This is a genomic window from Mycobacterium sp. TY815 (genome assembly GCF_030755135.1).
GTDB lineage: Bacteria > Actinomycetota > Actinomycetes > Mycobacteriales > Mycobacteriaceae > Mycobacterium.
On the sequence record NZ_JAUFRX010000002.1, the window covers coordinates 1 to 230,686 of the forward strand.

Annotated in this window: 161 protein-coding genes, 6 tRNA genes and 2 pseudogenes; 64 read left to right on the forward strand and 105 right to left on the reverse strand. The window is 66.8% G+C overall.

What is annotated here, in order from left to right:
• The 3 genes and pseudogenes from QXK92_RS19870 to QXK92_RS19880 form a co-directional block, all read right to left on the reverse strand.
• Window positions 1-899, reverse strand: a pseudogene (locus tag QXK92_RS19870) (site-specific integrase); the annotation flags it as partial.
• A gap of 82 nt (window positions 900-981) precedes the next feature.
• Window positions 982-2,079: a tyrosine-type recombinase/integrase gene (locus QXK92_RS19875; RefSeq protein WP_231752584.1), complete on the reverse strand. Its 1,098-nt coding sequence runs from the start codon at window positions 2,077-2,079 to the stop codon at window positions 982-984.
• Between the two features lie 11 nt (window positions 2,080-2,090).
• On the reverse strand, window positions 2,091-2,792 hold the full coding sequence (locus tag QXK92_RS19880; protein ID WP_231752585.1) for a hypothetical protein: 702 nt from the start codon (window positions 2,790-2,792) through the stop codon (window positions 2,091-2,093).
• Between the two features lie 270 nt (window positions 2,793-3,062).
• Here QXK92_RS19880 and QXK92_RS19885 point away from each other — a divergent pair, with 270 nt between their 5' ends.
• Complete coding sequence (locus QXK92_RS19885) at window positions 3,063-4,160, forward strand: XRE family transcriptional regulator (protein ID WP_016895225.1); 1,098 nt, start codon at window positions 3,063-3,065, stop codon at window positions 4,158-4,160.
• Between the two features lie 15 nt (window positions 4,161-4,175).
• A complete protein-coding gene (locus QXK92_RS19890; RefSeq protein WP_016895224.1) occupies window positions 4,176-4,505 on the forward strand; it encodes a hypothetical protein in 330 nt (109 codons plus the stop codon).
• A gap of 72 nt (window positions 4,506-4,577) precedes the next feature.
• Here the strand turns inward: QXK92_RS19890 and QXK92_RS19895 are convergent, their stop codons facing one another.
• Both QXK92_RS19895 and QXK92_RS19900 read right to left on the reverse strand, forming a co-directional pair.
• A complete protein-coding gene (locus QXK92_RS19895) occupies window positions 4,578-6,536 on the reverse strand; it encodes a cation-translocating P-type ATPase (RefSeq protein ID WP_016895223.1) in 1,959 nt (652 codons plus the stop codon).
• Complete coding sequence (locus QXK92_RS19900; RefSeq protein WP_082658790.1) at window positions 6,533-6,913, reverse strand: metalloregulator ArsR/SmtB family transcription factor; 381 nt, start codon at window positions 6,911-6,913, stop codon at window positions 6,533-6,535. Before QXK92_RS19900 ends, QXK92_RS19895 begins: the two co-directional genes overlap by 4 nt.
• Before the next feature lie 82 nt (window positions 6,914-6,995).
• On the opposite strand from QXK92_RS19900, the gene QXK92_RS19905 reads away from it, so the two are divergent.
• Window positions 6,996-7,592: a bifunctional 2-polyprenyl-6-hydroxyphenol methylase/3-demethylubiquinol 3-O-methyltransferase UbiG gene (locus QXK92_RS19905; protein WP_016895220.1), complete on the forward strand. Its 597-nt coding sequence runs from the start codon at window positions 6,996-6,998 to the stop codon at window positions 7,590-7,592.
• A gap of 34 nt (window positions 7,593-7,626) precedes the next feature.
• The gene (locus tag QXK92_RS19910; protein ID WP_016895219.1) at window positions 7,627-8,241 is read left to right on the forward strand and encodes an isoprenylcysteine carboxylmethyltransferase family protein; all 615 of its coding nucleotides are present in this window, start codon (window positions 7,627-7,629) and stop codon (window positions 8,239-8,241) included.
• A gap of 28 nt (window positions 8,242-8,269) precedes the next feature.
• On the opposite strand, the gene QXK92_RS19915 is transcribed toward QXK92_RS19910, so the two are convergent.
• Both QXK92_RS19915 and QXK92_RS19920 read right to left on the reverse strand, forming a co-directional pair.
• A tRNA-Ala gene (locus QXK92_RS19915) sits at window positions 8,270-8,340 on the reverse strand.
• A gap of 130 nt (window positions 8,341-8,470) precedes the next feature.
• Window positions 8,471-19,519 carry an SDR family NAD(P)-dependent oxidoreductase gene (locus tag QXK92_RS19920; protein WP_306244565.1) on the reverse strand — a complete coding sequence of 3,683 codons (11,049 nt, stop codon included), beginning with the start codon at window positions 19,517-19,519 and terminating at the stop codon, window positions 8,471-8,473.
• 305 nt (window positions 19,520-19,824) lie between these two features.
• On the opposite strand from QXK92_RS19920, the gene QXK92_RS19925 reads away from it, so the two are divergent.
• The 9 genes from QXK92_RS19925 (at window position 19,825) to QXK92_RS19965 (ending at window position 43,757) form a co-directional block, all read left to right on the forward strand.
• Complete coding sequence (locus tag QXK92_RS19925; protein WP_306244566.1) at window positions 19,825-21,246, forward strand: condensation domain-containing protein; 1,422 nt, start codon at window positions 19,825-19,827, stop codon at window positions 21,244-21,246.
• Window positions 21,247-21,408: 162 nt separating this feature from the next.
• The gene (locus tag QXK92_RS19930; RefSeq protein WP_306244568.1) at window positions 21,409-24,408 is read left to right on the forward strand and encodes an RND family transporter; all 3,000 of its coding nucleotides are present in this window, start codon (window positions 21,409-21,411) and stop codon (window positions 24,406-24,408) included.
• Window positions 24,409-24,491: 83 nt separating this feature from the next.
• A complete protein-coding gene (gene pe / locus QXK92_RS19935) occupies window positions 24,492-25,592 on the forward strand; it encodes an acyltransferase PE (RefSeq protein WP_306244570.1) in 1,101 nt (366 codons plus the stop codon).
• A 46-nt stretch (window positions 25,593-25,638) separates the two neighbouring features.
• Window positions 25,639-26,697 (forward strand): dihydrodipicolinate reductase, encoded by a 1,059-nt coding sequence (locus QXK92_RS19940; protein WP_306244573.1) that lies wholly within the window; start codon window positions 25,639-25,641, stop codon window positions 26,695-26,697.
• A 165-nt stretch (window positions 26,698-26,862) separates the two neighbouring features.
• Window positions 26,863-27,318 (forward strand): MmpS family transport accessory protein, encoded by a 456-nt coding sequence (locus tag QXK92_RS19945; RefSeq protein WP_306244575.1) that lies wholly within the window; start codon window positions 26,863-26,865, stop codon window positions 27,316-27,318.
• Complete coding sequence (locus QXK92_RS19950) at window positions 27,315-30,221, forward strand: RND family transporter (RefSeq protein WP_306244577.1); 2,907 nt, start codon at window positions 27,315-27,317, stop codon at window positions 30,219-30,221. The genes QXK92_RS19945 and QXK92_RS19950 overlap by 4 nt, the downstream gene beginning before the upstream one ends.
• Before the next feature lie 290 nt (window positions 30,222-30,511).
• Window positions 30,512-35,875, forward strand: coding sequence for a PPE family protein (locus tag QXK92_RS19955; RefSeq protein WP_306244579.1), 5,364 nt, complete (start codon window positions 30,512-30,514; stop codon window positions 35,873-35,875).
• Between the two features lie 75 nt (window positions 35,876-35,950).
• Window positions 35,951-42,124, forward strand: coding sequence for a PE domain-containing protein (locus QXK92_RS19960; RefSeq protein ID WP_306244581.1), 6,174 nt, complete (start codon window positions 35,951-35,953; stop codon window positions 42,122-42,124).
• 112 nt (window positions 42,125-42,236) lie between these two features.
• Window positions 42,237-43,757 carry a PecA family PE domain-processing aspartic protease gene (locus QXK92_RS19965; protein ID WP_306246341.1) on the forward strand — a complete coding sequence of 507 codons (1,521 nt, stop codon included), beginning with the start codon at window positions 42,237-42,239 and terminating at the stop codon, window positions 43,755-43,757.
• Between the two features lie 10 nt (window positions 43,758-43,767).
• Here QXK92_RS19965 and QXK92_RS19970 read toward each other — a convergent pair whose 3' ends face one another.
• The 5 genes from QXK92_RS19970 to nadD are packed head-to-tail and all read right to left on the reverse strand — an operon-like array spanning window position 43,768 to window position 47,044.
• Window positions 43,768-44,598, reverse strand: a complete 831-nt coding sequence (locus QXK92_RS19970) for a DegV family protein (protein ID WP_306244582.1) — start codon at window positions 44,596-44,598, stop codon at window positions 43,768-43,770.
• Between the two features lie 2 nt (window positions 44,599-44,600).
• Entirely contained in the window at window positions 44,601-45,344 is a 744-nt protein-coding gene (gene octT / locus QXK92_RS19975) for a diglucosylglycerate octanoyltransferase (protein WP_306244583.1), read from the reverse strand.
• A complete protein-coding gene (gene gpgP, locus QXK92_RS19980) occupies window positions 45,331-46,002 on the reverse strand; it encodes a glucosyl-3-phosphoglycerate phosphatase (protein WP_306244584.1) in 672 nt (223 codons plus the stop codon). Before gpgP ends, octT begins: the two co-directional genes overlap by 14 nt.
• Window positions 45,999-46,382, reverse strand: a complete 384-nt coding sequence (gene rsfS / locus QXK92_RS19985) for a ribosome silencing factor (RefSeq protein ID WP_306244585.1) — start codon at window positions 46,380-46,382, stop codon at window positions 45,999-46,001. Before rsfS ends, gpgP begins: the two co-directional genes overlap by 4 nt.
• Window positions 46,379-47,044: a nicotinate-nucleotide adenylyltransferase gene (nadD, locus tag QXK92_RS19990; protein ID WP_306244587.1), complete on the reverse strand. Its 666-nt coding sequence runs from the start codon at window positions 47,042-47,044 to the stop codon at window positions 46,379-46,381. Before nadD ends, rsfS begins: the two co-directional genes overlap by 4 nt.
• A 204-nt stretch (window positions 47,045-47,248) precedes the next feature.
• Between nadD and QXK92_RS19995 the strand changes: the two genes are divergently transcribed.
• On the forward strand, window positions 47,249-48,241 hold the full coding sequence (locus QXK92_RS19995) for a bifunctional 2-polyprenyl-6-hydroxyphenol methylase/3-demethylubiquinol 3-O-methyltransferase UbiG (RefSeq protein ID WP_306246343.1): 993 nt from the start codon (window positions 47,249-47,251) through the stop codon (window positions 48,239-48,241).
• 75 nt (window positions 48,242-48,316) lie between these two features.
• Here the strand turns inward: QXK92_RS19995 and QXK92_RS20000 are convergent, their stop codons facing one another.
• From QXK92_RS20000 to QXK92_RS20025, 6 genes are all read right to left on the reverse strand, one after another.
• Window positions 48,317-49,759 carry a VWA domain-containing protein gene (locus QXK92_RS20000; RefSeq protein WP_306244590.1) on the reverse strand — a complete coding sequence of 481 codons (1,443 nt, stop codon included), beginning with the start codon at window positions 49,757-49,759 and terminating at the stop codon, window positions 48,317-48,319.
• Window positions 49,759-50,634, reverse strand: coding sequence for a MoxR family ATPase (locus QXK92_RS20005; protein ID WP_306244591.1), 876 nt, complete (start codon window positions 50,632-50,634; stop codon window positions 49,759-49,761). Before QXK92_RS20005 ends, QXK92_RS20000 begins: the two co-directional genes overlap by 1 nt.
• A 30-nt stretch (window positions 50,635-50,664) precedes the next feature.
• Window positions 50,665-51,912 carry a glutamate-5-semialdehyde dehydrogenase gene (locus QXK92_RS20010; protein WP_306244592.1) on the reverse strand — a complete coding sequence of 416 codons (1,248 nt, stop codon included), beginning with the start codon at window positions 51,910-51,912 and terminating at the stop codon, window positions 50,665-50,667.
• Entirely contained in the window at window positions 51,912-53,360 is a 1,449-nt protein-coding gene (locus tag QXK92_RS20015) for a mechanosensitive ion channel domain-containing protein (protein ID WP_306244594.1), read from the reverse strand. The genes QXK92_RS20010 and QXK92_RS20015 overlap by 1 nt, the downstream gene beginning before the upstream one ends.
• Entirely contained in the window at window positions 53,360-55,540 is a 2,181-nt protein-coding gene (locus QXK92_RS20020; RefSeq protein WP_306244595.1) for an adenylate/guanylate cyclase domain-containing protein, read from the reverse strand. The genes QXK92_RS20015 and QXK92_RS20020 overlap by 1 nt, the downstream gene beginning before the upstream one ends.
• Window positions 55,541-55,674: 134 nt before the next feature.
• Window positions 55,675-56,424, reverse strand: coding sequence for a hypothetical protein (locus tag QXK92_RS20025; RefSeq protein ID WP_306244596.1), 750 nt, complete (start codon window positions 56,422-56,424; stop codon window positions 55,675-55,677).
• 70 nt (window positions 56,425-56,494) lie between these two features.
• Here QXK92_RS20025 and QXK92_RS20030 point away from each other — a divergent pair, with 70 nt between their 5' ends.
• Window positions 56,495-57,370: a ribokinase gene (locus QXK92_RS20030; RefSeq protein ID WP_306244598.1), complete on the forward strand. Its 876-nt coding sequence runs from the start codon at window positions 56,495-56,497 to the stop codon at window positions 57,368-57,370.
• A gap of 55 nt (window positions 57,371-57,425) precedes the next feature.
• On the opposite strand, the gene QXK92_RS20035 is transcribed toward QXK92_RS20030, so the two are convergent.
• Window positions 57,426-58,625, reverse strand: a complete 1,200-nt coding sequence (locus QXK92_RS20035) for a Fic family protein (RefSeq protein WP_306244600.1) — start codon at window positions 58,623-58,625, stop codon at window positions 57,426-57,428.
• Between the two features lie 82 nt (window positions 58,626-58,707).
• Window positions 58,708-60,750: an NAD(+) synthase gene (locus tag QXK92_RS20040; protein WP_306244601.1), complete on the reverse strand. Its 2,043-nt coding sequence runs from the start codon at window positions 60,748-60,750 to the stop codon at window positions 58,708-58,710.
• 47 nt (window positions 60,751-60,797) lie between these two features.
• On the opposite strand from QXK92_RS20040, the gene QXK92_RS20045 reads away from it, so the two are divergent.
• A complete protein-coding gene (locus QXK92_RS20045; RefSeq protein ID WP_306244602.1) occupies window positions 60,798-61,667 on the forward strand; it encodes an NAD-dependent protein deacetylase in 870 nt (289 codons plus the stop codon).
• On the opposite strand, the gene QXK92_RS20050 is transcribed toward QXK92_RS20045, so the two are convergent.
• Window positions 61,651-61,815, reverse strand: a complete 165-nt coding sequence (locus QXK92_RS20050) for a hypothetical protein (protein WP_306244604.1) — start codon at window positions 61,813-61,815, stop codon at window positions 61,651-61,653. The genes QXK92_RS20045 and QXK92_RS20050 overlap by 17 nt on opposite strands.
• Window positions 61,816-61,993: 178 nt before the next feature.
• A complete protein-coding gene (locus tag QXK92_RS20055; protein WP_306244605.1) occupies window positions 61,994-63,253 on the reverse strand; it encodes a cytochrome P450 in 1,260 nt (419 codons plus the stop codon).
• 95 nt (window positions 63,254-63,348) lie between these two features.
• On the opposite strand from QXK92_RS20055, the gene QXK92_RS20060 reads away from it, so the two are divergent.
• Entirely contained in the window at window positions 63,349-63,987 is a 639-nt protein-coding gene (locus QXK92_RS20060; protein WP_306244607.1) for a TetR/AcrR family transcriptional regulator, read from the forward strand.
• On the opposite strand, the gene proB is transcribed toward QXK92_RS20060, so the two are convergent.
• The 14 genes from proB to QXK92_RS20130 form a co-directional block, all read right to left on the reverse strand.
• Window positions 63,984-65,090 (reverse strand): glutamate 5-kinase, encoded by a 1,107-nt coding sequence (gene proB, locus QXK92_RS20065; protein WP_306244608.1) that lies wholly within the window; start codon window positions 65,088-65,090, stop codon window positions 63,984-63,986. The genes QXK92_RS20060 and proB overlap by 4 nt on opposite strands.
• Window positions 65,090-66,529, reverse strand: coding sequence for a GTPase ObgE (gene obgE, locus QXK92_RS20070; RefSeq protein WP_306244609.1), 1,440 nt, complete (start codon window positions 66,527-66,529; stop codon window positions 65,090-65,092). The genes proB and obgE overlap by 1 nt, the downstream gene beginning before the upstream one ends.
• A 52-nt stretch (window positions 66,530-66,581) precedes the next feature.
• The gene (rpmA, locus tag QXK92_RS20075; RefSeq protein WP_306244611.1) at window positions 66,582-66,848 is read right to left on the reverse strand and encodes a 50S ribosomal protein L27; all 267 of its coding nucleotides are present in this window, start codon (window positions 66,846-66,848) and stop codon (window positions 66,582-66,584) included.
• Window positions 66,849-66,860: 12 nt separating this feature from the next.
• Window positions 66,861-67,172, reverse strand: coding sequence for a 50S ribosomal protein L21 (rplU, locus tag QXK92_RS20080; RefSeq protein ID WP_055577886.1), 312 nt, complete (start codon window positions 67,170-67,172; stop codon window positions 66,861-66,863).
• 203 nt (window positions 67,173-67,375) lie between these two features.
• On the reverse strand, window positions 67,376-70,291 hold the full coding sequence (locus QXK92_RS20085; protein ID WP_306244613.1) for an Rne/Rng family ribonuclease: 2,916 nt from the start codon (window positions 70,289-70,291) through the stop codon (window positions 67,376-67,378).
• A 295-nt stretch (window positions 70,292-70,586) separates the two neighbouring features.
• Window positions 70,587-70,997 (reverse strand): nucleoside-diphosphate kinase, encoded by a 411-nt coding sequence (ndk, locus tag QXK92_RS20090; RefSeq protein ID WP_055577884.1) that lies wholly within the window; start codon window positions 70,995-70,997, stop codon window positions 70,587-70,589.
• Between the two features lie 47 nt (window positions 70,998-71,044).
• The gene (locus QXK92_RS20095) at window positions 71,045-71,425 is read right to left on the reverse strand and encodes a DUF4233 domain-containing protein (RefSeq protein ID WP_306244614.1); all 381 of its coding nucleotides are present in this window, start codon (window positions 71,423-71,425) and stop codon (window positions 71,045-71,047) included.
• Window positions 71,422-72,861: a folylpolyglutamate synthase/dihydrofolate synthase family protein gene (locus QXK92_RS20100; protein WP_306244615.1), complete on the reverse strand. Its 1,440-nt coding sequence runs from the start codon at window positions 72,859-72,861 to the stop codon at window positions 71,422-71,424. The genes QXK92_RS20095 and QXK92_RS20100 overlap by 4 nt, the downstream gene beginning before the upstream one ends.
• Window positions 72,861-75,506: a valine--tRNA ligase gene (locus tag QXK92_RS20105; protein WP_306244616.1), complete on the reverse strand. Its 2,646-nt coding sequence runs from the start codon at window positions 75,504-75,506 to the stop codon at window positions 72,861-72,863. Before QXK92_RS20105 ends, QXK92_RS20100 begins: the two co-directional genes overlap by 1 nt.
• 64 nt (window positions 75,507-75,570) lie before the next feature.
• Window positions 75,571-76,212, reverse strand: coding sequence for a LysM peptidoglycan-binding domain-containing protein (locus tag QXK92_RS20110; protein WP_306244617.1), 642 nt, complete (start codon window positions 76,210-76,212; stop codon window positions 75,571-75,573).
• An 89-nt stretch (window positions 76,213-76,301) separates the two neighbouring features.
• Complete coding sequence (locus tag QXK92_RS20115) at window positions 76,302-76,889, reverse strand: DUF937 domain-containing protein (RefSeq protein ID WP_306244618.1); 588 nt, start codon at window positions 76,887-76,889, stop codon at window positions 76,302-76,304.
• Between the two features lie 103 nt (window positions 76,890-76,992).
• On the reverse strand, window positions 76,993-78,249 hold the full coding sequence (locus tag QXK92_RS20120) for a trans-acting enoyl reductase family protein (protein WP_306244619.1): 1,257 nt from the start codon (window positions 78,247-78,249) through the stop codon (window positions 76,993-76,995).
• An 80-nt stretch (window positions 78,250-78,329) separates the two neighbouring features.
• A complete protein-coding gene (locus QXK92_RS20125; protein WP_371934235.1) occupies window positions 78,330-78,986 on the reverse strand; it encodes a heme oxygenase (biliverdin-producing) in 657 nt (218 codons plus the stop codon).
• A 64-nt stretch (window positions 78,987-79,050) separates the two neighbouring features.
• On the reverse strand, window positions 79,051-79,617 hold the full coding sequence (locus tag QXK92_RS20130; protein ID WP_306244620.1) for a TetR/AcrR family transcriptional regulator: 567 nt from the start codon (window positions 79,615-79,617) through the stop codon (window positions 79,051-79,053).
• A gap of 188 nt (window positions 79,618-79,805) precedes the next feature.
• On the opposite strand from QXK92_RS20130, the gene QXK92_RS20135 reads away from it, so the two are divergent.
• Window positions 79,806-81,218, forward strand: a complete 1,413-nt coding sequence (locus QXK92_RS20135) for a cytochrome P450 (protein ID WP_306244622.1) — start codon at window positions 79,806-79,808, stop codon at window positions 81,216-81,218.
• Between the two features lie 13 nt (window positions 81,219-81,231).
• Here the strand turns inward: QXK92_RS20135 and QXK92_RS20140 are convergent, their stop codons facing one another.
• From QXK92_RS20140 to QXK92_RS20215, 16 genes and pseudogenes are all read right to left on the reverse strand, one after another.
• A complete protein-coding gene (locus QXK92_RS20140; protein WP_306244624.1) occupies window positions 81,232-84,270 on the reverse strand; it encodes a thiamine pyrophosphate-binding protein in 3,039 nt (1,012 codons plus the stop codon).
• Window positions 84,263-85,288, reverse strand: a complete 1,026-nt coding sequence (locus QXK92_RS20145) for a histidinol-phosphate transaminase (RefSeq protein WP_306244625.1) — start codon at window positions 85,286-85,288, stop codon at window positions 84,263-84,265. Before QXK92_RS20145 ends, QXK92_RS20140 begins: the two co-directional genes overlap by 8 nt.
• Window positions 85,285-86,382, reverse strand: coding sequence for a UbiA family prenyltransferase (locus QXK92_RS20150; protein WP_306244627.1), 1,098 nt, complete (start codon window positions 86,380-86,382; stop codon window positions 85,285-85,287). Before QXK92_RS20150 ends, QXK92_RS20145 begins: the two co-directional genes overlap by 4 nt.
• 2 nt (window positions 86,383-86,384) lie before the next feature.
• Window positions 86,385-88,889, reverse strand: a complete 2,505-nt coding sequence (locus QXK92_RS20155) for an FtsX-like permease family protein (protein ID WP_306244628.1) — start codon at window positions 88,887-88,889, stop codon at window positions 86,385-86,387.
• Complete coding sequence (locus tag QXK92_RS20160; RefSeq protein ID WP_306244630.1) at window positions 88,886-89,590, reverse strand: ABC transporter ATP-binding protein; 705 nt, start codon at window positions 89,588-89,590, stop codon at window positions 88,886-88,888. Before QXK92_RS20160 ends, QXK92_RS20155 begins: the two co-directional genes overlap by 4 nt.
• Window positions 89,591-89,840: 250 nt before the next feature.
• The gene (locus tag QXK92_RS20165) at window positions 89,841-91,292 is read right to left on the reverse strand and encodes a PPE family protein (RefSeq protein WP_306244632.1); all 1,452 of its coding nucleotides are present in this window, start codon (window positions 91,290-91,292) and stop codon (window positions 89,841-89,843) included.
• 300 nt (window positions 91,293-91,592) lie between these two features.
• Window positions 91,593-92,132, reverse strand: coding sequence for a transglycosylase family protein (locus tag QXK92_RS20170; RefSeq protein WP_306244633.1), 540 nt, complete (start codon window positions 92,130-92,132; stop codon window positions 91,593-91,595).
• Between the two features lie 739 nt (window positions 92,133-92,871).
• Window positions 92,872-93,465 (reverse strand): molybdenum cofactor guanylyltransferase, encoded by a 594-nt coding sequence (mobA, locus tag QXK92_RS20175; protein WP_371934570.1) that lies wholly within the window; start codon window positions 93,463-93,465, stop codon window positions 92,872-92,874.
• A gap of 8 nt (window positions 93,466-93,473) precedes the next feature.
• Window positions 93,474-94,562 carry a 2-oxoacid:ferredoxin oxidoreductase subunit beta gene (locus QXK92_RS20180; RefSeq protein WP_371934571.1) on the reverse strand — a complete coding sequence of 363 codons (1,089 nt, stop codon included), beginning with the start codon at window positions 94,560-94,562 and terminating at the stop codon, window positions 93,474-93,476.
• Between the two features lie 37 nt (window positions 94,563-94,599).
• Window positions 94,600-96,546, reverse strand: coding sequence for a 2-oxoacid:acceptor oxidoreductase subunit alpha (locus tag QXK92_RS20185; RefSeq protein ID WP_306244636.1), 1,947 nt, complete (start codon window positions 96,544-96,546; stop codon window positions 94,600-94,602).
• A 229-nt stretch (window positions 96,547-96,775) separates the two neighbouring features.
• Window positions 96,776-98,029: an MFS transporter gene (locus QXK92_RS20190; protein ID WP_306244638.1), complete on the reverse strand. Its 1,254-nt coding sequence runs from the start codon at window positions 98,027-98,029 to the stop codon at window positions 96,776-96,778.
• A 57-nt stretch (window positions 98,030-98,086) separates the two neighbouring features.
• The gene (gene clpX, locus QXK92_RS20195; RefSeq protein ID WP_306244639.1) at window positions 98,087-99,367 is read right to left on the reverse strand and encodes an ATP-dependent Clp protease ATP-binding subunit ClpX; all 1,281 of its coding nucleotides are present in this window, start codon (window positions 99,365-99,367) and stop codon (window positions 98,087-98,089) included.
• Between the two features lie 397 nt (window positions 99,368-99,764).
• On the reverse strand, window positions 99,765-100,400 hold the full coding sequence (clpP2, locus tag QXK92_RS20200; RefSeq protein ID WP_306246350.1) for an ATP-dependent CLP protease proteolytic subunit ClpP2: 636 nt from the start codon (window positions 100,398-100,400) through the stop codon (window positions 99,765-99,767).
• A 5-nt stretch (window positions 100,401-100,405) separates the two neighbouring features.
• A complete protein-coding gene (locus QXK92_RS20205) occupies window positions 100,406-100,996 on the reverse strand; it encodes an ATP-dependent Clp protease proteolytic subunit (protein WP_065137444.1) in 591 nt (196 codons plus the stop codon).
• 404 nt (window positions 100,997-101,400) lie between these two features.
• Window positions 101,401-102,720 (reverse strand): annotated as a pseudogene (gene tig / locus QXK92_RS20210) (trigger factor); the annotation flags it as partial.
• Window positions 102,721-102,772: 52 nt separating this feature from the next.
• Window positions 102,773-102,849 (reverse strand) — tRNA-Pro (locus QXK92_RS20215).
• 142 nt (window positions 102,850-102,991) lie between these two features.
• Here QXK92_RS20215 and QXK92_RS20220 point away from each other — a divergent pair.
• Window positions 102,992-103,062: transfer RNA gene (locus tag QXK92_RS20220), tRNA-Gly, on the forward strand.
• A gap of 34 nt (window positions 103,063-103,096) precedes the next feature.
• Window positions 103,097-104,290 (forward strand): serine hydrolase domain-containing protein, encoded by a 1,194-nt coding sequence (locus tag QXK92_RS20225; protein ID WP_306244641.1) that lies wholly within the window; start codon window positions 103,097-103,099, stop codon window positions 104,288-104,290.
• A 51-nt stretch (window positions 104,291-104,341) separates the two neighbouring features.
• Here the strand turns inward: QXK92_RS20225 and QXK92_RS20230 are convergent, their stop codons facing one another.
• From QXK92_RS20230 to QXK92_RS20245, 4 genes are all read right to left on the reverse strand, one after another.
• Window positions 104,342-104,674: a hypothetical protein gene (locus QXK92_RS20230; protein WP_306244642.1), complete on the reverse strand. Its 333-nt coding sequence runs from the start codon at window positions 104,672-104,674 to the stop codon at window positions 104,342-104,344.
• A 159-nt stretch (window positions 104,675-104,833) separates the two neighbouring features.
• The gene (locus QXK92_RS20235) at window positions 104,834-105,637 is read right to left on the reverse strand and encodes an Fpg/Nei family DNA glycosylase (protein ID WP_306244643.1); all 804 of its coding nucleotides are present in this window, start codon (window positions 105,635-105,637) and stop codon (window positions 104,834-104,836) included.
• Window positions 105,638-105,643: 6 nt separating this feature from the next.
• Window positions 105,644-106,123 carry a ribose-5-phosphate isomerase gene (locus QXK92_RS20240; RefSeq protein ID WP_306244644.1) on the reverse strand — a complete coding sequence of 160 codons (480 nt, stop codon included), beginning with the start codon at window positions 106,121-106,123 and terminating at the stop codon, window positions 105,644-105,646.
• Window positions 106,124-106,287: 164 nt separating this feature from the next.
• Window positions 106,288-106,911 (reverse strand): Rv2466c family mycothiol-dependent reductase, encoded by a 624-nt coding sequence (locus tag QXK92_RS20245; RefSeq protein WP_306244646.1) that lies wholly within the window; start codon window positions 106,909-106,911, stop codon window positions 106,288-106,290.
• A gap of 109 nt (window positions 106,912-107,020) precedes the next feature.
• Between QXK92_RS20245 and pepN the strand changes: the two genes are divergently transcribed.
• Window positions 107,021-109,603 (forward strand): aminopeptidase N, encoded by a 2,583-nt coding sequence (gene pepN, locus QXK92_RS20250; protein WP_306244648.1) that lies wholly within the window; start codon window positions 107,021-107,023, stop codon window positions 109,601-109,603.
• Here the strand turns inward: pepN and QXK92_RS20255 are convergent.
• The 4 genes from QXK92_RS20255 to QXK92_RS20270 all read right to left on the reverse strand — a co-directional run bounded on the left by QXK92_RS20255 (window position 109,594) and on the right by QXK92_RS20270 (window position 111,902).
• Window positions 109,594-110,352, reverse strand: a complete 759-nt coding sequence (locus QXK92_RS20255; RefSeq protein ID WP_306244650.1) for a hypothetical protein — start codon at window positions 110,350-110,352, stop codon at window positions 109,594-109,596. The genes pepN and QXK92_RS20255 overlap by 10 nt on opposite strands.
• Before the next feature lie 167 nt (window positions 110,353-110,519).
• Window positions 110,520-110,987: a DUF5130 domain-containing protein gene (locus QXK92_RS20260; protein ID WP_306244651.1), complete on the reverse strand. Its 468-nt coding sequence runs from the start codon at window positions 110,985-110,987 to the stop codon at window positions 110,520-110,522.
• Window positions 110,974-111,192, reverse strand: coding sequence for a hypothetical protein (locus QXK92_RS20265; protein ID WP_306246354.1), 219 nt, complete (start codon window positions 111,190-111,192; stop codon window positions 110,974-110,976). The genes QXK92_RS20260 and QXK92_RS20265 overlap by 14 nt, the downstream gene beginning before the upstream one ends.
• A 62-nt stretch (window positions 111,193-111,254) precedes the next feature.
• Window positions 111,255-111,902: an HNH endonuclease gene (locus QXK92_RS20270; protein ID WP_306244652.1), complete on the reverse strand. Its 648-nt coding sequence runs from the start codon at window positions 111,900-111,902 to the stop codon at window positions 111,255-111,257.
• Window positions 111,903-112,033: 131 nt separating this feature from the next.
• Between QXK92_RS20270 and QXK92_RS20275 the strand changes: the two genes are divergently transcribed.
• Window positions 112,034-112,429, forward strand: a complete 396-nt coding sequence (locus QXK92_RS20275) for a globin (RefSeq protein ID WP_306244654.1) — start codon at window positions 112,034-112,036, stop codon at window positions 112,427-112,429.
• Window positions 112,429-113,991: an alpha-amylase family glycosyl hydrolase gene (locus QXK92_RS20280; RefSeq protein WP_306244656.1), complete on the forward strand. Its 1,563-nt coding sequence runs from the start codon at window positions 112,429-112,431 to the stop codon at window positions 113,989-113,991. Before QXK92_RS20275 ends, QXK92_RS20280 begins: the two co-directional genes overlap by 1 nt.
• A 28-nt stretch (window positions 113,992-114,019) precedes the next feature.
• Here QXK92_RS20280 and QXK92_RS20285 read toward each other — a convergent pair whose 3' ends face one another.
• Window positions 114,020-115,780: a PE-PPE domain-containing protein gene (locus QXK92_RS20285; protein ID WP_306244657.1), complete on the reverse strand. Its 1,761-nt coding sequence runs from the start codon at window positions 115,778-115,780 to the stop codon at window positions 114,020-114,022.
• A gap of 438 nt (window positions 115,781-116,218) precedes the next feature.
• Here QXK92_RS20285 and QXK92_RS20290 point away from each other — a divergent pair, with 438 nt between their 5' ends.
• The gene (locus QXK92_RS20290) at window positions 116,219-117,235 is read left to right on the forward strand and encodes a pyridine nucleotide-disulfide oxidoreductase (protein ID WP_306246356.1); all 1,017 of its coding nucleotides are present in this window, start codon (window positions 116,219-116,221) and stop codon (window positions 117,233-117,235) included.
• A 22-nt stretch (window positions 117,236-117,257) separates the two neighbouring features.
• On the opposite strand, the gene QXK92_RS20295 is transcribed toward QXK92_RS20290, so the two are convergent.
• The 9 genes from QXK92_RS20295 to QXK92_RS20335 all read right to left on the reverse strand — a co-directional run bounded on the left by QXK92_RS20295 (window position 117,258) and on the right by QXK92_RS20335 (window position 132,728).
• Window positions 117,258-117,920 (reverse strand): hypothetical protein, encoded by a 663-nt coding sequence (locus QXK92_RS20295; RefSeq protein ID WP_306244658.1) that lies wholly within the window; start codon window positions 117,918-117,920, stop codon window positions 117,258-117,260.
• The gene (locus QXK92_RS20300; RefSeq protein WP_306244659.1) at window positions 117,908-118,321 is read right to left on the reverse strand and encodes a thioesterase family protein; all 414 of its coding nucleotides are present in this window, start codon (window positions 118,319-118,321) and stop codon (window positions 117,908-117,910) included. Before QXK92_RS20300 ends, QXK92_RS20295 begins: the two co-directional genes overlap by 13 nt.
• Window positions 118,318-123,138, reverse strand: coding sequence for an NAD-glutamate dehydrogenase (locus QXK92_RS20305; protein WP_306244660.1), 4,821 nt, complete (start codon window positions 123,136-123,138; stop codon window positions 118,318-118,320). The genes QXK92_RS20300 and QXK92_RS20305 overlap by 4 nt, the downstream gene beginning before the upstream one ends.
• 128 nt (window positions 123,139-123,266) lie before the next feature.
• The gene (gene ettA, locus QXK92_RS20310) at window positions 123,267-124,943 is read right to left on the reverse strand and encodes an energy-dependent translational throttle protein EttA (protein WP_306244661.1); all 1,677 of its coding nucleotides are present in this window, start codon (window positions 124,941-124,943) and stop codon (window positions 123,267-123,269) included.
• A gap of 64 nt (window positions 124,944-125,007) precedes the next feature.
• Window positions 125,008-125,484 carry a single-stranded DNA-binding protein gene (locus tag QXK92_RS20315; RefSeq protein WP_306244662.1) on the reverse strand — a complete coding sequence of 159 codons (477 nt, stop codon included), beginning with the start codon at window positions 125,482-125,484 and terminating at the stop codon, window positions 125,008-125,010.
• Window positions 125,485-125,612: 128 nt separating this feature from the next.
• A complete protein-coding gene (locus tag QXK92_RS20320; protein WP_306244663.1) occupies window positions 125,613-127,970 on the reverse strand; it encodes a glycerol-3-phosphate 1-O-acyltransferase in 2,358 nt (785 codons plus the stop codon).
• An 8-nt stretch (window positions 127,971-127,978) separates the two neighbouring features.
• A complete protein-coding gene (locus QXK92_RS20325) occupies window positions 127,979-129,736 on the reverse strand; it encodes an HAD-IB family hydrolase (RefSeq protein WP_371934592.1) in 1,758 nt (585 codons plus the stop codon).
• Window positions 129,737-129,807: 71 nt separating this feature from the next.
• Window positions 129,808-131,271, reverse strand: coding sequence for a wax ester/triacylglycerol synthase family O-acyltransferase (locus QXK92_RS20330; protein WP_306244665.1), 1,464 nt, complete (start codon window positions 131,269-131,271; stop codon window positions 129,808-129,810).
• A 197-nt stretch (window positions 131,272-131,468) separates the two neighbouring features.
• On the reverse strand, window positions 131,469-132,728 hold the full coding sequence (locus tag QXK92_RS20335; RefSeq protein ID WP_306244666.1) for an alpha/beta hydrolase: 1,260 nt from the start codon (window positions 132,726-132,728) through the stop codon (window positions 131,469-131,471).
• A gap of 187 nt (window positions 132,729-132,915) precedes the next feature.
• On the opposite strand from QXK92_RS20335, the gene QXK92_RS20340 reads away from it, so the two are divergent.
• Window positions 132,916-132,989, forward strand: a tRNA-Arg gene (locus QXK92_RS20340).
• A gap of 204 nt (window positions 132,990-133,193) precedes the next feature.
• Here the strand turns inward: QXK92_RS20340 and QXK92_RS20345 are convergent.
• The 9 genes from QXK92_RS20345 to QXK92_RS20385 form a co-directional block, all read right to left on the reverse strand.
• Window positions 133,194-135,017 (reverse strand): bifunctional diguanylate cyclase/phosphodiesterase, encoded by a 1,824-nt coding sequence (locus QXK92_RS20345; protein WP_306244667.1) that lies wholly within the window; start codon window positions 135,015-135,017, stop codon window positions 133,194-133,196.
• Window positions 135,018-135,036: 19 nt separating this feature from the next.
• Window positions 135,037-137,157 carry an Rv1355c family protein gene (locus tag QXK92_RS20350; protein ID WP_306244668.1) on the reverse strand — a complete coding sequence of 707 codons (2,121 nt, stop codon included), beginning with the start codon at window positions 137,155-137,157 and terminating at the stop codon, window positions 135,037-135,039.
• Window positions 137,154-137,909, reverse strand: coding sequence for a hypothetical protein (locus QXK92_RS20355; protein ID WP_306244669.1), 756 nt, complete (start codon window positions 137,907-137,909; stop codon window positions 137,154-137,156). Before QXK92_RS20355 ends, QXK92_RS20350 begins: the two co-directional genes overlap by 4 nt.
• A gap of 444 nt (window positions 137,910-138,353) precedes the next feature.
• On the reverse strand, window positions 138,354-139,523 hold the full coding sequence (locus QXK92_RS20360) for a serine hydrolase (protein WP_306244670.1): 1,170 nt from the start codon (window positions 139,521-139,523) through the stop codon (window positions 138,354-138,356).
• Window positions 139,520-141,001, reverse strand: coding sequence for a biotin carboxylase (locus tag QXK92_RS20365; RefSeq protein ID WP_306244671.1), 1,482 nt, complete (start codon window positions 140,999-141,001; stop codon window positions 139,520-139,522). Before QXK92_RS20365 ends, QXK92_RS20360 begins: the two co-directional genes overlap by 4 nt.
• Window positions 141,002-141,115: 114 nt before the next feature.
• Entirely contained in the window at window positions 141,116-142,138 is a 1,023-nt protein-coding gene (locus QXK92_RS20370; protein ID WP_306244672.1) for a Gfo/Idh/MocA family oxidoreductase, read from the reverse strand.
• A complete protein-coding gene (locus QXK92_RS20375; RefSeq protein WP_306244673.1) occupies window positions 142,135-143,208 on the reverse strand; it encodes a saccharopine dehydrogenase NADP-binding domain-containing protein in 1,074 nt (357 codons plus the stop codon). The genes QXK92_RS20370 and QXK92_RS20375 overlap by 4 nt, the downstream gene beginning before the upstream one ends.
• Complete coding sequence (locus QXK92_RS20380; RefSeq protein ID WP_306244674.1) at window positions 143,205-148,694, reverse strand: non-ribosomal peptide synthetase; 5,490 nt, start codon at window positions 148,692-148,694, stop codon at window positions 143,205-143,207. The genes QXK92_RS20375 and QXK92_RS20380 overlap by 4 nt, the downstream gene beginning before the upstream one ends.
• The gene (locus tag QXK92_RS20385; RefSeq protein WP_306244675.1) at window positions 148,691-157,834 is read right to left on the reverse strand and encodes a non-ribosomal peptide synthetase; all 9,144 of its coding nucleotides are present in this window, start codon (window positions 157,832-157,834) and stop codon (window positions 148,691-148,693) included. Before QXK92_RS20385 ends, QXK92_RS20380 begins: the two co-directional genes overlap by 4 nt.
• 390 nt (window positions 157,835-158,224) lie before the next feature.
• On the opposite strand from QXK92_RS20385, the gene gjpA (QXK92_RS20390) reads away from it, so the two are divergent.
• From gjpA (QXK92_RS20390) to QXK92_RS20400, 3 genes are all read left to right on the forward strand, one after another.
• Window positions 158,225-159,580 (forward strand): outer membrane porin GjpA, encoded by a 1,356-nt coding sequence (gjpA, locus tag QXK92_RS20390; RefSeq protein WP_306244677.1) that lies wholly within the window; start codon window positions 158,225-158,227, stop codon window positions 159,578-159,580.
• A gap of 183 nt (window positions 159,581-159,763) precedes the next feature.
• Entirely contained in the window at window positions 159,764-160,588 is an 825-nt protein-coding gene (locus QXK92_RS20395; RefSeq protein WP_306244679.1) for a class I SAM-dependent methyltransferase, read from the forward strand.
• Between the two features lie 37 nt (window positions 160,589-160,625).
• Window positions 160,626-161,309 (forward strand): GAP family protein, encoded by a 684-nt coding sequence (locus tag QXK92_RS20400; protein ID WP_306244680.1) that lies wholly within the window; start codon window positions 160,626-160,628, stop codon window positions 161,307-161,309.
• Between the two features lie 16 nt (window positions 161,310-161,325).
• On the opposite strand, the gene QXK92_RS20405 is transcribed toward QXK92_RS20400, so the two are convergent.
• Together QXK92_RS20405 and QXK92_RS20410 are read right to left on the reverse strand one after the other, a co-directional pair.
• Window positions 161,326-163,098: an ABC transporter ATP-binding protein gene (locus QXK92_RS20405; protein ID WP_306244681.1), complete on the reverse strand. Its 1,773-nt coding sequence runs from the start codon at window positions 163,096-163,098 to the stop codon at window positions 161,326-161,328.
• The gene (locus QXK92_RS20410; RefSeq protein WP_306244682.1) at window positions 163,095-165,113 is read right to left on the reverse strand and encodes an ABC transporter ATP-binding protein; all 2,019 of its coding nucleotides are present in this window, start codon (window positions 165,111-165,113) and stop codon (window positions 163,095-163,097) included. Before QXK92_RS20410 ends, QXK92_RS20405 begins: the two co-directional genes overlap by 4 nt.
• A gap of 140 nt (window positions 165,114-165,253) precedes the next feature.
• Between QXK92_RS20410 and QXK92_RS20415 the strand changes: the two genes are divergently transcribed.
• Together QXK92_RS20415 and QXK92_RS20420 are read left to right on the forward strand one after the other, a co-directional pair.
• The gene (locus tag QXK92_RS20415) at window positions 165,254-166,723 is read left to right on the forward strand and encodes a PPE family protein (protein WP_306244683.1); all 1,470 of its coding nucleotides are present in this window, start codon (window positions 165,254-165,256) and stop codon (window positions 166,721-166,723) included.
• Between the two features lie 123 nt (window positions 166,724-166,846).
• Window positions 166,847-168,343: a PE-PPE domain-containing protein gene (locus QXK92_RS20420; RefSeq protein WP_306244684.1), complete on the forward strand. Its 1,497-nt coding sequence runs from the start codon at window positions 166,847-166,849 to the stop codon at window positions 168,341-168,343.
• Between the two features lie 74 nt (window positions 168,344-168,417).
• On the opposite strand, the gene QXK92_RS20425 is transcribed toward QXK92_RS20420, so the two are convergent.
• Complete coding sequence (locus QXK92_RS20425) at window positions 168,418-168,717, reverse strand: hypothetical protein (RefSeq protein ID WP_306244686.1); 300 nt, start codon at window positions 168,715-168,717, stop codon at window positions 168,418-168,420.
• Between the two features lie 247 nt (window positions 168,718-168,964).
• Here QXK92_RS20425 and QXK92_RS20430 point away from each other — a divergent pair, with 247 nt between their 5' ends.
• A complete protein-coding gene (locus QXK92_RS20430; RefSeq protein WP_371934572.1) occupies window positions 168,965-170,278 on the forward strand; it encodes a YibE/F family protein in 1,314 nt (437 codons plus the stop codon).
• Window positions 170,279-170,359: 81 nt separating this feature from the next.
• Here QXK92_RS20430 and QXK92_RS20435 read toward each other — a convergent pair whose 3' ends face one another.
• On the reverse strand, window positions 170,360-170,770 hold the full coding sequence (locus tag QXK92_RS20435; RefSeq protein WP_306244690.1) for a Fur family transcriptional regulator: 411 nt from the start codon (window positions 170,768-170,770) through the stop codon (window positions 170,360-170,362).
• 196 nt (window positions 170,771-170,966) lie between these two features.
• Here QXK92_RS20435 and QXK92_RS20440 point away from each other — a divergent pair, with 196 nt between their 5' ends.
• From QXK92_RS20440 to gjpA (QXK92_RS20455), 4 genes are all read left to right on the forward strand, one after another.
• Entirely contained in the window at window positions 170,967-171,725 is a 759-nt protein-coding gene (locus tag QXK92_RS20440) for a trans-aconitate 2-methyltransferase (protein ID WP_306244692.1), read from the forward strand.
• 124 nt (window positions 171,726-171,849) lie between these two features.
• Window positions 171,850-172,611 carry an ABC transporter ATP-binding protein gene (locus QXK92_RS20445; protein ID WP_306244694.1) on the forward strand — a complete coding sequence of 254 codons (762 nt, stop codon included), beginning with the start codon at window positions 171,850-171,852 and terminating at the stop codon, window positions 172,609-172,611.
• Window positions 172,608-174,947 (forward strand): FtsX-like permease family protein, encoded by a 2,340-nt coding sequence (locus QXK92_RS20450; RefSeq protein WP_306244696.1) that lies wholly within the window; start codon window positions 172,608-172,610, stop codon window positions 174,945-174,947. Before QXK92_RS20445 ends, QXK92_RS20450 begins: the two co-directional genes overlap by 4 nt.
• Before the next feature lie 232 nt (window positions 174,948-175,179).
• Window positions 175,180-176,448, forward strand: a complete 1,269-nt coding sequence (gjpA, locus tag QXK92_RS20455) for an outer membrane porin GjpA (RefSeq protein ID WP_306244698.1) — start codon at window positions 175,180-175,182, stop codon at window positions 176,446-176,448.
• Between the two features lie 100 nt (window positions 176,449-176,548).
• Here gjpA (QXK92_RS20455) and QXK92_RS20460 read toward each other — a convergent pair whose 3' ends face one another.
• Complete coding sequence (locus tag QXK92_RS20460; RefSeq protein ID WP_306244700.1) at window positions 176,549-178,060, reverse strand: NAD(P)/FAD-dependent oxidoreductase; 1,512 nt, start codon at window positions 178,058-178,060, stop codon at window positions 176,549-176,551.
• 131 nt (window positions 178,061-178,191) lie between these two features.
• Between QXK92_RS20460 and QXK92_RS20465 the strand changes: the two genes are divergently transcribed.
• Both QXK92_RS20465 and QXK92_RS20470 read left to right on the forward strand, forming a co-directional pair.
• Window positions 178,192-179,394, forward strand: coding sequence for a CdaR family transcriptional regulator (locus QXK92_RS20465; RefSeq protein ID WP_306244701.1), 1,203 nt, complete (start codon window positions 178,192-178,194; stop codon window positions 179,392-179,394).
• 496 nt (window positions 179,395-179,890) lie between these two features.
• Window positions 179,891-180,937 (forward strand): hypothetical protein, encoded by a 1,047-nt coding sequence (locus QXK92_RS20470; RefSeq protein WP_306244703.1) that lies wholly within the window; start codon window positions 179,891-179,893, stop codon window positions 180,935-180,937.
• A gap of 110 nt (window positions 180,938-181,047) precedes the next feature.
• On the opposite strand, the gene QXK92_RS20475 is transcribed toward QXK92_RS20470, so the two are convergent.
• The 9 genes from QXK92_RS20475 to QXK92_RS20515 all read right to left on the reverse strand — a co-directional run bounded on the left by QXK92_RS20475 (window position 181,048) and on the right by QXK92_RS20515 (window position 192,430).
• Window positions 181,048-182,922 (reverse strand): PE family protein, encoded by a 1,875-nt coding sequence (locus tag QXK92_RS20475; protein ID WP_306244705.1) that lies wholly within the window; start codon window positions 182,920-182,922, stop codon window positions 181,048-181,050.
• A gap of 145 nt (window positions 182,923-183,067) precedes the next feature.
• Window positions 183,068-183,895, reverse strand: coding sequence for a CoA ester lyase (locus QXK92_RS20480; RefSeq protein ID WP_306244707.1), 828 nt, complete (start codon window positions 183,893-183,895; stop codon window positions 183,068-183,070).
• On the reverse strand, window positions 183,895-184,467 hold the full coding sequence (locus QXK92_RS20485) for a MaoC family dehydratase (protein ID WP_306246358.1): 573 nt from the start codon (window positions 184,465-184,467) through the stop codon (window positions 183,895-183,897). Before QXK92_RS20485 ends, QXK92_RS20480 begins: the two co-directional genes overlap by 1 nt.
• Window positions 184,468-184,469: 2 nt before the next feature.
• Window positions 184,470-185,636, reverse strand: coding sequence for an acyl-CoA dehydrogenase family protein (locus tag QXK92_RS20490; protein WP_306244709.1), 1,167 nt, complete (start codon window positions 185,634-185,636; stop codon window positions 184,470-184,472).
• 6 nt (window positions 185,637-185,642) lie between these two features.
• The gene (locus QXK92_RS20495) at window positions 185,643-187,631 is read right to left on the reverse strand and encodes an acetyl/propionyl/methylcrotonyl-CoA carboxylase subunit alpha (RefSeq protein WP_306244711.1); all 1,989 of its coding nucleotides are present in this window, start codon (window positions 187,629-187,631) and stop codon (window positions 185,643-185,645) included.
• A 1-nt stretch (window position 187,632) separates the two neighbouring features.
• Complete coding sequence (locus QXK92_RS20500; RefSeq protein ID WP_306244712.1) at window positions 187,633-189,210, reverse strand: carboxyl transferase domain-containing protein; 1,578 nt, start codon at window positions 189,208-189,210, stop codon at window positions 187,633-187,635.
• A complete protein-coding gene (locus tag QXK92_RS20505; protein WP_306244714.1) occupies window positions 189,207-189,854 on the reverse strand; it encodes a CoA transferase subunit B in 648 nt (215 codons plus the stop codon). The genes QXK92_RS20500 and QXK92_RS20505 overlap by 4 nt, the downstream gene beginning before the upstream one ends.
• Window positions 189,855-189,945: 91 nt before the next feature.
• Window positions 189,946-190,689, reverse strand: a complete 744-nt coding sequence (locus tag QXK92_RS20510; RefSeq protein WP_306244716.1) for a CoA transferase subunit A — start codon at window positions 190,687-190,689, stop codon at window positions 189,946-189,948.
• A 103-nt stretch (window positions 190,690-190,792) separates the two neighbouring features.
• A complete protein-coding gene (locus QXK92_RS20515; RefSeq protein WP_306244717.1) occupies window positions 190,793-192,430 on the reverse strand; it encodes an AMP-binding protein in 1,638 nt (545 codons plus the stop codon).
• Window positions 192,431-192,496: 66 nt separating this feature from the next.
• Here QXK92_RS20515 and QXK92_RS20520 point away from each other — a divergent pair, with 66 nt between their 5' ends.
• Together QXK92_RS20520 and QXK92_RS20525 are read left to right on the forward strand one after the other, a co-directional pair.
• Window positions 192,497-193,138 carry a TetR/AcrR family transcriptional regulator gene (locus QXK92_RS20520; RefSeq protein ID WP_306244718.1) on the forward strand — a complete coding sequence of 214 codons (642 nt, stop codon included), beginning with the start codon at window positions 192,497-192,499 and terminating at the stop codon, window positions 193,136-193,138.
• 61 nt (window positions 193,139-193,199) lie between these two features.
• Window positions 193,200-193,982: an MmpS family transport accessory protein gene (locus QXK92_RS20525; RefSeq protein ID WP_306244720.1), complete on the forward strand. Its 783-nt coding sequence runs from the start codon at window positions 193,200-193,202 to the stop codon at window positions 193,980-193,982.
• Here the strand turns inward: QXK92_RS20525 and QXK92_RS20530 are convergent.
• The gene (locus QXK92_RS20530; protein WP_306244722.1) at window positions 193,979-195,352 is read right to left on the reverse strand and encodes an MFS transporter; all 1,374 of its coding nucleotides are present in this window, start codon (window positions 195,350-195,352) and stop codon (window positions 193,979-193,981) included. The two genes, QXK92_RS20525 and QXK92_RS20530, sit on opposite strands and share 4 nt — an antisense overlap.
• Window positions 195,353-195,417: 65 nt before the next feature.
• Between QXK92_RS20530 and cmrA the strand changes: the two genes are divergently transcribed.
• Entirely contained in the window at window positions 195,418-196,224 is an 807-nt protein-coding gene (gene cmrA, locus QXK92_RS20535; RefSeq protein WP_306244724.1) for a mycolate reductase, read from the forward strand.
• A 6-nt stretch (window positions 196,225-196,230) separates the two neighbouring features.
• Here the strand turns inward: cmrA and QXK92_RS20540 are convergent, their stop codons facing one another.
• Window positions 196,231-197,772: a helicase HerA-like domain-containing protein gene (locus QXK92_RS20540; RefSeq protein ID WP_306244726.1), complete on the reverse strand. Its 1,542-nt coding sequence runs from the start codon at window positions 197,770-197,772 to the stop codon at window positions 196,231-196,233.
• Between the two features lie 109 nt (window positions 197,773-197,881).
• Here QXK92_RS20540 and orn point away from each other — a divergent pair, with 109 nt between their 5' ends.
• Entirely contained in the window at window positions 197,882-198,529 is a 648-nt protein-coding gene (orn, locus tag QXK92_RS20545; RefSeq protein ID WP_306244728.1) for an oligoribonuclease, read from the forward strand.
• Between the two features lie 50 nt (window positions 198,530-198,579).
• Window positions 198,580-198,655 (forward strand) — tRNA-His (locus QXK92_RS20550).
• Window positions 198,656-198,791: 136 nt separating this feature from the next.
• Here the strand turns inward: QXK92_RS20550 and QXK92_RS20555 are convergent.
• Window positions 198,792-199,394, reverse strand: coding sequence for a TetR/AcrR family transcriptional regulator (locus QXK92_RS20555; RefSeq protein ID WP_306244730.1), 603 nt, complete (start codon window positions 199,392-199,394; stop codon window positions 198,792-198,794).
• Window positions 199,395-199,708: 314 nt separating this feature from the next.
• On the opposite strand from QXK92_RS20555, the gene QXK92_RS20560 reads away from it, so the two are divergent.
• From QXK92_RS20560 to QXK92_RS20605, 10 genes are all read left to right on the forward strand, one after another.
• Entirely contained in the window at window positions 199,709-200,566 is an 858-nt protein-coding gene (locus QXK92_RS20560) for an ABC transporter permease (RefSeq protein WP_306244732.1), read from the forward strand.
• A gap of 1 nt (window position 200,567) precedes the next feature.
• Window positions 200,568-201,431 carry an ABC transporter permease gene (locus QXK92_RS20565; protein ID WP_306244733.1) on the forward strand — a complete coding sequence of 288 codons (864 nt, stop codon included), beginning with the start codon at window positions 200,568-200,570 and terminating at the stop codon, window positions 201,429-201,431.
• Between the two features lie 77 nt (window positions 201,432-201,508).
• Complete coding sequence (locus tag QXK92_RS20570; RefSeq protein ID WP_306246360.1) at window positions 201,509-202,996, forward strand: MlaD family protein; 1,488 nt, start codon at window positions 201,509-201,511, stop codon at window positions 202,994-202,996.
• Window positions 202,993-204,057, forward strand: a complete 1,065-nt coding sequence (locus tag QXK92_RS20575; RefSeq protein ID WP_306244735.1) for an MCE family protein — start codon at window positions 202,993-202,995, stop codon at window positions 204,055-204,057. Before QXK92_RS20570 ends, QXK92_RS20575 begins: the two co-directional genes overlap by 4 nt.
• Window positions 204,050-205,090, forward strand: a complete 1,041-nt coding sequence (locus QXK92_RS20580) for an MlaD family protein (RefSeq protein ID WP_306244737.1) — start codon at window positions 204,050-204,052, stop codon at window positions 205,088-205,090. Before QXK92_RS20575 ends, QXK92_RS20580 begins: the two co-directional genes overlap by 8 nt.
• Complete coding sequence (locus tag QXK92_RS20585) at window positions 205,087-206,193, forward strand: MCE family protein (RefSeq protein ID WP_306244738.1); 1,107 nt, start codon at window positions 205,087-205,089, stop codon at window positions 206,191-206,193. The genes QXK92_RS20580 and QXK92_RS20585 overlap by 4 nt, the downstream gene beginning before the upstream one ends.
• On the forward strand, window positions 206,190-207,395 hold the full coding sequence (locus QXK92_RS20590; protein WP_306244740.1) for an MlaD family protein: 1,206 nt from the start codon (window positions 206,190-206,192) through the stop codon (window positions 207,393-207,395). Before QXK92_RS20585 ends, QXK92_RS20590 begins: the two co-directional genes overlap by 4 nt.
• On the forward strand, window positions 207,392-208,642 hold the full coding sequence (locus QXK92_RS20595; RefSeq protein ID WP_306244741.1) for an MlaD family protein: 1,251 nt from the start codon (window positions 207,392-207,394) through the stop codon (window positions 208,640-208,642). Before QXK92_RS20590 ends, QXK92_RS20595 begins: the two co-directional genes overlap by 4 nt.
• Window positions 208,643-208,661: 19 nt before the next feature.
• Entirely contained in the window at window positions 208,662-209,375 is a 714-nt protein-coding gene (locus tag QXK92_RS20600) for a DUF3329 domain-containing protein (RefSeq protein WP_371934573.1), read from the forward strand.
• 17 nt (window positions 209,376-209,392) lie between these two features.
• Window positions 209,393-210,160 carry a mannan-binding family protein gene (locus QXK92_RS20605; protein WP_306244745.1) on the forward strand — a complete coding sequence of 256 codons (768 nt, stop codon included), beginning with the start codon at window positions 209,393-209,395 and terminating at the stop codon, window positions 210,158-210,160.
• A gap of 50 nt (window positions 210,161-210,210) precedes the next feature.
• Here the strand turns inward: QXK92_RS20605 and QXK92_RS20610 are convergent, their stop codons facing one another.
• Window positions 210,211-211,419: an Ig-like domain-containing protein gene (locus QXK92_RS20610; RefSeq protein WP_306244746.1), complete on the reverse strand. Its 1,209-nt coding sequence runs from the start codon at window positions 211,417-211,419 to the stop codon at window positions 210,211-210,213.
• Between the two features lie 209 nt (window positions 211,420-211,628).
• On the opposite strand from QXK92_RS20610, the gene QXK92_RS20615 reads away from it, so the two are divergent.
• Window positions 211,629-211,704, forward strand: a tRNA-Lys gene (locus QXK92_RS20615).
• A 1-nt stretch (window position 211,705) separates the two neighbouring features.
• A complete protein-coding gene (locus tag QXK92_RS20620) occupies window positions 211,706-213,091 on the forward strand; it encodes a lipopolysaccharide assembly protein LapB (protein WP_306244749.1) in 1,386 nt (461 codons plus the stop codon).
• Here QXK92_RS20620 and QXK92_RS20625 read toward each other — a convergent pair.
• Complete coding sequence (locus tag QXK92_RS20625) at window positions 213,077-213,913, reverse strand: oxygenase MpaB family protein (RefSeq protein ID WP_306246362.1); 837 nt, start codon at window positions 213,911-213,913, stop codon at window positions 213,077-213,079. The genes QXK92_RS20620 and QXK92_RS20625 overlap by 15 nt on opposite strands.
• Window positions 213,914-213,969: 56 nt before the next feature.
• Entirely contained in the window at window positions 213,970-214,575 is a 606-nt protein-coding gene (locus QXK92_RS20630; RefSeq protein ID WP_306244751.1) for a TetR/AcrR family transcriptional regulator, read from the reverse strand.
• 246 nt (window positions 214,576-214,821) lie between these two features.
• On the opposite strand from QXK92_RS20630, the gene QXK92_RS20635 reads away from it, so the two are divergent.
• From QXK92_RS20635 to QXK92_RS20660, 6 genes are read left to right on the forward strand one after another with little or no spacing between them, the layout of a single operon-like run.
• On the forward strand, window positions 214,822-215,496 hold the full coding sequence (locus QXK92_RS20635) for an HAD-IA family hydrolase (protein WP_306244753.1): 675 nt from the start codon (window positions 214,822-214,824) through the stop codon (window positions 215,494-215,496).
• A gap of 42 nt (window positions 215,497-215,538) precedes the next feature.
• Window positions 215,539-216,765, forward strand: coding sequence for a sedoheptulose 7-phosphate cyclase (locus tag QXK92_RS20640; protein ID WP_306244755.1), 1,227 nt, complete (start codon window positions 215,539-215,541; stop codon window positions 216,763-216,765).
• Window positions 216,762-218,111, forward strand: a complete 1,350-nt coding sequence (locus QXK92_RS20645) for an ATP-grasp domain-containing protein (RefSeq protein ID WP_306244756.1) — start codon at window positions 216,762-216,764, stop codon at window positions 218,109-218,111. Before QXK92_RS20640 ends, QXK92_RS20645 begins: the two co-directional genes overlap by 4 nt.
• A complete protein-coding gene (locus tag QXK92_RS20650) occupies window positions 218,112-219,170 on the forward strand; it encodes a D-alanine--D-alanine ligase (RefSeq protein ID WP_306244759.1) in 1,059 nt (352 codons plus the stop codon).
• Window positions 219,149-219,949, forward strand: coding sequence for a TauD/TfdA family dioxygenase (locus QXK92_RS20655; RefSeq protein ID WP_306244761.1), 801 nt, complete (start codon window positions 219,149-219,151; stop codon window positions 219,947-219,949). The genes QXK92_RS20650 and QXK92_RS20655 overlap by 22 nt, the downstream gene beginning before the upstream one ends.
• Before the next feature lie 6 nt (window positions 219,950-219,955).
• A complete protein-coding gene (locus QXK92_RS20660; protein ID WP_306244763.1) occupies window positions 219,956-221,197 on the forward strand; it encodes an FAD-dependent oxidoreductase in 1,242 nt (413 codons plus the stop codon).
• On the opposite strand, the gene QXK92_RS20665 is transcribed toward QXK92_RS20660, so the two are convergent.
• Complete coding sequence (locus tag QXK92_RS20665) at window positions 221,178-221,750, reverse strand: TetR family transcriptional regulator (RefSeq protein ID WP_306244765.1); 573 nt, start codon at window positions 221,748-221,750, stop codon at window positions 221,178-221,180. The genes QXK92_RS20660 and QXK92_RS20665 overlap by 20 nt on opposite strands.
• A gap of 62 nt (window positions 221,751-221,812) precedes the next feature.
• Between QXK92_RS20665 and QXK92_RS20670 the strand changes: the two genes are divergently transcribed.
• Complete coding sequence (locus tag QXK92_RS20670) at window positions 221,813-222,661, forward strand: lysophospholipid acyltransferase family protein (protein WP_306244768.1); 849 nt, start codon at window positions 221,813-221,815, stop codon at window positions 222,659-222,661.
• 1 nt (window position 222,662) lies between these two features.
• On the opposite strand, the gene QXK92_RS20675 is transcribed toward QXK92_RS20670, so the two are convergent.
• From QXK92_RS20675 to QXK92_RS20685, 3 genes are read right to left on the reverse strand one after another with little or no spacing between them, the layout of a single operon-like run.
• On the reverse strand, window positions 222,663-223,463 hold the full coding sequence (locus QXK92_RS20675; protein ID WP_306244770.1) for an ABC transporter permease: 801 nt from the start codon (window positions 223,461-223,463) through the stop codon (window positions 222,663-222,665).
• On the reverse strand, window positions 223,460-224,620 hold the full coding sequence (locus tag QXK92_RS20680) for an ABC transporter substrate-binding protein (protein ID WP_306244772.1): 1,161 nt from the start codon (window positions 224,618-224,620) through the stop codon (window positions 223,460-223,462). Before QXK92_RS20680 ends, QXK92_RS20675 begins: the two co-directional genes overlap by 4 nt.
• A complete protein-coding gene (locus QXK92_RS20685; RefSeq protein ID WP_371934574.1) occupies window positions 224,617-225,351 on the reverse strand; it encodes an ABC transporter ATP-binding protein in 735 nt (244 codons plus the stop codon). Before QXK92_RS20685 ends, QXK92_RS20680 begins: the two co-directional genes overlap by 4 nt.
• Window positions 225,352-225,784: 433 nt before the next feature.
• Here QXK92_RS20685 and QXK92_RS20690 point away from each other — a divergent pair, with 433 nt between their 5' ends.
• Together QXK92_RS20690 and QXK92_RS20695 are read left to right on the forward strand one after the other, a co-directional pair.
• Complete coding sequence (locus tag QXK92_RS20690) at window positions 225,785-227,554, forward strand: DUF3556 domain-containing protein (RefSeq protein ID WP_306244774.1); 1,770 nt, start codon at window positions 225,785-225,787, stop codon at window positions 227,552-227,554.
• The gene (locus QXK92_RS20695) at window positions 227,551-228,339 is read left to right on the forward strand and encodes an SDR family oxidoreductase (RefSeq protein WP_306244776.1); all 789 of its coding nucleotides are present in this window, start codon (window positions 227,551-227,553) and stop codon (window positions 228,337-228,339) included. Before QXK92_RS20690 ends, QXK92_RS20695 begins: the two co-directional genes overlap by 4 nt.
• 85 nt (window positions 228,340-228,424) lie before the next feature.
• Here the strand turns inward: QXK92_RS20695 and QXK92_RS20700 are convergent, their stop codons facing one another.
• Complete coding sequence (locus tag QXK92_RS20700) at window positions 228,425-228,652, reverse strand: DUF3618 domain-containing protein (RefSeq protein ID WP_065044463.1); 228 nt, start codon at window positions 228,650-228,652, stop codon at window positions 228,425-228,427.
• Window positions 228,653-228,732: 80 nt separating this feature from the next.
• Between QXK92_RS20700 and bcp the strand changes: the two genes are divergently transcribed.
• On the forward strand, window positions 228,733-229,206 hold the full coding sequence (bcp, locus tag QXK92_RS20705) for a thioredoxin-dependent thiol peroxidase (protein WP_306244778.1): 474 nt from the start codon (window positions 228,733-228,735) through the stop codon (window positions 229,204-229,206).
• Between the two features lie 78 nt (window positions 229,207-229,284).
• On the opposite strand, the gene QXK92_RS20710 is transcribed toward bcp, so the two are convergent.
• The gene (locus QXK92_RS20710; RefSeq protein WP_306244780.1) at window positions 229,285-230,646 is read right to left on the reverse strand and encodes a dipeptidase; all 1,362 of its coding nucleotides are present in this window, start codon (window positions 230,644-230,646) and stop codon (window positions 229,285-229,287) included.
• Between the last annotated feature and the right edge of the window lie 40 nt (window positions 230,647-230,686).

Here is a 230,686-nt window from a genome sequence, read left to right on the forward strand (position 1 = left end):
GTGTCGTGCAGCGACTCCAGCAGGTAGGCGGCGGTATTGGCCAACCGCGCGTCCGCTTGGGTGTCCGGTCGCCGGGTCCACGCCAGGTAGTCAAGGAAGACCGGCCTGGTCACCGCGGACGGTTCCGGTGATTCGTCGTCGCGGGTGAGGAACCGGGCGAGCTGGCGGGTGGCGCGCACCCACTGGGTCAGCGTGCCCCAGGCCAGGGTGGCGGTGGTGAGCTGCCGGCGTGCGAGTTCTTTGACCGCGTCACGCAGCCACGGCACGGTCACCGTCGACCAGTCCACGGCGGTGTGTGTCGATCCGGATTGGGTGGCGTCGAGAACGAATTCGAATCCGTCTCGCCAGTGCCAGTGGTCGTCGGCCCACGGGTCCGGGTTGGTGGCGCCGTCGAGGAGTCGGAAGAAGCGCCGAATGTAGGGTGCGCACAGGGAGTCGAACGAGCTCGCGTGCGGCCAATGCTGCCGGCACAGCAGAAGCCACTCGCCGGCGGGTCGCTCGGTGAGGGAGTCGGTGATCCGGCCGTCGGCGGTGTCGATGAGCACCATCAAGAAGCGGCGGAGGCTGGTGTTGGGGGTCCAGTCGCCGCGGCGCACCTTGGTGGCGACGACGAACCGGATCTCATCGGCCGCGATCTGCGGTAGCCGCCGGAAGTCGACGATCTGGGCCGAGAGGTGGCCGCGCGGGGCGCCGACGGGTTGGGCTTCGAAGGTTGCCCATGCGGTGAAGTCGGCGGGCTGGCCGGCGCGGAACCATTGGAAGTAGTGCGCGTAGCACAATCCGCGCCGCTCGGCGCCTGCGGAGTGGGGGCCGCCCAGCCAGTACCGCTCGCTGTTGCATGCGTCGACGGCGCAGGGGTCCGCCGCCTGGCGGCGGCGGTCTCCGGCCGGTTCGACCACCTGCCACGTCGGCTGACACCACGGCCCGTCGGGTACCCGTAGCGGCGAACGGCGGCCTCTGCGCGTGGAGTCAGGGTGGGAATCAATGTTTCTCATGGCCTGCCTCGCGCTGCGGTGGCGCCCACACCAGCTGCTCGGTGCGGCGCAATCGGTCTGCCAGATCGTCGCTGGCGAGGTGGATGTAGACGTCGGCGCTGGCGGCGTGCGACTGGCCAAGCCGGGCAGCGATCTCAGCCGACGTCCATCCGGCCTTGGCCAGCGCAGTTGCGTGGGTATGGCGCAGCATGTGTGGGTGCAGCCCGTCAAGGCCCGCTACGGAGCCGATGTGCTCGATGATCTGGTAGGCGTTCGAGTACGACAGCGGCCCGCCGACCGGGGGCCGGGACAGGTTGACGAACACGTAATCGCTGTCCAGGTCGGAGATCTCACTGAGGAGGTAAGCGGCGTACAGGTCGAAGAACCGGCGGGGCGCGGCCACCGCGAATTGCGCTCGCTGCTTTGACAGCGCCCCGTTGGCGTTGTCCTCCCGGCGGCACACCTGCACTCGCTTGCGCATCGGGTCCAGGTCGGCGTGCCGTAGGCCTAACGCCTGCCCGACCCGCAGGCCCAGGTCATAGAGCGCGGAGAGCAGCAGCCGGTCGCGGTGGGTCGACGCCGCCGCCAGCAACGTCGCGAAGTCGGCCTCGAAGTCGATCAGCTGCACGGTCTCTGCCGGCTGCTTGCCCGGCCGGGTCAACCGGGAGACCGCGCTGGGGTGGCGTTGCTCGATGTGGGCCAGGAAGCTGTGTGCCCGGCGCGGGAGCCGCGACGGGTTGCGGGTCAACACCAGATCCTGCGGTCCGCGGCCTTCGACGCGGTGGAACTCGTAGAACTCGCGCACGGCCGCGCTCACCGCTTTGACCGTTCCCGGCGCCCGGCTACCGGACCGGGTCGGCAGCGGGGGCAAACCGGCCGACAGCGCCCCCACGAAATCACACAGTGCGTCGAATACTACGGCGTCCCAGTCGATTCCGCGTGCGCCCAGCCACCGGTAGAACAAGCTCAGGTGGCGCGCATACGAGCGGACGGTGTTCTGCGACCGGCCGATCGCACGCAGCCAGTGCAGGAACTGCTCGACCTCCCCGACCGGTAGGCCTGAAGCGTCTACGACCGTCCACGACGCCCGTCCGTGGATGGTCACCGGTGCCGCCTTCACTCGGCATCCCGGGTTTCCTCGGGGCGCCGGGGCCGCACCTGGATGTCGGGCCGCAGGTCTTCCTGCGGTTGGCGGGCCGGCATCGGCGCGGCTGCGGCGGTGTCGGCAGGAAGTGCCCCGGGCAGCCACTTCATGTCGCGCTTGCGCCACGTCGCGTATTGGGCCTGCACCTTGGCCATCGGAACCTCGAAGCGGTCCCAGTCGACGCCCGGCGCGCTGACCCAGATCCGGCGGATATGGGTGTCGGTGACGATGTCGTAGTCCCAGGTCAGCTCGCAATGGGTGGGATCGCCGATCAGGCCCAGGGTCGCCGAATCCTGGGTGAAGAACGCGGTCCGCCGCGGGGTGGTCGGTTCCATCTCGTTGTGGTGGATCATCATGTGCGTCTTGCCGCGGCTGTTGATCTCGGGCCAGCGGTAGGGCTTGACGACCGTGTGTCCGGGTGGATGCATGCCGCGGGTGCTCAGCCACACATCGGTGCCCGCCGCGACGGCGGCCGCAACATATGTGCCGCGCCCGAGCCCTTGCATCACGGTTCGCAGATGTGCGGAGTGCCGGGCCGACAAGGCGTTCCAGTCATCGACGGCGGCCAGCAGCATCGCCCCCACCCCGACCGCCACCTGGTTGAGCAGCCGTCGGGCCTCCTTGCGGGAGACCGGACGGTCGGGTGTGTTGGGTTGATCCATCGGAGCTGTCACGACCCCGCCTTTCAGCCGAAAACCTTGCATAGAATCGTGCGGACCGGGGTAAAGTTTGAGGCCGGAAGACACGCCGATCGCATACGGAGCAGCCGGTCTGCAGGCGTCACGGGCTGGAGTTGCGCTATCGTCACACCAGCCACACACGCCCCACGTCCGTTAGTGGGCGTGAACTGGGAAAACGCAGATCAAACGGTGTTTCTGCGCGAATTCGCGGCGGCGGCGGGCTAGTGTCGAAAGACAGCACCGAGACGGTTGGGGAGGCGATCTGTGACGGCACCGGACCCGTACGACGACGCGGCGAACAGCGTGATGGTGCAGTTGACCCGGTTGTCGCGTGGGTGGTCGAAAAAGCGCCTGGCCGACGAGGCCGGGGTGTCGGCCTCGCACGTCAGCAGGGTCGAGGCGGGGCTGCTGCCCCTGGCAGGGAAGGCCTTGCTCGACTACGCGCAGGCCATGGAATGCCGCCCGGAAGCGCTGTGCGTGCCCTTCACCCGGTCCCCGGCCCAGGGCAGCCACTTCCGGGCCAACCTGAGTGCGGCCGAGTGGAAGCGTGACCGCGTGTGGGCGCGCGCGAATCTTGTCGCGATGCGGATCGGCCGCCTGGTGTCCCGCGCCGACATCAACCCCAAGCTTGCGCTTCCCGATCTCGACCCGGCCGACTACGCCTCCGAGCTCGGAGAGATCACCGTCGCCCAGGTTCTGCGCCGCCTGTGGCGCGTCGCCGGCCCGATCCGCTCGATGACCGAATTGCTCGAAGCCGCAGGGGTGTTCGTTGTGGTCGATGGTTTCCTCGACGACGAGATCGACGCGGTGACCCTGCGAGCAAGCGAGTATCACCCGCACCTGGTGTACGTCAACGCGGCCCGGCCGCCCGACCGCATGCGGATGACGCTGGCCCACGAACTCGGCCACCTGGTCATGGATGCGATGACGCTGGTCAGCCCCGCCGAGGCCGAGCGGCGGGCCAACAGTTTCGCCGCCGAGTTCCTCGCCCCCATCGCCGACATCGGCTTTGACTTGGACCGCGTGTCAGTGCGGGCCGTGCATGAACTCGATGAGCTGCGCCTCACCTGGGGTGTGAGCGCGTCGTCGCTGGTCGTGCGGGCCCGCGAGCGAGGTGTGCTCTCCGACTACCAGTACCGCTCGATGTTCCGGCTGCTCAACGAGACCGGCCGCATGTATGGCCCCCGCCCCGGCGTGGCCGAGGAGATGCCCCGTCTCGTCGGCGACGTACTCGGCCAACTCGCGGCCGGCGGCTACACCGCCAGTGAACTCGACGACATTACGCTGCTCACCGGCGCGCAACGCGGCGCGCTCTTCGGCGTAAGCGACAGGCCCGGCGCCCGGCACCTCACGATGGTCTAAACACCGGGCGCGATCGTGGGCTGGAATCGCACCCCGGTCCGCGACGAGCAGTGGAAAGCGCCGGTCCACTGGACCAAGCAGGGGCAAGCCCTTGAGCAGGACCACGCCGCAGGCGGCCGCCGATGCCGTGTGGTGAACGACAGTGGTGGTGCGCTCGGACGGGTCGTCCTGCGGCGCAGATACCTGCGTATCTACGCCGAACTGCGGTGGCAGACCAACAACAAAGAATGCAGCACGTACCTCTGCCAGGTATCAGGCAAGAGCCGAAGCGCAAACCTGGCGGCCGCCTGGCGGCGAGCGCACAGTCTCGGCCTGACCGCTGCCGGCCGTGACGCAAAGGCGTGATAAGTCATCGGCAAACACCACACCTTGCTGACCTCCTCGCCTGGCTGGTTACGCGATGGATGATGCCGGTGGTCAACGCGATATCGCGGAGGCGGCTACTTCGGCCACCGGATCATGGTCCCGGCCTGGCTGTGCCAGTGGTTTGGTGCGCCCGGCCCGGACACCGTTGGCGATGACGACGATTTCGGCGAGTTCGTGCACCGCGACGACCGCGGCCAGGCCGAGCACACCGGTGAGGGCGAGCGGGATGAGCACTGCGATCAATCCCAGTGAGAGGCCGACGTTTTGGAGCATGATGCGCCGGGCTCGCCGCGCGTGGGCCAGGGCCTGGGTGAGGTGGCGCAGGTCTTCACCCATGAGGGCGACGTCGGCGGTTTCGATGGCCACGTCGGTGCCCATCGCACCCATCGCGATCCCCAAATCGGCGGTGGCCAGAGCGGGGGCGTCATTGACGCCATCACCGACCATGGCCGTCGAGGAGCGTTGGCGCAGTTGACCGATCAGCGCCGCCTTGTCTTCGGGCCGCAGATCGGCATGCACCGTATCGATCCCCACCTGGCGGGCCAGGGCTTGGGCGGTCGCTTGGTTGTCGCCGGTGAGCATGGCGACCTGATAGCCGCCGCGGCGCAGGTGTTCGACGACCTGGGCGGCTTCGGGCCGCAGTTCGTCGCGCACCGCGACCGCCCCAATGACCTGACCGTTGTCTTCGACCAGCACGGCGGTGGCGCCGGCGGCCTGCATGGCCGCGACGTGTTCGGACAAGGGTCCGGGGTCGAGCCAGCCGGGGCGCCCGAGCCGTAGCCGGTGGCCGTCACGGTGGCCGAGCAGTCCGGCCCCGGTCACCGCCTCCACATCCTCAGCTGGTTGGACCGGCCCCTCGGTGGCGGCGAGAATCGCTGCAGCCAGCGGGTGTTCGCTGCGGGCCTCCAACGCCGCCGCCACATCTAACACGTGGTCGCGGCTGTTGCCGTTGGTGGTGGCGACGTCGATGACGGTGGGCTGGTTGGCGGTCAGGGTGCCGGTCTTGTCTAGCGCGACGGTGCGCACCGCGCCGAGGGCTTCCAGCGCGGCGCCGCCTTTGACGAGGACGCCGAGCTTGGAGGCGGCGCCGATCGCGGCGACGACGGTGACCGGCACCGAGATGGCCAGCGCGCACGGGGAGGCGGCCACCAGCACGACCAGGGCACGTTCAATCCACACCAGCGGATCACCCAACACGGAACCGATGGCGGCGATCAGCGCGGCCGCGACCATGATCGCCGGAACAAGCGGTTTGGCGATGCGGTCGGCCAGGCGCTGGCTGGCGCCCTTGCGGGACTGCTCAGCCTCCACGATCGCCACGATGCGGGCCAACGAGTTATCAGCAGCGCTGGAGGTGACCTCGACTTCGAGCACCCCGGTGCCGTTGATCGATCCGGCGAACACATCACTGCCGGGTCCGGCCTCCACCGGAACGGATTCGCCGGTGATGGCCGAGACATCCAGTGCGGTGCGCCCCGAGGTGATGGTGCCGTCGGTCGCGACCCGTTCGCCGGGCTTGACCAGCATCCGGTCACCGACCCGCAACTCCGCTGGCGGGATGGTGATTTCGGCGCCGTCGCGCAGGACGGTGGCCTCGTCGGGCACCAGCGCCAACAACGCGCGCAGTCCCCGGCGGGTCCGGGCCAGTGAGTATTCTTCGAGGCCCTCGCTGATGGAGAACAGGAACGCCAGCATGGCGGCTTCGCCGACCTCGCCGAGGATCACCGCGCCGATGGCAGCGATCGTCATCAGCGTGCCGACCCCGATCTTGCCTTGCGCTAACCGGCGCAGCGTCGAGGGTACGAACGTGTAGGCCCCGATCGCCAACGCCAGCGCATACAGGCCGATTTCGACCACATGGGGGCCGCCGGACCAGCCGACCGCATAGCCGGCCAGCAGCACCACCCCCGCGGCTGCGGCCGCGCGTAGTTCGGTGATCTCCCAGAGCCGTTCGGGTTCCTGCTCGCCTTCGTTGCGGTCGTCGCTGCCGCAGCCGCACGCCTCGCTCATCGCGCTACCTTCCGTTCAGTCGGGTGGCCGTAGTTGGGGCACAAGGCGACGGCGTTGCCGGTCGCCTCCAACACCGCCTCGGCCTCGCGAAACATGTCCAGCAGTTCCGGCCGGGCCAGCCGATACACCGAGGCGCGGCCCTGGGGCCGGAAATCCACCAGCCCACAGTCGCGCAGGCACGCCAGATGCGACGACACCGTCGATTGCGCCAATCCCAACTCACCGGTCAGATCCACCACCCGAGCCTCACCACCAGCTAGGCGGCGGGCGATCGCCAACCGGGTGGGATCGGACAGACTGTGAAACAACGCCACCGCCCCCGCCAACTCGTCGCGCGATGCACTCGGCGGCGCAGCACCCATACTTTTCATCGACATATCGCGATGATAGCCTACAACATAGATTGATCGGAATTAGTCGATGACAGCGCTTGCGATTGATGAAGGCTGAGGTGGCGCGGTGAAGCTCAACACCATCGAACGGGCAGCGATGAACAACCCGATTCGGGCTGCCCATCAACACCATCGGGAAGCCGCATGGTTTCGCCGCCTCGCCGGTGGCGACCTCACCGGCCAGGACGTACTCGAGACCGGCTGCGGACGAGGTGTCGGCTCCGAAGTCATCCTCGACCGGCTCCAGGCCCGCCACGTCACCGCATTCGACCTCGACGACACCATGGTCGAGCTCGCCCGCAAACGCCTCCATCACAGGCCCGTATCCCTGTCAGTCGGCGATGTCTGCGACATCCATCAGCCGACCGCCAGCCACGACACCGTCGTTGACTTCGGCATCATCCACCACGTCCCGCACTGGCAGCTGGCCGTCGCCGAGATCGCCCGAGTGTTGCGCCCCGGTGGGCTGCTGTTGTTCGAGGAAGTTCCACGCCGCATGCTCGACACCTGGGCGTTCCGCACATTCACCGTGCACCCACGCGAAAACCGCTTCGAGTCAGACGAATTCGCCGCTGAACTGGCCCGCCACGGCCTGCACGGCACCGCCCGCATCGAACACCACCTTCGCGGGCTCCTCTTCATCGGGGCCGCCCGAAAGATCTGACCTGCCACCCCCGCGACCACGAAAGCCGACCACGATGTCCGCGATGTACGCCATCATCGCCTTGCTCCTCGTCGCGGCTTTCTGGCTGCTCGACGGCTACGTGCGAGCCCGTATTCAACGCCATCGCACCGGCGACAGCGGCATCCGCATCCCTCGCACACCCAAACAGTGGTGGGCCCGAGGAACCCTGGCCTCCGGCATGCTGCTGCCCGGCATCGCCGCCCCCATCGCCGAACTGCTGGGCCTGCAGCCAGTGCCACTGTTGGACCACGGGCCCAGCCGCGTCGCCGGCATCATGCTCGCCGCACTGGGCGTGTTCGCCGCGTTCGGCGCCCAACGCGCAATGGGATCTTCGTGGCGCACCACTGTCGACCCCACCGAACGCCCGCCACTGGTCACCACCGGCATTTTCGCGATCGTGCGCAACCCCATCTACACGTCGATCAACGTCATGGTTATCGGACTAACCTTTGCGGTTCCCAACGGTATTGCACTCGCCGGCGTCGTGATGATCATCATCGGTAGTCAACTGCAGGTCCGCCTGATCGAAGAGCCCTACCTCACCGCCACCCACGGCCAGGCCTACCGCGACTACTGTGAGGCTGTCGACCGGTTCCTGCCCGGCATCGGGCGGATCAGACGGGCGTAGTGTCACCGCCGGCCGTACCGACCAAAGGTGGAGCCACGGGGAATCGAACCCCGATTTGAGCCTTGCAAAGGCCCCGTTCTACCGTTGAACTATGGCCCCGTCATGGATATGACCGTGGCGGTATCACCGCTGGTCACACCCACTTTCATCTACCTCTCCTAGAGATAAGAATCGAACTGGTGGTGCGGGTGCGTCCCACCAAGGTCGTGGCGGGTTTCGACATCAGCAACTAACCGTCGGCGGGCTCGGCAGCCTCCGCCTGCTCGGAGGCCGGCTCCGGGGCATCGGCGGCTTCCGCCTGCTCGGAGGCCGGCTCCGGGGCATCGGCGGCTTCCACCTGTGCGGGGGCCGGCGCCGGGTCTGACCCGGCCATGATCTCCGGTAGCTGCTCGGCCAGGTACTCGGCGAGCGACCTGATCGTCGGGTAGTCGAAGACCGCGGTAGCGCTGATCGTCAGCTTGCCTCCGAACTGCCCGAGCAACCGGTTGCGGAGCTCGACCGCCATCAGCGAGTCGGTGCCCAGGTCCAGGAACAGGCTGGTGGCCGCGGGTGGCTGGGCCAGCCGAAGGAAGCTCTGCACCTCCTGCTGCAGGTACTCGGTCAGGAAGTCGGCCCGCTGCGATTCCGGTATCTCCTGCAACTGGCGCAGCAGCTCGCTGTCGCCCTGGGTGGCCGCGACTGCACTGGGCAGCACGTAGTCGAGTATCGGCGGACGGGACCCGCCGAGCACCTTTGCCGTGCGCTGCCAGTTGGCCTTGATCACGGTCGCCTGCCCGGTCCCCTCGGCGAAGAGCTCGCCGAGGGCACTCAGCGCGGCCGTGGGGTCCAGCGGAATCAGGCCCTGCGCGCCGAGATTGACGCGCGCGGCGTGCGATGCGGCCATGCCGCCCTTCGCCCACGGCCCCCAGTTGACGCTGGTCGCGGTCAGGCCCTGCGCATTGCGGTCGGCGGCAAGGCCGTCCAGCAGCGCGTTGGACGCCGCATAGTTGGCCTGCCCCGGAGAACCGAGAACGCTGGAGATCGACGAGTACATGATGAAGAAGTCCAGGTCGTCGTTCATGGTCAACCGGTGCAGGTGCCACGCGGCAAAAGCCTTGGGCGCCAACGTAGTCCGGATTCGCTCATGACTCTGCTGAGGCAGCAGGGCGTCATCGAGCAGACCCGCCAGATGTGCCACGCCGGCCAGCGGCGGCAATTCGGCGCGGATCCGCTCCAGCAGTTCCGCGACCTGTGACTCGTCACCGACGTCGGCACCGAAGATGTGGATCCGGCACCGGTAGCGCTCGGTGATGGCGTCGATCGCCTGCTGCGCCTCCGTGTCGGGCAGATGCCGGCTGGTCAGCACGATGTCGCCGGCTCCCAGCTGAGCGAGATAGGAGGCGGTGTGCAGACCCAGCGCACCCAGACCGCCGGTGACCAGGTAGGTCCGATCACCGCGTGGGGCAAGCGGACTGGGCATCTGCAGCACGATCTTGCCGATGTGCCGCGCCTGCTGCATGCGACGGAACGCCGTCTTGGCTTCGGTCAGCGGATAGATCTCGGCGTGCAGCGGTTCCCACTCCCCGCTGCCCAGCCCGTCGGACACCTCGCACAGCAGCCGGTGGATGTGCTCCGGGTCCGCCATGATGGTCCCGTCCAGCGCCACGATCTCGTAGTCGATGTCAGGTCGCACCGCCGCCATCTGCTCGGGTGTCCAGATGTCGCGCTTGGCGATCTCGGCGAACCGGCCGTTCTGGGCCGTTGCCCGCACGGTCGCCTCGAGGAACCCCTCATTGGTCAGGCTGTTGAGCACGACGTCAACGCCGGCGCCGTCCGTGTCGGCCAGAATCTGGTCCGCGAATTCCGTTGTCCGCGAGTCGTACACGTGCTCGACACCAAGCTCGCGCAGCATCGCGCGCTTATAGGTGCTGGCGGTGGCGAACACCGTCGCACCGCACTGGCGCGCCATCTGCACCGCGGCCAGGCCGACGCCGCCGCTGGCGGCGTGCACCAGCACCCGGTCCCCGGGGCGCAGCTTGGCCCAGTCGAAGGCCAGGCGGGCTGTCAGCGCCGCCGCCGGTATGCTCGCCGCGGCGATCGCACCCAGGCCCTTGGGCACCGGGGCCACCAGCTGCGCCGGCACGTTGACCCGGCTGGCGAACGCGCCCTGCATGAAGCCGAAGACGCGCTGGCCGACCTCGACTCCGGTGACGCCCTCACCCAATTCGGTGACGATGCCGGAGAAGTCGCCGCCGATCGGCCCCGGATCGCCGGGATAGAGACCCAGCACGTTGAGCACGTCCCGGAAGTTCAGACCGGCCGCCTCCACCCGGACCTGCACCTGGCCGGCAGCCGGAGTGGTGACCTCCACCTCGGCCAGGCGGAGGTTGTCGATGGCACCGCGTTCGGTCGGCGCCAGGACGTAGTCGGTCCCGCGTGGCACCGAGAGATGCCCGCCGCGCGCCCACGGCAGCAACCGCGATACCAGGAATTTCCCTTGCCGCAGAGCGAGTTCGGGTTCGCTGGCGGGTGCGGCCAGCAGTCTGGCGAGCCACCGTACGGCGTCCTCGGACCCGTCGTGGTCAACCAGCCGGCAGCGCAACTGCGGCTGCTCGGCGATGACGGTGCGCCCCAGCCCCCACAACGCCGCCTGCACCGGGTCGACCGGCTCGCCGGGTTCGGTTGCCACCGCCCGCTCGGTGACGACCCACAGTCCGCCAGGCAGTTTCAGGTCCTGCTGGCCCAGCGCCGTGCGCACCAGAGTCAGCAGCCGGTCGAGTTCACCTTCCAGCCGTCCGGCGAACTCCGCACTGGACTCCTCGGCACGCGGTCGCCGGCCACTGCGCCAGACGATGCCGGAGACCGGCGCACCACGCTCCTGGGCCTGCGCGAACAGCTGCAGCCAGTGCTCCGCGTCGACAGTGCCGTCGGCGCGCACGCTGTCCGGTATGACGGCCGCAAGCTCGTCGAATCCGGCGATCAACCAGGTGTCGGCATTCTCGGCCGCTCCGCCCTCGGCATCCGACGCCGGCGGCGGCACCTCGTTCCAGCCGAGGGTGTAGAGCAGACGGGTGGCGTCGCCGCCGAGCCCGCGCAGCAACGCCTCGCGCGGTGCACGCTTCACGGTGAATTCGCGAATGCCGCCCAGCAGGCGCCCATCCCGGTCCACGAAATCGAGGTCGAAGACCTGCGTCTCGCTGTCCAGACCGCCTGCCTGCCAGCGTGCGCGGCAGTAGAACCGCCGTGGCATCCGCTCGCTCAGCATCACCCGGCCGTACCGCAGCGGCAGGAACAGGTCCGCGACGCCGTGCTCGGCGGCCAGCAGCGCCGGGAACGCGGGGAAGGCGACCCCGGTGCACAGGTCCAGCAGCACCGGGTGAATCGGCTCGCTGCCGAGTTGCTCGGCCAGTTCCTCGCCGATGGCGACATCGCCGATGGCCTCGCCGTCGCCGACCCACAGCGCCTTGAGAGATGTGGACCACGTTGGGCCCCAAGCCAACTCCATGTCGGCGAAGGTGTCGAACAATTGCTGGGTCTGGGTGCGGCTCAACCGCTCGGTCGCCGCCTCGATGGAATCCGCCGCCTCGGTTGCCGGCTCGTCCTCGACACCGCTCAGGACGGTGCCGTCGGCGTTCAGCGCCCACTCCGACTCGCGGACGCCATAGGGGCGACTGTGTACCCGGAACGTCCAGCCGCCGCCGTCCTCGAGCGGGTGCAGGGTCAGCTGAACCTCACGAGAGCTCTTGTCGGGCAGGATGATCGGCTCATAGAAGAAGACGTCCCGCACGTGCGCCGGAGTGCCGACGGCGGCCAGGGCCATCGCCGCGTAGGTCGCGCCGGGCACCACCACCGTGCCGTAGATGACGTGATCGGACAGCCAGGGTTGCGTCTTGACCGAGAGCCGACTGGTGTAGACGGCGTCGCCGGACGCGAGATCCTTTGCACTGCCCAGAATTCCCGACACCACCGCGCCGTCGCCAGGGGTGACGCCGGAACTCTTGGGCCAGAAGTGGCGGCGCTGGAAGGGATAGGTGGGCAACTCGAGCCGGTGCCCCGGCCGCCGGTAACGGGCGGCGAAGTCCGGCCGATGCCCGGCGACGTACGCAGACGCCAGGGCTTCGGAGATCTGCCGGCGGGCATCGGCGCCCTTGCGCAGCGAGACGATGGCGCGCGGCGGCGCCGCATGTTCCGGCCAGACCTGCACCGCGGCCGCGGTGAGAACCGGTTGCGGGCCGATCTCCATCAGCACCGTGCATCCCAGTGCCGCCACCGTGCGCACGCTGTCGGCGAACTGTACGGGCTGACGCGAGTGGCGGCGCCAATACTGGCCGTTGAGCGGGGTTTCCGCGGTGAGGACCGTGCCGGTGCGGTTGCAGACCAGCGGCAGCGTCGGCACAGTGAACTCCAGCCCCGCCGCGTACGCCTCGAACTCGTCGAGCACCGGGTCCAGCAACGCCGAATGGAAGGCGTGGCTGGTGTCCAGCCAGGTGCACCGAATGCCTTCTTCGTTGAACGTGGCGACGAGCTGTTCGAGATCCGCACCGGGACCTGACAACACGGTGTTGGGGCCGTTGTACGCGGCGACCGACACCTGCGCGGACCCGCTGGCGACCTCCTCCACGTGGCGCGCGTCGGCGAAGATCGCCACCATCCGCCCGCCCTCGGGCAGGCTGCCGAACAGCCGGCCCCGTTCGGCCATCAGCCGCGCCCCGTCCTCGAGGCTGAACACTCCGGCCACACACGCCGCCGCATACTGGCCCACGCTGTGCCCGAGGACCACGTCGGGCTCGATGCCCCAGGACTGCCACAGCCGAGCCAGGCCCATCTCGATCGCGAACAGGGCCGGCTGGGCAAAGGAGGTGTGCCGCAACGTTTCCGCAATTTGGCGATCGCTGGCGAACAACACCTCCAGCAAGGGGCGCGGCAGCATGCCGTCGATCGCGTCCGCGCAGCGTTGCACAGTTTCGGCGAACAACGGCTCGGTGTCGAAAAGCTCGCGGGCCATGCCCGGGTACTGGCTGCCCTGGCCGGTGAACAACCACGCGGTGGTCGGCGGGTCGCCGCACACGCCACGCAATACGCCGGGGCGCAGCCTATTTGCGGCAAGGTCTTCCAACAGGTCGCGCGTCCCCGGTACCGGCGCTGTACCGGAATCCAGCACCAGCGCACCCCGGTGTTCGAAATGCGAACGGCCGACACCGGCGGTGTAGCAGACGTCGCTGATGTCGACGTCCGGGTGAGCGTCCAGCCAGGAGGCGTATCGCTGCGCCATTGAGACCAGAGCCTGCTCGGAGCGCGCGGACAACGGCAGCACATGCACCGGGCCGTCCGCGACCTCGGCGGACGCGTCCGCCGGCGCCGGCGGGGCCTCCTCGATGAGGACGTGCGCGTTGGTGCCCGTGAACCCGAAGGAGCTGACACCGGCGCGGCGCGGCCGGCCGTTGCCGTGCCACGGGGTCGGCTGATCGACGACGCGGACCGGGAGCGAACTCCACGGGATATGCGGCGAGGGGTTCTCGAAATGCAGGTTGCGAGGCAGCACTTCGTGCTGCAGGGACAGCACGATCTTGATCAGACCCGCGACCCCGGCGGCCGACTCCAGGTGGCCGATGTTGGTTTTCACCGAACCCATCAGCAGCGGGTGGTTCGGGTCGCGCCCCGCGCCGTAGGCCGCCGCGGCGGCCTGCACTTCGATCGGGTCACCGAGCGACGTGCCGGTGCCGTGCGCCTCGAGGTAATCGACGTCGGTGCCGGCCACCTGGGCCCGCGCCAGAGTCGCGGCGATAAGCCGTTGCTGCGCACCACCGTTGGGCACCGTCAGGCCACTGGACGCGCCGTCCTGGTTGACCGCGCTGCCCCGGATCACCGCCTGGACCCGATCGCCGTCACGCACCGCGTCGCTGAGCCGCTTGAGCACCAGGATGCCGCAGCCTTCACTGCGCACGTAGCCGTCGGCGGCGGCGTCGAACGTCTTGCACCGGCCGTCCGGGGACAGCATCCGGGCGCGGGAGGCCGCGATGAGGGACGCCGGGCTCAGCAACACGTTGACCCCGCCGGCCAGCACCAGATCGCAGTCCCCGGAGCGCAGCGCCCCGCAGGCCTCGTGCACAGCCACCAGCGACGAGCTGCAGGCGGTATCCACCGCCACGGCCGGCCCCTCCAGCCCGAGCGCGAAGGCAACCCGGCCGGCGATGGCGTTGAGCGCGTTGCCGGTGATGAAGTGGGCTTCGATGCTGTCGACGGACTCGGCCGTCAACAGGTGTGAATACTCGTTGGCCGCCACCCCGACGAAGATGCCGCTTCGGCTGCCGCGCAACGACGCCGGCGAATAGCCGGCACGTTCCAGGCCCTCCCAGGCGATTTCGAGCATCAACCGCTGCTGCGGGTCCATCCACACGGCTTCGCGCGGCGAGATGCCGAAGAATTCGGGATCGAATCCGTCGATCCCCTCGAGGTAGCCCCCGCAGCGGCTGTAGATCTTGCCCGGCGTCTCTGGATCCGGGTCGTAGTACTCGTCGACGTCGAAGCGGTCATCCGGAATCTCGCGGATCGCATCGACCCCGTTGGCCAGCAGCTCCCAGTACGCCTCCGGATCGTTGGCGCCCGGGAAGCGGCAGGCCACCGCGACGATCGCGATCGGCTCGTCCACGGCGCTGGCGGTCGCCGAAGTCGCCACGGGTGTAACGGTTTTCGCCGTCGCCGGAGCATTCAGCCGCAGCACGTCGGTAAGCAGATAATCCGCCACGTCGACCAGACGTGGGTAGTCCATCGCCAGCGTCGCCGGCAGCGATTTGCCCACGCCGTGCTCGACCCGGCGCCGCAATTCGACGGCCATCAGGGAATCCATGCCGAGGTCGAAGAACCCGGCCTCGTCCCGAATCTCCGCGGCATCGACCCGCGTGACCTCCGCGACGACGTCGCGCAGGTAGTCCACGACCAGCTTCTTGCGCTGTTGCACCGGGGCCACCGTGAGCTGCTCGACCAGCCGCGTGGTCCCGGAGGCCGTCACCTCCGGCTCGGTCTCGGGCAACTCCCGCGCGAGCTCGGCCAGGAATGGCCGCTTGCCGGTCTGCTGGTAGATCGGCAGGAAGCGCGCCCAGTCGATACGGGCGACCACTCCCTGGGCCGAGTGCGTGACGATGAGCTCGGCCATGCCGGCCAGTGCGTCGCCCGGCGCCAGGGTGACCACGCCGCGCTTCTTCAGCTGGGCGCGGGCCTCCTCGTCGGCCATGCCTGCCGACCAGGGACCGAAGTTGGCGCTGAGATAGTTCTGCGCGTGGTTCCGCCAGGCCAAGCCGTCGAGGAACGCGTTGGCCGCACTGTAGGCCGTCTGGCCGAAGCTGCCCCACACCGAGGCGATCGAGGAGGTGCTGAGGAAGAAGTCCAGCCGCATGTCCGCGGTAGCTTCACTTAAATTCCATGCGCCCCAGACTTTTCCGGCGAACACACGATCAACCTCGGCGTCGTCCAGGCTACGCAGCGGGGTGGTCCCGATCTCGCCCGCGGCGTGCACGATACCGGCCAGCGGCGGCATCTCGGCGCACACCATGGCGATCAGACGATCGACGTCGTGCGGGTTGGCGACGTCGGCCGCCACGATCCGGAATTCGCAACCGGTCTGCTGTTGCAGCGCGTCGATGCGCTGCCGGGTGTCGTCCTTCGGCGCCCGCCGGCCGGTCAGGACCAGGTGCCGGGCGCCGTGTGCGGCCAGATAGCCGGCGATTTCCAGGCCGACTGCGCCCAGCCCACCCGTCACCACGTAGGTCGCATCGGCGCGAAGCGCCAGCGGTGTTGCGGGCGGTGCGCCGGCACGCCGCGCCAGGCGCGGGACGTACACCGCTTGATCGCGCAGCGCCACCTGGTCTTCGGTCCCGCCCGCGGCGGCGTCGACCAGCCGCGACCATTCGTCGGCGCTGCCCGAAGACAGATCCGCCAGCCCGCCCCACACCTGCGGGTGTTCCAGCGATGCGGCCCGGCCGAAACCCCACAGGCTGGTCTGCACCGGCGACACCGCGTCGGTATCGGTAACCCGTTGCGCGCCGGAGGTCACCAGCCAGATCGGGTGGCGGACTTCGGCGGCCGCCGCGGTGCGGAAGAGACGCCGCGCTCCGCCCAGTACCCGGTGCTGCATCCGCAGCAACGACCGCATCGAAGGCGCGGTGTCCGTTTCGATGGCCGAGAGCACCAGGATGCGCAGCGCAGCCCCGTCGGCGGCCGCCTCGCGCAGCAGCTCTTCCAGTCGTTGTTCGTCGGCGTCGGACCCCGGTAACCCGAGAACGCGGTGCTGATGCCCGCGCGCGGCCAGCACGTCCACCAGCGGCCGCACCGCCTCCGCATCGTCGGCGATGAGCAGCCAGGACGCATCCGCGCCGGCCGCCGGCACAACCCGCTTCTCCCAACGGATCTCGTACCGGTCCCCGGCGATGGACTGAGTCTCACGCTGCTGATTGTGTTGCGCCGCAAGCCTTGTCAGCACATCCACGGTCTGCTGGTTGCCACCCGCCCCGTCCAGTAACGCGGCGAGTTCGTCGATCCGGCCGTCCTCGAGAAGCCGGACGGCTTCGGTGCGCAGGCCCGCCGACCGGTCGGTCTTGACGGTCGGCTGAGCTCGGTTGTCCCGGAACCAGTACTGGCGGTGCTGGAACGGGTACGTGGGCAAATCCAGCTTGCGCCGCGGTCCCTGCTGCAGCGCGCCGAATCGGGGCAGGTGTCCGGCGACGTAAGCGTCGGCGACGGCTTCGGTGAGCTGACGGCGCTCGTCGCCGTTGCGGCGCATCGACGCGATCGCGCGCGGCGCGGTCGACGGGTCCGGCCACGCCCGCAACGCTGCCGCGGTCAACACCGGTTGCGGACCGACTTCCAGCAGCAGCTTGCAGCCGAGGTCGGCCAGGGTGGCGACACTCTTGGCGAACTCCACCGGCTGGCGGGCATGCCGGCGCCAGTACAGGCCGTCCAGTTTCACCTGCCGGCCCAGCGCCGCCCCCGTCCGGTTGCAGACCAGAATCCGTTGCGGCGAACGGAATTCGAACCGGTTGGCATAAGCCTCGAATTCGTCGAGGGCCGGGTCCAACAGTGCCGAGTGGAACGCGTGGCTGGTGTCCAGCCATTCGCAGCGCACGCCGTCGGCCTGCAGCCGGGCCACCGCCCGGCCCAGCTCCTCACCCGGCCCGGACAGCACGGTGTTGGCGCCGTTGTAGGCGGCCACCGACAGACGTGGGAACTCTTCGGTGAGGCTTTCCACCCGCTCGCTGTCGGCGAACACCGCCGCCATCCGCCCGCCGGACGGCAGCGCTCCGAACAAGCGGCCCCGCTCGGCCAGCAACAACGCCCCGTCCTCGAGGCTGACCATGCCGGCCACGCAGGCCGCCGAGTACTGACCGACGCTGTGCCCCAGCACTACGTCGGGTTCAAAACCCCAGGACTGCCAGAGCCTGGCCAGGCCCATCTCCACGGCGAACAACGCAGGCTGGGCGTATGCGGTCTGGCGCAACATGTCCTGGCCGTCCGGGCTGTCCGTCTCGAAAATGACGTCCAGCAGCGGCCTTTCGAGCACATCGGCCACCACGGTCGCGCACCGCGTCAGCGTGTCGGCGAAAATCGGCTCGCTGTCGAACAATTCGCGGGCCATGCCGGGGAACTGGCTGCCCTGCCCGGGGAACAGCCACGCGGTCTTCGGCGGGTCGGCGCACTCACCGCGCACCAGTCCCGGCGCCGGGCGGTCGTCGGCAAGCGCAGCGAGCAACTCCCGGGCCGATTCCGTCGAATTGGCCACCAGCGCGGCGCGGTACTCGAAATGGGCTCGCTGCACGCCGGCCGAGAAGCTCACGTCGGCCAGTGCGGCCTCGGGGTGCTCGCTCAGCCAGCCGCGATACTGCTCGGCGAGCTGGATCAACGCTGTGGGGGTTCGCGCCGACAGCGGCAGCACGCTGAACCCTTGCGGCGCCGAATCGGGTGCGGCCTCGGCCTGAACCGGGCCCGCGGGTGCTTCCTCGAGGATGACGTGCGCGTTGGTGCCGGAGAAACCGAACGAACTGACACCGGCCAGACGCCGGCGGCCGTTGCGTTCCCAGGGGGTGGCCTCCTTGACGACCCGCACCGCCAGCCGGTCCCAGGGAATGTGGGGCGACGGGTCCCGGAAGTTCAGGTGGGGCGGCAACAGCTCGTGTTCCAGCGACAGGACGACCTTCATGATGCCGGCGATCCCGGCGGCGGCCTCCAGATGCCCGATATTGGTCTTGGCCGACCCGATCAGCAGGGGTGCCGCGCCCTCGCGTCCGGCCCCGAGCACGGCCCCGGCGGCCTGGACTTCGATCGGGTCGCCCAGCGACGTCCCGGTCCCGTGCGCCTCCAGATACCCGACGTCGGCCGGCGCGACGCCGGCCCGCTGCAGCGCCTCAGCGATGACCCGTTGCTGCGCAACACCGTTGGGCACGGTCAGACCGCCGGAGGCACCGTCCTGGTTGACCGCGCTGCCGCGGATGACGGCGCGGATCCGGTCGCCGTCGCGGATCGCGTCGGCAAGCCGCTTGACGACGATGACACCGCATCCCTCACCGCGCACGTAGCCGTCCGCGGCGGCATCGAAGGTCTTGCACCGGCCGTCCGGCGCCAGCATGTGCGCATGCGAGAAGGTGATCATGGTCGCCGGGCTCAGCAGCACGTTGGCACCACCGGCCAGCGCGAGATCGCACTCACCCAGCCGCAGCGCCTGGCATGCCTGATGGATCGCCACCAGCGACGAGCTGCACGCCGTATCCACCGTGACCGCCGGTCCCTGCAAACCCAGCCGGTAACTGATGCGGCCCGCCGCCGCGGCCGCCGCCGTCCCGATCGCCATGTAGGCCTCGATCTCGGGATAGTCCAGTTCGTCGGAGGCCATGCCCAGGTAATCGTGGGTGGAGAGACCGATGAAGACCCCGGTGTTGGTATTCGCCAGGGCCGTGGGCGCGGTTCCCGAGTGCTCCACCGCACGCCACGCCGTCTCCAGCAGCAGCCGGTGCTGCGGGTCCATCAATCTGACCTCGCGTGCCGACAGCCCGAAGAAGGGAGCGTCGAAGCCGGTGACATCGTCGATGAAGCCCGCGCGCCGGGTCACCACCTTCCCGGGCGCATCGGGGTCCGGGTCGTAGAACTCGTCGGCGTCCCACCGCTCCGGTGGCACCTCCGAGACGGCGTCACGCCCCTCGCGCAACAGGTCCCAGAACTCGGCTGCATCGCCGGCGCCCGGGAAGCGGGCCGCGTAGCCGACTATCGCAAACCCGGCTGGCGGCGCCGTCACCTCTGCATCGGCGGTTGCCATGCACTGTCCTCTCTAGCTTGGCCGGTGGAGACTGGTTTCCCTCTGTGCCACGGCCCGGTCGAGCAGCAGACGGATCTCCCCCACCGCGATTATTACAAGCAGGAATGCGCCTCGCGCCGACATCGGGAAATTACCAGGTGGCGCGGCCGTCGTGCGCTCGGGTACCAGCCTTTACCATAGCCGGTGGCCGAATGCGAGTCGCCGCTCGCATTCCGACGTGGCCGGTACCGTGATTGCCGAAGCGGTTATCGTGTTATCGGCGCCGACCGCTGCCAGCGAAAGGTGGCGCGACCCGGGAGGAAGATTTGCAAATCGGGAAAATCACCATCGGCTCACTCGAGGATTGGACGGTACGCCCTGGCACCTTAATTTCCTGGCACCCGACCCAGGCCGCGAGGGAAAAGGCACGTTTGGCACCGGTCAGTTCGGTGCCGGTGAGTTACATGCAGGGCCAGCATCTGCAGAATTACCGCCAGAGAAAAGATGCCGGTCTCGACTTTTCGCGACTGCTCATCGCCACTTGTGAGGCACCCGGACATTGCGATATTGCGATTATGAACCAGGCGCTCAATACATATCTGCGCCGGCATGACACGTACCGCAGCTGGTTCGAGTTCGACGATAACGGCGACATCGTCAGGCATACGATGACGGATTCGGCTCACATCGAATTCATACCCGTCGATCACGGCGAGTTGACCGTCGAACAGATACACGACCACGTGGTGGCGACACCGGACCCGCTGCAGTGGGGCTGCTTCTCGTTCGGAATCATCCAGAGCGACGATCACTTCACGTTCTACGCCAGCATCGACCATGTGCACGGCGATGCGACGCTGATCGGCATCACGATGCTGGAATCCAACGCCGTGTACGCATCCATGGTGGGCGGCAACGAGGGCCTGGCGCTGCCCGACACCGGCAGCTACGACGATTACTGCGTCCGGGAGCGCGAGCGCACCTCGGAGTTGGGCCTGGATTCGCCACAGGTCCGTAAATGGATCGATTTCGCCGAGAACAACAATGGCAGCCTTCCCGAATTCCCCCTTCCGCTGGGAAACCCGCTGGAGCTGACCAACAGCGACATGGTCACCGAGAACCTGATGGACGCCGAACAGACCGCCCGATTCGAATCCGCCTGCACGGCGGCCGGGGCGCGCTTCGTCGGCGGCCTTTTCGCCTGCATGGCACTGGTGGACCACGAGTTCACCGGGGCATCCACTTATTACGCGCTGACTCCCCGGGACTCCCGCAAGAGCGACGAGAATTTCATGACCCAGGGCTGGTTTACCGGCCTGGTACCTATCATCATTCCCATCGCCGCGGCGTCGTTCGCAGAAGCCGCGTGGTCGGCACAGGAATCGTTCGATTCGAGCCTGGACATGGCAAAGGTGCCGTATTACCGGGTGCTGGAAATTGCCCCGTGGCTGGAATGGCCGCGGCCAAATTTTCCGGTAACCAATTTTCTGCACGGGGGCGCGGCTCCACTGAATGCCGTGATCGCCGCTGCGGAAATGAGTGCCGCGAAGAGCATCGGGATCTATTCAGACCGGCGATATTCCTATCAATTGACCATTTACATATTCCGGTATGAGCAGGGCACCGCCATGGCGGTCATGTTCCCCGACAATCCCATCGCGCAGAAATCAGTCGCCCGATATGTCGAGGCGATGAAATCCGTCTGCACGCGGGTCGCCGATAGTGGGCATTGGGGACGCGTCACGTAGTCTGGGAGGACTTGGGAGATCTTCGGAGGCTGCGGATTTCTATGGTCGCCGTTCGGCGAAAATGCCCAAAGTCGCGGCGGGGGCGACACACAATATGAACGGCCGGATGGCAACGGCGGTAGCCTGCGGGCGCGGAACGCGAGAACCTGAGGTGGGGACAATTTGCGACGATTAGCCGATTTTGCGGTGCGCTGGCCCTGGGCCGTAATCGGGCTGTGGGTGGCGCTGGCGGTCGCACTGCCTCTCACGTTGCCGTCGCTGAGCGACATGGCCGAAAAGCACCCGCTCGCCATCCTGCCCAGCGATGCGCCCTCCGCCGTCACCGCACGGAAGATGACCGAGGCGTTCCACGAGTCGGGCAACGAGGACCTGCTGCTGGTGGTCCTCACCAACGAGAAGGGCCTCGGGCCCGCCGACGAAGTCACCTACCGCAAGCTGGTGGCCGCGCTGCGGGCGGACACCCGCAACGTCGTCATGTTGCAGGACTTTGTCAGCACGCCCCCGCTGCGTTCGGTGCTGACCAGCAAGGACCGCAAGGCCTGGGTGCTGCCGGTCGGCCTCGCCGGCGAACTGGGCACTCCCCGCTCCTACGCGGCCTTCACGCAGGTCACCGGTGTGGTCAAACAGAACCTCGCCGGCACGTCACTGACCGCGAACCTGACCGGTCCGGCCGCCACGGTCGCCGACCTGACGGTGGCGGGTGAGAAGGATCGACTGCCGATCGAGGTCGCGATCGCTGTTCTGGTGCTCGTCGTGTTGCTGTTGGTCTACCGAAACCCGGTGACCATGCTGCTGCCGCTGATTGCCATCGGCATCTCGATGGTGATCGCTCAGGCCGTGGTCGGCGGAGTCTCGCAGGCGAGCGGGCTGGGGGTGTCCAACCAGTCGATCGTCTTCCTGAGCGCCATGATCGCCGGGGCGGGAACCGATTATGCGGTGTTTCTCATCAGCCGCTATCACGACTATCTGCGGCGCGGCGCGGATTTCGACGACGCCGTGCGGGGGGCGCTGCTTTCCATCGGAAAGGTGATCGCCGCCTCCGCGGCCACGGTGGGGCTCACCTTCCTGGGCATCAGCTTCGCCCGGATGGGCGTGTTCTCCACGGTCGGGGTGTCCTCGGCGATCGGCGTCGGCGTCGCGTTCCTGGCAGCGGTCACGCTGCTGCCGGCGATCCTGGTCGTGGCGGGACCACGGGGCTGGGTCAAGCCCAGGCGCGAGCTGACCGCGGGGTTCTGGCGACGCTCCGGGATACGCATCGTGCGCCGGCCGAAGACCCACCTGGTCGCCAGCGTGCTGGTGTTGATCATCCTGGCCGGCTGCGCGGGCCTGGTGCGGTACAACTACGACGACCGCAAGGCCGTGCAGGCGTCGGCTCCCAGCTCGCTCGGCTACGCCGCGCTGGACCGGCACTTCTCGGTGAACCAGACCATTCCCGAATACATCCTGGTCCAGTCCCCGCACGACCTGCGCACCCCGCGGGCGCTGGCCGACCTGGAGCAGATGGCGGACCGGGTCAGCCAGCTGCCGAACATCGCCGCCGTCAGCGGCATCACCCGGCCCACCGGAGCGGTGCCGGAAGAGTTTCGGGCCACCTATCAGGCGGGCGCCATCGGCGCGCGGCTGGGCGAGGGCTCGGCGATGATCAGCGACCGCAACGATGACCTGAACCGGCTGGCCAAAGGCGCCGACACGCTGGCTGACAACCTCGGCGACGTCCGCGGCCAGGTCAGCCAGATGGTTTCGGGCATGCAGGGACTGCTCGACTCGTTCTCGTCGATGAAGAACCAGTACGGTGGCGACACTCTGGTCAGGGAGGTCTCCACCGCCGCCAAGCTGGTCAACAGCATCAATGCGCTCGGCAACTCGATGGGCCTGAACTTCACCGCCGTGCGAGACATGTTCGCCTGGGTGGCCCCGGTGCTGGTGGCGCTGCAGGGCAACCCGGTCTGCGACCTGAACACCTCGTGCAGCGCCACCCGTGCGCAATTCGAACGGCTGGTCGCCGCACGCGACGACGGCAGCCTCGACCAGATCAACGATCTGGCGCGCCAGATGGAAACCTTCCAGGACCGGCAGACCCTGAACGCGACGGTCGACCGCCTGCGCAACGCACTGACCAGCTTCAACAAAGCGGTGCATGCCATGGGCCTGGACCAGCCCGGTGGCCTGCAAGCCGGCCTGAACAATCTCCAGCGCGGTGCCGACCGGGCCGCGGGCGGAAGCCGGCAGGTGGCCGACGGGGTGGAACAGCTCGTCGGCCAGGTCAAAGAACTGGGCGCCGGTCTCGGTGAGGCGGCGGCATTCCTGCTGACTTTGAAAAACGAAGCCGCAGAACCGTCGATGGCCGGTTTCAACATTCCGGCACAGCTACTGCGTATGGACGAGTTCAAGAAGGCGGCCCGGCTTTTCATTTCGCCGGACGGACATTCGGTGCGCTATCTGGTGCAAACAAAACTCAACCCATTCAGCGCGGAAGCGATGGATCAGGTCAACGCCATCACCGACGCGGCGCGCAGCGCGCAACCGAACACCGCCCTGTCGGATGCCTCGATCTCGATGACGGGATATCCCGTCACGCTGCGCGACACCCGCGACTATTACCGGCACGACATTCGATTCATCATCGCCGTCACTCTGATCGTCGTATTGCTGACGTTGATGGCGCTGCTGCGTGCGGTTGTCGCGCCGCTGTATTTGGTTGGATCCGTGGTCGTTTCGTTCTTGTCCGCGGTGGGGATCGGTGTCCTGGTCTTTCAATTCCTGCTCGGCCAGCAATTGCACTGGTCGGTGCCACCATTGGCTTTCGTGGTGTTGGTCGCGGTGGGCGCCGACTACAACATGCTTTTCATCTCGCGAATGCGCGACGAGTCGCCAGGCAGCGTGCGGTACGGCGTGATCCGTGCCCTGGGCTCGACCGGCGGCGTGATCACCGCGGCCGGCCTGATCTTCGCGGCCTCGGTGGGCGGTCTGCTGTTCTCGAGCATCGGCACGGTGGTCCAGGGCGGTTTCGTGATCGGTGTCGGCATCCTGCTGGACACCTTCCTGGTCCGTACCATCACGGTGCCGGCCGTGGCCACCCTGATCGGACGGGCGAGCTGGTGGCCTTCACGACTGGGTAAACGGCTGAACACGCGGCGGCCGCTGTCCGGACGCGCCGGGTGACGACCGAATTAGCGGGACCGCGTGCGGGTGTGCGAGACTCGCGGAACCGAGCCGATCAGGCCCCGATCAGGCCAGGAGTGGGGATGAAAAAGCTACTCGCGGGGGTTACCGCGCTGGGAATCGTCGCGGCCACAGGGTGTTTCGGCGGCCCGGCGGCCACCGCAGACGAGACGCCGGCCGATCCCCCACCAGGTGGTGGGACGGCGTATGCACTCGGTGGCGCGCACGTATTGGGCATCCCGTACGACGAGTACATCCGGCGCGAAGGTGCCGAGTGGTTTCCTGGGCTGCGGCGCCAGATCGTCGACTACCCCGCCGGCCAGGTACAGGGGCACGTGCTGGGACGACTTTTTCCGGGTATCGGTCAGCTCGATGAGATGTTCCCGGGCCTTGGTGCGGACGGACCGAGTGTCGGCGAATCGGTCGTCACCGGGGCGGACAACCTGGACGCGGCGATCCGCCAGGGCGGCCCGGGAACGGCCATCGGCCTGTCCGAGGGTGCGCTCGTACTCAACGCCCTGCAGGCCCGGCTCGCCACCGATCCGACCGCTCCGCCCCCCGATCAACTGACGTTCGCCACTTTCGGCGACCCGGTGGCGCGACATGCCTTCGGCCAGAGTTTTCTGACCGCCATGTTCCCCGTGGGCAGTGTGGTTCCCGCGCTCGACTATCCGGTACCGCCGCCCGTCGAGAGCCAGTACGACACCAAGATGTTCATCTCCGCCTATGACTCGATCGCCGACTTCCCCGACCGGCCGGACAACTGGATGTCGCTGGCCAACACGCTCGTGGGGCTCATGACCGGCCACACCGCGGTGGCGTTCACGAACCCGAGCATGGTGCCGCCGCAGAACATCCGGACGACGGTCAACTCCCGGGGCGCGACGACGACCACCTATCTGATCCCGGAACGGCATCTGCCGCTGGTGTTGCCGTTCCAGTACGCGGGCGTGCCCGAGCAGACGCTCAACGAGCTCGACGCGGTGCTGCTGCCGATGGTCAATGCCGGGTACACGCGCAACGACGATCCACTGACCGCTCCGGTCCAGGTGGACCCGGTCAACGGCTACGACCCGGCGGCCGTCACGGCGCCGGCCACCCAGGCCACCTTCGGTGGCGGGGCCGACCCGCTCTCCCAGATCCTGTCGGGCGCCATGTCCGTGCTGAACCGGGGTGCCCGCTAAAAGACGGGTGCGGCAATAATGGCGGCCGTCACAGCGAAGGAGCCCGATGAGTACAGCCAGCACCGACCGTCCCCTGCGGGTGATCCAGTGGACCACCGGAAACATCGGGCGCCGCTCGTTGCACGCCATCATCGGGCGCCCGGACATGGAACTCGTCGGGGTCTACGCGCACGGGGCGGACAAGGTAGGCGTGGACGCCGCCGAGCTGGCCGGCTGGCCGGAGCCGACCGGGGTGCAGGCGACCAATGACATCGACGCGCTGATCGCGCTGGGCGCCGACGCGTGTTGCTATAACCCGTTGTGGCCCAACATCGATGAGCTGGTGCGGTTGCTGGAATCGGGCGTCAACGTGTGCACCAGCGCGGCGTGGATCACCGGCGGCAAGCAGACTACGCAGGACCGCGAGCGCATCCTCGCGGCGTGCGAACGGGGCGACTCGAGCATCTTCGGCAGCGGCGCGCACCCGGGGATGACGAACATGGTCGGCATGGTGCTCTCGGCGTCCTGCGAGCGTGTCGACGAGATCCGTATCACCGAGTCGGTCGACTGCTCGACCTATGAGTCGGCGGGAACCCAGACCGCGATGGGCTTCTCCCAAGACCCCGCCACACCCGGCCTGGCCGAGAGCGTGCGACGGGAAAGCGAGGTGTTCGCCGAGTCGGCCGCGATGATGGCCGATGCCATCGGCGCGCGAGTGGACCGGATGACCTTCGACGTCACCTTCACCGCCGCGACCGGCGACACAGATTTGGGGTTCATGACCATCCCGGCCGGCACTGTCGGTGGCGTCTACGGATATCACCGCGCCTGGGAAGGCGACCGCAACGTCGTCAGCGTCGGATTCAACTGGACGATGGGCGATCACGTCGTGCCACCCAAGCCACTCGAGCACGGACACGTGATTCAGGTGTTCGGCCTGCCCAACATGCGCACGGTGCTGCACTGCCTGCCGCCGAAGGATTGGACCGAACCCGGATTCATGGGCCTGGGCATGATCTACACCGCGATGCCGGTGACCAACGCCGTGCCTGCCGTGGTGGCCGCCAGGCCGGGCATCGTGACGCTCGCCGACCTGCCGCCGGTCACCGGCCGGGTCGCGCACTGACTGTGTCCTGCGGCACAGTACCGGCCCCTGACGGAACGCTGCCGTCCACTAAGGGCTAACATACTTAGCCGAGCAAATATTCTGGCGGGGCGCCGGGGGAAGCAAGCTGTCCCACGGCGCGTTACAACCCTTCAGGTGGCCGGAGACTCGTAAAAGGCGGTGGCGATGAAGGCTGGTGCGATCGCGGGTCCCACTACCCGCTTTTTCCGCAAGGCATGGATACCGCTGGTTCTGATTGTGGTGCTGGCCGTCTCCGGACTCGTCGTGTCGCGGCTGCACAAGATCTTCGGATCCCAGGACCTCAACGCCAACGCCGGTGCGGGCATCGAGATCGTCCAGTTCAACCCCAAGGTCGTGAAGTACGACATCTTCGGGCCGGCCGGGGCCACCGCGAACATCAACTACTGGGATGCCGACGCGAACACTCACCAGGTCAACGCGGCGCCGCTGCCGTGGACGTTCACGATCTCGACGACACTGCCCTCGGTCAGCGCCAACATCGTGGCGCAGAGCGACGGCAGCCAGATCGGCTGCCGGATCACGGTCGACAACGTGGTCAAGGAAGAGAAACAGTCCGACGGCGTCAATCCCCAGACCTTCTGCCTGGTGAAGTCGGCATGAGCGACCTCAACCACAGGACGGCCACCGACGACACCACACCGATCACGGTCGAGCCCGCCGCAACCACCGAGCGCGGTCACCGGCCCCTTATCCCCCACACCATCCGCATCTTCGCGGTGCCGATCATCATCGCCTGGGTGGTGCTGACGGTTCTGGTCAACGTCATCGTTCCGACGCTGGAAAAGGTCAGCGAACAACACTCCGCACCGATGACCCCTGTCGACGCCCCGTCGATGGTGGCGATGATGCGACTCGGCCACAACTTCAAGGAGTTCGACTCCAACAGCACGGTCATGATCGTGCTGGAGAGCAAGCAGCCGCTGGGCGACGACGCTCACCGCTACTACGACGGCATCATCCGCCAACTGCGCCAGGATCACGAGCACATCCAGCACATCCAGGACTTCTGGGGTGACCGGCTCACCGCCGCGGGTGCCCAGAGCGCCGACGCCAAAGGTGCCTACGTGATGCTCAACCTCGCGGGTAACCAGGGCACCACGCTGGCCAACGATTCCGTCGACGCGGTCCGAAAGGTGTTGGAGCACAATCCGCCACCGCCCGGGGTGAAGTCCTATGTGACCGGTCCCGCGGCGTTGTCCGACGACATGCACATCATCGGCAACGCCAGCCTGGCCACCATCACTCTGTTCACCCTGGGCGCGATCGCGATCATGCTGCTACTGGTCTACCGATCGATCGTCACCACCCTGGTCCAGTTGTTCATGACCTTCGTCGCGCTCGCCTCGTCACGGGGAATCGTGGCAGTTCTGGGCTACCACAACGTCTTCGGACTGACCACCTTCGCCGCCAACATTCTGACCATGCTGGCGATCGCAGCGGGCACCGACTACGGCATCTTCCTGATCGGGCGCTATCAGGAAGCGCTGCGTGCCGGCGAGGATCGAGAAACCGCGTACTACACCACCTTTCGCGGGGTTGCTCCCGTCGTGCTGGGCTCGGGCCTGACCATCGCCGGTGCGACGTACTGCCTGAGTTTCACCCGGCTGCCCTGGTTCAACACCATGGGTGCACCGGTGGCGATCGGCATGCTGGTGGTCGTGCTGGCCGGCGTGACGCTCGGGCCGGCGGTGGTCTTCGCCGGAAGCAAGTTCCACCTCTTCGAATCCAAGAGCACTGCGCGCCAAGGGCGCATGTGGCGGCGGGTCGGCACCGCGGTGGTGCGTTGGCCCGCACCGATTCTCGCTGTCAGCTCCGCGATCGTCCTGATCGGGATGGTGGCCCTGCCCAGCTACGTGACGAGCTACAACGACCGCTACTACCTGCCCGCGTCGGCCCCGTCCAACCTCGGCCAGCAGGCCGCCGACCGGCACTTCTCGCAGGCGCGGATGGATCCGGACATGCTGATGGTCGAGGCCGACCACGACATGCGCAACCCGGCCGACATGCTGGTGCTGGACCGGGTGGCCAAGAACGTGATGCGCACCATCGGTATTGCCATGGTGCAGGACATCACCAGACCGCTGGGTATCCCGATTCAGCACAGCTCCATACCTTTTCAGAACAGCATGCAGAGCCAGACGACGATGCAGAACATGGCCTTCCTGCAGGACCGCATGAAGGACATCACCAAGATGGCCGACGAGATGCAGTTCATGATCGAGACCATGGAGCGCATGTACAAGGTGACGTCGGAACTGTCCAACGCCGCCGACGACAGCGCCAAAACCACCGCCGAAACCGCCGAGATCACCAACCGCCTGCGTGACCACATCGCCGACTTCGACGATTTCTGGCGCCCGATCCGCAGCTACTTCTATTGGGAGAAGCACTGCTTCGACATTCCCATCTGCTGGTCTTTGCGGTCCCTGTTCGAGTCGCTGGACGGATTCGACCAATTGGCAGGGCAATTCGACCTCCTGACCAAAGACATCCAGCGCACGGCGGATGCCACGCGCTCGATGCTGGTGCTGATTCCGCCGATGATCACCACGATGAAGACGACGAAAGCCCTGACGCTGACCATGCAGGCCACGTTCTCGGCGATGCTGGACCAGATGAAGGCGCTCAGCGACACCGCCGTGGTGATGGGCCAGAGTTTCGACGCCTCCAAGAACGACGACTTCTTCTATCTACCGCCCGAGGCGTTCGACAATCCCGACTTCCAGACCGGCCTGCGGATGTTCCTGTCGCCGGACGGCAAGTCGGCGCGATTCTTCATCACCCACCAGGGCGATCCGATGACACCGGAAGGCATTTCGCGTGTCGACGCGGAGCGAACCGCCGCGCAGGAGGGGCTCAAGCAATCCTCCCTGTCCGATGCGAAGGTGTACCTGGGTGGTACGGCCGCGACGTTCAAGGACATGCACGACGGCGCCAAGTACGACCTGATGATCGCCGTGGTGTCGGCGCTGACGCTGATCTTCATGATCATGCTGCTGCTGACCCGCAGCGTGGTGGCGGCCCTGGTCATCGTGGGCACCGCGGCCAGTTCCATCGCCGCGTCCTTCGGGCTGTCGGTGCTGATCTGGCAGGACCTGTTCGGTATCAAGATCCACTGGATCGTGATGGCGCTGTCGGTCATCATCCTGTTGGCCGTCGGCTCCGACTACAACCTGCTGCTGGTGTCCCGGTTCAAAGAAGAAATTCATGCCGGGCTCAAGACGGGCATCATCCGGTCGATGGCCGGCACCGGCGGGGTGGTCACCGCTGCCGGTCTGGTGTTCGCCTTCACCATGGCGTCGATGCTCGGCAGCGACCTGCGGGTGCTCGGCCAGTTCGGATCTACCGTCTGTATCGGCCTGCTGCTGGACACCCTGATCGTGCGCACACTGCTGATGCCGTCGATCGCGACTTTGCTGGGCCGGTGGTTCTGGTGGCCGCAGGTGGTACACCCGCGCGGCAGCGATAATGTATTCATTCCGTCGAAAGCGGCCCCTCGCTGAATTCGCGCGAGTCGCTTTTTCAGTGAGAATGCACTAAGCCCGCACACCGCACGCACATCAACGGCTGCCGACCGCGCAGCACCTACCATTCCTTCAGGGGGCGACCATCAGTTTCGGCTCCACTAGGCAATCTGCACAGCCAGTTTGGGCAATCTGCACATCCTTTGGGGTTTCCGCACATTTCGCGTAGCGGCTTTTTCGAATAGCACAATGCCGGCACCCGCCGAGATATAAGCTCACTTTCCTCAATCGAATGGGGATTGCGCGATGTTTCAGCAAAGGTGGGGCAGTTGAGCTTTTTCGTTCTTCCGCCGGAGGTCAACTCCGCGCTGATGCACGCCGGCGCAGGTTCAGAACCTTTGCTGACGGCTGCCGCGGCCTGGGAGAGCCTGTCAGCCGAACTGGGCTCGGCCGCGGAATCGTTCAACTCGGTCACGTCAGGGTTGGTAGCCGGGTCCTGGCAGGGACCGTCGGCGGCAGCGATGGCGGCGGCCGCGTCGCCGTATGCGGGGTGGCTGGCCGCGGCCGCGGCCGCTGCCGAGTCATCGGCCGTGCAGGCCCGTGCGGTGGTGAGTGCCTTCGAGGCAGCGTTGGCGGCCACGGTGCACCCGGCGGTGATTGCGGCGAACCGGTCGCAGTTCGTGTCACTCGCGCTGTCCAACCTGTTCGGCCAGAACATGCCCGCGCTCGCCGCCACCGAATTCGACTACGAGGCGATGTGGGCGCAGGACGTGGCCGCCATGGCCGGCTACCACCTGGACGCGTCGTCGCTGGTGTCGGGGTTGCAGTCCTTCACCCGACCGGCCCAGTTGCTCGGCGGGGCCGGCGGCTTGGCGACCGTTGCCGACTCGGTAGCCGCCGCGGCGCAGGGAATCGCCAGCGGCCTCGGCAGCACGGTCAGCACCGGCACGCCGGCGACGAGCACGGTCGGCCTTCCCGGGATTCTGGGTCAGCCGGGCACGGGATTCGTCAGCGCCGGTATCGCACGGACTCTCGTCTCCGGCGCCGCGGGAGCGGCTGCGGCTGACCTCGGTCTGCTCGGCCTGCTGAATGCGGGCAATCCACTCACCGGATTCTTGAGCGCCACCGGCCCCAGCTTCGACATCTTCCCGATCACCCTTCCCCTGGAACTGAACGTCGCCGGAGCCGTCGGCCCGATCACCATCGAACCGATTCAGATCCTTCCGACCATCCCACTGAACTTCCACCAGACCTTCCTGCTGGGGCCGCTGACCGTTCCACCCATCCACGTCCCGGCAATCCCGTTGGTGGACTTCAGCATTCCGATCGACATCGGCCCCTTGACGGTGTCGCCCATCACCCTGGTGCCGGCCATCGAGTTCCCCACCCAGATCATCACCATTCCCGGATTCAATCTGGTGCCGGGCGGCATTCAGACGTCCGGACTGTGGGCGGGGCCCCTCTTCCTGAGCCAGGGCGTCTTCATCAACCCCGGCGTCAATCCCATCGCCGCGCAACTGAGCTACACGACCCCTGCGCTCACGCTGTTCCCGGGCGGTTTGAGCATCCCCGATGCCCCGCTGCACTTCGATGTCGGCATCAAGGCCGGCACCGGGGCCTTCACCATCCCCGGATTCTCCCTGCCCGAGCACGCCATTCCGCTGACGATCAGCACGGCCGGCCAGATCGACGGCTTCAGCACGCCGAGGATCACCATCGATGCGATCCCGGTGTCCTTGGACACCGTCGTCCGTGCCGATCGCGTGGTGCCTTTGTTCCCACTTCCATCGATTCCCCTGACGATCACGGCCAATGGATTTGTCGGACCCGTCCACGTTGCACCCATCGCCATACCGCAGGCGCACGCCGCGATCACCAACGCGACCGTCAGCATCGGCAGCTTCACCGTTCCCGAGATCGCCATTCCGCAGATACCGCTGCACGCGACGGGCACCGTGGCCCTGGCCCAGAACACCATTTCCTCGGTCAACCTTCTCGACCCGCTCAATCTCACCGGGCAGCTCCAGCTCGGCCCGATCGGCGGCCCGAACGCACGCATCGACATCGCCAGCATGAGTCTGGGCAGCGGCCTGCCTTCTCTCGTTCTGAGAAACATCAACGTCGCGGTCGACGCCCTTTTCTACGGTCCGCAGGCTCTCGATCTGGCGACCACCCCACTGGCATTGCCCGACATCAGCATTCCCGCACAGAACATCGTCACTCTGGGCCTCAACGGCGGCATCAATCCCATGACGTTGTTCCCGGGTGGCCTCACATTCCCGGAAAACTCGGTCAGCCTCACCAATTTCTCCGTCGGCTCCGATCCGTTCACCGTTTTTCCGGACGGCTTCCGCATCGATCAATTCCCGTTCAGAATCAACGCCACGGTGCTCTCGCCGACCCCGGTGCCCACCACCGGGAGCATCGGTCCCATCCATATTCCGGCGGCGCCGCTCATTCAGGCGATCCGTGCGGGGGGAACCGGCAACATCAACCTGAACCTCGGCTTACCCACTATTCCCACCCCCGCCATCGGCCTGGGCTTGAACGGCATCACGAACTATGGATTCGTCACGCAAGAGCCCATTATCATTCCGCCGTTCGGCAGCACCGGAACCCTTACCAGCGAACCAATCGGCATCAACGTCAACATCGGTTCGATACCGTTCACTCTCCGGGGCATACCGGTCATAGGCGGACAACTCGAAGGAAACGTCTTCGCCTTCGTCGTCAATCAGGGTATCGATGCAATGACGGTGCCGCTCGATTTCATGACGTCGCCCATCGCCATTCCGCCGCTTTCGCTGGGCGGGTCGATTCCAATCGATATTCCGTTGGACATCGTCTCCGCCGCCACCATCCCGGGCATCGGCTATACACAGTCGATTCCGCTCAACTTCGCGACGGAAATACCGCAGTTCACCATTCCGGAAACATTTATTCCCGCCATCCCGATCGGATCGAACCTCGCCCTGCCGGGGAGCATCGGGCCGCAACTGGGCGACGTGCTGACCTCCGGTACGACCTGGCTCCAGCAGCAGTTAATGAACGCGGGACTGGGCAACGCCGGTGTATACAACTTCGGCAGCGGCAACCTGGGCAGCCTCAACCTTGGCAACGGCAACATCGGCAGCTACAACCTGGGTGGCGGCAATATCGGCGATGCCAACATCGGTTGGGGCAACGGTGCTTTAGGCGCCCTGGTGGGCAAGAATGTCGGCCTCGGCAACGCCGGGTCGGGCAACTTCGGATTCGGCAACGCCGGGTCGGGCAACATCGGGTTCGGCAATACCGGCACCGGCAACGTCGGCATCGGGCTGGTCGGCGACAACCAGAACGGTTTCGGCGGCTGGAACTCCGGGACCGGCAACATCGGCCTGTTCAACTCCGGCACCAACAACGTCGGCTTCTTCAACTCGGGCAGCAACAACGTCGGTATCGGCAACTCCGGTCTGGGCAGCACCGGCCTCTTCAACGCCGGCAACTTCAGCAGCGGACTGGGCAATGCCGGCGAGCGCAATCTGGGCTTCTTCAACGCGGGTAACGCCAACCTCGGCGCGTTCAACCCCGGCAATGTCAACTCCGGCCTGTTCAACAGCGGCGACGGCAATGTCGGATTGGCCAATTCAGGTGACTTCAATGACGGGATATTGATCTCCGGCGACCACAGCATCGGCGCGCTTTTCACGGGCGACTACCAGAATGTGGCCGACCCCAGTCTGGGGATCACCCTTCTGGACATCAACCAGAACCTCGGTCCCGTCCATATCGACCCCATTCACGTTCCAGGGCTGCCGATCAATATCAACGAGACCATTTACATCAATCCCTTCACCGTGCCGCAGATCGACGTGCCCGCAATACCGGTGGAAATCCACCAAAGCGTGGCGCTGCCCGCCATCACCCTCTTCGAGGGCCTCAACATGCCGGCGCAGCAGATCGTGATTCCGCTCAACATCCCCGCCACCACCGCGTCGACGCTGCAGCTTCCGGCGATCGGCTTCAACGCCCAATACAAGCCCGACAACCTGCCCCCGTGGTCGTTCGGGCAGTTCACGATCAGCCAGCAGCTGAACACCTTGGGACCGACCGCCGGCATCCTCGTCCAGAACGGGGCCACCGATGCCCGGACCGGCAGCATCACGCTGAACCTTCCGGACATCAACATCCCGCGAATCGCGACCTCCCCGATCCCCCTGACCATCGACACCCACGGCGGCATCCCCGCCTTCACCCTGTTCCCCGGTGGACTGTCCATCCCGCAGAACCCGATTCCGGTCACCTACACGCTGACCGGCGGCCTGCAGCCGTTCACGATCTTCCCGGACGGCTACACGATCGACCCCATTCCGCTGCACGTGCACCTCGACGCCACCCTGCTCAACCCCATCGACGGCATTCCCCCGTCACTCAACCTGGTCGATTTCCAGTTCTCCGGCGGCCTGGGCCCGGTAAAGATCCCGGACCTCCCCATTCCCACCATTCCTCTGGGCCTCAATTTCGGCCTGAGCCATGGGGCTTTCACCATCCCGCCGATCGAGCTTCCGAACATCCCCATCGACATCACCGGCGACATCGGCCTGGGTCCGATCGGCATCCCGTCCCAAACGATTCCCGCGATCTTCAACGACCCGTTGGCGACCATCCATTTCGACGCGTTCAAGACCGCGGCGACGAAGATATCGCCATTCGTCATATGGACCAGCGGCAATGCGCCCTGGGACCCGGTCCCCGCGCCTACGGGGGCCTATATCTCGATCGGTTCGGGTCCGCTGACCGACCTGCTCTTTGTCAACCCCCTCGTCCTCGGCAGCGCGACCCAGGATCCGTATTCGATAATCTTCAGCGGCGGCACGCACGCGTTCAACACGCCGGCCGTCATGATCGACAAGATTCCGTTTGGCTTCCGGTTGCCGGGCGGTGTCGACGGCGCCACGCTCTTCCCGAACGGACTGACCTTCCCGGCCAACAACCTGGTTGACCTCAATCTCTCCGCCGGGCCGAAGGGCTTCACCATTCCCGCCCGAACCATCCCCGCCATCCAGGCCAGCCTGGACGCCATCGTCAAACTGGCCACCCCGGACAACCTGCTGCCGCCCTACAAACTGCTCTACGTCACCGCCAACGGAGGCATCGGCCCCGCCGTACTCCCCTCGTTCCACATTCCGTCGATTCCGCTGGGCTTCGACCTCGGCGGCGGCATCGGTCCGATCACCATTCCGTCCTTCTCCACACCGCCCCTTCACCTGGGACTCGACCCGAGCGCAACCGCGGGCCCAGTCTCGGTCCAGCCCATCAGCATCCCCCAGCTGGCCGCCGACGCGTTCCTGCATTTCGACGAGATCAAGACCGGCCTTGCGACCACCACCGGTGCGATCTATTTCAGTGGAGGCCTTGTCCCGCAGATCAATCTCGGCGGATCCAGCACCAGCACGACGCCCGCATGGGAAATCCCGTGGTTCACCGTGGCGACCCCACCAGGCGGCATTCCCGGATTCTCCATCCCCGTGGACCCGATCGAAGTCGGCCTGCCGCTGTCGGTGACCATCCCGTCGCTGACCTTCCCGGGTCTGACAATTCCGCGAATTCCGTTGGGGCAGGGGCTGTCCGGTGCTTTGCCGGCGTTCGATCTGCCGTCGATCACGATCGACCGGATTCCGATCAGCTTTGCCGGCCCGCTCACGCTGTTCTAGAGGCGCCGATGATCCCTCGTCCGATCGATTGCACAGCACACTTGCCCGCTTCCGAAGACTGATTCAGAGGTGCCGATGTCTTACGTCATTGCAACACCGGCGGCCCTGGCCGCGGCGTCGACGAACCTGTTCGACATCGGCGAGTCGATCCGGGCCGCCAGCGCGGCCGCGGCGTCGCCGACGACGGGCATCGCGGCCGCGGCCGCCGACGAGGTCTCGGCGGCGATCGCGCGACTGTTCGGCACCTTCGGCCAGGAATACCAGGCGGCCAGCGCGCAGGCCGCAGCGGCGAATGACCAGTTTGTCCAGGCATTCCAGCGGGGCGCGGCGGCGTATGAGCGCATCGAGTTCGGCAACGCCGGGCTGCTGCAACCGCTGTTGGACAGCCCGCTGGCGACGGGCCTGATGGGCCTCGTCAATGCCCCCAGCGAACTGCTGACGGACCGGCCGATCATCGGCGACGGCGCGGACGGCAGGGCGGGCACTGGTGAGAACGGCGGCGACGGTGGCTGGGTGTCCGGCAACGGCGGCAGGGGTGGTTCCGGCGCGCCGGGCCAGCAGGGCGGCGCCGGCGGCAATGCCGGCGCCAACGGCAATGGGGGCGCCGGCGGTGCCGGTGGCGATGCCGTCACCCCGGGTGGGCGCGGGGGCGACGGTGGGCGCGGCGGCAATGGTGGAACGACGACCGGTTTCGCCGGCACCGGCGGCGCGGGTGGGGCGGGTGCGCCCGGCGCCGCGGGGCAAGCCGGCGGCGCCGGCGGAAGCGGCGGGGCCGGCGGTGCCAGCCAGATGTTGGGTCTGGCCAGCGGGGGCGCCGGCGGTGCGGGCGGTGTCGGCGGGGCGGGTGGTGCCGGCCTTCCGGGTGCTGCGGGCGGAGCAGGTGGAGCCGGCGGCGTCGGCGGCGCCGGCGGCGCCGGCGGACCGGGAAGCATCGCAGGAAAATTGGGCGTCGCGGGGGTCGGCGGTGACGGCGGTGTCGGTGGTGCGGGTGGAGCGGGCATCAGCACCCCCGGGGCCGGTGGCGACGGCGGGGCGGGCGGGCACGGCGGCGATGCCGGAGCCGGCGGCACCGGTGTCGGAGGCGGTGGCTTCGGTCGCGGCGGCAATGGCGGGGCCGGCGGTGCCGGAGCCGACGGCGCCGGCGGCGCTGTGGGCGCGACCGGGTTCGCGGGCGGCCGCGGCGGCGCCGGCGGGGCGGGCGGCAGCTCCGGAGCGGGCGGCACCGCGGGCAGCGGTGGGGTCGGGGGCGCCGGCGGTCACGGCGGCAACGGTGGCATCGCCGCTACCGGCTCCGGTCTGCAAGGCGGCGGCGGTGGTCAGGGCGGCGACGGCGGCGCAGGCGGAGCCGGTGGCGCGGGTACCACCGGCATCGGCGGCAACGCCGGAAACGGCGGTGCCGGCGGTGACGGCGGAAAGGCCGGCGCCAGCAACGGAGCCGGCAGCGCCGGCGGCGCCGGCGGAAACGGTGGCGCGGCGGGGGCCGCAGGTACCGGCGCCGCAACGGGCCACGGCGGTACCGGGGGTCACGGCGGCAACGGCGGGGACGGGAGCAGCGGCGTCAACGGCGGGTCCGGCAAGGCCGGGTTCGCCGGTGGCAACGGGGGTATCGGCGGCAACGGCGGCGATGGCGGCGCGATGGGCACCGGCGGCAACGCCGGCAATGGCGGCGCCGGAGGTTCCGGTGGAAAAGGCTACTCAAGTACCAGCGGCGGCGGGGGGTTGACCGCTCCGTCCGGAGGGGCCGGCGGTAACGGTGGCGACGCCGGCAAGGCGGGCACCGGTTTAACCGCGGGTCGCGGCGGTGTCGGGGGTAACGGCGGTGCCGGTGGCGGAGGCGGAGACGGTGCCGCGGGCGGAGTCTCCGGAGCCGGTGACAACGGTGGCGCCGGCGGGGCCGGCGGCAATGGCGGCAGCGGCGGCGTTACCGGGACCGGCGGCAATGCCGGCAACGGCGGAGACGGCGGCAAGGGCGGTGCCGGTGGCGGCAAAGCCACCTCTGGCCTACCCGGGAGCAAAGGCGGCGCCGGCGGGAACGGCGGAAACGCCGGTGTCGCGGGTAGTGGCGCCGTTCAGGGTGGCGGCGGCACCGGGGGTAGCGGCGGAAACGGTGGAAACGGCGGCGTTGGCGGAAACGGCGCGCTCGGCGCCAACGGAACCAAAGGCGGCAGCGGCGGCGCCGGCGGTAACGGTGGTGCCGCCGGCGTCAATGGCACCGGCGGCAACGCCGGCAACGGCGGCGCGGGTGGTAACGGCGGCAACGCGGGTAACGACACTGGCACGGGTGGCGCGACGGCGCCGTCCGGCGGCAATGGCGGCCACGGGGGTGACGCCGGCCAGGCCGGCACCGGTGGCAAAGCCGCAGGGCATGGGGGCAACGGCGGCGACGGCGGAGCCGGCGGCCGAGGCGCCGACGGCAACGCGAGCACTGTCATCGGCGCTGCGGGCGACGCCGGCGGCGACGGCGGGACCGGCGGTAACGGCGGGAGCGGCGGCGCCACCGGTACCGGCGGCAAAGCCGGAGATGGTGGTGCCGGCGGCAATGGCGGCAACGGTCTCACCGCTGCGGGGGCACCCGGCACCAACGGTGGTGCGGGCGGCAACGGCGGCAACGCGGGCGCGGGCGTCGGAGGCGCCGGTGGCAGCGGCGGCAACGGCGGAAACGGCGGAAACGGTAATGCCGGCGCGGCCGGCAGCGCCGGGACCGACGGTGCCCGTGGCGGGGCCGGCGGCAACGGCGGCAACGCCACCGGCACCGGCGGCATCGGCGGCAAAGCCGGCAACGGCGGGGCCGGCGGGACCGGTGGTGATGGCGGGGCCGACACCGGCACGGGCGGAGCCACCGCCCCGGCCGGCGGCAAAGGAGGCAACGGCGGCGACGCCGGCAACGGCGGCAACGGCGACACCGTTGGCAGCGGCGGCGTCGGCGGCGCCGGCGGGGCCGGCGGCAAAGGCGCGAACGGCAACGCTGGTGGCGTCGGGACGACCGGTGATCACGGCGGCGCCGGCGGCGCCGGCGGAAATGGCGGCAACGCCGCGGGTAAGGGCAGCATCGGCGGAAAGGCCGGCAACGGCGGCGCCGGCGGCAACGGGGGCACCGGTTACTCCGCTGCAGGCAGCAGTGGCGGCACCGGGGGCAACGGCGGCACCGGCGGCAACGCCGGCACCGGCGGTAACGGAGCCGTCGCCGGCAGTGGCGGCACCGGCGGCAACGGCGGTACCGGCGGCAACGGCGGTAAAGGCAGCGAGGGTGCGGCCGGCGCAGCCGGAACCGCCGGCGGCAACGGCGGCACTGGAGGCAACGGCGGCAACGCGACCGGCACCGGCAGCATCGGCGGCAAGGCCGGCGATGGGGGCAACGGCGGCCACGGCGGAAAGGGCGGTGCCGACATCGGCGGCGGCGGGGCCACCGCGCCGGCGGGCGGTGCCGGCGGAAACGGCGGCAACGCCGGCACGGCAGGTACCGGGACCACGAAAGGCAGCGGCGGCATCGGCGGTAACGGCGGTGACGGCGGCAGCGGTGCTACCGGCAGAGGCGGAACCGACATCGCCGGCAAGACAGGCGATGCCGGCGGTCTGGGTGGGGCCGGCGGCATCGGCGGCAACGCCTCGGGCGCCGGCGGAAAAGCGGGCAACGGCGGATCGGGCGGCAGCGGCGGCGACGGCGGAGCCGGAGGCACCGACACCGGGACCGGCGGCACGACAGCCCCCGCCGGCGGCGCGGGCGGCCGGGGCGGCGCGGGTGGCCGTCCGGGCGCGGCGAGCGGTGGTGCCGCCGGTGGTATCGGCGGCACGGGTGGTACCGGCGGCACCGGTGGCACCGGCGGCGTAGGCGCCGCCGGCGACCACGGCGGCGCGGGCGGCGCCGGCGGCCTCGGCGGCAACGGCGGCAACGCCTCCGGTACCGGCGGCAAGGCCGGCAATGCCGGCAACGGCGGCGCGGGCGGCCGCGGCGGTGATGCAGGCTCCGACCTCGGCTCCGGCGGCTCCGGCGCACCGTCCGGCGGCGCCGGCGGCAAGGGCGGCAACGCCGGCGCAGCGGGCTCAGGCGGTACCGGCGCGGGCAAGGGCGGTGTCGGTGGTGCCGGCGGAGACGGCGGCAACGGCGGCGCCGGCACTGACAACAGCGGCAGAGGCGGCGGTAACGGCGGTGCCGGCGGGGTCGGCGGCACCGCCGCAGGCACGGGCAGCGTCGGCGGCGCCGGCGGCAAGGGCGGCACGGGCGGTACCGGTGGCACGGGCAGCGATGCGGCTCTCAATTCGGGCCTGGCCGGCGGCAACGGCGGCGTCGGCGGACTCGGCGGCAACGGCGGTAACGGCGGCGTCGGCGGCACCACCGGCGGCAAGGGCGGCGGCGGTGGTAACGGCGGCACCGGAGGCGTCAGCGGAGTCAGCGAGGGCAGCGGAGCCGTCGGCGGCGCCGGCGGCAGGGCCGGCAACGGTGGCAACGGCGGCAACGGCGGCACAACCGGTGGCAGCGCAGGCAGCGGTGGCGACGGCGGCAACGGCGGCAACGGCGGCGCCGACGCCGGGAAGGGCGGCGTGACGGCACCTTCGGGTGGCGCCGGTGGCAATGGCGGTGACGCCGGCAAAGCCGGTACCGGCGGTGCCGCCGCGGGCAGCGGCGCAGCCGGCGGCAACGGCGGCACTGGCGGCAAGGGCAGCCACGGCAACAGCGGCGTGGCCGGCACCGTGGGAGACGCGGGCGGCAACGGCGGCGCGGGCGGCAACGGCGGTAACGCCATCGGTGCCGGGAGCATCGGCGGCAAAGCCGGCAGCGGCGGCGCGGGCGGCAACGGCGGCACCGGCGGCACCGGTGTCACGGGCTCCGGTGCCGGTAACGCCGGCGGTGCCGGCGGTACGGGTGGCAACGCCGGCGCGACCGGCACGGGCAGCACGCAGGGCAGTGGTGGCCGAGGCGGCGACGGCGGCGCCGGCGGCGCCGGCGGCAACGGCCTCACCGGTGCGACTGGCAAAGCGGGCGACACCGGCGGTACCGGCGGCAAGGGCGGCGACGGCGGAACCTCCACCGGCACCGGAGGTGTCAGCGGCAGCGGTGGCACCGGCGGCAACGCCGGCAATGGCGGGAACGCCGGCGCCGACAACGGCGCGGGCGGCGTAAGCGCCCCGGCCGGCGGTGCCGGCGGAGTAGGCGGCAACGGCGGCAGTGCCGGCGCCACCAGCAACGGCGCCGCATCCGGGAACGGCGGCGGCGGCGGCAAGGGCGGCAACGGCGGCAACGGCGCTCAGGGCATCAACGCGGGCGCGTCTTTCGCTGCTGACGCGGGCGGCAGCGGCGGGGCCGGCGGCAAGGGCGGCAACGGCGGCAACTCCGGCCCGGGTGGAACCAACGGCGCCAGCGGCAGCGGCGGCCACGGGGGCAACGGCGGCACCGGCGGCAACGGCGGGCCTCTCGGCGACGACGTCGGCCGGGGCGGCGACGGCGGCAACGGCGGCGCCGCAGGGATCGCCGGCAAGGGTGGCGCTCTCAGCGCCGTCGGCGGTACCGGCGGCAACGGCGGCTCCGGTGGCAAGGGCGGCAACGGCAGTCCCGCTGCGCCGGGCGGAGCCGGCGGCAACGGCGGCAGCGGTGGCGAAGGTGGCATCGGCGACCTCACCGCGGCGGGCGGCAACGGTGGCGGCGGCGGCCAGGGCGGTAACGGCGGCAGCAACACCACGTCGATCCCCGCCAAGGGCGGTGTCGGCGGGCGCGGCGGCGACGGCGGGGCCGGTGGCGCGAGCACAGGCGCCGTCACGACCAACATCGGCGGTACCGGCGGCAGCGGTGGCACCGGCGGCAGTGGCGGCACCGGCAGTTCGAGCAAAGGCACGAATGCCCCAACCTTGGGCGGTGTCGGCGGAGGCGGCGGCAACGGCGGTAGGGGTGGTGACGCCGGCAGCTTCAATGGCTCGACCTTTGTCAGTGGCACGGCCGGCAACGGCGGGGCCGCCGGGAACGGCGGCACCGGCGGCACCGGCGGCGCGGGCCTGCCCAGCTCGGGCTTCACCGGCGCGAAGGGCGGGGACGGCGGCACCGCCGGCAAGGGCGGCGACGGCGGCACCAGCGGGGCCGGGGGCACGAACGGCGCCGGCGCCAACGGCGGCACCGGCGGCTCCGGCGGCACGGGCGGCACCGGCAGTACAGGCGGCAAAGGCACCGGTGGTGGCGACGGCGTCACGGGCGGTCCCGCAGTCGGCAGCACCGGCGGCACCGGCGGCAAGGGCGGGACTGGCGGCCCCGGCGGTGTCTGATCCGGCTACGTACACCAGGCCAACTCCGGAGCGTCCACTCCGGAGTTACAGTTCGAGCACTGTCGCCGGCGACAGCGCGTAGCGATTGGGGGCTGCCGTGTCTTTCGTGCTTGTGTCTCCGGAACAGTTGATATCCGCAACGGCGAATCTGCAGACCGTCGGGTCTGCCCTGCAGGCAATGAATACTTCGGCGGCGCTTCGCACCGGGAATCTGGCCGCTGCGAGCGCCGATGAGGTCTCCGAGGCGATTGCGACTTTCTTTGCCGAGCACGGCCAGCAGTACCAGCAGGCGGCCGAGCAGTTTTCCGTTTCCTACGAGCAATTCCGGGTCAGGATTCTGGAAACCGCGCGCGAATATGCCGTCGCCGAAATCGCTCTCGCCAAATACCTGGCCTCCAATGTGTCGCACCTCATCAACGACCCGGTGCTGGAGGCAACCGGGCGCCCACTCTTCGGTGACGGCGTCGACGGCTACACCACGGCTCAAGGCGTGGGAACGCCGGGCGGAGCCGGCGGCTGGCTGTTCGGTAACGGGGGCACCGGCGGCGTCAGCGTCCGCTACGGAGTGGCCGGAGGCGCCGGCGGCGCGGGCGGTTTGTTGGTGGGCAACGGAGGCACCGGCGGCCGCAATCTCTACGGCGGCATGCCCGGCGGCGCGGGCGGGTCGGCGGGTCTGATCGGTATCGGCGGCACGGGCGGGGCCAGCGGGCCCGGCGGCGTGGGCGGCATGGGCGGTCGGGGCGGCCTGCTGGGCGAGCCCGGCACCGCAGGGATCAGCACCGCACTGGGTCCGAATCAAACGCTGATCTATCCCGGTCAGTACGGCAGCCCGATGCTGAATATCACGGTGGGTGGCGGACCGACGTCGCCCGTCATCGTCGACTCCGGCGCATCCGGGCTGGTAGTGCCGCCGAGCTACGTCGATCTGGCCACTCTCGGCGCCCCCACCGGCACGGGCAGCGTCAGTTACGGCGGCACGCTGCTAGTCAATTACCAGACGTATCAAACCACCCTGAACTTCGGAAACGGAATCGTCACGGAACCGACCACCGTCGGCGTCGCCACCTCGGCTTCGCTGGGCGGAACAGCGGTGGATCTGTCGACCCTGCCCGCCTACCTCGGCGTGGGCCAGAACAACGACTTTCCGTTCCCCACTTCGGTGATCGAAGCGCTACCTGATCACCTGGACGACGGAGTGCTGGTCAACCTGCCACGCGGCACGATGCAGTTCGGACCCAATCCGCTGCCCCCCTATGTCGGGTTGGGCGGATCCCCGAGAACCGTTGTGCAAGTTCAGATCAACCATGAACTACCGCAGACCGTCGGCGCATTCATCGATACCGGGGGTGCACTCGGAGCCGTCCCGCAGTCGCTGGTGCCGGGCCTCAACATCGGTAACCACCTGCCGGCGGGAACGGTAATCACCGTCTCCACCATCAACGGTGTGCCCCTCTACACGCAGACGGTCACAGCCGATAACACCCCATTTGTTGTCACCTCAGCGACCGGCCCAACCTATGGTTCCGGCTATTACGTGTTCAACACGGGGTCCTACCCCTTCTCACTGTTGCCCGTCTATTTCCAGAACACCGCTGACGGAATAGGCAGGACGGTCTTCGTCCAGCAGGTCTGACGCGCCGCAGTCACTCGGCCAGTTGCAGGCAGACGGCCAGCGCCCGGTCGCCGACGTGCAGTGCCAGCACCGGGCCCAGCGGCGTCACGACCGCGGGTTCGCACGTCGGTAGCCGATCGGCCAACGCGCCGGCAACTTCCCGCGCGCCGTCAGGATTGGCGACGTGGTGCACGGCCAGCGCGGCCTGGCGCTCGCCCACGATCTCACACACCTGGTCGACCATTGCCGCGATGGCGCCCTTGGATGTCCGGATACGTTGCGCCAGAACCAGTTTCCCGTCATCGATGTGCAGTAGCGGCTTCAGCGCCAGCGCGGTGCCCAACCAAGCCTTCGCACCGCCGATGCGGCCACTGCGGCGCAGGTTGTCCAGGCGATGCACCACCATGTAGGCGTGTGTGCGGCGCACCGCGGCCGCCGCGGCGGCTGCTACGGCGTCCAGATCGGCCCCGTCCGCGGCCGCCCGAGCGGCGGTCACGGCCAGCAGCCCGGTACCCATCGCCGTCGACTTGGAATCCACAACCCGCACCGCGGAACCGAATTCGGCAGCAGCCAGTTCGGCGGCGCGGCAGGTTCCGGACAGACCCGACGAAATGTGAACGGCCACAACGCCGTCCCCATCACTGTCGGCCAGGGCCTGTTTGTAGGCGGCGCCGAGTTCGGCCGGGGTGGCCGCCGCGGTGGTGGCGTGACGCTTGTGAATGTCTTCGGGCACGTCGTCCACGCCGTCGCGCAGGTCGGCGCCGTCGAGCAGGATATGCAGCGGCACCTCACGAATCCCCCACCGATCCCGCAATTCGGCCGGTAGGCGCGACGAGCTGTCGGTGACGACCCGGACGGTCAAGGTCAGCGTGTCTTCTCGTTCGGAATCCCGGCCTCGGCGAGCGCCTTGAGCATCAGCTCGGCGACGCTGCGGTGAGCCTCGAAATTCCAGTGGATGCCGTCCGGATTGGCGCGCCCGCTCATGACCTCCTCGGCAACCGCCGCCTTGAGATCGACCAGCGGAATGTTCTGCTCCTCGGCCCACTGCGTGATCGCCGCTACGGTGCCGTCGCGCCCGTGGTGCGCCTTGCCGTAGGTCTCGGCGATATGCACCGACGGCAGCGACGCCACCACCGGGATACCGGGGCGGTTGAAATCAATTGCGCCGCGAGTCTTTTCGAGGTAATACGCGGTAAGTTGCGGCGGCAGTGCCGATCTGGCCACCGGCGACAGCCGGGGCTGCAGCCAGCCGTAGCCGTCGCGCACCCAGCGCCGCAACCGCGGCGGCCGCACGTAACGGATAAGCTCGCGCACTGCCGTGGGCCACACCGACGGCAGCGAGTCCATGCCACTAGTGGCGAAGACCACCGCACCGGCCTTGGGCAACGCCGCCCAGGCCCGCGGGTCCTGGGTGGCGGCCCACCACACGTCCCGGCAGGTCCAGCCGATCCGGCCGATCAACTCCACGTCCCAATCAAGTTGCGCACCAACAATATTGGGCCAAATGCGCGGATCGTCGGCAGGCAGCCCGCCAGTGGGGCCGTAATAGGACAGCGAGTCGGCGAAGATCAAGAGGGTGGGCCTGGCCCCGGAATCAGAGGACGTCATTGGCCACCTGCGCCGACGCGTTCCATACGTCCAGTCGCCACCGGATGTCCTCGAACCCGGCGTCATCCTCCGAGTGGCCGCTCAGCTGGACCCAACTGCAGTTGCCCATCCCGCCCAGAATCGGCCAGTTGGCGACCGGGATCTTCAGCAGCGCGGCCGACAGCGCGGCGATCAGGCCTCCGTGGGCGACCAGCACGATCGGGCGCTCGGGCGCGCCCGGCCCACCCCACTCCGGTGCGGCGGCAACCAGTTCGGCCACCAATGGCACGCTGCGGGCGGCCACGTCGACCCGGCTTTCACCGCCGTGCGGCGCCCAGCCGGCGTTCTCACGCCACGCCAATCGGGCGCCGGGGACCTCGGCATCGATCTGGGTGTGCGTCATGCCCTGCCAGTCGCCGAGATGGGTCTCGCGCAGCCGCGGGTCGACCTGCACCCCCAGACCGGTCTGCTCGCCGAGCCTGGTCGCCGTGTCGAAGGCACGCCGCAGGTCCGAGGAGACGATCAGCAGCGGTTGCACTTTGCCCAGCACCTCGGCCGCGGCGACGGCCTGGGCGCGGCCCAGTTCGCTCAGGTCGGTGTCGAGCTGACCCTGCATTCGGCTGCCGAGGTTGTAGTCGGTCTGCCCGTGCCGGAGCATGACCAGCCGGCGCGCCCTCATTCCCCGGTCCCGTCGCGTTGGTCGCCGAGGTCGACCGGCACCAGCGGGCAGTCGCCCCACAACCGGTCGAGCGCGTAGAAATTGCGGTCGTCCTGGTGCTGGATGTGTACGACGATGTCGCGGTAGTCCAGCAGTGTCCAGCGGCCCTCCCGGGCACCTTCACGTCGGGCGGGCTTGTAGCCGGCCCGGCGCATCTTCTCCTCGACCTCGTCGACGATGGCGTTGACCTGCCGTTCGTTGGCCGCCGAGGCGATGACGAAGCAGTCGGTGATGACGAGTTGGCCGGAGACGTCGATGACGAGGACGTCGTCGGCCAGTTTCGATGCCGCGGCGGCGGCGGCCACCGTTGCCATGTCGATCGCTTCTTGATGTGCGCTCATGTGCTGTTTCCGGCGGCCACACTGGGGGCGGCCGGGTTCTCGCTCCTCTCGGGGGTTCGGTAGAGGCGTCGCTTGGAGACGTATTGCACGACGCCGTCGGGCATCAGGTACCACAGCGGGCGGCGCTCCAAAGCGCGCTGCCGGCAGTCGGTCGAGGAGATCGCCAGCGCGGGAACCTCCACCAGTGTCAGTGCTTCCTGAGGCAGCTCGCCCAGAACGTCGGTGATGTGGTCGTGGCGAAGCTCGTAGCCGGGTCGACTGACACCTATAAAACGCGCCAGCTCGAACATCTCTTCCCAGCCCTGCCAGGTGAGGATGGACGCCAGGGCGTCGGCGCCGGTGATGAAGTACAGCTCGGCGTCCGCGTTGAGAGTGCGCAGGTCACGCAGCGTGTCTTTGGTGTACGTGGGACCGCCGCGGTCGATGTCGACCCGGCTCACCGAGAACCGGGGGTTGGAGGCGGTGGCGATCACCGTCATCAGATACCGGTCTTCGGCGGCCGAAACCTGCCGGTCCTTCTGCCACGGCTGTCCGCTGGGGACGAAGACGACTTCGTCGAGGGAGAACTTGTGCGCGACCTCGCTGGCAGCAACCAGGTGGCCGTAATGGATGGGATCGAACGTCCCGCCCATGACACCCAGCCTGCGCAGCTGCTTTTGCATGGTTTGCCAGCTTACTGGAGCCCGCGATCAGGCATTACCTGCCGAGGAACGACCGTGGGCCCGCGGCGCCACGCGTCAAGTTCTCAAAAGATCCGATGCCAATATGTCAATGCCTTACACCCGCGCGGGGAATCGTGTAGAAGGAGTCCTGTGGAAAATTCGCTGCCGGCCGCCGTAGATCAGCAAAAAGACTGGAAAGACGCCATGACCCGGCGGTTCTACAGCCGTTCCGTGGTCACGGGCGAGATTTCGCTGCCAGCCGTGCCGAGCCTGCTCGACGAGTACGTGGAGATGTGCAGCCGCATCTTCGCCGGAGTGGGCCGCGAGTTCAACGACGAGGAACTCGCCCACCTGCGGACCGTGCTGCAGAACCAGCTGGCCGAGGCCTACTCGATTTCCCAACGGTCCAACATCGTCATCAGCTACAACGCACCCGTGGGCCCGACCTTGCACTATCAGGTCAACGCGCGCTGGTTCACCGTCGCCGAAGCCTACGAGAACTGGATCAGCACCCGCGAACCACCGCTGTTCGGCACCGAGCCGGACGCCCGGATCTGGGCACTGGCCAACGAGGCGGCCGACGCCCGCTCGCATCCGGTGCTCGACATCGGAGCGGGGACGGGGCGCAACGCCCTTCCGCTGGGCCGGCGCGGACACCCGGTCGACGTGGTGGAGCTGACGCCGAAGTTCGCCGAGATCATCCGGTCCCAGGCCCGGGCCGAGGGTCTGGACGTGCGGGTCATCGTGCGCAACGTCTTCGAGACCACCGACGACCTGCGCCAGGATTACCAGCTGATCCTGCTGTCGGAGGTCGTGCCGGACTTCCGCTCGGCGCAACAGTTGCGCAGATTGTTCGAGCTGGCCGCCGCCTGCCTGGCGCCCGGCGGGCAGCTGGTGTTCAACACCTTCCTGCCGCGCTACGGCTACGAAATCGACGACGCGGCACGCGAGTTCGGGCAGCAGGCGTACACGGGCATGTTCTCCCGCCAGGAGTTGGCAACCGCGTCCGAGGGGCTGCCGCTGGAGCTGGTGGCCGACGACTCGGTGTACGAATACGAGCAGGCGAACCTCCCGCAGGGGGCTTGGCCGCCCACCAGCTGGTACGCCGACTGGGTCAGCGGCCTCGACGTGTTCCCCGTCGAACGGGACAAGAGCCCGATCGAAATGCGCTGGCTGGTGTTCCGCAAGACCCGCTGAACCCCGCCAGCAGACGCAAAATCGCCTCGGAGCGCATGCTCCACGGTGATTTTGCGTCTGCTCGGCCAGGGAAAGCTACACCGGCAGCAGCGCGTCGATCACCGAGGCGAGCTGCTTGGCCGAGCGGCACTCGTGCATCGTGATGACTTCCTCATAGCGTGGCACCGCTGAATCCCCGCTGCCCCACAGGTGTCGGGGCTCCGGATTGAGCCAGTGTGCGTGCCGGGCGGCGTTCACCATGTCGGCGAGCACGTCGACGGCCGGGTTGCGGTAGTTGGTTCGCCCGTCGCCGAGCACCAGCAGAGAACTGCGCGGCGACAACACGTTCGGGTTCGCCTGCACGAACGAGACGAAGGCGTTGCCGTAGTCGGAATGACCGTCGCGGGCGTACACGCCGGCTTCCCGGGTGATCCGCTGGATCGCCACCGCCAGATCGGCCTCCGGACCGAACATGTGCGTCACCTCGTCGGTGGTATCGATGAACGCGAAGACGCGGACACGGGAAAACTGTTGGCGCAGAGCGTGAACCAGCAACAGGGTGAAGTGGCTGAAGCCGGCGACGGAACCGGACACGTCGCAGAGCACCACCAGTTCCGGGCGCGCCGGGCGGGGCTTCTTCAAGACGACGTCGATCGGCACGCCCCCGGTGGACATCGACTTGCGCAGCGTTTTACGCAGGTCGATCGTCCCGGCGCGGGAGCGGCGCCGCCGCGCCGCCAGCCGGGTGGCCAGGGTGCGCGCCAACGGCGCCACCACGCGGCGCATCTGCCGCAGCTGCTCACCGGAGGCGCGCAGGAACTCGACGTTCTCGGACAGCTGCGGGATGCCGTACATCTGGACGTGTTCGCGGCCCAGCTGCTCGGCGGTGCGTCGTTTGGTCTCCGCGTCCACCATCTTCCGGAGTTGCGAAATCTTCTGAGCAGCAATAGCTTTCGCTATCTGCTCCTGACTCGGGGTGGGCTCGTCGCCGTAGCGGGCGAGCAGCCCGGCCAGCAGTTTGCCTTCCAGTTCGTCCAGCGCCATCGCCTTGAGCGCCTGATACGACGAGAAGGACGGGCCGCGACTGGAGTTGTACTTGCCGTAGGCCTCCACGATCCGGGCGATCATCCGAACCAGCCGCTCGTCCATGTCGGCCAGGTCCGGGTTGTCGGCGAGCAGGTCCAGCAGCATCTGCCGCATGGCCTCGACGTCGTCGGGAGGCAGCCCGTCCGGGTCGCCGGCGGCGTCCTCGTCCAGCACCACCGCCCGGGCCCCCAGCGCCGCGGGGAACCACAGGTCGAACATGGCGTCGTAGGTGTCGCGGTGGTCGGGCCGGCGCAGCACCGCACAGGCCAGGCCCTCGCGCAGCACCAACCGGTCCTCCAGACCCAGGGTGGCCATCACCCGCCCGGCGTCCACCGTTTCCGAAGGGCCCACCGAGATCCCGCTGGCGCGAAGCGCTTCCACGAACCCGACCAGGTGCCCGGGCAACCCGTGCGGCGCGAGCGGCCGGGAGGGACGGATGCGCCGGGTAGCCATCAGTTCAGCCTCAACTCGCCGGTCGCCCGCTGCTGATCGGACTGGTGCTTGAGCACCACGCCGAGCGTGGCGGCGACGACGGCGTCGTCGATGGTGTCCATGCCGAGCGCCAGCAAGGTACGGCCCCAGTCGATGGTCTCGGCGATGGACGGGACCTTCTTGAGCTGCATGCCGCGCAGCACGCCGATGATGCGCACCAGCTCCTCAGCAAGATGCTCGGGCAGTTCGGGCACCCGCGAGAGCAGGATGCGGCGTTCCAGTTCGGGGGTCGGGAAGTCGATGTGCAGGAACAGGCAGCGACGCTTGAGCGCCTCCGACAGTTCCCGGGTCGCGTTGGAGGTCAGCACGACCAGCGGGGTCCGGGTGGCGGTGATGGTGCCCAGTTCCGGAACCGTCACGGCGAAGTCCGAGAGCACCTCCAACAGCAGGCCCTCGATCTCGATGTCGGCCTTGTCGGTCTCGTCGATCAACAGCACCGTCGGGTCGGTGCGCCGGATCGCGGTCAGCAACGGACGCTGCAGCAGGAATTCCTCGCTGAACACGTCATCTTTGGTCGACTGCCAGTCCCCGGAACCGGCCTGGATACGCAGGATCTGCTTGGCGTGATTCCACTCGTAGAGGGCTCGGGCCTCGTCGACCCCCTCGTAGCACTGCAACCGGACCAGTCCCGACCCGGTGGCCTGGGCCACGGCGCGGGCCAGTTCGGTCTTGCCGACCCCGGCGGGCCCTTCCACCAGCAACGGCTTGCCGAGCCGATCGGCGAGGAAAACCGCTGTGGCCGTGGCGGTGTCCGGCAGGTAGCCGGTTTCGGCGAGCCGGCGTGAGACGTCGGCGATGTCGGCGAACAGCGGCGTGGGCCGAGCGGGCACGGTCACAATGGGGCTCCTTGAAATCTGAGAGATGGGTCAGGCCGGACGGGTCTGGCCGTCACCCCAGACAATCCACTTTGTCGAGGTCAGTTCCGCCAACCCCATCGGGCCGCGGGCGTGGAGTTTCTGGGTGGAGATACCGATCTCGGCGCCGAAACCGAACTGCTCGCCGTCGGTAAACGCGGTGGACGCGTTGACCATCACCGCAGCGGCGTCGACCTGCTCGGTAAACCTTTGCGCTGCAGCAAGATTGGTGGTAACGATGGCTTCGGTGTGACCGGTCCCGTACTCGTTGACATGCGCGATCGCCGCGTCCACTCCATCAACGACCGCGACCGCGATGTCCATCGCCAGGTACTCGCGGCGTAGGTCTTCTTCACCGGCATCCAGATGCACGGTGACGCCCGCCGTCTCCAGCGCGTTCAGCAGCCGCGGCATCGCCTCCCCGGCGATCGCGGCGTCGACCAGCAGCGTCTCGGCGGCGTTGCAGACGCTGGGCCGGCGCGTCTTGGAGTTGAGCAGGATGCGCTCGGCGACGTCGAGGTCGGCGGCCTCGTGCACGTAGACATGGCAGTTGCCGACACCGGTCTCGATGGTGGGTATCTGCGCATCGCGCACGACGGCTTCGATCAGACCGGCTCCCCCACGCGGGATCGCCACGTCAACCAACCCGCGGGCCTGGATCAGGTGGGTGACCGTGGCGCGGTCGGCCGAAGACAGCAGCTGGACGGCGTCGGCGGGCAGATCCTCGCCGACAAGGGCGCCACGCAGCACCGTGACCAGGGCTTCGTTGGACTTCGCCGCCGACGAGCTGCCGCGCAGCAGCGCCGCGTTGCCGGACTTGAGCGTCAACCCGAACGCGTCGACCGTGACGTTGGGGCGGCCCTCGTAGATCATTCCGACCACGCCGAGCGGAACCCGCTGCTGCCGTAGCTGCAGCCCGTTGGGCAGGGTGGAGCCGCGGAGCACCTCACCGACCGGGTCCGCCAATCCCGCGACCTGGCGCAGGCCGGCGGCGATACCGTCGATGCGCTGGGGGTTTAGCGCCAGCCGGTCGAGCATCGCCGCCGGTGTGCCCGCGGCCCGGGCCGTCTCCAGGTCTTCGGCGTTGGCGGCGAGGATCTGGTCGGCGTGGGCCAGCAGTGCGTCGGCGGCGGCGTGCAGCGCGCGGTCCTTGACCAGGGTGGGGGTGGAGGCCAGGATGCGGGCGGCGACCCGGGCGCGGCGGGCGGCGTCGTGCACCTCTTGGCGCAAGTCGGGCAGCACCGGTGCTTGCAGACTCATTACCCCAGGGTATCGGGCTTTCGCAGACCGGGCGCGACCGCGGTCGCTGCTTTGGCGCGTTCACGGCGGGTCAAACGTGCCTTGCTCTGCCGCTCGTCGATCAGCCGGCCCAGATCCTGCAGCAGCATCGGCTTGTCCATCACGATCTTCTCGAGATGTTCGCGCTCGATCTCCAGCGCGGTCACCTCTTCGAGGGCATAGGCGCCGGCCAGATTGGGCTGCCTGGTCAGCGCGGTCACCCCGATGAACGATCCCTCGGTGAGGGTAGCGAAGGGCAGCACGGCCCCATCAGCGTCGGTCACCGTCAGTTGCACGCTGCCGGACACGATGAAGGCCATCGCGGTGGGCACCGTGCCCGCGTACTGCACGATCTCGTCGGTGCCGTACCGCAGGATCTTGGCGTAGGGGGCCAGAAACTGCTGGTCGGCCAGGGTCAGCCGCAGTTCGGATGCGACAACGGTGCGCAACGCTTTCATGACCCGCTCCGGTGTCGAGAAGTCGTCGGCCTCGCCGTCCAGATGCAGTTCCCAACGTCGCGCGGCGTACCAGATCCATCGCACGAACGTGGACTGGGTGGCGCCCTCGTCCGCCGGAGAGTGGACCCGGACCGTGGTGCGGTACTCCCCGGCGCCCAGCGCGACCGACGACGGCGTGGTCCCGGGCATGATCAGCGGCAGAGCACTGGCCACCAACGTCAGCATCTCGCACACCTTGTCCGGCGGATCCGACGTCGCGAACGTGGTATTGATCGAGCACTTGTGCGGGCCGGGCGGGCGGCTGAGGTTGGTGAACGCGGTGGTCGCCAGCATCGAGTTGGGCATGATCCGCAGGCCGCCGCCGGTCTGGATATGCACGGCGCGCCAATTCACCTCGATGACGCGGCCCCGGGCGGTCTGCGTGTCCAGCCAATCGTTGATCCGGAACGGCTGCTCGAAGAGCATGAACAGGCCGGACACGATCTGGCCGACCGAATTCTGCAGCATCAGGCCGATGACCACCGACGTGATGCCCAAGGCGGTGAACACCCCGCCGACCCGCACCCCCCAGATGACGGACAGGATCACCGCCAGTCCGACGCCGATCAGGGCGAACCGTCCGACGTCGAGGAAGATCGCCGGAAGTCTCTTGCGCCAGCTGTCTTCAGGCGCGCCTTCGAAGATCGTCGCGTTGAGCCCGGACAGCAGCAGCACCAGCACCAGGAAGCCGAACACGGTGGTGAGAATGCGGACCGGGATCTCGCCTGCCGAGATCTGCGACGCCTTCACCAGGATCAGGAGCAGCGCCCCGAGCGGTAGCAGCCAGTTGCGGATCACCCCGACCTGGCGGGCCAGCCGATTACCCCGGCGGGCGAGGATGTGGTGCAACTCGGTGAGCAGGATCAGGCAGACCGGAAATCCGATCGCCACGCCGATCGCCCAGTAGAACCAGTCCGAGTTGAAGAAGTTCATTACCGCTCCGACAACCGGTAAATGGCCTGCTCTTCTCCACCGACGGAAATCGTGCCGGCCGGCGTGAACTGGCGCGTGTCGCGCATCGCCTCATACACCTGGGATGCGACGTAGATGCCGGGTTGCGGTGAGCCGCTGTGCATCTGATAAGCCAGGCTGACCGCGGCGCCCCACATGTCGAAGACGAGCCCGGATTTGCCCACCAATCCACTGACCACATTGCCCGTGTTGATGCCCACCCGCAGGCGCAATACGTGCCGGCTCTGGCTGTTGAAGCGCTCGATGATGCGCCGCATCTCGAGCGCAAACTCCACACTTCGGTGAATGCTGTCCAGACGTGGCGTGACGACCCCGCAGCTGGCCAGGTAGCCGTTGTGGAAGGTGCGAATCCGTTCCACCCCAAGAGATTCGGCGGCCGCGTCGAACTGGCGGAACAGGTCGTCGACGATGCCGACCAGTTCGTCGCTCGCGACCTCGCTCGAGATCTCGTCGAGCCCGACGATGTCGGCATAGATGATGGCGACGTCCTGGTGCTGCTGCGCGATGGTCCCTTCACCCTCGCGGTACCGCTGTGCCACCGACTCCGGCATCAGCGCGAGCAGCAGCCGGTCGTTTTCCCGGCGCTGCTCGTTCAGCAGTTCTTCCTTGATCGCCAGGTTCCGGCTCATCTCGTTGAACGCGCCTGTGAGATCTCCGATTTCGTCACGCGAGGTGATCGGGATGTTGACTTCGTAATCGCCGGAGCTGATCTTCTGTGCACCCTTTTCGAGGCGGCGCAGCGGACGCACCGCCGCCTGGGCGATGACCATGGCTGCCACCGAGATGGCGAAGACCATCGCCGCGACGGCGACGGCAAGCGCCTTGGTGAAGCGTCCGATCCGCGCGAAGGCATCGGAGTCGTCCCGGGTCGCCAGGACCGACCACTGCAGATCGGAATTCGGGATGCTCAGCGGCGCGTAGGCTTCCAGTTCTTTATTACCGGTGTAGTCGCTGCCGATCGTTACCCCGGTCTCACCACGCTGCGCGGCCTTCAAACCGGCGCTGCGCACGGGTTGCACCAGCGTCGTACCGCCCAGTCGAATGGCCCGGTCCGCCACATCGGGAGCGGTGCCGGCCGCGATCACCTCGCGCCGGTACTCCTTCGGGTCCTCCAGGAAAAGCCGTGAATCAGAACGCATCAGACCGTCGGGACCGGCAAGGTAAGTCTCGGTCGCCGCGCCCATGCCGGCGGCCTGCCACTGCTTGTTGGCGGTCATGATGTAGTTGATCTTGGCGATCGGCACCGGCAGCGCCATCACGCCGTCGAATCTGCCGTCCAGACCGATCGGCGACACCACCCATGCGGTCGGCACGTCGAGCTGGGGCTGGTACGGCTCGAAGTCGGTGATCCAGACGAACTCAACGTCGTTGGAGCGCAACGCTTTCAGATACGCCTCACGCAGATTCGATTCGCGGTACGGCCCGGTCAGGATGTTGGTGCCGAGGTCGGGACCCTTGTCCACGGTGTAGACGACATTGCCGTCCATGTCGAACAGCAGCGCGTCCCGGTAGTTGAACCGGCTGACGATGCTGCGCATGTAGTAGTCGAAGCGGGCGTTGGCGGCCGTCCAGGCGCTGCCGTCGCCCGGATCCACCGGCGGGTCGGTGTTGGGCTTGGTTACGGCGGTGTAATTGGCCTGAAGGTACTTCTCGGCGTTGGTTTTCGGCAGCAGCGCGTTTAGATCGAGCTCTTCCCCCGTCACCCGCTGAATGGGTTTGATCATCTGATCTTGGTAGTAGTTTGCGAGCGCCTGTTGCTGTGGGCCGCTGATCGTCGCGTTGTTCAGTTGATTGAAGCCGGCCGTCAGAGCGATGACGGCCTGGTCGATGCTGAAGCCCCCGCTGTAGACGATCAGTGAGTTCGTCACCTCGCGGAACAACGCCTCGATCTGCCGCTTCTGCGACTCGCGCAGTTCGATGAGTCGCTCGGACTCGACCTCGCGCAAGGCGTTGCGCCCGGAGATGGCGCCGATGTAGCCGATAACAGCGATGGACAGAATGCTCGACAACAGCAGCGCGACGAGGATCTTGGACTGAATGCTGATCTTGAAACGGAAGCCTGGCAAAAGACGGCGGACGCGCTTCTTAGCCGGAGCGCTCAGCGCCTCCGATTCCGATTCTGTTGGCTCGCCCGACGTCAATCGGCTTCCCTTCTGCCTTGTCCCGGGTCTCCGATCACGCTGCACACTAGCTCTCTGACCGGTGGATATCGGCGTTTTGCGGGAAGTGACGTCGGCACGTGTCCGAGAATTCACCGTTCGGTGACGCCCGGCTTTCAGTGGATGGCGTGCTGCCAATCCACCACAAACCGCCGCGCCGGGTCCGAAGGGTCGACCGCACAAGGAAGTTCGAGCCCGACCGCAAGAGAGGGCACGTGATCGTCCGGTATTGATTGGACGCTGCGGCCGACGATCGGCGCCAGGTTCGGGAATCGAAGCTCCATCTCGATGACATATTGCGGCGCGTCGAGCAGCTCAGGCATCGCGGTGGCCTCTCTCCCCAAGCTGCGCAACGTGTTTCCGGTCGAGGCGAACGACCTGAGCACGCCCGGCACGCGCCGGCCCGATGCGAGCAGCTGCGCTGCCGACGCCCACTGGCCCGAGGCGGCACCGTGCCGCTGCTTGTGCTCGTTGTACGCCGCGGCGAGGGCTGCGGTACTCGGGGGCTGGGCCGCCCCGTGCACCCGTGCGCCCGGGTCGATCCGGACCTTGTCCGGCTTGGTGGAGTCAACCTCGACGGAGACGACCAGACCGGGCTGGACGGCGGGCATCTGGATCGGATGGACCGCCTGCCGCACCGTTACCTCGTACGGTTCGCGGCCGGGGAGCTCGACGCTGAGGTTGATCTTGCAGACGTACCGGTCGTTGATCACCGTGCCGGTCGACTGCACCGACAGGATGCGTGCGACTCCCGTCAGCGCCGGGCCGGTGAACCGGGGCCTCCTGAGGCGATAGAGGCTGACGCCGATGAACACCAGCACCAGAGCCGGGATTCCCCAGCTCAGCAGGGGGGTCACGATTTCCATGGCGGCACGGTAGCTTGGGCTCGGCGGCTACCGTGCCCAAGTTTTCGGGCGGCCATCTACTGTCGACAACATGTCTACGCGGGTGTGCGTGGTGGGCAGCATCAACTGGGATCTGACGCTGGACGTCGCCAGTCTGCCGCGTCCGGGTGAGACGGTGTTGGCGTCGTCGCTGGCGTACGCGCCCGGCGGCAAAGGCGGCAATCAAGCGGTGGCGGCGGCGCGCGCCGGCGCGCGGGTGCAGTTCGTCGGCGCGGTCGGTGACGACTCCGCCGGTCCACAGTTGTTGGCGCATCTGCTGGCTGCCGGTATCGACGTGGACGGCGTCGCCCGCCGGCAGGGCCCCAGCGGGACGGCGATCATTGTGGTGGACGGCGACGGGGAGAACACCATCGTGGTGGCGCCCGGCGCCAATGCCGCGCTGTCGGTGTCTGAAACTTCGGTCGCTGATTGCGATGTGTTATTGACCCAGTTGGAGATTCCGGTGCCGGCGGCCCTGGAGGCCGCGCGGCACGCCCGGTCCGCTGGCGCCGTGGTGATGGTCAATGCCTCGCCTGCGGGACAGCACGGCGATGCGGTGGCCGAACTGGCCGGCATCGCCGACGTGGTGATCGTGAACGAGCATGAGGCGGGTCATTGGCCCTGGCGCCCTGCGCATTTCATTATCACCCTGGGCGCGCGGGGTGCCCGTTACCTCGGTCCCGATGGTGAGTTCGAGGTTCCCGCGCCGGCCGTGACGGCGGTGGACACCACGGGCGCCGGCGACGTGTTCGCGGGAGTTCTGGCCGCTGACTGGCCTGCTCGTTCGGGATCCCCCGCCGAGCGGCTGGTCGCGTTACGGAGGGCGTGTGCGGCCGGCGCTTTGGCCACATTGGTGCGCGGTGCCGGTGATTGTGCCCCGGGCGCCGCCGAGATAGACGCCGCTGCCTTGGGAGTGCCGTCGCCGTAGACCGTGGAACGCGACGACAGGGAGTCGACCGGCCGACCCGGTCGCCTGCTGAATATCAGGCGCGCCGACCGGCGCGTTCTGCGAAGGCGTCCAGCGCGTACAGAACTTCCGGCGCGCGCCACGCTCGATTGCGGGTCTGGTCGGTGAACTCAACGATGATCCCGTACCCGGCGAGAGGTTCCAGGTATCGGTACACATTGGTCATGGGTATCCCGAGTTCATCGCTGATTAATTGGGCATTGACCACAGGGCGTTTCATAAGCAAGTCCGCCACGCGATAAACGGCCGAGTCACGACGAGCTTTGATCTTCGACTCCCATCCTCCTCGTACCGTTCGGAGGTCGGCAACTAGTTCTCGACCGTTCACGACGGCCAGCATCGAAGCCATAGCTAATCGTTCAACTATCGGTGCGGGATCACCGTCGCGATAGGCGGTCAGTGCATCGAAATATGCAGTGGTGTCGGTTAGCAGTCCCGCTGAGACAGGGACGGTGACCTGCCGGGCCAGCCGTTTGTTGCGCAGCATCGACTGGATCATCGCTCGGCCGGTGCGCCCGTTGCCGTCGGGGAACGGGTGGATGGTTTCGAATTGTGCGTGCGCAATCGCGATCTGCGGAAGGACCGCTATGTCAGCGCGTTTGGCAAATTGGATTAGGTCATCGATGGCTGCCGGAATTTTATCGTGATGCGGTGCAATGAAATCGGCGCCGCGCGGGCCGAAGTTGCCGCCGCCGATCCACACCTGCTCCGTGCGCCATTTGCCGGCGATACCTGGCTCGCTCTCGTGCATCAGCGCGTCATGCATGGCTAAAATTGCGTCACCGCTTATCTGGCCGGCCAGGTCGACAGCCGCTTGCATCGCTCTGGTATTAGCGACGATCATCGACGCGTTGAGACGCTTGCTGGTCCCGAGCGTCTCGGCTTCGGCGATTACGCGCGCATTGGCGGTTAGGTTCTCAATTTTGGAGCTGGCCGCCGATTCTGTGCGCAGCAGCACCGAAGCGAAGGGAGCGATTTCACCACCAAGTTCTGTATCGAACCGCGCGATCTCCTGGGCGGCTTCCTCCGCGTCAGCCAGCACGCCGGAAGGCAAGCTGACGTCTAAGTCCCCGATCTCGGCCGGAATGGCGGCTTGGTACTGACCGGACTGACGAAGGGCGGCACGCAGGTCCGAGCGCCCGTAGCCGACCTCAACGGGCGTCTCCCAAATCAGCGTCTCGTATGCCACTCTGGTGCCTGAGTTAACTGATGACACGGGCAAATTTTATCATCACTTAGATCGCTAACTGATAATAAGAGGGTTGGGCGCTATCACTTCGGGCTTGCCGAAAGATGACTCAGCCTTCGGGTACCTCACGCTCGATCTCATCGAGCCATATCCGCGCGGACATGTCGGACGGAGCACGCCAGTCCCCACGGGGCGAGAGCGAACCGCCATGAGAGACCTTGGGGCCGTTGGGCAAAGCCGAGCGCTTGAACTGGCTGAACGAGTAGAACCGCTGCACGAACACCTGCAACCAGTGCCGGATTTCCGACAACGAGTACGACGGCCGGTTGCTCTCGGGGAAGCCGGGCGGCCACTCGCCGCGCTCCGGGTCACTCCATGCATGCCAGGCGAGGAACGCGATCTTGGACGGCGTAAAGCCGCGCCGCAACACCTGAAACAACGAGAAGTCTTGCAGCGCATACGGTCCGACTTTCGCCTCGCTGCTCTGCAACTCCTCCTCCTCGCCGGCCGGGACGAGTTCAGGGGTGATTTCGGTGTCCACCACCGACTGCAGCACGTCGGTGACATCCTTCTCGAACTGGTCCGAGGAGATGACCCAGCGGATCAGGTGCTGGATCAGTGTCTTGGGAACCCCGCCGTTGACGTTGTAATGCGACATCTGGTCGCCCACACCGTATGTCGACCAACCCAGCGCAAGCTCCGAGAGATCACCGGTGCCCAGCACGATGCCGCCACGCTGGTTCGCCAGCCGGAACAGGTAGTCGGTACGCAAGCCGGCCTGCACATTCTCGAAGGTGACGTCGTACACCTTCTCGCCACGCGCAAAGGGGTGGCCGATCTCCTCGAACATCCGCTTGGCGGTCTCGGTGATGTCGATCTCCTCGAACGTGATGCCGAGTGCCTCACCCAACTTGATGGCGTTGTTCTTGGTGTGCTCACCGGTGGCGAACCCCGGCAGGGTGAACCCCAGAATGTCGCTGCGCGGCCGGCCCTCCCGGTCCATCGCCTTGGCCGCGACGATCAACGCGTGGGTCGAATCCAATCCTCCCGAGACGCCGATGACCACCTTCGGATAGTCCAGCGCCCGCAGTCGCTGCTCCAGCCCGGCCACCTGGATGTTGTAGGCCTCATAGCAATCCTGTTCCAGCCGTTCGCGATTGGACGGTACGAACGGGAAGCGCTCGATGTTGCGCCGCAGACCGATATCGCCGTCGGGCGGGTCGAGGCGGAATTCGATCCGGCGGAAGGCATCCGTGACCACCCGATGGTGGCGCCGATTGTCGTCGAACGTGCCCATCCGCAACCGTTCGGAGCGCAGCAACCCGGTGTCGACGTCGGCGACCGACCGCCGCTCGCCGGTGGGGAATCGCTCCGAGGACGCCAACTCGGTGCCGTTCTCCCAGATCATGGTCTGGCCGTCCCACGCCAGGTCGGTGGTCGACTCGCCCGCCCCCGCCGCCGCATACACGTAGGCGGCCAGACACCGCGCGGACGCCGAGCGGGCCAGCAGGCAGCGGTCGTCGGCCCTGCCGATGGTGATCGGGCTGCCGGACAGGTTGGCCAGCACGGTCGCCCCGGCCAGGGCCGCCTCCGCGCTGGGCGGCACCGGCACGAACATGTCCTCGCAGATCTCGACGTGCAGCACGAAGTCCGGCAGGTCCGACGCGGTGAACAGCAAGTCCGGACCGAACGGCACATCGCTGCCGGCGATCCGGATGCTGCCGCACTCACCGTCTCCCGGTGCGATCTGCCGGTATTCGTAGAACTCCCGATACGTCGGCAGATAGGACTTGGGCACCACCCCGAGCACGGCGCCGCGATGGATGACGACCGCGGTGTTGTAGATGCGGTGCAGGTGGCGCAACGGGGCGCCGACCACCAGCACCGGCAGCAGGTCGGCAGACGCGGTCACGACCTCACTCAGTGCCTCTTCCACGGCGTCCAGCAGGGCATCCTGCAGCAGGATGTCTTCGATCGAATATCCGCACAACGTGAGTTCCGGGAACACCGCCAGGGCCACGCCGTCGTCGTGACACTGGCGCGCCAACCCGAGAACCGACGCAGCATTGGCGGCCGGGTCGCCGATCGAGGTGTGGTGCGTGCACGCGGCGACGCGCACGAACCCGTGCCGGTATGCGGAGTAGAAGCTCATCGCCCTCCATTCTCGCGTTACTGTCGCATTGCCGACGTCGAGGTCGGATGACGGGGTGCCAACTAGTGCATAGTCTCGATGGAGTGGAATCTCCCGAACTCATCGCGCTGCTGTCCGGTCGCCGGATCGCGGTGCTGACTGGCGCGGGCCTTTCCACGGACTCCGGCATACCCGATTACCGAGGACCTGACTCCCCACCCAGCAACCCGATGACGATCCGGCAGTTCACGTCCGACCCACAATTCCGGCGGCGTTACTGGGCGCGCAACCATCTGGGCTGGCGGCATATGGACAACACACAGCCCAACGCCGGGCACCGGGCGCTGGCCGCGCTGGAACGCGGCGGCGTGGTCAATGGAGTGATCACCCAGAACGTCGACCTGCTGCACACCAAGGCCGGCAGTTCCCGCGTCATCAATCTGCACGGCACCTACGCCCAGGTGGCCTGCCTGAGCTGCGGCCACCGCATGAGCCGCGCCGTGCTGGCCGAGCAGCTCGAGGCGCTCAACCCCGGATTCATCGAGCGTTCCGAAGCCGTCGGCGGCCTGGCGGTGGCGCCGGACGCCGACGCCGTCGTCGCCGACACCGATTCATTCCGCTACCTCGACTGCCCGGTCTGCGGCGGCATGCTCAAGCCCGACATCGTCTACTTCGGTGAGAGCGTCCCCAAACACGTTGTCGATCAGGCATACTCACTCGTCGATCAGGCCGATGCGTTGCTGGTGGCCGGTTCCTCGCTGACGGTGTTCTCCGGATACCGGTTCGTGCGCCACGCCGCCGCCAACGGCATCCCGGTGGCGATCGTCAACCGAGGCCGCACCCGCGGGGATGACCTGGCCACCGTGACGGTCCACGGCGGCTGTTCGGAGATGCTGACGTTGCTCGCCGGCGAACTGGGGGTCAGCGCGCCCTTCTGACCTCGGCGACGAACTGGCGGCCACGGTTGTCCACCACCTGCCACGAGTACGGGCCGATGAGCCGCGGGTGACCCAGCATGTAGACCGCCTGCCGGGCGTCCTGCTCGCGTTCGATGTTGTCGACGCGCATGCCGTGAGATGTCGTCAAAGCCCACATGGTTCTCTCCGATTCTGGCTGAATTCGCTGATGCGAAGAGCTTTTCGGAGGCGCCTGTGCGGATCCTCGGGAGATCCTCAACGTTTTCTAGAAGCGGATTTCGGGAAGCGACCGCCGGGGCACAGTGCGCCACGAGCGTTCGCGACTGTAGTCCTCTGCGGCCCCGCTGTCAGAAAGTGCAGGGCATGCTGCGGATCGCGTGAATGAAATTGCCCGGGACATACACCGGTTCGCCCGCCTGAATCTCGGGCAGCTGAGCCAGCAGTTCACCGAAGATGGCGCGCAACTGTGCCCGCGCCACGTGCGCGCCGAGGCAGAAGTGCACGCCGCCACCGCCGAATCCGACGTGCGGGTTAGGGCTGCGACTCAGGTCGAAGCGACCCGGTTCGTCGAAGGCCTCGACGTCCCGATTGCCGGATGCGTAGAACATCACTACCTTGTCACCCGCCCTGATTTGTTGTCCGCCGAGCTCGAAATCGGTTGCGGCGGTGCGGCGGAAGGTCATCACAGGGGTGGCCCAGCGGACGAATTCCTCGACCGCGGTTCCGATGCGATCCTCGAAAGCCGCATGCAGCCAGGCCCTTTGGTCCGGAAAGTCGGTGAGCGCCTTGAGGGCGTGGCTGGTGGTCTGCCGGGTGGTGTCGTTGCCCGCCACAGCCAGCAGCACGAAGAAGGCGGCCACGTCGGCGTCGGAGAGCCGGTCGCCGTCCACCTCGGCGTTCACCAGCGCACTGAACAGGTCTTCGCCCGGATTCTCCCGGCGCTCCGCGGCCAGCTGACCGGCCACCTGGTGCAGGTACATCTGGTTTTCGAACACCACCTGCAGCGGTTCGCGGCCGGCGAGGTACTCCGGATCGGCCCAGGACACCAGGGCGTCGGCCGCGTGCGCGACCTGCTGCCGCTCGGATTCGGGAATGCCCACCATGTCCGACAACGTCCGGATCGGCAGCTCCTTGGCGCAGTACTCGACGAAGTCGGCGCCGCTGCCGGCCTCCCGCAACTCCCCGACGATGGCCTTGGCGTTGGACTGGATGGACTGTTCGATCCGGCGAACCTGCCGGGGCGTAAATGCCGCGCTGACCAGCTTGCGCAGTTTGGTGTGTCGCGGCGGGTCCATCGCCAGGAAGGACTGCGACGCTTCGAGCAGTTCCTCCGGGATGCTGGCGAACATCACGCCCTTGCCGGACCGGAAGACGTCGTTGTTGCGGCTCACCGCGACGATGTCGGCGCGTCGCGTCACCGCCCAGTACCCGGGGTCGTCGGGGTCGTCCATCAAGGTGTCCTTGACCGGGGAATGCCAGCTCACCGGGCGTTCGGCGCGCAGCACCGCGAACGAGCGTTCTCGATCCTCGGCGGTGGTCGACCAGAACTCGGGCGAGGACAGGTCGATCGCGTCGTAGGTCCGGTCACTCGCGCACGTCGCTGTCATCTGGTCCCTCCATCGACACCCTGGCTGATCAACCCGACCATATGACTAGACACATTGTCTAGTCAATATGTCCCCGTTGCCGCTAAGCTCGTCTGATGCCGTCGGTCACCCGTAAGCCGCAGGGGCGCCAGGGACGCCAGCAGCGGCGCGAGCACATGGAGAGCCGGCTGCTCGACGCCACCGAACGGCTGATGGGCGAAGGGGCCAGCTTCACCGAACTCAGCGTCGACCGCCTGGCCGGTGAAGCCGGTATCTCCCGGGCCAGCTTTTACATCTACTTCGAAGACAAGGGCCACCTGCTGCGCCGGCTGGCCGCCGCCGTCTTCGACGACCTCGCCGCGGCCGGGGACCGGTGGTGGTCAGTGGCCGACCGGCGTGAACCCGACGACCTCAAGGCGGCGATCGCCGGCATCGTCGCCACCTATCGCCGCCACCAGCCGGTGCTGGTCGCGCTCAGCGAAATGGCCGGCTACGACCCGGCTACCGCCAAGACTTACCGCGACCTGCTGACAGCGATATCGCAGCGGGTGACCGGCGTCATCGACAGCGGCCAGGCCGACGGCTCGATCCGGCCCGGCCTCTCTGCACCGGCCGCCGCCAGCGCGCTGACCCTGATGGTGGAGCGGGCCTGCCAGCTGCACCTGCCCGTGCAGCCGCCGGACTACGACGCCCAGCTCACTGACACGCTGGTCGAAATAATCTGGGCCGCTTTGTATCTCAAGCCTGCAGACTAGACGGCCACCAGGTCGTCGGCGTGCACCGCGGGGCGGCGCAACTCTCCCGGCAGATCCGTGGTGGAGCGACCCATGATCGTCGCCAGTTCGGCCGCGTCGTACGCCACGACGCCGCGCGCCACCACCGTGGCGTCCGGTCGGCACAGTTCGACGACGTCGCCACCGAAGAACTTGCCCGACACCGCGGTAATGCCCGCGGGCAGCAGTGAGCGGCGCTGCCCGAGGATGGCACGCACCGCCCCCTCGTCCAGCGTCAGCGAGCCGGTCGACTCGGCGGCGTAGCGGACCCAGAATCGGCGGGCCGACATCCGCTCGGGCCGGGGAGCGAACACGGTGCCCACCGAGGCATCGGCGAGCGCCGTCGCGGCATCCGCGGCCGGCGCCAGCAACACCGGCACCCCGGCGTCGGCCGCCAGCAACGCCGACGACATCTTCGAGGCCATCCCGCCGGTACCGAGATTGCTGCTCTGTCCGGCCACCACGCCGTCCAGGTCCTGCGGACCGGTCACCTCCGGAATGAATCTGGCGCCCTTGAACTTTCGCGGGTCAGCGTCGTAGAGGCCGTCGATGTCGGACAGCAGCACCAGGGCGTCGGCACCGACCAGATGCGCCACCAGCGCCGACAGCCGGTCGTTGTCGCCGAAACGGATCTCGTTGGTGGCCACCGTGTCGTTCTCGTTGACGATCGCCACCGCACGCAGCGCGCGCAGCCGGTCCAGCGTGCGCTGGGCGTTGTTGTGCTGCACGCGCATGGCGATGTCGTGCGCGGTCAGCAGCACCTGGCCCACGGTGCGGCCGTACCGGGCGAACGCCGCGCTCCAGGAGTTGACCAAGGCAACCTGCCCGACGCTGGCCGCAGCCTGCTTGGTGGCCAGATCCTTTGGCTTACGGGCCAATCCGAGCGGTTCCAGGCCGGCGGCGATGGCGCCGGAGGAGACGATGACCACGTCGGAGCCCGCCTGCATCCGTGTCTCGATCGCATCGGCGAGTTCGGCCAGCCGTCCAGCATCGAACATGCCCGACTCGGTGGTCAGCGCGGTCGTGCCCACCTTGACGACGACGCTGCGCGCAGTGCGGATTCGTTCGCGATGCTGACTGGTCATCAGCTGTCGTCGCGCTCCCGACGTTGCCGCCGGGCGGCTTTGCGCTCGGCGGCACCCACCCGGTCGCTGCGCTCGAGTCGCACGTCGGTGCCGCGGCCGGTCAACGGAACCTGGCCTCCCGCAGGGGTTTGCGGCTCCCAGTCGAACGTCATCTCACCGATGGTCACCGCGCAGCCGGGGCGGGCGCCCAGCCGCAGCAGTTCGTCCTCCACGCCCAGACGGGCCAATCGGTCGGCAAGGTAGCCGACCGCCTCGTCGTTGTCGAAGTTGGTCTGGCCGACCCAGCGCTCGGGCCGCGAGCCGGTGACCACGAAGCCGCCCTCGCCATCGGGCTCCACGGTGAAGCCGCTGTCGTCCACCGGCACCGGACGGATCACCGGGCGCCGGGGTATCACCACCGGTCGCGCGGCGTTGTACTCCGAGACCATCTGCCACAGCCCGAAGATCAACGGCTGCAACCCTTCCCGGGTGACCGTCGACACCAGGAACACCGGCCAGCCGCGCTCGGCGATCTCGTCGCGGACGAACTCGGCCAGCTCGCGCGCCTCGGGCATGTCGATCTTGTTGAGCACCACCGCGCGTGGCCGCTCGGCCAGATCGCCCAGCACAGCGTCCCCTTGCAAGGTCGGGGTGTAGGCCGCCAGTTCGGCTTCCAGCGCGTCGATGTCGGAAATCGGGTCGCGTCCCGGTTCGGCGGTGGCGCAGTCCACCACGTGGACCAGCACCGCGCAGCGCTCGATGTGCCGCAGGAAGTCCAGTCCCAGACCACGGCCTTCGGAGGCGCCGGGGATCAGCCCCGGCACGTCGGCGACGGTGAAGGCATGCTCGCCGGCCGACACCACCCCGAGGTTGGGAACCAGCGTGGTGAACGGGTAATCGGCGATCTTGGGTTTGGCCGCCGAGATCACCGACACCAGTGACGACTTACCCGCCGAGGGGAACCCGACCAGGCCGACGTCGGCGACGGTCTTGAGTTCGAGGGTGAGATCGCGCTCCTGCCCCGGTTCCCCGAGCAGCGCGAAGCCGGGGGCCTTGCGGGCGCGGGACGCCAGAGCGGCGTTGCCCAGACCGCCGCGGCCACCGGCGGCGGCTTCGAAGCGGGTGCCGGCGCCGACCAGGTCGGCCAGCATCCGGCCGTTTTCATCCAGGACCACGGTGCCGTCGGGGACCTTGATTTCCAGGTCGGCGCCGGCGGCACCGTCCCGGTTGTTGCCCATCCCCTGCTTGCCGGACTGCGCGGTGACGTGCGGGCGGAAATGGAAGTCGAGCAGGGTGTGCACCTGCGGGTCGACGACGAAGATGATGCTGCCGCCGCGGCCGCCGTTACCGCCGTCCGGGCCGCCCAGCGGCTTGAATTTCTCGCGGTGTACCGACGCGCAACCGTTGCCGCCGGAACCCGCTCGCGTGTGAATAACGACCCGATCGACGAATCGAGGCATCGGGCTTCCCCTCAATCGGCCACGGACGTGCTGCCAGGCACGTCCCCGGCACTCAGTCGGCGGTCTGCCCGGCTGCGACGATGTTGACGGTCTTGCGGCCGCCCTTGACGCCGAACTGGACCGCCCCGGCCGCCTTGGCGAACAGCGTGTCGTCGCCGCCGCGACCGACGTTGACGCCCGGGTGGAACTTGGTGCCGCGCTGACGGACCAGGATTTCGCCGGCCTGGACGACCTGACCGCCGAACCGCTTCACGCCGAGCCGCTGTGCGGCGGAATCACGACCGTTGCGTGAGCTGGAAGCGCCCTTTTTGTGTGCCATGTCTGCTCGCCCCTACTTGATGCCGGTGACCTTGAGGACCGTCAGCTGCTGACGATGTCCCTGCCGCTTGTGGTAGCCGGTCTTGTTCTTGAACTTGTGGATGCGGATCTTCGGGCCCTTGGTGTGCTCGAGCACCTCGCCGGTGACGGCGACCTTGGCCAGCGCCTGAGCGTCGGTGGTGACGTTGGCGCCGTCGACGACCAGAGCGACCGGCAGCGACACGTTCGCGCCCGGCTCGGACTCCAGCTTCTCGACCTTGACCACGTCGCCGACGGCAACCTTGTACTGCTTACCGCCGGTCTTGACGATTGCGTAGGTCGCCATCGTTGCTCCTGCCTCTTCTCATCTGTCTGCGTCACACTCGCGCGCGGGCGAACCCGGCGCGGGTGATGGTCTTGGGTGCGGGCTCGGTACTGGCCCGCTGTCGTCGGTCACATCTCGAAAAGAGCCCTGACGACAACTGTCCAAGGGTACGTGACCAGCTCCTACAGGGTCAAACCGGGCTTGGGGTTTCCAGGCTGCGGTCTTCAGTCCGCGTGAATGGGCGGCCCGGCCGGCCGTCCCGCCGCGCGGCGCCGTCGCGGCGGCGCCGAAACCTCGGCGATCACCACAGACGGGACCTCGATGGCGGCATCGCCGTCCTGGCTGTCGTCCAGGTCCTCGCCGTCGTCCAGCACGTCTTCGTCCTCGTCGTCCTCGTCGTTGAGGTCTTCGTCGTCGAGTTCGTCCACGTCCTCGTCGTCATCGTCCTCGTCGAGATCTTCGTCGTCGAGTTCGTCGGTGTCCTCGTCCTCATCGACGTCCTCATCATCGACGTCCTCGTCCTCGACGTCCTCGTCCACGTCCTCGACGTCCTCGTCCTCGACGTCCTCGTCGGCGACGTCTTCGTCCTCGAACTCGTCGACCCCGGCCGCAACCAGCGATTCGGTCTGCTCGTCGGTCTCGGCCGTCAGCTCCTCGTCGGCCTCGCCGTTCTCGTCCTCATCGCGGGACGACGCGGCCATCGCCTTGAACATCGGGTGCTCGCCCGGGGCGTGCGTCGGCACTTTGGCCACCACGCCGTTCTCGCTCGGCTGCTCGGTTCGCGGCTTCTTCGACCGCCTGCTGCGGCGTCCGCCGGACTCGGTCTTGCGACCAATGGCCGGCGCCGAGTCGACCGGGTCGGCGTGCATCACGATGCCGCGGCCGGCGCAATGCGGGCATGACGTGGAGAACGCCTCGATCAGTCCGGTTCCCAGTCGCTTGCGGGTCAGTTGCACCAGGCCCAGCGAGGTCACCTCGGAAACCTGGTGGCGGGTGCGGTCGCGGGCCAGCGCCTCGGTGAGCCGGCGCAGCACCAGGTCGCGGTTGGACTCGAGCACCATGTCGATGAAGTCGATGACCACGATGCCGCCGATATCGCGCAACCGCAGTTGCCGCACGATCTCCTCGGCCGCTTCGAGGTTGTTCTTGGTGACGGTCTGTTCCAGATTGCCGCCCGATCCGGTGAACTTGCCGGTGTTGACGTCGACCACCGTCATCGCTTCCGTGCGGTCGATCACCAGCGTGCCGCCCGACGGCAGCCACACTTTGCGATCCATCGCCTTGGCCAGTTGCTCGTCGATGCGGTGCACCGCGAACACGTCCGGGCCGGGCTGGCCTTCCTGACCGGCCGGCTCGTATTTGGTCAGTTTCGAAACCAGGTCGGGGGCAACAGAATTCACGTATTCGTTGATCGTGCTCCAGGCCTCGTCACCGGAGACGATCAGGCCCGAGAAGTCTTCGTTGAACAGGTCCCGGATGACCTTGACCAACACATCGGGCTCTTCGTAGAGCGCCACCGCGGCGCCCGCGGCCTTCTGCTTGATCTCGGCGGCCTTGGCGTCGATCTGGTTCCAGCGCTCCTGCAACCGCGTGACATCGCCGCGGATGTCATCCTCTTTGACGCCTTCTGATGCGGTACGGATGATCACGCCGGCGTTGGACGGGACCACCTCGCGCAGAATCTCCTTGAGGCGCTGGCGCTCGGTGTCGGGCAGCTTGCGGCTGATGCCGGTCGACGACGCCCCGGGGACGTACACCAGGTACCGGCCGGCCAGGGACACCTGCGTGGTCAGCCGGGCGCCCTTGTGTCCGACCGGGTCCTTGCTCACCTGCACGACGACGTAATCGCCGGGCTTGAGGGCCTGTTCGATCTTGCGGTCAGCTCCGCCCAGGCCGGCGGCCTCCCAGTTGACCTCACCGGCATAGAGCACGCCGTTGCGCCCGCGACCGATATCGACGAACGCGGCCTCCATCGACGGCAGCACGTTCTGCACGATGCCCAGGTAGATGTTGCCGACCAGGGACGCCGAGGCCGCCGAGGTCACGAAATGCTCGACCACGATGCCGTCTTCGAGCACGGCGATCTGGGTGTAGCGGGCGCCGGGGTGCGGCGGTTCGGTGCGCACCCGGTCGCGGACCACCATCACCCGCTCCACGGCTTCGCGCCGGGCCAGGAACTCGGCCTCGGTCAGCACCGGTGGGCGGCGGCGGCCGGCGTCGCGCCCGTCCCGGCGGCGCTGGCGCTTGGCCTCCAGCCGCGTCGAGCCGTCGATCCCCTTGATCTCGCCGGGACCGGAGTCGTCAGAGCCGGACTTGCCGCCGCTGCGCGGCGCGCGCTCGTGCACGACGGTGTTGGGCGGGTCGTCCGGTGACGGGCTGTCGTCGTTGTCGTCGCCGGAGCCGGTCTTGCGCCTCCTGCGCCGGCGGCGGCGACGGGTAGCGCCTTCGCCCGCGGTCTCTTCGTCGCCGTTCTCGTTGTCGTCGGCGTCCTCGTCGGAATCCTGGCTCTCGTCGGTGTCGTCGGCGCCGCTCTGCTCGGCCCCGGCGCTGTCACCGGCCTGGTTGTCGCCGTCGGCGCCGTTCTGCTCGCCACGCCCACGGCCGCGGCCACGGCGTCCGCGGCGCCGGCGCTTGTTGGCGGGACGGTCGGACTGGTCCTCGTCGTCGTCCGCCCCCGCGCCCTGACCGTCGGAGTCGTCGGCGTAATCGGAGTCGTCTGCCACGGTGTCGTCGGCGGCTTCGTCGTCGATCACGACCCGCTCGGGCAGCGGCTGGGGCGCGACGAACAGCGGCATGTAGTGCGGGCGCTCGATGACGGTCTCGTGAGTCTCGCGGACCTCCACCGTCTCCAGCATCAGCCGGGATTCGGGTTCGGCCGTCGAGTCGTCACCGCCTTCGGAGGCGGCTTCGAGCGTGTCGGGCTGGGCCGCCAGCAGGTCGCGCACCCGGACCGCGTCGACGTGGTCGACGCTGGAATGCGCGCTGCGAATCCGCCCGTCGAGGGCGGCCAGCGCGTCCAGCACCCGCCTGCTGGTGGTTCCCAGCGTCCGCGCGAGCGAATGCACCCTCAAGCGGTCGGGCAGGTCCTCACGCTCGGTCGGCTCGTCTGTGGAGTCTGAAGTTGGGGCATCGTCTACCACGAATTCTCCTCAAGCCCCCGGGCGCGTCATGTCGACGCGGCCACTCGAGGGCTTCGCTATGGGTCCGGGTTACTTCTCCCGGACTTGTGATGGTCTCGCCCCGAGCAGCCCAGATGAGCCCACTCGGTGCCGTACTGAATGACGGCTCGACATGCTGCGCCGCACCGCGGACTGGCGGTGGTCGCGCTTGCCTGAGTCTTCATTCGGGTGTCCGACGCCAGTTCGACGACGTTCACCCGCAGTCAGTATCCCACATCACTTCCGGGGATCACGCTCCCCTTCGGCGCGGCCCCGCTCAGATGCCCGGAAACCAGAGTTCGATCTCGCGCTGGGCCGATTCGGCGGAGTCGGACCCGTGCACCAGATTGAACTGGGTCTCCAGGCCGAAATCGCCGCGAATGGTCCCGGGCGTGGCCTTTTCCACCGGGTCGGTGCCACCGGCGAGCTGCCGGAACGCGGCGATCGCCCGCGTTCCCACCACGACGGCCGCCACCACCGGTCCCGAGGTGATGAATTCCAGCAGCGAACCGAAGAACGGCTTGCCGTCGTGCTCGGCGTAATGGCGGCGGGCCAGGTCCTCTCCGACAGTCCTGAGCTCCAGCGCTGCGATAGTGAGGCCTTTGCGCTCGATGCGGCTGAGTATCTCGCCAATCAACTGGCGCTCCACGCCGTCGGGCTTGATCAATACGAGGGTCCGTTCGGTCACGGTGCACAGAGTAGAGGTCGCGACCCCGGTCCCCAAACCTGGATGCGTCACACCGAGGGCGGCGGCGTCCAGCGTTCCTGCCGCCGCCGGACCTCGGCGCGCAAATAGGCGATCAGCCCCCACACCGCGGTGAACAGCAGGCCCATCAGACCGACGGCCGGATACACCAGAAACCCGGCGACGAGTATCAGCTGAGCACCGAGGTTGACCCAGATCGCCCAGGGCCGGCGTTGCAGTCCGGTCAGCACGACCAGCAGTACGGCGAATCCGATCAGGTAACCCAGTGACGCGCCGCTGAAGCCGCCGCCGACGACGCCCACCACCGGGATCGCCAGCAACACCACGATCACCTCGAGGATCAGCGTTCCGGCCATCACCCCGGCGAAGCTCTTCCACGGGTCGGGCGGCGGCGCCGCGTCTTCGGTCATTGCGGATCACGACCGAACAAGGTGCGGGCGGCGCCGGCGGTGACGACCGAACCGGTGATGACAATGCCTGCGCCGGAGAACATCTCGCCTTCCTGATCGGCCGCGTCGACCAGTGCCGTCGCGGTGTCGATAGCGTCGCGCAGGTTGTCCGCGGGGATCACCCGGTCGGTCCCGAACCGCTCCTGCGCCGCCGCAGCCAGCGCCTCGACATCGAGCGCACGGGGCGAACCGTTGTGGGTGACGACGACCGAGTCGAACACCGGTTCCAGTGCGGCGAGGATGCCGTCCACGTCTTTGTCGGCCAGCACCGCGAGCACCCCCACCAGGGTGCGGAACTCGAACTCGTCGGTCAGCGTCTGCGCCAGTGCGGCCGCGCCGGCGGGGTTGTGCGCGGCGTCGATGAACACGGTGGGGGCGCTGCGCATGCGCTCCAACCGCCCGGGGCTGGTCACGGCGGCGAATCCGGCGCGCACGGCGTCCACGTCCAGCTGACGCTGCGCGCCCGCCCCGAAGAACGCCTCCACCGCGGCCAGCGCCAGCGCCGCGTTGTGCGCCTGGTGTTCGCCGTGCAGCGGCAGGTAGATGTCGGGGTACACCCCGCCCAGGCCCTGTAGCTGCAGCAACTGGCCGCCGATGGCCACCTGACGGCCGAGCACGGCGAACTCGGAGTCCTGCCGGGCGACCGCGGCGTCGGCACGCACCGTCTGGGCGAGCAGCACGTCCATCACCTCGGGAATCTGGCGCCCGATCACCGCGACGGTGTCCGGCGCTCCCTCCGGGGCCCGGGTGATGATGCCCGCCTTTTCCCTGGCGATCCCGGCGATATCGGCGCCCAGGTAATCGACGTGGTCGACGCTGATCGGGGTGATGACGGCCACCGGCGCGTTCAGCACGTTGGTGGCGTCCCAGCTGCCGCCCATGCCGACCTCGACGATGGCCACGTCGACCGGGGCATCGGCGAACGCCGCGAACGCCATCGCGGTGAGCACCTCGAACTTGCTCATCGCCGGCCCCCCGTCAGCCTGCGACTGCTGGTCGACCATGTGCACGAACGGCTCAATCTCCCGATATACGTCCACGTACCGCGCCGGCGTGATCGGCTCGCCGTCGATCGAGATGCGTTCGACCGCCGACTGCAGGTGCGGACTGGTGGTTCGGCCGGTGCGCTGCTGCAACGCGGTGACCAGCGCGTCGATCATCCGCGCGACCGAAGTCTTGCCGTTGGTGCCGGCGATGTGGATCGACGGATAGCTCAGCTGCGGCGACCCGAGTAGGTCCATCAGGGCGCTGATCCGGGTCAGGCTCGGCTCGATGCGCGTCTCCGGCCAGCGCTGGTCCAGCAGATGTTCCACCTGCAGCAGGGCCGCGATCTCGTCCGGCGTCGGACCCAGGCTGGTGCCCGCTTCCCAATCCTGCGATTCCGAACTCTCAGACATCAGCGCAGCGCCGCCAATTTGGCGGTGATCCGGTCGGTCTCTTCCTGAGCCACCTGTTGGCGGGCGCGGATCTTGTCGACGACGGCTTCGGGCGCCTTGGCCAGGAAGTCGGCGTTGCCGAGCTTGGCCGCGGTGGATGCCAGTTCCTTCTGCGCGGCGGCCAGGTCCTTTTCCAGCCGCCGGCGTTCGGCCGCCACGTCGATGGTGCCCGAGGTGTCGAGTTCGACGACGACAGTCGCGGTGCTCAGGCGGACCTCGAGAGACGCCGACGCGCTGAAGTCGTCACCCGGTTCGGTCAGCCAGGCCAGCGACGTCACGGCGGGAACCTGATTGTTCAGATCGGCGTCATCGATACCGACCAACCGGGCCGGCACCTTCTGCCGGTCGGCCAGGCCCTGATCGCTGCGGAACCGGCGCACCTCGGTCACCAACTTCTGCATGTCGGTGATCCGTTGCGCGGCAACCGGATCCAGCGTGATGCCGGAGGGTTTGGGCCAGTCGGCGATCACCAGCGACTCCTGGCCGGTGAGCGCCTGCCACAGCGCTTCGGTGATGAACGGGATCACCGGGTGCAGCAGCCGCAGCAGGGTGTCCAGGCCGGCGGCGAGCACCGCGGTGGTGCCCGAAAGCCCCTGAGCCAGCTGCGTTTTCGCCAGCTCGACATACCAGTCGCAGAACTCGTCCCAGGCGAAGTGGTAGAGCGCCTCGCAGGCGCGGCTGAACTCGTAGCTGTCGAAGGCCGCATCGACCTCGGCGCGCACCTCTTCCAGCCGGCCCAGCACCCAGCGGTCGGCGTCGGTGAGTTCGTCCGGAAGTGGGGCCAGGGCCGCGCCGTTCATCAGCGCGTACCTGGTCGCGTTGAACAGTTTGGTGCCGAAGTTGCGCGACGCCCGCACGGCGTCCTCGCCGATGGCCAGGTCGCCGCCCGGACTGGCGCCGCGGGCCAGGGTGAAACGCAGCGCGTCGGCCCCGAACTTGTCCATCCATTCCAGCGGGTCGATGACGTTGCCCTTGGACTTGCTCATCTTGCGACCGAACTCGTCGCGGATGAGCCCGTGCAGGAACACGTCGGTGAACGGCACCTGCGGGCCCCGGCGGCCGTCGAGGGTGATGGCGTCGTCGCCGCCGACGTAGGTGCCGAACATCATCATCCGGGCCACCCAGAAGAACAGGATGTCGTAGCCGGTGACGAGAACGCTTGTCGGATAGAACTTCTCCAGCGCCGCAGTCTTCGAAGGCCAGCCCAGGGTGGAGAACGGCCACAAGGCCGAAGAGAACCAGGTGTCCAGCACGTCGCTGTCCTGCTCCCACCCGTCCGGCGGGGTGTCGTCGGGACCGACGCACACCATTTCCCCGTTGGGCCCGTACCAGATCGGGATGCGGTGGCCCCACCACAGCTGGCGCGAGATGCACCAGTCGTGCATGTCATCCACCCAGGCGAACCAGCGCGGTTCCAGGCTGGCCGGGTGGATCACGGTGTCGCCGTTGCGCACCGCGTCCCCGGCGGCCTTGGCCATCGATTCCACCCGGACCCACCACTGCAGCGACAGCCGGGGTTCGATCGGCTCCCCGCTGCGCTCGGAGTGCCCGACGCTGTGCAGGTAGGGCCGCTTCTCCTCGACGACCCGGCCCTGGGCGGCAAGGGCTTCCCGCACCTTCACCCGGGCCTCGAACCGGTCCATGCCGTCGAATTGCGTTCCGGTGTCCGCGATCCGGCCCTTGGTGTCCATGATCGAGGGCATCGGCAGCTGGTGGCGCATCCCGATCTCGAAGTCGTTGGGATCGTGCGCGGGGGTGACTTTGACTGCGCCGGTACCGAATTCGGGATCGACGTGTTCGTCGGCGACCACGATCATCTCGCGATCGACGAACGGGTGCGGCAGTCTGGTGCCGACCAGGTCGCGGTACCGGTCGTCGTCGGGGTGCACCGCGATGGCGGTGTCGCCCAGCATGGTCTCCACCCGGGTCGTCGCGACCACGATGTGCGGTTCAGCGTCGTCGAGCGAGCCGTACCGGAACGACACCAGCTCGCCTTCGACATCCTGGTAGTTGACCTCGAGGTCGGAGATCGCCGTCTCCAGCACCGGCGACCAGTTGACCAGCCGTTCCGCCTGATAGATCAGGCCGTCGTCGTACAGGCGCTTGAAGATCGTGCGCACCGCCCGCGACAGGCCTTCGTCCATGGTGAAGCGGTCCCGGCTCCAGTCCACGCCGTCCCCGAGCCGGCGCATCTGGCCGCCGATCGCGCCGCCGGACTCACGCTTCCAGTCCCAGACCTTCTCGACGAACAGCTCCCGGCCGAAGTCCTCCTTGGTCTTGCCGTCGACCGCCAGCTGCTTTTCCACCACACTCTGGGTGGCGATGCCGGCGTGGTCCATGCCCGGCTGCCACAGCACCTCGTAGCCCTGCATGCGCTTACGCCGGGTCAGCGCGTCCATCATGGTGTGCTCGAGCGCGTGCCCCATGTGCAGGCTGCCCGTGACGTTCGGCGGCGGGAGCACGATGGAATACGCGGGCTTGGTGCTCTCGGGGTCCGCGGTGAAGTAACCGGCATCTACCCAGTTCTGGTAGATCGCGCCCTCCATCGCGGCCGGATCCCAGGACTTGGGCAACTGGTCATCGACGGGGCGGGGGCTGGCGGTCACCGGTCAATTCTAGGAACCGCCAGCCGCGCCCGTGTAAGGGCCTGAACCCGCAGGCGAAACCCGACTACGGGATGGTGAGTACCTGCCCGGGGTGGATCAGGTCGGGGTTGGGGATCCCGCTGGCGTCGGCGATCACCTGATACTTGCTGCCGTCGCCGTAGAACCGCTCCGCGATCGCCCACAGGGTGTCGCCGGATTCGACGGTGTAGGTGCGCGCGGGTTCGGGTTCGGGTTCGGCCGGCGGGGCCTCGGGTGCCGCCTCGGCCGGCGCTTCGGCGACAGCGTTCTCCGCCGGCTCATCGGATCCCCACCAGCCGGATTCGCCCGAGCCCGACTTCTGCGCCTCGGCCACAGGCTCGGGCGGCGGCGGTCCGTCGGTTTCGGTCTTGGTCGACCAGGCGGGCCCGTCGGCGGCGTACAGCACCAGATTCCGGTCGTCCTGCAGGACGAGCTGGACCTGCTTCTTACCCTTGGTGTCGCTGTGCCACACCGGCTTGTCGGCGGTGTAGAGCACGAAGTTGCCGTCGGTCTGCACCTCGGCGCGCACCACGTCCTGGCCGTTGGTCGAGGTCGCCCAGATCGGCTTGCCCCATACGGCCAGCACCAGGTTGCCGTCGTCCTGCAAGGTCAGCGTGTAGGCACCGTTATTCGACGTCAGGGACTCGCCCTTCACCAGCTTCTGACCTTCGGTGAGCCTGTCTGCCATGAGCTTTCCTCTCCATCACTCTCATTTACCGGACTTGATGACGCGACCGAGCCAGACTTGCGCTCAGCGCAATTGTGTTGTGGCGCAGGTTATTTCTTGCCGCCGAGCAGGCCGCCGAGAATGTCGCCGAGACCACCGCCCTTGCCGCCGAGCACACTGCCCAGGATGCCGCCCAGCGACTTGTCGTTGCCACCGCCCAGGATGCTGCCCAGGATGTCGCCCAACCCGCCGCCGGAGCTGCGTTGCTGCGAGGCGGGAGCCTCGGCCGGTGCACCGGAATTGAGTTGTTTTCCGATGTAGGCCAACACGATTGGCAACACGATAGGCAATAGTTGCTTGAGCAGATCACTGTTTCCGGCGCCGCCACCGGCTAGAGCGGCGGCGACTTCGTCGGTGTCCTTGCCGCCGAAGAGGGTCGCGACCGCCTGGTGTCCGTCGTTCTCGTCGACGTGCTCGACACCGCCGCCGGCATCGAGCAGTCCACGGGCGGCGTGGCCGCTGGCGGCATCCTCGATCTTGCTGGCGTGCTCGGGATCCTGCGACGTGTGCTGCAATCCGCTGAGCAGCACCGGCACCAGCGTATGCACCGCCTTCTCGACTTCGCCCTGATCAGCCCCCAGCTTCGACGCGATGCTCGAAGTGGGAATCTGCTGATAAAGATCGTCGAGACCGGCCATCGTGATCCACCTTCGTTGCTGGGATGGGAGGCGAGCAGCTACGACACTAGACCCAGCGGGAGCGGATCAACACCCTTTGATCAGGCGGATTTCAACTGGCCCGTCAATTTAACCGTTCGGTCCGCAGTTCGATACCTGCCTGTGGGAACCGGGCCAGCAGCGCGTCACCCATCGCCGCCGCCGGGGTCAGCACGCCATGCAGGTCAGAGAGCTTGTCGCGGTCTTTTGCCAGGGCCAGGCCGCACTCCCCCAGTATCACCGAGGTGGCCTTGTAACCGGGGTCGCCGCGTTGTTCCATGCGCGCCACATAACGGGCACCGGAGGTCGTGGTGGTGTACGTCTCGAGCTTGTAGTAGCCGCGCTCGCGGGTCTTGGCGCTCGGGCCGCTGCCCGATTTCGGCAGCACCCTTTCCAGCCACCCGCTCGGCACACGATTGAGGAAACGACTGCCCGCGGCGAAGAACGCACTGGAGAACCCGGTCATGACGGCGGACGCGACAGGCGCCAACGGCGACGACCCCACACTCATGGTTTCGGTGTAGCGGAACGTGCGACCGTAGGCCCAATTCAGCAGCGAATTGCTGCGTCGGACAATACGGGTGTTGGAGGGTGCCATCGGAAATGCGGCGGTCCACAACCCGGCCAGTTCCGGCGCGATCCGGCTACCCCGAAGCAGGGTGAGATCGGGTTGTGCCCCCAGCTCAGGCTCGGCAGCGCGGTCGGTGCTCAAGGTGTAGGGATCGGCCATCTGACGGCGGACATCGGGGTCTTCCGCGGCGGTGCGCATGATTTCCACGCCGGAGGCGATGGTTCCCCCGGATGCCCCGCCCCGCATGGACCTGACGACGTAATTCGTCTCGGTCAGCTCACCCGCGCCGTCGTCGTGCGCGGCACGGTACAGCGCGTAGACGGTCAGGTCCGACGGAACGGAGTCGAACCCGCAGGCGTGCACGATGCGCGCACCGGTGTCGGCGGCCTGCTTGTGGTAGAGGTCGATACTGTCGCGCACGAAGTTCGCCTCACCGGTCAGGTCGGCGTAGTCGGTGCCGGCCTCGGCACACGCCGCCACCAGGGGCAGCCCGTAGCGGGTGTAGGGACCCACGGTGGTGATGACGACCCGGGTGCGGGCGGCCATCTCTTTGAGCGAGGACTCGGAGGTGGCGTCGGCGGCGATCAGCGGCCAGTCCGCAGCGGCGGGTCCCAGCGTCTTGCGGACCGCTTCGAGGCGCTCGGTCGACCTGCCCGCCAGCGCGATTCGCGCGTCTCCCCCCGCCCGGGCGAGGTATTCGGCGGTCAGCTTCCCCACGAAGCCCGTTGCCCCATAGACGATGATGTCGAATTCGCGTGGCGTGTCGGTCACCGTCCCGACGCTACCCGCGCGCACCGCGACATCGGGCTACGGCCCGGCAAGTCTGGACAACGGGGTGCGCGTTAGGGACCTCAAGGCCGGCGTCGGTATGCGGGCAGGCTCTGGGCCAGCTCGTCGAACAACGCTTGGTTCAGCCCGAACGCGACCTTCACCTCGTTGACGGTGCGATCCATCGCATCGGCATCGAGGCTGAGGCCGTCCAGGCGGGCGCGGTAGGAATCCTTAAAAGGCTTGGCCCGCATCGGGAAGTCGTAGAACGCCAAGCCGGATCCGTCAAGACCGTACGTGCGGTTGAGGATCTTGCCTATGATCTGGCCACCGGAGAGATCACCGAGGTAGCGCGTGTAGTGGTGGGCCACCAGCGCACCTCCCCATGTCGCGTCGGTGATCCGGTCGCGGTATGCGTCAACGGCTGGCGAGACGACCTCGCGCGCGCCGCCCGGCAACCAGTGGTCCAAGTCGGCATCGATGGCCGGCAGGCGCTCCAGCGCCGGGTCGAAGACTGCGGCGACCAGCGGGTCGTCGCTATGGATCCGGATGGCGGTTTCCAGTGCACCGTAAACTGCGCGCAACCGCAGCAGGTAGTCGGCGTAGCCCCGTTCGTTCACTCGACCGGCAAGAAGTTCCGATACGAACGGTGAGTGCTCCGCCGCGGCATGCTCGGTCATCGAGCCCTCTTTCATCGCGACAGATAAAGGCCGGACGGCTTCAGCGACACTCGGCGACACGGGCGACTCCTTCGATAGATCGGCCACTATAATGACAACATGTCAAAACGATCTTGACAGTATGTCAGAAAGTAACGCCGAGCGCACGAAGCACGAACCGTTCGACAGCCACCCCGGGTAGATCCCGGGGCGCGAGGCAGGCATGGATCAGCGATATCGTCGCGCTCTCGTCCTCGAACGTGAAAATGCCCTGGGCGACACCGGCATTCAAAATGTCCCGCAGAACGTTTTCGATGGCCACGATGTGACCGCGGATGGCGTGCAGCGCGCCCTGCGACAGGGCGCCGTAAAGCTGCGGGCCCAAACCGATGTGAAATTTCTGGCCGGCATCAAGCTGATGGCGCATGTAGATCGTGAGGCGGTCGACCGGATCGTCGACACCGGCCAGGAGGGCCCGGAGTCCGTCGATGTAGCTGCTCGTTTCCTGGGTTGCGAACGCAACCACCACCGTTTCCTTGTCCGGAAAATGGTGATAGATGGCCGTGCGCCCGATGCCTGCCGCAGCGGCGAGTTTGGCCATGGTGATCGCGTCGAAGCTCTGCTCGGCCATCAGCGAGACGAAAGCGTCGAAGACGCGCCGTTGCACCTGCTCGCGATGCTGCTCCACGGATGCGGCAGTGATCTTGGGCACGCCGTGACTGTAACTCCGACCTGGCGCCTACCCCGTGCTTGAATAAGTTAGGTAACCCTAACGAGAGGACGTGGAGCACGGTGACCGCTGCGGAGGAGCCGGTTTTTCAACAGCCCAATAGGGAGACCACCCAACAGGTAGGGCCCAAGAGCCCTCGGTCGACCGGTCGGCGCAGTGTCTTCACGGCCTTGCGGCAAGACCCGCTCTGGCCGACCCGACTGTCGGTGCCCACGATGATGGGTGCCGCGCGGGGCTACGGCCGTCCCACACCGCTGCCGCCGGGGCCGAGAGGGTTGCCGATCGTCGGTTCCTTCTTCCAGTTGCGTCGGGATCCCTTTGCGCTGATGAGGCGCGGGGCTGCAGACTACGGCGACATCTTCCGCATTCCGATGCCGTTCCTGGACTTGGTCGCAGTAACTCATCCGGACCTGCTGCACGAATTCATGGACGATCCGGACGGGCGCTACAGCCGATACAGTCCGGTCGGTCCCCTGCTGACCCTCATCGGGGCCAACAGCATCATGCTCGAAGGCCCCAAGTTGCGGGAGCGCCGGCGGATGCTGATGCCGATGTTCACGCGCAGGCACCTGGTGACGATGGCCGACATTTTCTGTCGGGAGTTCGACGAACGGCTCGACCGATGGTCGTCACTGGCCGGAACCGGACAGTCGGTTGATCTGCAGCAGGAAATCTCGCTGGCAACGTTGAAAGTCTATCTGCGGGCGCTGTTCTCAACCTCGATCGACGACTGTGAGTTGCGTCGGCTGGATGCTGATATGCGGGCGATCACCGGCTTGCTCGGCCTGACCACATTGATGGTGCCATTTCCCAATCTGCTTCCGCGACAAGGAAGATCAAGCCTGTTTCCGGCCCTGGCACGGATCTACCGGTTCGTCGGGCAGCTCATCAAAGATCGCCGGGCTCACCCGCTTGACACGCCGGATTTCCTCGATACGTTGCTGGACGCCAGATACGAGGACGGCTCACCAATCTCTCGGCCGGACCTCGCCGCCGAAATCGTCGGTCTGCTGGGTGGCGCCTACGACCCGACCGGCGCAGCCCTCACGTGGACTGTCGCGCTCTTGCTGAAGAACCCCGATCAATTGGCGAAGCTGTACGAGGAAATCGAGGCACTTGACGGGGCGCTGCCCACCTACGACGACGTGGGTCGGCTTAATTGGGCGCGGGCATGCTTCGACGAGGGCCAGCGGATGCAGGGACACCCGTTCTTTCCCCGGTTCTGCATGGCCGACAACGAACTTGGCGGCTATCGGCTACCCAAGCTCACCCTCGTGGGAGCTAGCATGTCGGTGGTGCACCGCGATCCGCGGTGGTGGCCGGACCCCGACCGATACGACCCGGGCCGATTCATTGACCCCGACCAGGTGCGGGCGCGACCACGGCTTGCGTTCATGCCTTTCAGTTCCGGGCAGCACTTCTGCCTGGGTACCACGATGGCGTACATGGCCGCTCAGTTCTTCCTGACCATCCTCTTTCAGCGGTATCGACTGAGCCTGCCCGAGGGATGGCAACCGGAATCCCGCTTCACCTTCTCGGTGACTCTGCGAGACGGCCTTCCAGTCTGCTTGTCCAGGGCCTAGTGCATCGCCGGAACTATCCGGTGAAGCCCTTTTCATCGAGCTTGCCGAGCACGACGGCGCGCACCACTTCACGGAACGAACCGATCGAACCGGAGCCCTCCCTGGACCAGGCCACGAAGAACCCGAGAATCTGTCGCCAGTTCTTCTTTCCCGCTTGTATCGGGGCGTCGTTGAGAACGCAGCGTGCATCGATCAGATAAGGACGAGGGGTGCCGATGGCCTCGTTGAACGCAGAACGGAAGGCGCGCAACGAGTTCACCCGGCACGACTGCACACCGACGGACTTGGCGTACTCGGCAAAATTGATGTCGGGTAGGGCCGACCCGTGGTCAGGCCATCCCATGATCTCGCTTTCGAACTTGATCGCGGCAAGCGCCGAGTTGTTGACAACGACGAAAACCAACCGTTGGTTAACGCCGGCCGCCGACTGAATTTGGCTCAATGTCACCGAGGCTCCGCCGTCACCCGCCACCGCGATCGTTATCCCGCACTCGACGGAGTTTTTCGCGACGCTGATCGCTGCAGGCACCGCGAAACCCATGGTGCCGAATGACGCAGACCAGATACTTCGGGTCATCGAGGTGATGTACCGGTAGACCCACAGCGTGTTCACGCCGACGTCGGCACACACCGTGGAGGTGCCCTCGAACCGGGCGAGCTCCTCATCGATTACTTGGACGAGGCTCGATGCGCGCAGCGGAATCTCATCGCCCCTCCGCACCCGCCGGCGACGGCGGCGGTACGCGGGCCGTAATCGCCTGTCGCGGTGCGGCGAATCGGCACGCAGCCCACCGATCATCGCCTCCAGCGTCGACATTGCGTCGCCCAGCAGGCCGATGTCCTGCCCGGTGAGCCGCAACATTGCGCTCGGATCGATATTGACCGCGATGGTCCGCCCGGCCGCACCCAGATCGAATGCGGAGCCTCTGTTCGACACGCCGACCAGGAGCAGAGCATCTGCGCGCGCTATAGCCCCGAATGCCCGCAGATCACCGGAGCCCCCGACTCTGCCCTGCGCGCGCAGGCTCTGGCTGTGCAGTACCGAATCTCCGCCCATCGTCAGATGCACCGGACAACAGAGCAATTCGGCCAGCTCATTGAGTAATTCCGCGCAGCCGGCCGCACCACGACCCGCGACGATGGCAACCCGCCGGGCGGATCTCAAGGCCGAGATCGCATCCGCAAGAACTGGACTCTCTGCGCCGGGTGTCCGCGTCCCCATGTCCGGTCCGCCCGCTGGGCACTCGGCCCACTGCTCCTCGAGCGCTTTTCCTTGCACCTGCAGATGCACTACACCACCGCCCGTGGCTGCCGCGGCGACGCACGCTTGTCGCACCGTGGCGGCAGCCGTCGCCGGTTCAGCTACGACATAACGTGCGACGGTGACCTCCTCAAGCATCCGGCGCGTATCGAGCAACCAGTCCGCCGACTCCACGGTCACTACCAGGATCCTCGCGTTATCCATCGCCGCGTCGTAAATCCCGTTCAGTTGCAGGAGCAGCGCCGGGCCGCTCGCGACTATCGAGCCCGCCGGAGCACTTCCTGCCTTTCGCAAAGCCGACGCGCTCATCGACGGCGCCTGACCGTTGACACTTCGCTGCGCGTTTCGCAGGCATGGCAGCCGCGGCAGACAAAAGTCGCTGATCTGAACCGGTACAGCAAGATTCGCGTCGAGGCATTCAGCCAGCGAGCGCTCACCGGGCCGGGACACCTCCAAAGACGGGCCCGCAGTTCTACAACGGCGTAAGGATATGATCGCTGGGCCCGCGATCGCGATCGAATCGGTGTCGGTCCGCAGCGACATCGCCGCGCCCAGATGCGCGATTCGAGAGACCACTTCGTCGCTGTCGGCCAGGCACGCGACAACAAGATCGCCGTTGACGCTGACCAGAGTTGAGAGTTCCGAAATGAATTGGCTCAGTTGTGAATATTCGGTCATGACCAAGCGGCGGAGATTTCCGGACAGGGTCGCGCCGATGCCGAGTGGCAGCGCAGCACCAGGTATACCTGCCGCACTGGACACGACGTATGCGTCCCGCAGATCTCCTGGCAGTAGGTCTTCGGCTCCGTCGAGATCGGTGAAAACCTCGATCGGAGTCGAGGATTCGTCGATGTCGTCACGTTCACCGCGGTTCAATACCGCCCGCAGGGTGGCTGCCACGTCACATACGACTTGCGTGGTGTAAGGCATGGACTTCGACGTGCAGCGACGGTCAGTGATCTCGAGGAGGTTCGCAAACTCAGACAGGCGCGGCTTGATCAACGGCGTCGATCGTCCCACCACCAGGACGTCTCGAGCTCGGATGATGCCGGTTTCCCGACGATCGAGGGTGTAGACCGGACAACCGACCTTGGCCGAAAGGCTGTATGCCAAATCAACATACGAGTTGTCCTGACTCGAAAGGACTATCGCCAGGTCATCGGAGTCCAGGAATGCGACCACCAAGCGCAGCTCTTCTTTGCCCGGAAGCGTAGGCGTCGGCAATCTGGGGATGAAGGACGCCGCGCGGTTACTAGCCAGCGGCGCATAAAGTACATCGCCCGGGATAGCCACATGGCACGCGGTGGACTCGTGTAGTGACAACACGCAGCAACGAACGAAACGCTCGAATTGGCTCGCGGAATGGATCAGCACAGACGAGGAGGTGCAGTGCTGAAAGAGGGCCGCAGAGTCAATCTCCTGGAACGACTCCCGGCCCAGGCTGGCCAGCGGGACCTGACCACTGATCGCCAGCAACGGCACTCGTGCGAGGTAGGCCTCGTATGCCCCGGCCACCAGGTTGGTGGCGCCCGGGCCTGCGCTGCCAAAGCACACGCCCAGTCGGCCGGACGACCTGGCATACCCCACGGCCATCAGAGCGGCTGCGGATTCGTGCCTGGTGGTGATCACCTTGATCTCGCTGCGGCGGCTCGCCGCATGGACTATGGAATTCACCGACTCTGCGGGCATGCCGAAGAGATACTCCACCCCCAGCCGTATCAGGCAGTCCACCAGCGCGTCGGCAAATCTCCACCGTCCGAGGACGTTTGATACGGGGTATCGATTATGCATTGCAGACCGTGCTGGACCGATCACTGACCAGGAATGCGGTCAGCGACTTCACCACGGCATCGACAGTGGTCCTCGATTGCACAGTGACTCTGACCCCCAAACCGGGATATTCCCTCAGCAGGATGCCGTCGCGGAACGAATGCCGGAACAACGAGTGCGACTTCTGGGTAGGCAGCCAGACAAAATTCCCCTGCGACTCGATTCCAGACCACAAGCCGTGCTGAGAGAGGAAGGCTTCTAACCGCTTTCGGTTCTCCACGACAACCGATACCCGGTCCCGTAACTGCTTTTCATGCCTGAGCGACTCAGTCGCAGCGGCAAGGGCGACCGAATTCACCGAGTAGGTCGGCACGGCGGACCGGACTCGTGCCGCGAGGGCAGCGCTGCTGAAGACGCCGTAACCGATCCTCAAGCCGGCGAGCCCGTAAGCCTTTGAGAAGCTGCGCAGGACCGCGACCGCGTCAGGTCCGCATGTCAGGCGGCGGACGGCATCGGCGGGCATGGTCTCGTCGAACTCCGCATACGCCTGATCAATCACCAGCAGTACATTTTTCGGCAGGACCCGGCGAAACCTGACGAGGTCGTCTGGGCTCACCGCCGCACCCGTGGGATTGTGTGGCGCAGCGATGATGACCTGCCGTGTCGAATCGTCGACACGGCAGAGAATGCCGTCGAGCGACTGGGCACCCGCGGGTTCCGCCGGCGCGGCGACCGGGACGCCACCGGACCTTGCTACCAACACCGCGTACTCGGCAAAGGTCGGCGAGCTGAATACGGTGGATCCTGTTGTCGGACAACCCTCATGAAGAATGGCGTCTAGAACGCCAAGACTACCGGCACCAATAACGACTCGGTCGGCGAACACTCCGTGCAGCGCGGCGATCCGCTCGGTGAGTTGCGCGACATGATGCGCGAACGGGTACCGGCTGAGGCCTGCCGCGCTCGCCTCGAAGGTATCCCGCACTTGTGCGAGTACGTCGAAATCCAGTTCGTTTCGCGACAAATCCAGCATCGTCATGTCAAGTCGAAATCCTCTGCTCTTCTGGTGTCCAGTCCGAGTTGGTCAGACAGCAGCATGATCGCGAAACCTGTGCAGATGACCGCGACCGACATGATGGATACGCGGTCGATCATGATGAGCGTTGAAAGGAATCCCACCGAGACGAACATGTCGTCGCGCAGCATGTCGTTCCACGACTGCTGGTCCGATGCCTGAACCAACCGCCATGCCTGATGACACGCCACCGGCAGCCAGACGAGAGCCAGCAGATACTTTGGTTCGACGATGCCGGAAATCACTGGAATGACGACGGCGGCGTAGACCGACACGTTCGCCACGGCCGCGATCATTGCCGCACGAAACCTGCTGGCGGACAACGTCGCAGACGTCGTCACGTTAACTCGCTTGTCCCCGTCATAGTCGGGAACATTCTTGATCAGACCCTTGGCGCAAAACCAGAAGAACAAATAGAGGGCGAGCGCGCAGTACTCAGGCTTGACCAAGACATGCAGTTTCTCACTCGAGGCCAGAGCCGCACTCGCATACGGGTACGCAACAGCGTTGGCGAAGTACAGGATTCCAATGCGAGGCCGCGCCTTCATACGCAGCGGACGAAAGGAGTACTGCTGGCAGCCGACCAAGGCCAGCAACGTCAGGGCGGCGAAGTACCAATTGACGAGCAGCGAAAGGACTAAGACTGCGGTGGCCAGCACATGGGTATGACGGAGCAGCCGATTTCGGCCGTAGCTGCCTAGTTGGAATACCCGCAAGGGGATGTTCTCGTTGTCCTCGACGATGTCGGTATAGATGTTGTACAGGTTGGCTATTGCCGCGATGTGGTAGGACACCACCATGCCCATGATGAGGTCACTCCACGAGACCCCGCCGCCGATGACGCTGGCGAAGTAGAAAGCCAACATGCCTGCAACGCATGTTCTCGGCCTGGAGAAAGCCAAGAATTGAGAGAGCCGCCACGACGCCGGCGCGTCGATGCCGGGGCACGATTGCACCCACGCCAGCCGTTGCTCGCCCGGCGAGCGCAGAAATCTGGACAGCCCCGTCTCCCCGGTCGGACGCAGGTGGGGCCGGTCTGCCAACTCCTGCTCCTCCACCGTTACTCCACCTCCAATGCATCCACGATGTTTGACTTCGCAGCCCTCGAAGCGGGTATCAAGGCGCCACACCAGCACAAGATCATCGCTACGACGACACCGACCAGGTCGACGGGGGAAAGCGCAAACCGCACCGAAATAGCCGTGACCGCGCTCATGATCATCGTGCCCAGCCGATGGACAAGCACGCTCGTCACCAGGCCGAGAGTGCCGCCCACCAGCGCAATGCTGGTCGACTCGACCAGGATCGATCTGGCGATGTAACCGCGAGATGCGCCCATCGCCCGGAGCACGCCGATTTCCCTTTTGCGTTCGATCACCGAAATCATGAACGCGTTGAACAGGGCCATCGCCGCCAATGCCGCCACGATCCATTGAACGAACACCGCGAGCGAGCCCATCTGGTTGACCGCGCTCCTGCCTGAGTCGACGGCCTCCCGACCGCTGTAGGCGAACAAATTTCTGGCAGTGGCGATTTGGCGAACCTGCTCTTGCAGCGCCGGCGCGGTGTTCGGATCTTTTGCGTGCACTTCTAAGTAGGTGGCGCCGTCCCGTTGAAACCAACTTCGCATGTTCGACAGTGACAGCGCGATCATCCCGCGCTCGGTGGTCAAGTAGTCGACTACGCCGAGGATGGCCACTGGACGCTCCCCGGAGGGGGTGCTCAGGGCCAGCCTGTCACCGACACCGCGATGGAGTCGGCGAGCAAGCTGCCTGGACACAACTACTCCGGCGCCGTCAAGAACCTTCGCCCGCACGGCGGGATCCATCGCGGTGAAGGCGGGTGCGACGGTGCCGGGGTCAGCGCCAATGACCAACACCCGGTCGCCGCCGACGTTGACGTAAGCTTCCTGCACCGAGATGACGGATTCGACTCCTGGAATTCGGGAAACTTCCTGATCTAGGCCCTTCGACATCAACGGACCAACGGGGATAACGTCTTTCGACGCGGAAGACAAATACATGTCCGCGTCGGCCAACGAGTTGAAGAAGTTTCCGGTGGAGTCGACGACGTCTGACAGCACCCCGTTGGTCACACTGCCCAAAGCCACCGCGATAGTCACGATCATCACGTTCGCCCACGTGCGCTTGGCGGACTGGGTCATCGTCGATCTGCTGACCTGACCACTCGGCCCCATCTTTGCCGCCAAGCGACTGGTGCCTTGTACGACGACGGGACCAAGAGCCCAGCTCAGGACGAGTACGCCCGCCAACGCCAGGATCCCACCGGCAAAAGCTTTTTCGTCGTGCAGCCGAATCGCGCAGAGAAACGCCGCGACCAGCAGGACGGCTCCGACGGCAACGCCGGACCAACTTGGCTTCGACTGGTCGGAGCCTAAACTTTCGAGCTCCGCGGGACGCATCGCCGCGACCGGCGATGCCTTGAACACGGCCATTGCCGGCCACACGGCGCCCAAAACACAGGCGGCCATGCCCGCCAAGATCACGATGACAATCGCGGTTTCGGGAACGAAAAAGGTTGGCTTCACGTCAACCGACTGCAGCATGAGTGGCGGAAGTCGATTGATGGCAAGGTAGCTCAACCCCACTCCCAACGGCGCCCCCAGGCAACCGCCGAGCAGTCCGATAATCGCGACCTCGAGCAGCAAATCCCTTGCCAGCTGCCCACGCTGAGCTCCGAGAGCCCTGAGGGTGGCGATCATCGGCTTGCGCTGCACCACAGCCATATTCATGGTGTTGAACACGATGAAAACCGCGACCACGAGTGCCATGGAACCCACCAGGAGCAACGTGTCGCGCGTGAGCGCGACCGAGTTGTCGGATTGCGCCACCCTGAACTGCGGCTCGGCGACAACCGCCCGATGGTCGACCACCCGCACCAGATCCGCATTCATGCGCCGAAGATCCGCGCCGGGTCTCGCCACGATGAACACCGAACTCACTCGACCGGCCTGGTGCACCAGTTGTTGAGCCATCGGTAAACCGACGATCAGGTAGTCCCCCGCGTTGTATTTCTCGGCAAGCGTCCCCTTCGGAACGAACACCACCTTCACGCCGACGGTATCGATGTGAACTGAGCCGCCTGCGGCGATTCCCAAACCGGGGCCGGCAATCGCCCCGTCCGCGAGCGACCCGTGCGACCTGTCACGTTCTGCCTGCTGAACAAGCTCGGCACCCACCCGGTTGTCCAACACTCGTAGGTTGGGACCTACACCCAATAGTGTTGTGCCGGAGCGTGGCTCGTTGATCGTTGCCCTCACGATCGGTTCGGCGGCTGCCACGCCCTCGACCGCTCGCAGGTCACTCACCAGCGCCTCGGGCAGACCACTGTCTGCCGCCCCGGTCACTTCGAACGCGGCCTTGCCGTAGAGGTCTTCTGACATGGTCGCAACCGATTTCGTCAACGAGCTGTAAATGCCGGCGATCGCCACCAAGAGGCCAGTCGCTATCGTCACGGCGACCACGCAGCTGACGGTTCGCTTCCAGTGCGCGGACGCGTAGCGCCAATTGAGAAACTTGAAGCGGACCAACGGTGGGATGATCATCGGGATTCTGCTTGTTCTCTGGGCCGGATCCGGCTGTCGACGACTTTGCCATCCCGCATGACGATCTCGCGGTCGGCGGCAGCAGCGATTGCGGCATCGTGCGTAACCAGGATCACCGAACGATCCCCCGCATCGGCGATTTGGCGAAGCAGCGTAAGGATGCTGCTGCCCGACTCTGAATCCAAGTTCCCCGTTGGCTCGTCGGCCAGAACGACGCCCGGCTCCATGATCAAGGAGCGGGCAATCGCCACTCGCTGCATCTGACCCCCGGACAGCTCAGAGGGCTTGTGGTCGATGCGATTGCCCAGCCCGACCATCTCCAACAGCTCACAAGCGTCCTGTCGGGCGAGCTTGATCGAAGATCCGTCCAGAACGCGGGGCATCGCGACGTTTTCCCAGGCGGTCAGCGTTGAGAGCAAGTTGAAGAACTGAAAGATGAAGCCGACCCTGCGTCGACGATATTTCGACTGCTCATCGTCGGTCTTCGCCGATAGCTCTTCACCATCGACTCTGATGGAGCCCTCGTCTGGCCTGTCGATACCGCCGATCAGATGCAGCAGTGTGCTCTTGCCCGAACCCGAAGCGCCAGTGACGGCTACGAGGTTCTCGTTCCCCAACGTCAGCGTCACATCGTCTACCGCTCTCACCGATTCCTGCCCTCGTCGATACGTCCTGCTCACTCCGGAGATCTCGATCAACATGCGCAGCTCCTGTTTCTGAGGCGAACCGATGGCTTCACGCCGCGACTCTCGTCCGCGGGCAGGTGGTCCCGGATGGAGAACTGATCCGCTGAGGCGGTTGCATCCTTCCGTCGCACGGGAACACTCGGCCTGCTCTGATCGGGGCATATTGCCGCGGTCTTCTTCACGTTCGCCCGCGCGGTGTCGCTCCCGGTTGCCGGCGCAAACGCGGCACTGCGGTGGCCGGAGACATGACCGGAGACAACAGTTTTCACGTGCCGCTCGCACTGTCGGAGCTCTCGGCGCCCCACGTACCAGGCGTCATAGGGACACTGGGGCCACTTCCGTAGGAGTCACCGGCGACGACGGCCAGACCGGTGGCATCCCTGGCGTTGACTTTAATTGCAGCGTCGGCGAATCCGACCGTTCCGGCGGCCGTGTTCGATGCGGTGACGCTCCTCTCGTGCTCAGTTGGCACGTCAGGGATGTCATCCAGGGTGAGGTACTCGTCGCGATAACCGCGTTCTTTCAGATCGCTTCGGCGACGGCGACGCGCTTTGGTTGCGCTGCGACTGAGCGCCGCGGCCGATGACGCTGCGGGGACCGCAGCAGCCGGCGCACTCGCCACTGCCTTTTCGCGCAGCACGGGGTCGAAGTCGGAACCGGGGCCCGGCCCAGCGATCAGGTAGGCGAAAGTTCCCGTGGCACCGGGCGTCGAGGTCGGAGTCGGTGCAGAGGGGGCAGTCGATGCTCCCGGGGAAGTCGGTCCGGGAGGCGCACCCGCCGTTACTGCAGTCGGCGCGATAGCAGCGATCGGCACGATCGCTTGTTCCGCAGCGGTGACAGGTAGCTCGGCCAGAACCTCAACCGGGACCTCGGCGACCTGGTACAGGGCAGACAGTCCCAACGCCAGCGGTATCGCGCCGGTGGCGGCGGCAAAGGCGGTATAGAGGGGCGTCCCCATCAGTGCGAAGGTCGCCGCGTAGGCGAACACGTATATCAGTGGAAGCCAGGTGACCACGGCAGTCGAGGGACTGGTCGCGAAGTCCGTGATTAACTGCACTACCGTGCCGAAAGGATCGGATAGCAGCCCTTTTAGAGCGCGATACATGCTGCTGAAGTGCTCTGACCACGCCAATAACTCTTCGACGGGATCGGTGGGCGGGGAGTGCGCAGCCTCCGCGGAGCCTATCGTCGGCGCAGGCGGCGCGGGTGTGATCGCCACCAAAGCGGCCGTCGAAACACTCTGGTAGACGGTCATTGTCGTGGCGGCCTGGATCCACATGCGGACGTAGTCCGCTTCGTTTATGGCAATCGGGATCGTGTTGATGCCGAAGAAGTTGGTCGCGAGCAACGCGGCATGGGTGCCATGGTTGGCCGCCAACTCCGCGAGTGTCGGCATCGCGGCGAGCGCAGAGGAGTAGGCAGCCCCAACGGTGCCGTGCTGTGCGGCAATGCCGGAGCTGCGGACGCCGGTGTCGGACAGCCAGGCCAAGAACGGCCCGTGCGCCGCCGCGTACTGCGCTGCGGTGGGCCCTTCCCACACACCCGCCTGCACCACGCCCAGTAACGCGGATAGCTCTGCGGCGGCCGACCAGCACTCGACACTGAGCGCATGCCATGCCGAAGCCGCGGCCAGGAGCGAGCCAGGACCGGGGCCGGTCGAGAGCAGAGTCGAGTGCACTTCAGGGGGTGTGGCAATCCACGCCGGGTTGATGATCACCTCGGCTCCCCCGCGTGTGGAACAGGAGCGGAGCGGTTCGAATACGGACTACCAGTTGTCATTGGCACCTGCACAGGAAGCCGCGAGTGCCTCCCGCGCCTCCTTCAAGTTTGGTAAACCTACCCTTATTTGCGGGAGTCAGTATTACACAGGATGCGCAGGTTTCAACGTCTTTCTTTAAGTAAACCTAACCTAAGTTTCGATGCCCGTCCGTCGCGGTATCGGCCGGGGAACGACAAGTGCCGGGCCCGAGGGCCCGGCACTGTCGCGCGCGTTAGCGCCTATTTGATTTTCAGCTGATCAGCCGCGGCGGCCGCAGACCGGCCACGCGCCGATGCCCTGCGAGTGCAGCACGTTCTCCGCCACGCGGATCTGCTCCTCACGGCTGGCGCTGGCCGCGCTACCCGAGCCACCGTTGGCGTGCCAGGTGCTGGCGGTGAACTGCAGGCCACCGGAGTAGCCGTTGCCGGTGCTGATCGCCCAGTTGCCACCGGACTCGCACTGCGCGATCGCGTCCCAGTTCACGCTGTAGGCCCGGACCGGGGCAGGAGCCGGGACCTCGTCAACCGGCGGCGCGGCAGGGGCCGGGTCGAAGCCGGCGGGCTCCGGCGCCGGCGGCGCGTCGGGAGCCGGCGCGGCGTCAGGGGCCGGCAGGTTGGGGTCGAAGCCCGCGAGCTCCGGGGCCGGCGGCGCGTCCGGGGCCGGCAGGCCCGGGTCGAAGCCGGGAGCGACATTGGGGTCCACGCCCTGGACATCCGCATGAGCGATGCCGGTGGTCGGCACGGTCACGAGGGTCCCGGTAATCGCGGCGACAATGAGCGTCTTGCGGACGTTCTTCAACAATCTTCCTTTCGCTGCGCGCGCGATGAAGCCAGCCCACAGCTGTGGGTTGGGTGTTGCTTGTGCGTCAACGACGCTGAGATGCTTCATGGCGTGCCGTCTCGTTTCGGCACGACAGCAGAGGGCTTGATCTGCCCGGCGCGGCCACTGGCCGGCGCCCGCGGGGCGGCGGCCGTTTCGGCTGCCGTCTCCCACATCCGCTCACACGCGGGTCCGTGGATTCAATTTTCCGGTTATTTTCGGTGCCCATTTTTGGGCTAAAAGGACCGTACGATAACGATTTGGATTCGTCACCTCGTCCGAATGGGTATACCGGACCGATAACGAGCCGATCACGACGCCGCCGTGGGCGCGATCGACGCAGGTCAATCGGCTAATTCGAGGGGTGACCAATTAGTCGTGGCTGCGGCACATTCGTGAGCCTTATCACGCGCATATTGTGAGCTGGGCCACCGGATTTCGCTATATTACGCACGCCGAGCAAAACGGATCGATAACGCGGCGCGGGTGACGTGGCCCACAATCATCAGGTCGAATGCCCGGCGTCACAATACCTTTCGTGCCATGTTGCACCGCCGCCGAATCCATCGCCCTACTGAGTTTGTGGTGAAAATTCTTTGAGTACGCCATGTTTCGCGCATGTCGCGCCGCTGCGCTACGAAAACGGCCGCAGCGCAGCAGCATTGCCAACGAGAGACGCCGGCCGCGCGGGGTTAATGCAGAGCGACGGAGGGTGCGGTCAACGTCCCGGACGTACCGGGGTCCGCAGATCGTCCACCGTGTTGACGTTGGTGAGCGCGTCGGAGTCGCTCAGCACGATCTGCTGGGCGTCTGATGCGTCGATCAGGTCACTCATCTTGCGCGCGCCGGCCGCCACCAGGGCATCGATGCGGTCGGCGAGATCCGTGCGGTAGACCGCGGCCAGGTAGTGACTGCGTCCGTCCCACGGCATCACCACCTCGGCGTTGGTCTCGACCGCGAGGCGGAACAGCTCTTCGATCAAATCGACTGTCAGCGAAGGCATGTCGACCGCTGCGACGAACGCGTAACGCGCTCCGGCCGCCGCGGCGGCCCGCAGGCCGCGTCCGGTTGCCGGCAACGGACCCAGTCCGCGCACCTCGTCGCGCAGGATCTGAACCGACAGCGCGGGTAGCGGTTGTCCCGGCGCGGCCATCACATATACCGGCGAACAGCGTTGCGACACAACGTCAACCACGCGCTCCACCATCGTGCCCGACCCGTCGGGCAATGGCAGGGTGGCCTTGTCACGGCCCATCCGGCGCGATTCGCCGCCGGCGACCACGACGCCGGCCAGTGAGACGTCTTCAGCCACTCGCCACCTCAGTCCACGGTCCAGGTATCACGTCCGCGCAGCAGCGACTGCAGCGCGGCTTCATCCGATGGGATCGAATTCTGGGCGGACTCTACCTGCGAGCGGGCAGCGTCGTCGTAGGTGGGTCGGCTGATGTCGCGGAAGATGCCCATCACCATGTGGTCGAGGTTCTGATCGGACAAGCGCGACAACGCGAACGCGTACGCCGAATCGTCGGCGTGGGCGTCGTGCACGACGATCTCGCCTTCGGCCACATCGGCCGTCTTGGCCACATCAAGACCGAAGCCGGACTTCACCACGCAGTACTCGCCGTTGGCGCCGAACACGATCGGCTCCCCGTGGCGCACCTTGATCACCCGCTCTTCGGAGCCCTCTTTACGCAGCGCGTCGAACGAGCCGTCGTTGAAGATCGGGCAGTCCTGCATGATCTCGACGAGCGCGGCACCACGATGCTGGGCCGCGGCCCGCAGCACCTCCGTCAGTCCGGCACGGTCGGAATCCAGCGCGCGGCCAACGAATGTCGCCTCCGCACCAAGCGCCAGCGACACCGGGTTGAACGGGTGGTCCAGCGAACCCATCGGCGTCGACTTGGTGACCTTGCCGACCTCGGAGGTCGGCGAGTACTGGCCCTTGGTCAAGCCGTAGATCCGGTTGTTGAACAACAGGATGGTGATGTTCACGTTGCGGCGCAGCGTGTGAATGAGGTGGTTGCCGCCGATCGACAACGCGTCGCCGTCGCCGGTGACCACCCAGACGGAGAGGTCCTCGCGCGCCAGCGCCAGGCCGGTGGCGATGGCCGGCGCGCGGCCGTGGATCGAGTGGAATCCGTAGGTCTCCAAGTAGTACGGAAACCGGCTCGAGCAACCGATACCACTGATGAAAACGATGTTCTCGCGGCGCAAACCGAGTTCGGGCAGGAAGTTGCGGATGGTGTTGAGGATGACGTAGTCACCGCAACCCGGGCACCAGCGCACCTCCTGGTCGCTGGTGAAGTCCTTGCCCTTCTGCGGCTGGTCTTCGTCAGACAGCCTGGGCACGCCGTCGTTCTTCGTCACTTTGGGGGTTACCCCAAGGTCAGAGCCGATCAGGCTAGTCATGAGCGCCGCGTCCTCCTCATCGCTTCGCATCGACCCGTCATGCGCTGACCCCTTCTTCGACATGGGCCGCCGACAATCTGGCGATGATGGTCTTGTCCTGCTCGAGCTCGTTCAACCTGCCGGCCAGCGCCGCCCGAATGAATCGTCCTATCTCGTCGGCCAGGAACGAGACACCCTTGACCTTGGTCACCGACTTCACGTCGACCAGGTACTTGGCGCGCAACAACATTGCGAGCTGGCCCATGTTCATCTCCGGGCACACCACTTTGGGATAGCGGTGCAACACATCACCCAGGTTCGCCGGGAACGGGTTCAGGTACCGCAAGTGGGCGTGCGCCACCTTGGTGCCCCTGCGGCGGGCGCGACGACAAGCTTCGCCGATGGGGCCGTAGGAACTCCCCCAGCCGAGCAGCAGCAGTTCGGCGTCACCGGTTGGGTCGTCGACTTCGAGGTCCGGGACGCTGATTCCGTCGATCTTGGCCTTACGGATGCGGACCATCAGGTCGTGGTTGGTGGGGTCGTACGAGATGTCCCCGGAGCCGTTGGCCGCTTCCAGTCCACCGATGCGGTGCTCGAGGCCGGGGGTGCCGGGCACCGCGAACTGGCGGGCGAGGGTGTCGCGGTGCCGGGCGTACGGCTCGAAAGGCTCGCCCGGTTTGGCGAAGATGTGCTTGATCGGCTTGAGCGAGCTCACGTCCGGAATCGCCCACGGCTCGGAGCCGTTGGCGATGGCGCCGTCGGAAAGCACGATCACCGGGGTGTGATACGACACCGCGATCCGAACCGCCTCCAGCGCCGTGTCGAAGCAGTCGGAGGGCGACCGCGGCGCCAGCACCGCCACCGGCGATTCGCCGTTGCGGCCGAACAGCGCCTGCAGCAGGTCGGCCTGCTCGGTCTTGGTGGGCAGACCGGTGGAGGGTCCGCCGCGCTGAACATCGATGACGATCAGCGGAAGCTCGGTCATCACCGCCAGACCCATCGCTTCAGACTTCAGCGAGATGCCCGGGCCCGAGGTGCTCGTAACACCGAGCGCGCCCCCGTAGGAGGCGCCGATGGCGGCGCAGATGCCGCCGATCTCGTCCTCGGCCTGGAAAGTGATGATGTTGAAGTTCTTGTGCTTGGACAGCTCGTGCAGGATGTCCGACGCCGGGGTGATCGGGTAGCTGCCGAGCACCACCTGCTTGTTGGCGAGATGGCCGGCCGCGACGATGCCGTAGGCCAGTGCGGTATTGCCGGAGATCTGCCGGTATTCGCCGGCCGGCAACGACGCCTTGGAGACCTCGTAGGTGGTACCGAAGGCTTCGGTGGTTTCGCCGTAGTTCCAGCCCGCCTTCAGCGCCAGCACGTTGGCCTCGGCGATGTCGGGCTTGCGGGCGAACTTCTCCCTGATGAACGTCTCGCTCGTCTGGACCGGGCGACCGTACATCCACGACAACAGGCCCAGGGCGAACATGTTCTTGGCCCGCTGGCCGTCCTTCTTCGTAGCGCCGATCGATTCGACGGCCCCAAGGGTCAGCGTCGTCATCGGCACCGCGTGCACGACGTATTCTTCGAGTTCGTCGGACTCCAGGGGATTGGTTACATAGCCCACTTTGGTGAGATTGCGTTTGGTGAACTCGTCGGAATTGGCGATCACCATTCCGCCGCGCGGCAAGTCACCGATGTTGGCTTTCAACGCGGCGGGGTTCATGGCCACCAGGACGTCGGGCCGGTCACCGGCGGTCAGGATGTCGTAGTCGGCGATCTGGATCTGGAAAGACGAGACGCCGGGCAGAGTGCCTGCGGGAGCGCGGATCTCGGCCGGATAGTTGGGTTGCGTGGCCAGGTCGTTGCCGAAAAGTGCCGCCTCCGAGGTGAATCGGTCACCGGTCAACTGCATGCCGTCGCCGGAGTCCCCCGCAAATCGGATGACGACGTTTTCGAGTCGCGTCCGACTGGACCCATTCTGAGACTCTTCCCCGGCGCCGTTGCCGTTCGGATTCACGTCTCCGCCTTCCAACTTGGTATCCGGACAGGCACTCCGCTGCAGCTCCAGATTACGCGCGCCGAAGTGCCTTCTCCGCTGTCACGTTTGATGTCACTGGCGGTACCAATTATGACACTTCTCTAAGGGTGTATGACCGTACTCTTAAGCTTGTTACCGGCGAGTATGCAGGTAAAAGCCGATGTCAGGGTGACGGCGGCGACCAGCTGTAACAAAACTGTGGTGTTGGTCACGTTATCGGCGTGGCGGCGTCGGGCCGGGTCTCGGGCACCGTTTGGCGGCCGGTTTCGGGCATCGCGATCAGATAGAGAGCAAAGCCCGCACCCGCGATGGCCCCCAGCGACAGGAACGCGGCGTGGTAGCCGGCGGCGACGACGATGGCGCCGGCCACATAGTTCGACACCGCGGCACCGATTCCCATCGCCGCAGTGACGCCGCCGAGGCTGACGTTGAACCGGCCGGTCCCGTGCGTCACGTCCTGGACGACGAGGGGGAAGAGCGCCCCGAAGACCCCGGCCCCCACCCCGTCCAGCAGTTGCACGCCCACCAGCCAGTACGAGTTGTCCGACAACGTGTACAGGAAACCGCGCGCGGTGAGCACGGCGAAGCCGGCGAGGAAGAGGGGTTTGCGGCCCCAGGTGTCGGCCTTGGCGCCGGCCAGATAGGCGACGGGCACCATCACCAGTTGCGCGGCGACGATGCACACCGCCATCAGCGCGGTTCCCACGTCTTTGTTGTGCAGTGCCAGCAGCTGCCCGACCAGCGGCAGCATCGCCGCGTTGGCGAAGTGGAAGGCCACCACCGCGACCGCGAACGTCACCAGCCTCCGGTTGCGCAGCAACGCGGTCACCGGCTGCATGTGGTGGGGCTGACTGCCCGGCGGGTGGTCCATGCCCCGGGCTACCTCGTGGTCGATCGCATCTCTGGGGATCGACAGGGTCGCCGCCACGCTTCCGGCCGCCATGGCGGCCAGCACCCAGAACACCACCGCCGGGCCGAAGAAATAGGCCAGCCCGCCGGTGACCGCCGCGGCCGCGGCGTTGCCGGCGTGGTTGAACGACTCGTTGCGCCCGACGCGGCGGGCGAAGAACCGCGGCCCCACCACACCGAGCGTGATGGCGGCCAGGGCCGGCGCGAAGATCGAGCCGGCCATGCCGGTGACGACTTGCAGGAACGCGATCGGGTAGAGGCGCGGAAACAGCGGCATAGCCAGCGAGCCGGCGGTGACGACGAGCGCGCCGACGATGATCAGGCCCCGCTTGGCTGTCGTCCGGTCGACGAGAGCCCCAACCGGCGCCTGCGCAACGATGGCGCCGACGCCGCCGACGGCCATCACAAAGCCGATCGATTCCTGATCCCAGTGGTGGGTGATCAGCAGATAAATCGACAGGTAGGGACCCAGTCCGTCACGAACATCGGCGAGCAGAAGATTCAGCAGATCCAGCGAGCGCACCAAGCGCCGCGAAACAGCGTCACCGGGCACGCATGCTAGTTACCCGATTTCGCCGGGCGTCATGCCGGCTTCGCAGAGCGGTAGTTCTCAGGCGCTCTTGTCGCGGCGCTCAGATCGAGACGGCTTGCGCGGAACGATCGTCGGCAGCACGTTGTCCTGCACCGTTTCCTTGGTGACGACCACCTTGGCGACGTCGTCGCGGCTGGGGATGTCGTACATCACCGGCAACAGAACTTCCTCCATGATGGCGCGCAGGCCACGCGCACCGGTGCCGCGGTGGATCGCCTGGTCGGCAATCGCTTCCAGCGCGTCCTCGGCGAACTCCAGCTCCACGCCGTCCATCTCGAACAGCCGGGTGTACTGCTTGACCAGAGCGTTCTTCGGCTCCGACAGGATCTTGACCAGTGATTCCTTGTCGAGGTTGGTGACCGAGGCGACGACCGGGAGGCGTCCGATGAACTCGGGGATCAAGCCGAACTTGATCAGGTCCTCGGGCATCACTTCGGCGAAGTGGTCGGTGGTGTCGATCTCGGCCTTCGAGCGGACCTCGGCGCCGAAGCCCAGGCCCCGCTTGCCGACCCGCTCGTAGATGATCTTCTCCAGGCCAGCGAACGCGCCCGCCACGATGAACAGCACGTTGGTGGTGTCGATCTGGATGAACTCCTGGTGCGGGTGCTTGCGACCGCCCTGCGGGGGGACCGAGGCCTGGGTGCCTTCCAGGATCTTCAGCAGCGCCTGCTGAACGCCCTCACCGGAGACGTCGCGGGTAATCGACGGGTTCTCGCTCTTGCGCGCGATCTTGTCGACCTCGTCGATGTAGATGATGCCGGTCTCGGCGCGCTTGACGTCGTAGTCGGCGGCTTGGATGAGCTTGAGCAGAATGTTCTCGACGTCCTCGCCGACATAACCGGCCTCGGTCAGCGCGGTGGCGTCGGCGATGGCGAACGGCACGTTGAGCATCTTGGCCAGCGTCTGGGCCAGATAGGTCTTGCCGCAGCCCGTCGGGCCGAGCATCAGGATGTTGGATTTGGTCAGCTCGACCGGCTCGTGCCGGGAGTCGCGGCCCTTCTCGCCGGCCTGGATGCGCTTGTAGTGGTTGTAGACGGCGACTGCCAGGGTCCGCTTGGCGGTGTCCTGTCCGATGACGTAACCCTCGAGGAAGTCCCGGATCTCGATGGGCTTGGGCAGCTCATCGAGCTTCACGTCGTCGGCGTCGGCGAGCTCCTCTTCGATGATCTCGTTGCACAGGTCGATGCACTCATCGCAGATGTACACCCCGGGACCCGCAATGAGTTTCTTGACCTGCTTTTGACTCTTTCCGCAGAACGAGCACTTCAGCAAGTCACCGCCGTCTCCAATGCGCGCCATGATGCCTCAGGGCCTACTTCCTGTGTCGCCGTTCGTCTTGCCTGCTGCGTGTATCCCACGACGCTACCCGTTTGTTCCGGCCCGTCGCGACCGATAACGCCGAATAGCTCCCTTGGTATTTGCTGGTACTCACTGCGATGCGTACTTCTCGTGTGAATGCAACATATCCTCCGACGACGTCCGCTACTCGCCGAGACGCGCTTTACGTGTCTCTGGCGTGTCGCGGTCGTTACGCCACCGACGCTGGCGGGTCAGCTGGGCAGCGGCCCCCCAGGCACTTACCCTACCGCGACGCTGACCCGCGAGCAGACGCGAAATCGCCCCGGAACGCGCGTTCCGGGGCGATTTTGCGTCTGCTCGCCAGCGGGGGTGCCCCCAGCCCGGCGGGCGGGAGCCGTCAGGCGTTCTGCGCGGACAGCTTCCGGTACTCGAGGACAGTGTCGATGATCCCGTACTCCTTAGCGTCCTCGGCGGTGAGGATCTTGTCCCGGTCGGTGTCCTTGCGCACCGTCGCGGCGTCCTTGCCGGTGTGACGAGCCAGCGTCGTCTCCATCAGGGTGCGCATCCGCTCGATCTCGGCGGCCTGGATCTCCAGGTCGGAGAACTGTCCCTGGATGACGCCCGACAGCGACGGCTGGTGGATCAGCACCCGCGCGTTCGGCAGCGCCATGCGCTTGCCCGGGGTGCCGGCGGCCAGCAGGACCGCGGCGGCCGAGGCGGCCTGACCCAGACACACCGTCTGAATGTCGGCCCGCACGTACTGCATGGTGTCGTAGATGGCCATCAGCGAGGTGAAGCCACCACCCGGCGAATTGATGTACATGGTGATGTCGCGGTCGGGATCCAGCGACTCCAGCACCAGCAACTGGGCCATGATGTCGTTCGCCGACGCGTCGTCAACCTGCACGCCGAGGAAGATGATGCGCTCCTCGAACAGCTTGTTGTACGGGTTCGACTCTTTGACGCCGAAGCTGGAGTGTTCGATGAACGACGGCAGGATGTAGCGCGCCTGCGGCTGGGTGAGCGGGTTCAAAGGGTTCACTGGGCTTCTCCGTTACTGATGTGGGCGGCGCGAGTGATGATGTGGTCGACGAAGCCGTATTCCAGCGCTTCGGGTGCGGTGAACCAACGGTCACGGTCGGAGTCGGCCTCGATGCGCTCGATCGACTGGCCGGTGAACTCGGCGTTGAGCCGGAACATCTCCTTTTTGATGACGGCGAACTGCTCGGCCTGGATGGCGATGTCGGCCGCGCTGCCCGTCACTCCGCCCAACGGCTGGTGCATCAGGATGCGGGCGTGCGGCAGAGCGTAGCGCTTGCCCTTGGTACCGGCCGCCAACAGGAACTCCCCCATCGACGCGGCCATGCCCATCGCGTAGGTGGCGATGTCGCAGGGCGCCAGGACCATGGTGTCGTAGATGGCCATCCCCGCGCTGATCGATCCACCCGGGGAGTTGATGTAGAGGTTGATGTCTTTGTCGCTGTCCTCGGCGGCGAGCAGCAGAATCTGCGCACACAGCCGGTTGGCGACCTCGTCGTTCACCTCCGACCCCAGGAAGATGATGCGCTCGGAGAGCAAGCGCTCATAGACGGAGTCCGTGAGGTTGAGACCCACCGAGTTCCCACGCATGTCAGTCACGACTGAAGTACCTGCTTTCTCGAATAGCTTGTTGCACCGACACTAACCAACCGGACCCGCCCTTTGACCCCCTGAAACGGGCGCGTTCGCTCACAGCGTCATGCGGTGGGTTCATCGGCCTCGTCGGCGTCGGCTTTCTTGGCTTTCTTGGCCTTCTTCTTCGGCTTGTCCTCGGCTTCGGCGGGGGCTGCTGCGGGGGCTGCTGCGGCGGCTTCCGAGGCGGCGGCAGCTTCGGCCGGAGCCTCGGCTACCGCTTCCGCTGCTGCGGGAGCTTCGGCGGCCGGTTCGACCTCGGCCTCGTCGACCTCATCGTGGTCATGATCGTGATCGTGGTCATGATCGTGATCGTGGTCATGATCGTGGTCGTGGTCATGGTCATGGTCGTGGTCCGCGTGCCGCTTGCCGAAGAACTCGCTGGTGTCGATGGCGTTGCCGTCGGTGTCGGTGACAGTGGCCTTCTCGATCACCGCTGCCACGGCCAGGCCGCGCCGGACGTCGGCAAACATGGCGGCGAGCTGGTTGTTCTCCTGCAGGTAGGCGAACAGCTGCTGCGGCTCGATGCCGTACTGCCGCGACGTCAGCACCAGGCGCTCCGTCAGGTCTTCCTGTCCGACCTGGACGTCCAGCTCGTCGGCGATCGCGTCGAGCAGCAGCTGGCGCTTGACGTTGTTCTCGGCGGCCGACCGCGCTTCGGCGTCGAACTCCGCGCGCGAGGATCCCTGCTGTTCGAGCACCTCGTTGAACTTGGACTGGTCCTGGTTCAGACCGCTCATCGCGGCCTGCAGGGTCTCCTCGATCTGGGAGCGCACGATCGCGTCCGGCACCGGTACGTCGACCTGCTCCAGCAGGGTGTCCAGCGCGGCGTTGCGGATCTGGTCGGCCTGCTGAGCGCGCTTGGTGCGGCGCACCTGCTCGCCGAGGCTCTCGCGCAACTCGTCGATGGTGTCGAACTCACTGGCGAGCTGGGCGAACTCATCGTCGGGTTCGGGCAGTTCCCGTTCCTTGATCGACTTGACCGTGACGGTGACCTCGGCCTCCTGCCCGGCGTGCTCGCCGGTCGCGAGCTTGGCGGTGAACACCTTCGACTCATCGACGGCGAGGCCCACCAGCGCGTCGTCCAGACCCGCGATCAGCCGGCCGGACCCCACCTCGTGCGACAGCCCCTCGGCGGCGGCACCGGGCACGTCTTCACCGTCGACGGTCGCGGAGAGGTCGATCGAGACGAAGTCACCGGTCTGCACCGGCCGGTCCACTCCGGTCAGGGTGCCGAACCGGGCCCGCAACGACTGCAGCTCGGCATCCACCTCGTCATCGCTGACCTCCACCGGGTCGACCGAGACGCTCAGCGCGTCCAGGTCGGGGATCTCCAGCTTGGGGCGGACGTCGACCTCGGCGAAGAACTGCAGTTCCTCGCCATACTCCTTGTGGGTCACCTGGATGTTCGGCCGACCGATCGGCTGCACGTCGGATTCGGTGAGCGCCTGGCCGTACCGGCTGGGCACGGCGTCCTCGATGACCTGGTCCAGCAGGGCCTCGCGGCCGAATCGCGCCTCGAGCAGGCGGGCCGGCGCCTTGCCGGGCCGGAATCCGGGCAGCCGAACCTGCTTGGCCAGCTCCTTGTAGGCCCGCTGAAAATCGGGTTCAAGCTCGGGGAACGGCACCTCCACGTTGATGCGAACCCTGGTCGGGCTCAACTGCGTCACGGTGCTCTTCACGGCGTGCTCCTCGGTGTGTCGTGTGTGCGTGCGGCGGGTGCGCCGGGTGGTCTGGTCGGGGTGACAGGATTTGAACCTGCGGCCTTCCGCTCCCAAAGCGGATGCGCTACCAAGCTGCGCTACACCCCGCGCTGACCACGCGATCCTACGGCCCGGCAGCGCCGGGCCCGCAGAGACCTCCGGGGACGTGACAGCTCACGGAACGGTCACATGACCGCGTCGATTAGATTTGATCTCCACCACCACGTACAGTCTCGCTCGACTAATACTTGCGGGCGTAGCTCAATGGTAGAGCCCTAGTCTTCCAAACTAGCTACGCGGGTTCGATTCCCGTCGCCCGCTCTGAGCTCAGGCTCTGCTCGACCAGAAAGGCGCCATGAGCGACGTCACAAGCGTCAGCGTTCACGGCTCGTGCGCGTCGGACTTCGCCGGAGTGCGCGACGCGTTCGAGCGGAATTTCGTGCTGCGCGAAGAAGTCGGCGCGGCGGTCGCCGTCTGGGTCGACGGCAATCTCGTCGTCAATCTGTGGGGTGGTCACGCCGACGCCGCCGCGACCCGCCCGTGGCGGGAAGACACCCTGACCACGGTGCTGTCCGGCACCAAGGGCCTGACATCCACCTGCATCCACCAGCTCGCCGACCGGGGCCAGCTGGACCTGGACGCTCCGATCTCGCGGTACTGGCCTGAGTTCGGCCAGGCCGGCAAGGAAGACATCACGCTGGCGATGGTGATGAGCCACCGCTCTGGCGTGATCGGCCCCCGCACCCGGGTGACCACCGAGCAACTCTGCGACTGGGACTACGTCTGCCGGCAACTGGAGGTTGCCGAGCCCTGGTGGGAGCCGGGTACGGCGCAGGGTTATCACATGACCACGTTCGGGTTCATTCTCGGCGAGGTCTTCCGGCGGGTCACCGGACGCACCATCGGCCAGTATCTGCGGACCGAGATCGCCGGACCGATCGGCGCCGAGATCCACATCGGCCTGACCCCGGCCGAACAACTGCGCTGTGCCGAGCGGGTGAACAAGCCGACCGGCCGTCAGCTGCTGGCCGAACTGCAGGCCCCCAGCGACCCGACCAGCCTGGCCGACCACCCGAAGGCCGGGATGTCGATCTCGATGGGTTTCCTGGCCGACGACGACCTGGACACCGAAAACCTCTACCTGTGGCGCCAGCTGGAGTTCCCCGGCACCAATGCCCAGGTGTCGGCCCTGGGGATGGCGACGTTCTACAACGCGCTGGCTCAGGAGAAGTTGCTCAGCCGCGAACACATGGACCGGGTCCGCGTGTGCCAGGGCGGGTTCGAGCCCGACCTGGTGCTGGGTCCGCGGGTGGCCGACCACGGCTGGGGCCTGGGCTACATGCTCAATCAGCGGTGCATCAACGGTCCCAACCCGAGAATGTTCGGCCACGGCGGGCTGGGCGGATCGTTTGCCTTCGTCGACCTGGAGCACCGGATCGGCTACGGCTACGTGTCCAACCGGTTCGATGCCAGCAAGGCCAACGCCGACCCGCGCAGTGTCGCCCTGAGCAATGAGGTGTACCGCGCGCTCGGAGTCACGGTCGACTGAGACGAAAACACACCCTGCCGAACGGCAGGGTGTGTCCTCGTTCTGATGGGGTTATCGCGGGCCGCCGGGCCCGCCCGGTCCGCCTTGCCCGGGACCACCCGGTCCCCCAGGTCCACCCTGGCCGGGCCCACCCGGTCCGCCGGGCCCACCCGGTCCGCCGGGTCCACCCGGTCCGCCGGGGTTGCCCGGAGCGCCCAGACCCGGACCACCGGGATGCGGATTGGGGCCGGCGCCACGCCAGTTGTCGTGGCAGGCGAAGTTGTCCCAGTTGTCTCCCCAGCCCGGGTCCCAGAAGTCGCCGGGGCACCACTGCGGCTGCGGGCCGGGCTGCGCCTGCGCGCCGGCCGCGACCCCTAGCCCGAACATGCCCAGACCCGCTGTCATCGCCAAAGTTGTTGCAGCTAACCGTAATGAAGTTTTCATGGCACCACGGTTACCCGCCGAACCTGTAGCGAAGCTGAAGATCTCCCCCGCGTCGAAAGTGAATGCCCCGACGGTGTCCTGTCGGGCCGCGTCGCGGAATTCACCGTCAGCGTCAGGGCGTCACGTCTGACAGCTCGGGCACCAGAACACATTGCGGCCTTCGAGTACCGCAGTGCGGACGGTTTCGCCGCACACCCGGCACGGGTCGCCCGCACGCCGGTACACGTACGTGCGCGGACGTCCGGGCGCGTACGACGGTGCGCCGTGGTCGTGTTCGGGACGGACGACGACGATCTTGCCGCGGCGCAGCCCGACCTTCATCAACGCCACCAGATCGGTCCAGGCGTCCGCGAACTCCGTTTCGGAGATCTTCTGACCGGGCCGGTACGGGTCGATGTGATGGCGGAACAGCAGCTCGCTGCGGTAGACGTTGCCGACTCCGGCCATCACGCTCTGGTCCATCAGCAGGGCGCCAATCGGCCTGCGCGACTTCGAGATTCGCGTCCACGGCCAGGCCGGGTCGGCGTCGGGCCGCAACGGGTCGGGCCCGAGGCGGGCGATCACCTCGTCGACCTGGCCGACGTCGATGAGCTCGCACACCGTGGCGCCACGAAGATCGGTGCCGTACTCGGCGCCCACCATGCGCATCCGCACCTGGCCCACGGGTTCCGGAACCGGCTCGCCGACGGGCCGTTTCCACTCGGTGAAGGCGCCGTAGAGCCCCAGATGGACATGCACCACCCGGCCGCCGTCGTAGTGATGGAACAGGTGCTTACCCCAGGCGCTGGAACGGCGGAGCACCGCGCCGTCCACCGCCGCGGCATCGGTGAAGCGGCCCTGCGGACTGGACACCGACACCGGTGCGCCGGCGAACCGCTTCTGATGTAACCGGGCCAGCCGGTGCAGCGTGTGGCCTTCGGGCACGGGCTCTCAGTTCTGCGCGCCGGGCACCGGCGGCGCCTGGTGGGTGCGTTCGTACTCGGCGAGGATGTCGATACGACGTTGGTGGCGTTCGGCTTTCGACCACGGCGTGGCCAGGAACGCATCGACGATGGCCAGCGCCTCATCGAGGCTGTGCATCCGGCCGCCGATGCCGATCAGCTGCGCGTTGTTGTGTTCGCGGGCCAGCGACGCGGTCTGGACACTCCAGGCCAAAGCGCACCGCGCGCCCGGCACCTTATTGGCCGCGATCTGTTCGCCGTTGCCCGAACCGCCCAGCACGATGCCCAGGCTGTCCGGGTCGGCGACGGTGCGCTCGGCCGCGGCGATGCAGAACGCCGGGTAGTCGTCCTCGGCGTCGTAGCTGAAGGCGCCGCAGTCGATCGGCTCGTGCCCGGTCTTCTGCAGATGCTCGATGATCTGTTGCTTGAGCTCGAAGCCGGCATGGTCAGCACCCAGGTAGACGCGCATGGGAGGACATTCTGCATCAGCGGGGACCCGGTCCCCGCACTGGCTCGTGCCGAAAGTGAACCGTGCGACGCAACCGCGGCGTGTCGTGTCGCACGGTTCACAGTCGAGCGGCCCGAACACGGCGACCCGCTGCACACGGCTACGCCGCGCTTGCGATCGCCGGGCTAGTCGAACTGGGGCGGCTCGGTGCGCGTCCGCTTGAGTTCGAAGAAGTGCGGGTAGGACGCGAACGTCACCGAGGCGTCCCACAGCTTGCCTGCTTCCTCACCGCGCGGAATCTTCGAGATCACCGGCCCGAAGAACGCCACCCCGTTGACGTGGATGGTCGGGGTGCCGACGTCTGGCCCCACGGCATCCATCCCGGCGTGGTGGCTCTTGCGCAGCGCGTCGTCGTACTCCGTGCTGGTGGCCGCCTCGGCGAGCTCGGCGGGCAGGCCCGCGTCGGCCAGCGCAAGCTTGACAACGTCCTCGAGGTCTTTGTTGCCCTCGTTGTGAATCCGGGTGCCCATCGCGGTGTACAGCGGGTCGAGCACCTTGGCGCCGTGGGCCTGCTCGGCGGCGATCGCGACCCGGACCGGCCCCCACGCCTTGGCCATCATCTCCTTGTACTCCTCCGGCAGGTCGTCACGGTTCTCGTTGAGCACCGCAAGGCTCATCACGTGGAAATTCACCTCGATGTCGCGGACCTTCTCCACTTCCAGAATCCAGCGGGAGGTGATCCAGCACCACGGACACAGCGGGTCGAACCAGAAGTCTGCTCGGTTTTTCGAGGGGGCGTTCTCGGACATTGCTGCGGTCCTCTCGTCGACAATCGGGTAACCGCTCAGACACAACCGTAGCTCCGCCGGGACTGTTCCCGCCGCGCTGCTCGCCGCGGCGGCCGATATGTTGGAGCGCGTGGCCCTTCCCAACCTCACCCGGGATCAGGCGGTCGAACGCGCCGCACTGATCACCGTGCACAGTTACCAGATCAACCTCGACGTCACCGACGGGTCGGGCGCGCCGGGCGAACGCACCTTCCGATCCACCACCACCGTGGTGTTCGACGCGCTCGCGGGCGCTGACACGGTCATCGACATCGCCGCGGACCGCATCCACAGCGCCAGCCTGAACGGGCAGGAGCTCGACGTCTCGGGCTACGACGAGTCCACGGGTATCGCGCTGCAGGGACTGGCCGACCGCAACGTCGTCGTGGTCGACGCCGACTGCCGCTACTCCAACACCGGCGAAGGCCTGCACCGCTTCGTCGACCCGGTCGACGACGAGACCTACCTGTACTCGCAGTTCGAAACCGCCGACGCCAAGCGGATGTTCGCGTGCTTCGACCAGCCGGACCTCAAGGCCACCTTCGACCTCACGGTGACGGCCCCGGCGCACTGGAAGGTGGTGTCCAACGGCGCGCCGATCAGCGTCGAAAACGGCGTCCACACCTTCGCCACCACGCCGCGGATGAGCACCTACCTGGTGGCGCTGATCGCGGGGCCCTACGCCGTGTGGAACGACTCCTACAGCGACGAGCACGGCGAGATCCCGCTGGGCATCTACTGCCGCAATTCGCTGGCGCCGTACATGGACGCCGAGCGGTTGTTCACCGAAACCAAACAGGGATTCGGCTTCTACCACAACAACTTCGGCATGCCGTATGCGTTCGGCAAGTACGACCAGCTGTTTGTCCCCGAATTCAACGCGGGCGCAATGGAAAACGCCGGCGCTGTGACGTTCCTGGAGGACTACGTCTTCCGCAGCAAGGTCACCCGCGCCTCGTACGAGCGGCGCGCCGAGACGGTGCTGCACGAGATGGCGCACATGTGGTTCGGCGACCTGGTCACCATGACATGGTGGGATGACCTGTGGCTCAACGAATCTTTCGCCACCTTCGCCTCGGTGCTGTGCCAGGCCGAATCCACCGAATACACCGAAGCGTGGACGACCTTTGCGACGGTGGAGAAGTCGTGGGCCTACCGGCAGGACCAGATGCCGTCGACGCACCCGATCGCCGCAGACATTCCGGACCTGCACGCGGTCGAGGTCAACTTCGACGGAATCACCTATGCCAAGGGCGCTTCGGTGCTCAAGCAACTGGTCGCCTACGTGGGCCTGGATCATTTCCTGGCCGGCCTGCGGGACTACTTCCGCAGCCACGCATTCGGCAATGCCACCTTCAGCGACCTGATCTCCGCGCTGGAGAAGGCGTCGGGGCGCGACCTGTCGGACTGGGGCCGGCAGTGGCTGAAAACCACCGGGCTCAACACCTTGCGTGCGGATTTCGATGTCGACGGCGACGGGAAGTTCACCCGCTTCGCGGTGACGCAGAGTGGTGCGGCGCCGGGTGCGGGCGAGACGAGGGTGCACCGGGTTGCCGTCGGGATCTACGACGACGATGGTTCCGGCAAGCTGGTCCGGGTCCATCGCGAAGAGCTGGACGTCGACGGCCCGAACACCGATGTGCCTGCGCTGGTTGGTGTTTCGCGCGGCAAGCTGATCCTGGTCAACGACGACGACCTAACGTACTGCTCACTGCGCCTGGACCCGGACTCGCTGCGGACCGTGCTGGAGCGCATCGCTGATATCGCCGAGCCACTGCCCCGTTCGCTGGCATGGTCGGCGGCCTGGGAGATGACGCGTGAGGCCGAACTGCGCGCCCGCGACTTCGTGTCGCTGGTGGAAGGCGGCATTCACGCCGAAACCGCGGTCACGGTGCTGCAGCGGCTGCTGATGCAGGCGCAGACGGCGGTCGGGTCCTACGCCGAGCCGGGCTGGGCCCGTGAACACGGCTGGCCGCAGTTCGCCGACCGGCTGCTGGAGTTGGCGCGCGACGCGGAGTCCGGCTCCGACCACCAACTCGCCTTCGTCAATGCGTTGTGCACGTCGGTGTTGTCACCGCGCCACGTCGAGGTGCTGGCGGCGCTGCTCGACGGCGATCCGGCCGGGCAGGGACTGCCGGGCCTGGACGTCGACACCGACCTGCGCTGGCGCATTGTGATCGCGCTGGCGACCGCCGGCGCGATCGATGCCGACGGGCCGGAGTCGCCGCGCATCGACGCCGAAGCGGAGCAGGACCGCACCGCGGCCGGCCGGCGGCAGGCCGCTCAGGCGAAGGCGGCGCGGCCGCAACTCAAGGTCAAGGAGAACGCCTTCACCACGGTCGTCGAGGACGACACCCTGGCCAATGCGACAGCACGCGCCATCATCGGGGGAATTGGCGCGCCGGGGCAGGGCGAGCTGCTCAAGCCGTTCACCGCGCGCTACTTCGAGGCGATCCCGGGTGTGTGGGAACGACGCTCCAGCGAGGTTGCGCAGTCGGTGGTGATCGGCCTGTACCCCTACTGGGACATCAGCGAAGAGGCCATCGCGGCCGCCGACTCGTTCCTGGCCGATCCCGACGTGCCGCCGTCGCTGCGTCGGCTCGTCCTGGAAGGCCAGGCCGCGGTCAAGCGGTCGCTGCGCGCCCGCACGTTCGACGCCGGCGATCACAGGTAGCCACCGTCGCGCAGGCCGGCCGCCAGCTCCAACCGGTTCGTCTTGCGAAAGACCAACTCGCGCAGCAACTCCCAGCCGTAGGCCCGGAGCATGCCGGCGTAGCCCAGCGCGGCCCACTGTGCGCTGTGCACCTCCTCGTGGTGCAGCAGCCGGTCCAGGTCGAGGGCGCCGCGCGAGCTGACGATGTCGCGCAGCACCTGGGCGGGATCGTCGACGCGGGGGGTGTTCACCAGGAAGATGTCACCCCAGGTGGTGCCACCCCGTTGACTGAACAGCCGCTGAATCCAGTTGCCGCCCAACCCCATCAGGATGCCGTGCGGAGTAGCGGCCAGCCGGCCGCCGTTGCGGTGGACGAACCGGACGTCGCGGTCATAGCTCCAGCCGTTGGCACGCTGGCGGTCCATGATCCGCAACACCTCGGCGGCGGAGTACGGCGTTTCCGCGAAGTCGCCCGCTGCGTAGTCAGTACCCGCGTTGACGACGTAGGCCAGCAGCACCGCCATCCGCGCATCCGCTCCGGTGGCATCCCGTGGCAGCAGAAAGTACGACTTGCCGTGCCGGTCGGTGATCTCCTCGCATCCCTGCAGGAGATGCAGGGAGCCGGCAAGACCGGTGCCCGCGACGCCGACCACGACGTCCGGCTCGACCGACCGGCGCGCGGCATTGTCGAGCCATCTGCTCAGATATCCCGTCGGCGGCGGGCCGGTCAGCAGATCCGCCCGCCGCAGCGCGCGCTCGTACGGGGTCACGTCGTGCGCAAACCCCTAGGCCGCGCCGAGCGCGGACTCAGGGCGAAAATCGGCGCGAAATTTCGCCGTGGTTTCACGGCCGGCGCATGCACGGCCGGCGCATGCAAGTCCGGCGCATGCACGGTCGGCCCGCGCATGATGACCGGCGCGCGGCGCCTCACCTGCCACTAAGCCGGCGAGATCCCCGCGCTGAGCACCCGGATGGCGCTGACCAGGCCGTCGATCAGGTTGCCCTGCTCGAAAGCGGACGAGGCGGCGGCGACACCGAGCGGAGCCGCCGACTCGGCGCCACGGCCCCGTACCTCCGAGCCGTAGACCACCTCGATGGCGCTCTGGTCGGGCGATACCGCGAGCAGCACCGCGTTGTTGGGCGTCGGCACCCTGGCCAGGATCTCGCGCGCCCGTGCCGCCGTGTCCGCGCCCAGGTCGCCGAGATACACGGCGAACCGCGCCTTGGACGCCCGGGATGCGTACTTCAGCGCATCGTCGACGGCGACCAGGTCGTTGATCGGGAACGGGTAGTGCACCGAGAGCTCACCGGGCTCGGTGACACCGGAAACCCGTCCGCTGGTGGTGAGAACCGACCCGCGGGGCAGGTCCGCCGGGTCAATCGTCGCGACTTCACCATGTGCCACTTGCGCCACCTCCAACTGTGAACTCTGATCCGTGCCCGTGACCGCCGACGGCCTCATCGGTGGCGGCCCACAGGATGGGGTCGTGGGTCCACTTCTGGGACAGGTCGTAGGTCGCGGGGTGCGGGCTCTTGCGGGTCAGGAAGATCAGCCCGAGGACGATCGCCAGCCCGAAAGGGATGCCGATAAAGATGAGGTGAATCTCCATTGCGCTCACGCGCAAACCGTATCCCACGACGGGTTCGACCGGCGAGGTTAGACCCCACTAATTCAGGCCGCGCCCTCGCCCAGGTACCGGGCCCACGACGGGTCGAGCTCCTTGACGGTGGACAGCAGCCGCCAGTGCTGCCCGGTGGGCGGCAGCGGGGTGCGGCGCAGCGACCAGCCCAGCTCGGCCAGCAGCTTGTCCCCCTTGCGGTGGTTGCACGTCGAACAGCACGCGACGCAGTTCTCCCAGGAGTGGTCGCCGCCGCGGCTGCGCGGGACGACGTGGTCGACGGTGTCGGCCTTGGCCCCGCAATAGGCGCAGCAGAAGCGGTCGCGGTGCATCAGCGCGGCCCGGGTCATCGGCACGCGGGCGCGGTAGGGCACCCGGACGAAGGAACGCAGCTGGATCACCGACGGCACCGCGATCGAGCGGGTCGCGGAGTGGATGACGGCCGCGCTCGGGTCGTCGTGCACCACGTCGGCTTTACCGCAGATGACCATCACGATGGCGCGCCGCATCGGCAATGCGGTCAGCGGCTCGTAGGTGGAGTTCAGCAGCAGCACCCGACGGCGGCTCCAGATTGACGCGGTTTCCGAGCGATTGGGGGGATGGGTTTCGATGCTGTGCAGACACGACGTGGTCGCAGGCCCGGTCCCGTTTGCCGCGGCACCGGAACCTCGGTGGCTGCGGCGTTGTTTGCGCTGCGCCATAAATCCTCCGCCGACAGTCCACCACGATTTGCTGCCGATCGCACGCCAATTGTCACAGCCACGCCGTGTCAATCCGGTGAACACCAGGAGCGATCGCGGGCCCGCCCGGCGGTGGACCACAATGGAGCGCGATGGATGAAACACCTGAATCGTTCTACGACGCCGTCGGCGGCGCCGAGACCTTCGAGGCGATCGTTGCCCGCTTCTACGAGCAGGTCGCCGAGGACGAGATACTGCGACCCCTGTACCCCGAAGAGGACCTGACCGGCGCCGAGGAGCGGCTGCGGATGTTCCTCGAGCAGTACTGGGGCGGCCCGCGGACGTATTCGGACCGCCGCGGCCATCCCCGGCTGCGGATGCGGCACATGCCTTTCCGGATCACGCCCATCGAGCGGGATGCGTGGCTGCGCTGCATGCACACCGCGGTCGCCTCCGTCGATTCCCAGACCCTGGACGACGAACACCGCCGTCAGTTGCTGCAGTACCTGGAAATGGCCGCCCACTCCCTCGTCAACGCGGCCTTCTGATGGGCGAGGACCTCTGGTGGCAGTCCGCGGTGTTCTATCAGGTCTATCCGCGCTCCTTCGCCGACAGCGACGGCGACGGCGTCGGCGACCTCGACGGCCTGGCCGACCGGCTGGACCATCTCGAGAAGCTCGGCGTGGACGGGATCTGGCTCAACCCGGTCACCGTCTCACCCATGGCCGACCATGGCTATGACGTCGCCGACCCGCGCGACATCGACCCCTTGTTCGGGGGAACCGCGGCTTTCGAGCGGCTGATCACCGCGGCGCACGCACGCGGCATCAAGGTCACCATGGACGTGGTGCCCAACCACTCCAGCTCGCAACATCCGTGGTTCCAGGACGCGCTGGCCGCCGGGCCGGGCAGCGCTGAGCGCGACCGCTACTACTTCCGCGACGGGCGCGGGCCGGGCGGCACGCTGCCACCCAACAACTGGGAATCGGTGTTCGGCGGCCCGGCGTGGACCCGGGTGACCGAGCCGGACGGCACCCCCGGCCAGTGGTACCTGCACCTGTTCGACACCGAACAGCCCGACCTCAACTGGGACAACCCGGAGATCTTCGACGACTTCGAGAAGACGCTGCGGTTCTGGCTGGAACGCGGCGTGGACGGATTCCGCATCGACGTCGCGCACGGCATGGCCAAGCCGCCGGGCCTGCCGGATGCGCCCGACGCGAACGTCGAGATCCTGCGCCACACCGATGACGATCCGCGATTCAACCGGCCGCATGTGCACGCGATCCACCGCGACATCCGCGCCGTCATGGACAACTACCCCGCAGCGGTCACCGTCGGCGAGGTGTGGGTGCACGACAACGCGCAGTGGGCTCAGTACGTGCGCTCCGACGAACTGCACCTGGGCTTCAACTTCCGGCTCACCCGCACCGAATTCGATGCCGAGGAGATCCGCGTGGCCATCCAGAACTCGCTGGAGGCCGCGGCACTGGAGAACGCGACCCCGACCTGGACCCTGTCCAATCACGACGTGGGCCGCGAGGTCACCCGCTACGGCGGCGGTGAGACCGGGCTACGCCGGGCGAAGGCGATGCTGATGCTGATGCTCGCGCTGCCCGGTGCGGTGTTCCTCTACAACGGTGAAGAGCTGGGTCTGCCCGACGTGGACCTGCCCGACGAGGTGCTGCAGGACCCGACGTGGGAACGCTCGGGCCACACCGAGCGCGGCCGCGACCGGTGCCGGGTTCCGCTGCCCTGGTCGGGCGAGGCTCCCCCGTTCGGCTTCTCCAGCAACCCCGACACCTGGTTGCCGATGCCGGCGGACTGGGCGGCGCTGACGGTGGAGAAGCAAGCCGCCGACCCCGCCTCGACGTTGTCCTTCTTCCGAACTGCACTCGAATTACGCAGGAGCCGTGCGGAATTCGATGGCGACGAGCTCGACTGGTTGCCCAGTCCGCAGGGCACGGTGCAGTTCCGGCGTGGCAGCTTGGTGTGCTTTCTGAACGCCACCGATCGTCCGGTGACGATGCCGGCCGGTGAGCTGATCCTGTCCAGTGCGCCGCCGGACGATGGCCTGCTACCCCCGGACACGGCAGTCTGGCTGCGCTGAGCTGCCGGTGGCCGCCTGCGGTGCACAGTCACGGCAGGGGGTGCGGCGTCCCGAACAGAATCGTATCGAGGGCATACACGACGACGATGGCTTGGAAGCCGGCGGCGAGTGTGACGAGTCCTACGTCGGCAGCGATCGGCTTGCCGATCGCATTGAGCAGGCCCTCGATCGGTTGCCCGTCGATAACCTGCATCATCCCGTCCAGGAACAGACTCGCGTTGTAGCTCGGCAGGGTGAACGCGATCTCGCTGGCGAGATCCGCCGTAGGCAGCAATGTGGCGTACGCCGTCGAATAAGCCTTGACGAACCCGCCGCTCACCGAGGTGTTCGCCGACTGGAGCGCCAAGATCGTGTCCCTGGCCACCGAGACCGGCGACACCGCGGTCAGAGATGGTGGGTTGCTCAACCAAGACGAGTTGGAGTGGAGGGTGTTCGCGATGTCCGCAAAGTTCGGCATCGGAGGAGGCCCTTGGGCCTGAAGCGCGTTGGCGGCATTGACAATTCCCTGTTGGGTGCCCACGGCCAGGTGGTCCAGCACCGTCAGCGGGTTCACCGGGGGGTACAATCCGAACGGCGTCGGCACATTGGCCGGGCCGGTGTCATATCCGTACGCCGGGTCGCCATAGCCGAGGTTTACCAACACCCGAAGGTTGGGCTCGAGCAGTTCGGCAAGCGGGTTACCCACATAGGGGATGAAGCGCACCGGTTCCAGCAGCGGCAGATGCTTAGTCGGAATCATGTAGTAGGTGCTCTGGGTGGGACCTTCGGTCGGCAGTTGAATCGCCGAGTCGATCTGCGCCTGCGTCAGGTGTTGGTAGTCGCCGTGGACAAACGGGATTCCCATCACTGCGTTGAGACTGGCCAGCAAGTTGATCGGATACCGCGGGAAGTCGGCGAAACCGTCGTACTCAAGCGTGTAGTTCACGGTCGGGAAGGCGTTGTCCGGTGTGGCGCCGTAGAACGTGAAACCCAGGCTGGGCAAGGTAAGCCCGGCGAAGCGGGCGGCGACGCCGCCGTTGGGATTCATCGGGTTACCCAGCAAGACGAAATTGACCTGAGCGTTGGTGACGCCTTCGGCGAGCAGGCGCGGCATCACGACCGACGAGAGCACGGCGCTCTGCGAATACCCCAGCACGGCGATCGAGCTATCCGGGGGAAGTGCCGCGAGCTGCTGCACGATCGCGTCGGTGAGGATGGTCGAGCCCCGGGCGATCGAGATGTCCAGGGTCAGATCCTTGATACCGGTAAACGGATACAACCCGTTCGGGGTCGACACACCTTGCGGCACGGTTGCCGACGGGAAATGCGGCGCAACGTATTTGGAGTAGACGTCCTGTATGTACTGCGCTGACGGCGTCGGCACACCGCTCTCGCTGAGGATCAACGCCGCGTCCACGGGCACCGGCGGCGGCGCAGCCAGCAGTGCCTGGGTCGCCGCCGTCGCGTTCCCGGGAAGTGGTGCCAGCAGTGTCTCTGCTGACTGGGTCAGTGCCGCCAACGACGCCGCGGCAGCCGCCTCGGCCCGGCTGTACGAGTCGGAGGCCGCTTTCAGCGCCTGCGCGAAGGCGTCGTGGAATGCCGCCGCGTTCTGACTCAGGGCCCGGTAGCCGCTGGCGTACGTGCTGAAGAATTCGGCGATTGCCGCCGACACTTCGTCTGCGGCAGCCACCGCCACACCGGCCGTCGGACCCAGCGCAGCCAGTTCGGCCTGATTGAGCGCCGCGCGTATCTCGGCGATGTCTAAGGCCGCGGCGGTCATCACGTGGGGGCTCGCCAGCACACTCGTCATCGCCGTTCCTTTTCCCGATCGTTGCCTCGCCGGCTCAGCGGCCGTGCCGCACTCGACGCGTCGGCCGTGCCCGGGGGCCGCATAGCCACGGCGAAGTCACGACGCAAAACCACTCCCGCTGCGAACACAGGCTGATCCTACGATCCGGGGTAGCGGTCGCCCGACGAAATATTCGAGCAACTTCCCCGAAGCCCACGGAGGTGTCGCTGTTGACACGTAAACGTCTCTCATGCGCCGAAATACGCTCGACTGCAGGGCAATAGAACATGGTAATAAGTTTCGGTCTCCCGGCTCGACATCGGCCATCCGTCGCGGCGCTGCGCCTGCCGCGCAGACCTCGCTGACATGCGCATTCCGCGGCCGAATCTGTGACGGCGGTTTGGCCCGCCGCCTCCGCTCCGCTATACGTAATGCATGACACCGCCCTACGCATGGACAGTGATCGGAGCGGGACCCGCAGGCATCGCCGCCGTCGGGCGACTGCTCGATCACGGCATTCCCGACGACAAGATCGCCTGGATCGATCCGTCGTTCACCGCGGGAGACCTGGGTGGGAAATGGCGGGCGGTGTCGAGCAACACCATCGTCGGCACCTTTCTGGAATACCTCAACGGCTCCAAGGCTTTCCGTTTCGCCGAGGCCCCGCCGATGCCGCTCGCAGAGGTCGATCCCGACGAGACGTGTGCCCTGGGCCTGGTCGCCGATCCCCTGCAGTGGGTCACCGCACAGCTGCGGGATCGGGTCCACCTCGTCGAGTCCACCGCGACCGCGCTGACGTTGACCCGACGACGGTGGCGGATCGAGACCGAAGTCGGCGACGTGGAATCGCAGAACGTCGTCCTTGCGGTCGGCGCGGTGCCGAAGAGCCTGTCGTACCCGCATCTTGAGGAGATACCGGTCGACGTGGCCCTGGATCCCGAACGGCTCGCCGATCTGCAGTTGGACGGCGCCACCGTCGCGGTCTTCGGCTCCTCGCACTCCACGATGATCGTCCTGCCGCACCTGCTGCGGCTACCCGTGGCGAAGGTGCTCAATTTCTACCGCAGCCCTCTCAAATACGCTGTCTATCTGGATGATTGGATTCTGTTCGACGACACCGGACTCAAGGGGCGAGCGGCGCAGTGGGCCCGGGAGAACATCGACGGCGTATATCCCGACCGCCTGGAGCGGTACCGGGTGTCCGGTCCCGAATTCGAGGAGAAACTTCGGGAGTGCGACCACGCGATCTACACCGTGGGCTTCGAGCCCCGCACGCTGCCCGCCACGCCGCAATGGGGGCCGCTGCGGTACAACCCGCAGAACGGAATCATCGCCCCCGGCCTGTTCGGGCTGGGCATCGCGTTCCCGGAATACGCCGAAGACCCCTACGGCTACGGTCAGCACCGCGTCGGGCTGAAGAAGTTCATGGATTATCTGAACTCAGTACTGCCGTTGTGGATGGTCTACGGCACGTAAAACTCGCGCTGATTTCAACAGGTCAGTGCACCAGCAGTGCCGCATGAGTGCGCTGACGGTACACCGATCCGAACCGGGCGTCGATGCGCAGCCAGGACGGTGAGATCCGGACCCGGATGATCTCGTCGTCAGTCATGGCGTCAGCCGATGGGGGCAGGAAACCCATTGCCGTCAAGGCGAATACGCACCGCATCGGCACGCCTACCACCTTGTCGCCGGAGCTGACCTCGACGACCTCCTGGTCCAGCAACGACACCGGTGGCCCGTGGGCCCCACCGTGTTCCCGGGCCAGATCCGCGCCCTGCTGGGACAGGTCCAGGATCAGCTTCGCGGGGATGTCGTCGAGGTGGGTGAAGCCGGATTCCGGCGGCAGGCCGCCCCGCCACGCCGAATCGATCGCGAATCCCGGGTCGACGTACCCGTCGCCGGAAGCGGCTGCGAGCCCCCGCGCCAACGCGTCCGCCGCCACCGACATGTCGCCGGGTTTGACCCTGCCGACCACCACGCGACTGGCTAATACGTCGAAACCCGTTGCCACCCAGGCCGTCAGTAATCCCGAAGACCGGGCACGGATGCGGATGACCGCGGCTTCGTCGAGCCGCACCGCGTGGTCGACAAAGGCCGCCAGGTCCGCGCGGTGGCGCGGGTCGGCCAGCCACAGTCCGCGCTCAGCTACCGAATCCACCGTTGTAGATACTCCCGATGATGAGGCGACAAGCGCACCAGCCGCTGTTCCTCAATGTGTACCGCGGCCAGCTGCGACTCGGCGATGACGGCCGGCTTGGACTCCGGGTCGGCGCTGACCGAACGCACCTCGTAGCCCAGGGTGAAGTCGACCGCCCGCAACCGTTTGGTCCAGATCGTCACCTGCAGCGGCGAATCCACCAGGCGCAGTTGATCTTTGTAAGTCACCCGGACGTCGGCGATCAACAGGCCGATGGTGGTGATGTCGGCACCGAACGGTTCCCTGAGGAACGGGACGCGCGACTCCTCCAGGATGGTGACCATGGTCGCATGGTTGACGTGCTGATACATGTCGATGTCCGACCACCGCACCGGGACGGCCGCGACGTATCCGACGCTCATCCCGAGGACGCCCGTCCGCTGGTGCGTGTCATGCGGCGGATCTGCCGGGCCGCCACCGACAGCGTCGCGAGATCTGTTGCGCCGCTTTCCCGGATCTCGTTGAGCGTCCGGCGCGCGCGCTCCACCCGGGACGCGCTGATGTGTTCCCACTCGGCAATCTTCTGCTCACCACTTTCGTCAGGTTCTCCCGCCGCGAGCACGTCGAAGCACAACGACCGCACGGACGCATAGATGTCGTCGCGAATCGCCAACCGCGCCAGCGAATGCCACCGGTCGGTGCGCGGCAGCTCCGACACCGCCGTCAGCAGCGAGTCGGTGCCCAGTCGGTCCATCAACGCGAAGTAGGTGTCGGCCACCTCGGCGGTCTCGATCTCGGTGATGTCGGCGATATCGATGATGTCGAGCAGGCTGTACCGGTACAGCCCAGCCGCCACGCGGTAGGCCAGATCCGGCGGCGCGCCCTGCGCGGTGAACTCCGCGGCCTCCTTCTCGACGATGGCCTTGTCGTCTCCGCGCAGCCACTCCGACATCCGCGGCGTCAGAGCTTTCACCTTGGCCGCGAACCGGTTGATCTCGGCGCCGACGGCCAGCGGCTGCGGGCGGTAGTTGAGCAGCCAGCGCCCGGCCCGGTCGATGAGCCGGCGGGTGTCCAGGGTCAACCGGTCCGAGAGGGCGACCGGCAGATTGGCGGCACGAATGCGGTGCCAGATGTGGTCGATGCCGAAGATGGCGTCGGTGGCGGCGAACGTACGCACGGCATGGATCTGCGGGACGCCGACGTCTTCGGCCAGCCGGAAGGCGTAACTGATGCCGGCCGTGTCGACCATGTCGTTGATCAGCATGGTGGTGACGATCTCGCGGCGCAGCTGGTGCGACCGGATCTCCGGGGTGAACCGCTCCCGCAACGGCTTGGGAAAGTACGCCGGCAGCCTGGACGCGAACACGTCCTGGTCGGGCAGCTCGGTGTTGAGCAGGTCCTCTTTGAGCGCCAGCTTGACGTGCGCCATCAGCGTCGCCAGCTCGGGTGAGGTGAGTCCCAGGCCCGCCTCGGTGCGCCGGGCGATCTCCTTCTCCGAGGGCAGCGCCTCCAGCTCGCGGTTGACGCCGCGCTCGGCCACCAGGTACTTGATCTGGTCGGCGTGCACCGGGAGCAGGCTGGCCGCGTTGGCCCGGCTGGTGCCCATCAAGTCGTTCTGGTCCTCGTTGTCTTTGAGCACCAGCCTGCCGACCTCGTCGGTCATGGACTCGAGCAGCGCGGTGCGCTCCTCGGGCTGGACCTTGCCGGAGGTGACCAGCGAGTCGATCAGGATCTTGATGTTGACCTCGTGGTCGGAGCAGTCCACCCCGGCGGAGTTGTCCATCGCGTCGGTGTTGATCCGGCCGCCGGCGAGGTCGAACTCCACCCGGCCCCGGGCCGTCACGCCCAGGTTGCCGCCCTCGCCGATCACCTTGGCGCGCACCTGGTGCCCGTTCACCCGCACCGGGTCGTTGGCGCGGTCGCCCACGTCGGCGTCGGACTCGGATTCGGCCTTGATGTAGGTGCCAATTCCGCCGTTGAACAGCAGGTCCACCGGGGCCTGCAGGATCGCCCGCATCAGGTTGGGCGGCGCCATCTCGGTGACGTCACCGTCGATACCGAGCGCGTCGCGCACCTGCATGCTGATCGGGATCGCCTTCTGGTCGCGGCTGTAGACGCCGCCGCCCTCGCTGATCAGCGACTTGTCGTAGTCCTCCCAGCTGGAACGGGGCAGGTTGAACATGCGCTCCCGTTCCACCCAGGACGTCGCCGAGTCGGGGTTGGGGTCCAGGAAGATGTGCCGGTGGTCGAATGCGGCGACGAGCCTGATGTGCTTGCTCAGCAACATGCCGTTGCCGAAGACGTCGCCACTCATGTCGCCGACGCCGACGACGGTGAAGTCCTCGGTCTGGGTGTCGACGCCGATCTCCCGGAAGTGCCGCTTGACCGCCTCCCACGCCCCCTTCGCGGTGATGCCCATGGCCTTGTGGTCGTAACCGACCGACCCCCCGGAAGCGAACGCGTCGCCGAGCCAGAAGCCGTAGGACTTGGCGACCTCGTTGGCGATGTCGGAGAACGTGGCGGTGCCCTTGTCGGCCGCCACCACGAGGTAGGCGTCGTCGCCGTCGCGGCGCACCACCTGCGGTGGTGGGTAGACGGCTTTGGTGGCGTGGTCGACGTTGTCGGTCACGTCGAGCAGTCCCGAGATGAACAGCTGGTAGCAGGCGACGCCTTCGGCGCGGGCGGTGTCGCGGTCGGCGGCGGCGTCACCGGTGGGCAGCGGCGGTCGCTTGACGACGAAGCCGCCCTTGGCCCCGACCGGGACGATGACCGCGTTCTTCACCGCCTGCGCCTTGACCAGTCCCAGGATCTCGGTGCGGAAGTCGTCGCGGCGGTCCGACCAGCGCAGGCCGCCGCGGGCGACCGGGCCGAAGCGCAGGTGCACGCCTTCGACGCGGGGCGAGTAGATGAAAATCTCGAACTTCGGGCGCGGCAGCGGCAACTCGTCGATCAGCTGGGCATTGAGCTTGACCGACAGCACGTCGCGGCTGCGGGCCGAACCTTCGCGGGTCACGAAGTAGTTCGTGCGCAGGGTGGCCTGCACGAGCGAGGCGAAGGCGCGCAGGATGCGGTCGGTGTCCAGGCTGACCAGGGCGTCGATGTCGGCGGCCACGGCAGCTGCGGCCGCTTGCGCGTCCCGGCCGCTGCCGGCCGGTTTCGGGTGGAACAGCGCTTCGAACAGCGCGACCAGTGACCGGGCCGTCGAAGGATGCTCATTGAGCACCGACTCGATGTAGGACTGGCTGTACGGGAAGTTCGCCTGCCGCAGATACTTCGCGTAGGCACGCAGCAGCACCACCTGCTGCCAGGTCAGTCCGGCGCGCATGACGAGTTCGTTGAAGCTGTCGATCTCGACGCGGCCCTGCCAGATCGCGGTGACGGCATCGGCGAAGCGGTGTGCGCCCGCCTGGCGTTCCTCGTCGGTCGACGCCTGCGGGATGGTCGGGTGCGGCTGGATCTTGAACTGGTAGATCCACACCGGCAATCCGTCGGGCCGGGTGACGGTGAACGGTCGCTCTTCGAGCACGACGACACCCATGCTCTGCAACATGGGCAGCAACTGGCTCAGGGACGCGGTGCGCCCCCCGAGGAACCAGGTGAGCTGAGCGAGACCGTGCTCGTCACCTTCGGAGAACACCAGCTTGACCGAATCGTCGCTGAGTTCCTTGATGACGGCGATGTCCTTGATCGCCTCAGCGGGGGTGACAGCCTGCTTGTACGCCTCGGAGAAGGCGGTGGCGTAGTGCTCGGCGTCGGCGTAGGTGACCGCGGCGGTCGGGGCGGCGGCGGTCAACCGGTCGGCCCACGTCCGGGCGGCTTCGCTGAGCAGCGCCTGGATGCGGTTGCGGTTCGCTTCGGAAACGTCCACCGAGCCCGGCTGCGAGTCCTCCGGCAGCCGGACCATGAAATGCATCAATGCCCACGGGGATTCACTGACCCGCGCGGTGAACTCCAGCCGGGTGCCCCCGAACTCGCGGACCAGGATGTCCTCGATCTGCAGGCGCACCGGGGTGGTGTAGCGGTCGCGGGGCAGATAGACCAGGCAGGACACGAAGAACTGCAGCCGGTCGGCGCGCAGGAACAGCAACGCGCGCCGCTGCGAGCCCATGTCCACAACGGCCTTTGCCATGGACAGCAGCTGCTCAGCAGTAAGGGTGAACAACTCCGGGCGTGGCACGGTCTGGATGACGTCGAGCAGCAACTGGCCCGGGTGGCTCGGGTCGCTTCCGGCCAGGGTGAGCGCGTCGCGCACCCGGTGGGAGATGGTGGGAATCTCCAGCACGTCGGCGTTCATGGCCGCGACGGTGAACAGGCCGACGAAGCGGTGCTCGTAGACCTCACCGCCCCCGGCGTACTCGCGGATCGCGATGGCATAGGGGTAGGCGCCGTAGCGCAGATAGCTGCCCACGGCGGCCTGCGCCAACACCAGCAGCTTGGACTCGTCGGTGAGCCGGGGCCGGGTGCCCGACCGGGCCCGCAACACGCCGAGGCCACTGGACCCGTCACCGACCACCAGACCGTCCTGCACCCGGGTGCGCTGGTAGCCCAGCAGCAGGAAATTGCCCTGGTTCAGCCAGCGCAGCAGCGCCGCGACCTCTTGACGGTCGGGCGCTTCGTAGCGGCCTTCGGGGTCGTCGTCGACGGCCGCGGCCACCTCGCCCAAGGTCGAGATCATGGCGGTCGCATCGCTGGCGACGCGCTGCACGTCAGCCAGGACCTTGGGCAGCAGCCTTTCCACCTCGGCGAGAACCTTGCGGTCGACCGATGCGGACAGTTGGACGTGGATCCAGGCTTCGCCGACGTAGGGCGATGAGTCGTCGGCTTTCGGTTCTACCCGCTGCAGCTCCCCTGAGGCATCGCGGCGCACCTCGAACACCGGCGTCATGATCGCCGTGTAGCCCAGGCCGAGGCGGTGCAGCAGCACGGTGACCGAGTCCATCAGCATGCTGCCCTGGTCGGTGACGACCTGCAGCGCCGGGCCGAAGCCGGCGTCGTCGTCGGCCAGGTAGACGGCCACCGCGCTCTCACCGGCCGGGCGGTGCTGAGCGAGGCGGCAGTGCGCATCCACCACGCTCGCGGTGACGACCGGATCCGATCCGCTCGCGGTATGGGGTGCGTCGTCGCGAGGTCCCCGATAGCTCTCTCGGTAGGCCTTCGACACCCAGTCAGGGATCTCGGCGCTCTGCGTGAACGTGGTCCACGCCGCGACGTCTTCTTTGGCCCCGGGATCGATCGTCATTCCGATTGCTCCCCACTCGCGACGGATACCGCTCGGTCGATGCCCCACTCCTCAGCGGTTTCTACCGTCCGCATCGTCGCGGGTGATGCTCACCTGCCCACGCCCGCACGGCCGTGGCGAGACTGACATTAGTCCCGTGTCAGCCTGCGGTGCGTCACCCTGTGCGGACGCGCGGCTTCGGCACCGAGACGTTCCACCTTGTTCTCCTCGTAGGCGCCGAAGTTGCCCTCGAACCAGAACCATTTGGCTTCGTTGTCCGTGTCGCCTTCCCACGCCAGGATGTGGGTGCAGGTCCGGTCCAGGAACCACCGGTCGTGGGAGATCACCACCGCACATCCGGGGAAGTTGACCAGCGCGTTCTCCAGCGAGCTCAGCGTCTCGACGTCCAGGTCGTTGGTCGGTTCGTCGAGCAGGATCAGGTTGCCGCCCTGCTTGAGCGTGAGTGCCAGGTTCAGCCGGTTGCGCTCGCCACCGGACAGCACGCCCGCCGGCTTCTGCTGGTCGGGTCCCTTGAATCCGAAGGCCGACACGTAGGCGCGCGACGGCACTTCGGTCTGGCCGACCTGGATGTAGTCCAGTCCGTCCGAGACGACCTGCCACACCGTCTTCTTGGGATCGATACCGGCACGGGTCTGGTCGACGTAGCTCAGCTTGACGGTGTCGCCGACCTTGACGGTGCCGCTGTCGGGTTGCTCAAGGCCGACGATGGTCTTGAACAGCGTGGTCTTACCGACGCCGTTGGGGCCGATGACGCCGACGATGCCGTTGCGGGGCAGGGTGAAGGACAGGTCCTTGATCAGAGTCCGGCCCTCGAAGCCCTTGTCGAGATGCTCGACTTCGACCACCACCGAGCCCAGCCGGGGCCCGACGGGGATCTGAATCTCTTCGAAGTCGAGCTTGCGTGACTTCTCGGCCTCGGCTGCCATCTCCTCGTAGCGCTGCAGGCGCGCCTTGCTCTTGGCCTGGCGGGCCTTGGCGCCGGATCGTACCCAGGCCAACTCTTCCTGCAAGCGCTTCTGCAGCTTGGCGTCCTTGCGGCCCTGCACCGCGATGCGGTCGGCCTTCTTCTCCAGGTAGGTTGAGTAGTTGCCCTCGTACGGGTAGGCGCGGCCGCGGTCGAGTTCGAGGATCCATTCGGCCACGTTGTCCAGGAAGTACCGGTCGTGGGTGACCGCCAGGATCGCTCCCGCGTAGCTGGCCAGGTGCTGCTCGAGCCACTGCACGCTCTCCGCGTCCAGGTGGTTGGTCGGCTCGTCGAGCAGCAGCAGGTCGGGCTTGGACAGCAGCAGCTTGCACAACGCCACCCGGCGACGCTCGCCACCGGAGAGGTTGGTGACCGGCTCGTCCGGCGGCGGGCAGCGCAGCGCGTCCATGGCCTGCTCCAGCTGCGAGTCCAGGTCCCACGCGTCGGCGTGATCCAGGTCCTCCTGCAGCCTGCCCATCTCCTCCATCAGCTCGTCGGAGTAGTCGGTGGCCATCAGCTCGGCGACCTCGTTGAAGCGATCGAGCTTCACCTTGATCTCGCCCAGGCCCTCCTCCACGTTGCCGCGGACCGTCTTCTCCTCGTTGAGCGGTGGCTCCTGCTGCAGGATGCCGACCGTCGCACCGGTAGCCAGAAAAGCGTCGCCGTTGTTCGGCTTGTCCAGTCCGGCCATGATCCGCAAGACGCTCGACTTGCCCGCCCCGTTGGGGCCGACGACGCCGATCTTGGCGCCCGGGTAGAAGCTCAACGTCACATCGTCGAGAATCACCTTGTCGCCGTGCGCCTTGCGGACCTTCTTCATCGTGTAGATGAACTCAGCCATGCCGCGGTATTGCCTTTCTGGTCTTTGGATATCCGCGGACCATCCTATGCACCGCGCCGAACCGCTAAGCCGACAGTGGCAGCGGCCCGGTCTCGTCGGCGCTGGCCGGGCCTGCCCCGTCGGCCGCTTCGGCAACCACGCCGGCACCCTCGGAGGCGGGCGCTTCCACCGGATCAGGACCGGTGTAGCGCGGCCGCTCGATGCGCACGATCGCGCGTGCCAGGTCCGGCCCGACCGCGGTCGCCCGCATCTCCGTCGACGACCGACGGTTGCCGTCGCGGTCCTCGTACTCGCTGGTGTAGACGTGACCCACCGCGATCACGGGCGCGCCCTTGCTCAACGCGGCACCCACCCCGGTCACCAGCCGGCCCCAGCAGTTGACGGTGATGAACAGCGAGTTGCCCGGCTCCCAGTCGCCGTCACCGGTCCGTCGGCGCGAGTTGCTGGCTACCCGGAACTTGATCAGCTCCTCGTTGCCCACGCGGCGGCGCTGGGGGTCGGTGACGATGTGGCCGACAACGGTCATCCATGTTTCGAACATTGGGCTCAACTTTCTCGTGGTGCTGGTGTTGAACCCATTGAGCCCGCCGGCACCGACGGATCCGGCCGGCCGGCCGGGCTGATCGGGGCAGGTGTGGACAAACCCGCGACTGTGCACAACCCCCGGGGCTAGCCGTCGCGCTGTTCTTCCGAACGGCGCTGCCGCATCTTGAACTCTCGCTCGACGAATTGGTTGCGGGCGATCTGCTCCACATAGGCGAAGTCCCGCAGAATGTTGCGCAGCTCTTGGCGGAAAGCCACCCGGCGCTCGCCCAGATCGGGCCCCGGCGCGATCAGATCCTGGTCCGCGACGACCTGGCGGGCGGTCGCGAACAGCAGCGTCGACACCGATTCACTGCTGCGCACGCGGCCCTGGGCGACGTACTGCCGCCCCACCCCCAGTGCCAGATCCGTGAGCTCTTTCTGATTGATGTCCGGTGGGGCATCGCGCAATACGTCGGCGACGATCTCGTAGGCCTCGAAGAACACCCGCAGCATCGCGTCCGACATCAACGGTCGCTTCGCGTAGAGCATCTTCTCGACGGCGTCTCCCCCGGCGGCGAGTTGGGCTTCCCAATCGTCGTGCCAGGCCATCTCTTCGGCGATGTTGTCGCGGAAGGCCGCCGAGTCGGCGAAGTAGAAATCGAACTTCAGCAGATCGCGCAGCCGCATCGCCTGAGCCCAGAAGGCGCCGACCCGGTCTCCGGTGGCGTTACGGGCATGCGCCAGAGCCAGTTCCACGATCGAGGTCTCCAGGAACGCGTGGATCACCGAGTTGCGGTAGAAGGCCGCGGCGTGCTCGTCCGCCGGCGCGATGTACCACACCGGTTGCCGGCCGCTGTCCACCCGCGTCACCGGGTGCCCGTTGGACAGGGCGTCCACCGCCGCGCGGACGCCCTCACGCGACCGCAACCGCAGCGCACTGGTCGACACCGGGGTGTGTTTGCGGTCGAGGTAGTCCAGCGAGTCCTGCAGCGTGTGGTGCAACTGATCGAGCGTCAACGCCATCCCGCGGGTGGTGAGCAGCAACGCGGACACCAGCCCGGTCGCGGTTACCGGCGTGGACTGCAGGATCCGCCAGGCCACCTCGAACGACATCTTCTGCAGCGCAAGACGTTTGGCTGCCGGGTCGCGCGCCAGCGCCCCATTGGGCGGACCCAGGTACTGCCGCATCGACACCGCTTCGGGGAAGCGGACATAGATCTTGCCGTAGTTGCGCTCACCCTGGGCCTTGATGAAGTTGTAGAGCCAGCTGAAGCCCTCCGGCGTCTTCTCGGCGCCCTGCGCGTAGGCCGCGTACTCGGCGATCTCGTGCAGCTGGTCGAAACAGATCGACACCCCCTGCAGCAGAATGTCTTCGCTGCGACCGTCCAGGTAGGCGTCGGCGACGTAGCTCATCAGACCGAGCTTGGGCGGCAACATCTTTCCGGTCCGCGAGCGGGTGCCTTCGATGGACCAGCTCAGATTGAAGCGCTTCTCGACGATGTAGCCGACGTACTCCTTGAGCACGTACTTGTACAGCGGGTTGTCGCCGATGTTGCGGCGGATGAATATCGTCCCGGAGCGGCGCATGAGCGGCCCCATCACGCCGAACGACAGGTTGATGCCGCCGAACATGTGCACCGGTGGTAACCGGTTGTCCTGCATGGCAACCGGGACCACGGCGCCGTCGATGTAGGACCGGTGCGAGAACAGCAACACCGCCGGGTGGGCTTCCAGCGCGGCGCGCATGGCGGCGACCTGATATTCGTCGTAGTCGAAGTCCGGATCGAACCCGCGGCTGAGCATCTTGCCCAGCACCGAGATCACGTCGACCGACGCCTGGCTCCACCCGGTCGCCAGTTCGTCGAGCATGCGTCCGGCTTCGTCGACCGTGGCGCCGGGAATTTTCTCCAGGCCGGCACGGAATCGCGCCGAGGCCAACATCTCCGGTTTGACCAGGCGCGGTGATTTGTACTGAGGCCCCAGAATCCGGTACTCCGCGCGCGCCAGCGCCAGCAGCGCCCGCCGGGTGACGAACTGGGCGAAGTCCTGGATGTTCTCGCCGACGGTGGTGTCGCGCCATTGCCGGCGGAGTTCGGAGACGCTGGCCGACTCGCCGGCCACCACCCGGGCTCGCCACGGCTCGGTGCGCAGAATGCGACGTTGCTGACGCTGGTTGGGGTGGTAAGGATCCCGGCCCGGAAGCAGCGCGGTGACCTTGGCCACCTTGCCACGGTCGGCAGCGGGCAACCAGAAGACACGCACCGGCACGACCGACCGGTCGTCGGCGGATTCGAGCTTCTCGACCAGCGCGGTCAACGCGCCCGGTGGCGCGTTGCGCGGCGGCAGCTTCAGCACGTCGAATCTGTTCTGCGGCAGGCGGGCCCGCTGCTCGCCCAGCCAGTCCATGATCAGCTCCATCTCCACGGGAGTGTCCATGGACGCGAGCACCAGCGAATCATCGGCAGTCAGGACTGCACTGGTGTCGGCGGCCGGTTTGGTCACGGCTGGCCTCAGGGCGCAGGAGCCGAGGAGTCGGGCTGTTCCGAAACCCCCTGACGCTTCTCGGACACGGATATCGGGTCGACGCTCGATTCGTGCGGCGTGGCATCCGGCGTCGGCTCGGGCGGCAGCTGCGCGGCAGCCTTCTTCGGCGCAGCCTTCTTCGGCGCAGCCTTCTTCGCGGCGGCCTTCTTCGCGGCGGCCTTCTTGGCCGGAACCTCTTTCGCCGCAGCCTTTTTCGCGGCGGCCTTCTTGGCCGGCGCCTTCTTGGCGGCAGCCTTCTTCGCGGCAGCCTTCTTCGCGGGCGCCTTTTCGGCGGCGGCGGCGGCCGCGCGCTTCTTCGCGGACAGATCCACCTCGGGCAGCCCGTCGTACGGCCAGTCCGCCAAGGTGTCGAGGTAGAGCTGACGGACCTCGGCGATCCGGTCGGACAAGGTGTCCAAGGTCCAGTCCTCGACCGAAATCGGCGGGAACACCGCGACATCGACGGTGCCGGGGTTCAGCGTGGTGGAGTTGCGCGACGCGATGATCTCGGCATTGCGGATCACGATGGGGACGATGGGAATTCCCACCGACATCGCGATCCGGAACGGCCCTTTCTTGAACGGGCCGACCTCGGTGGTGTCCAGCCGGGTGCCTTCGGGCGCGATGACGATGGACAGGCCGTTGCGGGCGCGGTCTTCGACGGTGCGCAGCATCTCCACCGCGGAGTCCGGGTCGTCGCGGTCGATGAACACCCCGTCGAGCAACTTGCCCATGGTTCCCATGATCGGGTCGCGCTGCAGTTCCTTCTTGCCCACGCCGACCCAGTTGTCCTTCACCAGCGCACCGGAGATGATCGGGTCAACCTGGTTGCGGTGATTGAAGATAAAGACCGCAGGGCGCTGGGCGGTCAGGTTCTCCTCGCCGATGACGTTGAGGTGCACCCCGCAGGTCGCCAGCAACAACGACGAGAAGTTCGACGTGAAGAAGTTCACGCCGCGCCGCCGGTTGCGGGTCAGCAGACCCAGCCCCACCGCACCGGCCGCCACCGGAACCATCGACCCGAATCCGGCCAGCGTGCGGATCTGACGGCGCAACCCCACCCCGCCGCGGCTGTCGAATTTCAGGATGGGCCAGCCGCGGCGCTTGGCCACGGCGGCCATCTTGCCCTCAGGGTTGGTCGGGCGGGGATTGCCGACCAGATACATCAGCGCGACGTCCTCGTCGCCGTCGGCGTAGAAATAACTGTCCTTCAAGTCGATGTCGTGCTCGGCCGCAAAGCGTTGCACCGCAGCGGCTTTGCCGGGCCCCCACAGGATCGGCTTGATCACGCCGCCGGTGAGCAGTCCGTCCTCGTTCGTCTCGAACTTGTTGGTCAGCGTGTTGGAGATGCCGAGAAATCGGGCCACCGGGTTGACCTGGATGGTCAGCGCCGACGAGCTGAGCACCACGGTGTGGCCGCGCGCCACGTGCGCACGCACCAGCTCCCGCATCTCCGGGTAGATGCGGGACTCGATCCGCTGATTGAACAGCCGCTCCCCGATCTCGTCGAGGTCGTCCAGCAGCCGTCCGGCCAGCGCCATGGACGCCTTGGTGATCAGATCCTCGAACTCGATGCGTCCCAGGGTGTGGTTGAGCGCACCCTGGATCATGCTGAGCAACTCCCCCACGCCCATGTCGCGGCGACGCAACCGCTCCTGGGTGAGGATGACCGCCGTGAAGCCGGCCACCAGTGTTCCGTCCAGGTCGAAGAACGCACCGACCTTCGGGCCTGGCGGGCTGGCCATGATCTCGGCGACCGAACCGGGCAGCCGCAGATCCTTGGCCGGCGTCACGGCATCTTTGTCGTCGGCGGCGCTCACGAGCCCGACACCGATCGCGCCGAGGTGACCTGCTTGGGTTCGAACGAGGCCGCCACCGCGTGTGGCGGCGGATCGCCGGCCAGCGCGAGGATCTCGTCGAACGCCTCCAGCAGGCACTGGGCCCACAGATCGTCCTTCTGAACCGCTGCTCTGTCGTAGCGCACGGTGATGGTGCACCACCCTCCCCGGGAAATCAGCACGACCATCATGGCGACACCCGGCAACGGGCCAATACCGTACTGCCGCATGATCTTTGCGCCGGCGATGTAGGTGTCGCCGGGGTAGACCGGGACGTTGCTGGCCTGCACGTCGTTTCCGATCACCGAACTGCTGATGCCCTCCAGCACCGCGGTCGGCAGCACACTGAGCACCGGCGCCATGGACCCGATGATGTTCATCGCCGGCTCTTCCCGGCGTTGGGTCATCTGCGCACGGATCTTCTTGATCCGGGCGACCGGGTCGACCGTGCCGACCGGTGCGGCGAGGTTGACCCCGGTGAATTGGTTGCCGCCGGCCGCATCGCCTTCGGCGCGCAGGTTCACCGGAACCGCCATCGGCAGCGTGCTGATCGGGACACCGAGGGCGACGTGGTAGCGCCGCAACGCCCCGCACAGGCCGGCCAGGTAGGCGTCGTTGATCGACCCACCACCGGCCTTGGCGGCCTTGTGCAGGTCGGCAAGCCGGATGTCGATCGCTTCGGTGCGACTGGTGAGGCTGCGCCGGCGCAGCAGCGGGGACGGTTCGGCGGCCCGGTTCAGCACCCGTGCGCCCGAGGTGGCGTAGCCGAGGATCCCGGACACCGTGGATAGCGGATCCAGCACCGCTTTCCCGGCCGCCGACACCGCACCCGTCAACGCACCCAGCGCACCGCCGATGACCGCCATGGGCAGATGGTTGATGCCCTGACGCATCAGGTCGTTGGGGGTAAGATCCTGCGGGATCGGTTGTGGTGGCAGCGGCCTGGGCTCGGGATCCCGTTCCAGGTCATAGATTTCGGCGAACATCTCGACGCTTCCGACCCCGTCGGTCACCGCGTGGCTCAGGTGCAGCAGCGTGGCCGCTTTCCCGTCGGCCAATCCTTCGACCAGGGTGGCCGTCCACAGCGGCCGCGAGATGTCCAGCGGGGACTGCAGCATCACCTCGGCAAGATCGAACACCTCACGCAACGTGCCGGGTTCGGCGACCCGCACCCGCCGGACGTGGAAGTCGAGATTGAAGTCGGGATCGACGACCCAGCGGGGCGCCGCCGTGGGCAGTGTCGGCACCACGACCTTCTGCCGCAGCCGCAACACCTTGCGGGAGGCGTTCTCGAACCGGGAACGGAAATGGTTCCAGTCCGGCGTGGTGTCGAGCAGTTCCAGCGCCATGATCCCCGAGCGCGTCCGCGGATTCGCCTCGCCCCGGTGCAGCAGGTAGTCGACGGGCCCGAGTTCGTCGGACAACCCCACGGCGTCAGCCACGGCTACGACCCCCTGCGAGCCGGGCAAACCGACACGTCATCCCTCTCACCGCTGATCAAACCTCCTGCTATCAGGCCCCGCCACCGGAATGCCAACCCAACGCTAGTCCGGTTGAGGCGGTGGTGAAAGTGAGGATGCTCTCAGCCGCAGGGAGGCCGACGCGCGGGTTCACCGAACGTGGAAACAGGCCGGGATGCTCAGCTGGCGGGTGAGGCCGACAGCGCCAGCGAGCCCATCAGCGCGCTTTCCCGCCGGCCGTACACGACACCGAGGAAGTCGGCGACCGCGTCGGCCGCCAGCCGGGACCGCACCGTCGGCGTGATATCGAACGCGTGGTGGGCGTTGGCGAGTTCGGCGTAGGCGACCGTGGGGGCGCCGGCTCCCCGCAACGCCGCGCAGAAGGCGCGGGCCTGGCCGATCGGAGCCAGCTGGTCCCGGTCGCCGTGCAGCAGGAAGAACGGCGGCGCCTGGCGGTGCACGTAGGAGATCGGCGAGGCAGCGGTGAAGCGTTCGGGCTCGTCGGCGAACCTCGTCTTCATGACGAAGTGCTCGAGGAACGGCATCATCATTTCGTGCATGTTGTCGAAGTCGGTGAAGTCGTAGACGCCGTAGTACGGGGCCGCCGCCTGCACCGTGGTGTCGGCCCGTTCGAACCCGGGCTGGAATCTCGGGTCGTTCGGGGTGAGGGCCGCCAGCGAAGCCAGGTGCCCACCCGCTGACCCGCCGGTGATGGCGATGAAGTCGGAGTCGCCGCCGTAGTCGCCGATGTTCTCCCGGACCCAGGCGATCGCGCGCTTCACGTCGATGATGTGCGCGGGGAACTTGGCGCGCGGGCTCTTGCTGTAGTTGATCGAGACGCAGATCCAGCCCAGCTCGACCATTTTGCTCATCAGCGTGTACGCCTGCGGGCGCTTGCCGTTGACGCTCCACGCGCCGCCGGGGACCTGGATCAACACCGGGGCGCGGTGACCCGGGGCAAGGTCGGGACGACGCCAGATGTCGAGCAGATGCTCGGTGCCGCCCGGCCCGTACGAGATGTCCGACGTCTTGGCCGCGTAGCGGCGGTGCGGGCCGGGCTTGGGCTTGGGCAGAATGCCGCGGCGCACGCTCAGCGCCGGGTTGGTGGTCGGGTGAAATACCTGCTCACGGAAATCCGACCCGAACGAATCCTCCAGGGCGGCGGTGAGCGCACGGTCCGCGCGCTGCGCGGCCCAGGTGGTGCCGACCCGGTTGATCGCCGGCGGGGCGACCCGGGACAGTGCATGCCCGGTCAGTACGTGCGGCGGGAACTCGGTTGCCAGCCATCCGGCAATCCAGCCGACGGCGAAAGGCGAACCACGGAGCAGCACGGCTCCGGCCCGGGAGATGCCCCGGGCATCGGCCGCGAGCTGCGCGCCCTGGCGCATCGCCTCGGCACCCGCTTGCGAGCACCGCGCGGTCACACTTGCAATACACATTGCTAAGCACACCCCTCGACGTCAGGCACACGCCACGCTGCGGTTAACGGCCGATTACCGGCCGGTGTTGTACGTGTGTCGAGGCTCACACCATAGCCCATTTTCGGCGCACTGAAACTCTTTTCGGCCGCGTTGTGTCGCCTGCGCCCCTTGATTTTTCGGCTTTCGATAGACTGACCTGCGCATTGCCTCCGTAGCTCAGGTGGATAGAGCAAGGGCCTTCTAATCCCTAGGTCGCACGTTCGAGTCGTGCCGGGGGCGCCGACTGGGGCGTCTGTGACCTGCAGTGACGAGAGTGACTGCAGTGACGTGTGCGGTGTGCGCGAGCCGAGGGCGGCTCGTCGCGGGCCAGTGCGAGTGACCATCTTCCTCCTCAGCCGTGGCACCGCGAATACCCCGTTGCACGTGTGTCAAACACGCCGGGCGCCGGGTGGTGAGGAACCCTCGTGCCGGTCCCGCAATGGACTATCCGGAGAGCATGCGCCGCATCACGCCGCCGGCCACCGGCGGCGAATAGAGGAACCCCTGGCCCCGGTAGCACTGGTGATCGATCAGCACCTGCGCGGCATTCTCGGTCTCGATGCCTTCGGCCACCACGTTGAGGTTGAAGCCGCGGGCCAGGACCATGATCCCGCGCACGATGACCAGGTCGCTGGTGTCGGTTCCCAGCCGGCGCACGAATCCTCTGTCGATCTTGAGCGTGTCGATCGGAAGTGACTGCAGCAGCGACATGGCGCTGTAGCCGGTGCCGAAGTCGTCAATCGCGATCTGGACCCCGATGTCTTTGAGCCCGGCCAGCGTGGCCCGGGCGGTCTGAAGGTCCTGGACGATGACGTTCTCGGTGATCTCCAGACACACCGAGGAGGCGCCGATGCCGTGGCGGCTGATCGTGTCCGCGACGAACTCCACGAATCCGCCGGTCACCAACTGGCCGGGCGAGACGTTGATACGCAGCACCAGATCACGACCCAGCCCGGCGGCTCGCCACTCCGCGAATTCCCGGCAGGCCGAACGGAACACCCATCGGTCCAATTCGCCTGCGAGATTGACCGATTCGGCGACGGGAATGAACAAGTCGGGCGGCAGCAGTCCACGGGTCGGGTGCTGCCACCGGACCAGGGCCTCGACTCCGATGATCGAGCGGGTGCGCAGGTCCACTTCGGGCAGGTAGACCAGGCGCAGGGCGTCGGATTCGATGCCACTGCGCAGGTGCAGCTCGATGTCGTTGCGCAGCTCGCTGCGTTGCGACATGTCGGCGGTGAAGGTGGCCACGCCGTCCCCGCCGGCATGCTTGGCCGCCAGGACGGCCTGATCGGCCCGGCGGATGAGGTTCGATGGGGTGTCGATGCCGGGCGTCGCGCAGGCGGTGCCGATGCTGACAGTGCGGGTGAGCACCTCGCCCCCGATGGACACGTGTTCCTTGAATTGGGCGCTGAGCCGCTCGGCAAAGTGCACGGCGGCCTCGGCGCTCATCGGCGATGGCGGCACGATGACGAATTCGTCACCGCCGAGTCGGGCGATCAGGCTGTCGCTGAGGCACGCCGAACGCAGCCGCCGGGCGAACACCTCGATGAACTGATCACCAGCGGCATGGCCCAGGTAATCGTTGATGGTTTTGAGGCGATCGAGGTCCAGGAACAGCGCGGCCACCGGGCCACTCTGACCCGGCGCCAGCCGCTGCTCGAGATGCCGCAGCAGGGCCCGGCGATTGTGCAGGCCGGTCAGGTCGTCGTGGTCGGCGAGGTGACGGAGCTGCCTCTCGGCGGCCACCCGGGCCTGCACCTGGGCAAACAGACTGGCAATGGCCATCAGGGCGTTGAGTTCGGCCTGCTGCCATTCCCGGTCGCCGTACTTGACGAAACCCAGCACCCCGGTGGTGACGTCGGCGGAAATGAGTGGCACGGCAGCCAGCGACGTGGCCATGATCTGGCGGCCTTCCCGGATACGTTGCTGGTAGTCGTCCGAGGCCGGCTCGGGCCGCACAACCAGTGGCTCCTTGGCGTTCTTGCACAACGCGAACACCGGATCGGCATCGGCGAAGTAGATCACCGCAAGCGGATCGGGATCCGGGATGTCGTGGCGGGGCGGCCATTCGGCCACGAGTTTCGTCGCATCGATCTCGTGGTCGTTGTGACGGAGGAAGCTGACGTCCACGCCGAGCTGATCGACCAGGTAGGCCAGTACCTGCTGACTGACCGCCACCGACGTGCTGGCGTCGGCAGCTATGAGTTGGTTGGCAACGGCGGTGACTATCTGGTCGAGCCGGTGCGGCGTGGCGTAGTCCTGCATTTCTCGAGGTTCGCGACTTTCAGTTGGTTGTGAGCGGGAGCCGGCGGCTGCGCACTGACGGCGGCGGGGCGTGAAAGAGCCTGAATATCAGCACTTCGTGCTCATCCTGCGCGGGTTCGGCCAGGGCGCGCAGCTCCTGCTGCAGCCGGTGCAACTCCGCCCCGAAGTGCGGCGACGCCTTCTGCAGATCCTCTTTTGTGCAGCCGTAGAGAAAGACCGGGGATACTGGTTGCACGGCGAGCCCGCATTGGTGGGCGACGATCCACACGGCCTGCATGGCCGAGCCGCCGCGGGCGAAGTCGATGAGCTCGGCACCCTCGACGTAGACGATGGCGAGCGCCGAACTCGCGGCGACCCGTTCGGCCATGTTGTTCCCCAGCGCGGTGCCGGCATCCCATTGCGCCAGGCGTGCAACGACATCCGGGCGGCTCAACAACCCCAGAACCGGCAGCTCGCTGGGGCCGAGTTCCAGGCTGGCCACGTCGATGCCGGTTTCGGCCGCCGGATCTCCGGGCCAGCGCAGCTCGGAGATCATCTCCTCGTGGAGCCTGGGGGTGAGATAGCGGACCCGATCAGCGGCGGCCAGAATGGCTGCGGACCGGTCGATCTCGTCGCGTGTTAACAACAGGCGCAGTCGGGCGCCTTCAGTCTCCGCTGCGTCTTCGAGCAGCTTCACCGTGGCCGGATCGATCGGAGTGGGGGTGCCGTGGTACCGGTTGGTAGCCCGATGCCGCATGGGCTCGTAGAGAGCGGCCAGACCCGGGTCGGCGCCGCTGCCGAACCGCAGCGTGGCCTGTAACGGTGAGCCGGGCTGTGTCGTGTCGAATGCGACGGGGCCCAGCATTTCGTGGGCCGCTGCCGCGATCCGGGCATTGAGCATCGCCGCTCCGAGCGCGACCGCGCTACCGCGGAAGGCGATGTCCATCATCGAGGTGCGTTCCGGCGCCAATCGGATGGTCAGCGAATCCTGTTCAGCCACAACATGCCAGGGCTGGGCATTACCGCCGGACGGCGCGCAGATGGCCGCCTGGGCTATGACCTCGCTGACCGGCTGCCGGGCCTGCGGGGCGGTGGCCGACCCGGGTGTCACTGCCGGAACAGCATCCGCCACAACGGGTTCCTCGAGGCGATCCAGCGCGGCATTGACATCCACCCGCACCCGGCCGGAACCGAGTGGTTCTCCCAGACCGATTCGCCGTACCGCGCTCGTCACCGTGGCCGCTCCCACCCAGATGTCGCCGGCCAGCTGAGGCCAGCCCGACAGCGTCTGGCCGACCTCGACCAGCGAGGCCGCACCGCGCGCGGAAAGCTGTTGGCTGTCAAGAATGTTGAGAACGTACGGCACCTTTTCCCGGGTCGTCAGGCCGCTGAGGCGGTCCGCGTCGATATCGCCCAGCAGGCCGTGCAGAATCGGTCTGCGGGGATCGGTGTCGTAGCGTTCGACGTCTATCAGGCCCCTGTCGGTGGTCGCCATCAGCACCGGGATACCGCGAGCGCGCGCCGTCTGCCGCAGCAGCACTTTCATATCCAGCGAGTCACATTCCTCGACAACGACATCAAGCCCGTCGAGGAAATCCTGGACCGACTGTGCCGAAAGCCCGGTCGCAACGACCTCCACTGCCAGATAGGGATCCAACTCCGCGATCCGCCGGGCGGCGACGATCGCTTTGTTGAGGCCGATGTCGAGGACGGTTGCCGGCACCCGGTTCAGATTCGACAGCTCCAATTCGTCGAAATCGGCTAGTCGCAGTGTGCCGCAAGCACCTTCGGCAGCCAGAGTGTAGGCGATCGCGTGGCCGGCGCTCACGCCGACGACACCCACCCGCAGCCCGTTCAGTGTGCGCTGCTCCGCATCGGTGATGAGATGCCGGTTGCGGTCGAGGCGCACAGCACGAAACGCCTCGGGACCCAGGATGGCGACCGCCGAGCGCCGCCACGGGTAGTACGCCCACCACCGGTCCGGCAGGTCAGGCTCGGTCCGCGGCAGCGAGCGTCGCGCGGTGTCGAGCTGTCCGTCGAACCTGTCGATCCACTGGATGTCCGGATCGGACCGGAGCCGATCGAGCACAGGGCGATCGTCGGGATCGCCTTCACAGAGCACGACCGCCTGGCAGGTGTCACCGTCGAGCGCGTTGTTCACCGGCCCCTGCCCGCGCTCGCCATGCCGATGCCGCCCAACGCCTCCGCGTCCCGCATAAGCTCGCCCGTCTCCTTGTACATTCTCGAAAGTTGTTTGGGGTCAGCGTGGTTGGCCATCGTGCTGCGGTCCCACCACATCATCTTGGTGCGGTAGCGCTCGTCCGGGTACGCCACCGCGGGGATCGTCGCTGCCACCACTCCCCCCGAGGCACGCCAGCGGTCCAACACGTGGGCCGCCGCCGTCGCCATCACGAACTGGACCCCCAACAGGGCCATGATCGGCAATGCCGTGCGCGCCAGGGCTGTCGCAATCGCGTCGCGATGACGAGACGCACTGTCAGCCCATGCCGTCTTCACCTCGACGACGCCGAACGGGACCCGGTCATCGATCATCTTGCGAACCGCGACCGCCCCCGGACTACCTTCCCATTCGATCACAGCATGCGAATCATCGGCCGACCAGAGTGGCCCCACCACACGGGCCCCACCCACCACATCGCCCACACTGTCGACCGCCGCGAAAAACAGCCATGTGTCAGCGCCATCGGCGATCGCGTCGATATTCAAAGTACGTTCTACACCGTGCTTGGTATAGCTACGAATAGCGCCTTCGAGATACTCAGTCCATAAAGTAGGGTCCAGTACTGGATTCGATACGACCAGTTTGCAATTTGCGTCCGGCAACCGCAAACTCAGGCTTTCCTGAAACGGCAATGTCGGCGGGACAAAGGAATCGCAAGCGGCGGTGGTCATTATTCTCCAATCTGTTGACTGCGAGGCAGTTGAATTTCCGGTGCTTGAGATGGTTTACCCGGAATTCAACCCTGTCCCGCAGGTTGGGCCCAAGTTGCCCGTCAGTGGATCCCCTGGTAGGACCCTTCTTGCCAGCCCGAGAACTTTAAAAATAACCGGACGTAAAACTCTGCGCGGACTTTCCGGCCGCGCGAACCGGATCTCATGACGCAGTCACAGCCCGCGGTTCCGAGGAATTGCCGAAAGGGAGTGCCGTGCGATCGAAGATTGAGTTATAGCGCTTTTCATGGCCTCGTCTGCGGGTGATTAGGCCACTGCGATTGTCGTGACCATAGGGTCCGGGTCACCTCGGATTGTAGGGCGTTTCACCGGCGACCGGCGGTTGTCTCTGACGACGGCCCGGCGCAGCACTCTTGAGCGCTGATTATGTTGCCGGGCAGCTGATTACATGGACCTCAGCTGCTGAGCCACCGCTTCGAAGGCGCGCAGGGTGGCCAGCATGTGCGGCTCGTGCGAATGCGCCTGCGTGGACAATTTGGCGGCCACCAGCTGCGCCGAGCGGTCGACGTAGATCATCTGACCGCACATGCCCAGGCACAGCACGACATTGCTGCCCGGACCGGGAAACCACATCTGGTTTCGGTACATGCCACCGGGCATCTCGTCGTTGTCGGGGTTCGCGGCGAACGCCTGCCGGGAATCGGGACCGCCCTCGAACGTGTCGGCGATCCACGCCGCCGGCAACACCTGCCGCCCGGTCAACGAGACGCCCTCGTGCAGAAACAGCGACCCGAACCGGATCATGTCGGTCAGGCAGGCGTTGACGCCCCCGTCGAAAAACCCCGTTCCCGCCGCGTCGACGCCGATGGTGGCGTCACGTTGAGCACCCAGGTGACTCCACAGCAACTCCGACATCAGCTCCGGCATCCGCGCAGCGCCGGCGACCTCGCAGATCCAGCCGAGCACATCGGTTTCGCACGAACGGTATTCGAACGGCCCACCATGGGGCGCTTTCCGGCGCAAGGTCAACAAGAAGTCCCGCAGCGTGGCGGGTGCGTCCGGACGGCTCCTGGGGGCCCACCCCATCGCCTGGTCGAGAAGGTGGATCTCCGCGGCCGGGTCGTCGTAGTTCTCCGAGAATGCGATACCGGACCTCATGTCCAGCAGATCGCGCACAGTGGCTCCGGCGTAGCCGGAATGCCCCAGAGCGGGAACGAATTCCGTGACGGGAGCGTCGAGCCGGATCGCACCGGCCTGGTGCAGCACGCCGAGGACGGCGGCCACCAGCGATTTACTCACCGAGAACAGCAGGTGCCGCGTCCGGGCCTGCATGCCGTCGAAGTACTCCTCGGTTACCAGGGATCCGCGGTAGGCCACCGCCCACCCGTCGGTGGCGGTGGCGGCCATCACCGCGCCGACGGTGGTGGCCGCCCCGGCCGTGCCGGGCACCGGGATGTCGGACAAGGGAGCACCGGCCATGGGCAACTCAGCCACCGGTCCGGTCCCGCGCGAGATGACCGCGGTCGGCACGAAGTCTTCGACGTGCTGGAACGACCACTTCGCGTACGGCGGCGCCAGCCAGTTGTCCAGTGCAATGCCCGGCGGGGCGCTCACGCTCGTGCGACGAGCCGAGAGACGATCGGCGCAGCGGGCGTCAGGGGCGTTGAGGTGAACTTCGCCTTCATTCCTTTGACCCAGCGCTGGCAGCGCTCGCTCAGCTGATAGTCATCGGTCTGCAGGTGGCCGCGGGTGACGAGCACGCCGAGTTGGGCACCCTCGGAACGCAAATCGCCGGGCGCCGCGACCCGCATGTAGAACGCCTCGGAGCCGTCGAGCAGGGTGGCCCAGTCGTTGGCGGTTCGCGCGAAGGAGACGCGACCGTCGTCGTCAATACGCCATACGCCGGTCCGCGGCGTCGCGGTGAAGATCTCGATTTCCGGCGAGGTCTCCGTGATGATCACCTGGCCCCAGACTTCGTCTTCGCCATAGCCCCGCTCCCAGCGCGCGTTGATCTCGTCGATGTCGAGTTCGTACTCCACATCCATGTACTCGAGCAGATGAAAGAGGAACAGCGGCATGTCGGCGTAAGCCTCAGTCGTGAGGTTTGTCATCGGGCTGGCGCCGCTGAGGCGGGGGTTCACCTCGCCGAGGTAGAGCTCGTCGGAGTCGAGGTCATGGAGCAGGTCCACTTCGAAATAGCCGACGTAACCCTCGCGGCGCATGACGTCGCCCAACTTCGTCACCATCTGACGCGCGGCGCGGGTCTGGGCCGGCGGCAACACCTCGTGCCAGATGTCATTGCCGCACCAGCTGCCCCGGCTCGGCGTCAGCTCCGAATAACCCACGAGACTCGTCATCGCAGGCCCGACCACGGTGCCGTGGCGGGTTACCGCACCCTCGAGGCACACCTCGACATTGCGGATGCGCTTCATGACTTTCAGTTCCTGCCCGACCAGATCGCCGGCGTGCTGGTCCCAATCGCGCTGACCGTGCACGAAGAACGTCCCACTGCCGGCGTTGCCGTACGCGATCGAGATGACGAGATCATCACCCAGCCCCGCGTTCTGCGCGAGCGTCAGCAATTCGTCATAGGAGCCGGCCCGTCCGATCGTGTTGGGCACGCTCGGGATACCCGCGTCGTTGGCCAGCCGCGTCATAACGATCTTGGAGCCGAGCCGCTCGCGCAGCTCGATCGGCGGATGCATGACCTCCAGCCCCGCCGCCCGCGCCTTCGCCTGGATCTCCTCATTCATCATCACAAAGCAGCACTTGCCGCCCGGGCCTTTACCTTCGATGAAGTCGAGCGTCTCGGGATCGGACAGCAGGTGGCTGCACACCTCGTCCATGGAGTCGAAATCACGGCGGTCTCGTCGCCGGGGCACGAACACGCGCGAATGGGTGCCCTCGAAAGCGTCGTAGTAGGTGAGATAGAAGAAGTTTCGGATCCAGCGGTCGACGCCCAGCAGGTTGAACGGCGTGGGCGAGATGAAGTACAGCGGCACGGTGTTGTTGTGAAAAAACGCGCGGACGTCCGAGAGACCGTTGAGCGGGCGACGCGGGTCGGGCGCTTGCGCACCGGTTGTCACATTCATGACGGCCACGATAGTGGCGACGTCCCGGCCGGGGGAGTGAACGGGGCTGCAGTGGCGCGGCGGCAGCCGCTGCGCTCACCCCGGGCGAACCCTCCGCGAGCGTGCGAGGTCGGGCTAGGTCAATTCGTGAGCGGAGACATACTTCGGCTCTTGTGGATCGATCCGGGTCGCCGGCCCCATCGCCGAAGTGAAATCCGACCACAACCGGACCGCTCTCACGAACCTTTGCGTGACCGGGACGGTTGAACGGTCGATCAGTTCGAGGAAATCAGCTGCCGCCAACCGAATTGCAGCCGGCCACATGTCGTTTCGAATTTGCGCCGCGGTGGGCTCGAAATCGACGCCGACCAACTCGCTGACGGGTGAGTCCGCGGTTGCAGCTTCGGCACGGGGACGCGGGTGCCACCGGGTCGAGCCGTGGGTGTGAGTCAGAACCAGTTCGCCGGCGTCAGATCCGACGGTGATGGCGTGCATCAGCCGGGCGTGGTTGTCGGGGTCAGTGGGACACAGTTCGTTCTGTATCAGCAGGTCCACGCTAACGTCGCCGAGGATGAGGCGTCCGGACACAAAAGGACCGGCACTGCGCTCGCCCGGGAAGGCCATTCTGGCCGGCGTCAGCGGGCCGATGACCATGCAGAGGATGGTGAACAAGGGATAGGCGACGTGGATCGACGATCGCGCGTGTACGTAACGGATCGGCGAGAGCCTATCGAGAGCCCTTGCGGCATAGACAAATTGGCGTACCGGCGCCAGGCGGCTGTAAAAATCGTTGACCGCGTACTGCACAGCATGAGATTTCGCGACCCGCAACAACGACAGGATTTCGTCGGCATGCACGGGCTGTTCCTGCATCACGTGGACGCCACGCGCCAGCAGCTGTTCGCTGATCCGCACGCCGTCTCCACCCACCACCCCCGAGCGCACCACCACGAAGGCGATGTCCGCATCCGGCAGATCCGCCACGTCCGTGCAGAGCGCTACGCCGAGGTTCCCGGCCAGTGCCGCCGAGGCCGGCGATCCGGTGGAGACCACCGCGATCAACTCAACAGGCGAATCGGCGGTGGCTAGAGCCTCGGCGTAGATCGCACCGAACGTCGCTCCCACCACGACGGCCCGAGGTCGCCGTCTTTCGGTCACAGCAAGCCTTCCTCGATCAGGGGTGGCACCGAATCGTCGACACAGGCTATCTCGACCCCGGGTACAGCTTCGGTCAAGAAGTCGAGCACCCGCTGCGGTTGCTCGATGCTGCAGAACGGCCGGACACCGGCCGTCATGCCGGTGACGTCCCGGGCGGCGAAGGCCGTCAACGCCCCGGTGACGCGATAGCTGTCCGGGCATGTGACTGCGACGGTGGTCGTTCCGGTGCTGCCGACGACGGCGAAATAGGGCTGCCGACCGAACAGATCCAGTTTGGCGGCCGCCAGCACACCGTCGAGATCCGCGCCGCGCTGGTCGTCGAGCGCCAGCAGCTGCATTGCCCGGGTGGTGTGCGTGCCGTCGAACACATTCAGCCACAACACATCACCGATGCCGAGCTGTTCGGCAACAGCCAGAGTCTCGGCATCAAGGTGTGGGCGCACCGTCGCCGAGGCGGAGAAATACGGCGCCGGGGCAGCGATCAGTTCAGCCCGGCCAACCCGCTCTACTACCCCGCCGCGCAGTGCGCAATTCGGGTGACTGAACGAATCGCCGAGACTGGCAAGGTATTCCAGCACCGATGCCGGCGTCAGTGGCTGCAACCCGCCACACCACACGGTGATGCCGGCGCACTCGTCCGGCCGGTGCGTGTCAAGCAGCCGAAGCACCAGGCCGGAAAGACCAGGCTGAACACCGGCCTGCAGCAATACCGGCACAGCGGGCCCGGACTCCGCGATACGGACAATTAACGCGTGGTCACCGCCCGGGTCGACGTAGGGCACTCCGGCGCCAATGACCGCACCCGCGACCGCCGCGCTGAATCGCTGTGAGGGTCCCGCGCAGTTGATCACCACGTCGCGGGTCCGTGCCGCGGCGGCAACGGCCGCGGTGTCGGTGACATCCAGTCGAATGACGTCAACCCGGTGCGCCGACGGGATGGACGCGGCGAGATCGCGCAGCCGCACCTCGTCGCGCCCGCCGAGCGTCACCGCCACATCGTCCTGTCGCGTCAGAATGTCGAGGCAGCTCGTCCCGACAGCGCCGGTGGCACCGAACAACAACGCCTTCACGTGCCGCCGGCCCAGGAATCGACCAGCAGCTTCGCGACAGATTGCGCATTCTCGCCGACCAGACAATCGAAATGCGTGCCGTCGATATCGGTTATCGTCAACTCTCCCAGGCAGTAATCGGCCCAGAATGCGGTCATGTCTTCCTGCAGCGTCGGCAGGAAGTGGATATCTCCCCGTTGACGCAGAAAGTGGATGTCGCCCAGAAACGGGTCCGCGGCGCCATGCACCACCGCCCGCAGGCTGTGGACGAAGATGCTTCGCAGCTCAGCCAGTGATTCGACGTCCCACGCCTGCCCCAGCGCCCCGGAGTCCGCAAGGCGCTTCAGCCGCGGCTCCCCCGGTTCCACGCTCCGCTGCAGGCACGCGGACAGCACGGGTTCGGCGACGCTGCGCAGGGCACCGGGCGGAATGACATCGACATACCGCGCCCGCGCCCGACTGAAAGCGCCGCGCACGGCTTCGTTGTCGACCTCCATGCCGAGGCTCGCCGGCGCCACACCCAGAATCTGCGCGAAGCAGTAGTCGAGAACGTCGTCGTCCTGCACATCAATGGGCACCCGGTAGGAACTGACGACCGTCACGGTGCCGACGGCGACGCCTGCCTCCTCCAGGCGCTTGGCCATCTCGGCGGCCAGTAATCCACCCATGCAGTAGCCGAGCAGGTGAACTTTCCTGGGCGCCAGCGCGATGATCGGTTCGCTATAACGGGCCGCCAGGGTGGTGAACAATGCCACGGGCTCAATGGTCGAGTAGCCGTCGCCCGGGACCCTGCGCAGTCCGTACAGATCCGGCACCCGGTCACCCGCGGCCAGCAGGTGCGGTGTCAGGTGGTCGTAGGGGGTCAATCCGCCGCTTCCGTCGTGCACACAGACCGCGATCTCGGTCTCCGGGGTAAAGCCTTGTCCCGCACCGAGGTACACCAGCGGTGAGCCGGCACCGCCGGCCGCCGGGTCCGCCCCGTCCGGCGCCGAAGACGTGCCGGGCCGCTGCACCGCGTCGGCCGCCGCACCCAGGGTGGGATTGGACACCATCGCGCGCAGCAGATCGTCCCAGGCCAGGCCGGCGGCTTCGGTGATCTCGCGACGGATTCTGCCGATCGCTTGAGCCATCAGCAGCGAATCTCCCCCCAGGGCGAAGAAGTCCGAGCTGGGCGAAATCTGACTGACGTCCACTCCCAGTACCGACGACCAGATCTGGGCAATGCGGGCTTGCATCTCGTCCAGGTTCAGCTGCTGCCCACCCACGGCGCTGCCGCCCGCGCGGGCAGCGAAGCGGAGCGCCTGCAGTTCTGCGGTCACCGCAGCCCGGTCGATCTTGCCGTTGGCCGTGATCGGCAGCGTGGGCAGCGAGATCAGTTGCTGCGGAACCATATAGCTCGGCAGCAGCCGTCGGGCACCCTCGATCAACTCCGTGGGCACTAAGACGCGGGCCCCGGACGCTGAATCACACCAGAACACATGCTGACCGAGCAATGCCAACGGATGATCGGGCGGCGGGAAACTGGTGACCTCGCCGAAGGGTGAGCGCCGCAGCGCATCCTCCCACTGTGCGTAGCTGAGAAATGCCGAGTTCGTTCCCGCCCGGGCATCGGAAAAGCCGTGCAGCCCTTCCTTGAACTCCATCGAAATCATCAGCGGGTGATTGACCGCTGTGGCGTCGATAAAGACCAATGACCCGCCAGGTGCCAGCAGTCGGTGCAACGCGCCGAGCGCATCGTCGATGTTCACCGCATTGTGCAATACGTTGGCGCAGACGATGACGTCGAACGAGGCGGGGGCGAAACCCTGCACCGCAGCCTGCCGATTGATGTCGAAGAGTCGATAGTCGATAAAATCGTGCTCCGCGAACAGGTTTCGGGCCCGGGCCAGGAAGAAGTTCGACACGTCGGTGAAGACGTAGTGCACGGGATAGGGCGCAAGCGCGGTGATGAGCCCCGCGCTGGTGCCGCCCACCCCGGCGCCCACCTCCAGGACGCGCAGGGGCCGCCGCGGAGTCGCCTGACTGTTGCGGGCGGCACGCGCGGTAAGGCCGGACACCACGAGTTGATTGGTGTATCTGCTGACCAGGTTGTCCCGGTAGGCAGCCGTCGCGGTGTCGACGGTGCCCTCGGGAAAGAGCAACTGCAGGGGATCGACGGTGCCTGACAACAATCCGGGCAGATGGTGGATGCATTCGCCCACATAGGCCAGCAGGTCGTCGCCGTAGTCGACCTCCGCTCCTAACTCGCGTACCCGCTGCCACTGCGCTTCACAATCGGAAAGTTCGGATTTCTCAACAATTTCCAGGTGCGATCCGGTGTGCATTGTCACTCGGCCGTCATCAACCAGCGCGTCGAGCCAGCGCCGGAGCAGGCGCTGCAGACGTTCGGGCAGCGACAAACGCTGGGCCAGTTCACTCACCGTGACGCGCTCACCAGGAGGTACCGCCGAGCCCAGCGCCGCGCACATGCTCGACAGCGCGGCCTCGCGCGCTGCGGTACCGAAGGCGAGCAGCTTCTCGATTTCCAGACCCTCGGTCTGGTGCCGGTGGACCTTGTTCAGATCGCGGAGCACTTCATCTGCGGCGCAACGCCGCTCGGTGAGCTCGTCGGGACCTGCGGCATCGGGGACCACCGCGGCGGCCAGGATCCGGTCATGGGGTGCGCCGCCGACAGCAGCACTCACCGCGGCGTGTACACCGGGCAGGTCCGACAGTGCCGCGTCCACTTCCGCCAATTCGATGCGGTGGCCCCGGATCTTGACCTGGTTGTCCCGGCGGCCGAGCAGTTCGATCACACCCTCGTCGGTGACTCGGCCGTAATCGCCGGTCCGGTACAGGCGGGCACCGGATACGGGATGGGTGATGAACGCCGCCGCGGTACGGGCGGGGTCGCCGAGATACCCCTGGGCAAGGCCCACTCCCCCGATGTGGATCTCACCGACCTGCCACGTGGCCGCCGGTTCGCCACGGTGGGTCAGGACATGCACGCTCTGATTGCGCATGGCCGTGCCGTACGGGACGCTGCGCGCATACCGGCGGCTGTCCAATTGGTGGCAGATCGACCAGATGGCTGCCTCGGTGGCACCACCGAGGCTCAACATCGAAGCTCCCGGCGCGAAGGCGGCGATCTGCCTGGGTTGGGTCACCGGAATCCAGTCACCGGACAACATGATCCGCCGCAGCGCGGGCAGCGTCTGCCTTCCCTCAGCCTGGTCCAGCAGCAGTTGCATCTGCGCTGGGACCGAATTCCAGACAGTGACGCCGTGGGTGACCATTGCGTCCAGCCAGGACAGCGGATTGTTGCGCTCGCTGCCTGCGGCAAACACGACGGCACCGCCGACGGCCAGTAAGCCGAAGATGTTGTACACCGACAGATCGAAAGTGTGCTGCGACACGGCCAGCACCGAGTCACTCGCACCGATACCGAGGCGATCGTTCACATCGTCGACCGTGTTCACCGCGGCACGGTGACTCACCATGACTCCCTTGGGAGTTCCGGTCGAGCCCGATGTGAAGATCACATAGGCCGTGTCATCCGACGACGGGGCCGTGGGCTGCGGCTCATCGGCGGCCCGGGGCGACCACGTCGCCGGATCTGCAAGCATCTCGTCGATGGGCCCGCCCGGCTGACACAATGCGGCCAGCGAACATTGCTCGGCGATCTGCGCGATCCGGTGATCCGGCCACATCACGTCGAGCGGCACGTAGGCCGCGCCGGCCAGCACGGTGCCGAGGATGGCCGCCACCTGACGCCGCCCTTCCGGCAGGCGGATCCCGACGTAATCCCCGACGCCGACATCGGACAGCTGCGCTGCGACCGCACGGGCGGCGGCCAGCAACTGGCCGTACGTGGTGGCCTCGTCGCCGTGCCGGATAGCCACCGCGTCCGGCGTCTGCGCCGCGTGGCGCAGAAAGCCGGCATGGAGCAACGCCGCGTCGTCAGGCTCAGGCATCGACGCTGATTCGGGTGCCACGGCCGGCAGTACGGGGCGATCCCAGGCACCGGCGTCCGCGCTCAACGTCTGCAGCACATCCCGAAAATCGGCGAAGGCTCGGTCGAGCACCTCGTCGCTTATTCCCCCGTCGCGGCTGTCCCAGTTGATCTCACAGCCGCCGTCGATCTCGAAAATCTGGCAGTCCAGCAACACCTGAGGTGTCTGGCTCAGCCCGCGGCCCGGTATCGGTCGCAGGAAGGATGCGTTGGCTCCGAGGTCCTGCTGGGCCGCAGCACCCAGGGTCGACGTCAGCACCACCGGTGAGTGCTCACCCCGGTTCTCATCGCTGCGGGCAAGCATGCGGGCCACCTCCACGCCGCTGACGCCGGCGTGGTCCATGTCCTCGAACAGTCGCGCCCCGATCCTCCGCAGCAACTCACCGAAGGTGCGCTGCCCACGCACGTCGACTTCCAGAGCACTGGTACCGGTGAAGTCACCGACCAGCCGACCCACCGATGCAGCGAACGGGTACCGGGCCATCGTGGTCAGCGTCAGCAGGAAGTGGTCACGGTCGCCGTAACGGCCCAGCACGGTGCTGAACGCCGTCGTCATCGCCACGCTCGCCGTGGCGCCACGGGCGGTTGCGTGGCGAGTGAAAGCGGCGAACTGCTCAGCCGACAGCCGAATCGCGCGCCGTGTGAAGGTGGGCGCGAGCGTTTCCGCGGAGCCGGCGTCCGCCGGCGGGATCGGCAGCGAAATCGGCGGCGGAAGCTGCTCGAGTCGGGCCTGCCAATAGTCCAGGTCTCGTTGCCGGCGCGTCGATCCCGCGACCGAGTCACGGTGCCGAGTGACGTTCAGCAGGTAGTCACGAAAGCTGAAATCAACTGGCGGGGGCGCGTATTCGGGGTCCAGCAGGCACTGCCCAAAGTCCGTCATGAGGATGAAGATGCTGACGAAATCGGCGATCAGCAGATCCACCGACACGTGCACCACGCTGTCGTGCGGACCGATGGTGACCACGATGTCATACATCGGGCCCTCACCGAGTGGGTAGGTGCGATTGCGAAGTTCCTCGGAGGTCCGGGCGCGCACAACGGCTATCTGCTGCTCGTCGGGGCTCTCGTGGACCGCCAGGCCATCCGGAAGATCGGGGCAGATGACCTGGTATCCGTCTGGATGCACCACGCAGCGCAACATGTCGTGGGTGTCCACGACCTTCCGCCAGGCCGACCGATACGCTTGTGCGCCCGGCCTCGCGATGCCGTGATCGACGGCGAACTCCGCATAGCCGTGGCAGCCGACGCCGCCCCAGCGAAATGCCGAGGTGCGTCCCAGCGAATACGCCGCCTGCACGTCGGTCAGAGGGAAAGGCTCGAAGCGGTCCTGCGGCGCCCGCACCAGCTGCGCCTCGCGGGTCAGCTCCGCGATGAGATCTGTTTTGGCGGCGGATAACTGGGCTTTGAGTGCCGCATCGAGTACGCCCTGCGGCGCCCGGAAGCGCAGGTTCTCGCCGTCCACCCAGAGGCGCACCCCGATGCGTCGCATGTGGGCGATCAGGTCCGCCGCACTCATAACACACCCTCTTCGAAGTCGACGTCGTCGCCGGGCGCCTGATCACCCTCGCTCACGGTGGCCGCGGTCGCGAGTGCGGCGGCGAACTCGCCGAGTACCGGGCGCTCGAACAACAGTCGCAGTGTCGCAGTGGCCGATACCTCCCGGCTGAGTTGCTCCACCACTCTGGTAGCAGTAGCCGAATCGCCACCCAGCAGAAAGAAGTTGTCGCCCGGTTCGACCCTGGGCAGACCCAGCGCGCCGGCACACACTCGCAAGACCCGATCGACGAACTCATCCCCGGTTCCGGGCGATTGAGCTGCGGAGGCAGGCACAGCCAGGGCGCTCACCAGGCCTTCGACCATCAGATCGAGGTAACGCCGAGCGTCGGTCGTCGAAATCGCTTGCGTAACAAAGTCCCACGAGAGAGCCAGCGCGCCGGAGCGCTCCCACATCTGGAAGTCCAGCACCGTCTGCGGGGTTTGCGAGAGGCCATAGACCAACTCACCGAACTCGAATGATGACCGGCTCGACGTATCCACCAAGCCGAGTCCGCTGGTGAATACCACGGGATACACCGCTTGTCCCGGTATGCCGTGGTGACGCAGCAACTCGCGCTGCAGCCAGACCGCGTCTGCGGAACGATGCGGAAGGTCGGTCAGCAGTTGCCGCTGCAGGCGGCGGGCCTGTTCCCATATCGACACGCCCGGATCGATACGGCACTCCAGCAACAGCAGGGAGGTGAAATCGCCTATCACGTCTGCGATTCCGGGAACGTCGGGATCGCGGTCGAAGAGGGTGACGTTGACGCAGAAATGCGTGGCGCCGGCCCACTGCGCCAGCACTCGCGCGTAGTGGGCCAGCAGGAACGACGCCGCCGTGACACGCTCCGAGCGGCACCGCCGGGTGATCCTCTGCCAATCATCCTGCGGAACAACGGCGGTTGCCCGCTCGAACGTCGGCTTGTCGATGTCGAGGAGCAGCCCCATGTCGGCCAGTTCCGGCGCGCGCGGCAGCGACGGCAGGCGCGAGCGCCAGTAGTCGCGGCTGGCCGCCAGCGCGGGCAGCACCGACTCGTCCGCGTCCGGCCACAATTCGGGGTGGCTACCGACATACCGCGCGAAAGAGGTGCGCAACGTGGGCAGTTCGTCAGGACTTCCGTTGCGGTAGAGGTAGTCGAGTTGCCCGAGGGCGATCATCATGCTGGTGCCGTCCAGCATGATGTTGTCCATGCTGATGCCGACCGTGGTCCTGCCGTCTTCGGCCGTCTCGATCCCGACATCGATACCGGGTCGCGTGAGGAGGTCGATGACCTGGTCGCGCATCCGCGCGCGCACGTCGGCACAGTCAGAGATCACGGGTTCGATGGGCGCCGAGTGGACCACGGCGCGGCGGGCCGAGGGCCCCCCGGTCACGGTGGTGCGCAATCCGGGGTGATACGAGATAAGTTGACGCACAGCCGATTCGAACCTCGGTCGGTCGAGGCTAGTCGCTTCGAACTCGAAATAGCAGTGTGCCGCAACGCCGCTGAGCAGGAAACCACCCTCCCGCCCAGCCAGATACGCCTGCTGGACGACAGTGAGGGGGTACTCGTTGTCGTCGAGGGCCTGCGCCGCGCTCACTACCGGCTGCGGTACACCCGGGGCGCCGGCTTGTGCGGCCAACTCACCGAGAACCGGATAGTTGAACAGGTCGACAAGAGCCAGCCCGGTGAAGCCGGCGGCCCGCAGATCGGCATAGACGCGGGTGGCTACCAGACTGTCGGCGCCAAGCAGGAAGAAGTCGTCGTCAGCGGTGGGCATGGGAATGTTCAGGTGCCGCTGCCAGATACCGCCAATCATGGCCAGCGCCGCCTCGTCGAGCGGACGATTTGGCACCGGCGCCGATGGTGCGGAGCGGGCGCGTGGGGCCCGCCGCACCGGCGTGCCACCCGCTCGGCGGGCGATGATGATCAGACCCGGACCGTCCTGCGTCATCTGCGCCGGTTGCCAACCGTGCTGGGCCACGAAGCGCCACCACTGGTCGGCCGCTAACAGTGAGTCCGATTCAGGCGCAAGCAGATCGGGGTTGAGGACTGCCGCGCTGGCCAGGGTCGCCGCGGTGATCTCACAGTTCTCGGCGATCCAGAGCCACCCGCCATCTGAGACCGTGAGGGCCTCGAGCACAGGCCCCGCGTCTTCCAGCTGATGCAAGGAACCACAACAGATCACCACGTCGGCTTCCGTAGCCGCCAGCTGCTCGGCGGCCGCGAGGTGTCGTGTGGGCGCACCGATGTGCCTGCCGGCGGCGATCTCCGCGAGCACCGCATTGGGTTCGAAGCAGACGTACTCGTCGACCACCGCGCCGACCGTCTCGGCAATGCGCTGGGAAATCAAGCCGGTACGGGAACCCACTTCGGCGATGCGCAGCCGCCTTCCCAGCCGGCGGGCGTGGGTGAAGATCCGTTCGGCAAGATCGTCGAACGCTTCCCGCATGCGGTCCTCGGCGAGCAGCATCGCTTCCGGCGCTAATTGCGGATCCCCGACCAGCGTGCGTGCCGATGCCGCCCCGGTGACGATGTCGGCCAGTCTGCGCGCCGCGCGTTGGGTATCCGGACCGCCCGCCGCACCGTTCCCTCGCTGCTGCCACCGACGGAACAGGGGCACGTACTCGGGACGGACGCGGCCGGGGTCGCACAGGTTCGCCGCCGCGGCGATCACTGCGCTCGCCCAGCCCGCGTCAGAAGGCTGCTCGGGCAGGTCCCGCCCGCGGGATGTGGGCACCACCGCGCCCGTGCGCCCGGCGTAGCGGCACACCGCCTGTTCGAACCGCGCGAAGGCGGCGGTCAGTGGTTCGTCGTCGATGATGCCTTGGGCCGTGTCCCAGCTGACCCGAATGCCGCCGTTGTCGTCCTCGACCTGGCAGTCCAACCACACTCCGGGAGTCTGGGTCAAAGTGCTGACCTTCGACAGTTGCGCCGTCCAATACGGGGCGAGACCAACCGTGCTGGTGAACACGACCGGGTAGCCCGGCGACCCGGCGGCCCGCAGCGTGGCCAACAGTCCGGTCGCGTCACTGTCGTCGGAGACCGCGCGCCACAGTTCGGCCTGAGCGGCGGTGACCGCGTCCGGCGAGCCCGGCTGAACCTCGCCGTAGTCAACCTCGCACAGCGCCAGTCGGGTGAAGTTGCCCAGCACTTCACGCTCAACGGGTGCGTAGGCCGGGCGGTGGGTCTTGGGGACTACGACCGCGAATCGCTCCCCGGCACCTATCGAGGCAAGCGCATCGGTGAAGGCCTCGAAAACCAAGGCGGTTGGTGTCGCCCGTAGTTCCGCTGCGCGATCGCGCAGTGCTCTCGCCTCATCGGGCCCCAGAGAGAAACTCGACCGCTCGAAGATCACCCGGGCCGGGGGACCGGCCGGGTGGGCCGCCACCGGCAGCGTCGGGGCCGCCACGCTGTAATCCTGGCTCTCCCCCCGGTCGCCGCCCTGCCTTTCGGCGGCGAAGCGCGCGAACACGTCAGCCGTGACATCGACGTCGAGAAGCCGCGGCGTCTGCTGGTAGTCGGCGATGACGGTCGCGAGCACCGTCGCCAGGCTGCGGGCGTCCAGGCTCAGGTAGTTGATCAGCAAACCGACGTACCGCGACGAACCCGTCAGCGCGAAACACTGCACAACCGGCACCGTCCGCGGATCGAACACCGCGCCGGCCATGTGTTCCATCAGGGCCTCGGGGCCGACGCCGGCGACGACGTTGACCGCCACCGGCGGGGCGTCGCTATGCACACGCTGATGGGTGTCGTCATCCAGCGCGCAGCGCAATACCGCGAACTCCGCCACACAGGCACTGACGACGTCGCCGAAGCGGTCGAGTTCGACACGGCCGCCGAGCCCCTCGGCGGCCAGAACGATCGCAAAAGATGTTGGCGCAACAGAGGTTCCGTGCAGACCAGCACTGCCGAGCACGTACGCTTGCTGCAGCCGGGTGAGCGGGAATGCCTCATCCCCGAGCAGCATGGGGCCGGCAGGCTCGCCGTCATGCGGTTGCGCGCCGACCAGGCAGACCGAACTGAATTCGCCGAGCGTCTGACGACCGAGCAGCTGCCCTACGGTGGCGCCCTTCACTCCCTTGCGTTTCAGCAGGGCGGCTACCTGCGTCGCACGCAGACTGTCACCGCCATGGGCGAAGAAATTGTCGGTCCGGCTCGTGATAGCGGTGCCCAGCACCTCCGACCAGACTTGGGCGACCAACCTTTCGACCGCGTTGAGGTCGGCGGCCGGCTGTCGATCCCTACCCGAGCGGGCAAACTCCTCCAGTTCCGTTGTCACCCAGCGGCGATCGATCTTGCCGTTCCCCGTGAGCGGCAGCTCCGAGCAGGGCATGATCACTCGCGGAATCATGTACTGCGGCAGACGTTCTGCCAGGTACTCCCGCAACTCGACAGCCTCGGCATCGGTGAACTCCGCGACACCGAGATCACCAACGAGGATGGCTCCCAGCGCCGTATTGCCCTGAATCGGCACCACTGCCGCGTTCTCGACCACCGGATGCTCGCGCAGCACGTGCTCGATCTCACCGCACTCCACCCGGTGGCCGCCGATCTTGACCTGTGAATCGATCCGGCCCAGGAACTGCAAGGTCCCGTCGTGCCAGTAACAGCCCAGATCACCGGTTCGATACCAGCGGATTCCGTTCTCGTCCAACACAAATCGCTCGGCGGTCAATTCCGGGTCGTGGTGATACCCCTGCGCGACGCCTGCTCCACCGATCCACAACTCACCCGCCACATAGTCGGGTCGGTCGCGTCCGTCGTTGTCGACGACCCGGAACATCTGGTTGCACAGCGGGTATCCGTACGGCACCGACACCCATTCAGGATCGAGATCGGCATCCGGCGGTAGCACGAACTCGTTCGACCAGATCGCGGCCTCGGTAGCACCGCCCATGGCGACCAGGCGCGCCCGGGGCGCGGCATGATGCAGCCGCTTCGGCATATCTAACGGAATCCAGTCACCGGAGAGGAACACCGACCTCAGGCTCGGCAGCACATCGCGGCCTCGACCCGCGGCGATCAACAGCATGTCCAGCAGTGCGGGAACCGAATTCCACACCGTAACCACAAATTCGTTGACCAGCGTGGCCCAGTGGAACGCGTCGCGGCGGGACTGCTCGGAGATGGTCACCATACTTGCACCGCAGCTGAGCGGACCGAAAATATCGTAGACGCTGAGGTCGAAATCCAGTGCCGATACTGCGAGCACCACATCAGTCGCGCCAATCCCGTTGCGGCGGTTGACGTCCACAATGGTGTTCAATGCCGCCGCATGCGACATCAGGACACCCTTGGGTTCACCGGTGGACCCTGATGTGTAGATCACGTAGGCCGTGTCGTCCGGATCGACGCGAACCGGCTCCGCCGCCACGCAGTCGATCATCGACTCGATGTCGTGGATCAACAGAGCCGCGGAGACACTGCCGCAGTGGGTCTCTTTCGAGCGAATCAGCCCCGACATCCCGGAGATGCTGCAGATTCTGGCGAACCGGTCTGCGGGCTGGTCGACTCCGACCGGGAGGTAGCTGCAGCCCGCCATCAACACTCCGAGTGCGGCCACCACCTGGGCGGGCCCCTTGGGCAGCTGTATGCCGACAATCGAACCAGGGGCGTGTCGTTGAATCAGCACTCCCGCGACACGACGAGCGTGCTCATCGAGCGCACCGTAAGCCAACTGCGGCTGCAGGTTGGCGATAGGGTCACGGTAGGTTCCATCGTCGAATTCGCCTGCCGTCCAACGCAACGCAACTTTGGCCGGATCGCTGCGCGCCTGTTCGCGAAACGCATCGAAGAGCAAACCCGCCGGCCGCGCCGCCGTCGTGGCATTGCGCCGCTGCCGTACCAGCTGAGAATGGTGCGGGAGTTCGATGGCCGCCGGAGTCGACCAGTCATGGCTGCCGAGAGCTTCCAACAGACCGACGTAGGCGTCGAACATGTCCGTGACAACGCCGGCGGGAAAGCAACCCGCTCGGTAATCCCACGACACGACGAGGTTGTCGCCCACGACCCCCACCTGGTTGTCGATCAGCACCTGCGGAGTCATCGACGACACGTGACTGACGGCACCGAGAGTCTCGACATCCCGCGTGGGCAGGACCGTGGTCTCCCCCGCATAGGTGAACACCACCGGCGCCATACCGCTGTGTCCGGTACCGGCTCTCAACTGAGCCGCGAGCAGTTCGGCGGACTCGGGTGCGGCCAGGGCCAACCGCAGCCCCTGCTGAGCACCGTGGACCAAATCGAGAACGGTGGTCGGCTCCGGCAGCGCGCATCGGTAGAGATGGGTTCGGGTGAAATCGCCGACCACATCCGGTATGCCGGGCGGGCGCCCGAACGTGGTGACGTTGACCAGAAAATCCTCGGCGTTGCTCCAGTGCCGCAGCACCAGAGAGTAGGCGGCCAGAAACGCCGCTGCGCGGGTGACGCCGTGCGCCCGGCAGCTTTCGTCCAGTCTCACCATCGCGGTGGTACTCAGCGTGTGTTGCCGGCGCCGGAACGCAATCTCGCGCTCTTCGGTCCGTGGCAGCTGCGGGCATTCGGGGAGCGGTTCCACCGAGCTCGTCAGCAGCGCCGAAGCGGACTGGACTGCGCTCCCCCGGTCGCCCAAGTATGTTGGCAATGGCGGCAATTCGTCGCCCCGGTACAGCGCGGCCAGGTCGCTCAGAATGATCCCGATACTGGTCAGGTCGGCAATGATCAAGTTGATCGCGAAGTGCAGGACGCAACTCTCAGGTAACCGGGTGAGTTCGACTCGCCACGTGTCACCCGTTTCGATGTCAAAGTGGTGCGTGCGCAGCCTGGTGCGTACCTCGTCGAGGTGAAGTCTGTGCTCGGTGCCGGCACCGCGGGTCAGATCGTGCACCGGCACCGGAGAATGCAGATTCTCCGGGGCGATGTGAGCGCGCTCAGGGTCGGGAAACGTGCTGCGCAACATCGGATGTCGACGCACCAGCGCGTCGAGCGCCGCGTTGAGACGCTCCGGGTCGATCGCGGCTCCGCTCAGTTCGAAGTAGGTTTGACAGCCCACGCCGCCCAGCGGCTGCTCGGTGCTGCGGCCGATCCAATAGGCGCGCTGCAGCGCTGTGGTTGCGAAGGTGTCGGACGCCTCGTCGGCCCGGACGGGCGGTTGGCTGATTGGAGCGGCATCGAAGAGCTGCTGCCAGTGGCGCAGCGCCGGTTCGGCGTACAACTGACCGAAGTCCAGATGCCGTGACCGCGTGAGGGCCCATTCGACAACCTGCGCGGTCATCACCGATGTCAGGCCCAGTGCGATCAGATCGGAGTCGCTGTCGAGGTCATGCACATGAATGCCGAGCAGGGCCGCAACGCACTCGGCCAGCTCGGTCGCCGGCGGGCGCGCGTGCGACGGACCAGAAGCGATCGATGCCTCATAGACGACCTCGAATCGTCCGGACTCGAGCATCCCCAGAGCCTTGCGCCGCCTGATTTTCCCGGACGTCGTTCTGGGCAGCACGCGCGGACGGACCCAGATGATGCGTTCCGGCGCGGTCTGATGCGCCGACAGAATCCGCCGTCGCAGCACCCGACTGATGTCGCCCAGATCTTCGGCGGGATCCGCGGTTTCCGCGATCAGCCACCAGCTGTCGGATGCCTCGGGCTGGACGGCGCAGGCGCCGCCGCTGTCCACTCCGCAGCGCGATTCTTCGACGGTCGACTCGATGTCGTTGGGGAAGTAGTTGCCGCCGCCCACAATGATCAGATCGCGATAGCGACCGCAGATGTAGAGCTCGCCGCTGCTGAAGAAACCCGCGTCCCCGGTTCGCAGATAAGGTCCCGCGCCGTCGGAGGTGGTGGCTCCGAAAATCTCGGCCGTCGCCTCGGGCCTACGCCAGTAACCGTCCGGAAGTCCGCTGCCTCCTACCCAGATCTCGCCCACCTCGCCGTCGGGGACGACCGTACGGCGCTCGGGATCGACGATCCGCACGTCCCATCCCAGCGTGCTGTCGCCACAACTGACCAGCGTCCGGGTGCGCCGTGCCTCAGCCGACGACGAAACCTCTACCGCGCGTCCACGATTGAGCTGCTCGGAATCGAAGCTTGCCTGCACCCACCGGCGCGGCTTGAGGGTTCCCGCGACGCCGAGGCCGGCCTCGGCCAGACCGTATTGTGGCACCAGAACGTCGTCTCGCAGACCGGCCGATCGAAATTTCTCCACGAAACCGCTCAACGTGGTCGGGCGCACCGGCTCTGCTCCATTGGTGGCCAGGTGCAGGCAGGAGAGATCCAGAGCGGCCACCGCCGCGTCGTCGAACGCATCGATGCAGAGTCGGTAAGCGAAGTCCGGCCCGGCGATCCAGTTCCCGCGTACGCGATCGACCGTTTCCAGCCAGATTCGCGGGTTGCGCACGAAATCGAATGGCGGGATGAGCGTGGCACTGCCGCCGGTTGTCAGCGCCAGCATCACGCCCCAGAAGATGCCCATGTCGTGATAGAGCGGCAGCCAACTGACGGTGTGGATGTCCTCATTGCGGTTCCACATCGCATCACCGCACACGCGTTGGTACATGACCGACTCATGGGTGTTGACAATGCCTTTCGGTTCTCCGGTGGAGCCCGATGTGTACTGCAGGAACGCGATGTGCCCGACGGGCGACGCAGGACCGGCCGCCGGCCGTTGCGCGTCCTGGGCCTCGGAGTCCGGCGTGCGCAGGGCAAGACCACCCAAGGCGGGATCACGTCCGATCACATCGACGAGTTCGGCGCTGGTGTACACGGCAGCGGGTTCGCAGTCCTGCAAAATATGGTGAGCTCGGCGCAGGAACCGTTCCGGGGCGTCGGCAGCGGGCAGATACAACGGCACCGGAATGAGTCCGGCCTCGAGTGCCGCGAGAAATCCGGCGACATAGTCGCCATCGCCGGCTTGCGCCATCACCAATCGCGAACCGGGTAGCAGGTCGGCGAAGGCACCGTCGCGGATCTGACTCACCCGTTCCCACAACCGCCGGTAGGACCACACGTCCGTGCCGTCCGTCTGGACCATGCGCAGCGCGACCGCCTCGGGGCGTCGACGAACCCAATCCGCGATCACCTCGTTGATGCGGAGACCGCCGATCGGTCCCCGTAGCCGGTTCTGCACGAACTGAGCCCTTTCGGTTTCGGGCGTCGCCATCCCAGTCACCGAGGATGCAACCTCAATATTGCTCCGGTCCCGGTGGACTCCGTTGTTTGCCCCAGCGCTGGTTATCGCAGGAGGTTCGGTCGTCATGGCATTGAAACCCTTCCCACTGACGAATCCTCCGACACGACCAAGCAAGGTTTGACAAACCTCAGCGCTAGAGGCAATTTATAACATGAAAATCATGTTCATTAAGGCCGTTCCTGCAAACGATGTGCAACACGGGCGCTTCAGCCTAGCGCTGCCGAGCAGCTCCGCGGCAGGCTCAGAGGGACAACAGCAACGACGCTGCACCGTCTCGACATCGATGCGTGACGACCTTGGAAACCTGGAAATTGCGGCGGGCGACGGGTCATCGTCCCGAAGAGTCGAGGAGAGTGCGGAATGTCGTTCGTCATCGCGGTGCCCGAAATGGTGCAGAGCGCGGCCCAGGATTTGGCAGGTCTCGGTTCATCGCTGGCCGAGGCCTCTGCGACCGTGTCAGGCCCTACCACGGGGATCCTCGCTGCGGCCGAGGACGAAGTATCGGCGGCGATCGCTTCGTTGTTCGGTGACTTCGGCCAGCAATTTCAGGCTGTCAGCGCCCAAGCACAGGCGCTTCATGGTCAGTTCGTCAACCTGGTGAATGCGAGCGCCGGGGCATACGCGAGCGCCGAGGTCGCCAACGCCCAGCAGACTCTGCTGGGCGAACTGAGCGCCCCCGGTGCACTTGGTGGTGGCATCCTCGGCGCTGTCGGCCAGAGCTTCGGCGCTCTCACAGGGGCTACAACCGGTGCACCCGCTGCGGCGGCCCTGGACTTGAATGGCCTCGGTGCCATGGTCGCTGCCCCCTACCAAGCGCTCACCTCCACCGCAGCCACCAATGCCCAGACGGTCTTCGCCGCCACCGGGCAGTCCCTGAACACGCTGGCCCGCGGCACCTCGACTTTTTTCAGCTTGCTGGCTACTGATCCCGCAGCAGCTCTGGGCAACCTACAGACCGCGGTGCAGTCCGTGGCAGTGATCGGCTCGCCCACTGATCTCGGGTGGAGCATGGTGCAACACACCCTCGGCGGTGTCACCCAGTTCAACCCGGCGGACACCAGCCAGCCGCCGATTCCGGTCAATAACGCCCACAACCAGATTTATGAAAACCTCGTCGGCATCGGCAGCGATTTCAATCCAGGTCCGGATACCGCGGTGTTAAAGGCGGTTGTTGATTTGGCCTCGTCGCCGTTGTCCGGTGTGCTGATGGGCTTCGCGGGGCCATTCGTCAGTCCCGGCGTTGCGCTATTCAACGAGGCTGGAGCTATCTTCGGCGATCTCACCGGTGGTAATCCGATGGGCGCCCTCGGTCGGTTGATCGGCACGCCTGCCACGGTGATCAACGCCTTCTTCAACGGCGCCAGCCTCGACATATCCCCCCTGGCACCATTCTTGAACGATTTCGTCAGTGCCGGCTCGGACGGTGTACAGACACTCACCGGCGGCAGCCTCGGCTTCGGCGGGCTGTTCAGCCCCGGGCAAGTGGTGTACGGTCCCGGCGGGGAGACGTATTACGGCGTCGGCGGCTCCTTCCTGAATTCTTTGGGTGTGAACTTCGTCTATTCGAGTGATGAATTCGTCGGCCCCACTCAACTGACCGGCACTTTCAATATCGCCCCGGCACCGGTGGGTCCGATCGGCGCCGTAGCGGGTCTGATAGACCTTTTCGGGAATGCATTGGGCGGCAGCCTGCTGCCGCCACCGGTGGAAGAATAGCTCTCCGCTGTTGGGTGGACCTCGCTAGTGGTAAGCCGCCGAACGTTGTCCGGCCGGGCCAATCGTGGGTGTGGCTGGTGCTTAACTGGTTTGGGCCGCCACGGCCCGCCGGCCGTGGCGGGCGGCCGCGGATAGGTCGACCCGGACGTAGTGGGACCGAGCGCATTCACGGAAGGTGGCTTGATGAGCGGGACGGCGCCCCGGCTGGGCGATGTTCAGGAGACGTTGCTGATTCCGCTCTACGCGCGAGCCTGTGACGCGGCCGCGCGGCGATCGGTCCTTGCCGATCGCCGCGCACGCCAACTTGTCGATGCCATCGACTACGACTTCACCAAGTTCGGCGGCTCCTCGTTGTCCGGATCGGTGTCTCGATCCTCGATCTTCGACGGCTGGGGAGCGCAGTTCCTGCGCGAGCATCCCGCCGGGACCGTCGTCGAACTCGGCACCGGACTCAATACCCGGTTCGACCGCCTGGACAACGGGCAGGTCCACTGGTTCGACCTGGACCTGCCCGACGCAATCGAGCTGCGCCGCCGCTTTTTCAGCGACAGCGAACAGTGCCGGATGATTGCCGGCTCCGTGCTGGACACCGGGTGGTTCGACACCGTGGCCGCCTCGCCCGGGCCCTACCTGTTCCTGTGCGAAGCCGTCCTGATCTATCTGAGCCGCGAGGAAGTACGCCGCGTTCTCACGCAACTGGGTCAACGGTTCCCGGGATCGTTAATCGCGTTCGATACCGCCGGCCGGCGGATGGTGGACAACCAGGATCGCAATCGCTCACTGGCGCAGGTGAGCGCTCGGCTTCAGTGGGTGTGCGACGATCCTCGGGAGATCGAGGGCTGGGGCCCGCAGTTGATCGACACCCGGACTCTGGCCAAGCCGCAACCCGAGATCGCCAAAACCTGGCCGCCCCAACGCCGCTACGGTATGCCGCTGCTGGCGCGACTGGCGCCGTCGATGGTCAACACCTACAAGTTCAACTTGTTCAGACTCCCGACAACGTCTTGATTTCCGCGCCTCCGGGCTTGTCCCTCCGGGTCAGCTGATGTTTGCCCTCGTGATGACGCTGTCGGGGTTGGCGCTTGTGGAATCGCTCAACGTCCTCAATCTCGGCGCCACCTCCGCCATCGTCTACGACAGCCGACTGCACCGCCGTTCTCCGCTGCCCGGCGGGCTGAGTTTCATCGCCGGCCTGTTCGCGGCGACCGCCGCTCTCGGCGTTGCCGTGGTGCTCGGGGTCGACGTGATGATCACGGTCTCGCCATTCGAACTGACTCCGGCGCTGCGTTATTGGAGTGAGTTGATTGTCGGCGCCCTCCTGATCTGCGTGGCGTGCTATCCCGCAGCGGCCCGTAGATCGTCGCCGCAATCGACCTTTACTGCGGCGCGGCGACGCCCGTGGCTGCTCGCGTGCGCCGGTTCGGCATTGGGATTCGGCCAGGCGGCAACCGATGTGGTCTATCTGGGCGCGATGGCGATGCTCAGTACGCACCACCCGAGACCGTGGTTCTGGCCGCTGCTTGTGGTCGCCTACTGCGCTATCGAGCTTTTTCCGCCCGCGCTGGTACTCGTGCTGGCGACCAGGCGCACTCCACGAGCGCAACGCGTTCAACGCAGGGTGACGCGCATCGTCACCCGATACGGGCCACGCGTGGTGCGGGCGATGTGCGCGGCGGCAGGGGCCGTCCTCGTCGTCGACGCACTCCGGCACCACCACTACCTCTGGTAAAGCCCGTCGCCGACGGTTACGTCGTGTCTGACGCGGCGAGCGGTTCAGGCCGGAGTTGCCAACCTTGCGCGCGCAGGCGTTCCCCCCAGAAACGGGCGTATGTTCCACCGGCACCGAGCAATTCGTCGTGTCGCCCCCGCGCCGTGATCCGCCCATTCTCCACAACCAGGATCTGGTCGGCGTCCATGACGGTCGAAAGTCGATGTGCGACAACAACAACCGTGCGATTACGGGCCAGCTCGTAGATCGCATCGGCCACCGCGGCCTCGTTGACGGCGTCAAGCGCGGCGGTTGCCTCGTCCAGCAGCACGACCGGAGCGTCCTTGAGCAGCGCACGGGCTATGGCCACCCGCTGCCTTTCGCCGCCGGACAGGGCCGATCCCCCTTCGCCGACCCGGGTGTTCCAGCCGTCGGGCAGCCGCTCGATCACTTCGTCGAGGCGTGCGACACGGGCGACACGACGCAGTTCAGAGTCCGCCGCTTCCGGGTCGGCCATCCGCAGGTTGTCGGCGATGCTGCCTTCGAAGAGGTAGGCGTCGTCGAAGACCTGGGCGGTCAGATGCGCGACCTTACTGGTGCCGAGTTCGCGAATGTCGTGGCCGCCGAGCAGAATACTGCCGTCGTCGACGTCGAAGAATCGGCTCATCAGCCGCAGCATCGTCGTCTTCCCAGAACCCGAAGGCCCCACGATCGCGGTGAGGCTGCCACTGGGGATGGTGGCATCGATCCCCTTGATCACCACTTCGTCGCTCCGGTAGCCGAAACGCACTCCGCGCAACTCGATGTCAGCGCCCGCGGGTGCGGCGTCACCATCGGGTTCCGGGAGCGCCGGCACGGCCAACAGCTCACGCACCCGCACGATCGCGTCGGCGGTGACCTGGACATGACCGGACAGGTCGCCGAGCTGCGCCAGGGGGTCGATCATCCGCAGCGTGATGATCAGCAATCCGATCATCGTCGGCAGAGCCAACTCGCCGCGCAGCGTCAAGGCGACCGCGAGCGCGATGATCATCGTCACGACCAACTGCATGGTGCCGAAGCATGCAATCAGACCCCACGCACCGCGGACGGTCAGGCGGGACTGCGAATGCTGTTGGCGGGTAAGGGATTCCTCCAATGTTCCGAGTTCCCGGCGGTTCAGCACACCATAGGCGCGCAGCGTCGGCTGCAAACGCGCGTATTCCACGATCCGCGAAGCGGTGGCACCGATGTCGTGCTCGTACTGGCCGTCATTACGCGCCACGATGCCCATGTACATCCGCAGGGAGAGCGCACAGAGCACGGCACCGAGGGTCAAGGCGGCACCGATCCGCCAGTCGAAGACATAGCTGCCGACGATCAGGGTGAGCGGCGCGGTGACTCCGACGATCACGTGGCGGAGCAGATGCGCGGGAAAGTCCGCAACGTCCACCGCGTCTTTGGCAACGAGCCGTCCTACCGGCCCGGTGCGATCGGCGCCGAACCAGCCGATCGGCAGGGTAGCCAGATGGTTTCCGATTCGGGTGTGGAAGCCGGTCAGCACTCCGGTGCCGACCACGTAACCTAGCGACGTGCTCCATGCCAGCAGTCCGTGATGGACAGCGACCGTCAGGGTGATCGCCGCGATGCATCGCCACAACTGGTCCTGGTGGGCAGGCAAGTCGAAGACAACCTCGATGAGAGCGACGACGAACAGGAAGCCGAGCCCCTGCAAAACTCCCTGGGCGGCCTGCAACGCCAGCATCGTGCGCAGCTGACGTCGCCCGCGGGCGTCGAGCAGATCGAGCAGGTAACGGATGATGATCGTCATCGGCCCAGTTCCAGTCGCTCGGCGACGCCGCGTTCGGCGCTACGTTCCCGATGCCACAGCTGCGCATAAATCCCGTTGTGCGCCAACAGTTCTGCATGTGTGCCGGATTCGGCCACCCGCCCGCCGTCGAGCACGACGATGGCATCGGCTCCCCGGATCGTGTTGAGCCGGTGCGCGATCACCAGCACGGTTCGCCCTCGCGCAACTTCGCTGAGCGCCTCCTGAATCCGGGCCTCGTTCTCCGGGTCAGCGCTGGCGGTGGCCTCGTCGAGAACCAGGATCGGCCGGTCGGCCAGAATCGCCCGAGCGATGCACACGCGCTGTCGTTCGCCGGCCGACAGCGCCGCGTCTTCTCCCACCACCGAGTCCAGCCCCCGCGGCAACATGTCGAGCCTGGCCAGAATCTGGGCTTCTGCGGCGGCGTCGCGTACCGCCGCGTCACCCGCATCCGGGCGACCGAGGCGGATGTTGTCACGAATGCTCATCGCCGACAACAGATGCGAGTCCTGGAAGACGAAGGCGACGTGCTCGTACAGCTGCGCGGGGTCGATGCTGCGCAAGTCGACTCCGTACAGCTCGACCGCACCATCGCACGGGTCGTTGAACCGGGGCAGCAATTTGGCCAGGGTGGACTTGCCGGCGCCCGACGGGCCGACCAACGCGGTGATGGTGCCCCGTTCCAGGCACAGGTCGATCCCGTCGAGCGCGACCGTGTCACCGTAGGTGACCCGTACGCCACGCATCCGCACAACCGGCCCAGCGGCGAGCGGGTTCAGTTCCACGGGATCATCCGGCGTCGGAAGCTCGGGGGTGGCCAGCAAATCACTGATCCCGCGATACACCTGCAGCGCCGTCACCAACGGGTGCACGGACATGAGCAGGGTCATCCACCCGGCCGTGATGACTGTGCCGAAAACCAGGAAGGCGACGAAATTCTCCCGCGGCAGGTCCCCATTGATGGTCAGGATCCCACCCATCGTCGCAACGACCAACAGGATGCTCGGAGGTGACAGCAAGATCTCGGCGATGACGCCGGCGACGCTCGTGGACTTGGCCCAGTCGTAGAAAAATTGTGCGAAAGCCCGCGACACCTCTTGAAACCGGCGACTCGCGGACCCAGGCGTGCCGAACGCCTTCACCACGCCGATGCCGTTCACAAATTCCACCGCTGCACTGTTCAGCCGCACCAGCCAGTCCATGAACTCGGGATATTTCGTTCCCGCACTGGCCATCGCCCGCTGGTAAGCAATGATCCCCGCGAACACCGGAAGCAGCGTCGCCAGCGCCATCCGCCAATCCAGGACGCACAGATAGACAATCGCCGCCACCGGCGGCACCGCCGCTGCGCTCAGTTCGATGATGGAATGCGCGACCAGCCGGTGCAGCGCCGCGACGTCGTCCTCGACGGCCTTCTTGACGATGCCGGAATTGCGATCGCTGAACCAACTCAGCGGCAGCCTACTCAGCTTGACCAGCAGTTCCCGACGGACGCGGAATGACACCTGGATATCGGCCAGATGCGTCATCACCCCGGCCGACAAAACTCCCAATTGCCTGATCGCGAGTGCGACGACGGCCACGCCGATGATCGGCCAGACATTCGGGTCGCCCGCCAGCAGACGTCTGGTCACCTCCACGACCGCAATCAAAGGCGCCAAGCCGGCCAGCGAGCTGACCGCGGACAGCACGGCGCACGCCGTCAATGTCACCCGAGCCGACCTGAGTATCGACGGCGCCTGCCCGGCTGTCGGTGCCGTTCGTCGTCGCACGCTCATCCTCCATCGCACCTGTCGTGTTGCGGGTTCGAAGCCGTGCCGGCCCGGTAGCGCCGAAGCCCGCACAGGCAGGGTAACCACCCGACCGGCTGCGGGACGGAAATCGCCTGGGGCCACGTCGACCAGGTGTCGATGAGTTGACAGGCGGAGTCCCTGAGTGCAAATTACTATATGAAAATCATTTCCAATACCGGTTCTCCGGGGTGACGATGCGAAGGGAAGCCTCGGATGGATATGCACGGCACCGCAGTGCCGGCTCCCGGCGTCGAACCACGCAACGGACGAACGGCTCCGGGCGCCAAGAACTCGCGTGGGCTGTCTGCGCTTGGAATACCTGAGTCGATCGTGGGCCCGACCCATCCAACGGTCTGCTGTTGGCGGTGACCGTGCCGGTCTGGATGGCGATACCGCCTGAAGTTCATTCGGCGTCGTTGAGCAGCGGCCCGGGAGAGGGACCGCTGCTGGCGGCCGCGGGGGCATGGAACTCGTTGAGCGTGACATACGCCGAAGTTGCCGAGGAACTGTCAGCTGTGGTCGCGGCGGTGCAAGCGGCGAACTGGGAGGGCGTGGGCGCAGATTCGTACGTCGCGGCCAATACGCCCTATGTGGTCTGGCTGATGCAAGCGGCGACCGATGCCGCTGCCACGGCCGTGCAGTACGAGGGCGAGGCCGGCGCCTACGCGACGGCCCTTGCCGCAATGCCCACCCTGGGCCAACTGGCCGCGAACCACGCCATGCACGCCGCGCTGGTTGCGACGAACTTCTTTGGGATCAATACGATTCCGATTGCCCTCAACGAGGCCGACTACGTGCGGATGTGGATTCAGGCCGCTACCGTCATGAGCGTTTATCAAGCGGTTTCCAGCGCAGTAGTCGCGGCGTTACCGGACACCCCTGCGGCACCCCCCGTTCTGCGATCCGAAAGCGCCGCTGCCGCCACTGACTTCTCCCCGCTCAACGTCCTCACGGATTGGGAGAAGTTCGTCGAATCCCTCGTCGATGCACTGTTCGGCGTCGACAGCCCGCCGTATATCCTCCCACTGCTCGAAGCACTCCTGCAGAATCCCTCGCCAGAACTCCTTGCCACCCTGCTGTTTGTGGCGCTGCCCTACGAAGTCATCTTCAACACCGTATTCTTCGCGCCCGCAGCACTTTTGGCCACTCCATTCCTGCCGCTGATCGGCCTCGCCGGTCTCAGCGGCCTGGCCGGACTCGCGGCTCTGCCGCGCCCGGAGCCGAATCTCGCCACCACGAATGCGCCAACGGAGTTCGCGCGGGTCACTCCGAACCTCGTCCCCGCGCCGGTAGCCACAGCGGCGCCGTCTGCTGCCCCGTCGGCCACCAGCACCGGATCGACGTCGGCGTCGACGGCGGCGTCGACCCCGGCCTCGGCACCGTCGGTGGGGACCGCTCCCCTGAGCTACCTGGTGTTCGGCGGCCCCTCCGGCGGTGGCGAAGGCCCGACGCTGATCGATCGCGGCAAGGGCCAGACGGTTCCTGCCGACGTTGCGGCCTCAGCGGCGGCATCGTCACAAGCGTCGAACCAGCAGCGGACTCGGCGTCGGCGACGCACCGTGATGCGAGACAACGCCGATGAATTCATGGACCTGAATTCCGGACCGGAGGCCATCCCGGAGGAACCGCCGGACTCGACGACGCAACCCTCACCCCACGGCGCGGGCCGACTCGGATTCACCGGAACGGCAACCCATGCCGACAAAATTCTCCCTGAAGGTTTGGTCACGTTGTCGGCCCCGTTCGGCAGCGGCCCAACCCAGCCAATGCTGCCCAACACGTGGGGCACCGAGGATCCGCCGGGCCCCGGCCAAACCGAGAAAGACAATGCTTGATGTGGCCGGGAGAGGATCTCGGATCAGCGGTCGTGGACCGAAAGGGTGGGTTAGGTTGATCGTGGCCGCTGACCCGCGCGTCGCGCTGGTGACCGCGGAGTCTACGAGGGCGAAGGGGGCGATATGTCGGTTCTTGCCCTGACGCCCGAAGCCCTGGCTTCCGCGGCGACGGATCTCCAGAGCATCCGTTCGGCGCTCGACGAGGCGCAGGCGGCCGCCGCCAGCCCGACCACGACGGTGCTGGCCGCCGCCGCCGACGAGGTGTCCGACGCGGTGGCAACACTCTTCACCACGTTCGGCCAGGACTTTCAGGTCCTCAGCGCGGTGGCCGGGGAGTTCCATCAAGGGTTTGTCCGGGCGCTGAACGCGGGGGCCAGGTCCTATCTGAACACCGAGCTGCTCAATGCGTCACTGCTGCAGCCGATCGGGCGCGAACTGACCGCACTGTTCGGTTCGCCGGCAGCGGCGTTGCTGGGGCGCCCGATGGTCGGCACCGCCGGCACGGTGCCAACACAGCTCGCCGTCGACTACGCCACGCTGATCATGGGTGGCACCGGCAACCCGGTGCCGGACAGCACCTACCTCAACAACGTCTACAACGCCTACATCGCGCCCCGCATCGCTCCCAACACCGCCGTCCCGACCGGTCTGACCACGCCCGAGCAAGGCTGGCCGCTCACCGGACTGCGCAGTTTGACGTTCGATACGTCAATCGCCCAGGGGGTCGAGATCCTGAAGCAGGCAATCGCGGCCCAGCCGCCGGGCACCAATACGACGGTCTTCGGCTTCTCCCAAAGCTCCACCATCATCACCAATTACCTGCAGGGCATCGCCAACGGTTCCATTACGAACCCCCCGAACCCGGCAGATCTGCGATTTGTCCTCACTGGCAATCCCAACAATCCCAACGGCGGCCTCTTTCAGCGTTTCGTCGGTTTGTACATTCCGGGTTTCAACGAGACGTTCGGTGGTGCGACGCCGAACTTGGCCTATCCCACCGATATCTACACCATTCAGTACGACGGCTTCGCGCACTTCCCGCGCTATCCACTCAACGTGCTGTCCGTGGCCAATGCCGTTGCGGGACTGTACTACGACCACTTGAGCCCGACTCCGACGTATTCGAACATCACGCCCGAGCAACTGGCGTCGGCGATCGTGGCACCGGTATCGCCAGGCACCAACGGTGCGACCACCTACTACTTCATCCCGACGCAGGACCTCCCGCTGCTGAGACCGCTGAATTTGCCGCAACCACTGCTGAACATCATTCAGCCGCCGCTGCGGGTGCTGGTCGACCTGGGCTACGGCGACATCGGGGGGCCCTACACCGAGTACGCGAACCTTCCCACTCCGGCCAGCCTGTTCCCACTCGTGAATCCGGTGAACGTCGGCACCTACCTGGTTAAGGGCGCAGTCCAGGGTGTCCAGGCGAACCTGGTCTGGGCGGGCCTGCTTCCTCCCGACGCGATGCCTGACACCTACCCCTTCGTAGCCTCGCCTGATCCGGGTCTCACCATCAACCTCGGGCAGCCGAGTGTGACATTGGTGTCAGCGACAACCACCGGTCTCGGCACGCTGCTCCGTGCCCTCAATATCCCACCCTTCGGTGCGGGTTGATCGGGGCCGAGCACCGAGGCGCCCAACAGCGATGCAGATCTCGAACTCGGTTACGGCGTATGGCCGCTCGTTCATCAGTGCTCGTCGTAATGCTCACCGTGCGACGCATGCCGACATCCGTCATGGACGTAATCGACGTGATCTCCGTGCGGGATGGCCACATGTCCGCAGCCGTCACCGTGCACGTGATCGTGCGGTTCGTGGACCGCATGACCATCGGGCTCACACTCGTCGTAGTGCGACCCATGCTGTCGATGGACATGGCCGTCGTGCAGATAGTCGACGTGGTCGCGATGGGGAATCGCGACGTGTCCGCATCCCTCTCCGTGCGCGTGGTCATGGGGCAGGTGTTCGTGGTGAATGGTGTCAGACATGGGTTATCACCGTCTCTCGTTTCGGCTCACGGGCTGACACTATGAAGATAGTTCTCCAGGGCCGCGGAGGCGACGTTTCCTTTTCGCCCCGCCCAGCGCCGGCACGACGGGACATCGCCGCTTTGAGCGAGGACCGGCGACACCGAGTCATCGGCGACGAGAGCCTGCGGAACTCCACCACGTGCCCGGTACCTGACCTGCCTACTGTCGGCAAAACCATTTCGGCCCAGAGCTTTTCGGGTTACCCATGTTTCGGCTGCGCCGAAACGGCTTTACGGTGTGGCACGTGACGCACTCACACTCGCACGTGCATTCAACCTCTCACGGTTCGAGCCGAGCCACTCTCAGTCGGTTATCCGCGAAGGTCGTCGTCGGGTCGCTCGTGGCGGTCGCTGTATCGGTGCTGACCGGCATGGTGTGGCTGTGGCCCCATGAGCAGCACGTCGACATTCCCATGCCCTTTCAGAACTCATCGGGCGGCGCCGTGACTACCGAAGCCGGACATGTGCAATCCAGCCAGATAGCCGACTGCGGCAGCCCGTCTGCAAGTCAGGTGCTGACCTCCTCCGCGCAGCCGGGCATTCCCGGTTCCGGACATTGCGTACTGACAATGATCGCCATCGACTCCGGACCGAACGCCGGCGCCGTCACGGCATTTGAGTTCACCCCGGGACCCGGCCAGCCCCAGCTCAGCGCGGGCGAACGCATCCGGATCTCCCGCCAAGTCGATGCCGGCGGTGCGACGACCTACGCGTTCTACGATTACGAACGGGGATGGCCGTTGGCGGCGTTGGCAATTGCGTTCGCGGTGGTCATCGTCTTGGTCGCTCGTTGGCGTGGGCTACTGGCGCTGGCCGGTATCGTCGTTGCTTTTGCCGTGCTGGTGGTGTTCCTGCTTCCGGCGCTCCGGGAGGGCGCGCCCGCGGTGCCGGCAGCGGTCGTGGCATCGGCGGTCATTCTCTTCGCGGTGATCTACCTCGCGCACGGGGTGAGCTTGCGAACCAGTGCCGCCCTGCTCGGAACCCTGTCGTCCTTAGCTGCTGCCGCTGTCTTATCCTGGGCGGCAATTGATCTGACACATCTCACGGGCCTGTCCGACGAGCAGAACTCTGCGGTCGCCGCGTACCTGGGCAACGTCTCCATCCGCGGCCTGCTGCTGGCCGGGTTCATCATCGGGTCACTGGGCGTGCTGAACGATGTCACTGTTACCCAGGCGTCGACGGTATTCGAGCTTGCCCACCTCGGAGTCGACTCATCCCGGCGCACCATCTTCCTGGGCGCCCTCCGGGTGGGTCGCGATCACATCGCCAGCACCGTGTACACGCTGGTGCTCGCCTATGCCGGCAGCTCGCTGCCGCTGCTGCTGTTGTTCAGCGTCGCCAACAGATCACTGGGTGACGTATTGGTGAGCGAGGGCATCGCCATCGAACTGGCCCGCTCGGCAGTGGGGGGCATTGCCCTGGCCCTGTCGGTTCCCCTGACGACAGCCATTGCGGCGGCGCTGGCCAAGCCGGACGGGGGGGCCACACGCGGCAACACATGCTGCAATCCCACGACCTGACATCAAATAGCCTGTGGCGCAGCGGTATCGGCCGGCCTAGGCACCTGACATCGCCCAGTTGACTCGTGCGAACCGAACTGCTCAATCCTCGCGGCATCCGGGACAGGTCCCGTAGAAGTTGATCTGGTGGGCAATATCGGCGAAGTGATACCGGGTGGCAAATTCGGCCGTGTGTTCTTCCAGAACGTTGAAGCGGAACGCCACCGCATGCCCGCACCGCCGACAGAGCAGGTAATGCTGGTGCTCCGTGCCGTCGTGCAGACGGTAGAGAACCTCGCCGTCCTCAGCACGCTCGGTGGCGGCGATCCGTTCCTCTGCCAGTGCGTGCAGAATCCGATAGACCGTGGTCAAGGCAACCAGGTCCGGCTGGTGCCGGCAGATTTCGAGGTAGAGCTCTCGAGCGCTGCGGAACTTGTCGCAGGCACTCAGCGCATCCAGCACCACTTGGCGCTTAACCGTGCTTCGACGTCGCTGTCTCAGTGGCGCGGACATCGGGGCGCTCCTTTTTCGGGCAACTGGCAGGGAACGGATCGGCCGCGCAATCGGTTCGCCACCCCGCCAGTCCGATCACTTCGGCAAGCAAATGAATCTGTCGGGGTCGTGGGTGGATCCTTCTCGCGTGGATGGAAACCGGTCATGTTACGGTAGCCTTAATGAAGATGATTGTCATTATCGAACGGGGCTGACAATGACGCATGGCACCGACTCATCCACGATCGCCAAGGGCAGCGTTGACTCCTACGCACAGTCGGCGGAGTTCTATGAGGTCATGGCACTGCCGCACTGGGAGCCGAAGCGCGCCGTGCTGGTCTCCGCCCTGTCCGACTCCGGCGATATCACTGATCCGATTGTCGACATCGGTTCCGGCACTGGCCTTTCGACGATGGCGATCGCCGACGCGGTGCCCGGGGTTTCCATCCACGCCGTCGAGCCCTCGCCGGCGATGCGCGCCGTGCTGATGTCACGCATTCTGAGCCGGGCCGACGTGGCAGACCGCGTAACGGTCTACGCCGAGACCGCCGAGCAGTTCGATCTCCCGGACCGCATCGGGGCCGCAGTACTGTTTGGGGTGATCGGATTCCTGGATCCGCAAGCGCGCCAGTGCTTCTGGGAGAACCTGCGACCACGCCTAACACCGCGCGCGCCGGTTCTCGTCGAGGTCATGGCCCTGGAGCAGCCCATGCAGGTTCCGGAGCTGATGATCGCCCAGCAGCGAGTGGGCAACCGGCGCAACGAGATTCTCATTTCCGGGGAAGCGGCCGGCGCGGACGCAGAACTGTGGACCATGCGTTACGTGGTTCGGGAGGACGATGCCGTCGTGCGAGAGTTCACGTCGAACTACACGTGGCACACCGTCGGTCTGACCGCACTCGCGAACGAGGCTGAAGCGCACGATATGACCTTCGAACAAGTGCACCCTCTCATCGGCGTGATGCGCCCGCGGTGAGCGCTTCTCATGGCCGGCATCGCTGACTGAGAAGGCCGAACGGCACACACCGCAGGTGGACTTGTCATCAGGCACCTGAAAAGATGTGCCCGTCGCACACGGTTCGCAACGAGTTAGTGAGGACATGAGCGCGGAGTCAGACGTCGGCAGCACAGCCTCGGACCGGAAATCAGGCGAACCACCTGCACTGCGTTTGACCGCCATCAGCAAGACCTACGGATCTGAACCCAACGAGGTCGTGGCGCTTCGTGACCTGAACCTGGAAATCCGGCCGGGCGAGCTCGTGGTACTCCTAGGCCCGTCAGGATCGGGAAAGACCACGCTGCTCAACATCATTGGCGGCATTGACCAGCCCTCGCAGGGGCGGCTGGAGGTCGACGGCCGAGACGTCGGAGGGCTCACTCGCAAGCTACGTGCCCAGTATCGCCGCGATCTGGTGGGATTCGTCTTCCAATTCTTCAACTTGGTGCCCACGCTGACAGCGCTCGAGAACGTGGAACTCCTGGCCGAGTTGACCGGACCGGACGCGAGATCACGCAGTCGGTCGGCGTTGGAACGTGTCGGACTCGGTGCCGCCGCGGATCGTTTCCCCGCGCAGCTTTCCGGCGGGCAGCAGCAGCGGGTGGCGATTGCCCGAGCCATCGTCAAGCAGCCGCCTCTGTTGTTGTGTGATGAACCGACCGGAAGCCTCGACGTGGCCACCGGACGTCAGGTGTTGGACGTGTTGGCCGGCTTGGCTCGCAACGGGCGGCAAACGGTCATCGTGGTGACCCACAATTCGGAGATCGCCCGGATGGCAGACCGGGTGCTGTGGCTCCATTCGGGAGCCATCAGCAAGTCGCAGACCAACGCGAACCCAGTCAGCGCATCGGAATTGGACTGGTGAGCCGTACGCTGCGCAGAAAGCTGCGTCGCGACGTATGGCGCGACCGTTGGCGTTTTGCCGCGATCGCCGTAGTCATGGCGATTGGCGTGGCCATTTTCGTCGCCGCCACCGACGGGTACCGAAATCTCGACCAATCCTTCGAGCGGTCCTATTCGGCGCAGAAGTTGCCTGATGCGATCCTCTCCGGTCCTGGCGCCGCGAACCTGCGCGACACCCTGACAGCGATGCCGGGAGATCCGATGGTGGAGCTGCGGCATCAAGCCGACATCGGCATCCGGATCAACGGGCATACGCTTTATGGCCGTGCCGTGGGCGTCCCTGACTCCCGGCAACCGGCCGTGTCACTGCTCGATCTGCAAGCCGGCAGCCTGCCGAAGGCCGGACAGTTGGTGCTTGAGCAGCATGTGGCCGACCACTACCACCTGCGCCCAGGCGACTCTGTCGACGTTTTGGACCGGCAGGGTTGGAAATCTGTTCCCGTAGCGGGCTCGGCGCTGTCCAGCGAGTATCTCTGGCCGGCGCGCTCGCCCCAGGAGATCTTGACCACGCCGGAGGATTTCGGCGTGGTGTTCCTCCCAGACGAAGACCTCACGCGCGATCTGCCGCAGCCCGTCGAACAAGTCGTGGTCTACGCACGTGACCGCGGCGCAGCCGGAGCACTGACCACCGCCGTCGGCGAGCTCGTAGATAGGACCGGGCTGCAATTTCTTCCTCGCGACGAGCAACCGTCGTTCCACACGCTGCGCGACGATGTCAAACAATTCGGGAGCCTTGCCGGAATCCTGCCGTGGCTTTTCCTTTCCGCTGTCGCACTCGGCACCTACGTCCTGCTCGCACGGATCGTCTCGGCCCAGCGCGCCGTCATCGGCACCCTGATCGCCAATGGAGTCGCCCCAAACGTCGTGCGGCGCCATTACCTCGGTTACGGCCTCGCCTGTGCCGCAATGGGATTGCCGCCAGGACTGTTCGGTGGCTACCTGCTGGGGCAGTGGATCACGGCCAAATACACCGAGGCCATCGCGCTCCCCATGCACCTGACGTCGGTGCATGCGACGACCTATCTACTCGCCGCCGTCACCGCCGCAGCCGTTGCCTTGCTGGCCGCGGCCGCTCCGGCAAATGCCGCTGCCAGGATGCAGCCGGCCGAGGCCATGCGGGTAGCACCCCCCGTGAGCCGTGGGCGTCGCAGCATCGCCGAACGCGTGGCGCCCGCGGCGCGACGCATCCCGGCGCGCTGGCGGATGATGCTGCGGGCCCTCTCCCGTAATCGCCGCCGAACCGCATTCACCGCGACCGGGGTGGCAGTCTCGGCCATTCTGGTCATGGTGTTCGCGGGAATGCGTGACACCGTCCCCGGCATGGTCGACCGGCAGTTCGGCCAGATCGAACGTGAAGACGGTCAGGTCGTGGTGTCCGGCTCAGCCGATGCGGTGTTCGACAAGGTGCGAGTCGACCCCGACGTGGCGGCGGCCGAGCTCTACGCCAGCTACGGCATCACCGCTTCGGCGGGCGATCACCGTTACCAAACGATGCTGATCGGGCTGATGCCGCACAGTCGCATGCACGATTTCCCCGCCGAGTCGGGGGCCGATCGACTCACCGGCGACGGCGTGTTGCTGGGTGTCGGCTTGCGCGACTTACTCTCAGTGCAGCTGGGTGACCGCATCGAAGTGGGTGTCGCGCAGTCGGGGGTTCGACTCACCGAACGCGTGGCCGGATTCGTCGACGAGCCTTTTTCCCCGGTCGTTTACATGTCCCTCGATCAGCTTCGCGCGCAGGCGGATTCATTGCCCCTCAACGGGATTCTGGTCCAGTTCAAACCCGGAACCCAGGAGCGCGTGGCGGGTGACCGGATAGCGGCGACACCGGGAGTGGTGGCGTACCGATCGACGACGGCGCTGGCGTCGACGATGCGGAAAACCTTCAGTCTCTACGACACCCTGGTCACTCTGATGCTCGTCTTCGCGGCCGTAATGGCCGCCGCCATGCTCTACAACGCGATGTCCGCCAACATCTCCGAGCGCCTCACCGAAATCGGCGCGCTGCACGCCCAGGGCATGGGGGCGGGCATGCTCTCCCGGGTGATCGCGGCGGAAAATTTCGGCGTGGCCGTGATCGCGCTCCCCTTCGGAATCGTGGGCGGCCTGCTGCTGGCTGACCGACTGCTTTCCACCTATCACAGCGGTGGGTACCACCTACGACTCGAGATGCAGGCGACCACACCACTGGTGGTAGCGGGCGCCATCCTGCTTGGGGCCGCGTTGGCCCAGATACCAGTGCTACCAAGGATCAACGGTATCGACCTGGCGCGCACCGTCAGAGAACGCGCCGTCTGACTCGAGCGCCGTACAACACGATCACTAGGGTCACCCGGATCGCGCGGCAGGCGATACTTTCATCGTCGCCGCGGCTACTTGCAAATCATTTGCTTGATACTTGCAAATGACATGCAGTACCGTTCACCTGCGTGGAGCTGGCATTGAGCGTCAACAGACTTTGACGTTCGCGGGACTGCTCAGTTGCTCTGAGCGGAATGCCACCGGAGTCTGGCGGCCGGGGAGGCTGGGTATGTCATCAGTGATTGCAACGCCTGAGCTGGTATTGGGGGCCGCTGAGAACCTGGCGGCGATTCGCTCCTCCCTCGACGGCGTCGCCGACGTTATCTCGGGCCCGACGATCGGGATTGCCGCTGCAGCGCAGGACGAGATCTCGACGGCGCTGGCTACGATGTTCAGCGACTTCGGCAGGGACTTCCGGGCCATCGACGCGCAGGCCGAGGCTTTTCATGCCCGATTCGTTCAGCTGGTGAGCGCCAGCGCTGTGGACTACGCCGACGCCGAGATCGCCAATACCGCCCAGCTGCTATCCGGCCCGGTCAGCCTGCACACGCCGGGCGGCGCGCTGGCGGCGGCTTCCGACATTGACCCCCTGTCTCGCTGGACTCAGGTCCTTGGCACCACAACCCGCAATGCCCAGTCGGCACTGGGCGCATTCCAGGCTGGCGTCAGCACGCTCTTCGGCGGTGTCTCGACGGGGCTCCGCCAGCTGGCCACCAATCCCGCCGCGTTTTTCGGCAACATCCAGACCGCCGCACAGTCGGTATTCCTGGTCGGCGCACCCCAGGATGTCGCATCGGCCGTCGTTCAGCACACGCTCGGCGGTATCACTCAGGCAACCAATCCCGGGGCAGTTCCTCCCGCACCGACGGTGGTCCCACTCAATGACGTCCACGTCGAGTTGTACACGGGGCTGGCCGGACTCGGTGATTTCCAGACGGGAACGTCGAGTCTGGAGACCGCATTGGTAGCCGGTCTCACCAACTTCGCGGCGTCTCCGGCGAGCGGCGTACTGCTCGGCGCCGTGGGACCCTTCGTCAGTCCCGCTGTCGCGCTGTGGAATAGCGCCGGCAGTGTGTTCGCCGACCTCACCGGAGGATCTCCGACCGCGGCGCTCGGCCATCTCCTCGACACACCCGCGAACGTCGTCGACGCGTTCTTCAACGGCGCGACCCTGAACCTGGATGCCTTGGCGCCGGCCGTCAACCCGTTCGTCACGTCCGGCTCCGCGGGCGGCGAACAACTCGACGGCGTCAGCCTGGCCTTCGGTGGCCTGTTCAGCCCGGGCCAGGTCGTCAGTGGCGCCAGCGGTCCGATGTATTACGGCACGGGCGGTTCTCTGCTCAACGCAGTGGGATTGGAGCTGAGCTTCTACCCACCGGACGACTTCGCCGGCGGCAGCCTGAGCATTCCCGCGATACCGGTGGGTCCCATCGGCGCAACAGCGGGCCTGATCAGCATCCTCGGACAGGCGCTGGGCGGAACCTTGCTGGCGCCGTAGTAGATCTATCCGCGGCGACGAAGGGGTCGCCGACCGCGTCCAGCAACCAGAAACCCGGTCTGGGGCGGCACCGCCCGCAGCGGCAACGGCGACACCCCGCTCAGGCCGGAACGACCACGCGGCTGGGCAGGTCGGCCGAACTGGTCAGCTTCAGGGCCGGGTCGACAACGTCGCCGTCGCGCAGCGACTTGACGTCGGTGTAGTAGCTCATCGACGTCAGCCATGGCTGCCCGGCGCCCTGGCGGGGCAGTTGATCAACCGCGCGCTGGACGTACCCGGCCCCGAAGTCCAGCAACGGACGGGTCGGCATGCCCGGGTCGTCGAGGACCGGGCGTGCGGTGTCGTAGCCGTGGGCGTCCATGTACGTCAGCAGTCGGCACAGGTGCTCGCACAACAAGCCGACCTTCAGCGTCCACGAGGAATTGGTGTAGCCGATGGCGTACGCGAAGTTCGGCACGTCGGAGAGCATCATGCCCTTGTAGGCGACGTGATCGGGCATGTTGACCGGCTCGCCGTCGACGGTGAGGGAAATGCCCCCGAACGCCTGCAGGTTCAAACCCGTTGCGGTGACGATGATGTCGGCGTCGAGTTCGCGTCCGGACTCCAGCAGAATGCCCTTTTCGGTGAACGTTGCGATGCGATCGGTGACCACCGACGCGCTGCCGTTCTTGATCGCCTTGAACAGGTCGGAGTCCGGCACCGCGCACAGCCGCTGGTCCCACGGGTTGTAGGTCGGGCTGAAGTGTTCGTCGACCGGGTAGTTCTCCGGCAGCTGCTTGGCGTTGAGGTACCGGATGACCTTCCTGGCCACGGTCGGATACTTCTGGCAGAACTCGTAGACCGCGCGCTGCTGGAGGATGTTCTTGCGGCGGGCCAGGGCATAACCACGCTTGCCGCCGAACACCTTCTGCGCCGTGTTGGCAATGACGTCCTTCGACGGCACCGGCATGATGTACGTCGGCGAGCGTTGCAGCATGGTGACGTGTCCGGCGCGCCCGGCCATCGCCGGCAACAGGGTGACAGCGGTGGCGCCGCTGCCGATGATGACCACCTTCTTGCCGGTGTAGTCCAGGTCCTCGGGCCAGTGCTGCGGGTGCACGATCTGGCCGGTGAAACGCTCGCGACCCTCGAAGTGTGGCGTGTAGCCCTCGTCGTAGCGGTAGTAGCCGCCGGCGCAGAACAGCCAGTTGGCGCTGATCTGGGTCCGCGTCCCGGTGTCGGTCTGCTCGATGTCGACGACCCAGCGGGCGTCGGCGCTCGACCAGGACGCCCCGTGCACCTTGTGGTGGAACCGGATCTTGCGGTCGATGCCGTTCTCGGCGGCCGTCTCCCGCAGGTAGGCGAGGATCTTGTCGGCGGTCGCGATCGCGTCCTCATCGCGCCATGGCTTGAACTCGTAGCCGAAGGTGTGCAGGTCGGAGTCGGAGCGAATTCCGGGGTAGCGGAACAGGTCCCAGGTACCGCCGGTGGCCGCGCGTGCCTCCAGGATCGCGTAGCTGCGCCCGGGGTGCTCGCGCTGCAGGTAGTAGGCGGCGCCGATACCGGAGATGCCGGCCCCGATGATGAGCACATCGACATGCTCGATGGTGGTGTCTACGGCTGTGTAGGACATGGTCTCGACTCCTGACAAGAGTGAACTGTTGTGTTCCATCGTGACCGCTTGCACCGAACGGCCCAAGATAAGATCTGCCCAATCTGACCGCTTCTGTGGTGCAAAGTGCACCACCAATTTACTGTGGCTAAATGGTTTGGAAACTCCCGTCGGAGCCGGTCAGGGAACTGATTCGGCAGTGCGCGCAGATCAGCGTCAATCCCCGGGCCGAATGGCTCGACGAACTCGACGCCGAGGTGCTTGCCGCCAGTCCCGCGATCGCCGCCGATCCGGAACTGGCCGCGGCGGTGAGCCGGAGCAATCGGGCCAACCTGTACTTCTGGGGAGCGGCCAATGTGCGCGACCCCGGGGCGCCGGTGCCGCCGAACACCGGTCCCGAGCCGATCAACATCGCGCGCGAGGTGGCGCGCCGCGGCCTGACGGCTTTCACGCTGGATGCCTACCGGGTGGGCGAAGGCGTGGCGTGGCGGCGCCTGATGGAGATCGCCTTCGAACTGACCTCGGATCCGGCCGAACTGCACGAACTTCTGGACGTGTGTTCCCGGTCGATCAGCGCCTTCATCGAGGGCACGCTCGCGGGCATCGCCGAGCAGATCGACCAGGAGCTCGACGACCTCACCCGCGGGACCCACGCTGAGCGACGCGAGACCGTCGCCCTGATCCTCGAGGGGGCCCCGATCACCCGCAAGCGTGCCGAGGCCCGGCTGGGCTATGCGCTGACCGGGCCGCACACCGCGGCGGTCATCTGGAGTGACGACCCTGCCGGCGATATGGCCCGGCTCGATGCGGCCGCAGAGGCGCTCGGCCACGCCGCGGGAGTTCGGCCGCTGACCATCCTCGCCAGCGCCGCAACTCGTTGGGTGTGGGTGCCGGCCAGGTCGATTGACACTGCCGCGCTGAGCCATTCGATCGATTCCGACATCCGCGTCGCCATCGGCCCGTGCGCCGAGGGAATAGACGGGTTCCGCCGCAGCCACTTCGACGCCATCACGACGCAACAGATGATGGCGCGACTGCAATCGCCGCAGCGCGTCGCGCTTTTCGCCGACGTGGAACTGGTGGCGTTGATCACCTCCGATACCGACCGCACCACCAAGTTCATCCACCACGCGCTCGGCGACCTGGAGACGGCAGGAAGCGAACTACAGGAATACGTGCGTATTTTCGTCCACGAGCAGTGCAACGCATCGCGTGCGGCGGCGCGGCTCTACACCCATCGCAACACCCTGTTGCGCCGCTTGGCGCGCGCCGACGAACTGCTGCCGCGGCCCCTTGCCCAGAGCAGTGTCAACGTAGCCGTGGCACTGGATGTGCTGCGCTGGAGTGGCCGGTAGCGAGTTCGTCTCGGCGCGATCTTTATTGAATTTCGCGAATCCCCTGCGGCCGCAGACAAGAGCCGTTAGTGTTCATTTCAGGGTCGGGGGACCCAAACTCAGGGGTCGGGGGACCCTAAAATTCAAAACCATTACAGCGCTGGAACATGCGCGTTCGGGTTGCGCTCGCGAGAGGCCGGGATGCCGCGTGCGTCGTTGTGGTCCGCATGCGCAGACCATCGATCGCGCACGCGGGATCCAGGCCCTGGCGACTTCGCTTCGCGGCCGGGCATTGCGGGCGCGCATTCTCTCTATCGTCACGCCGTGGCCGCCGAACTGCGCCGCGTCCAGTACCCCGGTTCGGCCCTCTCAGTGGGATGATGACGAGGTGGCTGACGGCGAAACACCCTCAGAAGTCTCCGGCGCATCCGAACAATCGGCGCCCGCCGGACCACCTCCCGCGGCAGCGCCGGCGCCCGCACCCACGGCGAACAGGCCGGTAAAGACAACATGGAAAATGTTGTTCGCTGCCCTGCCGGGACACCTGGCCACCGGGCTGACTCACCTCGGCCGGTGGCTGACCCAGCTGGGCCGGTGGCTGGCCCGATTGGGCAGGCGCCTCGCGCGGCTCGGTGAGATCAAACCCACTCCGCCACAAAAGTTCGCCCTGCTCAGCGGACTTGCCGCGGCGAGTATCTTTGGAGCGCTGGCGTTTCCGGCCAATCCGATCGGACAGGCGTGTGTCATCGCTTTCGTTCCCGGACTCTGTATCGCCATCGGCGTCTACGGCGCGCGCTGGCACGTCGGGCAAGGACTCGATCAGCACCTGATCCGAGCCACTCAGACGGCGGTCCATACCACCCTGCAATTGCGGAAAACGGTCCACTACGTCGACGAACGTCTTTCCGCGGCGCAGACTCACCTCGAGAGCGGCGGCGACGAGGGTGCGCTGATCGAGATAGTGCGCGCCAGGACCGCGACCGAATTGTCCCTCGGTGTTTCGGAAGTCCGGCCACGGCAGTGGGATTCGGCACGCGCGGTCCAGGCCGCCGGGGAAACCCGCGGCTCTTCGGTGACCCGGGCCACGACTGACGGCGAGTTCATCAGCGGCAGCGTCGCCCGGGTGGAAGACCAGTACACCGTGATCCTCAATCGCGGCGCGGTGCACGGTATACGGCCGGATATGGTCTTCGCGGTACTGGCAGACGGGGGTGATCCGATTCTCGACCCCGAGACGGGTGAGGTGATCGGCGAACTGCCCGCCGAAAAGCTGCGCGTCAAAGTCGTTGACGTGCAACCGAAATTCTCGCGTGCGGTGACCTTCCGCACGTCGACTCCCGCACTGGTCGCCTACCCGGCGATGAGCATGTACTCGCTGAGCGCCGCAGGGGAGGTCGGGACCTTCGACTTCAGCGACGAGTCACTCAGCAGAATGCTCGAAAACGAGTTCGCTGAATCGACTTTCGTTCGGGAGAAGATCGCGACCGCCAAGTCCGGCGCGCAGCCGGTCCGGCCCGAAGCGGCGATCGACGTCGGCGATCGGGTCCGCCAAGTCCGCTGCTGAGCCCCCGGAATCTGTAGGCAGCCGGCCCGTCGCGGTTCTGCCGTTGAGGCGTCACGAGGGCCTATCGCCCCGGGCACTTAGACGGCACCACGATGGCACCCGAAGCCCCACTACCCGGCTGTTCCGTTCGCGCCCTGGGTGCCCGGGTTGCCGTTAGGGCCAGACGGAGGTGTGACTCCCCCGCTGCCACTCGCACCGCCAGTGCCGACCGTGCCGGCGCCACCGCCCGTGCCGCCGGCACCACCCGATCCAGCCGCCCCGCCGGTACCCGCAGCACCGCCCAGGAGCCCACCACGTCCGCCCACTCCACCGGGAATACCGCCGGCGCCACCGTTCCCACCGTCGCCGCCGTTGCCGGCATCACCACCTGCGCCGCCGGCACCACCGAAGGTGGTGACCCCTGGCACGCCGACTGCTTTGCCGCCGGTGCCGGCGTCACCACCCGCCCCTCCGGCAGCGCCCAACCCGCCGATCCCCCCGGCACCGGCACTCCCGCCGCTGCCACCGCTGCCGAACAGCCCTACGGCTGCACCGCCATTGCCACCCACACCGCCTGCCCCGCCGTTGCCGCCGTTGCCGCCGTCGCCGCCGTCGCCGCCGTCGCCACCGACTCCGCCGGTTGCCGTGATACCCGAGGAACTGCTGGTGCTGTTGACGGTCGCGTTTCCGGCGTTGCCGCCGAGGCCACCGCCGCCCCCGGCGGCGCCGTTGCCACCGGCACCGCCCGCACCACCTACGCCGCCGTTGCCGCCATTGCCGAACAGCGTGCCTCCGTTCCCTCCGGCGCCGCCCGCGCCGCCGGCACCGCCGTTTCCGCCGGAAACGCCGGTCACGCCGCCGGCCCCGGAGCCGCCGCTTCCTCCCCTGGTGGCACCGACGCCGGAGGCGGTGAGTGCGTTGCCCCCGGCGCCACCGTCGCCGCCGCTGCTGCCCGGGGCCACCCCCGCGGACCCGTTGCCTCCGTTACCGCCGATAGCGGTGCCGTTCACACTGGTTATCGTCGCGTCACCCCCGGCACCGCCGTCAGCGCCGGCTCCGCCCGCGATCGAGACACCGCCGTTGCCCCCGGCGCCGCCCGTGGTGACCAGGCTGGTTCCAGACGTGGATGTCGCGCTCGCGCCGTCGCCGCCCGCACCGCCGGTAGGAGTCAGGCCAACCCCGGCGCCGCCGGTGCCGCCATTGGAACCGGTCCGGCTGCCCGGGCCGCTGACATCCGGGGGGCTGATGCCGGCACCGGCCGCGGGGCCGGGGGTTGGGTTGCCTGCGGTTCCGGCGGCGCCGACGCCGCCGGTGCCACCGTTGCCTCCGGCGCCGATCAAGCCGGCATTTCCGCCGGTGCCTCCGGCCGCTCCCATGCCGCCATTGACGCCGGCCACCCCGACACCGCCGGTCCCGCCCGAACCGCCATTGCCGTACAACCATCCGCCGGATCCGCCCGCACCGCCGGCCGCGCCGGCACCGCCGGCCCCGCCCGCACCGCCGTTGCCCAACAGCCCGGCGGCGCCGCCGGCACCTCCCGGCTGGCCGAAGGCGCCGGGCGCGCCGTTCCCGCCGTTGCCGAACAACAGCCCGCCCGGCCCGCCGGCCTGCCCCGGCGCCGTCCCGTCGGCACCGTTACCGATCAGCGGACGTCCGAGCAGCAGCTGAGTCGGCGCGTTGACGATGCCGGCCACACCCTGCTCCAGCGCCTGCAGAGGTGACACGTTGGCTGCTTCGGCCGCCGCATACAGGTCCGCACCGGTACTCAGCGCCCGCACGAACTGCTCGTGAAAAGCGGCGGCCTGTCGACTGAGGGTCTGGTACCCCAGGGCGTGTGCGCCAAAGACCGCCGCAATGGCGGCGGACACCTCATCCGAGGCCGCGGCCACCACTCCCGTGGTCGACGCTGCCGCGGCCGCACTCGCCGCGTTGACAGCCGAACCGACATTTGCCAGGTCGGTCGCCACCGCCGCCACCGAATCCGATACGACCGTCACAAACGACATGCCCGATCTCCTCACCCGAACAGGACACCCGGCGTGCAACGGCAACCGCCGAGAACACAGACAGCCAGCATCGTATGCCTAATGTGCATGCCTTCGGAACGAGAAATATTTGAGGTTCCGGTGTTTCGCTCTGCGGGGGTCCCGATCAGCCGGCGTCTGAAAGGGGCTCCCCCGCCCGCCGCAGCATCGCCTCCGCATGCCGCAGCACCGGTGAGTCCACCATCTGCCCCTCGAACGCGAACACCCCGCGCTCCGTCTTGGCCGCCAGCAGTACCCGGCGTGCCCAGTCCAGGGTTTCGTCGCTGGGCCGGTACGCCCTGCGCACCACGTCCACCTGACTGGGGTGGATGCACACGGTTACGTCGAATCCGACCGCCACGGCATCGACCGCCTCCGTCTGCAGGCCTTCCGCATCCCGGATGTCCAGATGCACGGCATCGAGCGCCAAGCGGTCAAACGCACTGGCCGCCAACAGGATTGTGGAGCGGACATGGCGCGCCACATCGCGATAGGTGCCGTCCGCGCGCCGGCTGGAGCTGCCGCCCAGGGTGGCGATCAGATCTTCCGCACCCCACATCATCCCGACGGTGCGCTCGGCCGCCGCGATCTCGGCAGCGAACAAGGCACCCCGCGCGGTCTCAACCAGAGCGATCACGTCGCGCGGCGCAAGCGCCGCTACCTGAGCCGCCGACTCGGTCTTGGGCAGCATCACCGTCGTGTACGCGGTGTGCGCCAAGGCTTCCAGATCGCGGGCCTGGTCATCGGTGCCGGCGGCGTTGATCCGCACGACCGTGCGCTCCGGGTCCAGCGGGGTGTCCCGCAATGCCTGGCGTGCGGCCGCTTTCTCCGCCGCCGAGACACCGTCTTCCAGGTCGAGGATCACCACGTCGGCGGCCGCGGCCGCCTTCGCGAAACGTTCGGGACGATCGGCCGGGCAGAACAACCATCCCGGCCCGGCGGCACGCAGACTCATCAGGCCTCCCCGGCGGGGCGCTTCTGCACAAGCGTCGTGCGCACCGCTTTTGCCACGACATCGCCGTGCTGGTTGCGCCCGGTGTGCTCTAGCGTCACGATGCCTTCGCCCGGGCGGCTTTTCGACTCCCGCTTGTTGGTGCACACGGTCTCGGCGTACAGCGTGTCGCCGTGAAACATCGGCTTGGGGAACGACACTTCCGAGAAGCCGAGATTCGCGACGATGGTGCCCAGCGTCAGCTGCGCGACGGACAGCCCGACCAGCGTGGAGAGCGTGAACATCGAATTGACCAGCCGCTCACCGCGAAAGCCCGGTTGGTCGGCGGCCCACGCCGCATCGAGGTGCAGCGATTGGGTGTTCATGGTGAGCGTGGTGAAGAGCACGTTGTCGGCCTCGGTCACGGTGCGCCCGGGCCGGTGCAGATAGATCGTCCCCACCTCGAACTCTTCGAACCACAGGCCGCGCTGGACGACTCGCCTTCCCGCTTCCCCCGCCGACTCGCCGACTGTGGAATCTGCGACGCGACTCGCCGGTGCAGCGTCGCCGGATTCACGCTCGGCGGGTGTCTCCACCGTCACGACAGCCCCAGCGAGCGGGCGATCAGCATCAACTGCACCTCCGTGGTGCCCTCGCCGATCTCCAGAATCTTGCTGTCCCGGTAGTGACGGGCGACCGGGTACTCATTCATGAATCCGTAGCCGCCGTGAATCTGGGTGGCGTCGCGGGCGTTGTCCATCGCCGCCTCCGAGGAGATCATCTTGGCGATGGCCGCCTCCTTCTTGAAAGGCTTGCCGGCCAGCATCTTTGCCGCCGCGTCGTAGTACGCGGTGCGCGCGACGTGTGCGCGCGCTTCCATGCGCGCGATCTTGAAGCTGATCGCCTGGTAGGAGCTGATCGGCTGGCCGAAGGACTGCCGCTCGTTGGCGTATTTGACGCTCTCGTCCACGCAGCCTTGTGCCACCCCGGTGGCCAGTGCGGCGATCGCGATGCGGCCCTCGTCGAGGATCGACAGGAAGTTGGCGTAGCCCTTGCCGCGGGTGCCCAGCAGATTCTCCTCGGGCACCCGCGCGTCGTCGAAGGTCAGCGGATGGGTGTCCGAGGCGTTCCAGCCAACCTTGTTGTAGGTCGGCTCGACGATGAATCCCGGTGTGCCGTTGGGCACGATGATGGTCGAGATCTCCTTCTTGCCGTCCGCGATGGTTCCGGTGACGGCGGTGACGGTGACCAGTGAGGTGATATCGGTGCCGGAGTTGGTGATGAACTGCTTGCTGCCGTTGACGATCCATTCGCCACCCTCGAGGCGCGCTGTGGTGCGCGTGCTGCCGGCGTCGGAGCCGGCGCCCGGTTCGGTAAGCCCGAACCCGGCCAGCGCCCGTCCGGCAAGCAGATCGGGCAGCCACTGCTGCTTCTGTTCCTCGGTACCGAAGCGGAAGATCGGCATGGCACCCAGACCGACGCCCGCCTCCAGGGTGATGGCCACCGACTGGTCGACCTTGCCGAGTTCCTCGAGCGCCAGCGACAGCGCGAAGTAGTCGCCGCCCATGCCGCCGTACTCTTCCGGGAAGGGCAGGCCGAACAGGCCCATCTCCCCCATCTTGGCGACGACCTCGTACGGGAAGCTGTGCTCCTCATCGTGTTTGGCCGAGACCGGCGCCACGACGGTGCGCGCGAAGTCGGCCACCGTGTCGCGGAGGTCCTCGTATTCCTTGGGGATGGTCCCTGCGGGAATCGTTGTCGTCATGATTCGCTATTCCTTGCCTTCTGTTGCTGTGCCCGGGACCAGCCGGGCCAAGACCTGATCGACGGTCACCTGGTCGCCGACCGACACCAGTACCTCCACCTGCCCGGAGACCGGTGCCGCCAGCGAGTGCTCCATCTTCATCGCCTCGACGACCACCACCACGTCGCCCTCCGAAACCTCGGTGCCCGAATCCGCCTGTACCGCAATGACACTGCCGGGCATGGGGCTGACGACCTCTGCGGGGCGCTCGCCTGCCGCACGGTGGATCCGGTGTTCCTCAGCCTCCCGGATATGCCAGGTGCCACGCTCGTCGGCGATCCACAGGTGCCGGCCGGCTTCGGCCCAACGGTAGTCCCGGCGCACGCCGTTCAGCGCAACGCTCATGCGCCCCGGCGCGATCTGTGCACTGGCAGTGACGGTTTCACCCTCGCCGACCTGCACCTCGGCCGCATCCGGCAGGCCCCACACAGAGACGGTCTCGGTGCGCTGCGGAGTGCGCATCGCGGTGCGCACCGGCGCGGCGGCGGCTCCGATCCGCCATCCGGTCGGGGCGGCCCACAGGTTGCCGCGTGCGCGCCGCTGCAGAGCCCACTGGACATACAGACCACCCGCGGCAAACACATCGTCAGGCGCCGCCAGCGGTTCGAAGTCACCCAGTCGCTCGTCGAGCAGGGCGGTGTCGAGGTCGCCGGCCTGCACCCGTTCGTCGGCCAGCAGGAAGCGCAGGAACTCGACGTTGGTCTGCACACCGAGCACCGCGGTTCGCGACAGTGCCTGATCGAGCCGTGCCAGCGCCTGCGTCCGGTCACTGCCGTGCGCGATCACCTTGCTCAGCATCGGGTCGTAGTCGCTGCCGACCACGGTGTCGGCCAACAGCGAAGAGTCCACGCGCACACCGGGTCCGGACGGCTCGACGACCTGTAGTACCCGGCCCCCGGTGGGCAGGAACCCGCGCGCCGGATCCTCGGCGTACACCCGGGCTTCGATCGCATGCCCGCGCAGTTCGATGTCGTCCTGGGCGAACGCGAGCTTCTCGCCGGCGGCCACTCGTAGCTGCCACTCGACGAGATCGAGCCCGGTGACCGCCTCGGTGACCGGGTGTTCCACCTGCAACCGAGTGTTCATCTCCATGAAGAAGAACTCGTCGGGGCGTGCGGCGGACACGATGAACTCGACGGTGCCGGCGCCGACGTAGTCGACGCTGCGGGCGGTGTTGCACGCGGCGGCGCCGATCCGCTCGCGCGTCGCCGCATCCAGCAACGGCGAGGGCGCCTCCTCGATCACCTTCTGGTGGCGCCGTTGCAGGCTGCATTCACGCTCGCCGAGATGCACCACGTTACCGTGCGTGTCGGCGAGCACCTGCACCTCGATGTGCCTGGGCCGCAACACAAAACGTTCGAGGAACAGCGTGTCGTCACCGAAAGCCGAGGCGGCCTCGCGCCGCGCGCTCACCAGTGCATCTCGCAACCGGGCGGGTTCCTCGACCATCCGCATGCCTTTGCCGCCGCCTCCGGCCGAGGGCTTCACCAGCACCGGGTAACCCACGTCGCCAGCCGCCGCGATGAGCTCGTCGTCGGTCAGTCCCGGTCGCGCGATCCCGGGCACCACCGGCACCTCGAACGCAGCTACGGCGTTCTTGGCGGCGATCTTGTCGCCCATCACTTCGATCGCGTGCGCGGGGGGCCCCAGGAACACCACCCCGGCACGGTCACACGCCGCCGCGAATTCCGCGTTCTCCGAGAGGAATCCGTAGCCGGGATGAATCGCCTGCGCCCCAGTGCGCGTCGCGGCGTCAATCACCTTCGCGATGTCGAGGTAGCTTTCGCGGGCCGCCGCAGGTCCCAGCCGCACCGCGGTGTCGGCCTCCTGCACGTGCCGCGCATCGGCGTCGGGGTCGCTGTAGACGGCGACCGAGCGGATACCCAGCCGGCGCAGCGTGCGGATCACCCGGACCGCGATCTCGCCGCGGTTGGCCACTAGAACAGTGTCAAACATGTCACATCCGGAAGACGCCGTAGGAGACCGATTCCAGCGGGGCATGGGCGCACACCGAAAGCGCCAGCCCGACAACCGTTCTGGTATCGGCAGGGTCGATGATGCCGTCGTCCCACAGACGGGCGGTCGAATAGTAGGGATTGCCCTGGTCCTCATACTGCTCGCGGATCGGCGCTTTGAACGCCTCCTCCTCCTCGGTCGACCAGGGCTTGCCGGAGGCGGACAGCTGTTCACCGCGCACGGTGGCCAGCACCGAGGCGGCCTGTTCGCCGCCCATCACCGAGATGCGCGCGTTCGGCCACATCCACAGGAATCGCGGCGAGTACGCCCGTCCGCACATCGAATAGTTGCCCGCGCCATAGGATCCGCCGATCACCACGGTCAGCTTCGGGACTCGCGCACACGCCACCGCCGTCACCATCTTCGCGCCGTGCTTGGCGATGCCGCCAGCCTCGTAGTCGCGGCCCACCATGAACCCGGCGATGTTCTGCAGGAACAGCAGCGGGATCCGGCGCTTGTCGCACAGCTCGATGAAATGCGCTCCCTTGACCGCGGATTCGCTGAACAGCACGCCATTGTTGGCGATGATGCCCACCGGGTGGCCGTGGATGTGCGCGAAGGCGGTCACCAGTGTCTTGCCGTAATTGGCCTTGAACTCGCTGAACTCGCCGCCGTCGACCAGGCGCACGATCACCTCGTGAACGTCGTAGGGCACCCGCGGATCCGGGGGCACCACGCTGTAGAGGTCGGTCTGGTCGAATGTAGCGTCCACCGTCGGCGCGATCTCCCACTGCGCCGGCTCCCGTGGTCCGAAGGTTGCCGCGATCGAACGGACGATCCGCAGCGCGTCCTCGTCATCCTCGGCAAGATGGTCGGTGACGCCGGACACCCGCGAGTGCAGATCCCCGCCGCCGAGTTCTTCAGCCGTGACGATCTCGCCGGTGGCCGCCTTCACCAGGGGTGGGCCACCGAGGAAGATCGTGCCCTGCTCGCGGACGATGACGGCCTCGTCGCTCATCGCCGGCACATACGCGCCACCCGCCGTGCACGACCCGAGAACCGCAGCGACTTGCGGAATTCCCTTGCCGCTCATGGTCGCCTGGTTGTAGAAGATCCGGCCGAAGTGCTCGCGGTCGGGAAAGACCTCGTCCTGGCGGGGCAGGAAGGCGCCGCCGGAGTCGACGAGGTAGATGCACGGCAGCAGGTTCTGCAGGGCGACCTCCTGCGCGCGCAGGTGCTTCTTGACCGTCATCGGGTAGTAGGTGCCGCCCTTGACGGTGGCGTCGTTGGCGACGATGACGCACTCGCGCCCCGACACCCGCCCGATCCCGGTGATGATTCCCGCGCCCGGAGACTCGTCGCCATACATGCCGTTGGCGGCCAGCGCGCCGAGTTCGAGGAACGGGCTACCCGGGTCGAGCAGGCGGTCCACCCGTTCGCGCGGCAACAGTTTGCCGCGGCTGACATGGCGCTCGCGGGCGCGCTCGTTACCGCCGAGGGCGGCCGCGGCCAGCTTCTCGTTGAGGTCGGCGACCAATCGGCGATGTTCGTCGGCGAAAGTCGGTGCGATCGTCGTCACCGCGCCACCAGGTCCGAAAGAATAAGCGGCGGCTGGGTTTTAGCAGTTACTTCGTCAACCGAGACGTCCGGGGCGGTCTCGATGAGATGCAGGCCGTCGTCGCGGACGTCGATGACGGCCAACTCGGTGACGATCCGGTTGACACAGCCCACGCCGGTCAACGGCAGGGTGCAGCGCTCCAGGATCTTCGGGCTACCGTCCTTGGCGGCGTGCTCCATCATCACGATCACCTTGCGGGCGCCGTGCACCAGGTCCATCGCGCCGCCCATCCCCTTGACCATCTTGCCCGGGATCATCCAGTTGGCGAGGTCGCCGGTGACCGAAACCTGCATGGCGCCAAGGACAGCCACGTCGAGGTGGCCGCCGCGGATGATCCCGAACGAGGTGGAGGACCCGAAGAACGACGCGCCGGGCAGGACGGTCACCGTCTCCTTGCCGGCGTTGATCAAATCGGCGTCGACGTCCTCCCGTTTCGGGTAGGGCCCGACGCCGAGGATCCCGTTCTCCGAGTGCAGGACGACATGCACTCCGTCTGGGATGTGGTTGGGGATCAGCGTGGGCATACCGATGCCCAGGTTGACGTACTGACCCTCGGTGAACTCGGAGGCGATGCGAGCCGCCATGTCGTCCCTCGTCCAGGTCACAGCTTGCCCCTTTCCCCCGCGAGTGTGCGGCCAGCTTCACATTCGTCGCCGAGCGTGCGGCCAGCCTCACGCTCGGCCAAACCGGCAGCCCTCACCGCACCGTCTCCTTCTCGATTCGCTTCTCCGGATCAGGCACGTGCACCACACGCTGCACGAAAACACCCGGCGTGTGCACGGTGGCCGGATCGATCTCACCGGGCTCGACGAGGTGTTCGACCTCGGCGATGGTGATCCGGCCGGCGGGTGCGCATTCGGGGTTGAAGTTGCCGGCGGCGTAGCGGTACACCAGGTTGCCGTGCCGGTCGCCCTTCCAGGCGTGCACCAGAGCGAAATCGGTGCGGATTCCCCGCTCGAGAACGTAGGTGACGCCGTCGAACTCGCGGGTCTCCTTGGGCGGCGACACGATCGCCACCTCCCCCGAGGCGTCGTAGCGCCACGGCAGCCCGCCGTCGGCGATCTGGGTGCCCACCCCTGCCGGGGTGTAGAAGGCGGGAATGCCCATCCCGCCGGCCCGCAGCCGCTCGGCCAGGGTGCCCTGCGGGGTCAGCTCCACTTCCAGTTCACCGGACAGGAATTGGCGTGCGAATTCCTTGTTCTCGCCCACGTAGGACGAGACGGTGCGGCGGATTCTCTTGTGCTGCAAGAGCACTCCCAGTCCGATCCCGTCGACTCCGCAGTTGTTGGACACCGTCTCCAGATCGGTGACTCCGAGGTCGGCCAGCGCCGATATCAAGGCTTCCGGGATGCCACACAGCCCGAATCCCCCGACGGCCAGGGAGGAGCCGTCGGTTATGTCCGCGACCGCCTCCGCAGCGGTCGCCACCACCTTGTCCATGTGTCGCAGAGCCTCCGATTTCAGTTAATAATCATTAACTCAGGCAGTGAGAATACCATTCCTGACCGGGCGCGTCCAGGGTGGGTGGGCCGCTCAGCAGCGGCTATGGACCGCCGGCGAGCCACTCGATCGCCGCCTGACGCATCTCGACTTTGCGAACCTTGCCGGTCACCGTCATCGGGAACTCCGCGACGAGTCGCAGGTACCGCGGGATCTTGAACCGGGCGATGCGGCCGGCACAAAACTCCCGCAGCGCATCCATGGTCAACTCCGCCGCCTCGTCGCGGAGCCTGACGACCGCCATGATCTCCTCGCCGTAGCGTTCGTCCGGCACCCCGATGACGTGGACGTCGGCGATGTCGGGATGGGTATGCAGGAATTCCTCGATCTCGCGCGGCGAGATGTTCTCGCCGCCGCGCATGATGATGTCCTTGATGCGACCGGTGATCTGCACGTAGCCGCAGTCGTCCATCGCGGCCAGGTCTCCGGTGTGCATCCAGCCGTCGGCGTCGATCACCTCCGCCGTCTTCGCCTCGTCGTTCCAGTACCCCGACATCACCGAATAGCCGCGGGTACAGAACTCACCGGACACGCCACGGGGCAGCGTCCGGCCGGTATCGGGTTCCACCACTTTGACTTCCAGATGCGGACCGACGCGCCCGACGGTGCCGACGCGTCGCTCCAGCGTGTCGTCGGTGCGGGTCTGAGTCGATACGGGACTCGTCTCGGTCATCCCGTAGCAGATCGAGACACCGGGCATGTGCATGCGCTCGATCACCTGACGCATCACTTCAACGGGGCAGGGGGCGCCCGCCATGATCCCGGTGCGAAGGCTGTCCAGCCGGTAGTCGGCGAAGTCGGGCAGGCCGAGTTCGGCGATGAACATCGTCGGCACCCCGTACAGGCTCGTGCAGCGTTCGGCCTGCACCGCGCGCAGGGTCGCCGCGGGATCGAAGCCCGGCGCCGGGATCACCATGCAGGCACCGTGGCTGGTCGCCGCGAGGTTGCCCATGACCATGCCGAAGCAGTGGTAGAACGGCACCGGGATGCAGATCCGGTCATGTTCGGTGTACTCGAGCAACTCCCCCACCAGGAAGCCGTTGTTGAGGATGTTGCGATGACTGAGCGTGACACCTTTCGGGTAACCCGTTGTGCCGGAGGTGTATTGGATGTTGATCGGATCGGCGGGCCGCGGTGTCGCGGCCGCTGGTGCGGTCAGATCGGCAGGCGTGGTGGCCAACTCGTCCCAGCGACCGGTGCCCATGATGACCACGTCGCGCAGCGCACCACAGTCCGGCCTGACCTCGTTCAGCATCGACAGGTAGTCGGCATCCTTGAACCCGGCGGCGGCGATCACCATCGCAACGCCGGATTGCTGCAGCGCGTAAAGCAATTCGCGCGCACGGTAGGCGGGGTTGATGGTCACCAGGATCGCCCCGATCTCGGCGGTGGCGTATTGGACAAGTACCCATTCCCACCGGTTGGGCGCCCAGACACCGACCCGGTCGCCCGGGCCGATGCCGGCCCGCAACAGCCCGGTCGCCAACCGGCGCACGTCGGCGACGAACTCGGTGTAGCTCCACCGCCGGCCCGCCGCGACATCGACGAGTGCCTCGCGGGTTCCGAACACCGCTGCGGTGTCAGCAAGATTCGCGCCGATGGTCGTCTCCAGCAACGCGGGAGTATCCGGACCGCGTTCGTAGGAAAGCGGTTCGGGTTCTGCGGCTTCGGTGGTTGCCACGGTTCCTCCGGCCGGTGATCGGGTGCTACGTTAGTGACGATTAACCGACATGTCCAGGAGGCCGTCATGCCAGCGTCCGCCCCGGACAGCGAACCCGGGCAGCCGGAGCCGCCAAATCGACGCAGCCAGTTGAAGTCCGACCGGCGCCAACAACTTTTGTCGGCCGCCGAGCGGTTGTTCGCCGAGCGCGGATTCCTCGCGGTGCGGCTGGAAGACATCGGCGCTGCCGCCGGCGTCAGCGGTCCCGCCATCTACCGGCACTTCCCCAACAAGGAGTCGCTGTTGGTCGAGTTGCTGGTGGGCATCAGCGCCGGCCTGCTCGCCGGTGCGCGCGCCGTACAGGACCGCGGTGTCGACGCGGCAGCGACCCTGGACGGGTTGATCGATTTCCACCTCGATTTCGCCCTCGGCGAACCCGATCTCATCAGGATTCAGGACCGTGACCTCGCGCACCTGCCCGCGGCCGCCGAACGGCAGGTGCGCCGCGCGCAGCGGCAGTACGTCGAGATCTGGGTGGGCGTGCTGCGCGAGCTGAATCCCGATCTCGCCGAAGCCGACGCGCGGCTGATGGCGCACGCCGCGTTCGGGTTGCTGAACTCCACGCCGCACAGCATGAAGTCGGCCGACACCAAATCGGCGCGGGCGGCGCGCTCGCGCGCGGTCATGCGGGCAATGACCCTCGCGGCGCTGACCGCCGGTGGTCGATAGCCGTTGGGGTGCCGGTCGCGAAACCCCTCCGCCGCAATGCCCGGTACCCTTCGAAGTGGATATGAACGATCCACGTCGCACCCAGCAATTCGGTCCCCCTCAACCGGGGTCTGGTTCGTCATGGGCGCAGCACCCTGGGAATTCGGAGCCGATCGACTACCCCGCCTACGCCGACGAGATGCCGTACGCCAGCTACGGCGGGGGTGGTTCGGCGTGGTCGCCGGGCGGATACGCGCCCAATCCCACCCAACAGTTGCCGCCCCAGTACTGGCAGCCGCAGGGACCGCCGAAAAACGAGGAGCCGCCCGAAGGGCCGCCCCGTTCACCCCGGTGGTTGTGGTTCGTGGCCGGCGCGGCGGTGTTGCTCGTCATCGGGTTGGTCGTGGCGCTCGTCATCGCCAACGGGTCGCTGAAACAGCAGACCGCGATCGAGCCGCTGCCGCCGGTGACCAGCACCACCGTGGCTCCTCCGACAACCCTGACAACGCCGCCCACCACCACCCGCAGGGCGCCGCGCACCACGACGACCGCCCCGCCGGGTACGACCACGCCTCCCGGCGTTCCCAACACCCCAGGGGCCATGCAGACGGTCGTCTACAGCGTCTCCGGTGAGGGCCGCGCCATCAGCGTCATGTACATGGATGCCGGTGACATGATCCAGACCGAGTTCAACGTGGCCCTGCCCTGGACCAAGCAGGTCAGCCTGTCCACCTCGGCGAAAGCCCCGGCGAGCGTCACGGTGGTCAATATCGGCCACGAGATCACCTGCTCGGTCACGGTGGCCGGGGTTCAGGTGCGGCAGCGCACCGGCCAGGGTCTGACCATCTGCGACGCTCCGCGCTAGCGGCTTTCCGTCACCGCGTACCGCGGAACCCGCACTTTGAGCATCGCCAACAGTCCCACGAACAGCACCAGGCAGATGCCGCCCAGACCGGCCCGGGCGACGCCGAAGATGTCGACGAAGACGGAGAACAGCCACGGCGCCAGGAACGCCACGGCGCGGCCCGTCATCGTGTAGAGCCCGAACGCCACGCCCTCCTTGCCGTGCTGCGCCATGCGCAACAGCAGCGCCCGCGCCGACGACTGCGACGGTCCGATGAACAGACACAGCAGCAGCCCGCACACCCAGAAAGCCAACGCCCCGGAAAGAGCCAGCAGGCTCAGCCCCGCGGCGAGGATTGCCGTCAGCGACACGACGATGACGGGCTTGGATCCCACCCGGTGGTCGACCAACCCGCCCAGCACCGCACCGATCGCGGCGACCACGCTTCCGGCGACCCCGAAGATGAGCACATCGGCCTTCGACAGCGTGTAGACGTTGACCCCGAGGACCGCGCCGAACGCGAATATCGCCGCCAGGCCGTCCCGGAAGATCGCGCTGGCCAGCAGGAAATAGACGAGATTGCGGTCGCGCCGCCACTCGGAGGAGATGTCGATCCACAATCTGCGGTAGCCGCCCAGCAGGCTGGTCTTGGGAACGGCCTCCGCCGTCTGGCCGTCGGGCACGCGATGGGCGACGAACAGCAGCGGCAGCCCCAGTATCGCCAGCCACGCCGCGGCCAGCAGCATCGCCTCCCGCACATTGAGCCCGTCGTTGGTCGACACGTGCAGCAGGCCGCGCTCGTCGCCGTCGCCGGTCATGAAGCCCAGGTAGACCAGGATCAGTAGCAGCACACTGCCGACGTATCCCGCTGCCCAGCCGAATCCGGAGATGCGCCCGGCCGTCGCCGGCGTCGAAAACTCCCGCAGCATCGCGTTGTACGGAACGCTGGCCAGGTCGCCGCACGCGGCGGTCGCGGCCAGCAGCGCCAGGCCCGCGAAGAAATAACCGGGCCGATCGTGAATCTGTGACATTGCGCACGTCGTCGCGACCGCGCACGCGGTCAGCACTCCCAGAGCGACATGCCGCCGATGCTGAGAGACCACCCACACGCCGACGACGGGTGCCAGCAACGCGACCACGATTCCGGCGACGGCGGCGAAACGCCCCAACCAGCTCTCCGGAGTGGCACCACCGGGCGTGCCCTCCCCCACGCTGCTGGTCAGGTAAACCGAGAAGACGAAGGTCGCGGTGATCGCGTTCAGGCCGGTCGAACCGCAGTCCCACAACGCCCAGGCCACAATCCGGGTTCGTGAGGAGCGTTGCCGGGCCGGCTGCGCATTCGCGGCCACGGCGCCCTGACGGTCGGTGGCGCCCGGCTGCGGCTCAGTCATGCACGAAACTCTATTAGTTGTGGCGGGGAGCCGGTCTGCCCGATGCCGTGTCTACGATCGTCTGCATGCCGATACCCGCTCCCAGCCCAGACGCGCGCGCGGTTGTCACCGGAGCTTCGCAGAACATCGGCGAAGCGCTGGCCACCGAGCTGGCCGCGCGGGGCCACAGCCTGATCATCACCGCGCGCCGCGAGGACCTGCTCAACCAGCTCGCCGCCCGGCTCACGGACAAGTACCGCGTCACGGTCGAGGTGCGCCCGGCCGACCTCGCCGACCCGTCCGAGCGCACCAAGCTCTGCGACGAACTGGCGACCCGGCCCATTTCGATCCTGTGCGCCAACGCCGGCACCGCGACCTTCGGCGCGGTCGCCGACCTGGACCCGGCCGGCGAAAAGGCTCAGGTGCAGCTGAATGCCGTTGCGGTGCACGACCTTACGCTTGCGGTGTTGCCGGGCATGATCGCGCGCGGCGCCGGCGGCATCCTGATCTCCGGCTCGGCGGCCGGCAATTCGCCGATTCCCTACAACGCGACCTACGCGGCCACCAAGGCCTTCGCGAACACCTTCAGCGAATCGCTGCGCGGTGAAGTCCGCAAGCACGGCGTGCACGTCACGCTGCTGGCGCCCGGCCCGGTGCGCACGGACCTGCCCGAGGGCGACGAACGGTCCCTGGTGGAAAAGCTGGTGCCCGACTTCCTGTGGATCTCCACCGAACACACCGCGCAGGTCTCGTTGGATGCGTTGGAGCGCAACAAGATGCGCATCGTCCCAGGCCTGACGTCCAAGGCGATGTCGGTGGCCAGCGGGTATGCGCCGCGGGCCATCGTGGCGCCGATCGTGGGTGCCTTCTACAAGAAGCTCGGCGGCGGGTAGCCGCCGCTACCGACGGCGGCGCCCGCTGCCCAGAATGCTGCGCACCGCCTCGCGTATGGCCGTGTTGATGCCACTTTTCACGGTGGGGTTCTTCAGCACTTCCTCCCACATGGCGGGGCCCTTCGGCTCGAACGGCGGCGGCATGGGCGGTAGCTCGTAGTCCCCCTGCCGGGCCGGCGGCGCCGGAGACGACGGACTCTGCGAACTCAAGGCCGGCTCGGGCTGTTCGACGGTCTGCCCGTACTTGGCCTGCAACGGACTCGCCTTGGCCGCCTTGATGACCTCGTCGGTGCCGATGGCCCCCATCAGCGACCGCGGCACCCGCATCCGTGTCCAGGCCACCGGCGTGGGTGCGCCCTTCTCGGACAGGACGGTGACGACGGCCTCGCCGATGCCGAGTGACGTCAACGCCGATTCCAGGTCGTAGACATCGGTTTTCGGGTAGGTGCGAACCGTTTTGCTGAGCGCCTTCTGATCGTCGGGGGTGAACGCCCGCAGTGCGTGCTGGACGCGGGCACCCAGCTGGGACAGCACGTCGTTGGGCAGGTCGGTGGGCAACTGGGTGCAGAAGAACACCCCGACACCCTTGGACCGGATGAGTTTGACGGTCTGCTCGACCTGCTCGAGGAACGCCTTGGAGGCGTCGGCGAACAGCAGGTGCGCCTCGTCGAAGAAGAACACCAGCTTGGGTTTGTCGATGTCGCCGACTTCCGGCAATTGCGCGAAAAGGTCTGCCAGCAGCCACATCAGGAACGTCGAGAAGATCACCGGGCGCAACGACTGGCCGCTGAACTCGAGCAGGCTGATGGTGCCGCGGTCCTGGGGGTCGGTGCGGAGCAGATCGTTCGGGTCGAGCTTGGGCTCACCGAAGAAGGTGTCACCGCCCTCGCCGGCGAGGTTCACCAGCGCCCGCAGGATGACGCCCGCCGTGGTGGCCGACACCCCGCCGAGGGATTTCAGGTCGGCCTTGCCCTCGTCGCCGGCCAGGTGACTGATGACGGTCCGCAGATTGCCCAGGGTCACCAGCGGGTGGTTGTTCTCCTTGGCCCAGTGGAAGATCAACCCAAGCGTCGACTCTTGAGTCGCGTTGAGGCCCAACACCTTCGACAGCAGTACCGGGCCGAAGCTGTCCACCGTCGCGCGCACCGGCACCCCGATGCCGCCGGTGCCCAGCGACAGGAACTCGACCGGGAAACCCGACGGCTCCCAGTTGTCCCCGGTGTCCCTGGCGCGCGCGGCGGTCTTGTCGTTGGCCTCACCGGGACGGGACAACCCGGACAGGTCGCCCTTCACGTCGGCCATGAACACCGGCACTCCCGCGGCACTGAGCTGTTCGGCGATCAGCTGCAGCGTCTTGGTCTTGCCGGTTCCAGTGGCCCCCGCCACCAGGCCGTGCCGGTTGATGGTGGCCAGCGGGATGCGGATCTGCGCGGTCGGGTCGGATTGGCCGTCGACGACGACGGTGCCCAGTTCCAGCGCCTGGCCTTGCACGGCATAGCCTGCCGCGATCCGCTGCGCAGGTCCCCCGGCGTCCGATTCAGTGCTCACCGCGGCCCTCTTCCAGAGTAGTTGCCCTTGGGCAAAGCAACACACTACTTCCCCGTGGCGGGCAGGGGCAGGGCTTACCTGAGCTGCGCGTGGGCTTAGTGTGAGCGCTGTGCGTGACGAACTGGTGTGGATCGACTGCGAGATGACCGGGCTCGATATCGGGTCGGACAAGTTGATCGAGATCGCCGCCCTGGTCACCGACGCCGACCTGAACGTGCTGGGCGAGGGCATCGACGTGGTGATCCACGCCGATGACGAAGCGCTGTCCTCCATGATCGACGTGGTCAGAGACATGCACGCGCGATCCGGGCTGACCAACGAGGTCAGGGCATCCACCGTTGACCTGGCCACCGCCGAGGCCATGGTCCTCGATTACATCCACGAACACGTCAAACAACCCAAGACGGCGCCGCTGGCCGGTAATTCGATCGCCACCGACCGGTCCTTCATCGCCCGTGACATGCCGGCCCTGGACGCGTTTCTGCACTACCGGATGATCGACGTCAGCTCGATCAAGGAACTCTGCCGGCGCTGGTACCCCCGCATCTACTTCGGGCAGCCGCCCAAGGGGCTGGCGCACCGCGCCCTGGCCGACATCCACGAGTCCATCCGCGAGTTGCAGTACTACCGCCGAACCGCGTTCGTACCCCAGCCCGGCCCTGCGACCAGCGAAATTGCGGCGGTGGTGGCCGATCTTCAGGGCGAAACGGACACTCCAGAGGAAATCGATTCGGCCGAGGAGCGCTCGAGCGGTTAGTATCGACGTCGCCGCGCGTTAGGTTCTATGAGGGCCTGTCGGCGGCCATGGTGGGTGTAGTTCAGTTGGTAGAGCGTCAGGTTGTGATCCTGAATGTCGCGGGTTCGAGTCCCGTCACTCACCCCACACACAAATCCCCGGCCACGCGCCGGGGATTCGTGCTTTTGCGGCGGGTTTTCGGGCGTTGACTCTGCGCCCAGGGCGCCTTTTCGGCCGATTTTCCGCCCTCAGGGCAGAGTGAACGCCGACAGGACGCCGAGCATCAGGCGAAACCGGCCAACGAGATCCGCAGCGCCTCCTCCATCTGCAAGTGGAAAGGTTCGCTCGGGACGACGTCCGCCGTCAGCCGGCGGTCGATGACGAATTTGACCGTGGCCAGACTCATGTAGACCAGCAGCGAAGGGCGCATATCCGCCGCCGGGTCGACGCCCATCCGCGACGCGACGAGTTCGACGAACTTGCGCTGATCGGATTCGCGCACCAGCGTCGACTTGCTCAACAGGTGCGGCGCGGTGGCGATCGCGCGTTGCCAGGTGACCAGGTGGTCGGATTCGCTGGCATCCCTGGCGTGGGTCACGAACAGCTGGATCAGCACCTCGACGGCCGATTCGTCCGCCGGCCTGGTGCTGAAGGAGTCGAGCATCTCGCTGATCGCCTCGCGGACGGGGTCGACCAGCAGACCCTCCTTCGTGGGGGCGTGCCGGAAGTAGGTGCTGATCGAAATCCCGGCGGCCGCCGCGATGTCCTCGGTGGTCACGGCATCGAATCCGCGCTCGGCGAACAGCTCGTGCGCGGTGTGCTGGATCTGCGAGAGCAGCTCGGCCCGGCGTCGGTCGCGCAGCGACTCAGTGTTTGCTGAGGACATGCCATCACCTTCGTGAGCCTGACATTCCGCCACGATCGTGCAGTCCCGCAACGTGGAAGCGCCGTTCGCAGGTGAGTGACTCTACACTATTGAAAGTGCCTATCAACTAGGCTAGCGTGATACCGCAAACCTGATTGAGCTGCAGAGTTGCAGGACCACGGACTCCCTGCAGGGCAGGGGCTACCCGTCGGTGCCCAACCCCTTCCGCTCGGCGCTCAGGGAGCGACTGGTGGGGAGTGCGCCGATGACGACGGTTCCGGGTACGCGATGATCCGTGCCGTAAGTTTGCTGCAACATTCCCTGGTCATGCTGGGATGACGGCCCGGCCCGAACCCGCGCTGCGTGATGACGGCGTCGCCGCCATTCACGAGTGGGGCGTCGGCTACGTCGACCGCCACCCGCTCGCCTCGCTGCGGACCGTCGGCGAACAATTCGTGCTCGGCATCCGCACCATCCAGTACTTCTTCATCGACCTGTTCACCGGGCGATTCCAGTGGCAGGAATTCGTTCGCCAGGGCGCGTTCATGGCCGGCACCGCCGTGTTGCCGACCATCCTGGTGTCGCTGCCGATCAGCGTCACGCTGTCCATCCAGTTCGCGTTGCTGGCCGGCCAGGTCGGCGCAACCTCGCTGGCCGGGGCGGCCAGCGGGCTGGCGGTCATCCGGCAGGGCGCCTCACTGGTGGCCGCAGTGCTGATGGCGGCGGCCGTCGGGTCCGCCATCACCGCCGACCTCGGTTCCCGCACCATGCGCGAAGAGACCGACGCGATGGAAGTGATGGGCGTATCGGTGATCCGCCGCCTGGTGGTTCCCCGTTTCGCCGCCGCGATCATGATCGGTGTGGCGCTGACCGGGGTGGTGTGTTTCGTCGGCTTCTTCGCCAGCTACATGTTCAACGTGTACTTCCAGAACGGCGCCCCCGGCAGTTTCGTGTCCACTTTCGCCTCCTTCGCCACCACCGGCGACATGATCCTGGCGCTGCTGAAAGCCGTCATCTTCGGCGCGATCGTCGCCATCGTGTCGGCACAGAAGGGATTGTCCACCAAGGGTGGGCCGACAGGGGTGGCCAATTCGGTGAATGCCGCTGTGGTGGAATCGATTCTGCTGCTGATGATCGTCAACGTCGCGATCAGCCAGCTTTACATCATGCTCTCGCCGCGGACGGGGCTGTGACGTGACCGCCTCCCCCTACCTACCGCTGGCACCCGTCACCGGGCGCCTGATCCGGTTGTACCGCAGGGGAACCAAGCCGATCAGCCGGCTCGGTCACATGCTCGTGTTCTTCGTGCGGGCCCTGGCCGCCATCCCACTCACGTTGCGCCAGTACAACGGTGAGTTCCTGCGGCTGCTATCGAACATCACCTGGGGCAACGGGTCGATCGTGGTCGGTGGTGGAACCGCCGGCGTGGCCGTCGTGCTGGGCATGACGGTCGGGGCGCTGGTCGGTATCGAGGGCTACAACTTTCTCGACCTGCTCGGACTGGGCCCGGCGACCGGCTTCGTGTCGTCATTGGTGAATACCCGCGAGCTCGCTCCGCTGATGGCGGCCATGGCCTTCGCGATGCAGGGCGGTTGCCGGTTCACCGCCCAGCTGGGATCGATGCGCATCGCCGAGGAGATCGACGCGATGGAATCGATTGCCATCAGGCCGATTCCGTACCTGGTGACCACCCGGCTCATCGCCTCGGTGATGGCGATGATTCCGCTGTACGCGGCATGCCTGGCCATCGGTTACCTGAGCACGCAGGTGGTGGTGCAGATCAGCAGCGGTGGATCGGCCGGGTCCTACCTGCACTACTTCTCACTGATGCTGGCCGGCAAGGACATCCTCTATTCGTTGGTCAAGGCCGTCATCTTCGTCTGGATCGCCTCGACGATCCAGTGCTACTACGGCTTTTACGCCAGCGGCGGTCCCGAGGGTGTGGGCGTCGCCGCGGGGCACGGCATGCGGGCCAGCATCACCGTGATGATCATGGTCAACATGCTGCTCACCATGGCGCTGTGGGGAGTCGACGCCGGCGCAAGGTTCGGCGGCTGACGTTGGCTGAGGTGAAAGGCAACTCCTTCGACGTCGACGGGCGCGGCCCGTCGGATCGTCAGCTACTCGGTTACGGCATGGCCGTCGCGCTGGTCGCGACGCTGCTGACGGTAGGCCTGCTGTACAAGTCGACGGGACGACTCAACGACTATGTGCGGGTGGTCGCCGATCTGGTCAACGTGGGCGACGGGCTGCCGCAGAAATCGGACGTGAAATATCACGGCGTGCTCGTCGGCATGGTCAACAGCGTTGTTCCGGCCGAGCACGGTAAGCCCAACTTCGTCCACATCGACCTCAAACCCGAATACGCCCAGTCGATTCCGGCCGCGGTGACCGCGCGGGTGGTGCCCAGCAACGTGTTCGCGGTGTCGTCGGTGCAACTCGTCGGAAACGGACCCGGATCGATCATCCGGCCGGGCACGCACATTCAGGAAGACAAGAACCTGCCGACCGTGCTGTTCCAGACCACGGTGAGCAAGCTGCGTGACCTGCTCGCCGCGGTGGGCCGCGGTCGCGAAGACCGGTCCGTGGGAATCCTGGCGGCCCTTGCCGCGGCCACCGACCACCGGCGCGCGACGCTGTTGACCAGCGGCAAACAACTGAATCGTCTTATCGAACAACTGAATTCGATCGTCAGCACCGACGCGGGCCCCTCGACGGTGTCGGCGTTGCTGGACGCAACGAGGGGGCTGCAGTCCACCGCCCCCGACCTGCTCGACGCGCTGCACGAAGCCGTGGAGCCCATGCAGACCTTCGCCGAGACCCGCGGGCAGCTGACCGCGCTGCTCTCCGGTGCGCAGAACACCATCGGGACAACACATCAATCGTTCGGCAACCACATGGATCAACTCATCCGGATCTCGACCGAGATGACGCCGGTGCTGGGCGTGCTGGCCATGCGGTCCAACAACTTCGTCCCCGCGGTCAGCAAGCTGGACAACCTGGCCCGCAAATTCATGGAAGAAGTCTGGGTGCCCGAACTCGGCGTCGGGAACATGCGGACCAGGATCTCGTTCACCCAGACTTTCGCCTACACCCGCGCCGACTGCCCGCACTACGGCGAGCTGAAAGGCCCCAGCTGCTACACCGCGCCGCTGGTTCCGAACAAGCCCGATCTGCCGGACGTGCTGCTTCCGCAGAATTACCAGCCACCCAAGGATCTGGCACCGCCGCCGGGGACGGTGGTGGGACCGGACGGCAATCTGGTGGCGGTCGGCCCGCCGCTGGTGAACCCGCCGCCAAACCTCACCGATCCCAATCCCCCTCTGCCCCCCTTCATTTCGCCGTCGCCACCGATACGGACCGGCGCCAACCCGGACGACCCGGACCCGTCACCTCCGGCGCACGGCCCGTTGCCGCCGGCGCCACTGCTGGGACCGCCGGCCGCCGGCTCGGTGCCGTCGTCCTTCGGCGGAACCGTCGGTCCGGTGGGCAGTGATTACGAGCGGACCATGCTGGGCGTCATCACCGGGCGCCCCGCCACGGCCGCCACCGAGATACTGCTCGGCCCCGTGGCGCGCGGCACCACGGTGTCGGTGGTTCACCCGGACGGGGGGCCCAGGTGAAGTTCCGCGGTCCGCTGATCGGCCTGACGCTGTTCATGGTCATCGCTTTGACGCTCACCTGGCTGGTGTATGTGAGCTTGCGCCGCGACGTCGCCGGCAACACCGCGTCGTACTCCGCGATGTTCACCGACGTCTACGGGCTTCGCGAGGGCGACGACGTCCGGATGGCCGGGGTGCGCGTCGGCCGCGTCGAAAAGGTGGAGCTGGGCGGCAAACTCGCGAAGGTCTCCTTCGTGGTGCAAACCGACCAGCACCTGTTCGGCAACACCGTCGCCTCGGTGACCTACCAGAACATCGTCGGACAGCGCTATCTCGGGCTTTCCCTGGGCAAGCAAGGAAGTCAGGCCCAGCTGAGCCCGGGCGCCACCATTCCCCTGGACCGCACCGAACCGTCGTTCGACGTCACGGCGCTGCTCAACGGTTATGAGCCGCTGTTCAGCCTGCTCAATCCGCGCGACGCCGACAAGCTCACCAAAGGCGTCATCGAGTCACTGCAGGGCGACACCTCCTCGCTTGCCACGTTGATCAGCCAAACATCAACGCTAACCGAAACTTTCGCCGGAAAAGACCAGGCCCTGGGCGACGTGATCACCAACCTCAACAAGGTGGTCGCCAGCCTTGCCGCGCAGAACGCCAATCTGGACGGGGTGATCACGCAGACCCGCGAGGTGGTCGCCGCGCTGGACCAACGCCGGCCGGAGTTGGTGTCCTCGATGGGTTCGCTGTCACGAATGATGAGCAACCTGTCGGTGGCCGCCGAGCAGGACTATCCGGCATTGCGGGAGTTCATCGACCGCCGGCCGGGCGTGGCCCGGCACCTGATGGATGTCGAACCTCAGGTTGCGTTCTTCGGCGACAACATCCCGTTGCTGTTGAAAGGGCTGGTGCGAGTGGGCAATCAGGGCGCCTACGGCAACGCCTACCTCTGCGACCTGAACATGTTCGGGTTCTTGCCGGGACTCAACGACGTCGTGCCGATCATCGTCAACGCCGCCACGCCGGGTAATAAGGCGTGGCACACCCCCCGCTGCCGGAACACGGACGGGAGGCCCGGTGGCTAAGCCGTTTTCGCGACTGACGAAGCGTCCGCTGGAGAACTACAACCCGCTGTGGTTGGGCCTGTCGGCCGTCGTCGTCGTCGCCATCGTGATCGGCTCGATGCTCGTCGTGCATGCGCTGGGCGCCGGGTACAAGCACTACACGGCCGAATTCCTGCAGGCGGCCTCGCTGCGGCCCGGCAACCCGATCACCGTGGCGGGCATACCGGTTGGCGAGATCACCAGTATGAAGCTGAACGGCGACCACGTCGAGGCGGGCTTGAAGATTCGCGACAACGTCGCACTGGGCCGGGATTCCCGAGCATCGATCAAGGTCACCACGATTCTGGGATCGCGCTACCTCGCCGTGCAGCCGGACGGTCCCGGCTCACTCCCCCGCGGCACCTTCGACGTGACGCACACCGAGGTGCCCTACGACCTGCAGGCCGCTTTGCAGGATGCCACAACGACTTTCGAGCAGGTGGACTCCGACCGGTTCGCGCAATCGCTGGCCGTGCTGGGCAAGCAACTCGAGGGCCTGCCCGCGGTGGTGCCCCAAGCGATGGCCAATATCGACTCGCTGTCCTCGATCATCGCCCAGCGCCGCGACCAACTCGGCCAGCTTCTGCGCAGCACCGAACAGGTCACCAACACCTTGCGGCGGCAACAATCCAGCATCGGCAACGTGGTCAACCAGGCCCAGGACCTCCTGGGCCAATTCGTGGCCCGCCGCGCCGTCTTCCACGCGATGATGCGATCCATGACCAGCCTGGTGGACACCCTGCACCAGATCGTGGTCAACGACCGGTCGGGGGTCGAGGGCCTGCTCAAAGACATGCGCGAGTTCACCGACATGATGGCCAAACACGACGATCTGCTGCGCGATCTGCTGCAGATCACCCCCATCTTCATGCGGGAGGCGGCGAACCTGACCGGTGACGCGAACGCGGTGAGCTTCAACGCCCCCAGTGCGTTGCTCGTCGATTCCTGGATGTGTGCGATCAGCGGGCGCGCCCAGCAGTTCGGCCTGATCCCCTACTACAAGGACTGCAAATGAAGTCCCGCGTCATCACCATCACCGCGCTGCTGGCGGTCGCGGTCGCGGTGATCGGGGGCGGTTGGTGGTATCTGGCGGGTAGCAAAGAACCGATCACGGTGACCGCCCAATTCGACAGCGCCTCAGGACTGTACGAAGGCAACGTGGTGGCGGTCCTGGGCATGCCCGTCGGCAAGGTCACCAGGATCACCCCGCGGGGTGGATACGTCGAAGTCCAGTTCACCGTCGATCGCGAGGTCAAAGTGCCGGCGAACGCGCAAGCCGTCACCGTGTCGACGTCGATCCTCACCGACCGGCAGATCGAGCTGACACCGCCCTACCGCGGCGGTCCGGTGCTGGAGAACCACGACACCATCGGGTTGACCCGGACCCGCACGCCCGTCGAATTCAGCCGCGTGCTGGCCGTTCTGGACAGGGTCACCAAGTCGCTGGAGGGCGACGGACACGGCGGCGGCCCGCTGGCTGACGTCCTCAACGGCGGCAGCGAAGTACTGAACGGCAATGGCGGGAAAATCAAAGGCGCGCTTGACGAACTGTCCAGGGCGCTGCGGCTGAGCAGTGACGGAGGCGCGCAGACCCGCGCCCAGATCACCGCGATCGTCAAGAACATCAGCTCGCTGTTCCAGGCCGCCGCCGACAACGACGGCAAACTCCGGGACTTCGCCTCCACCATCCACCAGGTCAGCCAGATTCTTGCCGACGAGGACATCGGCACCGGCAGCACCGGCCGCAAACTCGACCAACTGGTAAAGCGGACGGGCGACCTGCTCGACGCCAACCGCGACACCATCAGGCAGGCCGCGCTCAACGGCAACCAGCTGGCCACAACGCTGGTCGATCGGCGCCGCGAACTCGCCGAAACCCTGGACATCGCACCGATGCTGGCCGACAACGCCTACAACATGATCGACCGGGAGAACGGGGCGGTGCGGGCCCACTTCCTCACCGACCGGATGCTCTTCGACAGCCAGCTGACCAAGGAAGTCTGCAACCTCATGGGTCTGCGCCAGCTCGGTTGCAGCACCGGGACGGTGCAGGACTTCGGGCCCGATTTCGGCCTGACCTACGTGCTGGACGGCCTCGCCGCGATGGGTCAGAAATGACCGGCCCCGCAGCGAAAGCCGTTGCCGCACTCGGTGCGGCGGTGCTTCTCCTTTCGGGGTGCGCCACCAACGGCCTTGCCAGCCTTCCTCTCCCGGCTCCCGGCCTGGGCTCGGGCGGGTATGAACTGACCGCGGTCTTCTCCAACGCACTCAACCTGCCGATGAACGCCAAGGTCAAACTCGCCGGCGCCGACGTCGGGCAGGTCGAGTCGATGGTGGCCCGCAACTACACCGCGGTCACCACGCTGCGCATCCGCGACGGCGTGCTGTTGCCGCGAGGCAGTACCGCCGAATTGCGCACCGCCACACCGCTGGGCGATGTGTTCGTCTCGGTGCGCCCACCCACCGACGCCACGCCGGAGACTCCGCTGCTGAAGAACGGCGACACCATCGGGCTGGACTCGACGGCGGCAGCGGCCACCGTCGAATCGGTGCTGAGCTCGGCCGCGATCCTGGTGAACGGCGGCGCGGTGCGCAATTTCACGAACGTCATCAACGGATTCGGCAAAGCCACCGGCGACCAGGGCCACGCGTTCGGCGACCTGGTTCGCAAGTCCAACCAGCTGCTCGGCACCATGGACGCGCGGTCCGGGCAGATCTCGAATGCCCTGACCGAATTGTCGCGCCTGAGCCAGGAACTCGACGCCAAGAACCAGACGCTCACCGAGGTGATGGCCGCCGCCGACCCGGCCACCACCGCGCTGGCCGCCAACACCACCGAGTTGTCCAACCTGGTGGTGCAGGTGGGTGACACCAGCAGGCTGCTGTCCAGGTTCCCCTCTCTGGGCGGCACCGACACCAGTGGCCGCAGCGTGATCCGTGATCTGAACACCATCGCCGGTGCCGCCAACGACGTGGCGGTGAGCCCGGATACCAGCTGGTTGCCACTGAACCGGATGATCCCCGCTCTGGTCAAATCCACTGCGGGCAATGCGATTTCGGTGCACACGACCGTCGACCAGCTCATTCTGGGATCGATCCCCGATATCGGCTTCCCCGGCGACCGGGGCCTGCACGGGCCTACCAGGTTCACCTGGAACGAGTTCATCGGCTCCCTGAAGTACACGCTGTGGCGGCTACAGGAGCGTGTCGTCGGGCGCGGACCGAACTCGCCGCAGGTGCCGGTGATGCCGGATCCGAACGTCCCGGGCGGCGTGATCGTCGCGCCCGCGCCGCCCCAACTGCCGGGGCCACCGCCGTGATCGACTCGCTGGCACGCGCCGTCGTCCGTGGCGTACGGGCCGCCCACCGCCGCCAGGTCTGGCTGTCGGTTGCCGGACTGGTGCTCACCCTCGTCATAGCCACCACCTACCTGCTCATCGGTGCGCTGCGGGTGACGCCGTTCGCCTCGACGTACCAAGTTACCGTGCAGTTGCCGGAATCCGGTGGGCTGCTGCCGAATCAGGATGTTGCGCTGCGCGGCGTGCGGATCGGCAGCGTCGATTCGCTACAGATCACCGACCGGGGCGTCAATGCCGTCGCCAGCATCACGTCACAGGTGCGGATCCCCGCGAACGCGGCGGTGCACGTGTCGGCACTGTCGCCCGCCGGCGAGCAGTACATCAACTTCGAAGCCGAATCCGACGCCGGCCCCTACCTGCACGACGGCAGCATCATCGGGCTCGACCGAACCAGTGTCCCGGTCAGCCTGGCGCAACTGCTCGGCGATGCCGACGGCATGCTGGCCCAGGTCGATCCGCGCAAGCTGGAGTTGATCAAGAAGGAACTGAGCCTGAGCAAGGAGGGACCCGGCAAGCTCGCCGCCATCGTCGACGGCGGCACCATGCTGCTGTCGACACTGGATTCGGTGCTGCCGGAGACCACCAGCATTCTGCGGACCAGCCGGGTGGTGCTGACCCTGGCGGCCGACAAGAACGCGGGGCTGGCGGCCACCACCGTCGACCTGCAGCGCACCCTGGCCGGCGTCGCGAGAATGCAGAGCGGCTACCGCCGCCTCACCGAGCAGACGCCGCAGGCGCTCAGTGCGATCGACGGTCTGTTCGCCGACAACTCCGAGACCATGGTGGCGCTGCTGGGCAGTCTGGCCACCGCGTCGCAGCTGCTCTACCTGCGGGTGCCGGCGCTCAACGCGCTGTTCCCCGACTACCGCGGATCGGTGCTCGACGCGGTGGCCAGCTCCTTCCACGACCACGGCGTGTGGGCGACAGCCGAGCTCTACCCCCGCTACGCGTGCGACTACGGCACCCCGTCGCATCCGCCGTCGGCTGCGGACTACTACGAACCGTTCATGTACACCTACTGCCGCGACGACGACCCGGGAGTCGGGATCCGGGGCGCCAAGAACGCGCCGCGACCGGCCGGCGACGACACCGCGGGCCCACCGCCGGGAGCGGACCTGGGACGCCGCACCGATCCGACGCCGCGGGGCCGCTTCACCATTCCAACGCCCTACGGCGGTCCGCAGCTGCCGATCGAACCGCCGCACTGAGCCCATCCAGCACGAGGAGATGACAGTGACCGCTACGACTGAGAACGACGTCGACGCCGAGGAACTCGAGGCTGCCGACGACACCGCTGCCTCTGACGACACCGGAGACAGCGAGAGCACCGACGTCTCTGACGACAGCGACGGCAGCGACGACAGCGACGACACCGGGAACAGCGAGGACGACGACGAGAACGACGAGGGGCCGCTGCTGCGCGGCAAACGCAAGGGCGAGAAAGTCAAGCGGTTCAACCGGCCCTGGCGCCACTACCTGCGCCGTAGTGTCCTCCCCCTGTTATTGGCTGCCTCTCTTGCGGTTTCGGGCTACCTGGGTTGGCTGCAGTGGCAAGCGCACCAGGTGAAGGTGGCCGGCCAGGAGGCTCAGCAAGCGGCGATCAAGTACGCCGGGGTGCTCACCAGCATCGACTCCAACAACGTCGACGAGAACTTCCGCCAGGTGCTCGACGGAGCCACCGGCGAATTCAAGGACATGTACACCCAGTCGAGCGTGCAACTGCGCCAACTGCTGATCGACAACAAGGCCACCGCGCACGGGGTGGTGGTGGACTCGGCGATCGCCTCGGAAACCGCCAACAAGGTCGTGGTGCTGGTGTTCATCGACCAGACCGTCGCCAACATGGCCGTACCCGATCCGCGCATCGACCGAAGCCGGATCAAGATGACCATGGAGAAGGTCGACGGCCGCTGGCGGGCCAGCAAAGTCCAACTGCTCTAAGCGATGTGGAGTCCACGATGATCCGGAGAATCCTCGCGGCGTCGTTGCTGACCGCCGCGACAACCGTTGCCGGTGCGCCGATCGCGCACGCGTCGGCGGAGTCGTTCTGCGGCGAGCTGGGTGGCGGCTGGGACGGTCAGTACTGTCACGCGACGGTGACCTCCGAACGCAACGCCGTGCGCGACATCAAGGTTGCGGTGCCCGCCGACCTGGTGGACAACCCCACAACCGGTCCGGCGATCCGGGACTACCTGCGAACCCTGGTAGGCAATTGGCGAAATGCCAACGCACACATGGTCGCCGATAGCTACGGCGAGGAGAACTATCAGGTCTTTCAGCACGGGAACCTGCTCAGCGCCGTCTTCCACGAGGACTACCACGCCGACGGGCCCCGGCCCAACAACGCCTACCGCACCTTCACCTTCGACATGGCGGGCGGCCGGCGGGTGCAACTGGCGGATCTGACCAACGGCAGCCCACTGGCGGCCATACCCCCGGTGGCCCAGCCCTACATCGAGACCGCGCTCAATCAGGCTGCGCCGCCTCATGACCCGGGAACCTATCCGTTTCTGACCGACCGCTGGACCCCGGACAAGGTGTACTCAGGCGCGTACCGGGCGTGGGCACTGACCCCGGACGAGTTGATCATCTACATGCCCGACTATCCGGTGGGGCACGACGAGCCGATCGACTTCAGCCCCGGCGCCCAGCAGTGGTACATGGACGGCGGAACCGTCGAAGCGCACATCCCGCTGTCCGCGCTGGGTTCGGTGCTGCGGGTCTAGCGATCGACCCCACCCATAGCGGCGACCCGCCGCGCTAGCGATCGCCGCGGCTAGCGATCGCCGGTGTTGGCGTTGCCGGCGCGCCATACATCCCACGGGATGTTCCAGTCGCCGAGGCCGTCGGTCCCGGGCAGGATGCTGCCCACCGTGTTGACGACCTCCACGACGTCCCCGCGCTTGCTGTGGTCGTAGAACCACACGGCATTGCTGGGGCTCACATTCAGACATCCGTGACTGGTGTTGGAGTGGCCCTGGGCGCCCACCGACCACGGCGCCGAGTGCACGAAGATGCCGCTGTAGGAGATCTGGGTGGCCCAGTCGACGTCGGTGCGATAACCGTTGGGCGAGTTGACCGGTACGCCGTAGGTCGAGGAGTCCATGATGATGTGCTTGAACCGCGCGCCGACGATGTAGACCCCGTTGTTGGTCGGGGTGCTGTCTTTGCCCATCGACGTCGGCATCGTCTTGACGACTTCGCCGTTGATCCGCACCGTGATGATCTTGGTGTTGTCGTCGACGGTGGCGATCATCTCGTCGCCGATGGTGAAGTGCATCTTCACGTTGTCCTCGCCGAACATCCCCTCACCGAGGTCGACGCCGTACGTGTTGACCGCGACGTCGACGTTGGTACCCGGCTTCCAGTAATGCTCTGGGCGCCAACGCACTTCGCGCCGGTTCAGCCAGTAGAACGCGCCCTCCACCGGAGGGTTGGTGGTGATCTTGATGGCCTTCTCGGCCGCGGCGCGGTCGGCGATGTTCTCGTCGAAGCGAATCGCGACCGGTTGCCCGACGCCCACCACCTCGCCGTCGCTCGGTACCACGTACGGCATCGTCAAGTGCGCCGGCGAGCTGGTCTGGAAGCTCATCTGGCGAGTCACCGCACCGCCGAGGCCGGTCGCCTTGGCGTTCAGCGTGTAGCGCCGGTTGTAGCCGAGTTGCTCGGTGGTCTGCCAGTGCAACCCGTCTGGGCTGAGTTGCCCGGCGATGGCGCGGCCGTTGTCGTTGACCATCGAAACCGACGCGAGCACGCCGTCGGCGACGGTGACCGTCACCGGCGCGTCCACGGTGACCCCCACAGCACCGTCGGTCACCGAGGAGGTGAGCTTGGGCACCAGCAGGTCGGCAAACGGCGTGCCCTTGTTTTCGATGACCTTGGCGGCGACGGGCGCACTGGGCCCGCTGCTGCAGGCAACACCGAACACAGCAACTAAGACCATGGCGGCAGCCAGCCACGATCGACGTCTGCGCAAAGGCGTCATCAAGTGACCTTCCACATTTTGTTTGCCTATCACGGTCACCGCTGACCCTGGATTGTTTCCAGCATTGTAGTGCCTCAACGGCACTCGCCGTGGCCATGCGGGGCGATTGGTGCCCGGCGGTTCGGCCGATTCAGCCCTTCGCCGACCTCGGGATTTCACTCTCCGACGGGATGCCTGTTATTGTCGAGAGCCGGTCTCAGGCCGAGCACGCGCCGTTAGCTCAGTTGGTAGAGCAGCTGACTCTTAATCAGCGGGTCCGGGGTTCGAAACCCTGACGGCGCACCACATGCCAACGTCTCGACACCCTTCCGAGCAAACGCGGCCGCAGGACCCGTCGGACGAAACCGACGACCTCGAGGCAGCGTTTCAGCGGGCTCTGCATTCCGGCGACCTTGAACAGGCGGCGCCCGCGGCGTTCGCCCTGGGACGCCGGCGGGCCGCCGAGGGTGACGCCGACGGCGCTCGGGCGGCCTATCAATGGGCCATCGACTCCCAGCACCCGCACTGGGGCTCCGCCGCCGCGTTCGCACTCGGCTTTCTGCTGGCCGGACAGGGCGACGAGGCGGGCGCGACGGCCTACCAACAGGCCATCGAGTCCGGCCACGCCGAACACGCGCCGATGGCGGCACTGAACCTGGGAAACCTGCTGGCCGAACGCGGTGAGGCGGATGAGGCAGAAGCGGCCTATCGCGTGGCGATCGAGTCCGAGCATGAGCAGTCGATTCTGATCGCGCTGCTGCAACTGGGCGGATTGCGGGCCGGTCGCGGCAATGCCGCCGGGGCCGAGGTGGCCTACCGAATCGCCGCTGCATCCGGAAACCCCGAGGTCATTCCTACTGCTGCCTTCAATCTGGCACTGACCAGAGAAGCACTAGGTGACACCGAGGGCTCCGCGGAGGCCTACCAGATCGTCATCGCCACCGATCACCCCGAACTGGCACCCTTGGCCGTCTTCAATCTGGCCACCCTGCTGGAAAAGCAGGGTGATCTCGCCGGAGCGGCAACGGCCTCTCAGGCCGCGGTCGACTCCGGTCACCCTGAGCTGGTGCCCAGGGCTCTGGTCAATCTGGGACAGCTGCGCGAGAGATCCGGTGACTTCGACCGCGCGCGGGCGTCCTATCGCCTGGCGATGGACAGCGGGGACGCCGAGGCGGCGCCGCGGGCGGCGATCAACATGGCGAGGCTGCAGGAGAAGGACGGTGATTTCGCCGACGCCACCGCGTTCTATCAGTCGGCGATCGATTCCGGGCATCCCGAGCACGCACCGGAGGCCGCGAATTCGCTGGGGATGCTGCGGGCCGGGCTCGGAGACATCGAGGGCGCCACGACCGCGTACCAGTTCGCACTCGACTCGGGCCACCCCGACCACGCGCCCGGAGCCGCACTCAGATTCGGGATCCTGTGGGCGGGACGGGGCGAGGTGAAGCGCGCGGCGGCCGCGTTCCAGGAGGCGGCCGACTCCGGGAACACCGAGTCTGGGCCGGCGGCCGAATTCGGACTCGGCACATTGTGGGCCGAGAACGGCGACCTTCCGGCCGCCCAGGCAGCCTTCCGGCGCGCGATCGAATCTGGCCACCCGGTGTGGGCTCCGAAGGCACTCGAACGCTCGCAGAGCACCCCGCCGCAAGCCCGGCGCGGTCTGTTCCGCCGAAAGCCGTCAGCCGGCGACTGAAACTTCGGCAGCCTCTGCCGCGGCGCTGCCCGGAGTCATGATCCAGCGGATGCTCCCGACGGCCACACGACCGGCCATGCGTGTCACCGTCGTCTCCAGCAGCGGGACATGGGGAAGCAACAACGGCCGGCGTGCCCACCCCGGCAGCATCGCCACCGCGGTGGCGGCCAGCACGCCGTACGCGGGCCTCGCCGGCAATGGCAACGGAGGCGTCAACAGCAGGAACCGGGCGGCATCCCGGGCAGCAGCCGTTCCGCGCAGTTCGGGACGGAATTCTTCGATGCGATCGTGCAGTTCTCGCTCGGTCACCGGCGGTGTCGGCACGCCGAGCGCGCGTGCCACGACGGCCATGTCGGCGACGTAACCGTCTCGGCCGGCCTGGTCGAGCGGGGCGGCACCGTAGAGCTGATGGGCGAGCAGGAAGCTGTCCACCTCGGCGATGTGAACCCACTCGAGCAGATGCGGGTCGGAGGCCTGATACGGCCGCCCGTCCGGTGCGACGCCGTGCACGTATTTGTGGATGCGCCGGACGTGGTCGACCGCGGCCTGGGCATCGGCGGCACAGCCGAAAGTGGTCGTGGCCAGAAAGGTGCTGGTGCGTTGCAGCCGTCCCCAGGGATCGCCGCGATAGTCCGAGTGCTCGGCCACCCCCGCCATGGCCAGCGGGTGCAGGGACTGCAACAGCAGGGCCCGCAATCCGCCGACGAACATCGACGCGTCGGCGTTGACCCGACGGATGGGGCGGTCCGCGGCGAACCACCGGTCACCCGGTGTGCCGTGGATGCGCTCCCGATTGGCCGGCCCGTCCGGCCCGGCCACCATGCCGAACAGCTTGCTTCCCAGGTCACGCCGAACAGCGCCGACCGCCGACAAGATAGTCACGTGTCCACCGTACGAGTCGGGACACGCTGCGCGTCCGCGCTTCTCAAGACCATGTCGACAGCGGCCTCGATAATCTCGTCGTCCGGGAGGGTGCCGTACATCAGCGACGGACATGCGACGACACCGGTCAGCATGGAGACGGCCGCGTCCAGTGCCGCACCGGTGAACACCTCGCCCAGCATCGCGTACATCTGATGCTGGCCGTCGGTATTGACCTTGTCTCTGAGTGCCCTGATCTGCTCCTGGGACGCCCACTGCGCCATGCTGGCGAGCACCCGGTCGAGTCGCATGTCGATGATTCCGGAACGGAAGACCTTGAGTTCCCCGATGAGGTCCGTGCGCAGGTCGCCGGTCCGTTTGTGGTGCGGCATCTCCCCGAGTGATTCGATCGCCAGGGTGATCAGGTCCACGCGTGCCGGCCAGTGCGTGTAGACCGTGGTTTTGGAGTAGCCGGCCAGCTCAGCCACCCGCGCATGCGTAATCGCTTCGGATCCTTCGTCATTGAGGATCTTGAGGGTGGCCCGCGCAACGTCGCCACGAGTCCGTGCGACCCGTGCGTCTTCGCCGCCGTCGGACGGCCGGTTAGCCGGTACCGGAGTCATCTCTGCCGCGCCTCTGCTTTCGCAACGGCCCCCTCTTCGCCTTCGCCGTCCGCTGGCTCGTTCGGGCCAGAAGTCTACTGAACAACACGTCGGCCCTGCGTAACGCGACGGCGAGTCCGCGCGCTACGCGGGGAACGACATTTGCTGGACAGAGTATCCACTATCCGCAGCTCTAATCACTACTGTACGTTTAGATCAGTAGTGGACGGGGCAACCACCATCAGTCCACTCGATCAAAGGAAACTCATGACAGCCGTCCTTTTCGGATCCATCAGCACTCTTGCCGACACATCGGAACTTCAGCGCAGGGCATTCAACGAAGCGTTTGCCTCTTCCGGGCTCGACTGGGAGTGGTCGCGTGACGAGTACGTCGGGATGTTGGGATCCAACGGCGGCGCTCAACGGATCCGGGACTATGCGCAGTCGCGCGGGCAGGACGTCGACGCCGCGGCGGTGCATGCACTGAAGTCGGAGATATTCCAGCGCCTGCTCGGCGACTTTGAGGTGACCCCGCGCGATGGCGTCACCGCCACGATCGCCGAGGCCAAGAAGAACAACCACAAGGTCGGCTTCGTCACCACCACCTCGCCGGCCAACATCGACGCGCTGCTGTCGGCACTCGAGCCGGAGATCAGCGCCGAGACCTTCGACCTCATCGTCAACAAGGAATCCGTGGCGGCCGCCAAACCCGATGCGGCGGCGTACGAATTCGCTTTGGACAAGCTCGGTGAGCGCGCCGACAGCGTCGTCGCGATCGAAGACAACCTGGGCGGTGTCGCGGCAGCGGTGCAGGCAGGTATCCCGTGCATCGCGTTTCTGAACGAGAACACGAGCCGAGCCGAGCAGGCCGAATACACGGCTGCGATCCAGATCGTCGACTCCTTAGACCCCGAAACGGTTCTCGGCCTCGCCACGTCCTGACCCCATCCCCCATCAAGACCCCCCGCCCCGAGGAGTAACGCCTTGAGCAACCTTCAAGCCCGAGTGACGGCCGGCGACAGAGCCTTTCACGTCGAAGGCTACGAACGAATCGAGTACGACCTGCTTTACGTCGACCACGTGTTCGCGCCGGACAACACCGAACTCGCGGACAGTTACCGGGAGTACGGACGCGCACTGTCGGTCGTCGACGACACGGTCTACCAGATCTACGGCGATGCGATGCGGTCCTACTTCAGCCATCACGACATCGAGCTCACCGTTATCCCGGTGCAGATCCGCGAAACGGCCAAGTCGCTGGAGACCTACGAGCAGATCGTCACCAGGTTCGACGCCTTCGGTCTGGTGCGCACCGAACCGGTGCTGGTCGTCGGCGGCGGGCTGACCACCGACGTCGCCGGATTCGCTTGCGCCAGTTACCGGCGCAACACGCCCTACATTCGGATTCCGACCACGCTGATCGGCCTGATCGATGCGAGTGTCTCCATCAAGGTGGCGGTCAATCACGGCAAGCACAAGAACCGGCTGGGCGCCTACCACGCATCCGAGAAAGTGCTGCTGGACTTCTCGTTCCTGAAGACGCTGCCCGAAGATCAGGTGCGCAACGGCATGGCCGAACTGATCAAGATCGCGGTGGTTGGCAACGCCGAGATCTTCGAGCTGTTGGAAGTGCACGGCGCCGATCTGCTGCGAACCCGGTTCGGCCACCTCGACGGCACCGCGGAGCTACGTGCCGTGGGAGACCGGCTCACCTACCTGGCGATCGCAACGATGCTCGACCTGGAAGCGCCCAATCTGCACGAGATCGACTTGGACCGGGTTATTGCCTTCGGGCACACGTGGAGTCCGACTTTGGAACTCACGCCACCCACCCCGTTCTTCCACGGCCACGCCATCAACATCGACATGGCGTTGTCGACGACGCTTGCCGAGCAGCGCGGACACCTCTCGGTCAGCGATCGTGACCGCATACTCAACGTGATGAGTGCGCTGGGCCTGGCCCTGGACAGCGAGCATCTGACCTCGGAGCTGCTCGAGCGGGCCACAGTGGCGATTCTCAAGACACGCGACGGCCGACTGCGGGCGGCCGTACCCGACCCGATCGGCCGGTGCCGCTTCCTCAACGACGTCACCACCAGCGAGCTGGCCGATACGTTGTTGCTGCACAAGAAGATCTGCCTCGAGTTTCCCCGCGCAGGAGACGGCGTCGACGTCTTTGCGGCACCTGCGCCGGGAGCGATGCGCACGTGACGGCCACGCTGGACGAAGCCACCGGTGTTCGGGTACACCGGATCTCGGATGCCGACGTGGGCCGCACGCTGGCCACCCTTGTCGTCCTGTTCGGCACGCTGCCGTTCGACCTCGCGCTGGTGCTGGTCGCGTTACTCGCCGGACGGCGGCCGTCGCGCGGGCGCCTGCCCGCCCAGGCTCGCCGAACCATCCTGCTCAACGGCGGGAAGATGACGAAGGCGCTGCAGCTGGCGCGGTCGTTTCACCTGGCCGGGCACCGGGTGATCCTCGTCGAATCCGAGAAATACCGGTGGACCGGGCATCGGTTCTCCCGCGCGGTGGACGCGTTCTACTGCGTGCCGGAGCCGACCGAACCGGGTTACGCGCTGGCGCTGCTCGACATCGTCCGGTACGAGAACGTCGACGTCTACGTGCCGGTGTCCAGCCCTGCCGGAAGTGTGCCCGATGCGGTGGCGCGCGAGTTGCTCGACGGCGCCTGTGACGTCGTCCATTCGGACGCAAAGACCGTGCAATTGCTCGACGACAAGGCCGAGTTCGCCTCGACCGCAGCATCATTGAGCCTGCGCGTGCCGGACTCCCACCGCATCACCGACGCCCGGCAGGTGGTCGACTTCGCGTTCCCAGCGGGGCGCAGCTACATCCTCAAACGCATCGCGTACGACCCCGTCGGACGGATGAACCTCACCCGGTTGTCCGGAGCGACGCCCGACCGCAATGCCGCCTACGCGCGATCGCTGCCGATCTCCGAGGACGACCCCTGGATCCTGCAGGAATTCATCGAAGGGCGCGAGTACTGCACCCACGGCACCGCCCGCAGCGGACGCCTGCAGGTCTACGGCTGCTGCGAATCCTCCTCCGCCCAGGTCAACTACCGCAATGTCGACAAGCCGGAAATCCGGCGGTGGGTCGAGACGTTCGTCAAGAACCTCAACCTGAGCGGGCAGGTGTCCTTCGATTTCATCGAGGCCCGGGACGGGCAGGTGTACGCCATCGAGTGCAATCCGCGGACCCACTCGGCGATCACCATGTTCCACGACCATCCGGACCTCGCGGCCGCCTATCTCGATGACAACCATCCGCTTATCACCCCGAACGACGGCGCTCGGCCCACTTACTGGATCTACCAAGAACTTTGGCGCCTGCTTCGGCACCGCGGGCGGATCAGCAGGCTCGTGACCATGCTGCGGGGTAAGGACGCGATCTTCGCCGGATGGGATCCGATGCCCTACCTGATGGTGCATCATCTGCAGATCCCGGCGCTGCTGTGGGCCAATCTCCGAGCCGGAAAGGGTTGGAGCCGTATCGACTTCAACATCGGAAAGCTCGTCGAGAACGGCGGGGACTGAATGACCGCGCCGCCCCGCGTATCGGTCCTGCATCTCGTGGGGTCCGCGGTCGACGAGTTCCATGCCGAATTGTCACGGCTCTACGCGCGCGCCTGCCTGGCCGCGCTGGCGGGCGAGGACTATGACGTGCTGCTGGCATACGTGTCGCCCGACGGGTCCTGGCGGTTTCCCGCGGACCTCAGCGCCGAAGCGCTGAGTTCGGCCAGGCCTTTACCGGTTTCGAAGGCGATCGCGCATCTGCGTTCGCTGCGGGTGGATGTCGTGGTGCCGCAGATGTTCTGCCTGCCCGGGATGACCTCCTACCGGCGCCTGCTGAGCGCACTGCGACTCCCCTTTATCGGCAACCCGCCCGAGGTGATGGAGATCGCGGCGGACAAGGCGGCAAGCCGGGCGATCGTCTCCCAGGCAGGCGTCGCGGTGCCCGCCGGTGAGGTGGTGCGGGCCGGTGACCGCTCGACCCTGCCGCTGCCAGTGGTCGTCAAACCGGTCTGCGCGGACAACTCGGTGGGCGTGTCGCTGGTGCGCACACCGGCCGAACTCCCGTCAGCGATCGATCGGGCGCTCGCCCACGGAACCTCGGCTTTGGTCGAGACTTACGTCGAGCTGGGCCGAGAAGTACGGTGCGGCATCGTCGTTCGTGACGGAGAGCTGGTGTGCCTGCCGCTGGAAGAGTACGCGGTGGACACCACCGCCAAGCCCATCCGCGACCACGAGGACAAATTGCGCCGCTCGCAGGGTGGTGAGCTGTACCTCGTCGCGAAGGACGCGTGCCATGCGTGGATCGTTCCCGTCGACGACCCGATCACCGACGTGGTCTGGGAAGCCGCGCGGCGCTGTCATCTGGCCCTGGGATGCCGCCACTACAGCCTGTTCGACTTCCGCATCGACCCCGACGGACGGGTGTGGTTCCTCGAGGCCGGCCCGTACTGCTCGTTCGCCCCGACCAGCGTCATCGCCGTGATGGCGGCAGCGGCGGGCATGGACGTGGCGGAGTTGTTCGCCGACCAACTCCGCGAACTCGGTCTCGAAGGAACGCCATGCTTGAGTGCGCAACGCTGAAACCGCTGGGCGCCTTGGTGACCGACCTAACGGTCGGCGCGCTCAGTGAGAGCGAAGTGCACCAGTTGCGGACCGTGCTTGCCCGGCGCGGTGTCATCGTTCTGCCGGGTCAGGCCGTCGACGACACTGCGTTTCTGCAATTCCTGCGCAGCTTCGGCGATCCGGTGTTCACGGTGGGCGAGACTCCCGTACCGGACTTTCCGGACCTCAACGTGGTGAGCAACGTCGGCCGCGACCGCCCGCCCCGCTCCACGTTTCACACCGATACCAGTTACGTGCGAAATCCCCCCGCCTATACCGCTTTACGAGCGGTCAGGGTGCCCAGCCGCGGCGGGCACACGCTGTTCACCGACCAGTACGCGGCGTACCAGACGCTGCCCGAGCGGGTCCGCGAGTGCCTCCACGGGCGCACCGTAACCCACATCATGACGGGGCTGGAGTTGGACGAAGACCAGGAGACGTCGGCGGAGCATCCAATCTTCCGGCCGCATCCGCTGTCCGGGCGGACGGCGCTGTACCTGTCGGCGCCGCAGCGCTGCGCCGCGGTCAGCGGGATGACGCCGGACGTGGCGGCCGAGACCGTCGCGTACCTGTTCCGGCATTCCACGCGAGCGGACAACACCTACCGCCACGAATGGTCGGACGGCGACGTCGTGATGTGGGACAACCGCTGCGTGCTGCACTGCGCCGACCACAGCGGGGTGGTCGGCGACCGCATCATGCACCGCGGTATGGTCGCCGATCACCGGTCAGGTTTTCCAGTTCCACCGAAAGAGTGAGCTGATATGGACGAAACGGAAGTTCTGGTCATCGGCGCGGGGCTGGCCGGCCTTCGCTGCGCCGACGTGCTGGCGGCCGCCGGTCGCGACGTGCTGATCTGGGAAGCCAAGAGCGCCGTGGGCGGCCGCATCCGTACCGACAACGTCGACGGGTTCCGGTGCGACCGCGGCTTTCAGGTGCTCAATCCCGCCTACCCGGAGCTGCGTCGCGCGGTCGATCTGGCAAAGCTGAAACTGCAACCGTTCGGCGCGGGTGTCGTGGTCCGCCGCGAAGAGGGTTCGGCGGTGTGGGTGCATCCGCTGCGCGCCCCCGGGCGGGTGCCGGCCATGCTGGCCTCCGGCGGCATCTCGCCGCGCGACGCGCTGGCAGTGGCGCGCTGGGCCGCCCCGGCGCTACGGCCCAAAACGCTGAAGACCCACACCGATCGCGACGTCAGCCTCAGCGAGGCGCTGGATCGGGCGGGCGTCCGTGGCGAGGTGCGCAGGGTGATCGACCGCTTTCTGGCGGGGGTCCTCCTGGACACCAGCGGGGAGAGCTCGAACGCGTTCGCGCTACTTCTGGCGCGCATGTTCCTGCTCGGGGTGCCTGCGCTGCCGGCCGGCGGCATGGAGGCCCTCCCCCAACAGCTTGCCGCCCGCGTCGGTGAGCGAATAGCGTTCAACCACAGGGCGTTCCGAATCGACCCGGATGTCAAGGAGTACCAGGTCCACGCGGATGGGGCGCGCGTCCGGGCGCGACACGTGGTGGTGGCCACCGAAGCCGTAGCGGCCGCGTGGCTGACGTCGGAGACGGCACCGCCCATGCACGGGGTGGTGACCGATTGGTGGGCCACCGGGGTGCCGGTCGCGGGACCACCGATGCTCCGGGTGGACGGCCGCCGGCACCCGCCGGGTCCGGTGCTGAATACGGCGGTGATCAGTGCTGCCGCCCGCACCTACGCCCCGCCTGGCCAACACCTCATCGCGGCGTCAGCGGTGCTGGAGCGGGACGGGACGGTGCCCCCGGAAAATGTGATGCGCGAACACGCCGCCGACATCCTCAACAGCGATCAACGTCAGTGGAGGCCGTTGGTTCGCCACGTCATACCCAATGCGCTCCCGGCGCAGACCCCGCCACTCTCGGTTCGCCGCCCGATCCGCACGCAGGCCGGTGTCTGGCTGTGCGGTGACCATCGCGACACCGCCTCCATCCAGGGTGCGCTGGTCAGTGGGCGCCGTACCGCGGAGGCTATTCTCGCGGCGCGATGATTCGCCGGGCGGCCTCGACGAGGGCCGCCCGCCGCGCCGCGATGGCCTCGGGATCGGACGTCCGCGCGTCCGGGTGCGGCGACTGCGCCCACGACAGCCCGACGCCGAACAACACCACCAGCAACTCCAACGGGTCCCACGCCGGATCGACCTGCCCGGCCGCCTGCGCTTCCTCGATGGCACGGATGTCGCGGGCCGGCACGGAATCCCACTCCTGCGAAGGCGGCGGGTCGAGCGTCAGCCCCTCCAGGTTGGCCCAGGTGATCATGCGCAGGTGTTCCGGACGCCGGCAGGCCAGGTCGTAGATGTCACCGACGAACTCCGCGACGGCCTCGGGCCGGACCACTACGGCGGCGAAGAACTCGGCGCTGTCGGCCGCGACGACGCTGCGAAACAGCGTTTCTTTGTCCCGGAAGTGCGCGTACAACCGCTCTTTGCTGGCATTTGCCGCGCGGGCGATGCGGTCGATCCGGGCGCCGGCCAGACCGAACTGAGCGAACTCCGATCGCGCTGCGGTCAGGATCGTGTCCCGGAGTTCATCTGTACTACGCACCGCCAAAAGCTACCATACGAACTAGTTCGTTCGGTATAGTGACCGGAGAAACGGAGGACACCATGACCGAGACACACCTGACTGTGATGAACCACCCCCGCCGGGTGCAGAAGTTGAGCGAGGCGCTGCAGAAGATCCAGGCCGGCATCGAACCCGTCGTCGACCTGTACCGCCCTTATGTCGACGGGCTGGAAAATCTGCCCGCAGATGGCCGATTCCTGTTGGTGGGCAACCACACTCAACAGGCATTCGCCGAGATTCTGCTCATTCCGCACTACGTACGGCGGGCGATCGGGACGCGGGTGCGGCCACTGGCCGACCGCAGGTTCGGTGAGAGGAAAGGACTCGGGGGTGACATCATCGCCGCCTACGGCGGCGTCGTCGGCTCCCCGGAGACGGCGCGCGAACTGATGCGCCACGACCAGACCATCCTGGTTTTCCCTGGCGGCGGCCGCGAGATCGCCAAGTTCAAGGGCGAGGAATACCGGCTGAATTGGCAGGGCCGGTCCGGATTCGCGCGCCTTGCCGTGGAATGCGGCTATCCGATCGTGCCGGTCGGATTGGTCGGCGGCGACGACGTCTACAAGAGCCTGGTGACCCGCGACAGCAGGGTGGGCCGGCTCAGCCAGGCGGTCAGCAAGAGACTGAGCGGCACGGCCGATATGGCAATGCCCTTGCTCAGAGGCATCGGCCCGACTCTCATCCCCCGTCCACAGCGGATGTACCTACGGTTCGGCGACCCGATCAATACCGTCAAACCACAACGGGTGAAAGCCGATTCGTGGGTGACGACGGTACGTGACAACACTCAGCACGAACTCGAAGCGATCCTTCGCGATCTGCAGGTGTTGCGGGCCGACGACCCGTTCCGGGAACTCAATCCGCTGGCGTGGGCACACGCGGTCGCCTGACTCAGGCCGGGCGCGACCCTGAGAGTGCCTGCCGCGCAACGAGATCCAGCACATAACCGATAACGCCGATCACCACGATTACCGCGACCACCTGCCCGTACGCCAACTGATCGCGGGCGTTGAGGATCTGGTAGCCCAGTCCTGAACGCACACCGAGCATCTCGGCCGGCACCAGTACGACCCACGCGATACCCAGTGCCACCCGCAGGCCGGTTTGCAGGTGACCGCGGATCGCGGGCAGCACCACGACGGTCAGCTGCTCGAGCCGGGTGGCGCCGAACGACCGGGCGACCTGTAGGTAGCCCGGATCGATGGCGTGCACCCCGGCGGCGGTGTTGATCAGGATCGGCCACACCGCTGCCGCCGCGATCAGGAAGATGACCGGTTCGTCGCCAATTCCGAACAATGCCACCGAGATCGGCGCCCAGGACAGGGGCGAGATCATCCGCAGGAATTGGACGACGGGACGCGTGGCGCGGTCGGCGGTGTCGTTGAGGCCGATCAGCAATCCGGCGGGCACACCGATCACGGCGCCGACCAGCAACCCGACCAGCAGCCGCCACAGACTCACCCCGGTGTCGGGTAGCAGCACGCCCCGGTTGTACAGCTCGGCCAGCGACTTCACCACTTTCACCGGCGTCGTCTCGCGAAGCAGGGACTGCGAGGGAGCCAGAACCGCGGTCGCCAGCCACCACCCCGCCACCGCGACAGCGATCGCCAGTGCCGGCGGCCACCAGCGCCGGATGGGCCGCGCCGACGACGGCGGTTGGGGTAGCGAGGTGGTCGAGGTGGACAGAGTCATCGCGGCTGCACCTGTTCGATTCGGGTCAGATCGTCAGAGATTCCGAAGGCCGCTGGTCCGCCGTGCGCGGCCAGTGCCCGGCGGACGAAGGTGTCGTCGACCAGCTCGGAATGCACCGACGCGGGGTCGATCCGGTCCAGGAAGGAGCGGTCGCCGTCGACGACGGTGTCGTGCATGGCCTCGACGAGTCGGCGGGTGAAGCTCGGAAAGGGAAACGGCTGATATCCGAGCCGTTGCGGCTGCCAGTCCGGGTGCAGGAAGCGGTAGTCCCCGGAGCGGTAGGTCAGCGCGGTCTTGATGGCGGGTTGAGGTTGCGGTAGGTAGGTCCCCGCCGACAAGGCAGTCGCCGCCGCGGGCCGGTCGGAGTTGATGCGCTGCTGTGCCGCCACGATCGAATTGACCAGTGACGCAGCCGCATCCGGTCGGTGCTCGATCAGGTCGTCATGGGCCAGCACCACGCAGCAGGCGTGGTCCCGCCACACGTCACCGAGAAACGTGTGGATGCGGCCGATCTTGCGCACCTGCGCCATGGCGTTGAACGGATCGGCCACCACGTAGCCACTGATGGAACGGTTTGCCAGGGCAGGCACCATATCCGAGGGGCTCATGACGATCAGCTCGACGGTGCGGGCGCTGCGCGAGGCGCTGCGGCGGACTACCGGCACCAGGTCGTGAGCCCGCAGCAGTTGCTGGAGGATGATGTTGTGAATCGACCACCAGAACGGGATGGCCACCTGAGTTCCGGCGAGTTGCCCGAAATCGGTGATCCCGGGCGCCACGGTGAAAGCCGAGCCATTGGTGTGATTCCAACTCAGCACCCGCACCGGGCTTCGCAGCAGGAAGCGCAACTGGATTGCGGTGGGCATCAGCATGTGCACGGCGTCGACCTGGCGGGTGACGAACGCTTCGGCGAGCGACGCCCAGCTTCGGAACAGCACCGGTTTGGCCGAGCTCACCACGCCCGGTTGATAAAGGCCTGCCGCGTGCGCGATCAACAGCGGCGCCGCATCAGTGATCGGCAGATAGCCGATTCGCAGTTGTCCGCTGGTGTTGGTGCGGTCCACGCTGGCCGCATGGGCGAGGTCTGCGATGCCGGCCAGCCCGCCCGCCGCGGCCGCGCCGATCAACAGGCGCCGCCGCGTGATGAGTCCCGTCACTGCTCGACCAGGCGGTAATGGTCCAGGATCTCCTGCCGCAGTTGCTCGTCGCCAGTGCGGACTGCGGCGGTGAGGGCCGGCTGCCACTCCCGGCGGATCCTGCCGTCGGGCCCGAGCAGCACCACGCGGCCCGCGAGCAGCAGAGCCTCGTCCACATCGTGGGTGACCAGCACCACGGTGATCCCCAATTCGGCCGCCAGATTGGCGAGCCAGGATCGCAGGTCCCCCCTGATCGCGGGATCCAGCGCACTGAACGGCTCGTCGAGGAGCAGCAACCTCGGCCTGGTCGCGACGGCCCGGATGATCGCCACCCGCTGCGCCTGGCCGCCGGATAGCTGATCGGGATAGCGGTCGGCCACCCGTTCCAGGTCGAAGCGGCGCAGCAGTTCCTCGGCATATTCACGCTGGAACGTCGATTTGTTCGCGGCGAATCGCCCGGCGATGGCTACGTTCTCACGAACGGTCAGCCACGGCATCAGCAGGGCCTGCTGGAACACCACGCCGGTGTGCGGACGTGCCACGCCGTTGGCGCTGGACCATTCGACGGTGCCCGTGGTCAGCGTCTCCAGGCCGGCGATGACCCGCAGCAGTGTGGACTTGCCGCTCCCGCTGCGCCCGAGAATCGCCAGAAAGTCGCCGTCGTCGATGGTCAGGTCGATGTCGTTGAGGACGTGGCTGTGGGCATCGAAGCGCTTGTGGCCACCGAGTATTCGTACGGTGGCTGCTCCCACCTTCACATTCCTTTCCAGAGACCGATACGACCAACATTTCCCTGGCGTGCCGCGCCGTGTCACGTCCGTCGATGCCGCACAGGTGAGCGCGCGCCGCGCGCCGCCGCGGCGGTACCGTCGAGCGAGCGAGAACCGCTTAACCACGAATAGCATTGTTAATCAGCAAGTTTCACTGCCTTCCCGTGGCTCGGCGCGCGCGTCGCGATGCCGGTGCCCGCCGGCCCGGTGGAGATGGGATCCCGCTGATCGCAACCGCGCGACCGGATCGGGAGATTCCCCTCCCGCTGAGTCGACGCAGGCCTGTCGCCCCAACCGCGGCGCGGGTAATTTCTTCTGACAGCCCGACCTTCGCTCGCGGGCGTCCTGGCACACTGCCGGTCACGGCAGCGCGTCGTTGGCACCCGTGGGCGCTCGCCAGTTCGAAGGAGCAGCAATGGGGTTCATCCAGCCGAACCTGCCGGTCGTCGAAGTGGCCGAATGGAGCAAACTTCCGCGCTCCCAACGTGTGATACCGATGATGCAGCACATCGCCGCGAACGGCTTCGGAACGCCGCTGGTGATGCACGTGATGTACGGCGTGAAGATCGGGCTCTACATCCTGGGGGCCTGGGTATTCGCCTGGACCACAACGGGCATCGGCGGCTTCACCGACATCGCCTCGTGGTGGACCGAGCCGATCGTCTTTCAGAAGGCCGTGCTCTACACGATGCTGTTCGAAGTCGTCGGACTGGGTTGCTGCTTCGGGCCGCTGGCCGGACGGTACTTCCCGCCCATCGGTTCGGCCCTGTACTGGCTGCGCCCCGGGACCATCCGGCTGCCCCCGTGGCCCGATCGGGCGCCCTGGACCAAGGGCACCAACAGAACCCCGTTCGAGGCCGTGCTCTATGCCGCCCTGCTTGCCCTGCTGGTCACCGCGTTGGTGTCCGACGGCACCGGGCCGATTCCCGCCCTCGGCACAGCGATCGGCGTACTCCCCCGCTGGCTTCCGGTGGCGATTCTCTCGGTGCTGGCGGTGCTTGCGCTGCGTGACAAGATCATCTTCCTGGCCGCCCGCGGCGAGGTGTATGCGCCTCTGACCGTGGTCTTTCTGTTCTCCGGGGCCGATATCGTGGTCGGGGCCAAGGTCGTCTTCATGGTCATCTGGCTCGGCGCGGCAACGTCGAAGCTCAACAGGCATTTTCCCTTCGTCATCTCGACCATGCTGGCGAACAACCCGTTCATCCCGTCGGGCTTCCTCAAGCGGTCGTTGTTCAAGCGCTACCCGGATGACCTGCGGCCCAGCGCCTTATCGGGCTTCATCGCGCACTTCTCCACCGCGATCGAGGGTCTGGTTCCGTTGGTGCTGCTCTTTTCCCATGGTGGATGGCCCACGGCGATCGCAGCATTCGTGATGATCGTGTTCCACCTGAACATCCTGCTGGCTTTTCCGATGGGGGTTCCGCTGGAGTGGAACGTCTTCATGATGTTCGGGGTGCTGTGGCTGTTCGTCGCGCACGCGCACATCGGCCTGTCGGATGCGCATCAGCCGGCGCTGGTGGCAATGCTGTTCGCGGTGGTCGCCGGCACCGTCGTCGTCGGAAACCTGTTCCCGCGCAAAGTTTCCTTCCTCCCCGGCATGCGGTATTACGCCGGGAACTGGGACACCACGGTGTGGTGCGTCAAGCCGTCGGCCGACGAGAAGATCCGCATCGGCTCGCGCGCTCTCGGGCCGATGCAGCACCTGCAGCTCGAGCGGTTGTACAAGAGCAAAGAGGCGACGTTGGTTCCCATCCATCTCGCCTACGCATTCCGCGGAATGAACACGCACGGGCGCGCGCTGTTCACCCTCGCGCACCGGGCCCTGGCCGGATACGACGAAGACGACTACAACCTGTGCGAAGGCGAAGTGCTGTGCGCGATGGTGCTCGGCTGGAACTTCGGCGACGGGCACCTGCACAACGAGTGCCTCATCGAGGCGCTGCAGGAGCGATGCAATTTCGAGCCGGGCGAGGTGCGGGTGGTGATTTTGGACTCCCAACCCATCCAGACGCAGCGACAGGAGTACCGGCTCGTGGACGCCGCGACGGGCGAGTTCGAGCGCGGCTACGTCGAGGTCACCGACATGGCGAACGCCCAGCCTTGGGACGACGACATTCCCGTCCACGTCACCAGGCAGGCGCCGGGCATGAAGGGCATGAAGGGCATGAAGGATCTGCCCGCATGACGACCGCGTTGATCACCGGCGCCTCGACCGGCCTGGGACGCGAGCTGGCCGTCCTCTTCGCGCGCGACGGAATCGACGTGGTGCTGGTGGCAAGCGAACGCAGCACCGCGCAGCTCGCCGAGTTCGCCGGCGAACTTCGCGCACGCCACGGCGTACGCGTCGACCCGCTCACGATGGATCTGGCCGCACCCGGCGCGGGGCCCGAACTGGTCGGCCGGGTCGACGAACTCGGCGTCGACGTCGAGTACCTGGTCAACAACGCCGGAGTCGGAATTCTCGGTCTGAAGATCCAGGATTCCGACCCCGTCGCGGTATCGAAGATGGTCCAGCTGAACGTCGTGACGCTGACGGATCTGACGACGATGTACGCCGCGCGCATGGTGCAGGCCGGCCGCGGGGCGATCCTGAACGTCAGCTCGGTCGCCGCCTACGTCATCCCGCACGGGCTGGAGGCCGGTTATGCCGCCAGCAAGGCCTACGTCAGGAGCTTCTCGGAGGCGGTGGCCGATGACCTGCGCGGCACGGGTGTGACGTGCACGCATCTCGCGCCGGGCCCGACCCGCACGGAGTTCGGGCGTACCGCCGGCGTCGGGGACTGGTCACGGCTGGACCGCTACATGATGGATGCCGCACCGGTGGCGGCGGCCGGATATGCCGCGATGCGGGCAGGACAGGCCGCAGTGATGCCCGGATTCGGGACCAAAGTGATGAGAGTGGCTTCGACGCTGTCGCCCTCGCGAAGGTTGACGGCGCTGGTGTCCGGCTACTTCGTGGCCCGTCACTGAGGTGCGCGCCGGCGCCGAGCGGGACGCTGGTTTCACGTTCGCGCGACGAGCGGAAAGCTGGCTTCACGCTCGCGGCACGCCTGTGTCAGTGCTTCCTGATCCGGTAGATGACCACCACGACGGCGGCCGCACCGAGCCCCGTCAACGACACCGTCACAATGGGCTTGTTCAGGAACTCGATGACCTTGGCCTTGACGTCGTCAGCCAGGCGGCGAGGATTGGCCCGCTCAGCAAGCGAGTCGACGGTTGCCGCCAGTTGCTCGCGGGCCTGATCGATCTCCTGCTTGATGGTGTCGGGGTCGCGGTCCGCCACGTGTCTGTCCTCCAAGTCAGGCTGGTGCACTGAGGAACTACCCTAGTGCCGACGCTTCGGCGACAAGAAAGGGATGCACCTTGACCGAGACCACGCGCCTGGCGCCAGGCGACAAAGCGCCCGCCTTCAACCTGCCCGACGCCGACGGCAACAAGGTTTCGCTGTCGGACTACAAAGGACGGCGGGTCGTTGTGTACTTCTACCCGGCAGCCTCCACGCCCGGCTGCACCAAACAAGCCTGCGACTTCCGGGACAGCCTGGCCGAACTCAACGAAGCCGGCATCGACGTCGTGGGCATCTCCCCCGACAAGCCGGAGAAGCTGGCCAAGTTCCGCGACGCGGAGGGCCTGACCTTCCCGCTGCTGTCCGACCCGGAACGCAAGGTGCTGACCGCGTACGGCGCCTTCGGCGAGAAGCAGATGTACGGCAAGACGGTCACCGGCGTGATCCGCTCGACGTTCGTGGTCGACGAGAAGGGCAAGATCGCCGTGGCGCAGTACAACGTCAAGGCCACCGGGCACGTGGCGAAACTGCGGCGCGACCTGTCGGTCTAGTACGCGGAGGCCGTTGCCGGTCACATCCGTCACACCGTGCACAATCGCCGCTGGCAGGATCGAGGCACGTAGTGCCGACTAGACCAGAGACGAATCCGCCGGACCCGTGGCCAGGTTCGCCAGCAGCAGTGCCTCGCTGATCGCAGCACGCTCCAGCACACCCAGGTCGAGGCTCTCGTTGATGCTGTGCGCCTGTGTACCCGGATCTTCCACCCCAGTGACCAGAATCTTGGCGTGCGGGTACGCCTTGGCGAATTCGGCGATGAACGGGATCGACCCACCCATGCCCATGTCGATGGCGTCCACACCCCATGCCTGCCGGAACGCCGCTCGGGCGGCGTCATAGACCGGCCCGCTGGCGTCTATCGCGTACGGCTGACCAAGCTCGCCGCGCAGGACGTTGACCTGCGCGCCCCACGGGGCATGCCGCTTGAGATGGTCCTCCACCGCGTCCAAGTGCTTCGCCGCGTCACCACCGGGCGCCACCCGGATGCTGATCTTGGCCCGTGCCCGCGGTATCAGCGTGTTCGACGCGGCTGCGACCGGCGTCGTATCGATTCCGATCACCGTGATCGCCGGCTTGGCCCACATCCGCTGCGGCACCGAACCGCACCCGATCTCGGTAACGCCGTCCAGCAGACCCGACTCCTTGCGTACCCGGTCCGGCGGGTACTCGGGATACTTCAGATCAGCGCTGCGCATTTCGTGCAGCCCTTCGACCGCGACGTTCCCGTTATCGTCGTGCAGGCTGGCCAGCAGCCGCACCAGCGCCGTCAGCGCGTCGGGCACCACCCCACCCCAGAGTCCGGAGTGCAGGCCGTGATCCAGGGTGGCGACCTCCACCACGCAGTCGGCCATTCCACGCAGCGACACCGTCAGCGCGGGAATCTCGGTGCTCCAATTGTCCGAGTCGGCGATCACGATCACGTCGGCGGCCAGCTCGTCGCGGTGGGCGGCCAGGAACTGGCCCAACGTCGGTGAGCCCGATTCCTCCTCCCCCTCGACGAACACCGTCACTCCCACCGGCGGCCGGCCACCGTGTGCCCGGAAAGCCGCCAAATGTGTTGCGATGCCGGCTTTGTCGTCCGCCGTGCCCCTGCCGTACAGCCGCCCGTCGCGTTCGGTCGGCTCGAAGGGCGGCGAGTGCCACTGGCTCCGGTCGCCCTCGGGCTGCACGTCATGGTGGGCATACAGCAGCACGGTGGGCGCACCCGGCGGCGCGGGATGGTGCGCGATGACCGCCGGAGCACCACCTTCGGTGACGATACGGACATCGTCAAAACCCGCCTGGGACAACAAATCCGAGACCATGCGGGCGCTGCGCTGCACCTCGTCGCGCCGGCCTGGGTCGGCCCACACCGATTCGATCCGCACCAGATCCTCGAGATCGCGCCGCACCGAAGGCAGTACCTCGCGCACCCGCTCAACCAGATCAGTCATGACTCCGAGGCTAGCCAAACCGACTTCATTACCGGCTTGG

Excerpts from the sequence above, each read along its gene's own strand:
- QXK92_RS20180 (WP_371934571.1), bottom strand. The coding sequence starts at position 94,562 with ATGACTAGCCTGATCGGCTCTGACCTTGGGGTAACCCCCAAAGTGACG.
- QXK92_RS20100 (WP_306244615.1), bottom strand. The coding sequence starts at position 72,861 with ATGTCTGAGAGTTCGGAATCGCAGGATTGGGAAGCGGGCACCAGCCTG.
- QXK92_RS20280 (WP_306244656.1), top strand. The coding sequence starts at position 112,429 with ATGGGCGAGGACCTCTGGTGGCAGTCCGCGGTGTTCTATCAGGTCTAT.
- QXK92_RS20400 (WP_306244680.1), top strand. The coding sequence starts at position 160,626 with ATGTTTGCCCTCGTGATGACGCTGTCGGGGTTGGCGCTTGTGGAATCG.
- QXK92_RS19900 (WP_082658790.1), bottom strand. The coding sequence starts at position 6,913 with ATGTCGATGAAAAGTATGGGTGCTGCGCCGCCGAGTGCATCGCGCGAC.
- QXK92_RS20300 (WP_306244659.1), bottom strand. The coding sequence starts at position 118,321 with ATGAGCGTCGGATACGTCGCGGCCGTCCCGGTGCGGTGGTCGGACATC.
- QXK92_RS20355 (WP_306244669.1), bottom strand. The coding sequence starts at position 137,909 with ATGACCACCGCCGCTTGCGATTCCTTTGTCCCGCCGACATTGCCGTTT.
- QXK92_RS20675 (WP_306244770.1), bottom strand. The coding sequence starts at position 223,463 with ATGACTCTGTCCACCTCGACCACCTCGCTACCCCAACCGCCGTCGTCG.
- QXK92_RS20695 (WP_306244776.1), top strand. The coding sequence starts at position 227,551 with ATGACGACCGCGTTGATCACCGGCGCCTCGACCGGCCTGGGACGCGAG.
- QXK92_RS20225 (WP_306244641.1), top strand. The coding sequence starts at position 103,097 with ATGAGCGACGTCACAAGCGTCAGCGTTCACGGCTCGTGCGCGTCGGAC.
- QXK92_RS20425 (WP_306244686.1), bottom strand. The coding sequence starts at position 168,717 with ATGTCTGACACCATTCACCACGAACACCTGCCCCATGACCACGCGCAC.
- QXK92_RS20010 (WP_306244592.1), bottom strand. The coding sequence starts at position 51,912 with ATGAGTCTGCAAGCACCGGTGCTGCCCGACTTGCGCCAAGAGGTGCAC.
- QXK92_RS20525 (WP_306244720.1), top strand. The coding sequence starts at position 193,200 with ATGAACGATCCACGTCGCACCCAGCAATTCGGTCCCCCTCAACCGGGG.
- QXK92_RS20475 (WP_306244705.1), bottom strand. The coding sequence starts at position 182,922 with ATGTCGTTTGTGACGGTCGTATCGGATTCGGTGGCGGCGGTGGCGACC.
- QXK92_RS20585 (WP_306244738.1), top strand. The coding sequence starts at position 205,087 with ATGAAGTCCCGCGTCATCACCATCACCGCGCTGCTGGCGGTCGCGGTC.
- QXK92_RS20555 (WP_306244730.1), bottom strand. The coding sequence starts at position 199,394 with ATGTCCTCAGCAAACACTGAGTCGCTGCGCGACCGACGCCGGGCCGAG.
- proB (WP_306244608.1), bottom strand. The coding sequence starts at position 65,090 with ATGACCAGTCAGCATCGCGAACGAATCCGCACTGCGCGCAGCGTCGTC.
- octT (WP_306244583.1), bottom strand. The coding sequence starts at position 45,344 with ATGACGTCCTCTGATTCCGGGGCCAGGCCCACCCTCTTGATCTTCGCC.
- rpmA (WP_306244611.1), bottom strand. The coding sequence starts at position 66,848 with ATGGCACACAAAAAGGGCGCTTCCAGCTCACGCAACGGTCGTGATTCC.
- QXK92_RS20055 (WP_306244605.1), bottom strand. The coding sequence starts at position 63,253 with ATGACAGCGACGTGCGCGAGTGACCGGACCTACGACGCGATCGACCTG.
- QXK92_RS20470 (WP_306244703.1), top strand. The coding sequence starts at position 179,891 with ATGTTGTTCGCTGCCCTGCCGGGACACCTGGCCACCGGGCTGACTCAC.
- QXK92_RS20630 (WP_306244751.1), bottom strand. The coding sequence starts at position 214,575 with ATGACTCCGGTACCGGCTAACCGGCCGTCCGACGGCGGCGAAGACGCA.
- QXK92_RS20265 (WP_306246354.1), bottom strand. The coding sequence starts at position 111,192 with ATGGAGATTCACCTCATCTTTATCGGCATCCCTTTCGGGCTGGCGATC.
- QXK92_RS20365 (WP_306244671.1), bottom strand. The coding sequence starts at position 141,001 with ATGAATGTGACAACCGGTGCGCAAGCGCCCGACCCGCGTCGCCCGCTC.
- QXK92_RS20095 (WP_306244614.1), bottom strand. The coding sequence starts at position 71,425 with ATGACCGAAGACGCGGCGCCGCCGCCCGACCCGTGGAAGAGCTTCGCC.
- QXK92_RS20145 (WP_306244625.1), bottom strand. The coding sequence starts at position 85,288 with ATGACGATGCTGGATTTGTCGCGAAACGAACTGGATTTCGACGTACTC.
- QXK92_RS20625 (WP_306246362.1), bottom strand. The coding sequence starts at position 213,913 with ATGGTGGCCGGGCCGGACGGGCCGGCCAATCGGGAGCGCATCCACGGC.
- QXK92_RS20655 (WP_306244761.1), top strand. The coding sequence starts at position 219,149 with ATGCTTGAGTGCGCAACGCTGAAACCGCTGGGCGCCTTGGTGACCGAC.
- QXK92_RS20445 (WP_306244694.1), top strand. The coding sequence starts at position 171,850 with ATGAGCGCGGAGTCAGACGTCGGCAGCACAGCCTCGGACCGGAAATCA.
- nadD (WP_306244587.1), bottom strand. The coding sequence starts at position 47,044 with ATGCAAAAGCAGCTGCGCAGGCTGGGTGTCATGGGCGGGACGTTCGAT.
- QXK92_RS20490 (WP_306244709.1), bottom strand. The coding sequence starts at position 185,636 with ATGACGACAACGATTCCCGCAGGGACCATCCCCAAGGAATACGAGGAC.
- rplU (WP_055577886.1), bottom strand. The coding sequence starts at position 67,172 with ATGGCGACCTACGCAATCGTCAAGACCGGCGGTAAGCAGTACAAGGTT.
- QXK92_RS20635 (WP_306244753.1), top strand. The coding sequence starts at position 214,822 with ATGACAGCCGTCCTTTTCGGATCCATCAGCACTCTTGCCGACACATCG.
- QXK92_RS19910 (WP_016895219.1), top strand. The coding sequence starts at position 7,627 with ATGTCCGCGATGTACGCCATCATCGCCTTGCTCCTCGTCGCGGCTTTC.
- QXK92_RS20605 (WP_306244745.1), top strand. The coding sequence starts at position 209,393 with ATGATCCGGAGAATCCTCGCGGCGTCGTTGCTGACCGCCGCGACAACC.
- QXK92_RS20275 (WP_306244654.1), top strand. The coding sequence starts at position 112,034 with ATGGATGAAACACCTGAATCGTTCTACGACGCCGTCGGCGGCGCCGAG.
- QXK92_RS20395 (WP_306244679.1), top strand. The coding sequence starts at position 159,764 with ATGAGCGGGACGGCGCCCCGGCTGGGCGATGTTCAGGAGACGTTGCTG.
- QXK92_RS20025 (WP_306244596.1), bottom strand. The coding sequence starts at position 56,424 with ATGGAAATCGTGACCCCCCTGCTGAGCTGGGGAATCCCGGCTCTGGTG.
- QXK92_RS20710 (WP_306244780.1), bottom strand. The coding sequence starts at position 230,646 with ATGACTGATCTGGTTGAGCGGGTGCGCGAGGTACTGCCTTCGGTGCGG.
- QXK92_RS20480 (WP_306244707.1), bottom strand. The coding sequence starts at position 183,895 with ATGAGTCTGCGTGCCGCCGGGCCGGGATGGTTGTTCTGCCCGGCCGAT.
- ettA (WP_306244661.1), bottom strand. The coding sequence starts at position 124,943 with ATGGCTGAGTTCATCTACACGATGAAGAAGGTCCGCAAGGCGCACGGC.
- QXK92_RS19960 (WP_306244581.1), top strand. The coding sequence starts at position 35,951 with ATGTCTTACGTCATTGCAACACCGGCGGCCCTGGCCGCGGCGTCGACG.
- QXK92_RS20620 (WP_306244749.1), top strand. The coding sequence starts at position 211,706 with ATGCCAACGTCTCGACACCCTTCCGAGCAAACGCGGCCGCAGGACCCG.
- cmrA (WP_306244724.1), top strand. The coding sequence starts at position 195,418 with ATGCCGATACCCGCTCCCAGCCCAGACGCGCGCGCGGTTGTCACCGGA.
- QXK92_RS20560 (WP_306244732.1), top strand. The coding sequence starts at position 199,709 with ATGACGGCCCGGCCCGAACCCGCGCTGCGTGATGACGGCGTCGCCGCC.
- QXK92_RS20325 (WP_371934592.1), bottom strand. The coding sequence starts at position 129,736 with ATGGCCAGCCCGCCAGGCCCGAAGGTCGGTGCGTTCTTCGACCTGGAC.
- gpgP (WP_306244584.1), bottom strand. The coding sequence starts at position 46,002 with ATGAGGGCGCGCCGGCTGGTCATGCTCCGGCACGGGCAGACCGACTAC.
- QXK92_RS19940 (WP_306244573.1), top strand. The coding sequence starts at position 25,639 with ATGAGTACAGCCAGCACCGACCGTCCCCTGCGGGTGATCCAGTGGACC.
- QXK92_RS20270 (WP_306244652.1), bottom strand. The coding sequence starts at position 111,902 with ATGGCGCAGCGCAAACAACGCCGCAGCCACCGAGGTTCCGGTGCCGCG.
- QXK92_RS20115 (WP_306244618.1), bottom strand. The coding sequence starts at position 76,889 with ATGGCCGGTCTCGACGATCTTTATCAGCAGATTCCCACTTCGAGCATC.
- QXK92_RS19920 (WP_306244565.1), bottom strand. The coding sequence starts at position 19,519 with ATGGCAACCGCCGATGCAGAGGTGACGGCGCCGCCAGCCGGGTTTGCG.
- QXK92_RS19950 (WP_306244577.1), top strand. The coding sequence starts at position 27,315 with ATGAGCGACCTCAACCACAGGACGGCCACCGACGACACCACACCGATC.
- QXK92_RS20495 (WP_306244711.1), bottom strand. The coding sequence starts at position 187,631 with ATGTTTGACACTGTTCTAGTGGCCAACCGCGGCGAGATCGCGGTCCGG.
- QXK92_RS19995 (WP_306246343.1), top strand. The coding sequence starts at position 47,249 with ATGACCCGGCGGTTCTACAGCCGTTCCGTGGTCACGGGCGAGATTTCG.
- clpX (WP_306244639.1), bottom strand. The coding sequence starts at position 99,367 with ATGGCGCGCATTGGAGACGGCGGTGACTTGCTGAAGTGCTCGTTCTGC.
- QXK92_RS20245 (WP_306244646.1), bottom strand. The coding sequence starts at position 106,911 with ATGTCCGAGAACGCCCCCTCGAAAAACCGAGCAGACTTCTGGTTCGAC.
- QXK92_RS20610 (WP_306244746.1), bottom strand. The coding sequence starts at position 211,419 with ATGACGCCTTTGCGCAGACGTCGATCGTGGCTGGCTGCCGCCATGGTC.
- QXK92_RS20345 (WP_306244667.1), bottom strand. The coding sequence starts at position 135,017 with ATGCAGGACTACGCCACGCCGCACCGGCTCGACCAGATAGTCACCGCC.
- QXK92_RS20590 (WP_306244740.1), top strand. The coding sequence starts at position 206,190 with ATGACCGGCCCCGCAGCGAAAGCCGTTGCCGCACTCGGTGCGGCGGTG.
- QXK92_RS20520 (WP_306244718.1), top strand. The coding sequence starts at position 192,497 with ATGCCAGCGTCCGCCCCGGACAGCGAACCCGGGCAGCCGGAGCCGCCA.
- QXK92_RS20385 (WP_306244675.1), bottom strand. The coding sequence starts at position 157,834 with ATGGCGACGCCCGAAACCGAAAGGGCTCAGTTCGTGCAGAACCGGCTA.
- rsfS (WP_306244585.1), bottom strand. The coding sequence starts at position 46,382 with ATGAGCGCACATCAAGAAGCGATCGACATGGCAACGGTGGCCGCCGCC.
- QXK92_RS20530 (WP_306244722.1), bottom strand. The coding sequence starts at position 195,352 with ATGACTGAGCCGCAGCCGGGCGCCACCGACCGTCAGGGCGCCGTGGCC.
- QXK92_RS20405 (WP_306244681.1), bottom strand. The coding sequence starts at position 163,098 with ATGACGATCATCATCCGTTACCTGCTCGATCTGCTCGACGCCCGCGGG.
- QXK92_RS20230 (WP_306244642.1), bottom strand. The coding sequence starts at position 104,674 with ATGACAGCGGGTCTGGGCATGTTCGGGCTAGGGGTCGCGGCCGGCGCG.
- QXK92_RS20380 (WP_306244674.1), bottom strand. The coding sequence starts at position 148,694 with ATGAGTGCGGCGGACCTGATCGCCCACATGCGACGCATCGGGGTGCGC.
- QXK92_RS20155 (WP_306244628.1), bottom strand. The coding sequence starts at position 88,889 with ATGATCATCCCACCGTTGGTCCGCTTCAAGTTTCTCAATTGGCGCTAC.
- QXK92_RS20205 (WP_065137444.1), bottom strand. The coding sequence starts at position 100,996 with ATGCGTGGGAACTCGGTGGGTCTCAACCTCACGGACTCCGTCTATGAG.
- QXK92_RS20420 (WP_306244684.1), top strand. The coding sequence starts at position 166,847 with ATGTCGGTTCTTGCCCTGACGCCCGAAGCCCTGGCTTCCGCGGCGACG.
- QXK92_RS20460 (WP_306244700.1), bottom strand. The coding sequence starts at position 178,060 with ATGTCCTACACAGCCGTAGACACCACCATCGAGCATGTCGATGTGCTC.
- pe (WP_306244570.1), top strand. The coding sequence starts at position 24,492 with ATGAAAAAGCTACTCGCGGGGGTTACCGCGCTGGGAATCGTCGCGGCC.
- QXK92_RS19945 (WP_306244575.1), top strand. The coding sequence starts at position 26,863 with ATGAAGGCTGGTGCGATCGCGGGTCCCACTACCCGCTTTTTCCGCAAG.
- QXK92_RS20030 (WP_306244598.1), top strand. The coding sequence starts at position 56,495 with ATGTCTACGCGGGTGTGCGTGGTGGGCAGCATCAACTGGGATCTGACG.
- QXK92_RS20650 (WP_306244759.1), top strand. The coding sequence starts at position 218,112 with ATGACCGCGCCGCCCCGCGTATCGGTCCTGCATCTCGTGGGGTCCGCG.
- QXK92_RS20305 (WP_306244660.1), bottom strand. The coding sequence starts at position 123,138 with ATGACGATCGATCCCGGGGCCAAAGAAGACGTCGCGGCGTGGACCACG.
- QXK92_RS20140 (WP_306244624.1), bottom strand. The coding sequence starts at position 84,270 with ATGCATAATCGATACCCCGTATCAAACGTCCTCGGACGGTGGAGATTT.
- QXK92_RS20660 (WP_306244763.1), top strand. The coding sequence starts at position 219,956 with ATGGACGAAACGGAAGTTCTGGTCATCGGCGCGGGGCTGGCCGGCCTT.
- QXK92_RS20110 (WP_306244617.1), bottom strand. The coding sequence starts at position 76,212 with ATGGCAGACAGGCTCACCGAAGGTCAGAAGCTGGTGAAGGGCGAGTCC.
- gjpA (WP_306244677.1), top strand. The coding sequence starts at position 158,225 with ATGTCGTTCGTCATCGCGGTGCCCGAAATGGTGCAGAGCGCGGCCCAG.
- QXK92_RS20315 (WP_306244662.1), bottom strand. The coding sequence starts at position 125,484 with ATGTTCGAAACATGGATGACCGTTGTCGGCCACATCGTCACCGACCCC.
- QXK92_RS20510 (WP_306244716.1), bottom strand. The coding sequence starts at position 190,689 with ATGGACAAGGTGGTGGCGACCGCTGCGGAGGCGGTCGCGGACATAACC.
- QXK92_RS20440 (WP_306244692.1), top strand. The coding sequence starts at position 170,967 with ATGACGCATGGCACCGACTCATCCACGATCGCCAAGGGCAGCGTTGAC.
- QXK92_RS20285 (WP_306244657.1), bottom strand. The coding sequence starts at position 115,780 with ATGACGAGTGTGCTGGCGAGCCCCCACGTGATGACCGCCGCGGCCTTA.
- QXK92_RS20670 (WP_306244768.1), top strand. The coding sequence starts at position 221,813 with ATGACCGAGACACACCTGACTGTGATGAACCACCCCCGCCGGGTGCAG.
- QXK92_RS19895 (WP_016895223.1), bottom strand. The coding sequence starts at position 6,536 with ATGAGCGAGGCGTGCGGCTGCGGCAGCGACGACCGCAACGAAGGCGAG.
- QXK92_RS20015 (WP_306244594.1), bottom strand. The coding sequence starts at position 53,360 with ATGAACTTCTTCAACTCGGACTGGTTCTACTGGGCGATCGGCGTGGCG.
- gjpA (WP_306244698.1), top strand. The coding sequence starts at position 175,180 with ATGTCATCAGTGATTGCAACGCCTGAGCTGGTATTGGGGGCCGCTGAG.
- QXK92_RS20040 (WP_306244601.1), bottom strand. The coding sequence starts at position 60,750 with ATGAGCTTCTACTCCGCATACCGGCACGGGTTCGTGCGCGTCGCCGCG.
- QXK92_RS20465 (WP_306244701.1), top strand. The coding sequence starts at position 178,192 with ATGGTTTGGAAACTCCCGTCGGAGCCGGTCAGGGAACTGATTCGGCAG.
- QXK92_RS20690 (WP_306244774.1), top strand. The coding sequence starts at position 225,785 with ATGGGGTTCATCCAGCCGAACCTGCCGGTCGTCGAAGTGGCCGAATGG.
- QXK92_RS20600 (WP_371934573.1), top strand. The coding sequence starts at position 208,662 with ATGACAGTGACCGCTACGACTGAGAACGACGTCGACGCCGAGGAACTC.
- obgE (WP_306244609.1), bottom strand. The coding sequence starts at position 66,529 with ATGCCTCGATTCGTCGATCGGGTCGTTATTCACACGCGAGCGGGTTCC.
- QXK92_RS20045 (WP_306244602.1), top strand. The coding sequence starts at position 60,798 with ATGACGGGGTGCCAACTAGTGCATAGTCTCGATGGAGTGGAATCTCCC.
- QXK92_RS20570 (WP_306246360.1), top strand. The coding sequence starts at position 201,509 with ATGGCCGTCGCGCTGGTCGCGACGCTGCTGACGGTAGGCCTGCTGTAC.
- QXK92_RS20435 (WP_306244690.1), bottom strand. The coding sequence starts at position 170,770 with ATGTCCGCGCCACTGAGACAGCGACGTCGAAGCACGGTTAAGCGCCAA.
- QXK92_RS20335 (WP_306244666.1), bottom strand. The coding sequence starts at position 132,728 with ATGTGTATTGCAAGTGTGACCGCGCGGTGCTCGCAAGCGGGTGCCGAG.
- QXK92_RS20240 (WP_306244644.1), bottom strand. The coding sequence starts at position 106,123 with ATGCGCGTCTACCTGGGTGCTGACCATGCCGGCTTCGAGCTCAAGCAA.
- QXK92_RS20000 (WP_306244590.1), bottom strand. The coding sequence starts at position 49,759 with ATGGCTACCCGGCGCATCCGTCCCTCCCGGCCGCTCGCGCCGCACGGG.
- QXK92_RS20430 (WP_371934572.1), top strand. The coding sequence starts at position 168,965 with ATGTTTCGGCTGCGCCGAAACGGCTTTACGGTGTGGCACGTGACGCAC.
- QXK92_RS20060 (WP_306244607.1), top strand. The coding sequence starts at position 63,349 with ATGCCGTCGGTCACCCGTAAGCCGCAGGGGCGCCAGGGACGCCAGCAG.
- QXK92_RS20160 (WP_306244630.1), bottom strand. The coding sequence starts at position 89,590 with ATGTTGATCGAGATCTCCGGAGTGAGCAGGACGTATCGACGAGGGCAG.